The following is a 197473-nucleotide window of genomic DNA, read 5'->3' as shown; positions in this document are numbered from 1 at the left end:
GGGAGGGTGTGGGAGAGTAGGTCACCGCCGGAACACCATTCAGGTCGAGAGCCCCAACCACACGGTTGGGGCTCTCCCACTTTAACCACCACACCCGCCACCCGGGCCACGCGCCGCCGTCGAACACCACCAAGACTGTGCGAGCGTGGCAGGGGCGGAACGCCGGCCGTGCCGCCGTCGTTGTACCAACTGGGCTTCAACCCCCCAACTTGGGCGCCGCCATCGGCAAGCCCATCATCGATTGGGAGACACTTCATGGCTGCACGAATTATCGTCATTACCGGAGCGAGCGACGGCATTGGGGCTTCCGCTGCCCGGACACTGGCCAAGGCAGGGGACCAGGTGGTCGTCGTCGGGCGTTCTACGGAAAAGACCCGATCGGTGGCGCAGGATATCGGCGCGGACTACTTCGTCAGCGATTTCGCTGACCTGTCGCAAGTTCGCGGGCTGGCCTCGGAGCTGAGGGAGAAGTATCCGCGGATTGATGTCCTGGCGAACAACGCCGGCGGGATCATGGGCAGGCGCGAGCTGACGGTGGACGGCCACGAGAAGACTTTCCAGGTAAACCACCTGGCGCCCTTCCTGCTCACCACGGAACTGATGGACATTCTGACGGCAAGCAATGCGACGGTGATCAACACGTCGAGCGCGGCGAACGCATTCGGACACGTGGACATGGACGACCTTGACTCCGCCGGCAAGTACTCGACCAACAGGGCCTACGGCACGTCCAAGCTCGAGAACATCCTCTTCACCACTGAGCTGCATCACCGGTACAACGCCGCCGGCATTTCCACGGCCGCATTCCACCCCGGAGGCGTGGCCACCAACTTCGCGGCAGAATCCAGCAGCTGGTTCCGGTTCGCCTACAAGACATTTATCAAGCGGTTCATGCTCACGCCGGAGCAGGGCGCGGATACCCTCGTATGGCTTGCGACCACCAAGCCGGGGCAGGACTGGGTGTCCGGCGCGTACTATGCCAAGCGGTCGCTGGCCAAGGCCAACAAGGAGGCCTACGACGCCCAGCTGGCGCGGCAACTCTGGGACCGCAGCGAAGCCCTGGTCGGCGCGGACAAGCCCAACCGGCGAAACTAGCAGGGTCACCTACACAACTCCCGGCCCCTGTTCCGCCGGACCCCCTCAACCCTCGAAATGAACTCCCTGCATCTCGTCGATGGCATCCGCCGAGCGGAGCAGCGCCAGCTCCAGGCCGGACTCCGGCTCGGGGTGGGAAAAGAGGTAGCCCTGCAGGGAATCGCAATGCAGATTGGTCAGGTAACTGGCCTGGGCCCCGGTCTCGATTCCTTCCGCTGTCACCGTCAGGCCCAGACTGTGGGCCATGTTGATCATCGAGTTCAGGATGGGCAGTTTCTCCGCGCCGGTACGCACCATCGAGACGAAGGAACGGTCAATCTTCACCGCGTCCACCGGGAGTTCCTGCAGCCGTCCCAGTGAGGAATAGCCGGTGCCGAAATCGTCCAGCGCGACCCGTACGCCGGCGTCTCGGAGCAGGTCCAGCTGCCGGATCACATGCGCGTCCGGATCAAAGAAGACGCTCTCCGTCACCTCGAGCACCAACTGCCGCGGATCGGCGCCGCAGGAGGCTGCCAGCCGCAGGACGCCGTCGGCGAACTTGCAGTCCTTCAACTGCACCCCCGAGATATTGACCGCGACAGAGCGCGTGGCATCACGGGCGAGCCATGGCTGCAGCTCCGTGAAGCTGTGCCGCATGACCTGCATGCCAATGGCCGAAATCAGGCCGCTGCGCTCCGCCGTCGGAATGAACTGCCCGGGCGGAACCAGCTCACCGTCCCGTTTCCACCGGGCCAAGGCTTCAAACTGCACCACTTCACCAAGCTTCGGCGAAATCACCGGCTGGTAGTGGACCATGATCTGCCCGGAGTCCACGGCAAGCCGGAGGCCGGCCTCCATGTCTGTCCGCTGGACCAGCGCCGTCATCATTTCCGGCTCGAACCTCATATACCGGTTCTTGCCCGCGGCCTTCGCAGCGTACATGGCCACGTCAGCCTGGCGGAGCAGCTCGGAGGCAGCCACGTCCGGGCCCGCCGAGGCCAGGCCCAGACTGAGACTTGGTCGGAGCATTGTGCCGTCGATCCACATGGGGACGTTCAACGAGTCGACGATGCGTTCGGCGGTGGCATCAGGCTCCAGCGAGCCCGTCAGCAGCACCACGAACTCGTCCCCGCCGAGACGGGCAACAGTGTCGTCGGGTCGGACGCAGGAGCGCAGCCTGCGTGCCACTTCCGTCAGCATCTCATCACCGGCGTGGTGGCCCAGGATGTCATTGACTTCCTTGAAGTCGTCCAGATCCAGCAGCAGGACGTCCACGGTCCCGGTCCTCTTGCCGCGGAGCGATTCAGCCAGCTGGTCATGAAACAGCTTCCGGTTGGCCAGGCCGGTCAGCGGGTCCTGGAACGCCAGTGCCTTGAGCTGTTCCGCCTGCTCGGCGAGATCGGCCAGGGCCTGCTTCGCCTGGTCCTGGGCGGCCAGCCGCGGGGTGACGTCGCGGAAGCTCCACACGCGGCCCACCACTTTGTCCGCCACTTTTTGTGGCCGCGAATACCTTTCGAACGTCCGGCCGTCGGTAAATTCGAGGATGTCGTTGCTCTCTGCCAGCGGGTGCTCGTAGAGATCGCGGACCTTGTCGAGGAAGCTCTGGGGTTGTTTCAGGAGTCCCAGCACGTAGCTGATCACCGCGTCATCATCGTGGGTTGCCAACAACGCGCGCGGAATGCCCCACATGGACACGAACTGCTCGTTCACGCCGGCAATCTGGCCGTCCGTACCCACGACGAGAATGCCGTCAGCGGTGGATTCGAGGGTGGCGCTCAGTAAGGACATGGCCTCGCGCAACCCGTCATCGGGCTCCTCACGATGCGTCATATCCCGCACCGACACGGACATGCAGGGGCCGGCAGCTATATCCAGGAGCCCACACGCGATCTCGCCCTTGAACTCAGTGCCGTCTTTCCTCAGCCCGTACGCCTCGAACGGCGAACCGTAGCTCGACTCCGGTCCGCCCGCACGAAGGGCCTTGAAGAGGCGCTGAAATCCCAGTCGGTAGCCCTCAGCAAGAACGATTCGGTGGTCATGGCCCACGAGTTCCTGCCGTGAATATCCGAAGACGCGTTCGGCGGCAGGATTCATGAGCACCACGGTGCCGTCGTGCGCCAGCACCAACAGGGCATCGGGCAGCGAATCAATGACGGCCTGGTAATCCTGGCCCGACACCGCCCCCGGTTCCTGGCTTCCCTGCGCCGCCATTAAAGCGCCCTAAACACATAATGAGACCGCGATTGCTTCATTGAATGTCCTCCCATCCGCACATCATAGAGCGCAAAGGCAGGAACCGCTTGTCACGTGATCGGCTGCGGGATCAGCCCTGTTCCCGTCCCCAGGCCGCGGACCGTCCAGCCCTCTGCCTGCCACGCTGCAGCATCCAGCACATTGCGCGCGTCCAGCACCGTCCGGCGTCGTACCAGCGCCCCGGCAACCACCGGAGACAGCGACCGGTAGGCGTCCCATTCGGTCAGCAGCAGCACCAGCTCGGCGCCCTCGAGCGCCCGGTCCGTGCACGCCTCGAACCGCAACTGCGGGTACCGCATCCAGGCATTATTGATCGCCTTCGGATCCGTCACGGTCACGTGTGAGCCCGCCGCAGCCAGTTGCAGTGCCACGTCGAGGGCGGGGGAGTCGCGGATGTCGTCCGTGTCCGGCTGGAACGCCGCACCCAGCACGGTCACCGTCCGGCCGGCCAGGCTGCCGCCACACAACCCCCGGGCGATCTCCACAGTCCGTGATCGCTGGCCCAGGTTGATGGCGTCCACCACACCCATCCACTCATCCACCGACCCCACACCGAGGGCGGCCGACTGGGTCCGGAAGCTGCGGATGTCCTTGGGCAGGCAGCCGCCGCCGAAGCCCAGCCCGGCATGCAGGTACCGGCTGCCGATCCGCGGATCCAGGCCCATCGCTTCACTCAGCTCGGTGACGTCCGCCCCGGACGCGTCACACAGCTCGGCCATCGCGTTGATGAAGCTGACTTTCGTGGCCAGGTATGCGTTCGCCGCCGACTTGATGAGTTCCGCCGTGGCAAAGTTGCACACCAGCCGCGGAATCCCGGCGCTCAGCAGCGGCCCATACACGGCATCCAAGGCTGCGGTCACACCGCGCGCGGCACCGCTCGCCCGATGAAACGCGGCCGCTTTGCCTCCCGGCACGCCGTAGACCAGCCGGTCCGGCACCAGGGAATCCTTCACCGCGGTGCCCTGCCGCAGGAACTCCGGATTCCAGCCGAGCAGCACACCCGGCCGGCCTGACAGCATTCCCGCCAGCACGTCGACGGTACCCACCGGCACCGTTGACTTACCCACGACGGCGGAGCCCCGGTCCAGGTGCGGAAGGAGACTTTCGGTGGCGGCGAGCAGGTAGCTGAGGTCGGCGCCGTCGGACGTCTTGGACTGCGGGGTGCCCACGCAGAGAAAGTGCACCTGCGCGCCCGCCGCGTCCGAGAATTTCGTAGAAAATGTCAGCCGTCCGGTGGCCCGGCCGTCCTGCAGGAGCTCGTCCAGGCCCGGTTCGAAAAACGGGGCAAAGCCTCGGGCCAGCTGTTCCACCCTGGCGGCGTCAACGTCGATGCCCACCACAGTGTGGCCCATCGACGCCAGCGTTGCGGCGTGCACGGCACCGAGGTACCCGCACCCGATGACGGAAATTCTCACAGCGTCACTCCTCTTTTGGTTTCGACAGGCTCAACCACCGCTTCACCGGCGATCACAGCACGGTAATGCCCCACCAGTTCCGCGCTCAGCGCCGGCCATGTCCGCCCCTGGACCGAAGCGTGCGCTGCCGCGGCGAACGCGCGGCGCTTGGCGTCGTCGCCCATCAGGTCCATGACATGGGCGCGCAGCCCGGCAAGGTCGCCCGGCTTGTACAGCCACCCCGTGCGGGAATTCTCCACCAGGTCCAGCGGACCGCCGCGGCCCGTGGCCACCACCGGAACGCCGGATGCCATGGCCTCCTGGATGGTCTGGCAGAAGGTCTCGAACTCGCCCGGATGCACGAACAGGTCGAATGATGCCACCGCCCTGGCGAGCTGCTCACCGCCCAGGAACCCCGCGAACACGGCGTTCGGCAGGGCTTCCTGCAATGCCTCGCGCTGCGGGCCGTCGCCCACGATCACCAGCCGTGTGCCGGGCACATCGGCCAGCACGGCCAGGTCCTCCACCTGTTTTTCGACGGCCAGCCGGCCCACATAGCCGATGAGCCGCTCGCCGCCGGGGGCCACTGAAGCCCGCCACCCGTCGTCGCGCTTTCCCGGCGCAAACCGCGCGGTATCCACACCGCGCCGCCACATGTCCACCCGCAGAACTCCACGGCCGCGCAACTGGTTCAGCGCGAAACTCGATGGCACAAGTGTCCGGGAAGCCATCAGATGGATGTTCTCCACCCTGTTCCAGGCCCAGTTCTCCATAAACGGCACCCCGTAGCGGGCAGCGTAGCTGGGGACCTCTGTCTGGTAGATGGCAACCGTGGGAATCCCGAGCTGGTGCGCCGCCTGGACCGCCCGCCAGCCGAGCACGAACGGGGACGCAAGGTGAACAACATCAGGCGCGTAATCGGCAAGGATTCTCTTGACCCGGTTCACACCGCCCAACGCCACCCGCACGTTCGTGTAGCCGGCTAGCGGTACTGACGGAAGCCGGTGCACGAACGCGCCGTGCACCACATCCAGGACCTCTGTGTCCTGCGTTGACGGGGCGATCACCATAACGTCATCGCCCCGCTCCTGCAGATGCTCAAGCACCCGAAGGATGGAGTGCGTAACCCCGTTCATCAGTGGCAGGAATGATTCGGCAACGATTGCGATCCTCACCCCTCCACGGTGCGGGCGGCGCGTTGCGCAGAGGGGGAGCGGGCATGACGGGCAAGGGAAGGTTGGGTTAACAGCGAGGCCGCGGCGAGGCGCAACGACAGTGCACGACGGCGGCGGCGCCCGCCACGTGGGGGAGCGCCGTTTGCAGTGCACGTCGAATCAGAGGGTCCGGACGCTGCCCCTTGACACCCTCCAGGCAGACAAGGGACAACATCCGGACCGGTTTTGGGGTCAGCGGCTGGCTGCCGAACGAGCCCGGCCCATGGGGTCGGGCCAGTTCCCGATGCGGGCTTTCATGGCGTTGGGCCACCAGCCGATTCGGGCTTGCATGGGGTCGGGCCAGTTGCCGATGCGGGCACGCGCCGGCGCCGGGCTGACGATTGTGGTGACGCTGAAGAGCTGGGTGTTGATGGACATGACGTTCTCCTGACTGAGGTTTGTTTCCGTACGCCGACGGCGTCGGTGGGCCATGCTCTGCCTGAAAAGCGCAGAGGCGACCTGCTCAGTCGGGGGAAGACCCCGGATCGAATGCCGGGCTGGCATGGAGGATCAGCGCCGCGTCCGGCACGAGGCAGCGTCCGGCATCATGCAGTAGATTCCAGAACCCGGCGACATCGGCCGACGCCTCGGCGCCGGCGCTGCCAGAACCTGTCGACCCCGGACCCGACTGGTTCCGGGTTCCGGCGAAACGGAGTTCCGCGTCCTCCTCGGGTGCCGGCACCGCCGAAACAACATAGCCAATCGTGGCGCCCAGGACCCGGATTCCCTGCGTATTGGCCAGGAACTGCAGCGGCGACACCGCAAGCCGCACGTGCTGCGGAGCGGAAGCGACTTCGGCAGGCCGGACCCGGCCCGCGGGGGAGGCTGCCTCAACGCCGCTGACAGGTTCCGCCGCCTGCGAGCGAACGTCCGACGGCGGGACTGCAGTTCCGGCCGCACGCACAGGGGCGGCCTTCTCCGGCAACGGCACCGGAATATGCGGCAGCGGAACCTCGGGCAACGGCACCGGAACCTCCGGCAGCGCGGATGCCGGGGAATCCACAACCGCCACGACCTGGTCGACTGTGGCGGTCACCGTTGCACTGACCGTGTCAACGGGCGGCGAGTCCATGAGCGGAATTTCCGTGGCCAGGGGAGCGGTGCTGTCCGCCACGTTGGCCACTACCTCTGTTGTCCCGCTGACCGCCGGGTCCACGGCGGCAACGACGGTCGCCGCTGTGCCGGAGACCGGAAACGGCACAGCGGCGACCGGAACCGGAACGTCCTGGATGGTTGCGGCAGGGGCGGCCAGAGGGTCCGGAGCATCGGATGCCGCGTTCGCCGTCCCGGCGGACCAGGCCATCCAGGCGCAGCAGAGAAGGAGCCCAAGTAATAACGGGCGCAGGGCAGTCCGGCAACGATCACGGAAAATCCCGCCCATCCAGATCACCCCCAGAGGCAATGGAAAATCAGGATACGCCCGGGCTGTCTGATCGTCCAGACCCCCGCGCTTGCGGGGCGTCCACGGGCGCACCGGCAAGCGCCGGCGCTCCCTTGGAACCACCCCCGGCGGCAGGTTCAGACCGCTGTAAAATGGAAACCAGAGGTGTTCCAGCGATGTCCGGGCCAATAATCGCCGTCCTGATCTTCCTCGCCGTAGTTGCCCTCTTGGGGGTTATCGGAACGGTGGTGGTTGTTGTGCGCGACGGCCGCGGGATCCTGCCAAGGGAGGAGCCCGAGCGGCCATGGATGGCAGGGAACCTCCCCAGCGTTCCCTACTCCGTCTGGCGGTTCTGATCCGGCACGCACCAGCGCGCCGGGAGCGCGCCTCAGCGCCCGCCGTCGTGCCTTAACACCTCCGGAAGTTCATCCACGTAGACCGTCTGCGGCGGATCGTAGTAGATGACCAGCACCTCATCACCCACCGCAAAGACACTGCTCTTGTCGAACGGGTGGGCGTGGAATGCCATGATGCCGCCAAGATACGGCAGCATGACTTCGCCGATGGTGCCAGGGCCGATGCGGCCGGTCACGCGGCCGATCTTGCCGGTGAGGCTGCGGTCAACGTCCTTACGCATCGGGGGCTTTCGCTGGTCGCTTGCCTTCCCTGCTGTTCTTCAGCGCCGAGGAGAGCGCCGGAAGGTAGTCACCCACCTGGGCGAGGATCCCGCCCAGCATCTTGTTGACGCCTTCCCCGCCGTTGAGCACGGTCATCTGGCCGACGTGCGAGAACGGCTCGGCCGCGGCGGCGATGATGGCCGGCATGTTCTCGGCAAGCTGCTGCGAAATGACGGCGTCCTGGTTGGTCCCCAGTGCCTCGGCGCGGGCCTTGATGCCCTCCGCCTCCGCCAGCGCCTTGGCCTTGATGGCCGAGGCTGCGGCGTCTCCGCGGGCCCGGGTGGCTGCGGCTTCCGCCTCGCCGGTGACTTTGGTGGCGCCGGCCGCGGCAGCAGCAGCGGTGGCATTGGCCTGGGCCTGCAGTTCCGTCCGCCGGGCGTTCACCTGCGCTTCGAGCTCAGTGCGGCGGGCAAGCGCTTCTGCCGCACTGATATCCGCAGCCTTCTGGCCTTCGGCGTCCGTCCGCTTAGCGTAGGCCTTGGCGTCGGCGGGCTTGCGGATGGTGGTCTGGAGCTTCTGCTCTTCGCGGTCCGCCTCTAGCTTGGCCACCTCGGTTTCCTGGACCACCACCTGCTGCCGGGCCGTCGCATCCGCCAGCGGCCCGGCCTGGGCGGCGTTGGCCTTCGCCCGTTCGGCATTGGCCTGTGCCACCGACTGCCTGATGGCCGAGACACTCTGGGCATCCGCGATGAGCGCGGCCGCCTCCGCTTCCTTCTCCGCCGCCTCCCGGTTCCTGGTGGCCTCGGCGATGCGGGCCTCCATCTTCACCTGGGCGATGTGCGGCTTGGCGATGTTCTGAATGTAGCCCGTGGGGTCCTGGAGATCCTTGATCTGGAGGGAATCCACCACCAGGCCGAGCTTCTCCATTTCCACACCGCTGGCGCTGCGGACCTGCGACCCGAGCTTGTCCCGCTCGCGGATGATCTCTTCCATCGTCATGCTGCCGATGATGGACCGCAGATGCCCCTCGAAGACGTTATACACCTGGCTTTCCATTTTGGGCTGCTGGCCCAGGAAACGCCGGGCCGCATTTGCAATGAAGGGCGGGGCGTCGCCGATCTTGTAAATCACTACACCCTCCACAATTACCTGGATACCCTGGGAGGTAACACAGGAAACTTTGAGCTCAGTTTCATTCAGTGTTAGCGAAAGCGTGCGCACCGTCTGAAGCCCCGGAAACACCAGCGCACCCTTGCCCGTGACGATCTTGAAGTCCATCCCGGCCCGTGTTTCAAGGGTCCCGCGGGTCAGGCCGGAGATGATCAGGGCCTCGTTGGGTTCGGCCACCTTCCACATTAGTTTTATTGCCACCCAAATAAAGCCGATGACAACAATTGCCCCGATGAGGGCGGCAATTAGCGGGAAGAATGCTGATAAGTCCGGCATGGCCCGGGTCCTTTCGCGGATGTGGATCAGGCATTTCGGTGAAGCCCCAATATTCCAGCTGCAGTTACTGGAAGACCGGAATGCGGGTAATTCCGGACGGCCGGGCCAGCTGTTGTAGCCAGTCTGATCGGCGCCCGCTGTGAAGTCCAGCAGTTGGGCGGGACAGGGGGAAGAAGGCCCCTGTTATGGTGCCTGCAGACGTGCAATGGTGGGACATGGGTCCGAGGGCTGATCCGGAGAGGACATGTGCCATGCGTGGAATTTCCGGGTGGCCCCTCCGCGTCGCGTGGGACACCTGGCGTGCTGAGCGCGGAGGCCCGGAGGCGATCAAACGCCTGCAGCAGGCCCGGCTTGCGGAACTCGTGGAGTTCGCCCGGTCCGCGTCGCCGTACTATCGCCGCCTTTACCGGGACCTCCCGGACACGGTCACCGGGCCGAACCAGCTTTCGCCGGTGGGCAAACGGGACCTGATGGCGAACTTCGACGACTGGGTGACGGACCCGCACATCTCGTTGGCGAAGCTGAAGTCGGAACTGCTCTCCGACCTGTCACAGCTGGGCAGCCTCTACCGCGGGCAGTACCTGGTGGTGACCACGTCCGGCACGTCAGGCGAGCCGGCTGTCCTGATCCATGACCGGTTCTCGTGGATTGTGGTGAACGTCGTGGTCCGGATCCGGGAGCGCCATACCCTGGTCAGGGCATCGGAAGTGCGGGACTTCCTGCTCCGCGGCCTGCGGGGGGCTGCCCTGGTCGCGGCAGGCGGACACTTCGCCGGTGTCGCTTTGACGGAAGCTGCCCGGCGCCGCGCCCCCTTCATTGCCCGCCGTCTCCACGTCTTCTCCGTGCTCAGGCCCCTCCCGGAGCTTGTTGCGGAACTCAACTCCTTCAAGCCAAGCCTGCTCTACGGCTATCCGAGCGCGATGGTCCAGCTGGCCGCTGAACAGAAAGCGGGGCGGCTGCGGATCCGGCCCGTCCTGGCCGTCTGTTCCGGCGAGAACTTGTCTGACACCGGACAGGAATCCATCGAAGCAGCGTTCGGCTGCCGGGTCACCGAACGTTATCTTTCCTCGGAGGTCCCGGCGCTGACAAGCCAGTGCAGGATCGGCGCGTTCCACGTCAACACCGACTGGCACATCCTCGAACCGGTGGACGCGGACTACCGGCCGGTCCCGGCCGGCACCACGTCCCACACCGTGCTCGTCACCAACCTGGCCAACCGGGTGCAGCCCCTGATCCGCTACGACCTCGGAGACCGGGTCACGCTGGCCACGGAACCGTGCCCGTGCGGCAGCCCGTTTCCGTCCGTGAGTATCGACGGCCGGACGGGAGACCTCGTCTCCTTTGCGGCACCGGACGGGACCGCCGTGACAGTCCTTCCGCTGGCACTCGGCACGGTGATCGAGGAGACGCCCGGAGTGCGCAGGTTCCAGGCCATCCGCACGGGACCGGGGAACCTGACGGTGCGGCTCGAGGCCTGGCCGGGTGCTGCGTTGACCGGGGTGCGCATGGCGGTGACGGAGCGGTTGGACGAGTACTTCGCTGCCGTTGGCGCCGGACCGGTTGCGATCGACTATTCAGACGAGCCGCCCCGGCCCGATCGCAGCGGCAAGTTCCGGCAGGTCTGGTCCGCGGGGTGAGCTGACGGCAGCTTAAGCGCGAACGGACAGTCGAGGCCCCCAACGGCGGGGCCTCAACTGTCCGTTCGCGCTGGGGTTAGCGGGCGGGGATCTCGACAGGCACGACCACCGGCTCGGCCGCCACCACCGGGTGGTCGCGGCCGAGGTTCCCGAGGGCGGAGGCGCCCTGCGGCGACCCCAGCTCCGCGAAGAACTCCACGTTGGCCCGGATGTAGTCGGCCCACTCATCGGGAACGTCGTCCGAGTAGTAGATCGCCTCCACCGGACACACCGGATCGCACGCGCCGCAGTCCACGCATTCGGACGGATGGATGTACAGCGAGCGTTCACCCTCGTAGATGCAGTCCACCGGGCATTCGTCGATGCAGGCCTTGTCCTTCACATCCACGCACGGCTGCGCGATCACGTAGGTCATGGCGCACTACACACCGGTGTAAACGGTTTTGCCCCAGGTGAAGAAGTCCAGTGCGGACTTCCCCTGCTCGCGGAACGTGTTGGTGGAGGAGTCCTTCACCCCGCCGAACGGCACGTTCAGGTCCAGTCCCGCCGTCGGCCGGTTGACCTTGACCACGCCGGCCTGTGCCCGGGCGGCGAAGTCCGTGGCTAGCTTCAGGGAATCAGTGCAGATGCCGGCGGTGAGGCCGTAGCGTGAGTTGTTGATCGCGGCGAGCCCGGCCTCGTAATCGGCCACTTCCAGGACGGCCACCACGGGGCCGAAGATTTCCTCGGTGACGGCGGCGTCGTCGAACGGCAGGTCCGTCAGAACAGCGGCCGGAAAGTACAGCGGACGGTCCGCGTCGCCGTCGTGCGTTTCGTCCAGGATCCCGGGGCCGGTCAGCAGCGTGGCTCCGCGTTCGACGGCGGAACGCACCGCCGCGGTATTTTGCGCGAACTGCTGGCCGCTTACCACAGCCCCCATGCCGTCGCTCGGGGTATAGGCGGCGGCTTCCTCGGTGAGCGCGCCAAGGAACGCGGCGCGGATGCCCGGGGTGATGTAGACCCGCGATGTCGCCGTGCAGGCCTGGCCGGTCAGCCCGAAGGCGCCGGCGGCCACTACCTTGGCGGCCTTGCGGGCATCGGCGTCGTCCAGCACCAGGACGCCGTTCTTGCCGCCCATTTCCAGCTGCACGCGGGCGCGGCGGGCGTTGAGGATCTCCTGCAGCCCCAGCCCCACGTTGGTGGAGCCGGTGAAGGAGAGTCCGGCAATGCGCGGGTCGCGGGCCAGGGCGTCGCCCACCACGCGGCCCTTGCCATGCACCACGTTGAACACGCCGGCGGGGAGTCCGGCGTCCTGAAGGGCGCGGGCGAGGTGGGTGGCGGAGAGCGGGGTGAGTTCGGCCGGCTTGATGACGACGGCGTTGCCGCTGATCAGCGCCGGTGCGGACTTCCAGGCCGGAATGGCGATGGGGAAGTTCCAGGGCGTGATCAGGCCAACAACGCCCAGCGGCTCGCGCCGGGTTGTGATGGTGGTGTCCGGCAGGCCGCTGGGCAGCACTTCGCCGGTGGCGGCCCAGCCGAGGGAACCGAAGAAGCGCAGCACGTCCGAGGCACGCTTGACCTCGCCCTTTGCCTCGGCGAGGGTCTTGCCTTCCTCGCGGACCAGATCCTCGGCGATGGCGGTCTGGCGTTCGATCAGCAGGTTTCCGGCTGTGATGAGGATGGCGCCCCGGGACGGTGCGGGCAGTGCCGCCCATCCCGGCTGCGCTGCCGCGGCGGCCGTGATGGCGGCGTCCACGTCCGCGGCGGTGCCGCTGGGGGAGAGGGCTGCGAGTTCGCCCGGGCGGGCCGGGTTCATCCGCTCCGTGTCGGCCTCGCCGAGCCATTCGCCGTTGATGAGGTGCCGGGCGGTGATGAGTTCGCGGTCGGTGGAGGTGGTGACGTCGGTGGCTGTGGAAGTCATGGGGTTCCTTTGGGAATCGTGGGGAGGTCTGCGGAGCTACAGGCTGCGGATCAGGCCGCCGTCGCAGCGGAGTGCGACGCCGGTGATGTACGACGCCGGGGCGCTGCAGAGGAACGCGGCGGCGGCGCCGAACTCTTCCGGCTCGCCGTAGCGGCGGGCGGGGATGGTCTTGCGGGATTCGAGCTGGATGTCCTCCACCGTGGTGCCGCGGCGCTTGGCGGCGGCCTGGTCGAGCTCAGCCACCCGGTCCGTGGCGATGCGGCCGGGAAGGAGCATATTGACTGTGACCGAGTCCAGGGCCACCTCGGCGGCGAGGGTCTTGAGGTAGCCGGCCAGTGCGGCCCGGCCGGTGTTGGACACGGCCAGGTTGGGCAGCGGCGCCACCACACCGCTGGACCCGACGGCCAGGATGCGGCCCCAGCGCCGTTCCCGCATGCCGGGAAGCACCTGCGAGATCAGGGCGTGGTGCGGCTTGACCAGCAGCTCGAACGCGGCGGCGATGTCCTCGGAGCTGAGCGTCGCCGCGGCGCCGGGCTTGGGGCCCGGACCGTTGAGCACCAGGATGTCGATGGGGCCGAGGTCCGCCACTGTCTGGTCGACGGCGGACTCGATGCCTTCCGGCGTGGTGAGGTCCGCCTCGATGGCGATGGCTCCTGTGCCGTACGCCGTATGGAGGTCGGCGGCGATCTCCTTGGCGCGATCGCGGCGGCGGCCAATGACCGCCACGCGGACGCCCTCGGCGGACAATGCGCGGGCCACGGCGAGGCCCAGGCCGCCGGTGGAGGCGGCCACCAGGGCGGTTTTTCCGGCGATTCCGAGGTCCATCAGTAACTCCCTACAGTGGTGTGGCGGTTGGCTGCAGCTGACTCAAGCGCGGCGGCGGCTTCCCGCAGGTGCGTGAGCATGCTGTAGCGCAGCCTCTCGGGGAACTCCGCGGCAGGAGCCCGGACGCCCGAATCCTTGATGAGTCCGCGCTTCCGCAGGCACTCCTTCCGGACGGCCAGTGCGATTTTGGCCTGCTGCTCGAAGTTGACCAGAGGCAGGTACGGCAGCAGCTGGTCGCGCGCGGCCTCGTACCCGTCGCGCTGCCAGGCGCGGACACAGGCAATCAATGCTTCGGGATAGGAGAACCCGGTCATGGCGCCCGCTGCTCCGGCCATCAGCTCGTCCAGCAGGCCCTGCCCGCCCAGCCCGCCGAAAACGGAAACCTCGACGGCGGCCGTCAGTTCCGCGATGGCCACGCTGGTGGGCGGCGCTTCGGCCTTCACCGCGACCACGAAACTGCACCACTTCACCGCGGAAATGAGCGCCTTGGTGCTGATACTGACGCCGCTGGCCCGCGGATAGTCCTGCAGGACCACCTTCGCGCCGGTGGCCCGGTGGATGGCGTCCAGGTGTGCGATCACCACTTCGGGCCGGGCGGAGTTGGCCTGCACCATGACGGCCGCAAGGCGCTCGCCGGCCACGGCCTGGGCTGCCTTGATTTCGTCGATGGCGGGCCGGGTGGCCAGCGCGGTGATGCCCACCACCAGCGGGAGGTCCGTGCATTCGACGGCGATGTCGAGCACCTGGCGGCGCTCCTCCGCGGTGAGGGCCGCGGCCTCGCCGAACACACCCAGGACCGTCAGCCCCGTGGCGCCGATGGCTTCGTAGTGCTCCACCAGTTCGGACAGGCTGTCCAGGTCCACGTCCAGGGTGCTGCCCTGGAACGGCGTTGCCACCACGCCCCAGACGCCGGGCGCCAGGGATTCGCGTGCCTGTGGTTCGCGGGGATCGTTCCCGGCTGCATCATTCTTTGGTTCGTTCATGGAATCCTCCTCGAAGATTGTTGGGGGTCAGCGGCCGGGCCAGACCGGCGGCCGCTTTTCCTGGAAGGCGCGGACGCCTTCGGCCGAGTCCTCGCTGTCGAGCGCCGCCATCAGTGCCGGCAGGCGGAGCCCGCGGGCCTCCTTGGCAGCGAGGTGCTGCGTCTGCGTGACCATCTGCTTCACGGCCCGGACGGAGGTGGGGGCGCAGGCCAGGACCTGGTCCACCCAGCGCTGCACCGCGGCGTCGAGCTCTTCTGCCGGGACCACCTCGTTGACCAGTCCCATGGACTGCATTTCCGCGGCGTCAGCTTTCCGGCCGGTCAGCAGCATGCCCATCGCCTGGGTGTAGGGGATGCGACGCACCAGCTGGTGGATGCCGCCGTCGAGCGCCAAACGCCCCACCCGGGGTTCCGTCAGCCCGAACCTGGCGTTCTCTGCCGCCACCACGATGTCCGCGCCGAGCACGATCTCCATGCCGCCGCCCAGCGCGTAGCCGTTCACCCGGGCGATCACGGGCACATCCAGCGATGTTCGAAGGCTAAGCCCGCCAAAACCGTTCGGGTCCAGGCCGGCCCAGTACTCCAGGCCGGTCTTGTCCACGGCCGAGGCGGACATGTCCGCCCCGACGCAGAAGGCACGCGTGCCCGCACCCGTGATGACCACGGCGCGGACGTCGGTGTCCTGCTCCAGCTGCGCCCAGATCTCGTTGAGCCGGGCCTGGGCGGTGCCGTCGACGGCGTTGAGCACGTGCTGCCGGTCGATCACCACCGTGGCCACATGGTTCTCGATGGTCAGGGTGACCTGGTCCACTGGTGAGGGGGCAGCGGAAGCGGCGCCCGCCGTCGTGCTTTCCACAGAAGTGGCCGTCACCGGAGCACCCCGAGTTCCTGAAGACGCTTGATGGTGGCCTCGTCGAAACCGTTCTCGAGCAGGACCTCCACGTTGTGCTCGCCCAGCCGGGGAGCTACGCGCCGGACGGTGGGAGGGGTGGCGGAGAGCCGGATGGGCGCGTTGAGCATGCGCACCGTTCCAACTCCGGGGTGTTCGGCCTCCACGATCATGCCGTTGGCTTCGGTCTGCGCATCGGCCAGGGCCTGTTCCAGGGTGTGGACGGGGGCGTTGAGCAGCCCCTGGTCCTCCAGTTTGCCGGTCCAGTACTCGGTGGTGTTCGTGGCGATGCGCTCGCGGAAGATGGCCTGCAGCGCCGGCTTATGCGCGAACTGCTGCTCCAGGTTTGCGAACTCGGGCCGCTGCGTGAGGTCCTCGTCCAGCCCGAGGGCTTCGGAGATGCGGGCCAGCGGATCCGGGGTGAAGCCGCCCACCATGCACACGGCGCCGTCGGTGGTTTCAAACACGCCGCTCAGGGGCATGGCACCCCAGTTGACCTCGTAGCCGCGGTTGAGCTGCATGCACGCCTCCTGCATCTGCAAGTGCAGCATGGAGTCGTACATGGTCACCTCCACCTTCTGGCCGACGCCGGAGGTTTCACGGGTGCGCAGCGCCAGCAGGATGCCCTGCATCAGGTGCATGCCGGTGATGTAGTCGCACAGCGTGGTGGGGTAGATGGACGGTTTCTGGTCGTCCGACTCCCGCCGCCACATCACCCCGGAGTAGGCCTGCGCGATCGCGTCCTGGCCGCCCTTGTGCGAGTACGGTCCCACGGGGCCGAAGCCCGTGCCGGAGGCCCAGATGATGCCCGGATTCTCCGCCTTGAGCGCCTCGTAGCCGAAGCCCATGCGTTCCATGACACCGGAGCGGAAGTTGCTGACCACCACGTCCGCGTCCGCCATGATGGCGTGCAGTACGTTTCGGCCCTCCTCGGTGCGCGTATCGATGGAGACGCTGCGCTTGTTCCGGTTGATGGACAGGAAGATCGGGTTGTCCTGGCCGTCCTTGTCCGGGAACGAGTTGCGCGAGATGTCCCCGGCGCCGGGGCGTTCCACCTTGATGATGTCCGCGCCGTAGTCGCCCAGCATCTGCGTGCAGGACGGGCCCATGAACACCTGGGTGAAGTCCACGATCTTGATGCCGTCCAGCGGCAGCGGGGTAGTGGTGGGTTCAGCCGCGGCGGCGGGTGCCGCCGTCGTGCGTTCCAGCCCTGTCGATTCCAACGTCACCGTGCTCATGCCGGAACCGCCGCTTCGGCGTCAACGGTGGCGTTCGACGACGGGACGTCGCCCGGGTCGGCGCCGTGCCGGCGCATGCCCTGCTGGATGTCCAGTGCGGAGACGTCGCGGACCAGGATGCCGTTCTCGACGGCGAGTGCGGCGGCGACGCCGACGGCCTGGCCCATGGCCATGCAGGGCGGAATCTCGCGGGACATCTTCTGCGCTTCCGGGGTGGCGGAGTAGTGCCGGCCGGCGACGAGGAGCTGATCCACTTCCTTGGGCAGCAGCGAGCGGTAAGGGTAGTAGTAGTCGCGGCCGCGGGCCACGGTGTCGGCGAAGTGGCGGCGCTGCGTGACGTCGTCCTTGGACATGACGTACTCGCCCTGCAGCAGGCGGGTCTGGCGGACGCCCATCTGGGAGGCAACGTCCAGCATGTAGCAGTTTTCGAAGCCGGGCAGGTTGGCACGGACGTAGTCCACGGCCTCGGAGATCCGGTCGCGGGCGGCGAACTCTGCGGCGGTCATGTCCGCCGGGTCCGTGCCGTCGAAGCCGGTCATGTGCGGGGCGTTGCACCAGACCACACCGTCGATGGGGGTCTTGAGCCACCACAGTTCCCACGCGCCGCCGAGGAGGCGCTTGATCTTGCGGTTGATGGCGCGGGCTTCCTTCGGGTTGGCCTGCTCGAAGGCTTCTGCTGCGTTCGTGTCCACGTTGCCGAGCCGGAAGACGAGTGTGGTGAGGTAGTTGTCCTTGGCGTAGCTGGCGCCGGCCCGGGAGGCGACGTCGATGTCGCCGGTGGTATCGATGACGATGTCCGCCATGAAGGCCTGCGGGCCCAGCTTGGTCTCGCAGATGACGCCCTTGATCACGCCGTTGTCCACGATGGGGCGGGAGAACCAGGAGTGCAGGCGCAGGTCCACGCCGGCCTCGCGGACCAGGTCGTTGGAGACGCGCTTCCAGCCGTCCGGATCAAACGCTGCGGCATAGCAGATGGGCTTGGGGCTGGTGTGGGAGTGGAAGTCGAAGGTGCCGTAGCGGCCCCACTTGTTCCAGAGTTCCTCGGAGGTCTTGCGGTCATCGGCCGGCGGGACCACAGCGAGGCCCAGCTTCTGCAGCCGTTCAACGTATTCGGAGACGATGCCGGTGACGGTGATTTCCTGGCCGTTGATCATGTCGTCCAGCACCAGGACCATGCCGCCGGAGGCGAGGCCGCCGAGGGACGAGTAGCGTTCCAGCAGGGTGACCTTGGCGCCGGAGCGGGCTGCAGTGACGGCGGCGGCCACACCTGCAGGGCCGCCTCCCACCACGAGGACGTTGGAGCGGGAGATGACAGGGGCGGTGAGGTCCGCCGTCGTGGTGGCGAGTTCGAGGGAACTGGTGGAGCTGTTTTCTGGCGCGACAAAGTTTGCTGTGCTGTTCATGGGGTTCCTTACTTTCCGACGAAGATGCCGTTGGAGCGGCGTGCCGCGAGGTAGAAGACGATGCTGAGGATGGACAGGACGGCCACGTAGACCGGGAAGATCCAGCTGAGGTTCATGGACTGGAGCCAGACCAGGAGGTAGGAGGCGGTGCCGCCGAAGAGGGCCACTCCGACGCCGTACCCCAGGGCCACGCCGGTGCCACGGATGTTCTTGGGCATCAGGGACGAGCTGACCACGTTGTAGAGGGTCATGTTCAGCACCAGGACCAGGGAGCCGCCGAGGAGGACGGCCGCGAAGCCGCCGATGCCGGGCTGGACGTACATCAGCATCAGGAACACGGAGGGGATGGCCAGGATACGGGTGATCAGGAACCAGCGGGACATGGCCTTGCCGTCGGCAAGCTTGCCGATGATCCAGCTGCCCACTACCAGGATGACACCCAGGATGGTGGTGAGGGCGAAGACCGCGGTGGGATCTTCCTTGAACCCGCTGCGGGCCGCGCTGGGCAGGCCCACGTTCCAGGCGTAGTTGTAGGCCTGGGCTGCGCCCACCACGAAGATGATGGCCAGCACGGAGAGCCAGTGCTTGCGGACTCCGGACCAGACCGCGCGGGGAGTGTTGGTGGCCATCTCCTCGGCCTTGAGGGTTTCCGGCAGCGAACGCCGGAGGTACAGGACCACGAAGCCGAAGAGGGCGCCGATGATGAACGGCACGCGCCATCCCCAGTCACTCATCACAGCCCCGCCCAGGGTAAGGCTGCAGAGGAAGCTGATCAGCGAGGCCAGCAGGATGCCGATGTTCACGTAGAAGGACATGATGCCGGCCACGTAGCCTTCGCGGCCTTCCGGGGCCAGTTCCACGGCGTGCGAGGTGGAGAGCGGGGCTTCGATACCGGTGGAGATGCCCTGCAGGACACGGCAGGCCAGCAGGATGATTCCGGCCCAAGCGCCGATCTGCTGGTAGCTGGGCGTGATGGCGATGATCAGCGTGGTGCCGGCCATCAGCATGATGGACAGCAGCATCACGCGGCGCCGGCCAACCCTGTCCGCCAGGGTGCCAAGCAGGATGCCGCCCAGCGGACGGAAAGCGAAGCCGACGGCGAACACTGCCAGCGCATTCAGTGTGGCGGAGAGCGGATCGGTGTTGGGGAAGAAGTTGGGGCCGATGAAGGCCGAGAGGAGCCCGAAGACCATCCAGTCGTACCATTCCAGGGCGTTGCCGAGGCCAAGGCCCAGCAGGCCCTTGCGGACTTCGGGGGTGAATTTTTCGTGCTTGGTGCGGGGGGAGCGGGCGGGGGAGGGGGACGTGACTACGTTGTCCGTCCCTCGGGGGTCCGTCGTTTGTGTTTCGAGCATGGAAATGTCCTTACGCTGACGCCCCTGAGGGCGTGGGAGGGTATGACGCATCGACGCCTGGTGGAGCAGGCGCTTGATGCGAACGATGCAAGGAGTGTCTGCGGCCACGGGTAGTGTCCGGACAGTGAGGGGAAAACGCTGGTGCCGGTTGGGGTCGGCAGGGTTACCACGCGTGTGGTGCGTTGACCCAGATGGCTACGCATACCTCTTCGTAGCTGTTCTTGTACCAGTGCGGGATCTCTGAGGAGTAGGTGATCGAGTCGCCCTCCTCAAGGCTGTAGCAGACGCCGTCCAGGAAGACGTCCTTGCGGCCCGAGATGATGTAGCAGAACTCCTCACCGCTATGGGTGAAGGGTGTTCCGCTCGTGTCATGCCCCGGGGGCGTGCTGATCCACTGCGCTTCGATGTTTCCGTCACGGTTCGGGGTCAGCAGTTCGTGAACTGCTTCCCCTACCGACTCGCGGGTGACGTTTTTCAGGTTGCGCCGGTCGGATTTCCGAACGACAGGGGATTTGGATTCGTCCTGGCCGATGAAGAACCTCCCTACGGGGATGTCCAATCCGTGAGCCAGTTGTGCCAACGTGGTGAAGGAAGGGTTGGCCAGGCCGCGTTCGATCTGGCTGACGATCGCCTGGCTGAGGCCGGTGATGTCCGAGAGCCTGGCGAGGGTCATGCCCTTTGCCTTGCGCATGGCGCGCACCTTGTTTCCGACGGTAGCCAGGAGTTCGCTGGTTGCCGGCGGGGCGGGAGTCTCGGTGGTCATTGCCGCATCCTTCGTTGGTGAGCTAACTCACACAACTATAGTGAAGATCTTTAGCGAGTCAATGTTTTTCTTGATTAAAGTAAAAAAATTCACAGGAGTGCAGTTTTTGGGGGTGGGGTGACGGTTGCCCGGCCCCGCCTCCCGCCGTCGCGCCCCTGCTTTGTCCCTGACAGCAAAAAGCTGGTGCAGCCGCCTGCGACTACGCAGGGCAACTGCACCAACCGGTGGTTAAAACATTCAGATTGCTATGAATCGGTCCTCATGAGCGGCTCCTTATGTCCCGGCTACGCGATCCGGGCTATTTGCGGTCCTCGGCCAGGTGCCTCGAGAGGATCCAGCCGGCGCCAATCATCAGCACACCCAGCACCATGTGGGTCCAGTTATCCATAGTGTTCAGCGACAGGAAATTGGCCGCCGAACCTACTCCGACAATGAGCCCGAAGATGCTGAGGACGATGTACAGCAGACCAAAGCCCATAAGGAAGTTCCGGGCGCCCATTCCATTACGGGACATTGCCCAGCCTGTTGCACCGATGACCAGCTGCACGACGTTCAGCAGCATGGATACCTGGAACAGGCCAAGGAACATGGCGTGCGAATCAGGCCCAAGGAACCTCAGTTCGCCGTACTGCTGGGTAATGCCCGGGATGAACCCCAGGACACCCACCAACATGAGGACAATACCTACACCCATGCCGACGTTCTGGACATCCGTACGTCCAAAGTGAACACCATGTGCATGTGGGGATGCGGTAGTCATTTTTCTGCCTCCAACCACTGATTGCGGACAATCCAATTTTACGGCTGAGTAACGAAAAAAGCGCTGGGGGATGGGGACTTCTGCCCAGCGACAGAACGGCGCCTGTCTGGTGAACTGACAGGACCATGCGCCCTGTAACAGTCATCCTCCGTCCCCTCATTGCCGCCGCCGTCCTTCTCTTCGCCACCGCCTGCAGCGTGGCCGTACCGGCCGAGACGGCGCCCGCTGCGGGGGCACTGCGGATGAACGACGAGACGGCCGTTCCGGAAGCCGGCACCCGTCCACTGAACCCCAGGCCCCTCAACCGGGCCGAACAGCTCCTGCCCAAGGTGAACGCGCAGCCGTGCGGCGACGGCTTCATGATCAGCAAGGACAATTACGAGCTCTGGTAACTCCGGGGTTTGAGCCTGTCGCAGACGGGTCCGGGGCGCCTCCCGTGACACCATGGAGCACGATGAAACTGCGCGCTGATCAGACCGGAGACCGTGGCATTCCCATGCCCTTATGGCTGCAGGGAGCGCTCGAATCAGCCCAGGCGGCGGTCATTTCCGCGCTGGTGGTGCTGGCGCCCATCGTAGCGGTGTGGGCCACGGCCGGATTCCAGAACAACAACTTCGACGCCCTTGCCCGGCTTGGCGGCCAGGCCTGGCTGCTGATCCACGGCGTGCCGCTGCACCTGACGACGGTGGCCGGCGAGTCCGCGGCCCAGCCGGAATCGGGAACCCTGTCGCTGATCCCCCTGGGCCTGACGCTCATCCCGTTCCTGCTCGCGTGGCGGGCCGGCCGGCGCCTGGCCCGCGCCTCCTACACGGACCAGCTCTGGCAGGCCCTCCTGGGCTCGTGGCTGGTCTACGCCGGGTTCGGCATGGCCACTGGCTTCGTGTGCCGCACGGACGACGTCGCCATCTTCCTCTGGTTCGCCGGGCTGATGCCGCTGGTCCCGTTCGGCCTGGGCATGGTGGTGGGGGCCCGGCGCGAAGCGGGGTCCTGGAGCCGGCTTATCGGCGTCGACGCCGTGGACTGGATTGCACGGACCAGCCAGCATTCCCGCTGGGCAGGGTCCTATCTGGGTTCCGCCATCAAGGCCGGATTCGTCGCGCTGATGGCCGCCTTCACCATGTCCGCCGCGCTGCTTGCGGTAGACCTCTTTATCCACTGGGACCTGGTCATCGCCGTGTATGAAGGGCTCGACGCCGGCGCCATGGGCGGTGCCGTGCTCACCATCGCGCAGCTCGGCTTCCTCCCCAACCTTGCCGTATTTGCGCTCGCCTGGACGTCCGGCTCCGGCTTCGCCCTCGGCGTCGGCTCGCAGGCCGGCCCGCTGGGGACCGCCGTCGGCCCGCTGCCGTCCATCCCGGTGTTCGCCGCCTTGCCTTCCGGTTCGCTCGATTACGGCTTCGTGGCGCTGGTCGTCCCGGCCCTGGCCGGCGCCCTGGCCGGCTGGTGGTTCCTGCGAGAAGGCGAAAACCACTTCGACGAATGGCTGTCGATCAAGGTCCGGGCCCGCTGGTTCACGGCATCGGCTTCAACCCTGGTCCTCGGCGCGATCATCGGCGTTGCGGCGGGCCTGATGGCTGGCGGCCTTGCCTGGATGGCGCGCGGATCAGCAGGGATCGGCCGCCTCACGGACATCGGGCCGGATCCGTTGGGCACGTCATTGTGGGTGGCCGCCGAGGTGGGCATCGGCGTCGTGATCGGCTATGCGGCGGGCCCCTGGCTGGAGCGCCAGCAGAAGCTGCGCGAAGCGGACCTGGACGCGGCCAAGCCTTAGGAGGCCCCGCCGTCGGGCGTTACTCCTGGTGATCAGCTGGCGTATCAGCGGGCGGTACGGCTCAGCGGAGCTGGGCGGGGAGGGAGTTCTGGAGCTGCGTCTGGCACTGGTTCGTGGCCTGCTGGGTGAGCGCATTGCGAGAGCACTGCTGGAAATCCCGGACCTGGTTGAAGAACACTGCGGACACCATGATCAGCAGGACCATCACCGCCGAGACCACCAGCCCTGAAATGGTCCCGAAGAGCACCAGCTTGGATTCCTTCAGCTTGATGGCCCGGACCAGCACCATGATCCCGAGCACGATGCTCACGGCGGTGAGGAGGGAGGTCAGCCACAGGTAGGTGACGTCCAGCTCGTAGACGAAGAAGGCCCCCAGGACGGCAACGATGAATGCGCGGAACAGGTTGTGCGTCTTCAGCAGTGATGTCTTGGCAGCCTCGCTAAGGGGGTGCCGGGCCTGCTGGGGACCTGCGGGGTCCTTCGGGGGATTCATGTTTTCCAGCCTACGCGAGCGGCCCCATAAGCTAGAGCCATGCGCATCGTTGTCCTCGTGTCCGGTACCGGTTCCAACCTCCAGGCTGTCATTGACGCCGTCAAGGGGGGCGAGCTGGACGTGGAGATCGCAGCCGTCGGTGCCGACCGGCCGGGGACGTACGGTGTGGAACGGTCGGCGGCCGCCGGAATCCCCACCTTCGTGGTGGATTTTAAGGCCTACGCCGACCGTGCCGCGTGGAATGCGGCGCTGACCGAGGCTGTGGCCGCGTATGAGCCGGATGTGGTGGTGTCCTCGGGGTTCATGCGTATCGTCAGCCCGGAGTTCATTGACGCGTTTGGCGGCAAGTACCTCAACACCCACCCTGCCCTGCTGCCTGCTTTCCCCGGTGCCCATGGTGTCCGGGACGCCATGGCCTACGGCGTCAAAGTCACGGGCTGCACCGTGCACTGGGCCGACGCCGGCGTGGACACAGGACCCATCATCGCCCAGGAAGCCGTGGCCATCCTCGACGACGACACCGAGGACACCCTCCACGAACGCATCAAGGTCGTGGAACGCAGGCTCCTGGTCTCCACCCTGGCGCAGCTCGCCGCCGCCTAATTCTTGTCGTGTGCGCACCCAACTGACTGGCACTTAACGTCGTGAAAACCGCGTTTCGCGACGTTATCTGCGAGTCAGTTGGGTGAGCGTGCGCAGTTCTGTGGATAACTCCTGAGTGCGGGCGCGGGGTTTGAAATCATGAGGAATGCGAGAGCCGAACCCACTTCCCGCCCCGCTGGCTGATGCACCCTTCACCGTCTACGAAGCTGTCGACGCCGGAGTGACTCCCGGGCGTCTGAGGTTCCGTGAACTGCGCGTCCCAAGCCGCGGCGTCCGCATCCCCAGCACCGGCGAGCCTCTTGACCGGCTCAAGCTCGTCCGGCCGTACACGGTGGTGACCCCGTTCTCGGCGGCCTCACACACCACGGCTTTTGTACTGTGGGGGCTTCCGGGGTACCTCCCAAATCGGGACGATGAGCGGATACACATCTCGCGTCCTGACACTATGGCCATTCCGCGTCGCCGAGGCGTGGTGGGGCATGTCGGGCAGTTCTTTTCCGACGAGGTTGTCAGCCTGGGAGGGCTGTTGATTACAACGCCTGCACGGACCTGGCTGGATTGTTCGCGGAAGATGACCATCAACGAACTGACGGTGGTGGCAGACCACCTGCTGAGGATTCCCCGGCCGGAATTCGAGGGCCGAACGGAGCCGCACGCCACGCTGGAGGAACTCGCGGACATGCTGGACCGGCACAAGGGAACTCCCGGCATCCGCAAAGCCCGGCTCGCTTTGGAACAGGCGCGCGTGGGAGCCGATTCAGCGCCGGAAACCCGTCTGCGGCTGGCTTTGGAGAATGCCGGCCTGCCGGAGCCCAAACTGAACGTTCCCGCGGAGTTGCGTCCCGGCGTCGTGCGTCAGCCTGACCTGAGCTATCCGGAACACAAAGTGGCGGTGGAGTATGACGGCGACGGGCATTCCGAGGCGGCGCAGATTATCCGGGACATCGCCCGTGAAGAGGATTTCAGCCGTGGCGGGTGGACTCTTGTCCGGATATCCAAGCGGCATATGGTCAACGATGCCCGGCCGGCGGTGGCAAAGGTCCGCACGGCACTCGTGAGCCGCGGCTGGGTACCCAAGTGACTGGCAGTTAACGTCGTGAAAAGCGCGTTTCGCGACGTTAACTGCCAGTCAGTTGGGGGAGAGATGAGCCGCTTACGTCAGGGTGCGCTGCTTCGTCTCGGGGGAGAAGAACGCCATCCACAGGACCGACAGCAGGACCAGCCCGCCAGCGAGTGCGAAGGACGTTGCCAGGCCCAGTTGCGGCCATAGGACGGACGCGAAGATGAGCGGCCCGAAGCCGGCCCCGAGCCGCGAGAAGGTGGACGCCCAGCCGAAGCCGGTGCCGCGCAGGTCCGTCGGGTACAGCTCGGAGACGTACGTGTACAGCACCGGGATGGCCACCTGCACGATGAAGCCGAACACCAGCAGCCAGAACACGGCGGCGGACGGGATGTCCACCACGAACGCCACGATCACCAGCGTCAGTGCGGACAACGGTCCGGTGATCGCCAGGATCCACTTGCGGCCCACGCGCTCCACCAGCACGGCTGCCACCACCACGCCCAGGAGGCCGACCGCGGCCATGGACGCCGTCGTGAGGAACGCCTTGTAGTCCTGGAAACCGGCGCCGATCAGGATCCGCGGCATCCACGTCAGGGACAGGTAGTAAACCAGCAGGATGCTGAAGAACAGTGACCAGGCAGCCGCGGTGATCTTCCAGTTGAACCGCCAGACGCGGACCAGCTGGAGCCAGGCGCTGCCGGCAGAAAGCTTCGGCGCATCCTGCGCATCCGGGAGGCTGTACGCGCGGGGTTCGGCACCTGTGGCTTTGACCAGGTCGTCGATGACCTTGGCGGCCTCGTCGCGGCGGCCCTTGCGGATGAGGAACAGCGGCGACTCGGGCACGCTGCGACGCACCCAGAACACCAGCAGAGCCGGCAGCACCATCACCAGCATGGTCAGCCGCCAGTCCGCAAAGGCCGCGACCAGCCAGGCGGAAACAAAGCCGCAGAGCGCGGCGCCCACCGGCCACCAGCCGTCCATCGCGGTGAGTACCCTGCCGCGCTGCTTCCGCGGCGTGAACTCACCCACCAGGGCATAGTCCACGGGGATGCACCCGCCCAGGCCGAAACCTGCCATGAAACGGAACACGCAGAACCAGATGAAGTCGGGGGAGAACGCGCCCAGGACCGTGAACAGCGAGAAGATCAGCAACGTGGCCGTGAAAGCCTTCTTGCGCCCGATGGTGTCCGCAATGGTGCCCCACGCGAACGCGCCCAGGGCCATGCCCACCAGGTTCGCCGTGCCGATCCACGCGGCATCCCCGGGCGCCAGCGCCCAGTGGGTGGACAGCAAGGGAATCAGGATCCCGTTCAGCGTCACATCCCAGGCATCGAACATAAAACCCAGGCCACCGATCACGAAGATCCGGCCCTGGACTTTCCACCGCCACGGCAGTTCCTGGACCACCTGTTCGCCGCTGGGCACAGTGGTGTAAGTATTCATCTCGGCCTCCTGGGAAAACTCTACGTTGCGCTCGCGGGTGCGCGCGCGGACTTCACACTCGGGTGCGCAGGGAGGGCATCCCGCGGGACGCGATAAACTGGCCACATCCCCACCAACCGCGGCACCCACCGTGTCAAAAGACGGAGACCTTTGTGAGCTTTACGCAGCTAGACCGTGTTCCCATCCGCCGAGCCCTGATCTCGGTCTACGACAAGACCGGTCTGGAGGAGCTCGCCAAGGGCCTGCACGAAGCAGGCGTCAAGATCGTCTCCACCGGCTCCACCGCGAAGAAGATCGCGGCTGCAGGCATCCCCGTCCAGGAGGTCGAGGAAGTCACCGGCTCGCCGGAGATGCTCGACGGCCGCGTCAAGACGCTCCACCCGCGCGTCCACGGCGGTATCCTGGCCGACCGCCGCGTCCCCGCCCACATGGAAACGCTGGCCGGCATGGAGATCGAGGCGTTCGACCTCGTCGTCGTGAACCTCTACCCCTTCGTGGAGACCGTCAAATCCGGTGCCGCGCAGGACGACGTCGTGGAGCAGATCGACATCGGAGGCCCTGCCATGGTGCGCTCCGCCGCGAAGAACCACGCCGCCGTCGCGATCGTCACCGATCCCAATTTCTATGGCGACGTTGTCCGCGCCGCAGCTGAAGGCGGCTTCGACCTGAAGACCCGCCAGCGCCTTGCGGCGAAGGCCTTCGCCCACACGGCCAGCTACGACACCGCGGTGGCCACCTGGACGGCCAGCCAGTTCCTGGATGAGGACGGCGACGGCGTGATCGACTGGCCCGCCTACGCCGGCCTGGCGCTGGAACGCTCCGAGGTCCTCCGCTACGGCGAAAACCCGCACCAGCAGGCCGCGCTCTACGTGGACAAGGCCGCTCCCGCCGGCATCGCCCAGGCTGACCAGATCCACGGCAAGGCCATGAGCTACAACAACTTCGTGGACGCCGATGCCGCCCTTCGTGCAGCATTCGACTTCGCCGAGCCCGCCGTGGCAATCATCAAGCACGCCAACCCCTGCGGTGTGGCAGTCGGTTCCCCCGACGCCGCGGACGCCATCGCCGACGCGCACGCCAAGGCCCACGCCTGCGATCCCGTCTCAGCGTTCGGCGGCGTCATCGCAGCCAACCGCACGGTCACCGCCGGAATGGCGCGCACCGTTGCCGGCATCTTCACGGAGGTCGTCATCGCGCCGGGCTTCGAAGACGAGGCCGTGGAAATCCTGTCCAAGAAGAAGAACATCCGCCTTCTGGCCCTGCCGGAGGGCTACGGCCGCTACCCGACCGAGTTCCGCCAGGTCTCCGGCGGCATGCTGGTGCAGGCTGCTGACAAGGTCGACGCCGAAGGCGACAACCCCGCCAACTGGACCCTCGCTGCCGGCGAGGCCGCGGATGCGGCCACGCTGGCCGACCTCGCGTTCGCCTGGACCGCCTGCCGGGCGGCCAAGTCCAACGCCATCCTGCTCGCAGACAACGGTGCTGCGGTCGGCATCGGCATGGGCCAGGTGAACCGGCTGGACTCCTGCAAGCTGGCCGTGGAGCGCGCGAACACGCTTGGGGTGCAGGTCGAGTCCGACGTCGAGGGCGCCGGCGGTGCCTCGAACGCCGACGCGAGCTCCGCCCCGCAGCGCGCCCGCGGCGCCGTGGCAGCCTCGGACGCGTTCTTCCCGTTCGCCGACGGACTGCAGATCCTGATCGATGCCGGCGTCCGCGCCGTGGTCCAGCCCGGCGGTTCCGTCCGGGATGACGAGGTAATCGCAGCGGCCAACGCGGCCGGCATCACCATGTACTTCACCGGTGCGCGCCACTTCTTCCACTAAGAGCTAAGCGCCACGTACGACGGCGACCGCCCCCGGAGAGGGAACGGTCGCCGTCGTCGTTTATTCAGTTAGTTGTCCTCCGGCTCCGCTTCCGGTTCCGTTTCCGGCTCGGGGAGCCGGACCTCGCGGGGCTTCGCTTCGGCCATCCGCTCCGGGGTCCAGTAGGCGATGATGTCCTCCGGCGCCTGGCTGATGTCGCTGTGGCTCACAGCATCGTCAGCCGACGGCCCGGAGCCGTCAGTTCGCGGACGATGCACTCGAGTATGCCTGCTGGATGACGGAACCCCAGTAGGGTCCGTACATGACCTTCGAGGGGGCGCCGCTGTAGCCGTAGCTGTTGATGGAGTTCTGGTAGCCGTTCGAGCTGGTGCCGATGAACCACGGACCGCCGGAGGAACCGCCCGTCATGTCGCACGGGATGCCCTGGGTGTTGAACTGGGGGTTGTAGGGGTCATCGCTGGCCGGGCCGGTGCAGCTGACCAGGGACTGTCCGTTGAACGGGGCCGCGGCCGGGTAGCCATAGGACTTGTAGGTCAGGCCGCGGGCTGCGTTGAACTGGACCCCGGATGAGCCCACTACGTCGGCCAGGCTCTGGCCGTTGAGCTGCGAGACGACGGCGAAGCCGGTGTCGTACTGCATGTCGCCGGCCGAGCTCCACTGGGTGGGGGCGTACAGGGCCTTGGCTGCCCATTTGCCGTACGGCGCGGCGCCGTCCAGGTAGGCCGGGACAAAGACGAAGTTGGTGGCAAACGCGCCCGGACCCTCATTCACGCAGTGGCCGGCTGTGGACACTGTGCTCTTGTTGTTGGACACCACGGAGTTGCCAGAGCAGACGTAGTTGCTGCCGCCCATGGTGAAGAAGACCTTGCCAATGTGGGACACCGGATTCTCGTCGACGTGCAGGACGGTCTTACCCTTGCCTGCCTTGCCCGTAATCTTGGTGCTCGAACCCTTTTCCACCGCCGCGGCTGACGAGGTGTTTCCGCGCTGCAGCGCTTTGGCGGCCAGTACGTCGCCCGGAACCGCTGCACGCATGCGGTCTGCCGTCCAGTAATCCGCCGCATTCGAGCCGTCCACCGACTGGATGGCTACCTGCCCGCCGTTCTGTGGTGAGACGTCCTGCGGTGATGCCGGCGCGGCCTGTGCCCCGCCGGCTGCGCAGACGGCCAGCAGCGCGGCGGCGGACAGGCTCAGGAGGCTGGTGGCCAGAGTCTTCGATTTCGTCATGGGTGTGTCCTCAACAGAAGTGAATGCGGCGCCCTCAGATGGTGGCCGCCGCTGGTGGTGATCAACCTACCCACTGTGACAATTGTTGTAAATAGAAACTCAAGTTTTGTATTGTGCCTGGTGCTACGCAGAGTCGAGTGTCAGGACGGCTCTGGTAGTGACCGGCCGGGTCATGCTACGCGTCTCCGGAGGCCCCGATGGGCGTCGACGCGCCCTGCTCGGGTAAGTTAAGTATGTTGAAATAACGCCAGAGTTCCAGATGTATGTATACCTTCAGGAGACGCCCAAGCAATGGCCAAGATTATCTATACCCACACTGACGAAGCGCCCATGCTGGCCACCTATTCGTTCTTGCCGATTGTCGAGGCCTACGCGTCGACTGCCGGTGTGGAAGTGGAGACCCGAGACATCTCCCTCTCGGGCCGCATCATTTCGGCGTTTGGTGACTACCTCACCGAAGAGCAGCGGATCAGTGATGCCTTGGCCGAACTCGGTGACCTGGCAAAGAAGCCGGAAGCCAACATCATCAAGCTGCCCAACATCAGCGCCTCCATTCCCCAGCTGAAAGCGGCCATTGCCGAGCTCCAGTCCCAGGGCTACGACCTCCCGGACTACCCGGACAACCCGTCCTCCGACACCGAGACGGATATCCGCTCACGCTACGACAAGATCAAGGGCTCGGCAGTCAACCCGGTCCTGCGCGAAGGCAACTCGGACCGCCGGGCGCCCCTGTCGGTGAAGAACTACGCCCGCCAGAACCCGCACTCCATGGGTGCCTGGACGCCGGAGTCCAAGACCAACGTGGCCACCATGGGCGCCGAGGACTTCCGCGCCAACGAGAAGTCCGTGGTCATCGAGTCCGATGACACCGTCAAGATCCAGCTGGTCAAGGAAGACGGCACCATCAAGGTCCTGAAGCGCGGGTTCCCCGTCCTGGCCGGCGAAGTTGTGGACGGCACCGTGATGCGCGCCGCTGCCCTGGATGAATTCCTGGCAGCCCAGGTTGTCCGCGCCAAGGAAGAGGGTGTGCTGTTCTCCGCGCACCTGAAGGCCACCATGATGAAGGTCTCCGACCCCATCATCTTCGGCCACGTGGTCAAGGCGTACTTCGCCGAACTGTTTGACACCTACGGCGAGCAGCTTGCCGCCGCCGGCCTCAGCCCCAACAATGGCCTGGCCTCCATCCTGGGCGGACTCGAAGAGCTTCCGGAAGACGTCCGCGAGGGCGTCCAGGAAGCCATCAAGAAGGGCCTCGCAGAGGGTCCCGCGCTGGCCATGGTGGACTCGGACAAGGGTATTACCAACCTGCACGTTCCCTCCGACGTCATCGTGGACGCCTCCATGCCAGCGATGATCCGCTCTTCCGGCCACATGTGGGGCCCGGACGGCAAGGAAGCGGACACGCTGGCCGTCCTCCCGGACAGCAGCTACGCCGGCATCTACCAGGTAGTCATCGACGACTGCCGCGCCCACGGCGCCTTCGACCCCACCACCATGGGCACTGTTCCGAACGTGGGCCTCATGGCCCAGGCCGCCGAGGAATACGGCAGCCACGACAAGACCTTCGAGATCCAGTCCGCCGGCACGGTCCAGCTCGTGGACAGCAAGGGCGCCGTCCTGATCGAACACCAGGTGGCCCCGGGCGACATCTGGCGTGCCTGCCAGGCCAAGGATGTGCCGATCCGTGATTGGGTCAAGCTGGCCGTCACCCGCGCCCGCGCCTCCGAGACCCCTGCCGTCTTCTGGCTGGACGAGGAGCGCGCGCACGACGCCAACCTGATCGCCAAGGTCAAGGAATACCTCAAGGAGCACGACACTGAGGGCCTCCAGATCGAAATCATGTCCCCGGTCAAGGCCACGGCCTTCACGCTCGAGCGCATCCGCAAGGGCGAGGACACGATCTCGGTGACCGGCAACGTGCTCCGCGACTACCTCACGGACCTGTTCCCGATCCTTGAACTGGGCACCAGCGCCAAGATGCTCTCCGTGGTTCCGTTGATCAACGGCGGCGGCCTCTTCGAGACCGGTGCCGGCGGATCCGCACCGAAGCACGTCCAGCAGTTGCTGAAGGAAAACCACCTGCGCTGGGACAGCCTGGGTGAATTCCTGGCTCTCGCCGTCAGCTTCGAACACCTCGCGACCACCACAGGCAACAAGCGTGCCCAGGTGCTCGCCGATACGCTGGACCGCGCCACCGGCACGTTCCTGCTCGAGAACAAGTCCCCGCGCCGCAGCGTCGGGGAACTGGACAACCGTGGAAGCCACTTCTACCTCGCCAAGTTCTGGGCGCAGGAGCTGGCCAAGCAGACCGACGACGCCGAGCTGGCCGCCGATTTCGCCGCTGTCTCCGAGGCGCTCGCCACCAACGAGGACACGATTGTTGCAGAGTTGCTCGCAGTGCAGGGGTCCCCGGTGGACATCGGTGGCTACTACCACCCGGATGTTGCCAAGGTTGCCTCGGTGATGCGTCCGTCCGCGAAGTTCACTGAAGTTCTGTCCGGGCTGGCCAAATAGCCGGGCCCGCTGAACGTCAGAACGCCCCGCCTCCCATCACGGGAGGCGGGGCGTTCCTGCTTGGCGGCCAGCCGGCACCGGCTTGGCGCCCGACACCGGCTTGGCGGCCGACGCGGGGTGCCGGCCGCCAGGGCGTTAGCGCTGGACGTGCTTGCCGAACGGAGGCTCGGTCGCCATGTCCGGATCGGTGTTCACGGGCTGCTCCGTGGGCACGGCATCGTAGCCCACCTCCTCTTCGAGGGGGACCGCGGTGGTGGCAGCCTGCGGAATGTCCGCCGAGGTGCCTGCTGCTGCAGCGCCGGTTCCGGCGGCACCTCCGGTAACTGCGCTGTCGCTGACGCGGTCCCGCCACGCGCCGGTTTCCACTTCGCGTTCCTCAATGAATTTCTTGAAGCGTTTGAGGTCCGAGGCCACCTGGCGGGAATCAAGCCCGACGGCTGCTCCCATCTTCTCGACGGCGGAGTCCGGCTCCCAGGCCAGTTCGACGCTGACCTTTGTTTCAGTAGGGTTGAGTGCTTCAAACCATACCGTCCCGGCGTTTCGCGGCTCGTCGAGGCTTTCCCATGTGACGCGCTGGTCCGGTTGCTGGACGGTGATCCGCGCGTCGTATTCCCTCTTGACGCCGGCGATGCTGGTCTGGAAGTGCACAGTGGTGTCGTTGAGCTGGCGGACAGCGTCCACACCGCTCATGAAGTGCGGAAAGTCCTCGAACTGGGTCCACTGGTTGTAGGCCTGGCTCAGCGGGACACTTACGTTGATGGATTCCTGGACAGTTGCCATACGTACATCACTCCTTCAGCGGGCGGGCCGGCGGCCCGCGGTTCTGATCTCGCTGCGCTTCGTGGGCGCACTTAACCAACTTATAACCAACTTAGCGACATTGACGGCAAATAGTAAGTTTGCTGACGAATTTCCGGTTGTCCCGTTGTGGTTATCCGGCGCCTTACCTAGGGTGGTAAGCAAGCTTAGTTTCCGGCCGGACGGCCGCCTGGGCTAAGGACTGCACTTCAAAAGGGGAAAAAACCATGCCAGCAGACAGCAACATCCGCATACCGGGAACGACGTCGAGCGAGCCTCCTACGATTGCCGAGCCGACGGAACCGCGCGAGCCGATGCCGCCCAAGCCTGACCAGCGGGGTCCCGAGGCGGTATCGCCCACCGGCACGCCGAGTGGCGCCCCGGTCCATTCGAGGGCGCAGTCCGGTGCCTACCTCACCACCGCGCAGGGCCTCCGGCTCCAGGATACGGACCATTCGCTGAAGGCAGGCCGGCGCGGCCCGGTGCTGCTCCAGGACCACCACCTCCGCGAGAAGATCACCCACTTCGACCACGAGCGCATCCCGGAACGTGTGGTGCACGCCCGCGGTGCCGGAGCGCACGGCACTTTCCGCTCCTACGGCTCCGCTGCCAACATCAGCCGGGCGGGGTTCCTGGCCAAGGACGTCGAAACCCCCGTCTTCGTCCGATTTTCCACGGTGCTGGGGTCCCGCGGCTCCGCCGATACGGTCCGCGACACCCGCGGCTTTGCGACGAAGTTCTACACGGACGAAGGCACTTTCGACCTCGTCGGCAACAACATCCCGGTCTTCTTCATCCAGGACGGCATCAAGTTCCCGGACATCATCCATGCTGGCAAACCGCACCCGGACCGCGAAATCCCGCAGGCCCAGAGCGCGCACGACACGTTCTGGGACTTCGTTTCGCTGCACACCGAGGCGCAGGCCCACACCATGTGGAACATGTCAGACCGCGCCCTGCCCCGTTCCTACCGCACCATGGAGGGCTTCGGCGTCCACACGTTCCGTTTCGTGAACGACGCCGGGGAGACGGTGCTGGTCAAGTTCCACTGGAAGCCCAAGCAGGGCGTCCATTCGCTCCTCTGGGAAGAAGCCCAGCTCATCAACGGCATGGACCCGGACTTCCACCGGCGCGACCTTGCCGACGCGATTGAATCCGGGGCCTACCCCGAATGGGAGCTAGGAGTGCAGGTCTTCCCGGACACCGAGGAGGAATTCTTCGAGGGGATCGACCTGCTGGACCCCACCAAGTTCGTTCCCGAAGAGCTCGCCCCGGTGCAGCCCATCGGCCTGATGACCCTCAACGCCAACCCGGTGAACTACTTCGCCGAAACTGAGCAGGTCGCCTTCCACCCCGGCCACCTCGTGCCGGGCATCGACGTCACCAATGATCCCCTGCTCCAGGTGAGGCTCTTCTCCTACATCGACACTCAGATCTCCCGTCTGGGCGGTCCGAACTTCGGGCAGATCCCCATCAACCGGCCGCAGGCGCCCGTCAACGACATGCTGCGCGACGGAATGCACCAGCAGGCGGTGCACGGGGGAGTGGCGCCCTATCACCCGAATTCGCTCGACGGCGGATGCCCTTTCCTCGCCGGTGCGGACCTGAGCGCGTTCGTCGATGTTCCCGAGCAGTTGGCGGCCGCCGTCAAGGAACGGAAGTCCCCGGCGTCATTCGATGACCACTTCAGCCAGGTCCGCCTCTTCTTCCGCAGCCTGAGCCCGGTGGAGCAGGACCACGTAATCCAGGCCTACACTTTTGAGCTCGGCAAGTGCCGGGAGGAAGCTATCAGGGAACGGCAGCTGCAGAACCTGGCCAACGTTGACGCGGAACTGTGCGCTGCCGTCGCCAAGGGACTGGGCATGCCCGTGCCCGGGGCTTCCGAGGATGTTGCGGACGTCGAGCCGAGCCCGGCGCTGTCCCAGGTAGGAGGAAGCTGGCCCGTGAAGGGGCGCGTGGTGGGGATCGTGGCCGACGCGTCCAGCGACCTTGAGGCAGTGCGTGCCTCGCGCGCGGCTTTGGACGCCGCAGGGATTGTGCCGATGGTTATTGCACCGTCCGGCGGGTACCTGGGTTCGGAGGCCGACGGCGGGATCCCCGTCCAGCGCACCTACCTCACTGCACGCTCCACGGAGTTCGACGCCGTGCTGGTGGCGGGGACGGCCGACCCTGCCCCGGACGCTGAACAGGGCTTGGATGCCAAGGCCGGCGAGCCGGGCGCGACCCTCGATCCGCGGGTGGTTCTTTTGCTTTCCGAAACCTTCCGCCACGCGAAGGCGATAGGCGGCTGGGGCGGGGGCGCCGCCGTCGTGGATGCGGCAAACATCCCGCAGGATGCTCCCGGGGTTGTACTCGGTGACGCAGCGGACGGCGTGGTGACGCAGATCCAGGAACTCCTTGCCGCTCACCGGTCCTGGGACCGTTTCCCGGCGTCGGGCTCCACAACGCCATAGCGCCCGGGCGGAGCGTCCCGGCGACGGCCGGATCTCGGTGAAGCAGGACGGCTGTCTCCGGCAGATGCCCGGATTCAGCCGTCCTTGCCTTTGCCCTTTTCGCCCTTCCCCGGCGCCTGATTTTGTTGGGCGGGCGCCGGGGCTATCGGCGCCGGAGCCTCTGCGGCGGGGGGAGTGGCCGATTTCGCAGCTTCCGCTGCTGCCGCGTCCGCGGCTGCCTTGGCTGCAGCAGCATGGGCTGCGGCCGCAGCTGCCGCTTCGGCCTGGGCTTTTGCGGTGGACAGGTCTGCCCGCACCGCCTCGATCGCCTTCATGATGCTCTGATGGCGCTTGAACGAAACGTCTCCCTCGGCTGCCGAGGCGTCAAGCTGTGCCACCAGCTCGTCGAGGGTTTTGAGAGCCCCGGCCGGGTCGTTGCCTGCCGCGGACTGTGAAACGGTCAGGACCTTGGCCTGGAGTTTTTGTGCTGCTGCCGCATCCAGGTCCGGGGCAGCGGAGCCGCACCCGGCGAGAGTGGCGGAAAGGACACCTGCGGCGAGGACCGATCGCCAGTGCGGCCACAACCAGCTGAGGCGATCGGCTGTGGGTGATGTCATGGCTCCACGCTCTTCTGCAGTTGTTCCAGGTGCTCTCCCAGGGTGCCCGTGACCGCGGGGTACTCAACCGGCTCCCGTGTTTGAGGGGCGAGGGACGGCAACAGGATCGTGGCGCCCACCGCAAGTACGGCTACGGCTGCCAGCGCGGCAGCAACCTTGCGGCGGCCGGCAGAGCGGAGGCGACTGGCAACGTTAGGGCGCGGCGGGTTGCTGTTGCCCGGCTGCAACTCGGCTGTGGTGCGGCCGCCGGTCTCCGAATCCGGTGTGCGAGCGCCGTCCGGCGCAATGAGCGGGGGACGGGACGGCGGTGCGGGAAGAATGCGTGTCGGCTCCTCGGCCACCGTGCCGGGAACCGACTCCGGAGAGACCAGTGCCTGCCGAAGGGCGGTCTCGAGGTCAGCTGCCGACGGTCGGTCCATTGGGTCCAGTGCGGTCATGGAAGTGATCAGGGCAGCCCACTCGGCGGGAACATCGCTGGGGATTTCCGGGGCACGGTGCAGGCGCGCCACCGCAGATTCAATGGCGCTCCCCGGATACTCCACCGCTCCCTTGATGCACTCGAGCAGCACGAGGCCTAGGGAATAGATATCGCTGGCGGGTCCGAGGTCGGCGCCCCGTGCCTGTTCCGGGCTCAGGTATGCGGCTGTTCCCACCATGGTTCCGGTTGCCGTCAGGCGTGTGCCGTCGACAATCCGGGCAATGCCGAAATCGGTCAGTTTGGGGCGCAGGGGCTCGCCGGGTCGGACCTGCACCAGGAGGATGTTGGCCGGTTTGATGTCACGGTGAATGATGCCAAGGTTGTGGACGTATGCCAGGGCGTCGGCCACGCCGGCGCCGATCACAGCCAGTTCATCCAGCGGGACAGGGCTGTGCCGGATCCTGCTCCGGAGGTCCTGCCCCTCAATCAGTTCCATGGTGAGGAACGGGCGCGGCTCCTCCGGCACGCGGGAGTCGATTCCGGCGTCGAACAGGGTCACGAGGCTGGGGTGGTTCAGGGTGGCGAGCAGCTGAATCTCGGCTTCCTGACGCTTCAGCTCGTCAGCGTCGGCTGATTGCGGGGCAAAGAGCTTCAACGCCACGTCCCGGCCGAGGTTCTCGTCCCTGGCTGTGTACACCGATGCCATGCCGCCGCGTCCGATGACCTCGCCAAGACGGTATCGGCCGTCCAGGACCTCTGCCGTTTCACTGGGCGAACTCTCCACGATGTCCCCATCCTTTTCAGCGTTCATTCGGAACGCACTCTAAAGATAATACGGGGATGGGTATGCATTTTCATAAGGGTGCTTGGTAATTACGCCTCCTCGTGGGAGACGGGAGTGCTGGGAGGCCCGGACCGGGAAGCCCTGAGCGGCTTCCCCGTCCGGACCCGTTCAATGTCTGCCGGACCTGGCGGGCAGGGCGCGGGCACCGCCGCCGCCCTGCCCGCTGGAGGCCTAGGCCTTCATCCGCCGCGCGGGGACGAGCATGATGATCATGCCGACGGCCAGCAGGAGAAGAGCTGCGGCCGCCAGTTCAAGGTTGACGCCTGTGTTGGCGAGCATCGGAGTTGCCATGGGAGCTACTACAGCGGCCGGCGCCACCTGAGTACCGGCGTTCACCGTATTCGTGGCGGCCACGGCCAGCGACGCCGGTCCTTCGGCAGCTGTCATCGGAGGGGCAGTTGCCGGGCCGAAGCCCATCGGGGGCGTAACCACCGGAGGCGTGACGACGGGAGGGCTGACCACCGGGGGAGCCATTGCGGGAGGAACGACCGTGGACGACGAGTCACCGGCGATTTCTACCGACGCACCGCGAATCGTGATCGGCAACGAAATCGGTGCCGTGACCTGGGTTCCGGAGGCGGTCCCGTCGGAACCGCTGGTGGTTGTGGCGGGCGTGGTGCTGGTTGCGGCGGGTGTGGTGCTGTTTCCTTCGGTGGTGGCCGTTGAGTCACCCAGCAGGCCCAACGACGTCGTACCCAGGGTGACTGGTGCGGTGACCGGTGCCGTGACCTGGGTTCCGGAGGCGGTCCCGTCGGATCCACTGGTGGTGGCGGCGGGCGTGGTGCTGTCTGCCGGTGCGGGGGTGCTGTTTCCTTCGGTGGTGGCCGTTGAGTCACCCAGCAGGCCCAACGACGTCGTGCCCAGGGTGACTGGTGCGGTGACCGGTGCCGTGACCTGGGTTCCGGAGGCGGTCCCGTCGGATCCACTGGTGGTATCCGCTGCGTTGGCAGCGGTGGTGCCGAGGGCAAGTAGCCCTCCGACGAAGAGGGTGCTGATCAGCCCTCTGCGGATATTCGCGTGCATGGTGATATCTCCTGAAAGTCGTTGTGAGGGCGCACAGGCAGCCCGAATGGCCGTTTTCCGCGCAAGGGCGCAGGGAGGGCCTAACTAGTCAGGAGATGAACCGGGGTCGAAAGACACCGGTGCGGGAGCACTTTGCAGGGGGCCGCTGACGGGAAGAACACCGGTCGGCGGAACGTCCAGATGGAAAGCTGCTAGCCAGGCTGCTCCGCTGGCACCGCTGCTTTGAGACTGGCTGCTCCCCGACCCGGAGCCCGGAACAGCAGGCAACGTTGCCGGGTTGGGGGGTCCGTCGTGGGGAAGAGGATCTTCAACAACTCCGGCTTGTACCGGAACACTCTGCATCGTGCCGTGGCCATGGGCCTGGAAGGGCGCCGCTGGCTTCGACATGACTGAGGTTGATATGCCCGGGGCGGCCGGCAGATCACGGGCGCTTGAGGCGTCCGCACTGACGGGCGGGAGGTCGATCGGTGTGACCATGTTCGTGCTTGCATCGTCCGGCGCGGCGGCGTCAGGAACTGGGAGATCCGGTATCAAGACGTCCGAACCCGGAACCGAATCAACGCCTGTCAGCAGGTCCCCCACCGGTCCCACGACGGGGTCCAGTCCCGGCAGGACATCGCTTGCTATCGGCAAGACTTCCTCCGCGATTGCAGTCACGATTCCGTCGGCGGCTGCGGTGACGGGTGCCGTGACGGCGCCACCGGTGCCGGAGGGGACTATCTGGTTCACTGCGGGAGCGGTTTCAAGCAGGTGGTCAAGCGTGCCGGTTGCTGCGCCGGTAAGGGGCCGCAGCAGCCCGCCCGGTTCAGCGGGGCTTGGCTGTGCCGGGAGTACGGCAGCATCAGCGGGACCATTTGCGAGGATGCTGGGCGCCGCGGCGGCCAGGACGTCCTCCACAGGATTCATTGCGGCATCGGCTACCGAAGAGACGGAGGAGTTGACGTTACCAAGCAGGGAAGCGGAATCAGACGCCGTATCGGCGCTGGCGCCCGGAGCAGATAGGGTCAGCCAGGCAGTGGCCGCGGCGCCTGCGAGCAGCAACGGACGGAGCGCGCGCCATGGAAAACCTGCTGATTCCATACGCAACCACCCCCCCAAGGCGCCTCGAAAATTCGACGGTTGACTATCAGCCTAGGCACGATCCGGAGCCGGAGTCCAGCCTTTCCCGGTAAATAGTCCGGCGAATTGATTATTTATCAGCGGCGGCGAATGGCGTCAGAGTGCATCGTTCGGGTAGGTCACGCCGAGCTGGGCGCGGACACCATCGAACAGCCTCATGACATTCAGCGAGTCCTCAAGCGGCATGACCGGGCTCTCGGTGAGCCCCTGCTGGATGCACCTGGTGACCTCGCGGAGCTCGTAAGAGTAGCCGCGGCCCACGACGTCGAAGTGCTCAGTCCGCGGTTCCGCCATACCGGTCCTGACGTGGATTTCCTTGGGATTGTTCACAGAGCCAATGGTCTGCAGGTACCCCAGGCTGCCAGCGACTGTGGCGGCACGCGGACCGTACGCCGTCAGCGATGATGTCAGTTGGGCCTGCGCACCGTGGTGGTATCCCAGCGTCAACGCATTCTGGGCATCCACGCCGTCGTCGTTCACTGCCCCCGTGGCACTCACGGTTTGCGGAAAACCCAAGGTGCCCAGAGCCCAAAGCAACGGATATACAGTCAGGTCAAGGAGGGCGCCGCCTCCGTCCTTGAGAGCCCAGAGCCGTGCGGTGGGGGAGTAGACCGCCGGGAAACCGAGATCCGCGGTGACCCACTGGACCGTCCCGAGCTCCCCCGAAGCCGCGATCTCGAAGGCGCGCTGCATACTGGGGAGGAAGCGGCTCCACATGGCCTCCATCATGAACAGCTTCTTGGAACGCGCCAGGGCCACAAGCTCAGCAGCTTCCCGCGCGTTGATGGTCAGGGCCTTTTCGCACATCACATGCTTGCCGGCATTGAGCGCGGCCAGTGCCACTTCATAGTGCTGGGCGTGCGGTGTGGCCACATAGACAACGTCGACGGAGTCGTCCGCGAGGAGCCGGTGGTAGCCTGCTCCGCCGGCGTCGTCACCGTAGGCTGCGGAAAAACCGTACTGCGCGGCGAACGCATCGGCCGACGCCTGGCTGCGGGAGCTGACGGCATACAGCTCCGCATCAGCCAGAATGGCAAGATCCCGGGCCACCGATTGGGCGATGCCGCCGGTGGCCACCACTCCCCATCGCAGCGTTCGTCCGGTAGCGGAACGGGGATCCTGGTCGGTCTGGCTGAACAGCCACGGCTTCGCGATGGGGGCAGTCATTGTGACATCCTCTCATCCGGGGAGCAGTTCATCCGGCAGTGAGAGCGTCCGAATATTTACGGCGAATGGTGGGAGAGCGTCCGGTTTAGGACTGCAGGAGCTGGGAGAGGGTTGAAATCGGCACTCCTCCGGCTCCTGCCGCTCCGCTGTAACTATGCCGTGGCTGCGGCGGCCGCCCTGGCGCGGGCGGGCTCCTCAGTGAGACGCCCTTGCTGGAGCCGGAAGCGGCGGTCCGTTTTGTTGGCGAGCTGGCGGTCGTGCGTCACCACCAGGATGGTGGTGTTGTGGTCGCGGCTCAGTGAGCTGAGGAGTTCGATGATGTGCTCGCCGGTCTGTTCGTCAAGGTTGCCCGTGGGTTCGTCGGCCAGGATCAGCTTGGGCTCGTTGGCCAGGGCGCGGGCAATCGCCACACGCTGCTGCTCGCCGCCGGACAGGCGGTTGATGCGGCGCACGTGCTTCTCCGGATCCAGCTGCACCTGCTCCAGCAGTTCCTTGGCCCGGGCCAGCCGCGCTGACTTGCGGACCCCGGCGAACTCCATCGGCAGCATCACGTTGTCCACGGCGGACAGGTTGGGGATGAGGTTGAACTGCTGGAAGACGAATCCGATGTCGCGGCGCCGGTATTCAGTCAGTTTTCCGTCCGGCATGCTGGCCAGGCTGACGCCGTTGACGACGACGTCTCCGCTGGTGGGCTTGTCCAGCGCACCCAGCAGGGACAGCAGTGTGCTCTTGCCGCTGCCGCTCTTGCCGACGATGGACGCGAGCGTGCCCTGTTCGAGTTCGAAGCTCACGTCGTTGACGGGTTTGATGGTGCGGTCGCCGGACTTGAAGGTACGGACGAGATTCTTGACTTCGATCATGGCTACTCTCCTCGGAGGACTTCGATGGGGCGGATGCGGGCGGTCAGGAGCGCGGGGACCAGCGCACCGATGATGGCGACTCCGAACACTGCGGCGATGCCAGCCGCGATCACGCCGGGGGAGGCGCTCGCGGTGACGGTGGTGAGCAGCTGGGAGGCTCCGCCGAACGGACCGTTCTGGCCGCCGGGGAAGCCGGCACCGCCGCCGGGCATGCCGCGCCCGGTGGTTGCCGCCGTCGTCGTCGATGAATTGGAGCTGATCAGTGCGGAGGCGATGCTGCCGCTGGCGAAGGACGCGACGGCGGCGCCCACCACGCTGCCCATGGCCACCACTACCAGCGCCTCCAGCACGAACTGGAGTCCGATGGTGTGGTTGGGGGCGCCGATCGCCTTGAGCACACCGATCTCACGACGGCGCTCGCGGACCAGCATCACCATGATTAGGAGGATGATCAGGCCGGCGGTGCCCAGCGCCGCGATGAAGGCAATCAGGGAGATGTTCTTGACGCTGTCCAGGGAGCTGACGGCCGTTTCCAGGTTGCGCTGGCCCTGTGTGACATCGGCCTTGTCCGTGCCGAGGGCCGTCTGGAGTGCGGTCTTGGCGGAGTCAACGTTTTCCATGCTGTTCACGGTGACGATCATGGTGGACAGCTCGCCCGGCAGGGAGGCCAGGGTCTGGGCGGAAGGAAGGGTGACGTAGAGGGCGTTGTTGCCGAACGCGGTGCCGGCGTCGAACAGGCCGGCCACCGTGTAGGTCTTGTCATTGATGGTGAACGCGGAGCCCACCTTGAGGCCGTTCTTTTCGGCAAGCGTGGTGCCGAGGAGGGCGTTGGTGGACTCCGTGGTGTAGTCGCCCAGGCCGGTGCCTTCGGTGATCGTCAGGGGCTTGCCCGTGCTGTCCACCTCGGCGCCGATTCCGGTGGCCGTGATCGGCAAGGACATGGTCCGCGCCGGCTGGGTAGTCCCGGTGGATCCTGTGGTTCCCTGGCTGGCCTGGTTGCGGTTGCCGAGCGTTCCGGCGTCGATGGCGGCGGTGAGGCTGGTGGTCAGCGTGGTGGTGGACTGTCCGCCGGGTCCGCCCTGGCCGCCGCCGGGCCCGGCTGCCTGGGTTCCGGAGGCTTGGGTTCCGGCGGCGGCTTGTGCCGCCGCTTCGGCGGCATTGCGCAACCTCAGCGCCTTCGTGCCGACGACTGTGCTCACGTTCGGTACTGCGGCCGCCGTTGCAGCCTGTTCAGCCGTGAGCGGTTCGCCGCCGCCTTCGAAGCCCTGGCCGCCGGCCGGATTCACGGTCAGGACGGTGCCCACGGATGCATTCAGTTCCGCGACTTTGGCGGCAACCGCCTGGTTGGCCACCAGCATGGACAGGGCCAGGCCGATCGCCACGGCCAACACCGCCACCACGGCCCCGGTTCGGACCTTGTTTCTGAAGGCATTGCCTACACTTCGGGCGAGGACGCTCACGGTACTCCTTGGATCTCTGGCCGGACGGAATGACCGGCTGCTGATCCAACTGTGGTGCGCGTGGCTGTGCGGGGAACGGGCTGAAGCTATGTTTCCGCTGTGAAGGCGGGCGGGACCACGGCGAATACGCGCCAGCTGACTAAGCCGCCAAACCAGGAGCCCCGGCCCACCCTTTCGGATGAGCCGGGGCTCCTGGTTCAGTCGAAGGCGCCTGGGCGCGGACTACTTGGTGATCGGTCCGAGTACCGGATCGTCAACGTAGGCCGTCTTGACGTTCTCCTTGGTCACGATGACCGGATCCAGCAGGTAGGCCGGAACGGTCTTGACCTTGTTGTTGTAGGACTTGTCATCGTTGATCTCAGGCGTCTTGCCGGCCTGGATGTCCTTGACCATGGTGATCGCGTGCTCTACGAGCTTGCGGGTGTCCTTGTTGATGGTGGAGTACTGCTCGCCGGCCATGATGGACTTCACGGACTCAACCTCGGAGTCCTGGCCCGTGATGATCGGAAGCGGCTTGCCGGCGGCCTTGACGGACGTCAGCACTGCACGTGCCAGGGTGTCGTTCGGGGACAGGACGCCGTCCAGTGAAGCGGTGCCGTAGCTGCCGGTCAGCAGGGTGTCGGCGCGACGCTGGGCGTTCTCAGCCTTCCAGCCCTGGGTCACAGCCTGCTCGAACGAGGTCTGTCCGGAGACAACCTTGAGCGTGCCGTCGTCGATCTTCGGCTTCAGGACGCTCATGGCGCCGTCGAAGAAGACCTTCGCGTTGGCATCATCCGGGGAGCCGGCGAAGAGCTCGATGTTGTACGGTCCGGACGGCTTCTTGGCCTTCATGCCGTCCAGCAGCGCCTGGCCCTGGAGCTCACCCACCTTGAAGTTGTCGTAGGCCACGTAGTAGTCCACGTTCTCGGTGTTCAGGAGCAGGCGGTCGTAGGCGATGATGGTGGCGCCGGAGTCCTTGGCCTGCTTGAGCTGGGTACCCAGCTGGGCGCCGTCAATGGCACCCACGATGATGACCTTTGCACCCTTGGTGACCATGGCGCTGATCTGGTTCTGCTGCTCGGACACGCCGCCGTTGGCGAACTGTACATCGGCTTTGAAACCTGCACCGTTCAGTCCGTCGTTGAACAGCTTCTCGGCCAGTACCCAGTTTTCACTGGTCTTCTGGGGAAGTGCGACGCCGATCGAGGAGTTCTTGGGGAATGCCTCGCCGCCGCTGCTACCACCCGTGGTGCCAGTCTCGGCGCGGCCGCAGGCTGTCAGCGCCAGTGCCGCAATAGCAGCGATCGCTGCTGCCTTTCCTGCTTTACCAATCATTTGCATTGCTTGGTTCACTTTCTTTAGATGGTGTGCGGAGAATCGTGGGGGAGCGCTCAGGCTTCCTTGCGGATAGCGTCCTTGGTGGATGTGGTCTCGTCCGGCTGGAGCTCGTTGCTGCTGCGGCCGAAGTTCTTCATCATCATGCCGATGATGGATTTCTTGCCCTGGGTCTTGTTGTAGACGTCGAAGGCAACGGCGATCAGGAGGACCAGGCCCTTGATGATCTGGGTGAGGTCGGCACCGACGCCGAGGAGCTGCAGGCCGTTGTTCAGCACGGCCATCACGAGGCCACCAACGATCGAGCCGATCACGGTACCCACGCCGCCGGTCACGGCGGCACCGCCGATGAACACGGCTGCGATGGCATCCAGTTCCCAGCCGACGCCGTCGAACGGACCCGAAGCGGTGGAGCGGCCCACGAAGATCATGCCTGCCAGGCCGGCCAGGATGGACATGTTCATCATCACCAGGAAGTTGACCTTCTTGGACTGCACGCCGGAGAGCTCGGCGGCGTGCCTGTTGCCGCCGACGGCGTAGATGTGGCGGCCGACGATCGTCTTGGAGGAAATGAAGCCGTAGATGATGACCAGGACGGCCAGGATCAGGCCCGGAATGGGGAAGGACGTTCCCGGGCGGCCGGTGGCGAACAGGTACGTGGCATACAGGATGGCGCCGCAGATCAGCACGAGCTTGAGGATCATCACCCAGGCTTCCGGGACCTCAGCGCCGAGGGCCACGGCCCGGCGGCGTGAACGGATTTCGCTGAAGATCACGAAGGCCACGGCCAGCAGGCCCAGGAGCAGCGTGAGGTTGTTGAAGTTGGTGTTGGGGCCCACCTCGGGAAGATAGCCCGAGCCGAGGTACTGGAAATCGGCGGGGACCGGGATGGTGTTGGACTTGCCGACGAACTGGTTGAAGCCGCGGAACAGCAGCATGCCGGCCAGGGTCACGATGAAGGCGGGGATGCCCACATAGGCGGTCCAGAATCCTTGCCAGGCCCCGATCAGCGCTCCGAGGGCCAGGCCCAGGAGGACACCGGCGTACCAGGGGATGCCCCAGTCACGGATGGCCAGGGCGACGGTGACGCCGACGAAGGCTGCCACGGAACCCACGGAGAGGTCGATGTGGCCGGCAATGATGACCAGCACCATGCCGATGGCCAGGATCAGAATGTAGGAGTTGCCGTTGAAGAGGTTGATGACGTTGCCCGGGGTGAGCGTGCGGCCCTCGGTGAAAATCTGGAAAAAGACGATCAGTGCAACCAGGGCGAAGATCATGCCGAATTGGCGGGTGTTGCCGCCAAATAGCTTCTTGAGCGCGTTCATTGTTTCGGTCCTTGTGTCTGGAAGGTTCTGGAGGTATCCAGAAGGTCAGGCGGCGGTCTTGCGGGCGGATGTCATGAGCTTCATCAGGCTTTCCTGGCTGGCTTCATCCTTGTTCAGGACACCGGTGATGGCGCCTTCGAAAATGGTGTAGATGCGGTCCGAGAGTCCCAGCAGTTCCGGCAATTCGGAGGAGATCACAATCACGCCCTTGCCCTGGTTGGCCAGCTGCTGGATGATGCCGTAGATCTCGTACTTGGCGCCCACGTCAATGCCGCGGGTCGGTTCGTCAAGAATCAGCAGGTCAGGGTCGGTGAACATCCATTTGGCGAGCACCACCTTCTGCTGGTTGCCGCCCGAGAGCTTGGCGACGCCTTCTTCCACTGAGGGCGCCTTGGTGCGCAATGACTTCCGGTACTGCTCCGCAACGGTGAATTCCTTGTTGGGATCCACGATGTTGTGCTTGCTGATCTTCTTCAGGTTCGCCGCAACGGTGGTGGTTTTGATGTCATCCAGGAGGTTCAGTCCCAGGGACTTGCGGTCCTCGGTGACGTAGCCCAGCCCGGCATCGATGGCCTGCCGCACGGTGCGGAGGGTGATCTCCTTGCCGTCCTTGTAGATGTGGCCGGAAATGAACCGGCCGTAGGAACGGCCGAACACCGAACGTGCCAGCTCGGTGCGTCCGGCGCCCATGAGTCCGGCAAATCCGACAATTTCGCCGCGGCGGACGAAGAAGTTGGAATTCTTGCAGACGAGGCGGTCCTGGATCTGCGGGTGCCCGACGTTCCAGTCCTTGACCTCGAAGAACACTTCGCCGATCTTCGGTTCGTGGTCCGGGAAGCGTGACTCCAGCGTTCGGCCCACCATGCCCTTGATGATGCGGTCCTCGTCCACGCCGTCGGCTTTCACGTCGAGGGTCTCGATGGACTTGCCGTCACGGATGATGGTGATGGAGTCCGCGATCTGCTCGATCTCATTGAGCTTGTGGGAAATGATGATGGACGTGATGCCTCGGCCCTTGAGCCCCAGCATGAGATCCAGCAGGTGCTGGGAGTCGGACTCGTTCAAGGCCGCCGTGGGCTCGTCCAGGATGAGCAGCTTCACGGATTTGCTCAGCGCCTTGGCGATTTCGACGAGCTGCTGCTTGCCGACGCCGATCTCCTTGATTGCGGTATCGGGATCCTCGCGCAGGCCCACCCGGGCCAGCAGCTCCGTGGACCGCAGCCGGGCCTCGGCCCAGTCGATCATGCCGCGCTTGGTGGGCTCGTTGCCGAGGAAGATGTTCTCCATGATGGAGAGCTCCGGGATGAGCGCGAGTTCCTGGTGGATGATCACGATGCCGGCGTGCTCGCTGGCACGGATGTCTTTGAACTGCTGGACCTCGTTCTGGTACACGATGTCGCCGTCGTAGCTGCCGTACGGGTACACACCCGAGAGGACCTTCATCAGGGTGGACTTACCGGCGCCGTTCTCACCGCAGATGGCGTGGATCTCACCGGCCTTCACCCGTAGGCTCACCTCGGACAAAGCTTTAACGCCTGGGAATTCCTTGGTGATGGACCGCATCTCGAGAAGGATCGGATCACTTTGCGTGGTCTGGGACGTCATTTGCCCTTACGCCTCCAATGCATGACTTCGTTGTCCGCCCCGCAAACCGCAGGGCCGTCTGATGAAAAAGTAAACTGGATCACAGCCCTTGTCGTCAAGTCTTTAACGCAACGGGCCGATAACGAAAAGATTCAGGAGCGCCGGATACCCGCGTGCTGGAAGACCAGGGCGGCGGCCCCGAGGGCCTCCGCCCGGTCCCCGAGCGAGGACATGGTGAGCGTCGTGGTCTCGCCGATTACAGGCACGGCGTGCCGAACGAGGCCCCGCCGGATCGGGTCCAGGAGCAGGTCTCCGAGCCCGGCCAGCGGACCGCCCACCACAATCACCTCGGGGTTGATGAGGTTGGCCACGTTGCCCAGGGCGCGGCCTACCGCCAGCCCTGCATCGTCTATGACCCGGAGGGTGGCGGAGTCCCGTTCCAGCGCCTTGCGGACGATGTCCTCGGCGCTGAGGGGCTTCTCCTCGCCGCGGCCCAGGAGTTCGATCATGGTTGTTGTGGAGGCGATGGTTTCCAGGCACCCCCGGTTTCCACAGCGGCAGATGAGGCCGTGTTCATGGATGGTGGCGTGGCCGATTTCGCCCGTGATGCCCACATTTCCGTAGTAGGGGGCGCCGTTGAGGATCAGCCCGGCGCCGATGCCCGAGCCGATCTTGAGGAACATCAGGTTGCTGATGCCGCTGTGCGGTCCCCACGTGACCTCGGACAGGGCGCCGAGATTGGCATCGTTGTCAACAAACACGGGAAAATTCAGGGTGTCTTCGAGGTGTTGCAGAATGTTGATGCCCACCCATTCGGGGAGGATCGCCCCCTGCGCCACAGTGCCCGTTCGGCGGTCGATGGGGCCGGGGATTCCGACGCCGGCGCCCACCACGGCGCTGCGTTCGACGCCGCTTTCGTCCAGCAGTTTGGCGAGGAGTTCGACGGCGGCGCGGATGCCTTCGTCTGCATGGTGGCCCAGCGGCAGCAGCACCGATTCCTCGGCGATGATGTGGTAGCTGAGCGTCGCGAGGACCACCCGGAGGTGCCGGCGGCCGAAGTCGATGCCAACGGCTACGGCGCCGTTGCTGTTGAGGCGGACGTTCAGTGCCCGCCGGCCGGAACTGGTGATCGGTTCCGTGGACGCCAGTCCGGCGTCCTGCATGATTTTGACGATGTTGGAGACCGTCGCCGTGGACAGGCCGGTCTGCCGGGCGAGTTCAGCCTGGGTTGACGGTCCATTCAGCAGGCACTCGATGATCCGTTGCTGGTTCAGGTGCCTCAGTGCGGACTGTGAACCGGGGTTCTTGGTTCGGCTCCTCGTTGAGCGCGGTGTTGAGGGCATGCAATGAAGCGTGCACCATCTGAACCGTTGTAGTCAAGAAGTTAACGCAACGAAGGATCAAGAATAGGCCCTTGTGCCCGTGACCGTTAGCCCTTCCGGAGTTAGTATCGGGAAAGACCCCTCGGGGCACACCCACAATCGGGGGCTGGGCATGAAGCCTCACAGACTATTGACAGCCGTACTCGCCGTCGTCGCACTGATCCTCGGTAGCCTCAGCGCGGCCGGCACCGCGACGGCAGCGCAAATACCGGACGGGTACTACCTGCTGAAATATTCAGGGGTCATCTATCGGGTGAGCGACGGCGCCGAAATTCGTAGCATCACCTACGCCGAATGGGCCGCTGCCGGATTTCCCGCACCCAGGCCGGCGCCTACCGATTACGTGAAATATCCATGGACCCCCACCATCAGCGCAGTGACCTACTTCGATCCGGCCAACAGCGCATCGTGGCTCTGGGAGGCCATCGACTATGCGGCATGGCAAAGGGCAGGAGCGCCTGTACCGCGGATAGTCCCGTACGTCGGGGGAAGCTACTTCTACCAATGGGGCACTTCGACCCAAATCCTCGTTGAGGAGCCCGGCGGGGTCCGTCACGTGCTGAGCTACCCGGAGTGGGAGGCCTCCGGATTCCAAACGTTTGATCGCCGGCATAACGAAGGCTTCCTCAAGCTGGCATGGACCAGCACGATCGCCCGCATGTCAGACCTCGCCACCGGCAAGGGAGCCCCCATCACCTACGACCAGTGGCGTGAGCAGGCATTCCCCGCCCCGAGGGTGGTGAACCGGGTGACCGGCGACCAGTTCTACCGGGAATATTCCAGCAGCACCATTTGGTATGCGGGTCCCACGGAATACCGGCCTATCACCTTTGCCGAATGGCAGGCGGCCGGCAGTCCGCCGCCGCTGGTTGTCAATGTGCCTGCAACGTGGGGAGTCCCGGCCCAGTGGCGTGGCGTGGACCTCGAGCGGATTCAAACCACCCGCCCGGTTGTGGCACTGACGTTCGACGCCGGAGCCTCGGACGCCGGCGTGGCGTCGATCCTGGATACCTTGGCCCGGAATGACGTGGACGCGACGTTCTTTGTCACCGGCGCATTTGCCCGGAGCTATCCGGCGGCTGTCCAGGCGATGGTGGCGGGCGGGCACCCGGTAGGGAACCACAGCGACACCCATCCAGACTTCACCACCTTGACCAACGAACAAATAATGGCGGAACTCACTGCTGCGGACAGTGCGGTCACGGCAGCGGCCGGGCGTGCCACCGTGCCGTTGTTCCGGTTCCCGTTCGGCGCCCGGACCCCGGCCGATATCGCCGTCGTCAACGACGCCGGTTATGTGGCGTTCCGCTGGACCGTCGATTCATTGGGGTGGCAGGGCACCAGTGGCGGCCGCTCCGTAACGTCGGTGCGGGACCGCGTCCTTGCCGCAGCGACTCCCGGTGAGATTGTTCTGATGCATGTCGGTGCCCATCCGACCGACGGGTCAACCCTGGACGCCGACGCGCTCCCGTCGATCATCGAGGGCCTGCGTGCGCGCGGCTACGAATTCACCACCCTCTCCTCGCTGGTGCCCTGACAGCCGGGCGCAATGCCCGCCACTGACTTTCCGCGGGTCAAAATATCCCGGAAGTCGTCCTCGGCGCCTCGGTACGCTGGAGGTAAGGCCGTGAACACCGGCCACCGGAATGAGCCGGTCCCGACTGAGGAATACGGAGGCAATGGTGCTGCTGGCACTCCTGCAGGCGAACGCCGCCGTACTTGATGTGGAAGCCAATTGTGGGGCGGTGAACGACGCCGCCCGGACGGCTTCCGCCGCCGGCGCCCGCGTGTTGCTGACCCCGGAACTGTTCCCCGTGGGCTACGCGCCCCTGCGGGTCCGGGACGGATTGGATCCGGCCGCGCTTCCGTCCATTCGCCGGAACCTGGCCGACATCGCGCGCCGGAACGGTATCGCCCTGGTTTACAGCCTGCCCGCCGTCACGGCAGACGGCCGGTGGCAGATCACGTCCACCCTGGTGGACCAGGATGGCGCTGAACTGCTGAATTACGCCAAGGTGCACCTGTTCGGCGCGGAGGAGCGCAAGGCGTTCAGCCCCGCGGCCGAACCTCCCGCCGTCGTGAATTTCCATGGGATCAAGACGTCCATGGTGATCTGTTATGACGTCGAATTTCCCGAAGCGGTGCGTGCCGCCGCAACCCGCGGCGCTGAGCTGCTGCTGGTTCCCACGGCCCTGGCCGCGGGGTTTGACTCCGTTCCGCAGATCCTGCTGCGGGCCCGGGCGCTGGAGAGCCAGTTGACCGTGGCCTACGCAAACCATGCAGGGGAGGAGGACGGCTGCGAATTCCTCGGCGGCAGTGTCATCGCCGGCCCCGACGGCTCCCTGCTGGCCGCTGCCGGTCCGGCGCCGGAGTTGCTGTTTGCGGAGGTGTCCGCGGCAAGCGCCCGCGACGCGAGGGAGGGGGTTCCGTACCTCCGGGAGCGCCGGCCGGACCTCTACCGGGAATGGGAATCGGAGCTGCCGGGAGCCAGGTTGGTTGCGCCTGCCGGGCCAACTGCGGCTGCCGGGCCAACTGCGCCGGGGGCGGCCGGGGACGGAGTTTCGTCCACGTACTGAAGGGCAAACCAGAGTTCCGCGCGCACCTGGGCCTGGTTAAGGTCGGTGTCCAAGAGTTCGGCGAGGGCGTTGATCTGGCGGCGGACGCTGTTGCGGTGCAGGCCCATGGCTTTGGCCGTCGCGTCCCAGCTCCCGTTCTCACCCAGCCAGGTCCGCAGCACTGCCAGCTGTCCGGCCCGCCGCTCGGGATCCTCCTGGCCGAGTACCGGGTCCAGCAGCCGGGCCGCAAGCATGGTCCCGGCCTCGCGGCCGAGCAGTCCGGCCACGGACCAGGTCACCTCATCCACCCGGGCGCTCCGCCCGGTTGCCTGAACCCGCGCCCGCAGTGAGGTAACACGCCGGTAAGCGGACGCCAGCCCTTGGAACTCCGTGGCATCGCCGATCACCAGGCGCCAGCCCAGTTCCTCCGTCTCGGCGAGCAATGCCTCGTCCACCTTGAGGCGGGTGATGGCGGCAAAACCGTAGTCGGTGATCTCCACGAGCTTGGTGTCGAACATCCGGCGCCACTGCAGCAGTTCCCGAACAGGGCTTTCACCCGCGGGGCCGGCAGTGTCCGCCTTCACGCCCTGGACAACCCGCAGCGGAGCGGAGCGCGTGGAGGACATGCTCTGCGCCAGGAGGTCTTTGAGGCTGTTGACGTGCTTCGTGCCGCCTGAGGCCACGCTGTCCGGGTGCAGCAGCAGCGCCGTCGCAAGCTGGCTGGGTGCCAGGGAGCCGCTGGTCCGCTGCCGCACCAGCAGTTCCAGCAGCCCCACGACGGAGGACACCACGCTGTTCTGCGCCGGGGTGAGCGGACCGTTGGAGCCCAGGACCAGGGCGCCGAGATTGGCGTCCCGGGTGCTGCGGAGCGGATGGCCGAACACCACGGTGGACCCGGATTCCCCAAGCTGCTCCATCTCCACCCGGGGGCCGCTCCCGGCCAGCAGCCGTTTCAGCAGCGGCTGCAGGGCGGACAGTTCGACGGCGGTGCCCGCGCCGTTGCCGCCCGCGGCCCGGGCGCGGACGCGGCCGTCAGCTCCGACGAGCAGCGCCCAGACCGGCACCCGCTGCACCAGTGCCGCCAGCAGCTCGTGTTCCGGCCTCGCCGAGAGGACCGCCCGCATCAGCTGCCGGTTGGTGTCCGCCAGCTGCCGGAACACCCGGGCGTTGTCCGACTCCAGCAACTGCGAGAATTCCAGCCCGATCGCTGCGAACGGAACAGTCTTGGGGAACTCCACGAGGGTCAGGTTGTGGCGCCGGCAGGCTTCGACCACGGCTTCAGGAACGGCATCGAAGTACGGTTCCAGTCCGAACCCCAGCGCCCCCACCCCGGCGCCGACCAGCCGCTGCACGTAGGCATCCGCCTTCACCGCGCTGCCGCCCTCGCCGAGGAACGGCAGCCCGGCGGTGAGGATGAACTCACCGTCGAGCAGGTACGGCGTGGGATCCTCCAGTTCGCTGGGTTCCACCCAGCGGAGCATCCCGGCACCGTTGCCGCCGTCGTGGAGTATCTTCAGCTCCGCCGGCAGTTTCTGCAGGAACTGTTCCAACGTGACGAAGCCGAACCGCTCCGCGCCCGCCTCAGGCGCCAACATGCGCACCCGCATCCTGGTAGTCCGGGCACTCGTAGGTCCGGGGCAGGCGCGGGGCGATCCGGTTGATGATCTCGTCGCCGTGGCTGCCGATCGCCGCGCCCCAGTCATCGGCGCTCGCAGCACCGGTGCGCGGATCGCCAAATAGCACGGCTGTGTCACCAACGGTCACGCCGTTGGCATCCGGGCCCAGGTCCACCATGAACTGGTCCATGCAGACCTTGCCGATCACCGGGACCCGGCGGCCGCCTACGAGGACCAGGCTGCGGCCTGAGATGCCCTTCGGGATGCCGTCCGCGTAGCCCAGCGGTATCAGCCCCAGGTACCGTGGCTCGTGCGTGATGGCCTGGTGTTCATAGCTCACGCCAGTCCCGGCGGGCACTTTCTTGACCAGGACCACCGGCGCCGTTACGGTCAGGGCGGGGCGCAGGCCGAAGTCCGCCGGGGCCAGGTGGTCCGCCGGAGCGAGCCCGTAGAACGCCAGACCGGCCCGCACCATGTCGAACGCGAATTCCGGGCGGTCCAGGATGTTGGCCGAACTCGAGACGTGCCGGAGTTCCGGTTCCAAGCCTGCTGCCCTGGCCGCGAGAACGGCTTCTTCGAAAGCGTCCACCGCCGCCAGGTTTGCCGGGTGCGCGGGAACGTCGGCCCAGGCAAGATGCGTCCAGATGCCCCGCACCGAGAGTGTGCCGTCACGCTCCGCCGCCCGGGCCGCCGCGACGAGCTCCGCCCAGTCCTCGGCGCGCGCTCCGCCTCGGCTTAGGCCCGTGTCCAGTTCAAGGTGGACGACGGCGGGCCGGCCCAGTCCGCGCGCGATGCCAGCCACGACGTCGAGCTGGGCGACGCTGCCCAGCGAGACATCGACGTCGTACTCCAGCGCTTCCCGGATCGTCCCGCTGGAAGCCGCGGCAAGGTATAGCCAGGACAACACCGGGGCCGTGATGCCCGCCCGGCGCAGTGCGACGGCCTCATGAAGCTGGGCAGTTCCCAGCCAGTCCGCGCCGGCGGAGAGGGCCGTCCGGGCGACGTCCACGAGTCCGTGGCCGTAGGCGTTTCCCTTCACCACGGCCATGAAATGGCGTGCCGCGGACAGCTGGCGGAGGGTGCGGATATTGTCCGAGATGGCAGAGAGGTCAACGCTGACCTGCCCGGTGAGAGTCGAATCCTGAGCGCTCTCCATGTGTGCATTAAGTCTCATGCCAGAACACTATAGGGCATTTTGCACAACAGTGAGAGGTGGCTCACAAACCTAAGCTGGTCCAGGGGAAAGCCGATAACTACTCACGAACGGACGTCAATGATGACTGTGCCTACACTTACCGGCCGGCCGCCGGCAACTGCCCGCCGTCCGGGCCTTGCCGCGCAACTGCTGCGCCGCAAGCCGATCGGCCAGATGGTCAGCGAGGCTGAAAACGGCCACGGCGGGACCAAGCTGGTCCGCAGCTTTGGAGTCCTGCAGCTGACCATGATCAGTGTGGGCGCCACGCTGGGAACCGGCATCCTGGTCATCCTCGGTGAATCAGTGCCGCTGGCCGGTCCGGCCATCTGGATTTCGTTCGCCATCGCCGGCCTGGCAGCCCTGCTCTCCGCCGTCTCCTACGCCGAGATGGCCGGCCTGGTGCCGGTGGCCGGATCCAGCTACTCCTACACCTACGCCACCATGGGCGAAGGCATGGCCTGGATCTGCGGTTGGTGCCTGGTGCTGGAGTATGCGGTGTCGGTAGCCGCTGTGGCCGTCGGCGCGGGCCAGTACGTGAACGAAACCCTGGCCGTCTTCGGGCAGGTCCTGCCGGACGCCGTTTCGCAGCCGCCGGGCGACGGCGGCATCATGAATATCCCGGCCATGGTCATCGTGGTCCTGGCCACCATCCTGCTGGTCCGCGGCGCCCGGGAAAGCGCCTGGATCAACACCGCGATCGTGGTGGTCAAGGTGGCCATCCTCCTCTTCTTCTGCGCCGTGGCCTTCACGGCCTTCAACGCAGGCAACTTCGAGCCGCTCCTGCCGATGGGCGCCGCCGGTGTCTCCGCCGCCGCCTCCACGGTGTTCTTCTCCTACATCGGCTTTGACGCCGCCTCCACCGCCGGTGAGGAAGCCCGCAACCCCAAACGGGACCTGCCGCGCGCCATCATGCTCTCCATGGTCATCGTCACCACCATCTACGTCCTTGTGGCTGTCGCCGCGATCGGCGCCCGCCCCTGGGGATGGTTCGATGGCACTGAAGCCGCGCTGGTCAAGATTCTCGAAGAGACCACCGGCCAGCCCTGGATCGCCGTGGTATTCGCCGTCGGGGCCGTACTGGCCATCGCCAGCATCGTCCTGACCGTCCTCTACGGCCAGACACGCATCCTGCTCTCCATGTCCCGCGACGGGCTGATCCCGAGGATCTTTGGACGCGTCTCGTCCCGTACCGGCACTCCGGTTGCAGGCACCGTGATCGTGGGCGTCCTCGTGGCCCTCACCGCCGGGCTGGTCCCGCTTGGCGACCTGGCGGACGCCACCAGCATCGGAACGCTGTTCGCCTTCGCGCTGGTCAACGTGGCCGTCATCTACCTGCGCCGCAACCGTCCCGAACTCAAGCGCACCTTCCGCGTGCCGCTGTTCCCGCTGACGCCCATCCTTGGTGCCCTCATGTGCGCCTACCTGATGGCCAACCTCGGCGCCGACACCTGGGCGGTGTTCGGCATTTGGATGCTGGTGGGCCTGGCCGCCTACTTCGGCTACGGCCGGAAGAACTCCAGGGTGGCGGCGCTGGGCCACGAGGAATACCGTGAACTGAGCGGGCCCCAAGCTTCAACCCTGTCCACCCCCGAACCGACGAAGGCAGACCTTTCATGACCATCGCCACCGAACTGCCGGCCAACGATCCCGCTGCGGCCCCGGGCCCTGAAGCCGCCACCGCAGCGGCCAGGGCAGCCGACGCCCCCATCACCATGCTGAACCCGGACTTCCCCTTCAGCTATGACCACTACCTGGCCCACCCTGACGGCCTCGGCTCCGTCCCGCCCGAGCTGTACGGGACTGAAGTGGCAGTGGTCGGCGCTGGCCTGTCCGGCCTGGTCACGGCCTACGAACTGATGAAGCTGGGCCTTCGCCCGGTCATGTACGAAGCCGACCAGATCGGCGGCCGGCTGCGGACCGCCAGCTTCCCGTCAGCCCCCGGCGTGGTGGCTGACCTCGGCGGCATGCGGTTCCCGGTGTCCGGCAAGGCGTTCTACCACTACGTGGACCTGCTGGGCCTGCAGACCCAGGAGTTCCCGAACCCGCTGGCCGCGGCCACCTCCAGCACCGTCATCGAACTGGCCGGACAGAAGCACTACGCGAGCACGCCGGCGGACCTGCCGCCGTTCTTCCGTGAAGTGGCCGACGCCTGGAAGGCCGCAGTGAACGACGGCGCCATGTTCACTGAAATGCAGGACGCCATCCGGGCACGGGACACAGCCAGGATCAAGGAGATCTGGAACGAGCTCCTGCCCCTCATGGACGAACAGACGTTCTACGGCTTCATCGCAGCCAGTGAGTCCTTTAAGGAAGCGGGCTTCGCGCACCGCGAGGCGTTCGGGCAGGTGGGATTCGGCACCGGCGGCTGGGACACCGACTTCCCCAATTCCATCCTCGAAATCCTGCGCGTTGTATATACGGACGCCGACGACCAGCACCGCCTCATTGCCGGGGGAGCGCAGCGGCTCCCCGAGGCACTGTGGCAGCACGCGCCGTCGGGCATGGTGCACTGGCCGGAAGGGACGTCGCTGGCGTCACTGCATTCAGGCTCACCGCGCGGTGCCGTGGACCGGATCAGCCGGGACGCCAACGGCGATCTCCGCCTCCGCGAACGCTGGGGCCGGGAAGCGAGCTACCCGGCGGTCGTCACCACCTGCCAGTCCTGGCTGCTGTCCACCCGGATCCACACCGAGGAGGCACTGTTCCCGGCGGAGCTGTGGACGGCGATCGAACGCTCGCACTACATGCAGTCCTCCAAGACCTTCGTGATGGTGGACCGCCCGTTCTGGAAGGACACCGACCCGGACACCGGCCGCGACGTCCTGTCCATGACCCTGACGGACCGGCTGAACCGGGCCACCTACCTGCTGGATAACGGGCCGGACAAGCCCGCCGTGATCCTGCTTTCCTACACCTGGAACGACGACGCCCTGAAGTGGCTCGCGCTTGACGCGGACCAGCGGGTGGAGCTGATGTTGCACTCCCTGGAGCAGATCTACCCGGGCGTGGACATCGCCAGCCACATCATTGGCCAGCCCATCACGGTCTCCTGGGAGGCGGACCCCAACTTCATGGGTGCCTTCAAGGCAAACCTGCCCGGGCACTACCGGTACCAGCAGCGGCTGTTCACCCACTTCAAGCAGGACAGGCTCCCGGAGTCACAGCGCGGAATCTTCCTGGCCGGCGACGACGTTTCCTTCACTGCCGGCTGGGCCGAAGGCGCCGTCACGACGGGCCTCAATGCGGTGTGGGGCGTGGTGAACCACCTCGGCGGCCGGTCAGCGGCCGGGAACCCGGGGCCGGGGGAGCTGCTGGACGCGCTGGGGCCGATAAGCCTGGACTAGCCGGCGTGGAGCTCCCGGTGCGCCTGCGCGAGTTCGCGGTAGTGCGCGGCGTTGCGCTTCACGCCGTCGAACTCCTCATCGGTGAGCTCACGCCGGACTTTGGCCGGGACGCCGGCCACGAGGGAGCGCGGCGGGATAACGGTTCCTTCGAGCACCACGGCGCCGGCCGCCACCAGCGAGCCGGCGCCGATCACCGCACCGTTCAGGATGGTTGCGCTCATGCCGATGAGGCAGTCATCCTCAACGGTGCAGCCGTGCACGACGGCGCTGTGCCCCACGCTGACGCGGGCCCCGACGCTGCAGGGGAATCCCGGGTCGGCATGCAGCACCACGTTGTCCTGCAGGTTGCTGCCCGCGCCCACGGTGATGGCGGCGGTGTCCGCGCGCACCGAGACGCCGTAGAACGCGCTGGCGTCCTCGGCAAGGGTGGCGTTGCCGATCACTGATGCGCTGGGGGCGACGAATACGGAAGGGTGGACATCCGGGCTGGTGCCGGCGAAGGGATATAGAGGAGCCATGAGCCCAGCCTAGGAGTTTTGTCCAGATGGCGGGACCAAAAGGGTCGTTTGAGGCGATTATCTGGACAAAAACTCCCGGGCCGGACCAGCCAGTTGCCGGTGTGCCAACGGACTTCGTGCCTAGTGACGCCGCTGCCGCGTCTCACTACCATTGGGCCATGGAACTACGGGGTTTGGACCTTCACGGACTGCAGTTGCAAGGACTTCACCTGCGGAAGACCGGAGGGGGCGGGGCCGGCCGGTTCCGCCGTGTGATGCGGCGGATTGAGCAGCTGGAGGCCCTTGACCCGGCCGTCCGGGTTGCCGAGCCGAAGGCCGGCCGCCTGGTCCAGAACGAGCGAGTCCGCGGCCTCCTCCACGGCGATGCAACCGGAATACCACTGCACGGCATCCTCACAGACGTGCCTTTCGGCGCATGGTTCATGGCCATGTTCCTGGACCTGTACCCGGATGAAGGGACCCAGCGGGCGGCAACCCGCCTGATGGGCCTCGGCGTCATCTCAGCCGTGCCCACCGCGCTGTCAGGATGGGCCGAGTGGGCGTTGGCCGGCCGGGGAACGCAGCGGGTGGGCATCGTCCATGCAGGCTTGAACGCCGCGGCCGTGCTGATCTTCGCCGGATCCTGGGCTGCCCGGCTCCGGGGCAAGCGCAGGCTCGGCGTCGGGCTGGCGAGGTTCGGGGCGCTCGTGGTGATGGCGGGCGCCTTCCTGGGCGGATATATGGGTAGTGCGCGCCGGGGAACCTAAGCCCGCGCTTTCCCCAACTGACTCGCATTTAACGTCGTCATTCGCGGATTTCGCGACGTTAACTGCCAGCTACTTGGGTTGGGGCGGGGGAGTGCGCAGAAGCAGGAACTGGTAGTGCTGCGTCCAGTGGCCGGCACCTGGCCCGGATTCCGCCCCCGTGCCCTCCGGCCACGTGACGAATTCCTCGATCTCGCCGTGCCGGCCGAAGATCCGCCGGAGCGCCGCGTCACTGCGCCGGCTGAAGAACCGCGGCGGCTGGATCTCGTCTTCGGGGTTGATCACCTCTTCGTCGTCCCCGGACCAGAGCCCGACGGCGATCGGCGCCCCCGGCGCGGCCACCCGCACGAGTTCGCGGACGACGTCGTTGATGTCCGTGTTGGGGATATGCAACAGGGTGCTCATGGTCCACACCGCCGGGAAGACGCCGTCGGCGAAGGGCAGGTTCCGCGTGCTCGCGACCGAGACATTCAGTCCCTTGGCCTTCGCGATGCGCACCTGCTCTTCGGAGATGTCCACGCCCGTGTAGTGGATCCCGGACCGGACGAAGTTCAGCCCATCGATCCCCGGACCGGAACCGATCTCCAGTACGGCGTGCCTGCCTTCGGCCTTCAGCCGCGCAATGAACCGCTCCCGCTGCTGCACCCGCTGGGGTGTCAGCGGGTGCTCCGGCTGAAGGACGGCGCGCTGGTTGTAGAACGCGGCCAGCCGGTCCTCCCCGCTATGGTGCTGCGCCGCGGGGTCCTCGCTGGCCGGCGTCACGTCCTGCCCGGCCTAGTTGAAGACGACCGTGCGGTTTCCGTCCAGCAGCACCCGGTGCTCGGCGTGCCATTGGACGGCCTGGGCCAGGGTGCGGCCTTCCACGTCCCGGCCCATCTGCACAAACTGTTCTGCCGTGCGGCGGTGGTCCACGCGGATGACTTCCTGCTCGATGATGGGCCCCTCGTCCAGCGCAGCCGTGACGTAGTGCGCCGTGGCGCCGATGAGCTTCACGCCGCGGGCATGGGCCTGGTGGTACGGCTTCGCACCTTTAAAGGACGGCAGGAACGAGTGATGGATGTTGATGGCCTTGCCGGTGAGCTCCGTGCAGAGCTCGTTGGACAGGATCTGCATGTAGCGGGCCAGGACGGTCAGCTCGATGTCCTGCTCCGCAATGATCTTGCGCAGCTGGTCCTCTGCCTGGACCTTGGTGTCCGCAGTGACCGGAATGTAGTGGAACGGAATGCCGTAAAACTCCGCCAGCCCGGCCAGGTCCTTGTGGTTGGACACGATGGCGGGAATTTCGATGGGCAGCGTGCCGGAGCGCTGGAGGAACAGGAGATCGTTGAGGCAGTGGGCCGACTTGCTTGCCATCAACAGCGTGCGGACCTTCCGGCCCGCGGGGTTCAGGCTCCACTGCATGCCGAAGGCCACAGCCACCGGCTCCAGCGCAGCATAGACGTCTGACTGCGAAGCCGCAGTGGTGACCTCCACCCGCATGAAAAACGTTCCGGTGGTCTGGCTGCCGTACTGCTGCGAGTCCGTAATGTTGCAGCCGGCCACAAGCAGTGCGCCCGCTACGGCATGCACGATGCCGGGCCGGTCAGGGCAGGAGAGGGTCAGTACGTAGGCGGAGGAAAGCTGGTCTTCAGTCACGAAGAACAGCCTACCCGCGCCGGAGGCAGCGCCCTCAACGGGATTCCGACGGAATCCGGAAGGGTTTTGATAGTCTTAACCGGTCGCAACTGGCGTTGGATGGCTAACCATCAGGGAGCGGCACTGACGAAGACCACGGATCGTACGCCTGGGCCGAGGGTCATGTTTTGCCGGACGGCAGTTTAATCGCTGCCACACCCTGGCGTTGCCTTGCCCGTAACCAAGGGGCGGAGCCGCGTCACAGCCGGTAGCCTGACCTTAGCAGCGCCCATCCCTAGCCAGGAGTTCTTCGTGACCACTTCACCGACTTCCGTCAGCACTTCCTCGACCGTCAGTAACCTGCCGCTGGCCGAGCTCGACCCCGAGATCGCCGCCGTACTTGACCAGGAGCTTGGCCGCCAGCGCGGCACCCTGGAAATGATCGCCTCCGAAAACTTCGCCCCGCGCGCTGTCATGGAAGCCCAGGGCTCCGTCCTGACCAATAAGTACGCCGAAGGCTATCCGGGCCGCCGCTACTACGGCGGCTGCGAATACGTAGACATCGCCGAGCAGCTGGCGATCGACCGCGTCAAGGACCTGTTTGGGGCCGAGTACGCCAACGTCCAGCCGCACTCCGGTGCGCAGGCCAACGCAGCAGCGCTCTCCGCCATGATCACTCCCGGCGACAAGATCCTGGGCCTCTCCCTGGCCCACGGCGGCCACCTGACGCACGGCATGAAGCTCAACTTCTCCGGCAAGCTCTACCAAGTCGCCGCCTACCAGGTGGAACAGGACAACTTCCGCGTCGACATGGACAAGCTCCGTGAACAGGCCATTGCCGAGAAGCCGCAGGTCATCATCGCCGGCTGGTCCGCCTACCCGCGCCACCTTGACTTCGCAGCCTTCCGCTCCATCGCCGATGAAGTCGGTGCACTCCTCTGGACCGACATGGCCCACTTCGCAGGCCTTGTTGCCGCAGGCCTGCACCCCAGCCCGGTGCCGCACTCCGACGTCGTCACCTCCACCGTGCACAAGACCCTCGCGGGTCCCCGTTCCGGTGTGATCCTGGCCAAGCAGGAATGGGCAAAGAAGCTCAACTCCAACGTGTTCCCGGGCCAGCAGGGCGGACCGCTCATGCACGTCATCGCAGCCAAGGCCGTTGCCTTCAAGATCGCCGGCACCGCTGAATTCAAGGAACGCCAGGAGCGCGTCCTCGAAGGCGCCAAGATCATCGCCGACCGCCTGAACCAGGCTGACGTTGCCGAGGCCGGGGTGTCCGTGCTCACCGGCGGCACCGACGTGCACCTGGTTCTGGTAGACCTGCGCAACTCGCAGCTGGACGGCCAGCAGGCGGAGGACCTCCTGCACTCGGTGGGCATCACCGTGAACCGCAACGCCGTTCCGTTCGATCCCCGCCCGCCGATGGTCACCTCCGGCCTGCGCATCGGAACTCCCGCCCTGGCCACGCGCGGCTTCGGCGCCGCGGAATTCACCGAGGTTGCGGAGATCATCGCCACCGCCCTGAAGGCCGGCTCCGCCACCGACGTGGAGGCCCTCCAGGCCCGTGTCGACAAGCTCGCCGCCGACTTCCCGCTGTACCCGCAGCACGAGCAGTGGTGACCCCGTCCATGGCGCAGACCGCGAAAATACTTGACGGAAAGGCCGCAGCTGCCGCCATCAAGTCCGAGCTGACCGAACGCGTGGCCGCACTCAAGGCCAAGGGCGTCACTCCGGGCATTGCCACCGTGCTCGTGGGCGCGGACCCTGCCTCGCAGCTGTACGTGTCCATGAAGCACAAGCAGTCCGTAGAGATCGGGATGAACTCGATCCAGCGTGAGCTTCCGGCGGATGCCACCCAGGCCCAGGTTGAGGCCCTCATTGACGAACTCAATGCGGACCCTACCTGCCACGGCTACATCGTGCAGCTGCCGCTGCCCAAGCACCTGGACACCGACGCCATCCTTGAACGGATTGACCCCGCCAAGGATGCCGACGGACTGCACCCGACCAACCTTGGCCGGCTGGTGCTCAATGTCAGCGGCGAGATCACCTCGCCGCTGCCGTGCACGCCCCGCGGCGTCATCGAGCTCCTGGAGCGCAATGGTTACAGCCTCTCAGGCAAGCACGTCGTTGTGGTCGGCCGCGGTGTCACGATCGGCCGCACGATCGGGCTGCTGCTCACCCGGCGGTCTGTGAACGCCACTGTGACCCTGACACACACAGGCACCGAGAACCTCTCGGAGCTCCTGCGGCAGGCGGACGTCATTGTGGGCGCGGCGGGTGCCAAGCACATCGTCAAGGCTGCGGACGTCAAACCGGGTGCGGCCCTGCTCGACGTCGGTGTCACCCGCGAGACGGATCCTGAGACGGGCAAGAGCAAGGTCCACGGAGACATCGATCCCGCAGCTGCCGAGGTAGCGGGCTGGATTTCGCCGAACCCCGGCGGCGTCGGTCCCATGACCGTGGCGCTGCTGATGACCAACGTGGTCGAAGCCGCGGAACGCAAACTGGCAGCGGAAAGCGCCGCCACCGCCTAGGCCTGCCATCTTGAAGGAACGCTGCAGGGCGCCTGCTCCCCAGGGAGCAGGCGCCCTGCAGGCTTTAAGGGGAGGCCTCGCGGCACTACCCGGGGACGCGCGCGGCAATCCACATCGAATGGATTTTTTGAGATCCAACTCTTTCTTTGTTCGAACGTGCGTACTAACGTTGTGTGGGTGCCTGAACTTGTGTCCAACGAAGAACTATCCAACAAACAATCCCGCAGCCAGCACCGGGGCGACCAGATGCAGTACGTCATCACCGCCGAAAACCTCACCAAGACGTACGGCGACGTCACCGCCGTCGACGGCATCTCGTTCAGCGTTCCAGCCGGCGAGGCCTTCGGACTGCTTGGCCCCAACGGGGCAGGCAAGTCCACCACCATGAAGATGATCGGCGGGGTTTCCCAACGCACCTCCGGAAACCTCTCCATCATGGGGCTGGATCCGGAAAGCCACGGCCCGGAAGTCCGCGCACACCTTGGCGTTGTGCCTCAGCAGGACAACCTCGACGAAGAGCTCAAGGTCCGCGACAACCTGCTGGTCTACGGCCGTTACTTCGGACTGCCCATGAGCTACCTGAGGCCCAAGGCAGATGAACTGCTGGAGTTTGCCCAGCTCACGGACAAGGCAAAATCCAAGGTAGACGCCCTCTCCGGAGGCATGAAACGGCGGCTGACCATTGCGCGCGCGCTGATCAACGAACCGCGGATCCTGCTGCTGGACGAGCCCACCACCGGTCTGGACCCGCAGGCCCGGCACATCCTTTGGGACAGGCTCTTCCGGCTCAAGGAACAGGGAGTCACGCTCATCCTCACCACGCACTATATGGACGAGGCCGAACAGCTGTGCGACCGCCTTATCGTGGTGGACAAGGGACGCATCATGGCGGAGGGCTCGCCGTCGAGCCTGATCCGTGAATATTCCACCCGGGAAGTCCTGGAACTGCGCTTCGGTTCGGAACGGAATGCCACGATCGGTGCTGAACTCGAGGGAATCGGAGAACGGCTGGAGACGCTACCGGACCGAGTACTGATCTACGCGCACGACGGCGAGGCGGCGCTGGAGCAGGTGTCCGCGCGCGGCCTGCGTCCGCTCACGTCGCTGGTGCGGCGGTCATCTTTGGAGGATGTCTTCCTCCGCCTCACCGGTAGGAGCCTCGTTGACTGAGCACGCCGCGCCTTCCGTGGCAGACGCCGGAGGCCGTGGAGCTGCCGGACCTGCCGCGCTGCGCGCCCATTCGCCGGCCGAGTCAGCTGCCCGGGCCCGCCGCTGGGGATCCTTCTACTACGCCGAGCAGGTCCTCCGCGTCATGAAGGGCTACGGCTGGACCATCGTGATGTACGGCGTGGGCCAGCCCGTGGCCTATCTGTTCGCCATGGGGGTAGGCCTGGCCACGCTCGTGGATACCAGCAGCGCTGCCGCGTTCGGCGGGGTCAGCTACCTGGCATTCATCGCCCCTGCGCTGTTGATCTCCGCGGCGGTCATGACGGCCGCCAACGAATTCACGTTCCCGGTCATGGACGGCTTCAAATGGCGGCGCGTCTACTACGGGCCGCATGCCTCCCCGCTCACGCCTGAGCAGATCGCGTCCGGCCACATCATGGCCGTGACCCTGCGGTTCCTGCTGCAGTCCGCCATTTACTTCGTGGTGGTGGCGCTCTTCGGTGCCTCACCCAGCGGCTGGGGCTGGGTATCCATCCTGGTCGCCACCCTGGCAGGGCTCTCCTTCGGCCTGCCGCTGATGGCCTATGCCGCCTCCATCAAGGAGGACAAAGGCCAGTTCGCCATGGTGATGAGGTTTATCGTGACACCGTTGTTCCTCTTTTCCGGAACCTTCTTCCCGCTCGACACCCTGCCCCTCGCGGTGCGGTGGATCGGCTGGATATCCCCGATCTGGCACGGCACCGAACTGGGCCGCGTCTTCAGCTACGGCTATGAGGAACCACCGCTGCTCACCATCCTGCACCTCGTCTTCCTGGTGGGCCTCGCCGTCGCGGGATGGATGCTCACCAAACGCCAGTTCGTCAGGAGGCTGGGGCAATGAGCATCCTGGCTGAAAGTCGCGACCCGGGAAGCCACAGCGTCGCCGAGGCGGCGCGGAACCGCCATTTCGGGCCGTTGTACTCGCGCAACGTCAAGGCCGTCATAGCCCGGGGCCTGATGGCCACCAAGAGCAGCAACTGGATGGTGATGCTCTCCGGCTTCTTCGAGCCGGTGCTGTACCTGATCTCCATGGGGGTGGGTCTGGGCGCCATCGTGGGGGCCGTCCAGGGGCCCGGCGGCCAGGAAATCAGCTACGCCGCCTACATTGCACCTGCGCTCCTGGCGGTGTCCGCAATGAACGGCGCCGTGTATGACTCCACGTGGAATGTCTTCTTCAAGATGAACTTCGCCAAGTTGTACCAGGGCATGCTCTACACCTCGCTGGGCCCGCTGGACGTGGCGATGGGGGAGATCTTCCTGGCTTTGTTGCGGGGCCTGCTGTACGCCACCGGGTTCACCGCCGTCATGGGCGTCATGGGCCTGATCACCACACCGTGGGCCATCCTGATGATTCCCGCGTCAGTGCTGATCGCCTTCGGTTTCGCCAGCTTCGGCATGGGAATCACCAGCTTCATGAAGACCTTCCAGCAGATGGACTGGATCAACTTCGTGATGTTGCCGATGTTCCTCTTCAGCGCTACCTTCTACCCGCTGAGCGTGTACCCGCAGTACATCCAGTGGCTGATCCAGGCCATGCCACTGTGGCACGGCGTTGAGCTGCTTCGGCAGATCAGCGTGGGGATATTCACCCCGGCAACCGCCATCCACATCGGGTACTACCTGGTGATGATCGTACTGGGTGTCATGCTGACGGCCGGGCGCCTTCGCAAGCTGTTCCTGAAGTAACGTTCGCCCGGGGTGGAAGCGTCCTTTTTCGTGCTCCGGGGTTTGAGACAATGGACCCATGCGAACTTTGGGTAACCCTCACTCTGCGTCCAACCCGGCCAAGGGCGGGTTCTCCATGCTGCGAATCAGCGGCCCGGGAATGATGGTGTTTGTTGTGGCCTTCGTTGTCGCCGTCATCTTCGCCGCCAACCAGAACGACGTCGTCGGTTGGGTTGTGGCGGTCATTGCCGGTTTCTGGCTCGCGCTGGCAGCGTTCGTCGTCTTCAGTATCCAGAAGGCGGCCAAGAAGGCGACCGCCAAGCTGAACGAGGCGCAGAACGCCTTCAACGCCGCCACTGGCCGCGCGCCGTCCTCGGGCAGTGCCGACCACGGCGGCACGCGCCTGGTCCGGTCCCGCAGTGAATCCGAAGAGGTCCGTGACATGAAGCTGGACCATTCCTTCAAGATCGTCCAGGTTCAGGTGCGCGTAGTCGAGCAGGAACGGGCCAAGGAGTCCGGCGCGGACCAGGACACCATCCGCCGCGCGCTGGAAACCATCGAAATTACGGCCACCAATGCCAGGGACATGATCAAGTCCTCCGGTGGTGCTGACGAGCCTGTCAGCGGAACCATCATCGACTAGAGTGGAGCGGGTGAGCTCGGCATTGAAGAAGGACCACCTTCGCATCGCATCAGTCAACGTCAACGGCCTCCGCGCTGCCTATCGGAACGGCATGGCGGAGTGGCTTGAGCCACGCGACGTGGACATCCTTTGCCTGCAGGAGGTCAGGGCGCCGGACAAAATCGTCCGTGAACTCCTGGGCGAGGGCTGGTTCATCCTTCATGAAGAAGCCGAAGCCAAGGGCCGCGCGGGCGTGGCCATTGCCTCCCGCACCGAGCCGCTGGCCACCCGCCCGCACATCGGAGACGACTACTTTGCCACCGCCGGCCGCTGGGTCGAGGCTGACTTCCGCGTTACGGACGCCGCCGGTGCCCCGGTCCAGCTGACGGTGGTGAGTGCCTACGTTCACTCCGGTGAGGCCGGGACCCCCAAGCAGGACGACAAATTCCGTTTCCTGGACGTCGTGGAGAACCGCCTTCCCGAGCTGGCGAAGCACAGCGACCACGCACTCGTGGTGGGTGACCTCAACGTGGGCCACACTGAGCTGGACATCAGGAACTGGAAGGGCAACGTCAAGCGGGCGGGCTTCCTTCCCGAGGAACGCGCGTACTTTGACCGCTTTTTCGGCGAAGAAATCGGATGGAGGGATGTCCACAGGGGCCTGGCGGGAAACGTCGACGGCCCCTACACCTGGTGGTCCCAGCGCGGCAAGGCCTTTGATACCGACACAGGCTGGCGCATCGACTACCACATGGCCACTCCCGCCCTGGCCGCCGCCGCCATTTCGGCGACCGTGGACCGGGCGCCGTCATGGGACACCCGCTTCTCCGACCACGCACCGCTGGTAGTGGACTACCAGCTCTAAGCCCGAAGGTTTTTCTCACAATGACTAGCTCGACTTCCACGGTGACCAAGAAACGCATTCTCTCCGGTGCCAAGCCCACAGCGGACTCGCTGCACCTGGGCAACTACATCGGCGCCGTCCGAAACTGGGTGGACATGCAGGCTGAATACGACGCCGTGTTCTTCATCCCTGACCTCCACGCCATCACCGTTGATTTCGAACCAGCAGAGCTGGCCAAGCGCACCCGCGTGGTGGCTGCGCAGTACATTGCGGCCGGCATTGACCCGGACAAGAGCATCTTCTTCGTGCAGTCCCACGTTCCGGAGCACGCCCAACTGGCCTGGGCGCTGAACTGCATCACCGGCTTCGGTGAGGCCTCACGCATGACGCAGTTCAAGGACAAGACGCAGAAGTCCGGGGCTGACTCCGCAACGCTTGGCCTGTTCGCCTACCCAACCCTGATGGCCGCGGACATCCTCCTGTACCAGACCGACCTCGTCCCGGTCGGCGAGGACCAGCGCCAGCACCTGGAACTGACCCGTAACCTGGCCCAGCGCTTCAATACCCGCTTTGGCCACACGTTCACGGTGCCCGAGGCCACGATCCTGAAGGCCACCGCCAAGATCTACGACCTCCAAAGCCCGACTGCCAAGATGTCCAAGACAGGCGGGTCGCCCCACGGTTCCATCCAGCTCCTGGAGGACCCCAAGATCGCGGCGAAGCGCATCAAGTCCGCAGTGACGGATACCGGGACCGAGATCCGGTTCGACGCCGAAGCCAAGCCGGGGGTCTCCAACCTGCTCACCATCTACTCGACGCTCACCGGGAAGTCCGTGGCCGAACTGGAGGCGGAGTACCAGGGCAAGATGTACGGCCACCTCAAAAAGGACCTCGCGGACGTCATGGTGGATTTCATCACCCCCCTCCGGGACCGGACCAACGAACTGATGGCGGATCCGGCGGAGCTGGACAGGCTCCTGGCCCAGGGCGCCGAACGTGCCCGGGAAATCGCCTCCGTGACGCTCGGCCAGGTCTATGACCGCATGGGCTTCCTGCCGTCCCTCACCCTCGCAGGAGTCCGCTAGCCCCATGTCATCAGCCAGCAAAGTCACAGCAAACGAAACCTCCCCTGCATACCGCGGAGAGGGAAAATTCGTTGGCGCCGATGATGACGCTGCCATGATGCGGGGCACAGCGCCACGTAAGCGTCAGGCCACTACCGATGAGATGAGCGTCGGCGTCATCCTGGGCTTCCCGCCGGACATAGCCGAGGAACTCCAGCGCTGGCGGGCATCGTTCGGGGACCCCATGGCCGGCGTCATTCCCGCGCACATCACGCTGGTCACCACCACTCCCACCAAGGACTGGGAGGCCACCCGAAGCCATGTCCGCGAAGTTGCACGCAGGCAGGAACCGTTTACGGTCACCATTGCGGGGACGGGCTCCTTCCGTCCCGTGTCCCCGGTGGTCTTCCTGAACGTAGAAGACGGCTTCGGTCACTGCGTGAACCTGCACGAACAGCTGCAGACCGGTCCGTTGGAACGGGAACTGCCGTTTGCCTACCATCCGCATGTGACCATTGCCCATGATGTGCCGCCGGAGAGCCTGGATGAGGCCGAAACGGTGCTCAAGGATTACCGGGCCACATTCCCTGTGGTTAGCATGGGGCTGTACGAGCATGACATCAATGGCATTTGGCAGCTACGGGAAGAACTCGACTTTGGCATCGAAACTGACCACACCCGGGGCACGTCCGGCACAGGCGGCCCAGACGGCAACTGAGCCTCCGCTTCCCACGGAGCGCGCGCGGCTGAGGCTGGAAGTGAGCCGGAAGAAGGTCGAGTGGAGCAAGGCGCGCAGGTCCGGCAGCGGCGCCGTGGCCGGCCTGTCCGCCATGTCCCAGTGGCTGCTAGCCCGGCTGAATGCTTTCCGTCCCATGCGTGCGTTCCAGCACTACAACCTGCAGCACGGTCCGCTCATGGCGGCTGGTATCGGCTTCAGGATGTTCTTCTCCATCACGGGTCTGCTGGCCACCGGCCTTTCGCTGGCCGGCCTCGCCCTCAGCGGACAGCCGGCCCTGCTGGACCAGGTGATCAGGAGCGTGGCCAAGGCTGCGCCGGGTCTGATGAAGGTCGACGGCGGCGAGGGGCTGGTGGATCCCTACGAGCTGCTGAGCCCCTCCGGCCTGGGCTGGACCGCCGTGATCGCCGCCGTGGTGACGGTCTTCACCGCCTTGGGCTGGATCAGCGGCATCCGCGACGGCGTGCGGGGCATGATGCAGCTCGGCCCGCGTGGGATGAACCCGGTCCTGCAGACACTGCGGGACGCCGGCATCTTGTTGTTGCTGGGCGTGGCACTGGTGCTCAGCGCCGCCGCCTCCTTGATTTTCGGTACCGCAGCCGGGTGGGTCACTGAGCAGCTGCGGTTGGATCCGGTGATGGCCTGGCCGCTGACGACTGCAATCAAAGTGGGCGTGCCGCTGGCGCTGGGCTGGGTGACCGCCCTGATCATGTTCCGGCTGGCGGCGGGGCTGAAACTTACCCGTCGGGCACTGCTTGAAGGAACCGTCCTGTCGGCTGCGGGAACCACTGTGCTCCAGATCTTCAGCACTGAGCTGCTTGCCAGCGCAGGACGCAACCCGATTCTCGCGCCGTTCGCGATCATCATCGGGCTGCTCATCTGGTTCAACCTGGTCAGTCAGGTCTATTTGGTGTCAGCGGCCTGGTCAGCCGTTAGGGAAGAAGACCTGAAGAATGCACCTGATCCGAAGGCAACCGGATGGGGTTCCCGTCAGGTCCAGCCCGGAAAGACGCCAGTGGAGCGGGGCCGGCCCGCGGCTACCGGCCGCCGTCGAGGTACTGGTCTGCCCACGCGGAAATGATTTTTGCGGCACGGGCCGCCTGGCCTTTGCCGGTCAGCAGGTGGTCGCTGCCTTCCAGCGAGACGAAGCTTCGGGGGTGCCGTGCCGTCTGGAAGATGGTGCTGGCGTTTTCGATTCCCACAGTGTTGTCCGTGGGGGAGTGCAGCACCATGAGGGGTTTGTGCAGCTGCTTGATGCAGTCGGTCAGGTCCGCATTCTCGAGGTCCTCGACGAAGTGCCGGCGTATCTCCACGCGCTTGCCGCCCAGGTCCACCTCCGCGCTGCCTTCGCTGAGGATGCGGTCCAGGGCAGCGTCAAACACGTGGGCCACGTGCTTGGGGGAGAACGGGGCTCCCACGGTGGCCACGGCGTCAAGTTCGGGAATTTCCTTTGCTGCCGCCAGGACGGCGGCTCCGCCGAATGAATGCCCCACCAGCAGCGAGACCGGCTTACCCTCGGCCCGCATGAACTCCGCGGCCTTGACGGTGTCCGCCACCTTGTGGCTGAAGGAGCCCTCGGACCAGTACCCGCCGGAATCGCCCAGTCCCAGGTTGTCGAAGCGGAGCATCCCCACTCCGTTGTCCGCCAGTGCCTTGCACATCCGGGACGCCGACGGGCTGTCCTTGCCCAGGGTGAACCCGTGCGAGAACACACCCCAGCCCTTCACCGGCCCTTCCGGTACGTCGATGATGCCGGAAAGCAATTCGCCGGTGGATCCTTCGAAGCTGACTTTTTCGGAGCGGGACATGGGGACCCTTTCGTAGGGAGGCGGTAACGTGCCGTGAAACAACGACGGCGCCCCCACCTGAAAGGTGAGAGGCGCCGTCGTCGTGGTTCTCTTGGTTCTGACTCTTTAGGTTCTGGCGGACCAGTCGCTAGATCTTGCGGGAGAGGATTGCCTGCTTGACCTCTGCGATGGCCTGCGTGACCTGGATGCCGCGGGGGCATGCTTCGGTGCAGTTGAAGGTGGTGCGGCAGCGCCACACGCCTTCCTTGTCGTTGAGGATTTCCAGGCGCATGTCGCCGGCGTCATCACGGGAATCGAAGATGAAGCGGTGGGCGTTGACGATCGCTGCCGGGCCAAAGTACTGGCCGTCGGTCCAGAAGACCGGGCAGGACGACGTGCACGCGGCGCACAGGATGCACTTGGTGGTGTCGTCGAAGCGCTCACGGTCCTCCGCGGACTGCAGGCGTTCCTTGGTGGGCTCGTGGCCCTTGTTGATAAGGAACGGCATGACTTCGCGGAAGGACTGGAAGAACGGCTCCATGTCCACGATCAGGTCCTTCTCCACCGGCAGGCCCTTGATGGGTTCCACGGTGATGGGCTTGGTCGTGTCCAGGTCCTTCAGCAGGGTCTTGCACGCGAGGCGGTTGCGGCCGTTGATGCGCATGGCATCGGAACCGCAGACGCCGTGGGCGCAGGAACGGCGGAAGGAGACGCTGCCGTCGATTTCCCACTTGACCTTGTGCAGGGCATCCAGCACGCGGTCGGTGCCATACATGGTGACCTTGAAATCGTCCCAGGTGGCTTCCTCGGAAACCTCGGGGTTGTAACGGCGCACGCGCAGGGTCACGTCGAACGTCGGGATCTCTCCGCCGCCTCCGATGTGCGCGGGCAGTTCGATCTTTGAGGCTGGCTCAGCAAGTTCGGCGGACATCTTAGTACTTCCTCACCATCGGCTCGTAGCGGGTAAAGACAACCGGTTTGGTGGCCAGGCGGATGCCGGCAATTGCCTCTGCAGAGCCGTCCGCCGGGGCGTGGTCGTCCTTGTACGCCATGGAGTGCTTCATGAATTTTTCGTCGTCACGTTCCGGGAAGTCCTCGCGGAAGTGTCCGCCGCGGGACTCCTCCCGGTGCAGGGCTGCCACCGTCATGACCTTGGCCAGTTCCAGCAGGAAGCCCAGTTCAACGGCCTCAAGCAGGTCAAGGTTGAAGCGCTTGCCCTTGTCCTGAACGCTGATGTTCTTGTACCGGGCCTCGAAGGACTCGATGTCCTTCAGGACCTGGTTCAAGGTGTCGGCCGTGCGGAACACCTGCATGTTGGCATCCATGGTGTCCTGGAGTTCCTTGCGGATCACGGCCACCTTCTCGTCGCCGGTGCCGTTGCGGGCAATGTCCAGCAGCTCGATGGTGTACGCCTCCGGGTCCGCCGGGAGATCCACGAAGTCGGCCGTCTTGGCGTACTCCGCGGCGGCAATGCCGGCGCGCTTGCCGAACACGTTGATGTCCAGCAGCGAGTTGGTGCCCAGGCGGTTGGAGCCGTGGACCGAAACGCAGGCCACTTCGCCGGCCGCGTAAAGGCCCGGCACCACGGTGTCGTTATCCTGCAGGACTTCGGTGGTGATGTTGGTGGGGATGCCGCCCATTGCGTAGTGCGCCGTCGGGAACACCGGAACCGGCTCCGTGTACGGCTCCACACCCAGGTAGGTGCGCGCAAATTCGGTGATATCCGGCAGTTTGGCGTCGATGTGCGCGGGTTCGAGGTGCGTCAGGTCAAGGAGCACGTAGTCCTTGTTCGGTCCACAGCCGCGGCCCTCGCGGACCTCGTTGGCCATGGAACGCGCCACGATGTCACGGGGTGCCAGGTCCTTGATGGTGGGGGCGTAGCGCTCCATGAAGCGCTCACCCTCGGAGTTGCGCAGGATGGCCCCTTCGCCACGCGCGGCTTCCGACAGGAGGATGCCCAGGCCGGCAAGACCGGTCGGGTGGAACTGGAAGAATTCCATGTCCTCCAGGGGAATGCCGCGGCGGAACGCGATGCCCATGCCGTCGCCGGTCAGGGTGTGCGCGTTGGACGTGGTCTTGAAGACCTTGCCGGCGCCGCCGGAGGCGAACACGACCGACTTGGCCTGGAATACGTGCAGTTCGCCCGACGCCAGGTCGTAGGACACGACGCCGGCAACGCGCTTCTGCTTGTACGGCGTGCCGTCCTCGCGGACTGCGTCTTCCTCCACCGTCAGGAGGTCCAGGACGTAGTACTCGTTGTAGAACTCAACGTTGTGCTTGACACAGTTCTGGTACAGCGTCTGCAGGATCATGTGGCCGGTGCGGTCTGCTGCGTAGCAGGCACGGCGGACGGGGGCCTTGCCGTGGTCACGGGTGTGGCCGCCGAAGCGGCGCTGGTCAATCCGGCCTTCCGGCGTGCGGTTGAACGGCAGACCCATCTTTTCCAGATCCAGCACGGCGTCGATGGCTTCCTTCGCCATGACCTCGGCCGCGTCCTGGTCCACCAGGTAGTCGCCGCCCTTAATGGTGTCGAACGTGTGCCACTCCCAGTTGTCTTCCTCGACATTGGCCAGTGCTGCACACATGCCACCCTGCGCCGCACCGGTGTGCGAGCGGGTGGGGTAGAGCTTGGTCAGTACTGCTGTGCGCGCGCGCTGACCGGATTCGATCGCGGCGCGCATGCCAGCGCCACCGGCACCGACGATGACGACGTCGTACTTATGGACCTGCATACCAGACGCTCTTTCTCTCAAAATTCGCTATAAAACCACGGGCGGGCGGAGCCTGCACCGTAAATCCGTCGGCCCGCTCAGTGCGGGCACGGCTGATCCCCCCTGGGAGGAAAATGCCGCTAGGCTGCGGGGCAGAAGCCGCCCGGCAGCGGTACGCCGTTGACATCCAGCGGGCACGGGTTGAAGGTGAAGATCACCAGGGTACCCAGGATGATGATGACGGCCGTTGCGGCGTAAAGGACGATCTTCAGCCAGAAGCGCGTGGAGTCCTTCTCGGCGTAATCGTTGATGATGGTGCGGACACCGTTGGTGCCGTGCAGCATGGCAAGCCAGAGCATGGCCAGGTCCCAGAACTGCCAGAACGGATCGGCCCACTTGCCGGCCACGAAACCGAAGTCAATGGCATGGATGCCCTCTCCCACCATGAGGTTGACGAAGAGGTGCCCGAAGATCAGGACTACCAGGACAACGCCCGAAAGCCGCATGAACAGCCAGGCAGCCATTTCGAAGTTGCCCTTCGACGCGCCGCTGCGGCGGTACTTGGGGGCAATCAGTCCTGCGCCCGGCTTCCCGCCGTCTTTTCCGCTGCGGGGACTCTGAATGGTTGCAGTCATGGCTTAGTGACCTCCAAAGGCGAGGGAAAGGTGGCGGATGGAGAAGCCCACCATGACGATGACCCAGAGAATCAGGACCGTCCACAGCATTTGGCGCTGGTACTTCGCGCCCTTCTTCCAGAAGTCGACGGCGATGATCCGCAGGCCGTTGAAGGCGTGGAACACGATCGCTGCGACAAGGCCCGTTTCACCCAGGGCCATCAGGGGGTTCTTGTAGGCGCCGATCACGGCGGTGTATGCCTCGGGGGACACGCGCACCAATGAGGTGTCCAGCACATGGACCAACAAGAAGAAGAAAATCACTACACCGGTAATGCGGTGTCCAACCCAGGACCACATGCCTTCACGGCCGCGGTACAAGGTGCCAGCTGGTTTTGTCGGCACTGAATAAACCTCCCTGCAACACAGCGGCGCTGGCATGGGATCCACGCGGGGGGAACGCCTGCTGCGAGAGCACTCGTAAGCTCAAGCCTAAATCTAGGCTTCGCTCACAGCTTATTCAATTCAGGAACTCGTTGGTGACGCCTCCCCGCGCGGTTTTCGCGCATTTTTGAGACGAACGCCACATTGTGGCTGTCCCGGCGGCGTCGCCGAAAGTGCATCTGCCGGTCTCGGGGCGGTGGTCGGCTAAAGTAGGCCGTGATGAGTACAGACATAGTGACAAGCCGGAATTCACCGCTGGACCGTTTTATCGCGGTAATTCCTGCAGGCGGAGTGGGGACCCGCCTCTGGCCCCTGTCACGTGCAGCAGCCCCTAAATTTCTTCACGATCTCACCGGTTCCGGCAGCACGCTGCTGCGGGCGACCTATGACCGGCTGGAGCCGCTTGCCGGAAAAGGCGTGCTGGTTGTTACCGGCGTTGCCCACCGGAACGCCGTCTGCAGCCAGCTCCCGGAGATCCAGGAATCCGACCTGATCCTGGAAAGCGAGCCCAAGGACTCCGGCGCGGCCATCGGCCTCGCTGCCGCCATCCTGTACCAGCGGGATCCGGACACCATCATGGGCTCCTTCGCCGCGGACCAGGTGATCAGCCCCGACGATCTCTTCCAGGATGCCGTGCGCGAGGCCATCCACACGGCTGCGGCCGGAAAGATCGTCACCATAGGCATCAAGCCCACGCACCCGTCCACCGGATTCGGCTACATCCGTGCCGGCCAGAAGCTGTCTATTCCGAACGCCCCGAGCGCGCAGGCCGTGGTTGAGTTCGTGGAAAAGCCCAGCGAGGACGTTGCCCAGCAGTACGTGGACAGCGGAGAGTACGTCTGGAATGCAGGCATGTTCGTTGCTCCGGTGTCACTGATGCTGAAGCACCTCGAGGCAAACCAGCCTGAGCTCTTCAAGGGGCTCACGGAAATTGCGCAGGCCTGGGACACCCCGGAACGTGACGAGGTCACTACCCGCATCTGGCCCACGCTGCCGAAGATCGCCATCGACTACGCGGTGGCGGAGCCTGCCGCCGCTGCCGGGGATGTCGCCGTCGTGCCGGGAACTTTCCGTTGGGACGACGTCGGCGACTTTGCTTCCGTGGGCCGGCTCAACAGCGCCAAGGAAGTGGACGACGTGACAGTCCTCGGCGAAGGCGCCCGCGTCTTCACCGAAAACGCAAGCGGCGTGGTTGTCACGGACACCAAGCGCGTCATTGCGCTGATCGGCATCAAGGACGTGGTCATCGTAGACACGCCGGATGCCTTGCTGGTCACCACCATGGCCCACTCCCAGCGCGTCAAAGCAGCCGTGGATGCGCTCAAGGCCAGCGGTGACACCGACGTCCTCTAAACCGGACACGGCAAACCCTGCTCAGCCCGGCCTTCCCCGCACGCGTCGGGAATGCCGGGCTGAGCCGTTCCAGACGCCGGGAGCCGGCTCCCGGATACGTAACCTCCGACGCTGATGCGGGTATTCGTGGCGGCGTCGCTAGAGTTGTTTCGTGCGCAATTACACTACTGAAGCCGAGCCCACCGCCCTTGTGGGGCCGTGGCTGGAGCCGCTGCTGCCGGAACTGATCGATTTCCGCCGTGACCTTCATGCGCATCCCGAACTGTCCTTCAAGGAGTTCCGGACCACGAACAAGCTGGCCGAACGGCTCGAAGCCGCCGGACTCAAACCGCGCCGGCTTGAAGGCACAGGCCTTACGGTCGACGTCGGTGAGGGTCCCATTGCCACCGCCCTCCGCGGCGACATCGACGCGCTCCCCATCATTGAGGAAACGGGGCTGCCGTTCGCGTCCAAGAACCACGGTGTCACCCATGCCTGCGGCCACGATGTCCACACCACCACCATGTTGGGGATCGCCCTCGTGCTGCACCGCATGCACCAGGAATCCCCCCTGGGCGGCACCGTACGGATCATCTTCCAGCCTGCCGAGGAAACCATGCCCGGCGGAGCACACTCCTGCATCGAGCAAGGCGTGCTCGAAGGCGTACCGCGCATCCTCGCCCTGCACTGCGACCCGCGCATCGAGGTGGGCAAGATCGGCACCCGGATCGGTGCCATCACGTCGGCTTCGGACACCATCAGGATTGAGCTTTCCGGCCGCGGCGGCCACACGTCCCGGCCGCATCTCACCGAGGACCTCGTTTTCGCCCTGGCGCAGATCGCGGTCAACGTGCCGGCAGTCCTGTCCCGCCGCGTGGATGTTCGAAGCGGCGTCTCCGTGGTGTGGGGGCACATCTCGGCCGGCTCGGCACCCAATGCCATTCCGGGCACGGGCTACATGGCAGGCACCATGCGCTGCCTGGACCGCGACGCCTGGCACAGCGCCGGCGAACTCCTGGATGAAGTGGTCCACCAGGTGGCCGCGCCCTACAACGTGGACGTCCGGCTGGAGCACACCCGGGGAGTCCCTCCTGTGGTCAACTCCGAGCATGAGACTGCCCTGATCGAGGCAGCTGCACGCGCTGAGATCGCCGAAAGTGCCGTGGTCCTCACGCCCCAGTCCATGGGCGGGGAAGATTTCGCCTGGTTCCTGGCCGAACTGCCGGGCGCTATGATGCGGCTTGGCACCAAGACTCCCGGCGGCGAGGAATATGACCTTCACCGGGGCGATTACATCCTGGACGAGCGTGCCCTGGGGTACGGCATCCAGGTCCTGACCGCGGCAGCGCTCCGCACCATCCGCGACCTCTAGCCCCGCCACGCCCCGCTACGAGCCAGCGCGAACGGACACTTAAGCCCCGCACCAGCGGCGCGAACGGACAGTTAATGCCCCAAACCGGGGCCTTAACTGTCCGTTCGCGCTTAGCCGGCAGATAAGTTGTGCACAATTTAATTGTGCGATATCGTTTTTCTTATGACCGACGCTCCCAGACTCAACCGCCAGGTGTGCTTTGCGCTCTACTCCGCGTCGAAGGCGGCCACGGCCGTGTACCGGCCCATGCTGGATGAGCTGGGCCTGACCTATCCCCAGTACCTCGTCATGCTGGTGCTCTGGGAGGACCAGCCCCGCAGCGTCCGCGAGTTGGGGGAGGAGCTGGGCCTGGACTCGGGCACACTCTCCCCGTTGCTGAAGAGGCTCGAATCGCTGGGCCTCGTGGAGCGTCGTCGTTCGGCCGAGGATGAGCGGCGGGTGGAAGTCTTCCTCACGGACTCCGGCACGGCGCTCAGCGCCAAGGCCGGCGCCATTCCCCAGCAGCTCGCCAATGCCGCGGGCCTGTCCGCGGCAGAGCTCGACCAGCTCCGGGAAACCCTGGGCAGGCTGACTGCCGCCCTCCATTCCTCCCGCTAGCCGGATTTCGATCGAGCAGAATTTCCATCCAACAGAACGGAACCACGTGAAGACCCTCTATACAGCTGAAGCACTCGCCTCGGGCGAAGGGCGGGACGGGAACGCCCGCACCAAGGACGGCCGGCTTGACGTCAGCCTGGCCAGCCCGGTGGAACTGGGCGGCAACGGCCAGGGCACCAATCCGGAACAGCTGTTCGCTGCCGGTTACGCCGCATGCTTCCACTCAGCCCTGCGCCTGGTGGGCCGTAAGGAAAAGGTCGATCTCACGGACTCTGCCGTGGCAGCCAAGATCCACTTCGGCGCGCTGGAGGACGGCGTGGGCTATGGCCTGGCCGCCGAACTCGAAATCGCACTGCCCGCCGTGGTCCTTGCAACGGCGGAAGCGCTGGTGGCCAAAGCGCACCAGATCTGCCCCTATTCCAATGCCACCCGCGGCAACATCAACGTAGACATCAAGATCCTGGAGGTGGCCGCATGAGCGCCAACACCACAACCCTTCCCCGTACAACCCGCGAGATCCAGCTGGCTTCCCGTCCGCACGGCCGGCCCGTCCCGGAGAACTTCCGCTTGGCCGAGTCGGAGCTCCCGGAACTGCAGGACGGCCAGGTGCTGGTCCGCAACCAGTTCATCTCGGTCGATCCCTACATGCGCGGCCGCATGAACGACGTCAAGTCGTACTCAGCGCCGTTTGCGCTGGATGCAGCGCTCGACGGCGGCGCCGTCGGTGAGGTGATCGCGTCCCGGTCGGAGGAACGCAAGGTGGGGGACGTCGTCGTGCATTCCCTCGGCTGGCGCGAATACGCGGTGCTTGATGCCGCCGCCACATCCCTGGCGCGCACCGACCTGGCACCCGCGTCAGCGTTCCTCGGTGCCCTGGGCATGACGGGCCTGACGGCTTATGCGGGCCTCCTGAAGGTGGCTGAATTCAAGCCCGGAGAAGTGGTCTTCGTCTCCGGGGCAGCAGGTGCCGTAGGTTCGCTCGTGGGGCAGATTGCCAAAGCGATGGGTGCGTCCCGGGTCATTGGCAGTGCGGGGTCGCCGGAAAAGGTGGCGCGACTGCTGGAGCTTGGCTTCGACGCCGCGTTCAACTACAACGACGATCCGGTGGCCGGGCAACTCGCAGCGGCCGCAGGCGAGCGCGGGATCGACGTGTACTTTGACAACGTCGGCGGTGAACACCTTGAAGCGGCCCTGTCTGCGCTCACGGTGGGCGGCCGCGTCGCCATGTGCGGTGCCATTGCGCAGTACAACTCGACCGAACCGACTCCCGCTCCCCGTAACCTCATGCAGGCCATCGGGAAGCAGCTGACCCTCAAGGGATTCCTGGTCGGCGGTTACTGGCAGCACATGGATGAGTTCGTCCGGACCGTTTCCGCCTGGGTGGCCGACGGCACCGTCCGCTACGACGAAACGGTTGTGGACGGTCTGGAAAACGCCCCGCAGGCCTTCATGGACCTCCTCGATGGCGCCAACACCGGGAAGATGCTGGTCCGAATCTAGGAAAATGGACGTGACTTGCGGTGGCCGCTACCGGTAGGTAACAAGTTCTCAACAATCTCCGGGCAAGGGTGGCGGCGTGGTGCCGGGACGTGTTCCAGGCCACTACAGTAGCTGTCATCAGTGCGCCTCGGCGCAGTGCTGCGAAACCATCAGTGAAAACAGAATTTCAGTGTGGAGCATTCGAAACGGACACTCATTGAACTCCCGTCGTAGCGCCTATCTCTTTGTTCCTGGAGGAAAATTGAAGAACTCACTGCGTGCAACCCTCAAGCGCGGTTCAATGACCGGCGTTGCCACCGTCGGGGCGGCCGCTCTCCTGCTGACCGGCTGCGGGGCTGCCCCGGAAGCCGGCAGCACCGCCAGCGCCACGGCCAGCGACTACACGGGCTGCATCGTCTCCGACTCGGGTGGATTCGACGACCAGTCGTTCAACCAGTCCTCCTACGAAGGCCTGAAGAAGACGGAGAAGGACCTCGGGATCAAGGTCAACCAGGTCGAGTCCAAGACCAACAACGACTTTGAGCCGAACCTGCGCGCCATGGTCACCGCGGGCTGCAACCTGACCGTCACCGTGGGCTTCCTGCTCGGCGATGCCACCAAGGCCCAGGCCACCGCCAACCCGGACAAGCACTTCGCGATCATTGACTTCGGCTACGACACCCCCATCAGCAACGTCAAGCCGATCATCTACGACACTGCCCAGGCTGCCTTCATGGCCGGATACCTGGCGGCAGGCTCCACCAAAACCGGAACGGTGGCAACCTTCGGCGGCATCAAGATCCCCACGGTCACCATCTTCATGGACGGCTACGCAGACGGTGTGAAGTACTACAACGAGCAGAAGGGCAAGGACGTCAAGATCCTTGGCTGGGACAAGGCGAAGCAGGACGGCAGCTTCACGGGCGACTTCGAAAAGCAGGACAAGGGCAAGCAGCTGACCCAGAACTTCCTGGACCAGGGCGCAGACATCGTGATGCCCGTTGCCGGCCCCGTCGGCAAGGGAGCAGGCGCAGCGCTCAAGGAAGCCAAGGCGGCAGGCAAGGACGTCAAGCTCATCTGGGTTGACTCCGACGGCTTCCTCACCGCTCCCGACTACAAGGACATCATGCTCTCCTCCGTCATGAAGCAGATGGGCGAAGCAGTGGAGACCGTCGTGAAGGAAGACAAGGACGGCAAGTTCACCAACACGCCGTACGTCGGTACCCTCGCGAACGACGGCGTGCAGCTGGCTCCGTTCCACGATCTGGAGTCCCAGGTTCCCGCGGAACTGAAGACCGAACTGGAAAAGATCAAGAAGGACATCGTTGACGGCAAGCTGAAGGTCGAGTCGGCAGCGAGCCCGAAGGCCTAGTTCCCTCCGCAAAGCGCCACCACCCGGTTGGTCACTGACTTCCGGGCGGTGGCGCTTTTCGTTGGCGCCAGCTTTTCCGGGCTGCGGCGCCCGCTCCGCCAACGGCTGCAGGCACTAGGCTGGTGCTGCAGCCACATATCCCGTCCGGGCACATCTTCCGGACGCTTCGAGATTGGTCAGAGTTTTGAAACTTGAACTCAGAGGGATCACCAAACGCTTCGGCTCCCTTGTTGCCAACGATCACATCGATGTGGTTGTTGAACCCGGGCAAATTCATTGTTTGCTTGGTGAAAACGGCGCTGGCAAGTCCACGCTGATGAATGTCCTGTACGGCCTGTACGAGCCAAGTGAGGGCGAAATCCTGGTGGACGGCAAAGCCGTCACCTTCCGTGGCCCGGGCGACGCGATGGCTGCGGGCATCGGCATGGTGCACCAGCACTTCATGCTTGTTCCGGTCTTCACTGTTGCGGAGAACGTGGCGCTCGGGGCAGAAACCACCAAAGCTGGAGGTTTCCTTAACCTCGATGACACCCGGCGGAAGATCAAGGAGATCTCCGATAGATACGGCTTCGACGTCGACCCCGACGCCCTGATCGAGGAGCTCCCCGTCGGTGTCCAGCAGCGGGTGGAAATCATCAAGGCCCTGGTCCGCGATGCGAAGGTGCTCATCCTTGACGAGCCCACCGCCGTGCTGACACCCCAGGACACCGACGAACTCCTGGACATCATGCGCCAGCTGAAAAGCCACGGCACCTCCATCGTCTTCATCTCGCACAAACTCCGGGAAGTGAAGGCCGTCTCGGACACCATCACTGTCATCCGGCGCGGCAAGGTGGTGGGCACGGCGGACCCGGGTGCTTCGACCACTGAGCTTGCGTCCATGATGGTGGGCCGCGCAGTCAACCTGACCCTGGACAAGGCCCCGGCCAAGCCGCAGGAAACCACGTTCCAGGTCAAGGACCTCACGGTGATCGCCCCGACCGGCCAGCACGTGGTGGACGGCATCAGCTTCGACATTGCCCGCGGCGAAATCCTGGCCATCGCAGGTGTGCAGGGCAACGGCCAGACCGAACTGACGGAAGCCATCCTTGGCCTGCAGGACCGCGTCCACGGATCAATCCTGCTGGACGGCGAGGAGCTCCTGGGCCGCAGTGTCAAGGAAGTGCTCCGGGCCGGCGTCGGCTTCGTCCCGGAAGACCGGACCGTTGACGGGCTGATCGGCACGTTCTCCATCGCGGAGAACCTGGTGCTGGACCGCTACGACCAGCCGCCATTCGCCAAGGGCATCAGCATGAGTCCTGCCCGGATCCTGGAGAACGCCAAGTCCAGGATCGACGAGTTCGATGTCCGGACACCGTCAGGGTCATTGGCCGCAGGTACCCTCTCCGGCGGAAACCAGCAGAAAGTCGTCATGGCCCGGGAACTGTCCCGGCCGCTGCGCCTGTTCATCGCCTCCCAGCCCACCCGCGGCGTGGATGTCGGTTCCATCGAATTCCTGCACAAACGCATCGTGGCCGAACGGGACCAGGGAACGCCGGTGATGATTGTGTCCACTGAACTGGACGAAGTGATTGAGCTGGCGGACCGGATCGCCGTTCTCTATAAGGGCAAACTGGTGGGCATCGTCCCGGCCGGCACCGGACGCGACGTCCTCGGCCTGATGATGGCGGGTCTTTCCCCGGAAAGCGCCCACGCGGATGCAGCCCACGGCGGAGCTGGTACCAGCAGCGGCGCCGGCGCCGCCAGCGGGCACATGCCCGTCCAGACTTCCACCTCCGGCGCCGAAGGAGGCGACCAGTGACTGAACAGGACAAGCCCAAACACGTGGCTGAAGTGAACGCGGCGGACAGCCGCGACGGCCAGGCCCCCGACCCCCAGCCTCACGAACGCCAGGCGCCTGCCGAAGAGGCCGCAGCCGCCGCCGCACTGGATACCGCCGGCGGCGCAATGCAGCCCTCGGCCGTTCCCGTCTCGGCCCAAAGCGGCACCGTTCCCGGCGGCGCGGAAACGCTGGTCCGGCGGATCTTCACCGGCAGCGGGATGGTGTCGGTGCTGGCGGTCCTGCTGGCCCTGATCCTCGGCGGACTGCTGATTGCCAGCACGGACAAGCAGGTGGGCGCCACCGCAAGCTACCTCTTCGCCAGGCCCTCGGACTTCCTCTCGGCTGTCTGGAACGCCGCGACACGTTCGTACATTGCCCTGTTCCAGGGATCGGTCTTCAACCCGAAAGGCTCCAGCGTCGCGGTGCAGTTTGCTCCGCTGATGGAAACCCTCACCATCGCCACCCCGCTGATCACGGCAGGCCTGGGCGTCGCACTGGCATTCCGTGCCGGCCTGTTCAACATTGGTGCCCAGGGCCAGATCATCATGGCCGGCATCCTCGCCGCCTGGGTCGGCTTCGCGCTGCACCTGCCGCTGGGCCTGCACCTGCTGCTGGTCCTCGTTGCCGGCATCGTGGGCGGCGCCATCTGGGGCGGACTGGTGGGCCTGCTGAAGGCCCGCACCGGGGCCCACGAAGTGATCCTGACCATCATGTTCAACTACATCGCCCTGTACTTCCTGCGCTACCTGCTGAACACGCCGGCGTTCCAGCGGCCGGGGGAGTCCAACCCCATCTCGCCGATCCTGGATCCCACCGCTGTGTACCCGCAGATTTTCGGGACCCAGTACCGGCTACACCTGGGCTTTGTCCTGGCCATCGCCGCCACCGTTCTCGTCTGGTGGCTGCTTAACCGCTCCACCGTCGGCTTTGAATTCCGTGCGGTCGGCGCCAACCCCAAGGCGGCCCTGACCGCCGGCATTAACGTGCCCCGGGCCACGGTCCTGGTCATGGCGATCGCCGGTGCCCTGGCCGGGATGTCCGGCGTGGCACAGGTGGCGGGAACCGAAAAGGTCCTGACCGACGGCGTCGCAGCCACCTACGGTTTCGACGCCATCACCGTTGCCCTGCTGGGACGTTCGACGCCGTGGGGCACCTTCGCTGCCGGCCTGCTGTTCGGCGCCTTCCGCGCCGGTGCAGTGCAGATGCAGATCCAGACCGGAACCCCGATCGACATTGTGCTCGTGGTCCAGTCGCTGATCGTTCTGTTCATCGCGGCACCGCCCCTGGTACGTGCCGTCTTTGGGCTCAATCCCCGCAAGAAGAAGGCCGCCACGGTCGGTAAGTCCCAGAAGGCAGCCACCACCGGAGGTGCAGCATGAGCACAACAGCAACATCGCCCGTTCCGGGAAAGCCGCAGCCGGGAACGCAGCGGCCGGGAACGCCGCGGCCGGCCGAGGATAATGCCCCCGCGGTATCCGCAAAGCCCGTGACGTGGAAGGTGCCGGTCCTGCTGGCTGTCCTCGGCGTCGTCGCGTTCATCTTCTTCGGCATCATGGGACCCAACCAGACGGCCAAGTTCGGAATTTCCTCAAGCGGGGACTTCTTCCAGCTTCCGGCCATCGAAGTTCCGGCTTTCCTTGGCGGAATCGTCCTGTCGGTGCTGATGCTGGGCCTCGCCGCCTACGCGGTGTACCTCAAGACGCGGAACGAAGCCTCTCCCCGCTGGCTGCCCATCGTCTTCATCGTCCTCTTCGTGGCAGCGTTCCTGATCTGGGTAGTCGGCGGCGCCCGCACGCCGAGCATCTCGCTCGCCGGGCTCATCGCCGGTTCCGTGACTCTCGCGGTCCCGCTCGTGTTCGGATCGCTTTCCGGTGTGCTCTGCGAACGCGCGGGCGTTGTCAACATTGCGATTGAGGGCCAGCTGCTGGGCGGCGCGTTTACGGCCGCCATGGTGGCCACCCTGACCAAGAGCCCCTTCATCGGGCTGCTGGCAGCGGCAGTCGCCGGTGCCGTCGTCTCCATGGTGCTGGCGGTCTTCAGCATCAAATACCTGGTCAACCAGATCATCGTGGGCGTGGTACTCAACGTCCTCGTCTCGGGCCTGACCGGCTTCCTGTTCAGCACCGTCATGCAGGCCGACAAGGCCCGGTTCAACTCACCGGGACGGCTGCCCATCATCGACATCCCCGTGTTGTCCAGCATTCCGGTGATCGGCCCCATCCTCTTCAAGCAGTCCGTAGTGGGTTACCTGATGTACATCGCAGTCGCCGTGGTGTGGGTCGGCCTCTTCAAGACAAAATGGGGCCTGCGCGTCCGGGCCGTCGGGGAACACCCGCAGGCCGCGGACACGATGGGCATCAAGGTTAACGCCACGCGCTTCTGGAACGTCACCCTCGGCGGAGCGGTTGCAGGCATCGGTGGTTCCTTCTTCACCCTGGTGGCCATCGACAGTTTCACCAAGGAGATCTCGGGCGGACGCGGCTTCATTGCCCTGGCCGCGCTGATCTTCGGCCGGTGGAACCCGATCGGGGCCTTCTTTGCGGCGCTGCTGTTCGGCTTCGCGGACAACCTGCAGAGCATCGTGACCATCATCGGCACCCCGGTTCCCAGCCAGTTCATGGCCATGCTGCCCTACCTGGTGACGGTGCTCGCCGTCGCCGGGCTGGTGGGCCGCTCCAGGCCGCCGGCGGCTGACGGCATACCGTACGTCAAGGGGTGAGGGCAGTGGACGGCGATACGTCGCGCCCGGGCACCGGCCCGAAAGGCACCGATATCGACTGGACGGCTCTGGAAGCTGCGGCCGTTTCAGCCATGAAGAACGCTTACGCGCCATATTCGATGTTCGCGGTGGGGGCAGCGGCCCTCACCGCGGACGGCCGGATTGTGAGCGGCTGCAACGTCGAAAACGCCAGTTACGGACTGACACTGTGCGCGGAATGCACGCTCGTGGGCAACCTGCACATGACCGGAGGCGGCCTGCTTCGCGCCTTCTATTGCGTGGACGCCGGAGGCAACATCCTGATGCCGTGCGGGCGCTGCCGGCAGCTGCTGTACGAATTCCGGGCATCCGACATGGAACTCATGACCGCGCAGGGAATTAAGACAATGGACCAGGTGCTACCCGATGCCTTCGGTCCCCAACACCTGGAGGAACCCCGGTGACACCAAACCCCAGCAACACTGAAGCGTTCGACGCCGTCGACATCATTCGCATCAAGCGGGACAGGGGAGTCCTGAGCCCGGCCCAGATCGACTGGACCATCGACGCCTACACCCGCGGTGCGATCGCCGACGAGCAGATGGCCGCCCTGAACATGGCCATCCTCCTCAACGGCATGGACCGTGCGGAAATCTCACGCTGGACTGCCGCGATGATCGCATCCGGCGAACGGATGGACTTCTCCGGGCTGAGGCGTGCCGACGGCAGCGTGAAGCCGACGTCGGACAAACACTCCACTGGGGGAGTGGGGGACAAGATCACGCTCCCGCTCGCACCGTTGGTTGCTGTTTTCGGTGTGGCTGTTCCGCAGCTCTCCGGCCGCGGCCTGGGCCACACCGGCGGCACCCTGGACAAGCTGGAATCGATCCCGGGCTGGCGCGCAGCGCTGAGCAACGACGAAATGATGGCCCAACTCCAGGACGTCGGGGCAGTGATCTGCGCCGCGGGCGCCGGACTGGCCCCTGCGGACAAGAAGCTGTACGCCCTGCGCGACGTCACGGGAACGGTGGAGGCCATCCCGCTTATTGCCTCGTCCATCATGAGCAAGAAAATTGCCGAGGGCACCGGCTCCCTGGTCCTCGACGTCAAGGTGGGAAGCGGCGCATTCATGAAGGACGAGGCCCGCGCCAGGGAACTGGCCGAGACCATGGTGGCCCTGGGCAAGGACGCGGGGGTCAACACGGTGGCCCTTCTGACCAACATGAACACGCCCCTGGGCCTGACCGCGGGAAACGCGATCGAGGTGGAGGAGTCCGTGGAGGTACTGGCCGGGGGCGGTCCGGAAGACGTCGTGGAGCTGACGGTCCGGCTGGCGGAAGAGATGCTGGCTTGTGCCGGCGTGCATGATGCCGACCCGCGCGCTGCGCTGAAGGACGGCCGGGCCATGGACGTGTGGAACCGCATGATCGAGGCGCAGGGCGGGGATCCCCGGGCCAAGCTGCCCGTTGCCAGGGAGTCCGAGGTTGTCTATGCGCCGGCTGACGGTGTCCTCGTGGAGCTGGATGCCCTGGCCGTGGGCGTGGCCGCCTGGCGGCTGGGTGCCGGCCGGGCGCGCAAGGAGGATCAGGTTCAGGCGGGTGCCGGCGTCCGGCTGCACGCCAAGCCTGGTGCGATGGTCCGGGCCGGCGAGCCGCTGATGACACTGCTGACGGACACCCCGGAGAAGTTCGGCCGCGCCAAGGAAGCCCTCGAAGGTGCCGTGGTGATTGCGCCGGAAGGCTCCCGGCCTGCCCAGAAACTCATCATCGACCGCATCGCCTGACCCCGTGATTCTCCCCGGCCGGGTTCCTGTAGCGGTGGCGCCACTGGCCGCTCGCGAACCGGCCGGGGAGAAAACGGGTGGTCCCGGCCGTTAGGAAACTGTGCAGGCTATCAACGACTTCATTCTCGCGGCGGCGGGGCAGCCCTGGGTGCTCTTCCTGGTGCTGGCCTGCTGCGTGATCGACGGGTTCTTCCCGCCGATCCCCAGCGAGTCGGTGGTTGTTGGCCTGGCGGCCGTCGCAGCGACCGCTGATGTCCCCAATCCCTGGCTGCTGATGCTCGTGGCCGCACTGGGCGCATTTGGTGGCGACAACATCGCCTACTTGATCGGACGGAAGGTGGGTACCCGCCGGTGGCGGTGGATGCGCGGACCGCGAATGCAAGCCGCCTTTCACTGGGCCGGAAAAGAGCTCCGGAAGAGGCCGGCGTCGCTGGTCCTCGTGGCCCGGTTTGTTCCAATTGGCCGGGTGGCCGTCAACCTCACGGCCGGCGCCACCCGTTTCCGGCACCTGCGTTTCGTCGGGCTGACCGTATTGTCCGCAGTCCTATGGTCCTCGTATTCAGTGGCAATCGGGCTGTTCTTCGGGCAGTGGTTCGAAGATAATCACCTCCTGGGTGCCACCATTGCCATCGTCTGCGCCATTCTGCTCGGCATTTTCGTGGACATCCTGATCAGCCGCCTCCGCGGCCGGCTGCCTGAGGAACCTGCGGGGGAGTCCGCCCCGGGCTCCTGACCGGGCGTCCGGCCCCCGCTGGACGGTGCCGGAAAGCACACGACGGCGGGTGAGTTTTTCCCGGCCGTAGCGTAGCGGATCAGGCCGCTGACATGGGACACTAAATAGCGATTTCCGTCACTTTATAGGAGCAGGGCCCCGCGTGGAATTTATCAATGAGGCAGTGCTCCATGCCGCAGGTCAATGGTGGATCTATCCCATCCTGCTGGTGTTCTTTTTTGTTGACGGCTTTGCGATGGTTGTTCCGAGTGAAACACTCATCGTGGCGCTTGCAGCATTTTCACGCCAAAGCGGCGAACCCAACCTTTGGATCCTTGGCGTCACGGCGTTGGTCGGTGCCATCGCCGGCGACAACATGGCGTACATGCTCGGGCGGAAGATCGGGCTTGAACGCTGGCGCTGGATGCGCAAGCCCAAGGTCCAGAAGGTCTTCGCGTGGGCCCATTATGAGCTGGAGAAGCGCGGCGCCGTCCTGATCTTCACGGCCCGGTATATTCCCTGGGGCCGGGTGGCGGTCAACTACGTCGCCGGCACCACCGCCTTCCCGCACCGCAGGTTCTTCATCCTCGATGCCCTCGCCTGCCTCACCTGGGTCGGGTATTCCATCGGGATCGGCCTGCTGGCGAGTTCCTTCCCGTTGCTCCATGACAATCCGCTGCTCGGCGCCGGCATTGCCGTGGTGTTTGCCATCGTCCTCGGTATCATCATCGACCACCTGCTGCGCTGGTGGCACAAGCGGCTGGGGCGCCACGATGGTTCCCTTACCGGTGGGGAAACCACTACGGAAACCCGCAGGGAACCCTCCCCGGAACAAGGAACGCGCGCGGAGCGTGACTCTGCCGTTGAGGTCGCCCCGCTGGCCAGGCCCGCCGTCGCCGAAGTGGAACCGGGCCGCTGAACCGGGGCCGCCGCTAAAGCCGCCGCTTTCCGGGTGGCGCCGGACGCCGTCCGACCCTAAGGTTGGTACGTGACTGAGCCTATTCTTGACGCTGCCCCTGCCATCGACTTCGACCTCAAGAGCCTCCCCAAGGTATCCCTGCACGACCACCTGGACGGCGGCCTGCGCCCGGCCACCATCATCGAACTGGCGGAAGCCGTGGGACACACCCTGCCTTCCACCGATCCCGTGGCGCTGGGGGAGTGGTTCCGCGAATCCGCAGACTCCGGCTCCCTGGTCCGCTACCTCGAAACGTTTGACCACACGATCGCCGTGATGCAGACCAAAGAGGGCCTCTTCCGCGTGGCCAAGGAATTCGTGGAAGACCTTGCCGACGACGGCGTGGTGTACGGCGAAGTCCGCTGGGCACCGGAGCAGCACCTGCAGAAGGGCCTGACGCTCGACGAAGTGGTCGAGGCCATCCAGGAAGGTCTTGACGCCGGGGTGGACGCCGTAGCCGAAACCGGCCGGGAGATCCAGGTGGGCCAGCTCATCACGGCCATGCGTCACGCCGACCGGGGCCAGGAAATCGCCGAACTGGCAGTCCGCCACCGTAACAACGGTGCAGTGGGCTTCGACATTGCCGGAGCCGAAGACGGGTTCCTGCCGTCCCGCTTCCGCGATGCCTTTACCTACCTCGCCCAGCACAACTTCCCCGCAACTGTCCACGCCGGCGAAGCTGCAGGGCTCGAAAGCATCCAGTCCGCCCTCGTGGACGGCCGTGCACTGCGGCTGGGCCACGGCGTGCGCATCGCCGAGGACATCACGGTCGAATTCGACGACGAGGATTCGGCAGAGGAAGCCGACGAGAACATCGGGATGGTGACCCTCGGCGAGCTCTCCAGCTGGGTCCGCGACCGCGGCATTGCCCTGGAGATTTGCCCCTCTTCCAACCTCCAGACCGGCGCCATCGCCGGTTTCGGCGAGGGCATCGAAAGCCACCCGCTGGACATGCTCTACCAGCTCGGCTTCAATGTCACGATCAACACGGACAACCGGCTGATGAGCGGCGTTACCCTCACCGACGAGTTCGAACTGCTCGTGGAGACTTTCGACTATGACCTCGACGACATCCTGGAGCTCACGCTCAACGCCGCCGAAGCCGCCTTCCTGCCGCTGGAGGAAAAGGAAGCCCTCGTTGAGTACATCAACGACGCCTACGCCAACCTTGCCTAAGGACGGTTCAGTTCCGGTTGACTCCCTGGTGGGCGTCATCGCCGCCCTCAGGGAGCACTGCCCCTGGATGGGGGCGCTGACGCACGAATCGCTGGTGGAGTACCTCCTCGAGGAGGCCTTTGAGGTAGCTGAAACAATTGAAACCGGCGCCGATGAGGCTGAGCTGCGCGGTGAGCTCGGCGATGTCCTGCTTCAGGTCGTGCTGCACGCCCGGCTTGCAGAGGAACGCGGCAGTTTCGGTTTCGACGACGTCGTCAGGGGCCTCACGGCAAAGATGATCCGCCGGAACCCGCACGTGTTCCGACCGGATGGTTCGCTCCGGGACACGTTCCCGGCAAGCGTGGAGGAAATCGTCCGGAAATGGGACTCCATCAAGCTGGCCGAGAAACCAGAACGCGGTGATCCCTTCGAGGGAATTCCGCAAGGTCTCCCGGCCCTCGCCCGGGCCCGGAAATCCCTGGACCGGGCGGCGCGGGCAGGACTCGAACGTGCCCGTCCGATGGCTGAACGTGCCCGTCCGGTGGTTGAGCTTGTCGAAACGATGGACTCCGAGCAACAGATCGGAGATCTCCTCTTCGAGCTCGTCGCGGCTGCCCGCACCGGCGGTTTCGACGCCGAACGCGCCCTCCGCGGGGCAGTCCGGCGGTACCAGGACAGCCACCGCCCTGGTCACCCTGACCTGCCCCGGACGGGATCATGACGTCCGGGTGCTGGATAGGTTTCCGTAACGTGCACCACTCTCGACTACGCTAGTCCCTGACGAGGACGTCGAGTTTTTCCGCTAGTTTCCCAGTAAATCGCTTCACCATAAGGAGCATATTCATGGCGCTTATCGATGCCATTCACGCCCGCGAGATCCTCGATTCCCGTGGCAACCCGACCGTAGAAGTTGAAGTTCTGCTTTCCGATGGCCAGATCGGCCGCGCAGCAGTTCCCTCCGGCGCCTCCACCGGCGAACACGAGGCTGTTGAGCTCCGCGATGGAGACAGGGGGCGCTACCTTGGCAAGGGCGTCCAGAAGGCCGTCGACGCCGTCATCGACCAGATCGCACCGGCCCTGACCGGTTTCGACGCCACGGACCAGCGCAGCATCGACCAGGCCATGATTGACCTGGACGGCACCCCCAACAAGTCCAAGCTCGGCGCCAACGCCATCCTGGGTGTGTCCCTGGCAGTGGCCAACGCCGCAGCAGCCTCGGCTGACCTGCCGCTGTACAAGTACCTCGGCGGCCCCAACGCGCACGTCCTGCCCGTTCCGCTGATGAACATCCTCAACGGCGGCTCGCACGCCGACTCCGATGTGGACATCCAGGAATTCATGATCGCCCCGATCGGCGCCGAGACCTTCTCCGAGGGCCTCCGCTGGGGTGTTGAGGTCTACCACAACCTCAAGTCCGTCCTGCAGGCCAAGGGTCTCTCCACCGGCCTGGGCGACGAGGGCGGCTTCGCTCCGAACCTGCCGTCAAACCGTGCGGCTCTGGACCTGATCCAGGAAGCCATCAAGAACGCCGGCTACACCCCGGGCAAGGACATCGCCCTCGCACTGGACGTGGCCTCCTCCGAGTTCTTCAAGGACGGCGCCTACCAGTTCGAAGGCAAGGCCCTCTCCGCCACCGAGATGAGCGCCTACTACGCCGAGCTGGTTGCCGACTACCCGCTGGTGTCCATCGAGGATCCGCTGGATGAAAACGACTGGGAAGGCTGGAAGACCCTCACCGATGCCATCGGTGACAAGGTCCAGCTCGTTGGCGATGATCTCTTCGTCACCAACCCCTCCATCCTGCAGCGCGGCATCGACACCGCCACGGCCAACTCCCTGCTGGTCAAGGTCAACCAGATCGGTTCTCTGACCGAAACGCTGGACGCCGTCTCACTGGCCCAGCGTGCCGGTTACACCACCATCACCTCGCACCGCTCCGGCGAAACCGAGGACACCACTATTGCTGACATCGCCGTTGCCACCAACGCGGGCCAGATCAAGACCGGTGCTCCGGCCCGCTCCGAGCGCGTTGCCAAGTACAACCAGCTGCTGCGCATCGAAGAAGAACTCGACGACGCCGCACGCTACGCCGGACGCAGCGCCTTCCCGCGTTTCAAGGGCTAGCATCCAAAAAAACAGCTGACCGGTGGCTATGGTTGAAAGACCATGGCCACCGGTTTTGTTTGTGGTCCGCTTTTGAAGGAGTGTCATGGCAACCCGACGTCCCAAGGTTCCCCGGGCTGCGCCCGCGGCACGTCAGTCCAAGGACGCCGACGACGGCGCTGAGGTCATCCGCGCGGATTTCGGCGCGACGCGGCACCTGCCACCTGACGCTGAAGCCAAAACGCCCGTTGCGCCGGGAAAAGCCACTACGGCCGGACGGCTGGGGGCATCGGTCAAAGCCGGCGTTGCCGCGGGCAAACAAGCGGCGGGCCGGCCGGCAGGTAGCCGCGCCGCAGATAAGCCGTCAGCTGCTGCCGCGAAGAACGGCGCAGTCAGCCAGGATCCCGTGCCGGCAAAGGCCTTTTCCGGCCGGATGCTGGCCCTTGCCGTGGTCATGATTGCCATCACCATCATGCTGGCTCCCACAGTGAAGATCTTCATCGACAAAAAGGCCGAGATCGCCGCGCTGGAGGCCGACATCGCCGCACGGAAAGCCGAGCAGGACGGCCTGAAACTCCAGGTGTCCCGCTGGCAGGACCCTAACTACGTGAAACAGCAGGCCCGCGACCGCATTAACATGGTTATGCCGGGAGAAACCGGCTACTGGGTGTTTGGCAGCGATCTGCCGGCCGGGACCGCCAGTGGCCAGGCCGGAACAGGAACAGTATCGGACCCGGCCAACCTGCCATGGGTGGATTCGCTTTGGGAGTCCATCAGGCGCTCGGCAACAGACTAGAGGCGGTGCCCTCCGCCGGCTTTCCCACGGGTCAGCCTTTAAGGGCAGGAAGGCGGCCGCGCCAGTGGACCAGAATGCAGTAGGCGACAACGTCCTGGGCGGAGAACCCGGGGCAGTTCATGCCTCGACCGTGCCCGCATACAGCCACCCGTCCGCCAGGGACCTGGATGTGCTGAGCCGCCAGCTGGGACGCCCCGTGCGCGACGTCGTCGAAATCCCCGCCCGCTGCGTGTGCGGCAACCCCCTGGTCGCGGCGACGTCACCGCGGCTCAGCAACGGAACGCCTTTCCCCACCACGTTCTACCTGACCCACCCGGTCGTCACGTCGGCGGTATCCCGGCTCGAGGCCGCCGGCCTGATGAACCGGATGAACGAACAGCTGGCTGAGGATCCCGCCCTCGCCGCAAGCTACCGGGCCGCCCATGAGGCGTACCTCGTTTCCCGGTCGGAGATTGGCGAACGGTCAGGCATCGGCGCCGTGCCGGAGATCGACGGTATCTCTGCCGGCGGGATGCCAACCCGGGTGAAATGCCTCCACGTCCTGGTGGGCCATTCCCTCGCTGCAGGTCCCGGCGTCAATCCGCTCGGTGATGAGGCCATTGCCGCCATCAGCGAATGGTGGACCGCGGACCGTTGCTACTGCGACGGCGCCTGGGACACCGGAGGAGAAGCACCCTCCAAGGACCTTAGCCGTCACGGGCCGCAGGGCCTCCCCGAGATCGTGGGCCGGCCGGCGCCCGTCCGCAAGACCCAGCGGCACGCTGATAGCAACCACGCTGAAGAGAACACAGAGAACACCCCGGAGGCCGCCCAGTGACCCGAGTTGCCGCCATCGACTGCGGAACCAATTCAATCCGTCTCCTGATCGCCGACGTGGCGGGAAACGGGAGCAGCTCGAAGCTGACCGACGTCGTACGCGAAATGCGGGTGGTCCGGCTGGGCCAGGGCGTGGACGCAACCGGCGAATTGGCACCGGAGGCCTTGGACCGCACTTTCGCCGCCACGGCCGACTACGCCGCTCTGATCCGCGAACACGGGGCGGGGAAGGTCCGCTTCGTAGCCACCTCGGCCACGCGGGACGCCAGCAACCGGAAGGTGTTCGTGGACGGTATCCGCGAGATCCTTGGCGTGGAGCCGGAGGTAATCACCGGCGATGAAGAGGCGGCCATGTCCTTCGCAGGTGCAAGCAGCGTCCTTCCGTCCCGTGGCGCCGACCCCGTCCTGGTGGTGGACCTCGGCGGCGGAAGCACCGAATTCGTGCTCGGCGACGCCAGCGGAGTCATTGCTGCCAGATCCGTGGACGTCGGCTGTGTCCGGATGACGGAACGCCACCTTCGCAACGACCCCCCGTCACCGGAACAGATCGCCGCGGCGGAGGCCGACGTCGACGCCGCCATCACCGAAGCGGGACTGACCGTTCCGCTGGAACGCACCACCGCCGTCGTCGGCGTGGCAGGGTCCGTCACCACGATCACAGCCCATGCGCTCCGGCTCCCGGAATATAAGCCTGAGGCAATCCACGGAGCGGAACTTCCCCTCGGTACCTTCGATGACGCGTGTACCGATCTGCTCGGTATGTCCAGGGCCGAACGGGCCGCACTTCCGTACATGCACCCGGGCCGGGTGGACGTTATCGGCGCGGGCGGACTCGTCTGGCGCCGCGTACTGGAGCGGCTGGCGGAGGTAACGGAGGGAAGGATCACTTCGGCTGTCGCCAGTGAACACGATATTCTCGACGGAATTGCCCTGAGCATCAGTTAGTGCGTTGGCATCAACCAATGACTCCGCATCAGCCGGGTTCCGCAACAGCCGGACCCTTGTCCCGCCGATGCCACGCGACCGGAGCCTGCCTCCGGGTTGCGCCATCACATGTAAAGCCGATTGGACCCGAATGACCAGAGCAACAACCCGCCGGGGCCGGATGGGCTCCGCCGTGACTGCCCTTGCCCTGGCCGCAGGTAGCCTAGCAACATCGTTGATCGCGGCACCGGAAGCCCGGGCTGATTCGTGGCGGGACAAGCAGTACTGGCTGGCCGAATCCGGCATCACCAAGGCGTGGGAAGTTTCCAAGGGTGCCAACGTCAAAGTGGCCGTCATCGACAGCGGCGTGGATGCCAAGCACCCCGACCTGAAAGGCGCAGTGGTCGGCGGAAGCGATGCCTCGGGGGCAGGTAGCGCGGACGGGCAGAAGAGTATCGGCTCGAAGCCTGAGCACGGCACACTGGTGGCAACCATGCTGGCCGGGCGCGGCCACCAGCCGCCGAAATCCACGGCTACGCCCACACCCGGTTCCCCTCCGGCGCCAGGGCCGGACGGAATCGTGGGTGTCGCCCCTGAAGCACAGATCCTGTCGGTGTCCACGTGGCTGGGCTCCCCGAACCCCGGTGGCAAGACCGACCAGGAACAGATCCCGGCCGCTGTCCGCTGGGCCGTGGACAACGGCGCACGAGTAATCAACATTTCGCTGGGCAGCACATCGCCGGAATGGCCGCAGAGCTGGGATGCCGCATTCCTCTATGCCGAACAAAAGGACGTGGTCATCGTTGCCGCGGCGGGCAACCGCGTGGGCGGCAACGTGCAGGTGGGAGCCCCGGCAACCATTCCCGGCGTCCTGACGGTGGCAGGCCTGGACCGCAAGGGCGCCGCAAGCATCGATTCGTCGTCCCAAGGCATCAGCATTGGCGTGGCCGCACCGGCCGAAGACCTGATCGGCGGCATGCCCGGTGACGGCTATGCGGAATGGGCCGGAACATCCGGCGCCACGCCGATCGTCTCCGGGGTGGCGGCGCTGATCCGCTCGAAGTGGCCTGAGATGACAGCCAGCCAGGTCATCAACAGGATCGTCACTACCGCTAAGGACGCCGGGGCTCCGGGCAAGGACCCCATCTACGGCTTTGGCGTGCTCAACGCGGAAGCCGCCCTGAAGGATGACGTGCCTGAGACGAAGGTCAATCCTCTGGGCACGGTCGCCGACTGGATCAGGATCCACCGCCGCGGAGAGTCCGCCGCAACCACCCCCGCGGCAGAACCGGGCAGCAGTCCGACGAGTGCCCCGGCCACGCTGCCCGCCGCTACGGTCCCGGTGGCCGAAGCTCCGTCGCAGCTGGACAGCGCGGTGCCCGCCATGGTTGTGATCGGCTTCGGAATGCTGTTCCTTGCCATCATCGGGGGTGCCGGCTATCAACTGCGGCGTGCGTCCAGGAACCCCGGGAATCTGCGAGATGAGCCCGAGACCGGGGTACTTGACACGGTGGACACCAACGGAACGTAACTGTGCCGGATTAGTTAGTGAAGATTTTCACAAACTACGGTATTCTTGAGTCATGGCAACAACCCCACAGCTCCAGGACCGTCCCAGGGTACTCGTCGTCGGCGGCGGGTACGTCGGCCTGTACGTAGCCCTCAAACTGCAGAACAAGATCGCGAATGCCGGTGGCATCGTCACCGTCGTTGATCCGCTGCCCTACATGACTTACCAGCCCTTCCTGCCGGAAGTTGCCGGCGGAAACATCGAGGCGCGCCACGCTGTCGTCTCGCACCGTCAGCACCTGAAGCAGACGGAACTCATCCAGGGCCGCGTCACCTCGATCGACCACGCCAACCGCACCGCCGTGGTTGCCCCGTCCGACGGCGGCCCGAACTTCGAGGTGCCGTACTTCGACGTCGTACTGGCCGCTGGTGCCATTACCCGCACCTTCCCCATCAAGGGCCTTGCGGACAAGGGCATCGGCCTGAAGACCATCGAGGAAGCCGTTGCGCTGCGCAACAAGGTCCTCGAGCGGATCGAAGCCGGCTCCACCATCACTGATCCTGCCGCGCGTGCCCGCGCCCTCTCTTTCGTGGTGGTTGGCGGCGGCTTCGCGGGCATCGAGTGCATCACCGAAATGGAAGACCTCGCTCGCGCGGCGGTCAGGAACAACCCGCGCGTCAAGCAGGAGGAAGTCCGCTTCGTCCTGGTGGAAGCCATGGGCCGCATCATGCCCGAGGTCACCGCCAAGCAGGCCGAGTGGGTCGTGGAGCACCTGCGCAGCCGCGGCATTGAAGTCCTGCTGAACACCTCGCTGGACAACGCCGAGGGCTCCCTGAAGCTCATCAACCTGCCGGACAAGACCCCCGCCCAGGAATTCGAAGCGGACACGCTCGTCTGGACTGCCGGCGTGCAGGCCAACCCGATGGTCCGCTCCACAGACTTCCCGCTGGAGCCGCGCGGCCGAGTCCGTGTACTTCCGGACCTGCGTATTGCCGGTGACGAAGGCATTATCGAGAACGCCTGGGCTGCGGGCGACATTGCCGCCGTGCCGGACCTCACGGGCAGCGGCCTGCCGGACGGTACCTGCGTACCGAATGCGCAGCACGCCCTTCGCCAGGCCAAGCGCCTCGCGAAGAACCTGTGGGCCTCCCGCTGGGACAAGGAACTCAAGGACTACAAGCACAAGAACCTGGGCGCCGTTGCCGGCTTCGGCGAATGGAAGGGCGTTGCCAACATCAACCTCCTGGGCCGCATCGGGCTCAAGGGTCCCCTGGCGTGGCTGGCGCACCGCGGCTACCACGGCATGGCCATGCCCACTTTTGAGCGCAAGTTCCGGGTGATCATCAACTGGATCATCAGCTTCTTCGCAGGCCGTGACACCACCCAGCTGCTGGATCTGGACAACCCGCGCGGAGCTTTCGTCGCGGCGGCCACTCCTGCTCCCAAGCCGGCGGCGGCTCCCGTCGCCCCGGCGGCTGACAAGCCGGCTGAATCCGGCAGCAACAGCCAGCAGAAGCAGACCGTATCGGCTGACACCAAGTAGCCACCCAACGCCAATGGCGGCCGTTCCCCCCGGGGAACGGCCGCCATTGTTGTTTAATGGCTCAATGACTGGTGAAAAGGACATCCGGGCCCTCTTGGCATCAATCCATCCCGTCTTGCGCGAGGGGGAATACGTATATGTCCTGTGGCCGTATGGCAGGCCGCTGGTTCCAGGCATCGAAGCCGCCGTCCGGGAAGCGGAAGGGCTCACCGTGGTGCTGCCGCGGGCCGAGGCGGACAGGCTGGGCCTTCGCTACGACTTCGTTGCCGCCTGGATCACCCTTCAGGTGCATTCGTCGCTCGAAGCCGTCGGATTGACTGCTGCGGTCAGTGCGGCGCTCACCAGTTCCCGGATTAGCTGTAATGTCCTTGCGGGATTCCACCACGACCACCTCCTGGTTCCGGTGGCTGACGCGGACCGCGCCCTGGAGATACTCCATGAGCTGGCCGCAGCAAGCTCCGACCAGCCCGCGCCCCGACTGGTGCTGCGCAGCGAACAGCCGGAGGACAGACCGGCCATCCTGGAACTGACGGCGGCTGCCTTCTCGATCTCGCCGGTGACCGGGCTTCCCGTGGACGGAGAACCCGTGGAAGTGGGGTTGTTGAAGCAGCTGTTCGACTGTGACGAGTACCTTCCCGAGTTCAGCATCGTGGCCGAACAGAATGGTGAAGTGGTGGGCCACGTCATCAGCACGCGGGGCTGGGTGGGCGACCTTGGGCTGCTGGGGCTGGGCCCGATTGGCGTGGTGCCTCGGTTGCAACGCCACGGCATCGGCTCGGCGCTGATGCAGGAGACCGTCTCGCGTGCCAACGCGGCGGGGGAGAGGGGGATCGCCCTGCTGGGCAGCCCGGAGTACTACTCCCGTTTCGGTTTTGTGCCGTCGGTGTCCCTGGGTATCGAACCGCCCCGGGCCGAATGGGGGGACGCCTTCCAGTTTCTCCCGCTGGCGGTCTGGCCGGGCGGCATCCACGGCACGTTCCGGTACGCCGGGCCCTTTGAGAGGCTCTGACGGGATACCATTGACCGGGCGCCCCAGTAGCCCAATTGGCAGAGGCAGCGGACTTAAAATCCGCGTGTTGTGGGTTCGAGTCCCACCTGGGGTACTTCCTTGTATTCGCCGCGCCACCGCTTCCCTGAGCCGGCCCCGGCCCATCTTCCGCATTTCCGTGCCTCTTCGCCGTGGTTTCCCATATGCAACGACTGTTATAAGGATGTGATCATAGTCACTTATGTTCGAGGAGAAATTGCACTAGCTTGAAGTTAAATCAGGAACACCTGGTAATTCGCATCAAAGGCCGTTCGCACCTTTCGATCGAGGAGACTCTCAATGATTTCACTCCCCCAGGCGGCGCCTCGAGTCGCTAAGCTCACAGCGCTTAGCATCGGCGTCGCCCTTCTGGCTACGGCTTGTGGCGGTTCGTCCACCCCCAGTTCGACAGGCTCCACCACTCCGGCGGCATCCGGAATCGCCTGCCCCGCGCCCAGCGCCTCCGGCAGCAGCACCACTGGTGCAGGCGCCGGCGGTTCAGTCCCGGCCTCGACCACCACAACGGACACTCCGCTCAAGATTGGATCGCTCCTGCCGACAACGGGGTCGCTTGCGTTCCTCGGGCCGCCCGAAATTGCCGGTGTGAACCTGGGGATCAAGGAAGTCAATGACGCTGGCGGTGTCCTGGGCAAGCCTGTCGAGGTGATCCACCGCGACTCCGGCGACACCAAGACCGACATTGCAACGCAGTCAACCACCGCGCTGCTTGGCAGCGGCGTCAGCGCAATCATCGGCGCTGCATCCTCGGGCGTTTCCAAGACCGTCATCAACCAGATCACCGGTGCCGGCGTGATCCAGTTCTCGCCGGCGAACACGTCTCCTGACTTCACCACCTGGGATGACAAGGGCCTGTACTGGCGTACGGCTCCTTCGGATGTGCTGCAGGGCAAGGTGCTCGGCAACTACATGGCCACGTGTGGCGCGCAGACCGTCGGGATGATCGTCCTGAACGATGCATACGGCACCGGCCTGGCGAAGAACGTCAAATCCGCTTTTGAAGCTGCCGGCGGCAAGGTAGTGGCCGAGGAACTCTTCAATGAAGGCGACTCGCAGTTCAGCAGCCAGGTGGACAAGGTCATTGCCGCCAAGCCTGACGCCATTGCCCTGATCACCTTTGACCAGGCCAAGAGCATCGTTCCCCTGATGACCGGCAAGGGCATCAAGCCCACCCAGATGTTCCTGGTTGACGGAAACACCTCGGACTACAGCAAGGACTTCCAGGCTGGCACGCTGAAGGGCGCCCAAGGCACCATCCCGGGCACGTTCGCCAAGGACGACTTCAAGAAGAAGCTGCTGGCCATCGACCCGGCCCTGAAGGACTACAGCTACGCGGGCGAGTCCTATGACGCCGTCAACCTGATCGCGCTGGCGGCGGAAGCAGCTAAGAGCACCAAGGGTACTGACATTGCCAAGCAGCTAAAGGCAGTGTCCGAAGGCGGCGAAAAGTGCACCGACTTCCCGTCCTGCGTCACCCTGCTCCGCAACGGCAAGGACATCGACTACGACGGCCAGTCCGGCCCCGTAACCTTCTCCGACGCCGGTGACCCGACGGAAGCCTACATCGGCATCTACGAGTACCAGGATGACAACACCTACAAGCCGTCCAAGGAAGAATTCGGCAAGCTGTAAAGCCGCTTCCAACTGACTGGCAAGAAAGCCCCCGTCCGCCAGGTCGGGGGCTTTCTGTTGCCCGTGCTCCAGCGTTGGTCGCCGGGAGCCTGAGTCGAGCCTGGATAGCGTGCTGCTGGAGGGGAATATTTGCCATTTGGCAACGTTGCTTGCCCATCCGCCCTCCGTTGGTCAGAGTCGACTGCGAAGGTAAATTCCACGAACGGAAAGGTCGCGCCATGACGCACAGCTTCGACAAGGATTACTGGGAACGGCACTGGGAGCAGTCTCACGGCGATGCGTCGGCAGATGCGGGCGGGACACCCCCGAACCCGTATCTCACCCGGGAAGTGGGCGGTCTCGAACCCGGCACGGCGCTTGATGCCGGATGCGGCACTGGTGCGGAAGCAACATTGCTGGCTTCCTACGGCTGGCAGGTCACCGGAGTCGACATCTCCGGCGCGGCCCTCGCGAAAGCATCCGAGCGTGCAGCAGAGCAGTCCGTCTCCGACAGGCTGACCTGGGTCGAGGCGGATCTGACCGTCTGGGAGCCGGGGCACCGGTTCGACCTGGTCGCTACCAGCTACGCCCACCCCGCGATGCCGCAGCTTGCCTTTTACGAGCGAATCTCCGAATGGGTGGCACCGGGCGGCACTCTGCTGATCGTCGGACACCTTCACGGCGGCGCTGCCACCGGGAACGGGCACACCCCGCCCGCAGAGGCCACTATCACCCTCACGGACATTAAGGAGCGCCTAGGCTCCTCTGTGTGGCGCATCGAAACGGCAGCGGAGCAGCCCCGCACGATGGCCGGGGCCGGCGGGCGGCTCCACGAGCTTCGCGACGTCATACTACGCGCTACCCGACTCCGCTGACCCCGGGCACGCAGAAGGGCCGCCACCAGGCGGTGACGGCCCTTCTGGGACTCGGGGGGCGGCCTAGACTTCGTCCGCCAGCGTGCCGAGGTACAGCTGGATCACCTTAGGATCCTTCATGAGTTCCCGGCCGGTGCCCGTGTAGGCATCCTTGCCCTGGTCCAGCACATAGGCGCGGTCGCAGATTTGCAGGCAGCGGCGGGCGTTCTGCTCCACCATGATCACCGAAACGCCGGCCCGGTTGATCTCGTGGACCCGAAGGAAGGTCTCATCCTGTTTGACGGGGGAGAGGCCTGCCGACGGCTCATCGAGCAGCAGAACGGCCGGCTCCATCATCAGCGCACGTCCCATCGCCACCATCTGCCGCTCCCCGCCGGAGAGTGAGCCTGCCCGCTGGGCGCGGCGCTTGCCGAGCTCAGGGAAGAGGCTCGTGACGAATTCGAACCGTTCGGCGAAGTCCTTGGGCCGCTGGAACATGCCCATCTGCATGTTCTCTTCGATAGTCAGCGTGGCGAAGACGTTGTTGTTCTGCGGTACGAAGCCCACGCCCTTAGCCACGAGTTTGTTGGCCTTAAGCCCGGTGATGTCCTGGCCTCTGACCACGACGGAGCCCGAGTGCACCTTCACCAGCCCGAACATCGCCTTGAGCAGCGTGGACTTGCCGGCCCCGTTGGGGCCGATGATACCGATGAGTTCGCCCTTGCGGGCTTCGATGCTGCAGCCGTTGAGGATGTTGACGCCGGGGATGTAGCCCGCCACCAGGTTGGTGACTTTGACCACCGCTTGTTCCGCGGCGGCTGGTGTAGCGGCAGCTGCCGCACTGGTGGCGCTCATTCGGTGTCCTTCTTCCTGGTTTCGGGAGCCTCCGTGTCAGCGGCAACGACGTCGACGGCGATGATGCCGGCGTTCTCGGTGCCCACGATTGACTCCTCGTCGGCCACGAGCTCGGCAGCCAGTTCCTTGATGCCTTCGGCGTCGCCCAGATCCACATCGTGGTGGGCGCCGAGGTAGGCATCGATCACTGCGGGGTTCTTCATCACTTCCTGTGGAGGACCTTCAGCGACAATCTTGCCCTCGGCCATCACCACCACCCAGTCCGCAATGTGGCGCACCATGTTCATGTCGTGTTCGACGAACAGCACGGTCATGCCTTCTGCCTTGAGGTTCTTGATGTGGTCAAGGAGGGACTGGGTCAGTGCCGGGTTCACACCGGCCATGGGCTCGTCCAACATCACCAGCTTGGGCCTGACCATCAGCGACCGCGCCATCTCGAGCAGCTTGCGCTGGCCGCCGGACAACGATGCGGCATAGTCGTCCCTTTTCGCGTCCAGTTTGAACTTCTCCAGGAGGACGTTTGCCTGCGCAGTGATTTCCTTTTCGCGGCCGCCCCACAGGCCCTTGAACAGTGCCTTGGAAAGGCGTTCGCCGGGCTGCTCCGAACCGCCCAGCCGCATGTTTTCCATGACGGTCAGCTTGCCCATCACCTTGGTCAGCTGGAAGGTGCGGACCATGCCCATCCGGGCCACCTTGTAGGGAGAGACGCCGGCGAGGCTGTTGCCTTCAAACTGCCACTTGCCGGAATTTGGCGTATCAAAGCCGGTCAGCAGGTTGAACAGAGTGGTCTTGCCGGCGCCATTGGGTCCGATCAGGGCGGTGATTTTGTGGCGGGGGATCTCAAGGTATTCGACGTCGACGGCGTTGATGCCGCCGAAGCTCCGGGTGACGTTTTCGGCGACGACGATCGGATCCCGCTTCTTGCAGCCCGGGGCCGTTTCGCCGGCGGCGATCGGACGGGTGTCCGTCATGTAGTCGATATTCTCGGTCTTTTCCGTGCCACTTGCTGTTGGCACCTTGCGCTGCTCACTCATGCGAACGCCAACTCCTTTTTGTTACCGAAGACGCCCTGGGGCCGGAAGATCATCAGTAGCATCAGGGCGACGCCCACGAGGATGTAACGCAGCTGTCCGGCCTGCACCGTGTTCAACCATGTCACCGCCCCGGATTCGATCAAGCCGTAGAGGATGCCCTGGGTGAGCGAGAGCACGACCCAGAAGATCATGGCGCCCACCACCGGGCCAAGTACTGTCCCGAGTCCGCCCAGAAGCAGGCAGGTATAGAGGAAGAACGTCAGCTCAGTTCCGTAGTTGGCCGGCTGGACCGCGCCGCGGGGAAGGGTGAAGACCATGCCGGCCAGGGCACCGAGGACACCGCCGATGACCAGTGCCTGCATCTTGTAGGCGTAGACGTTCTTGCCCAGCGAGCGGACCGCGTTCTCGTCCTCGCGGATGCCCTTGAGGACGCGTCCCCACGGGCTGCGCATCAGCAGCCACACGAGGGTGCAGCAGACGATCACGAGGCCCCAGCCGACCACCCGGATAAAGAAGTCCCTGTTGTTCATGCCGAAGTAGGAGCCCTCGGGGAACGGGTTCATGGAGTAGAACCCGCCTTCGAAGGCAGCCAGGCCGTTGGCAGAGCCCGTTACGGAGGTCAGCTGGTTGGTGGTGACGATGTAGCGTACGATTTCCGCCGCGGCGATGGTCACGATGGCCAGGTAGTCGGCGCGTAGGCGCAGGGTTGGTATACCCAGCAGCAGCGCGAAAATAGCCGAGCAGATGACGGCGATGAGCAGGCCAACAAAGAACGGCACGCCGAATGTCAGGGTGGAGATGGCGAAGCCGTAGGCGCCTACCGCCATAAAGCCGGCCTGGCCGAAGTTCAGCAGGCCTGAGTAGCCGAAGTGAACGGCGAGGCCGAGGGCGGCAAGCGCGTACGCCGCCGTCGTCGGGCTGAACAGTTCACCGGCAGCGCTGGAAAAAATGAATCCAAAGTCCATGGCTGTGTCTCCTAACCCACGCGCTCGCGACGGCCCAGGATGCCCTGCGGCCGGAACAAGAGGACAACAATCATGATGAACAGTGCTCCCACATATTTGAGGTCGGCGGCCAGGCCGAACACGGTGGTCAGCTCCACGAAGATGCCGACGATGATGGATCCGATCAGTGCACCGAAGACTGTGCCAAGGCCGCCCAGGGTCACGCCGGCGAAGATAAGCAGCAGGATCTGCGAACCCATGTCGAAGGTGACGCCGGGCCGGTAGTAGGCCCAGAGGATGCCGCCCAGGGAGGCCAGCATGCCGCCAGCCACCCAGACAATCCGGATCACGTTGTCAACGTCGATGCCGGAGGCTGCCGCGAGGGCCGGGTTGTCGGCGACCGCACGGGTGGCCTTGCCCAGACGGGTCTTCAGGAGAATGAAGCCGATCAGTGCGATCACGATGGCACTGATGACCAGCGACCAGAGGTTATTGGGCGAGATCGATACCGGTCCGATCTGTATTTCAGCGCTCTGGGCGTAGGGCAGTTGCTGGGTGGAGCCGCCGAAGTAGAACTGAATGACATACCGGACTGCGAGTGCGAGACCAATGCTGACGATCATCATGGGGACCAGGCCGGTCCCGCGGCGGCGCAGCGGCTTCCAAAGGCCCGCATCCTGGACGTAGCCGAACAGGCCGCCGCCGAGCAGGGCAAGGACCACCGCCAGCCAGAACGGCAGGCTCATGGCATTGAAGGCGAAGACAAGGACCGCACCGAATGTGACCATCTCGCCGTGGGCGAAGTTGGTGAGGCCGGTAGTTCCGAAAATGAGCGAGAGTCCGACCGAGGCCAGTGCCAGCAGGAGGCCGAAGCTTAGGCCGGCCACGAGCCTGTTGAGCAGGTTCTGTCCGAAGTCCTGTTGCTGGACCACAATGCCTTTGCCGAAGGCAAAGATCACGGAAAGGTTGGAAGTCTGGCTGAAGGTGACCTTGCGCGGATTTTCCTGGCCGTCAGCGAGCTTGATGCCTTCGGGAAGAGTGGACGTGTCCAGCTCTACCTCGTAGGTGCCCTGGACCGGGACTCCGATGCTCCACGAGCCGTTGGCGCCTGATTTTGCGGTCCCGGTGAAGTCGCCGCTTTTGGCGGTGATCGTTACGTCAGCGATAGGTGCCCGGGCGTCGTCCCGAAGGAAGCCGCTGATGCTGTTCTGGAACTGCTGGTTCGACGGGGATGGTGTCGGCGAGGGGGTGGTGGCCTGCGATGCCGGGGCAACGACGAGGAGAATTGCGACGACGGCGGCAAAGATAGCCCCCAGCATCTTCAGCAATCCGCCGCGACGTCTGTGCGACAGGCCTCTCGGTGTGCTTCTCAAAATGAAAACCTCCACATGGGGGTGGACTGGGTTGCGCCTTTACAACCACTGCGAACGGAGCGGGGGACGTAGTCGTGGCGCTAAATATGCGGTGGAAAGACCGGATACCTTGTGATGTCAGTCACCCTGCTTGGGCTTATGTTACAGCCAGCCGGGATCATTGGAGCCTCGCACGTGCACCCCTAAGATCGCGATCAGATAACAACAGTGAAGCTCAACCTCGGGTTTGATGCAGTTCGGCTAAAGAAAACTTTTGTTGAGCCAGAGTATTCCTAAACAGTCAGTGGTGCCGCGCACCCGTGGCATGCGTCACGCCGGGCCGCCCCCATGTCACGGTTGGGTTTCGGCTGGCCCGGGCGGGGAACTATCCCTGCCCGCCGCGCGTGGGAATTGGTACCTTGAGTTATCAGGATCACCACCTACCCCCTTTATTTGGAGGACACCCGCAATGGCACTTGGCGGAAACCCGATCTTCAACGGAAAGAATTTCCGTGGAGCCACCCAGGCACCGCCTGTTCCGCAGGCTCAGTACGGCCAGAACCCCTTCAGCCAGGCCCAGTATGGGCAGGGCTCCTACGGCCAGGTTCCGGGCAGGGCCCCGGGCCAGGTCATGGACGCGCAGGGCGGTTGGATGGCCCAGCAGCAGAACATGACGCATGATCAGCTGCAGCAGATGTACAACCAGCCGGCAGCCGGCCCGGCCGAGACCGGACGGATGACCTTTGACGATGTCATCATCAAGACGGCCGCCTGCCTCGGTGTGCTGATGGCCGGCGCTGCTGTCACGCTCTTCGTGGGCATGCCGCTGGCCTCACTGCTGATGATCGTCGGCGCGCTGGGCGGCTTCGTACTCGCCCTGGTCAACACCTTCAAGAAGCAGCCGTCACCGGCCCTCATCCTGGCCTACGCAGGCCTGGAAGGACTCTTCCTCGGCGGCCTGACCCGTGTCCTTGACGGAATGTATCCGGGAGTCGGGCTGCAGGCCGTCATCGGCACGCTTTCCGTCTTTGCGGTCACGCTGCTGCTGTTCAAGAGCGGCAAGGTCCGGGCAACGCCCAAGGCCATGAAGTTCTTTATGATCGCCATTGCCGGGTACGCCCTGTTCTCCGTGGTGAACCTCGTCATGATGCTGACAGGCCTGACGACGGAGCCGTTCGGCCTGCGCAGCGGAATCATTGGCGTCGTGATCGGCGTTCTGGCCATCGGCCTCGCCGCATTCTCGCTGATCATGGACTTCACCAGCATCGAGGAAGGCGTCCGCAACGGCGCACCGGAGCGGTTCTCCTGGACCGCTGCGTTCGGCCTGACCGTGACCCTGGTCTGGCTGTACGTGGAAATCATCCGCCTGCTCGCGATCCTCCGCGGCGACGACTAGGACCCAAGCCGGCAAACGCCGTCGTGCTTTAACGTCGCGCTCCAGCTGAGAACGGGCCCCGCCACACGGCGGGGCCCGTTCTGCTTAACTGAGCCGCCTAACTGAGCCGCTCGTAGACCACTGCCATGCCCTGGCCGCCGCCCACGCACAGGGTGGCCAGCCCGAGCGATCCGTCGCGTTCCTGAAGCCCGTTGAGCAGGGTAGTTGTCATGCGGGCGCCGGTCATGCCGAACGGATGCCCGAGGGCGATCGCCCCGCCGTGGACGTTGAGCCGTGAGTGGTCGATGCCCAGTTCGCGGGCACTGGCCACCACCTGCACGGCGAACGCCTCATTCAGCTCCACGAGGTCGATGTCCCCGATGCCCAGCCCGGCCCGCGCCAGCGCCCGGCGGGTTGCCTCCACCGGGCCCATGCCCATGAGTTCGGGTGAGAGCGCACTGACGCCCGTGGACACAATCCGTGCCAGCGGCTCCAGGCCAAGCTCCCGGGCACGGCCATCGCTCATCACCAGTACGGCGGCGGCGCCGTCGTTCAGCGGGCACGCGTTGCCGGCGGTGACTGTCCCTTCACTCCGGAAAACGGGCTGGAGCCCGGCCACACCTTCGAGGGTGACACCGGTGCGCGGGGAGTCGTCCCGGTCCACTACGGTGCCGTCGCGGCGTGTGTACGGTGTGATGTCCCGCGAAAAAAATCCCGAAGCCCGGGCCGCTTCGGCGCGGTTCTGGCTCAGGACAGCCCATTCATCCTGCTCGGCCCGGGAGATGCCGTAGGTGGTGGCGACGTTTTCCGCAGTCTGCCCCATGGCGATATAGATGTCCGGCATGCGGCCGCCCAGCCGGGGATCTGTCCACGGCGTGTTGGACGCGGCCCGGGCCTCCGTCCGGCGGCGGGCCGCGTCGAAGAGCGGATTGTGGTTGCCGGCGTCCGTTTCTCCGGCCCCGGTCCAGTGGGGATAACGGGACACGGACTCCACGCCGGCAGCCATGAAGGCGTCACCTTCGCCCGCCCTGATGGCGTGGAACGCCATTCGGATGGTCTGCAGGCTGGAGGCGCAGAACCGGTTGATGGTGGCGCCGGGAACGTTGTCCAGCCCGGCCAGGATGGTGACCACCCGCGCCATGTTGGAACCCGCCTCACCGCTCGGTTCGGCGCAGCCCAGATAGAGGTCGTCCAAGCCCGCGCCGTCCGCTCCGCGGGGGTCGAAGGACGGAACCTTGTCCAGGGCCGCGGTGACCATGGCCGCGGCAAGGTCGTCCGGACGTTCGTCCTTCAACGATCCCTTGAAGGCGCGTCCGATCGGGCTTCGGGCAGTGGAAACAATGACTGCTTCTGGCATGCGCCCAGCCTACGCCCGAGCTATGCGAGCCGCATCGCCCCGGCCGCCGGGGTGACGGTAAAGATGTCCGGCTTCCTGAAACCGGCCCGGGAAAAAGCCTGCTCGACGGCGGTGCGGACCTGCTGCTCGGCGGCCACCGGCGTGAGGGCGATTGCTGCGCCTCCAAAACCGCCGCCTGTCATGCGGGCGCCGATGGCTCCGTTGGCCCGGGACATGTCGACGGCCAGGTCCAGTTCGGGGCACGAAATCTCGAAGTCGTCACGCATGGAACGGTGGCTGGCATCGAGGAGCGGCCCGATGGCGCCCGGTCCGGCCGAGCCGAGGAGTTCCACGGTCTGCAGGACGCGGTCGTTTTCGGTGACGACGTGGCGGACCCGGCGGAACGTGACCTCATCGAGGAGGCCGCTGGCTTCGTCCAGGTCCTCCACCCCGACGTCCCGGAGCGCCTTGACGCCCAGCACTTCGGCCCCGAGCTCGCACGAGGCGCGGCGCGACGCATAGCCGCCGTCGGCGTGGGAATGGGAAACCTTCGTATCGATCACCAGCAGCACCAGGCCCGCCGGCTCCGTCTCGAACGGCACCAGGCGGGCACTCTGGTCCCGGCAGTCCAGGAAGACGGCATGGCCCTTCGCCCCGCGCAGCGAAGCGGACTGGTCCATAATGCCCGTGGGCGCTCCGACGAAATCATTCTCGGCCCGCTGGGTGGCCAGGACCATTTCCTCAGCTGTCAGCCCTGCGCCGGTCAGCTCGTTGAGGGCGGAGATGACGGCGCACTCAATGGCGTGGGATGACGACAGGCCCGCACCGAGGGGAACGTTTGAGTCCAGCAGCAGGTCAAGGCCGGGCACCGCGATCCCGCGCTCCTGAAGCGCCCAGATGACGCCGAGCGGATACTTAGTCCAGCCTTTGGCGCGCGTGCCGTCCAGTGACGAGGTGACCGCCGTGGTCATGCCCTGGTCTCCGTAGGTGGACAGCAACCGGAGCGTGGAGTCGGGGCGCACCCGGACAGCCACCCGGGCTGTCCGGTCGATGGCGAACGGGAGCACGAAGCCGTCGTTGTAGTCGGTGTGCTCGCCAATCAGGTTCACCCGTCCCGGCGCCTGCCAGATGCCGTCCGGGGCGGAGCCGAAGGCGTCCCGGAACCGTGCTTCGAGGTCAAGCTTGCTGTTTCCAGGAGTGTTGCTGCCTGCTGGGGCGGTCATGCGTGTGCGCCTTCCGGGAGTGGCTTGAGGGCTGATGCCGGAACAGTGACAGTGCGAAGCCGCTCTGCCACGAGTTCCGGAGTGGTGTCGTTAATGAAAGCACCCATGGCCGCTTCCGAGCCGGCCAGGTACTTGAGCTTATCCTCGGCCCTCCGTGGGGAAGTGAGCTGGAGGTGGAGGTAGCCGGCAGGCCGAAGCAGGTCATCGAGCGGGGCCTGGTGCCAGGCCGAAATGTAGGGGGTGGGCGTCGGGTACAGCGCGTCGAGCCGCTTGAGCAGGTCCAGGTAAACGTGTGCCAACTCGTCCTTCTCCTCGCCGCTGAGCGCCGCGAGGTCCGGAACCTGGCGGTGGGGAACCAGGTGCACTTCCAGCGGCCAGCGCGCCGCGAACGGTACGTAGGCGCTGAAATTTTCGCCTTCAAGGACCATGCGGCTGCCGTCTTCGCGCTCGGACCGCAGCAGGGAGCCGGTCAGCGTCTGCCGGCCGTCGGCGTCGTCGAAAAATTTGCGCGCGGCGGCGCCCATCACCGCTGCGCGGGGCGTGACATAGGGGTATGCGTAGATCTGGCCATGCGGGTGGTGGAGGGTGACGCCGATGTCCGCGCCGCGGTTTTCGAACGGAAAGACCTGCCGGATGCCCGGCAGCGCGTTGAGCGCTCCGGTGCGGTGTGCCCAGGCCTCGACGACGGTGCGTGCCCGGACTTCGCTCAGCCCGCTGAAGGAACCGGTGTGCTCCGGGGTGAAGGACACCACCTCGCACCGGCCGAACGCCGTCCCGGTGGTTCCCCAGCCTGCGTTGGCGGGGACCGGTCCCAGGGCGGGGCCGAGCGAGGGAAAGCGGTTCTCGAACACGACGACGTCGTAGTCCGGTGCCGGGATCTCGGAGGGGTTGGCCGGGGTCGTCGGACAGATGGGGCACTGGTCCGCCGGGGGTAGGTGGGTGCGGCTCTGGCGGTGGGCGGCCACGGCCACCCACTCGCCAGTGAGGGCGTCGAACCTGACTTCGCCCGGCTCGCTCCGGACCGGCAGTTCGCGCCGGTCCGGGAATTCCTCCGGCCGGCGGGTGGTTCCGCCGGTTGAGGCATCTGCCCTGGCGTCATCGAAGTAGAGCAGCTCCCGGCCATCGGCAAGGTTGGTGCTGGTGATGTGAGTCATGCGTCTTGTCCTTTACGAGCGGCGGCCATCGGAGTTCCGCTTTCGACGGCGAAACAGCAGGCACCTCAATTCTCCCACAAAACGATCAAAAAGAAATAGTTTCGAACAAAAGTTAACAAATCTCCGTCGTCCCGTTCGGGCAGGGGTGTGGGAGCTCACCGACGAGGTACCGTTGTGCCCATGAATCCGAGCGCTCGTCACTCCCGCCACAGCGACACCGCCGACTCAGGCGCCAGCGAGGGGGTCCCGCGCCGCTACGCCACCGGGCGGCAGTACGAGCTCCGCCGCGGTGACGCGCTTGCCGTGGTCACCGAGCTGGCCGCGGGCCTCCGGCTCTACTCCCGGGGAGGCATCCAGCTGACGGAGACGTACGGAGACGGGGACATCCCTCCGGGCGCTACCGGAATCACACTGGCACCCTGGGCCAACCGGGTGGAAGACGGCGTCTGGTACCTGAACGGCAAAAAGCAGCAGCTGGACATCACCGAGGTTTCGCGCAACAACGCCAGCCACGGCCTGTTGCGGAATGCCGCCTACGAGCTCGTGGACGAGGCAGAGTTCTCGGTCACCCTGGAGGCGCCGGTCTTCCCCCAGCACGGCTACCCCTTCCTTGTGCGGCACCGCGTCCAGTACTTCCTGGCGGAAGACCTGGGGCTCGTAGTCCGCCAGACGCTGCTCAACGATTCCCAGGAACCCGCCCCCTTCGTCCTCGGAGCCCACCCCTACCTCCGTTTGGGCGACGTGTCCGCCTCAGACCTGGTCCTCACGGTCGGCGCCAACAGCCGGCTCGTGGCGGATGAGCGGCTCATTCCCCGCAGTTCGGGGCAGGTCGGCGGCGGCACGGATCTGCGAGGCGGACGGACGGTGTCCGAACTGGATATCGACGTCGCCTATACGGACCTGACGTTCGACGACGGCGTGGCCCGCCAAACGCTGAAGGCCTCGGACGGCCGCAGCGTAAGCCTCTGGCAGGACGAAAGCTGCAGTTACGTCCACGTCTTCGTGACCGATCAGTACCCCGGCAGGGCCAAAGCCGTGGCCATTGAACCCATGACCGGCCCGGCAAATGCGTTCAACAGCGGCGACGGCCTGCGCTGGCTGCCGGCAGGGGAGTCGTTCAGCATGACCTGGGGCATCAGCGCCTCCCTGTAGCCGACTGCGTTCCGGTCCCGCGCCAGCGCAGGATTTCCCCGCGCCAGCGAAGCAGTGCCAATGGCTGCCGGGGCGTCGTGGCGGTTTCCCATCCGGGCCCTGCTGGGGAAGTATTAGGCTATGACGCCAGCTGAGGACGCCGCACCGCACCAGAAACCGGATGCCAACATTGGCGCGGCCATGCCCGCAGCCCAGGACAGCACCGCGCCGGCTGCACGCCCGGCGACTGCGGCCCCGCTGAGGGTGGTGACCGACCGCGAACTGGACCAGGACATTCCGTACGGCGTACGGATTGCCGCGTCGTGGGCCTGGCGGCTCGGGCTGATTCTGCTGGTCGTTGCCGCCCTGATCTGGCTGTTGAGCAAAATCAGCTTCCTGATCATCCCCGTGATGGTGGCGGCATTGCTGGCCGGGCTGCTGAGTCCCGTGACCCGCTGGCTCCGGGCTCGCCGCGTCCCCAACGGGGGCGCCGTTGCCATCACCGTGCTGGGCTTCCTCGGACTCATCGGCGGGTCCCTGGCCTTGGTGGGGCGGCAGCTTGTGGCCGGATTCAGCGAACTGTGGAGCGAGGCACTGACCGGGATCCAACAGATCCAGGGCTGGCTGGCGGACGGCCCGCTCCACCTGACAGCGGCGCAGATGGACCAGTATCTGCAGGAAGCAAGTGCTGCCCTGCAAAACAACAGCAGCAGCATCCTGAGCGGCGCCCTGTCCTTCGGCAGCACCGCCGGCCATTTTGCCGCAGGCCTCATCCTCGCGTTGTTCGTCCTGATCTTCTTCCTGCTGGAAGGCGACCGGATCTGGGCTTTCCTGGTCCGGCTGCTGCCACGGAAGGCCCGCGCCGCCACTTTCGGAGCAGGCCGCAAAGGCTGGGCGTCCATGGTCAGCTACGCCCGCATCCAGATGTTCGTGGCATTCGTGGATGCCGTGGGTATCGGCGTTGGCGCCGCCATCATCGGCGTCCCGCTGGCGCTCCCGCTGGGCGTGCTGGTCTTCATAGGTTCCTTCATCCCCATTGTGGGCGCCCTGGTCACCGGTGCCGTGGCGGTGCTCCTGGCCCTTGTGGCCAACGGCTGGGTCAACGCACTGATCATGCTGGGGATCGTGCTGCTGGTCCAGCAGCTGGAAAGCCACATCCTGCAGCCGCTGGTGATGGGCAAAGCGGTGGCCCTGCACCCGGTGGCCGTCATCTTGTCCGTGGCAGCCGGTTCCTACCTCGCCGGCATCCCCGGCGCACTGTTCTCGGTGCCCATCCTCGCCGTAGCAAACTCGGCGATTCGATATATTGCTGCCAGAACGTGGGAACATGAAAGAGTGCTGGTGGCGGATGGCCCGGGTGTAACCGGGGACTCCGGATCCAGCCAGGACAACACCTTCAAGGATGTCTACCTTCCCGGTTCAAACCCGGGCCGCGGCAAGGGTGCCGCACAGCCAACGGGAAATCCCGCCGGACATACCGGCCCGGACGCCCCAGCCGAATTCCCCAAAGGAGACTAGTTCGTGAAAACCCTCAATAGCCTGCCCGTCACGCTGGACAATGTCCTTGAGGCGCAGAAGCTGCTTGAGGGGATTATTACGCGGACCCCGGTGGAATCGTCCCGGGCCTTGGGCAGCATGGTGGGCGGAGAGGTCTTCTTCAAGTGCGAAAACCTCCAGCGGGCAGGTTCCTTCAAGGTGCGCGGCGCGTACGTCCGAATGGCGAAGCTTTCCGCTGAAGAGAAGAAGCGCGGCGTGGTGGCGGCGTCCGCCGGAAACCACGCCCAAGGTGTGGCGGTTGCAGCCAAGAGCCTCGGGATCAAGGCGCGCATCTACATGCCGCTGGGCGTGGCACTGCCCAAGCTTGCTGCCACCCGCAGTCACGGCGCCGAAGTGGTCCTTCACGGGCACAACGTGGACGAAGCACTCGCCGAAGCCCAGCGCTATGCCGACGAGACCGGCGCCGTCTTTGTCCACCCGTTCGACAACGTGGACGTTGTTGCCGGGCAGGGCACGGTGGGACTGGAAATCCTGGAACAGATCCCCAACGTGGACACCATCCTGATGGGAGTCGGCGGCGGGGGGTTGCTGGCCGGCGTGGCGGTGGCGGTGAAGGCCAGGGCACGGGAGTTGGGACGGGAGATCCGGATCATCGGCGTCCAGGCCGAAAATGCCGCGGCCTACCCGCCGTCGCTCGCCGCAGACGCCTTGGTGCCGTTGAAAAAGGTGTCCACGATGGCCGATGGCATTGCGGTGGGCCGTCCGGGGCAGCTGCCGTTCAGCATCATCCGTGAACTTGTGGACGACGTAGTCACTGTCAGCGAGGATTCCCTGGCCCGGGCGCTGATCTTCCTGCTGGAACGCGCCAAGATGGTGGTGGAACCGGCCGGCGCCGTGGGCGTCGCCGCCCTGATGGACGGCAAGATCGAAAATCCCGGCACCACGGCCGTGATCCTCTCCGGCGGCAACATTGACCCGATGTTGATGCTCAAGGTGATCCAGCGCGGCCTCTCGGCTGCCGGCCGCTACATGACGGTCCGCATGATGCTGGATGACCGGCCCGGTTCGCTGGCCACGATCGCCCGGATCATCGCGGAGAACGATGCCAACGTCACCGGCCTGGACCACACCCGTGTGGGCGGTTCCATCAGCATGGGAGACGTGTCCATTACCGTCAACCTGGAGACCAAGGGGCACGAGCACTGCGAGCAGGTCCTGGGTGCGCTCCGTGCCGAGGGCTTCCAGCCGATCGTGGTCCACTAGGGGCCATGGTGCGGGACGCGACGGGGGGCCGGCCGAAAGTGAGGCACACCGCTGCCGCACGCGCCCAGGGCGGACTGCTGATCACAGGGTTGTTCGTGGTCCTCCTGTTTGCCATCGAGTTCGTCAATGCTGCAACGTTCCATGCCTTGAACCGGACGTTCGGGCTGCGTCCGCGCAGCGCAGACGGACTGCTGGACATCCTCACGTTCCCGTTGTTCCACGCCAACCTTGGCCACGTGGTCTCCAACGCGTTACCGCTGATCATCTTCGGCTTCCTCGTTTTTATGTCCGGGCTCCGGGTCTTCGTGACCGCAGTGGCCTTCAGCTGGTTCGGTTCGGGCATAGTGGTGTGGCTGATCGGCGGCTGGGGGATCACGGTGGGCGCTTCGGGCCTGGTGTTTGGCCTCTTTGCCTTCCTGCTGGTCCGGGGGTTCTTCAACGGCAACTGGTGGCAGATAGCGCTGTCAGTGCTCCTGTTCCTCAGCTACGGTGGAATATTGTTCGGCGTCCTTCCGGGCGTTGCAGGGTTCGTTTCCTGGCAGGCCCACCTGGGCGGAGCACTGGGCGGCGTCGCCGCCGCCATGCTGCTGAGGCCCCGGCGGATTCCGCAGGAACGTCAGATAGCGGAAGACCCGGCCACCAGGAAATAGGCCTTTAACGCGCGACGCCGGCCGTTCCCGCGAAAGGGGAGGGCCGGCGTCGTGCGTTGAGGCTTTGCAGTGGTCCCGGAGCTGCGCTCCTAGCCTGCGTACGGCTTGGCGGACAGGATTTCCACCGTGATGTCCTTGCCGTTCGGGGCGGTGTAGCTGAGCTTGTCGCCCTCTTTGTGGCCCACAATCGCAGAGCCAAGCGGAGACTTTTCGCTGAAGACGTCCAAGTCCGAATCGCCGGCGATCTCGCGGGATCCGAGCAGGAAGGTCTCCTCGTCGCCGGCGATCCTGGCGACGACGATCATTCCGGGCTCCACGATCCCGTCGTCAGCCGGGGACTCGCCCACGTGGGCGTCGCGGAGCAAAACGGTGAGCTGGCGGATGCGGGCCTCGATCTTGCCCTGCTCCTCCTTGGCGGCGTGGTAACCGCCGTTTTCCTTGAGGTCGCCTTCCTGGCGGGCAGCTTCGATTTTCTGGACGATTTCCGCCCGGCCGGCGCCGGAGAGGTGGTCCAGCTCTGCCTTCAGGCGGTCAAAAGCTTCCTGGGTAAGCCAAGCTGCAGTTGCGCTGTTGGTGGTAGACACGGACTTCTCCTTTTTCGTGGTCAAACAAGTTTGTGGTCAAACAAGTAAAACCCCGCCACGGTGGCCACTCATGGAACTCAGCAACCAGCTCAGCGGGGTAGAAGGTATTGATCCATTGTAGTCAATGCGCTGGACAAACCAAAGAAGGCTTGCGGCGTGGGTCACAGGCCGCAGCCCAAACAGCCGGCCAGAGTATGGTCTGCTATTTGTTCCCGTCAGGAATCCAGCAGCTGTCCACCACGCCGGAAACTGACAATGACTCCGTGCGCACCACCGCGCGGTGCACAGTGGTGCGTCCGCCGTCAGCGGTGGCGTCGGCCGGGTTGGGACCGATATCAACCACCTTCCAGCCGACCACCGCGAACTTGGCATCCAAGGCCTTGACCGCGCACTTGGCGCCGGTTCCGGGCTCCTTGGTGACCTGGAAATCGATCTCCGCCTGGGTGGCGTCCGTGGTGCTGTAGCCGATGTCCTTGAAAGACACCGTTTCAGTGTTCAGGGAGGTGGAGATCCACGCCATGAAGCCGATCCCGGCAACCAGTGCACCGATTCCGATGTTGCGCTTGGCCTTGCCGGAGAGGGCACGCTTTTGGCCCCCGTAACGATTGGCTAGGGTGGTAGTTGCCGGTGCCGAAGTAACCGGTTGATCCTCGGAAGTCACCGTTCCAGTTTAGTGTGGATCCGAACGGGATAATTCCGCGTCCCTGCCGCCGGGAGCCCGCAACCCCATAATTCGAAGAAAGTGAGCCGTTTCAGATGACAGCGTCTGCAAGCCAGTCAAAACCGCTCCGCCTGCTGGCAGTCCACGCTCACCCTGACGACGAGTCGAGCAAGGGGGCAGCCACCATGGCCATGTACGCAGCGGCCGGAGTTGACGTCATGGTGGCCACGTGCACTGACGGATCGCGGGGCGACATCCAGAACCCCGCCATGGAGAACGAGCCCCACCCCAAGCGCGACATGGCCGGCGCTCGGCGCCTCGAAATGGACAACGCCGCCCGCGTGCTGGGAATTCGCCAGCGCTGGCTGGGCTTCGTGGACTCGGGATTGCCTGAAGGCGACCCGCTGCCGCCGCTGCCGCCGGGTTCCTTCGCCCTCCAACCGCTGGAGGTGGCCGCGGCTCCGCTGGTCCGGCTGGTGCGCAATTTCAGGCCGCACGTGATCCTGAGCTACGACGAAAACGGCGGCTATCCGCATCCGGACCACATCATGGCGCACCGCGTGGCCGTCGAGGCCTTCGAAGCCGCCGGCGATCCGGAACGGTACCAGGGCGCCGGCGAACCCTGGGCGCCCGGCAAGCTGTACTACGACCGCGCCTTCAGTCCTGACCGGTTCCGCGCCCTGCACTTTGCGCTTGAAGAGGCCGGCCTGCAGTCGCCCTACGCTGAACGGCTGGCAGCCTGGCTTGAGGCTGATGCCGAAGGCCACACGCCTCCGCCACCCACCCACCCCACCACCACCCAGATTGAGTGCGGGGACTATTTCGAAGCCAGGGACGATGCCCTCCGCGCCCACCGCACCCAGGTCGATCCGCTGGGGTTCTTCTTCGCGGTGTCTCCGGATATGCAGCGCCGCGCCTGGCCCTGGGAGGACTACAGCCTGATCCAGTCGCGGGTGCCGGTGGAGTTGCCGGAAAACGATCTCTTTGCCGGGCTAAGATAGAGCCAGGCTCATTTCTATGTCCTGTAGAAGTCAGGGCCCTCAAGACGCTCCATAGAAGGTTTAACCGTGCATCACTTGCTCATTGCCCTCGCGACGACCCCGGCACCCAGCCCTACGCCGTCCCTGCGCCCGGGCCTCTCCGAAGACCAGGTGACTCCGGGCATGTGGGGCTTCATCATGACCGCTTTCTTCGTGCTCGCCACCACGCTGCTGATCGTCGATATGGTGCGGCGCATCCGCAGGGTCCGGTACCGGGCCCAGGTGGAGGAAGAGCGACTGGCCGCGCTTGCTGCCGGGAACGAAGATATGCCTGGAACTGGCACGCCGGAGGTTCCCGGGACCGGGGCCCCGGTCGCGCAGGCTCCGGACGCGGAGGATTCCGGCAGGCACGAGCCGGGCACCCGCGGCGGCCGCCAGGGCGGCGCCGGTCTCCGGACGGAACACAACGGTGATGAAGGCCGCGGACAGCGCTAGCGGCCGGGACGGCAGCGGCGGCTCCGGCGAAGTGCGGCCCGGTGCAGCCAACGCGCTGGCCGGCGAACCGTCGGCGTATCTGAGGCAGCACGCGGACAATCCGGTGCACTGGCGGCCTTTCGGCGATGAAGCGTTCGGCTTCGCCGCACAGCGCGACGTTCCGGTGTTCCTGTCCATCGGCTACGCCGCCTGCCACTGGTGCCACGTGATGGCACACGAATCGTTCGAAGACCAGGACACCGCGGACTTCCTGAATGCCAACTTCGTGGCCATCAAGGTGGACAGGGAAGAGCGTCCGGACGTTGACGCCGTCTACATGGCCGCAACGCAGGCGATCAGCGGCGAGGGCGGCTGGCCGATGTCGGTCTTCCTGATGCCGGACGGCCGCGCGTTCCATTCCGGAACCTACTTCCCGCCCCGGCCCATGCCCGGCCGGCCCTCCTTCCGCCAGGTTCTCGAGGCCGTCCGCGAAGCCTGGCTGGAACGGCGCGAGGGCGTGGAACAGAACGCCGAGACCCTGGCCCGCGGTATGGCGGAAACACAGCTTGCCGCCGCGGTGCAACTGACCGGCTTGCCGGACCCGGTGGACGCCGGGCTGCTCTCCGAGGCGGTCCGCGTCCTGGCCCGCTCCGAAGACCCGCACGACGGCGGATTCGGCACCGCGCCGAAATTCCCGCCGTCGCCCGTGCTGGAATTCCTGATCCGGCACGCCGCAGTTGCTTCGGACACCGCTAATCCCGCCAGGGACATGGCCGCCCGCACGCTGGCAGCGATGGCCCGGTCCGCCCTGTTCGACCAGCTGGACGGCGGATTTGCCCGGTACTCCGTGACGCGAGACTGGTCCGTGCCGCACTTCGAAAAGATGCTTTACGACAACGCCCAGCTACTGCGCGCCTATGTCCACTGGGTCCGGCTCGGCGGGGATGCCGTGTACCCCGCCGGGGAAGCCGCGGATGTCGCGTCCCGCACGGCGGACTGGATGGTTGCATCGCTGGGCCTGACCGGACACGCGGCGGGGCCGGAGGCGGGCCTGGACGGGGGGCCGGAGGCAGGGCAGGTTGAGGCGTTCGCCTCGTCGCTGGATGCGGACACTGTGGTGGACGGGAAGCACCTCGAGGGCGCCAGCTACCTGTGGACTCCCGACGAGTTGCTGGACGTCCTGGGACCTGACGACGGAGCTGCGGTGGCGCGGCTGATGAATGTCCGTGGCGCGGGCACCGTGACCTCGTCGGCTTCCCCTTTGCATCCGGGGCGCCGGGCTGACGACGCCGAACAGCTTCTGTGGGACCGGGTGCGGCCGCATCTGCTGGCTGCCCGTTCGGCGCGTCCCCAGCCCGCCAGGGATGACAAGGTGGTGGCCGGCTGGAACGGGCTGGCTGTCGCCGCGCTCGCTGAAGCAGGGGCTGTCCTGGACCGGCCCGGACTGGTGGCTGCTGCGGCGCGAACGGCCGCCTACCTTGAGCGGGTCCACTGGCAGCCTCCGCACGCCGGGGGCCAGGGCACGGAACCCGGCACTTTGGTGCGGGTGTCGCATGCCGGCCGCGCCAGGGGAATCGGCGGCCTCCTCGAAGACTATGCCTTCTGCGTGGACGGGCTCCTGACGCTATACGGAGTGACAGGGAGTGAGCGGTGGTACCGGCTCGCCGAAGACATCCTGCGCGCCGCCTGTCTTCGGTTCGCGGCGGACGGAACCCTCGTGGACACCGCCGGTGAATCGTCGCAGGTGTTCAATGCCCAGGGGCAGCGGGCGGGCCTGGAACCCTTCGACAACGCCACGCCGAGCGGCGCGGCCGCATTCGCCGGGGCCCTGCTGAGCTATGCCGCGCTCTCCGGTTCCACCGACCACCGGCTCATGGCCGGCAACATTCTTGCGCTGCTGCCGCCACTGGCAACCCGGGCGCCCCGGGCGGCAGGCTGGCTCCTGGCCACAGCGCAAGCTGCGCTGGCCGGCCCCGTGGAGGCCGCCGTCGTCGGACCTGCCGGTCCGGCGCGGGCGGAACTCCACCACGCCCTGATGATGTCCGCCAGTCCGGGCCTGGTGGTAGCGGTTGCGTCCGACGCCGGGGTCCCGCTGCCCGACGCAAGCTCACATGCTGTGCCGCTTCTGGCGGGCAGGACGGCGGCGCCCGACGGTTCGCCGCAGGTTTACCTCTGCCGGGGGATGGTGTGCGAACGTCCGGTGGCCTCGGTGGCTGAGCTGCTGGAGCGCCTGGATGGGATGGCCGGATGACGTCTCGGGCAGTGGAGGATAGCGTGTGCGGAGTCCAGGCGGCCCGCGCGGCAGGAATGCACGTCTTCGCCTTCGGCGGGTGAGTGACGCCGGCTGCGAAGCTGGCGGCCCCGGGAACCACGGTGTTCCGGCACATGGGGAACCCCCGGACCTCATCGCCGCGGGAAGGCCCTAAGCCGGCCGGCCGAGGACCGCGATGGCGATGGCGATGAAGTGCGCGGCGAAAGCGAACACAGTGAAAGCGTGGAAGAGCTCATGGAAGCCGAAGTGCTCGTAGCTGAAGTTCGGCTTCTTGAGCGCGTAGAACACCGCGCCGGCGATGTAAAGTGCGCCGCCCACGCAGATCAGGACGGCGGAGGCAATGCTGGCCGCGAAAAAGTCCGGCAGGTAGAACAGTGCGCCGCAGCCCAGGGCAATGTAGATGGGCACGTAGAGCCATCGCGGCGCATGCGTCCAGAGCAGCCGGAACAGCACGCCCAGAATGGCGCCGGACCAGATGACCCACAGCAGCACCACTGCCTTGGGCTGTTCCAGCAACGCCCACGCCAAGGGTGTGTAGCTGCCGGCGATCACCAGCATGATATTGGTGTGATCGAGGCGCTTCAGGACGATCTTGACGCCGGGGGACCAGTTGCCGCGGTGGTACACGGCGCTGATGCCGAACAGCAGCACTCCCGTCACGGCGTAGACGGTGGAAGCTATCTTCAGGTCGGTGGTGGGGGCCAACAGGACTAGTACCAGCCCCGCGGCGAAAGCAAGCGGTGCGGTGATGGTGTGGATCCACCCCCGCCACTTGGGCTTGATCGTCAGCAGCTCTGCGATGCGGACTGCAGCATCGTCCATTGGGCCTGATTTCCGGCCGCGGCCCGCTCCCGCGCCCGGGTGGGGAGATTTGCTTTCCATGGCTCAAGAATAAACTACGTTCCAGTAAGTTACTGATGAGTAATAACTCTTGCAGTGATTTGTTGGGGCCTGATGCACCGAGCCCCCTTTGCGGACGGGTAGCCTAGGAATGCACTGCCGTCATACATCAAGGAAGTCAGGTGAGTCTCCGGATGGAGTTGCCCGGGATCCTCTATGGCTTCTATGAACGCAAGCTCCTGCGCTCGCTGGACAAGGATCGCATCCCCAAACACATCGGCGTCATGGTGGACGGGAACCGCCGCTGGGCCAAGCAGTTCAACGCACCCACCAGCCAGGGACACCAGGCCGGTGCCGACAAGATCCATGAGTTCCTCGGCTGGTGCCAGGAACTCGGGATCAAAGTAGTCACGCTGTACATGCTCTCCACCGACAACATGAGCCGCTCCGGTGAAGAGCTGGATCTGCTGATGGGGATCATTGCCAACACGCTTGACCGACTGGACGAGGACGCCGACATCTCCGTCCACGCCATGGGGGCGCCGGAGCTGCTTCCCGACTACCTTGCGGAGCGTCTCAACAAGCTCACGGCTCGGACGCCGGCACACGAAAAACTTCACGTCAACGTCGCCGTGGGCTACGGAGGACGCCGCGAAATCGTGGACGCCGTCAGGGAACTGCTCCATGATGCCGTGGCCCGGGGCAAAGACATCGGCGAGCTCGCGGATGAACTTAGCGTCGACGACATCTCACGCTTCCTCTATACCCGGGGCCAGCCGGACCCGGACCTGGTGATCCGCACCTCCGGCGAGCAGCGGCTGTCCGGCTTCCTGATGTGGCAGAGCGCTTACAGCGAGTTCTACTTCTGCGAGGCGCTCTGGCCTGCCTTCCGCAAAGTGGACTTCCTGCGGGCATTGCGCGACTACGCCGGCCGGCAGCGGCGCTTCGGCTCCTGACGCCCGCCGCGGTGTCCGGTAGACACACCCCTCCCGGCCGGTTCACGCGGAGTTCACGTGTTCGCAACAAGAATCGCCGGGAAATAGTTTGGGAAACAAAGCCGCGGGGAATTACGTTGATCTCATTAGCAGGCACACTGCCGGCTAATCGGGGAGGCCAGTACATGGAGCGGATTTTCGCACCGGATGTATGGGAGGCCGGAACCGGCCTCGTGGCCGATCCGCCTCACCTATAGATATCCGGGCGTGCGCCCCGGGGCTGGAGTCGATGTGGCTATTTCTGAACAACTGCCCGACGTCATTTCCGACCAGGGAGAGAAAGCTACCTCTCGCGCCAAGCGAGCAACCTCACAGACCGGTGCAGCCAATCATGACGCTGCGGCCGGTCTTGCTGTATCCGGCGAAAGTGCCGCGACAGATGACACCCTGTGGAGCTTTGTCATCGACACCTCGGTATTGCTCTCGGACCCCCGCGCCTTGCTGCGGTTCGCAGAGCATGAAGTCATTGTGCCGATCGTGGTCATCACGGAACTAGAGGGCAAGAGGCACGACCCCGAACTGGGATACTTTGCCCGCAAGGCGCTCCGGCTCCTGGACGACCTTCGCGTCCAGCACGGCGGACTCGACCGCCCGATCCCTCTGGGTGATGACGGGGGCACCCTCATGGTGGAGATGAACCACATCTCCACCGAGGTCCTCCCCCTGGGATTCCGCGGCGGGGACAACGACAGCCGCATCCTCGCCGTCGCTAAGAACCTCGCCAACGAGGGCCGCAACGTCACTGTGGTCTCCAAGGACCTGCCGATGCGCGTCAAGGCCTCAGCCATGGGGCTGCTGGCAGACGAGTACCGCAACGAACTGGTGAAGGACTCCGGCTGGACCGGGATGGCGGAGGTCGAAGCCAGCGAGGAGGACGTGGCCACGCTCTACGGCCACGAACCCGTCTTTATCCCCGCAGCCGCCGAGATGCCCGTCAACACCGGACTCGTACTGCTCTCAAACCGGGGTTCCGCCTTAGGCCGGGTCGGCGCGGACAAGCAGGTCCGGCTGGTCAAGGGGGACCGCGACGTCTTTGGACTGCACGGGCGCTCTGCGGAACAGCGGCTGGCCATCGACATGCTGATGGATCCCTCCGTGGGCATCGTGTCGATCGGCGGCCGTGCCGGCACCGGAAAGTCGGCGCTGGCTCTGTGCGCGGGCCTCGAAGCCGTGCTGGAACGCCGCGAACACCGTAAGGTGATCGTTTTCCGACCGCTCTACGCGGTGGGCGGCCAGGAGCTCGGCTACCTGCCCGGTTCCGAGTCGGAGAAGATGAACCCTTGGGCACAGGCCGTCTTTGACACCCTCGGGGCCCTGGTCAGCCAGGAAGTCGTCGAGGAAGTCATGGATCGCGGCATGCTGGAAGTCATGCCGCTGACCCACATCCGCGGCCGCTCGCTCCATGACGCGTTCGTGATCGTCGATGAAGCGCAGTCCCTGGAGAAAAACGTCCTCCTCACGGTGATGAGCCGAATTGGCCAGAACTCGAAGATCGTCCTGACCCACGACGTCGCCCAGCGCGACAACCTGCGGGTCGGCCGGCACGACGGCGTGGCTGCCGTCGTCGAAACCCTCAAGGGACACCCGCTCTTCGGGCACATCACCCTCACCCGGTCCGAGCGCTCGCCGATCGCGGCCCTCGTCACGGAACTGCTTGAAGGGGCGGAAATCTAGGCGGGCTGCTCTAGCGTGGGCCGCGGCCGGGTTCCCCCGGCCGCGGCCCTTCGCCGTCGTCCGGAATTCCCAGAAACTTGGCCGTGGCTTCGTGGCCCTCCACCTTCAGCGACCAGTCGGGGCGTTTGAAAGCGGCCGGGGTGACGCGGACCTTCTGGACCTCCTGCACCTTGCCGCCCCAGGATGCCCGGCTGACGCCGTTCAGCTCGTAGCCGAGGGAACGGGAGACGCCCAGGGACTTCTCGTTCCACACCGCGGCCTCAGACTCGGCCACTTCCGCTTTCAGGTGGTCGAAGGCGTAGCTGACGACGGCTGCCCGCATCTCCTTGCCGAAGCCCAGGCCCTGCGCGGACTTCCTGAGCCAGGAGCCGGTGGAGACCGTCCGGAGCGTCGCGAAATCCTTGGCCTCGATGTCCTGGCAGCCGATGAATCCGCCGTCATGCCAGATGCCCAGCAGGAGGGTCCACTCCTGCGGAGACATGTTCCCACGGCATCGCCAGTACCACTGCGCCATGTTGGGGCCCAGCTCCTCTGCCGGGGACTCTGCCCAAGGCCGGCTGAAAGGGCTTTGGCCGGGTTCGTGGACGCCGCTCAAGGCCGCCTGCACCGCCGCCGGGATCTCTTCGTCACGGATGGGACGGAGGGTGAGGCGGGGCGTGGTCAGTGTGAGGGCGAACGGGGGCCAGAAGGTGGCAGGCTCAGTCATCAGCGAAGCCTAACCGGAGCACCGGCCCGCTGCCAGTCACGCGCCCCGGGAGATGTCCCAGGTGATATGGCGGCGGACGTCGGTCAAGTTCATGGATTCGGTCAGGAACAGGTCATCGAGCATGTACTCGTCAACTGCCAGGATCCGGAGCCAATGGCCGGAGCCCATCGATTCACTCTCCAGCGAGCGGCTGGAGACGCAGACTCCAGTGCCGACGTCGATCCTTACCAGGTTCCGTCCCGGTCCGCACAGCGGCGCCAAGGGGTCCGAGGGGTGGTAGGCGGCGCTGGGGATCACGACGGCTTCCAGCGCAGGGCGGCCCTGATGGTCAACCACGGTGATGGGGCCGAGCTCCACGGCGTTGGTGTTCGGGAATTCGATGGGAACGGGTGCGCTGCCTGCCAGCTCCACCGGATCCAGCGCTGCGGCAAAGCGGCCGTTTCCGAAGCACGGTTCGCCGTAGGCGGCCTCCGGGCGGCGCCGGACCAGCCCGCCGTCGTCATACACGGGGGTGACCAGCTGCGGCGGCAGGAGCCACGACTTCCGGGTGGAGCTGACGTAGAAGCCGTCTTTGGAGTCATTGATGCCCGTGGTGCTGTGCAGCACCACTCCTGCCGCGGATTCCAGCCGGAGGGCGCCGGGCCGTCGCAGCCAGGCCTGCACCGTGTTGTTCGGGTCCGGGTTTTCGGCATCCGTGCCTGTGGAGGCCCGGTACGGATGATCCGCCGATGGCCGGTCCACATACTCGAAACGGAGGCTCTGCCATTTCCAGGGCGAGGACCGGCACAGGTTCCGGAACGCCATGGCCGTGTCTGCCGGCTTGCTCTGCTGACCGGCTTCCCCCTGGCGCCTCGCGTCCCATGTCGACATATCCACAGTTTACGCGCGGGCTCCGCGGCGGGTGGGGAAAATCCAGTAGCATCCGAGAGTGATCCAACGACTGGGCGAACTTTGGGAATCCACCCCGCTGGCCTTCTGGCTGGTGCTGGCGGCCTGCGCCTACTTCGGCGTGATGGCCGTGCGGCTCACTGTCATCGACGTCAGGCACCACCTGCTGCCGAACAGGATTGTCTTCCCGTCCTACGCCGTGGGCGGCGTGCTCCTGCTGGCAGCGGTTCTCGCCGTCCTCGCTGCCGGTGCAGACGCCTCTGCAGTGCCCGACGGCGCCGCCCGGCTTTTCGGGCTCCCGGGCGGACGCATCCTTGCCGGGGGAGCCCTGCTGTGGCTGTTCTACTTCATCCTGCGCATGGTTTATCCGCCCGGGATGGGTTTCGGCGACGTAAAACTTGCCGGTGTGCTGGGCCTGTACCTCGGCTACCTCGGCTGGGGACACGTGTTCGCCGGAACCTTCGCCGCCTTCCTCCTGGGCGGGCTCTGGAGCCTGGGCCTGCTGGCGGCCCGCCGCGGCACCCTCAAATCGGACATCCCCTTCGGCCCGTTTATGCTGGCAGGCACGGCCGCAGCCATGCTCCTTCTGCCTGCGGGCTGAGCGGCTGCGCAAGCGTTGCTGCCGCTAGGCTGAAGGTATGCCAGCACCTGAATTCGTCCTCAAGCTTCGCGAAAAAATCGGCCATGATCCGTTGTGGATTCCCGCGGTTCGCGGGGTGGTTTTCAACGACGACGGCCACGTCCTGCTGGGCCAGCGCTCCGACAACGGCAGATGGGCGCTGATCTCCGGGATGCTCGAGCCGGGCGAGCATCCGGCCCCGGGACTCGTGCGGGAAATTTTCGAGGAGACAGCGGTCGTGGCGGAAACGGAACGCATGGTCTCAGTCGGCGTGGTGGGTCCGGTGACATTTCCCAACGGCGATGTGTGCGACTTCCTGGATATTGTGTTTCGCTGCCGCCATGTGTCCGGTGAAGCACGCGTGAATGACGACGAGTCCCTCGCCGTCGGCTGGTTTCCGTTGGAGGGACTTCCGGACATCAGGCCCGGCGACCGCGAGTGCATCCGGCGGGCGCTGCTGGCCGAGGACACCGTCCACTACGAACCCTGAGGGACTCCCTGATCAGGGAGTCCCTCCTGCGGAGCGACTAGGAGCGACTACACCGAGGCGGACTGGCGCCCGGCCTCCAGGCGCTCCGCCTCTTCGCCGCCCACGGCCTCGCCCCGGGCCACCATTCCTGCGGTGTCGGAAAGCGGGATCTGCTTCAGCGTCAGCGCGAGGATCAGTGCGATGCCCAGGAACGGCAGCAGGTACCAGAAGACGGGCGCCAGCGAATCGGCGTAGGCGTTCACAATGGCGTCGCGGAGCTGTTCCGGGAGCTGGCTGAGGGCCTGCGGGTCCAGGGTCCGGGTGGACTGCGCGGCCTGGTCGGCTGAGGCGCCTGCCCCGGTGAAGGCATTGGCGAGGGCCTCTGCCAGCCGTGAGGTGAAGATGGAGCCGAAAACGGCCACACCCAGGGAAGCGCCCACTTCGCGGAAGTAGTTGTTCGTGCTGGTGGCAGTACCGATCTGTTCCGCGGGCACGGAGTTCTGCACTACAAGGACAATGACCTGCATGATCGAGCCCAGGCCGGCGCCGAACACGAACAGCTGCACACAGATGACCCAGATGGGGGTGTCGGCCGTCAGGGTGGTCAGCCAGAGCATGGCGGCCATGGTGAGGGCGGCGCCCATGATGGGGAACATCTTGTACTTGCCGGTCTTGGAGATCCGGATGCCGGAATAGATGGCCATGCCCATCAGGCCCACCATCATCGGAAGCATCAGCAGCCCGGATTCGGCGGCGGAGGTGCCGGAGGACATCTGCAGGAATGTGGGAACGAATGCGATGGCGGCGAACATGCCCAGGCCCAGGGTGAAGCCGATGGCTGTGGAGTTCACGAAGATCCGGTTCTTGAACAGTCCCAGCGGAATGATGGGGTCCTCGGCACGGCGTTCCACCATGACAAACGCGGCGGCGGCCACAATGAGGCCCGCGCCAAACGCCCAGGTCAACGGCGAATCCCAGCCTTCGTCCTTCTTGCCGCCGAAATCGGTGAAGAAAATCAGGCAGGTGGTGGCTGCGGAGAGCAGCAGGACGCCGAGGATGTCGATCCGCTTCTCGGCCTTCTTGTTTGGCAGGGTCAGGGTGAACCAGGCGATGGTGAAGGCGGCGATGCCGATCGGGATGTTGATGTAGAAGGCCCATTCCCAAGTGAGGTGGTCCACGAAGTAGCCGCCCAGGAGCGGGCCGGCGACGGCGGAGAGGCCGAAAATCGCCCCGAGCGGTCCCATGTACTTGCCGCGGTCCTTGGCCGGGACGATGTCGGCAATGATGGCCTGCGAGAGGATCATCAGGCCGCCGCCGCCCAGGCCCTGGATGGCCCGGAAGACCACGAAGCCCCAGAAATCGGTGGCGAACGCGCAGCCCACCGAAGCGAGGGTGAAGAGTGCGATGGCCACGAGGAACAGGTTGCGGCGGCCCAGGACATCGCCGAACTTGCCGTAGATGGGCATGACGATGGTGGTGGCCAGCAGGTAGGCGGTGGTGATCCAGGCCTGGTGTTCCACGCCGCCGAGCTTTCCCACGATGGTGGGCATGGCGGTGGAGACGATGGTCTGGTCCATGCTGGAGAGCAGCATGCCGGCGATGAGTGCGGAAAAGATGATCCAGATTCGTTTCTGGGTCAGCAGCAGCGGCTCAACTGCTGGCTTGGGAGTGACGGCGGTGCTCATGGGCGTCCTTCTGCGGGTGCGGGTTCTTGAAATTCCTGGGAAAAAAGCCGGCGGGCGGCCGAGATATTCTCCAGCAGCAGCTCCCGGTAGGGGCGGGTATTGCCCTCGGAGAAATAGGCCAAGCTGCTCCTGCGGGCGATGTTGCCCAGCAGGACAACGGCCATCTGGACCACAGGGTGGTCCGGTGCAACGCCTTCGCGGAGGGCGACGTCTTTGGCGAACTCTGCCTCTCGCTGCTCGGTGGCCCCGATGATCCGCAGGATTAGCTGGGGCTCCTTCTTGATGACGCCGATCAGCTGGCGGGTGTCCTCCTCGGAAGCTGCCATGTTCTCGGACAGCTTCAAGGAAAGGGTGACCAAGTCCTGAAGGAGCGTGGGGGAGATGATGCCTGGCGGCGATGACTGGCCGCCGGCGATGAACTCGTCGATCACTTCGTGGGGAAGTTCGTCGTCCGCGTGGCCGATGATCGCGTCCTCTTTGGCCGGGAAGTAGTTGAAAAACGTCCGTCGCGAAATACCCGCTTCGCTGCAGACCTCATCGACCGTGTATCCGTTCAGGCCGCGTTCGGCGGTCAGCTTCCGGGCGATGGCGGTGATCGCTGCCCGGGTGGCGGCACGCTTGCGCTCACGGAGTCCACCGTCGGTATTTGCACTATTTTCCACAAAGTAAAGTTTTGCACTAAGTCAAAACTAGTGCAACTTTTGACTGCCCTTGGAGTTTTTGTCCAGATAAAGGGACTTCCGGCGCACTCAAGCCCCCTTATCTGGACAAAAACTCACGGAAGGCAGAAACGAACGACGGCGGCCGCCCGCCTTCGCTGGGAAGGTGGGCGGCCGCCGTCGTACTTCGGGAAACTACGCCTTGTGCGGCGGGCGCGTCATCGACATAACGTCGAGGGCGGTGTCCAGCTGCTCTTCGGTCAGCTCGCCGCGCTCCAGGAAGCCCATGGCGACGACGGTCTCGCGGATGGTGAGGCCCTCGGCGACAGCCTTCTTGGCGATCTTGGCGGCGTTCTCGTAGCCGATGAACTTGTTCAGCGGGGTGACGATCGAGGGGGAGGCCTCGGCGAGGAAGCGGGCGCGCTCCACGTTGGCGGTGATGCCGTCGATCATCTTGTCCGCCATGACGCGGCTGGTGTTGGCCAGCAGACGCACGGATTCGAGGAGGTTCGCAGCCATGACCGGGATGCCCACATTCAATTCGAAGGCGCCGTTGGTGCCGGACCAGGCGATGGCGGTGTCGTTGCCGATCACCTGGGCGCAGACCATGATGGACGCCTCGCAGATGACGGGGTTGACCTTGCCCGGCATGATCGAGGAACCGGGCTGCAGGTCGGGGATGGCGATTTCGCCGAGGCCGGTGTTGGGGCCGGAGCCCATCCAGCGGAGGTCGTTGTTGATCTTCATGAAGGAGATCGCGATGTTGCGCAGCTGGCTGGAGGCTTCGATCAGGCCGTCGCGGTTGGCTTGGGCTTCGAAGTGGTCGCGGGCCTCGGTCAGGGGCAGGCCGGTGTCGGTGGCGAGCAGTTCGATGACGCGCTCCGGGAAGCCGGCAGGGGTGTTGATGCCGGTTCCCACCGCGGTTCCGCCGAGGGGAACTTCAGCCACGCGGGGGAGCGAGGCGTTGATGCGCTCGATGCCGTAGCGGACCTGTGCGGCGTACCCGCCGAACTCCTGGCCCAGGGTCACCGGGGTGGCATCCATGAGGTGCGTGCGGCCCGACTTCACAACGTCCTTGAACTCGACGGACTTGCGGTCCAGTGAGTCGGCCAGGTAGCCCAGGGCCGGGATGAGGTCGTTGATCAGCGCCGACGTGGCGGCCACGTGGACGGACGTGGGGAAGACGTCGTTGGAGGACTGCGAAGCGTTAACGTGGTCGTTCGGGTGGACAACCTTGTCGCTGCCGGCGGCCTTGAGGGCACGGGAGGCGAGCTCCGCGATGACCTCGTTGGTGTTCATGTTGGAGGACGTGCCGGAACCGGTCTGGAAGACGTCGATCGGGAAGTCGCCGTCGTACTTCCCGGCAGCAACCTCATCAGCGGCATCCGCGATCGCCTTGGCCAGCTCGCCGTCGAGCACTCCAAGTTCTGCGTTGGCCTGGGCGGCAGCCTTCTTCACCCTGGCGAGGGCCTCGATGTGCGCGCGTTCCAGGGTTTTGCCGGAAATGGGGAAGTTTTCAACTGCACGCTGCGTCTGGGCACGGTACAGGGCGTTCACGGGGACGCGGACTTCGCCCATCGTGTCATGTTCAATGCGGAATTCTTCAGTGGAAGTCATGGGGCTAGCTTAGGGCGATTGGCGGCCTTGGCTGAAACCGTGAAGCGCTTGCGTCGGGCTCCGGCCACCGCGCGCTGGCGGGGATCTAAAGTTCGCCGATACCCGAAACGAGGTCCGCGCGGCCCTCTTTGAGGCTGTAGGAGAGGCCGATCACGGCTGCGCGTCCGGTTTCGATGGCGTTGGAAATCACACGTGAGCTGTCCACGAGCCGCTGCGAGGTCTGCTTTACATGCTCCACCACCATGTCGTTGACTTCGGTTTCGTTGTTGCGCAGGGAAGTCAGCACGGACGGCGTGATGCGCTCGACGAGATCGCGGATGAATCCCACCGGCATCTGCCCCGTTTCCACTGCGTCCTTGGTGGCGCTGACCGCGCCGCAACTGTCATGGCCGAGGACAACGATCAGCGGCACGCTCAGGACGCCGATGCTGTACTCCAGTGAGCCCAGTACGGCGTCGTCGATGACCTGCCCGGCGGTGCGGACAACAAACGCGTCGCCCAGTCCGAGGTCGAAAATGATTTCAGCCGCGAGGCGCGAGTCCGAGCAGCCGAAGATCACTGCGAACGGGTGCTGGTTTTCCACGAGCGAGGACCGGCGTGACGCGTCCTGGTTGGGGTGCGAGGATTCTCCGGCGACAAAGCGCTCGTTTCCTTCGCGCAGTCGCCGCCATGCCAGTGCTGGAGTCAAGTAAGTAGCCACGGGGCTACTTTACGGCGAAGGGGTAGCTGAGGGTGAAACCGTTGCGGCCGGATTACTTTCCAGGGACTTCACCACTGCGTCCGCCAGCACGGCGAACTCGTCAAGTTGAGCCGTGCCCGTCAGCACAACAGTGGTGCCCTTGTGGCTGAGGACCATGCTCTTCTCGCCCTTACCCGCGTCGCGGAGTTCCCAGTCGAGGCCGCCGGCGTTGCGGCTCCCGGTGACCGGGGCATTCTTGGTCTGCTGGAGCAGCCACGTCGGATTCGCCCGGGCGGTCTGGACCAACCCGATGAATGACTCCTTCGGCGTGAGGTATCCGACCTCCCACGTTGGCACGCCGCTGCCGGTGCCGGACTCCCAGCGGGCGTAATTCGGACTGAATGTGTCGCCTGCCTCGGGGGCCACGGGTGTGAATCCTGCCACACCGGCGGCGTTTCGGGCTACGGCGCTCACATCGACGTTCGGCCGGTAACCCTCTGACTTGGGCGAGGGGTTCATCAAGACGATGGGAAGAAACGCAGCGACACTGACGAGCAGCGCGATGACCATTCCGATGACCGAGGCGTTGGCCCTTTTCGCCGCAGCAGCGCGGATAACGGGCTTGATCACTGGAGCATCAGGGGCGGCCTCGGAGCCCGCGGGGGAGCCTGTGCCGGCCGTCTGGCTGTGGGGGGTGGACTTGTCCTGCGTTTCGCTCACGCTTCTATAGTCGCGCATGTGAATGCCGTTCTCACATTCCTGCTGTTCAGCCGGTGAGGAATCGGTGTGTTTCACGGGGTGGTCATCCCATGACCTGCGGATGCTGCCGCGACTATGATCAGTAGCAGAGGAATCACCGTGACGGACTCAAACCGGCCGTACGGGTTCAATGATCGCCACTCGAAGAAGAGGTTCACGTGTCACCAGCGCCTATGACCCAGCAGTACTCCACGATTTCGCCGTCCCTTGCCGTAGGCATTGACGAACCGGACCGTAACCTTGCCCTTGAACTTGTCCGCGTCACCGAAGCCGCGGCCATTGCCGGCGGCCACTGGGTTGGCTTCGGCGACAAGAACAAGGCTGACGGCGCCGCAGTAGACGCCATGCGCTCCTTCCTTCAGACCGTCCACTTCAACGGTGTTGTGGTTATCGGTGAAGGCGAGAAGGACGAAGCTCCGATGCTCTTCAACGGCGAGCACGTCGGTGACGGCACCGGCCCCGAGTGCGATGTCGCCGTCGACCCCATTGACGGAACCCGCCTGACCGCACTGGGCATCAACAACGCCCTCGCTGTCCTCGCTGTCGCAGAACGCGGCTCCATGTTCGACCCCTCCGCCGTCTTCTACATGGAGAAGCTCGTGACGGGCCCGGAAGCTGCGGACATGGTTGACCTGCGCCTGCCGGTCAAGCAGAACCTGCACTTAATCGCCAAGGCGAAGGGCGTGAAGGTCAACCAGTTGAACGTCATGATCCTTGACCGGGACCGCCACCGTCCCCTCGTGGAGGAAATCCGCGAGGCCGGTGCCCGGACCAAGTTCATCATGGACGGCGACGTCGCGGGAGCCATCGCTGCGGCCCGCTCCGGCACGGGTGTTGACGCGCTCATGGGCATCGGAGGCACGCCGGAAGGCATCGTCGCCGCATGCGCCATCAAGTCCCTCGGCGGCGTCATCCAGGGCCGCCTCTGGCCCACCAGCGATGACGAGAAGCAAAAGGCCATCGACGCCGGGCACGACCTCGAGCGGGTGCTTTCCACCAACGACCTGGTTTCCAGCGACAACTGCTACTTCGCGGCCACGGGCATCACCGACGGTGACCTGCTCAAGGGTGTGCGCTACTCCAAGGACAAGGTCCTGACCCAGTCGATCGTCATGCGGTCCAAGTCCGGCACCATCCGCTTCGTGGACGGCGAGCACCAGGCCAGCAAGTGGGAAGGCTACGCCCGCAAGAGCTAGTCACCCCGCTTTACTCAGCGCGAACGGACACTTGAGGCCCCTTAGTCATGGCGACAAAGGACCCCAAGTGCCCGTTCGCGCTGTTCGTTGGGGCTGGTCACGGAACCTCATCACGGCCCTGACCTTTTCGATCACGAACGGGCTGTCTCCTTCGAGGTCCTCTTTGAAGACGCGGACTTCCCGCCATCCGAGCCGTTCGGTCACGGCAAGACGACGGCTGTCACTGCGAATCTGCAGCTGGTCGGCATGGTGGGCTCCGTCGTACTGCAAAGCGATCCGTTCCTTGGGATACGCAGCGTCAGGCCACACGGCGGCCTGACCCCATTCATCGACGATGACGTAATTGATGTCGGGTTCGCCCAGGCGCGAACGCGACAGAATAAGCCGCATAGCAGTCTCCTGAGGCGAATCCGCGCCCACCCGGATTTCCGGCAGTGCCAGGCGTGCGGTCTTCATGCCCCGCATGCCCGGATGGGCGCCAACCATTCGACGTAGCTCCTCGAGCGTGCACAGGGCCTCCCTGGGCCGCGGGAACTCATCGCCGTGGGCCACAACGATCGAATCGCCCGCTGCGATCAGTTCGTCGACGGACAGTAGAGCGGCAAGGTCAAGCCACGTCCTTGCCGGCGAGGTAACCCGAACGCCGTCGTGCACCACAACTTCGCCGTTCTTGAAGGTCAGGCGATGGCCCACCACGTTCTGGCGGCGGGGCTTGCTGCCCTCACGGTCCCTGGCCACATGGATCCGCCAGTCCTCCTGCATCCAGGGGGGAAGGCCAAACCCCCAGATTCGCGCGCCCGACTGATGCGTCAGGACCGATTTATCGTCCAGGTCCGTATACGCCCGGAGGCTTGCTGCCGCGCCGCCGGGCCCGTGCAGGGGTAGGCGGATACCGCGGGAGGGGATGACGACGTCGGATTGCCGCTGCCGCTTCCGCGTCACCCCTAGTGCGCTGGCCGTCGTTGAGGTAAAGGATCCTGCGAGCAGTTCCTTGGGCAGGGACGTTCTGGACATGCTCCAGTTTGCAACGCCGGGGGCCGGGCAAAGCCGTTATCCACAGGACGGTTTTGCCTTCGGTGCGCGAACGGACACTTGGGGCCCGAAGCAGCCCGCTTGGAGGGCCGTAAGTGCCCGTTCGGGCTCAGGCGGAGGGCCGCACGTGCCCGTTCGCGCCGGGTGGGGGCGCACAAGGCGCGGGGCAGGGGGAACCGAGTCAGTTGCGGAGGGCGCGGAGCTTTTCGCGGGCTTTCCGGGCGAGTTGGTAGGCGCCGTAGCGGACCTTTTTCACGGGCAGGTCCCAGGTGCCCGGATACGCGACTTCGCGCCCGCCGAACGACTTCTTGAACGCCGTGAACCCGGCCCACTTATGGTTCGGCTGGTCATCCGGGGCCACGCCCCACAGGTCTACGTGCTTCAGGCCCTTCTCCTTGGCATCCGCCATGAGCGTCACCAGCAACGGTATTCCCGCGCTCAGCTTGCGGTGCGAGTCGTCAAGGGCCGCGTGGGCGTAGGTGCGGGTGTCGGCGGAGTCGTAGGCCAGCGCCGCGGCAATGGGGCCGCCATGGCGTTCGGCGATGAACAAGGTGGCCGCACCCACAGGCATGAGGGACCGCGCCACCTGGCTGAGGTACTCATCGCTTTGCGGCTTGAACCCGCTCCTCCTGGCTGTCATGTGCAGGAAATTCAACAGCACGCGGATGTCGTCGGGATCCTGCGACGTCCGGAAGGTCACGTCCTTCTTGTGGATGTTCCGGTACAGGTTCCGGTTCACCGGCTTCATGGCGGCGAGGACGTCCTTGAAATCCCGGTCCAGGTCCACGATCCAGCTCAGCTCCGGCTGCTGGTTGACCGGGGCGCGCAGCAGCCCACGGCTTCCCAGCACGGATTCCGACTCAGCGTTGTTGAATCCGGCGCTGACCGGCTCTATCCGGACAAACGCGGCGCCGCAGCGGCGGGCCAGCGCCACGAGGGCAGCCAAAGCGGCGTCGAACGCTTCCAGGGACTCTGCCACGGGACCGTACGGGGCATAGAGGACCTTGCCCGCCGGATTCTTCTCTTCGACGGCGAGGAAGCTCCACCCCGGTCCGGACTGTTCGTGCACTGTGCGGCCAAGTGACCGCTGGAAGTCGGCCCACTGCGGCGTCTGCAGGAAATACTCCATCGGATCAGGCCTCCAGCGCAGTGGTCACGGCAAAGGCAACGGCGGTCCCGGAGGAGCCCGCCGCCGGATGCACGTTCACCGGGGCTTCAGCGGCCGGGAGGAAGGCACTCGCCCCGCGGTCCAGGTGGAGGTCGCCCTTGGGGGAGTCCAGCAGCACGGCGCCGGAGACTACGATGATCACTGCCGCACCGGACTGCGCCAGCGGGACGGGACCGCCGTCGGGCTCCAGCTCGATCCGCTGCAGCTGGAATTCACGGAACGGCGGCCGGTAGAGTTCCTGGCCCAGCCCGGATATCTCTGCCGGCAGCATCGGCACCCCCACCGACTCGAATTCGACGGTGGCCAGCAGCTCGGGTACGTCCACGAACTTGGGCGTCAGCCCGCCCCGGAGCACGTTGTCCGATGACGCCATGACCTCGATGCCCAGCCCGTGCAGGTAGGCGTGGACGTTTCCTGCCGGCAGGTAGACGGCCTCCCCGGGTGACAGCGAGATCCTGTTCAGCAGCAAGGAGATGAGCACTCCGGGGTCGCCGGGATAATGGCCGTGCAGGCTGACCACGGTGGAGAGTTCGGTCTGGTAGGGGGACATGGGCAGTCCGGCTTTGAGCGCTGCCACCAGCTCCCGCACAGCATGCGACACGGCATGGCCTCCGCCGATGAGCCGGGTGAAGGCAGCTTTCAGTGCGTCGTGCTCCACCGGCGCGGACAGGTCCGCCACGACGTCGAGGAACACGTGCGGGACTTCCAGGGACATCCCGTGCATCGACGCCGCCAAGTGCTCGAAGAGGGCGCGCGTTGACGCAGCCGGGCGGAAGCCGCAGAGCGCCTCGAACGGCGTCAGGGCGAAGATCATCTCCGGCTTGTGGTTGTCGTCCTTGTAGTTTCGCTCCGCAGCGGAACGGTCGACGCCGGCAGCCTCCTCGCGGGCGAAACCCGCCCGCGCCTGCTCCAGCGTCGGATGGACCTGAAGGGACAGCGGGCTCTCCGCGGCGAGGACCTTGAGGAGAAAGGGCAGCCGGGGCCCGAACTCGGCCACACTGGCACTTCCCAGGTGGTGGCCGGGATCGGAACTGATCAGCGCATCCAAAGCCAGCGGACCGCCGTCGGCCGCGGGTGCCACGGACGGCGAGTCCGGGTGGGCTCCGACCCACAGCTCCGCTTCCGGCCCACCGGAGGCCTGCCTGCCGAGCAGGGCGGCAATGGCAGTGGTGGAGCCCCAGGCGTAGGGCCGGAGGACGTTCTCAATTTCGTACACAGCCAGGTGTCCTTTATCTCATTGCAACAGTTACGACGTCAGGCGGTCAGGCGGGGCGCCTATAACGGTCGGCATTGGCCGTTCGTGGCCACAAGGTCGCGGATCGCCTGCTCGTTGCCCTCGCGCTTGAACTGGTTGAGCATCTCTTCCGTGATGGGCTCGCCGTCGGGGGTGGTGGTCACGGGAGTGAAGTCCGACGACGACGGCGACGGCGCCGGCTGGGTCAGGGGTGCCGCCGGGGCGGCCGCCATCAGGGGGCCCGCGGCCGGGCGGCCCTGCACGATGCTGTCTTCGCCGGCAGGATTATCCGTCGCTCCGGCCGACTCGGACTGCGCGGCCAGCAGCTGGTGAACCCTGTCGTGGATCTGGTTGAAGTCCGGTACCGTCGAGAACGATGCGTCGAAGTCCGGCGGTCCGATGGTCAGCCGGCTGACCTCCTTGCCCTTGGCCTTCATGGCCAGGTCCACGAAGCTACCGAGCTGGCTTGCGGAAATGTTGGAGTCAACAACCTTGGTGCCAGCGTTGGCGATGTCTTCGAACTTGGCGAGCAACGTCGCCGGGTCCAGTTGCTTCAGCATGGCCTGCTGGACGCATTGCTGACGCTGGATGCGGGCATAGTCATCGACGAATTCGCGGGAACGTCCGTACCAGAGTGCGTGGTAGCCATCCAGATGCTGGTCACCAGCCGGAATCCAGCCGAGGGGCATTCCGTGGATGCCGTTGGCCTCGTCCACCATGTCGCCGCTCAGCGGCACCCAGCCGCCGGCCTTGATCTTGATGCCGCCCATTGCGTCGATGAGCTTGGCGAAGCCTTCCATGTCCACCAGCACATAGGCCTGGACGGTGATTCCGAGCGTACCTGAGACAGCTTCGAGGGTTGCCTGGGCGCCGGGGTCCGCGACGCCGGGGTAGAGGTCCGCGTGCTCGTTGGTCACCTCGGTGTTGATCGCGTTGATAAGGCACTCGTTGCCGCAGTCGTAACCGTCCGGATAGATCTGCCGCATGGGGGAGCCCTCGCTGAACTGGGCGTTCTGCAGGTTGCGCGGCACCGAGATGATGGCGGTTTTGCCGGTCTTGGCGTCGACGCTGAGGACGGAAAGGCTGTCCGGGCGCCGCCCCGTGCGGTCGTCGCCGGCGTCGCCGCCCATCATCAGGAAGTTGTAGCGGCCGTCCACGGGGTCGATTGCAGGTCCCGCCGAGAAGATGCTGCCAATCGCGTTCCGGCTCACGTTCAGCACGTACGCGGCGTAGCCCAGCGTCCCGCTGCTGAGCAGCATCGCCAAGACCAGTGTGACGCCGACGACCGGCCTCATTCCCGGGGCCAGGAGGACAGGCCGGATCAGCCTGAGGGTGTTGACGAACAGCGCAGCCCAGCCCAAGGCCAGCGCAATGAGGATGACGATGATCAGGAGTGAAGCCACCGTGTTGGTGAGGATCCCGATCAGGAGGGTGCGGTTCACCAGCAGCAGCACCAGTCCGGCAATCGCCAGTCCCCAGACAGTGAGGGTCACCCGGAGGGCGATCCGTCCCAGTTTGCGGTCGCCGGCAACGATCTGGGCACTCCCCGGAATGAACAGGGTCAGCAGCAGGAGGACGAACGCGCGCTTGGTCCTGACAGGCGCCGGGGCGTTCGACGGGTTGCGGACGGGGTCCGTCAGGGCCTGTTGCGGCGCCTGGGGGCGGGAGTGGCTGGTGGTCATCTACTGATTCCTAACGGCTGCCCCGGAGAACGACGTTGCCGTCGGAGAACACTTCGCTGACTTTGTGCCGCAGGGCCGCGCCCTTGCGGGTTGCGACGTCGTTCAGCTCCTGCGCGAATTCGATGAGGTCATCGCGCAGGCGGACGGCGAGGTCGTCGGTTCCGGATGCCAGCATCCGGACGGCCAGCAGGCCGGCGTTGCGTGCGCCTGCGATCGACACTGTGGCTACGGGAACGCCGGCTGGCATCTGGACGATTGACAGCAGGGAGTCCATGCCGTCGAGCGTTTTGAGCGGGACGGGGACGCCGATGACCGGCAGCGGTGTCACGGACGCCAGCATGCCGGGCAGATGTGCCGCGCCGCCGGCTCCTGCGATGATGACGCGCAGTCCACGCTCGTGGGCCGTCTGGCCGTAGCGGATCATTTCGGTGGGCATCCGGTGGGCTGAGACAACGTCTGCTTCGAACGGGATGCCGAACTCGGCCAAGGCCTCTGCTGCGGCTTCCATGACGGGCCAATCGGAGTCCGAGCCCATCACCAGCCCTACGATCGGAGCGGCGTTGTCCGTGTCCGCGGGGCGGATCGACGATGCGGGCATGCTCATACGGTCTCCTCGGAGTTCCCTGGTGCTGTTCGGGCCGGGGCGCGGCCGTCCCTGATGATGTTGGCTACGGTGGTTGCGCGCTGCCGGACGGAGTCGACATCGGAAGCGGCTGCCCCCACCAGGTTGACGTGGCCGATCTTCCTGCCGGGCCTCACGGCTTTGCCGTAGCAGTGGATCTTCGCGGCCGGCTCGCTGGCCATGGCCAGCGGATACGCGGAGAACAGGTCCTGGTTCTCGCCGCCAAGGAAGTTCTTCATCACAACAACCTGCCCCAGCACGTCCGTGGCCCCGAGCGGGAGGTTCAGTACGGCGCGCAGGTGCTGTTCGAACTGGCTTGTGACCGATCCGTCCTGGGTCCAGTGGCCAGTGTTGTGGGGGCGCATTGCAAGCTCATTGATCAGGAACCCGGACCCGACGCCGGGGGTTTCAAAGAGCTCCACGGCCATAACGCCCGTGACTCCCAGTTCGTTGGCGATGCGGATTGCGGCGTCTTCGGCGGCCGCGGCCACCTCAAGCGGGATGTCCTGGGCCGGGGCGATGACTTCGTCACAGACGCCGTCCACCTGGATCGTGTGGACCACGGGCCAGGCCCGGGATTCACCGTCAGGAGTCCTCGCAACAAGTGCGGACAGTTCGCGGCTGAACTCCACCTTGGCCTCGGCCAGCAGAGGGGTCATGGCCGCAAACCAGTCGGCGGTGTCGGCGGCTTCCTCAGCCGATCCGACCATGCGTACGCCTTTGCCGTCGTAGCCGCCGCGGGGCGTCTTCAGCACTACCGGCCAGCCGGTCTTCTCGCCGAAAGCAACAAGGGCTTCGACGTCGGCAACGGAAGCCCAGGCCGGGTTGGGCAGCTCAAGCCGGTCGATGGCTGCGCGCATCACGAGTTTGTCCTGCGCATGGACCAGGGCGTCCGGACCGGGCTGGACATTGACGCCGGCCTCCTGCAGTGCCCGCAGGTGGTCGTTGGGGACGTGCTCATGATCGAACGTCATGACGTCGAGCCCGCGCGAAAACTCGAGGAGGGCGTCAAGGTCCTTGTAGTCGCCCACCGGCGACGTCGGTACGGCGGAAACCGCCGAAACGTCCTCGCCTTCGGCCAGGACACGGAGTTCAAAGCCCAGGGCCGTTGCGGCGGGGGCCATCATGCGGGCTAGCTGGCCGCCGCCAACTACGCCTATTACTGGAAAAGTCACAAGAGCCAGCCTACAGAAGAGCAGGGGTGTTCCGGGCTTCACCACTGTTTCAACCGGGAATTTTGCGTCATTGCGGCATCGCAGGAGACCGCGCTCCCGGCCCGGCGGGGCGGCTCCCAGCTTTGCGGGCTAAAATGGGTTCTCGGCCCTGTGGCCTGAAATTTCAGTCGGCCATGGAGGGTCATGTTTTACACACTTGCAGAACGTTTGCGCGGACTCGCCTCGCTTTTCTGGCGCGAGGTGGCCAAGTTCGGCGCCGTCGGCGGTGTCGCCTTCGTTATCGATAACGGCCTGACCTACTACCTGATGCACGGCCCCATGACGGACAGCGAGGCCAAGGCCCGGTTCGTGGGCGCCACGATTGCCACGATTTTCTCCTGGATTGCGAACCGGTTCTGGACCTTCCGCCACCGCCGCCAGGACAACGTGATCCGCGAATTCTTCATGTTCATCCTGATTAACGGCATCGGAATCGGCATTTCCACCGGGTTCACGGCCCTGGCCAAGTATTCCTTCGGCATCACGGACAAGAACATGCTTTTCCTGGCGGGTGTGGCCGGCATCCTCGTAGCCACCGTGGTGCGCTTCTTCGCTTACCGGTTCCTCGTCTTCAATAAGGAACTCGACGAAGAGCCGGCGTTCTCGCACGACCACGAGATCATGGAACTGCACCACCACCAGAACCACCACCCGGTCCGCGTTCCCGCCAACGAGGCGCAGGACAAAGTGGAGGACACCGACCTTCCCGGCCCGACGCGCAGCAGTTAAGACCCGCAGCAGTTAGGAGCGTTGCAGCCGGGGACTACCCTCCTTGGACCCGTTCGTCGCTGAGGAGCTTGTCCGTCACGATGACGTCAGGGTGGACCAGCACGACGGACCCGCCGCGATGCCAGGCCCCCAGCGACTGGACGAGGGCGGCTTCCAGCCCGTCACCGGCCCGGACCAGCAATCGCACCCCTGCGTCGTGGGCGGCCGCGAACCCTTCCAGCAGGTCCGAGTGCGGGTGCAGGGTGCCGGCCGATGACACGATGGCACGGTTGGAGCCTTCCGGATCTTCGTGCGCCATAAAAACGTCGCCGTGCGAACGCACCTCGGCGGCAAAGTCGACGACGCCGGACGGCAGCTCCCCAGGCCAGCGCATGGCCAATGCCGGTAGCGGCACCGCGATAACGGCGTCGAAACCGCCGTGCTCCTGCCCGGCGTCCGGTGACTCGGTGGCGAGGAGTTCGGCCTCGGCGGAGCCAAGGACTACTTCCATCCCGAGCTGCCAGGCGGCAAGGGCCAGGATCATGGACTTCCAGTGCGCCGGAAGGTCCAACCGAAGCCGCATCCCGGGCTCGGCGTCGAGTTCGTCCTGCAGAAGGTTGCTCGTCTTCGCGACCCAGTTGTCCAGGACGCGGCCGGACAGTTCCACCCTCTCGGCGTCCGGTCCGTACCAGGTAAGTCGCGGTGAGGTGGAGTGGCCGGACCGCAGGGCCGTCATCAGGTCGATCGCCGGGATGCTCATGCCAACATCTTGCCACGGTGCCCGCCGGGCCGGGAGGTGCCAGGCGGGGCGATCGGGAGCCGGGCACAGCCGCAGAGCCATGTGATCCGTGCCACGTTTGCCTTGCTAACTTTGGTGGCGTAAATCACCGCTGCAGGCGGTTTCCCCGGATTTCCCGGGAAATTCACAGAAAACTAGTCAGCATGCTGTCAAAATTCCTGTGATGACGGCGAGTCGGCCAAAAATCACGGGCGTGGCGTGGCAGCAGATTGCGCCCGATGTTGATTATTATCCCGGCTGCCGCTTGACTCCCAACGACTTACACACGTGTAATTAGATATCGATCGCCATTGCGCAATACGGGCCACACAACCGAGTGTCCAGGTATTCAGTCAGGGGCAGCAACATCAGGAGGGACGCCACAAATGGGGCAAGTTGAGCGTATCCATGAAGATGCCGTCGTCGCCGGTCAGGCGTCGGCAAAATACCGTTCACGCGGAGTACCAAGTGACTGGTATGTAGATCCGGCCGACCCGGATGCCGCAGAGCGGTACAACCAGAGCACCAGCGATTTACTGCAGGACCAGGCCACGGCCTTCCTGGCAGCGCACGAAGCCCTGCTGGCGGGCAACCCTGACCAGGACAACGATCTCCACGATCCTCCAATGGAATTGCGGACCCTCCATTCGGAAACCGCCGCGCAGCCGGTCTGGATCGGGCTTCCTTTCGAGCAGAACTTCGACGACGAAGGTGAACTCGGATGGCAGACGGACGCCTTGTGTGCCCAGACTGATCCGGAGGCATTCTTTCCTGAAAAGGGAGGCTCCACCCGCGACGCCAAAAAAGTCTGCGGCGCCTGCAATGTACGCTCACAGTGCCTGGAATATGCGCTGTCGAACGACGAACGCTTTGGCATTTGGGGAGGCCTCTCCGAGCGCGAGCGCCGTCGGCTGAGGAAGCGGGCAGTCTAATTCTTCAAGTAGTACATGTCACCGCCGTTGTGGTCGCCCACAACGGCGGTGACTATCTTCCCAGGACCTTGGCGGCATTGTCCCAGCAGACCCGTCCGGTGGATGCGTCTATCGGCGTGGACACCGGCTCGCGGGACAATTCCCTGGCTTTGCTTGACCAGGCGTTCGGCGAGGCCAATGTCACCACCTTCCAGGGGCGGACCGGCATGGGGGAGGCGGTCAAGGCCGCCCTGGCTGCCCTGGCCCCCCGGAACGCGGACTCCCGTAACGACGCCGAGTGGATCTGGCTGCTGCACGACGACGCCGCCCCCGCGCCGGAGGCGCTTGCCGAACTGCTCCATGCCGTGGAGCGTGCGCCGTCGGTGACGGTGGCGGGGTGCAAGCAGCTCGACTGGGAGGCCACGCGCCGGCTGATCGACGTCGGCCTTTCTACCAGTCGCTGGGCCGAACGGCTGACTCTTATTGAGGCGGACGAACTCGACCAGGGGCAGTATGACGGCCGCAGCGATACTTTCGCGGTCAACTCCGCCGGCATGCTGGTGCGCCGGGACGTCTGGGAGGAACTGGGCGGATTCGACTCCGCCCTTCCCGGTACCGGTGACGATGTGGACTTCTGCTGGCGCAACCGCTTGGCCGGGCACCGAGTGGTGGTGGTGCCTACCGCCCGGATGTTCCACGTTTCGCACCGGCCGCATGCGCTGGGAAGTGCAAGTGCCGCCCGGAAAGCCCAGGTATACCTGCGCCTTAAGCACACTGTGTGGTGGAAGGTGCCGCTGCATGCGGCAGGGGCGCTGCTGGGGAGTATCTTCAAGCTCGTCCTGAGCATTGCCGTTAAGGACCCCGGCCACGGATTCTCCCAACTCATGGCGACGTTCGTTGCGCTGGGCCGGCCCGGGGCCGTGGTCCGCGGACGCCGCGACGCAGCCAGGACGCGGCGGATCCGCCGCTCGGTGATCAAGGGACTGCAGACGCCGCGCCGCGAGGTCTGGGCCCACCGGCGCTCCCTCATCGAAGCCCTGGGATCCGACGATCCGGGCGGAGACTCGGCCCGGACGGATCCGCTGGCCGAGCAGCCCAGCGGTGATTCCACGGATGACTTTGCCGCACTGACAACTTCGGAACGCGGGTGGGTGGGCAACGGAGCCCTCGTTGCGGTGATCCTGACAGCGGCTGCCTCGCTGATTGGGCTCTCCGGGCTTTTCCGCGCCGAAGCCGTCTCCGGCGGCGCGCTGATCCCGGTCTCGTCGAAAATTTCGGATATCTGGCACCACGCCACCAGTTGGTGGATCGGACTCGGTGCGGGACTGCCCGGCCACGGCGACCCATTCGACCTGCTTCTGTGGGTCCTTGGCCTGGCCGGCGGCGGGGACGCGAACAGCGCCCTGGCCTGGCTGCTGCTCCTTGCCATGCCGTTCTCCGGACTCGCTGCGTGGTTTGCGGCCGGAGCCCTGACCACGCGGCGGCGGTTCCGCCTCGTGGCAGCAGTTGTGTGGGGCGGGGCGCCCGCCCTTCAGGTTGCGCTGAACCAGGGGCGCCTTGGCGCCCTGGTTGCCCACATCGCGGTGCCGCTGCTGGTCTTGGCACTGCTTCGTGCCACCGGCACCGCCCGCGGCCAGGGCCGCTTCGCGGTTCCCGAACCGGGGGACCGGCGCTTCCTGGAAAAGCCGCCGGCCAAGCCCGGAGTCAACGGAACCCCTTCCTGGACCGCTGCGGCGGCTGCCGGCCTGGCGCTGGCTGTTGTGGCAGCGTCCGCGCCGTCCTTGCTGCTTCCGGCCGCCGTGGTGGTTGTCCTGGCCGGGATCCTGCTCGGCAGGCGGGGCCGCACCGTATGGTGGGCGCTGCTTCCGAGCGCCGCACTTTTTGTACCCTTCGGCATTTCCGTGCTTGACCGCCCGCGGGCACTTATCGCCGACCCCGGCGTTCCGCTTGGTTTTGACGGCGCACCGTTATGGCAGCAGGTTCTGGGACAGCCGCTGTATTTCGATGCCGCCGGCGGTTTGGCCGGACTCCCGGTCTTTGACGGGTCTGCCGTGCCGTGGGCGCTGCTCCTGGCACTTTTGATCGGGTTCCCTGTCCTCGCACTTGCAGCCGCGGCACTCTTTGTCCCGGGCAAGCGCACCCGCGTGGCCCGCGCTCTATGGGTAGCCGCCGTGATCATCCTTGCCGGCGGCTGGCTCGCAAGCCACGTGGCCACCGGAGCCAGTGCCGACACCCTTGTCACCCCCTTCACCGGGCCGGCCGTGTCCGCGTCCGGCTTCCTGCTGCTGGGTGCCGCCCTGATCGGGGCCGACGGCCTCCTCTGCTTCTCTGAGAAAACAGCCGACGCCCCGGCCGCACGCCGGATGGTCCTCCAGAGCGTGTCCGTCCTTGCCATGGTGCTGCTCCTCGCCGGGCCCGTGGCCGGATTGACCGCCTGGGCAGCCGGAAATCTGTTGCAGTCCGAATCCGGGGCAGCGCCGGCAGCGGCGGCTACGACCCAGGGCACGACCCCCCTGGGCACCCCGCGGCAGATCACGTCCACGGCCGCGCGCACCCTGCCGGCCACCGCCATCGACCGCGGCCAGGGACCCGAGCAGACACGGACGCTCGTCATCGACACGGCGGAGGACGGCAGCTTCGACGCCTCGCTCGTGAGGGGTGCCGGGACGACCCTGGACGGACTGTCCACCATTGCGGCCGCACGCAACATCATGGGTGAACCCGGCAAGGAAACGGTCAGGGATGACGACGCCGTCACGGCAGCACTGCGCAGCGTCGTCGCCACGGTGGTTGCGGGCCAGGGCGTGGACCCGAGGCCGGAGCTGGAACGCCTCGGCGCAGGATTCGTTGTCCTGCGGGCCTCGGATACTGCTGCCCAGCTGACCGCGAGCCGCATGGATGCCGTACCCGGTCTGGTGGCAGTGGGGCGGACCAACGTCGGCTGGCTCTGGCGGATCAGCCCGCTCAACCAGCCTGTCATCGACGCCGCTGACGTTGCGCACCGGGTGCGCATCGTGGACGGTGCCGGCGCCGCCATCGGGCTCCTGCCCTCGGATCTGGAAACTGTTCACGCCGCTGTCCCGGAAGGGCCGGAAGGCAGGCTTGTTGTTCTCGCCGAACGTTCCGATCCGGGATGGACGGCCTGGGTGGATGGCCGGCGGCTGACGTCCACAACGTCCGGCTGGTCCCAGGCGTTCACCCTGCCCGCCCAGGGCGGCCAGCTCACGATCCGTTACGACAACCCCTGGGCAGTTTGGTCGGCCGTCGTGCAGGCAACGGTGATCGGACTTACCGTACTTCTGGCCATTCCCATGCCCGCCCGGCGGCCGAACACCGGCCTGTCCCGGGATGAAGGCTCCCTGCGTAAGGAACATCAGCATGCATAAGGACGGGAACGACGCCGTGCCGCAGGCACATGAGGATGTAACCTCCGTGACGGGTTCACAGGCGGCTGGGGACGGCTCCGACGCAGCGGGCGCGCCGGCAGGGGAAGCACCCGCAACGGGCCCCCTGAAAAGGCTTAACGCGCGCGGGCTATCCGTCCGCGGGACGGTTGCCGGGGTGGCCTCAGCCGTGATCATCGTGGCCGCCGCCGGCGGTTTGGTTGCAGCAGCGTCGATGGTCCCGCAAAACGCAGGCAGCCGCCCGCTCGAAGCACCCCTGGCGGCAGTCCCAGCGGGTAGCAATGTGGGGATCTGCCCCGGCCCTGCGCGCTTGCTGGAGGGCACCGCAGTCGGCACCGACCCTCAGTTCAGCCCGGAATCCGCCACGGCCAGGAGCCTGGTCAATGCCGCCGTGCTGAGCACCAATTCCGGAGCGCTGCCCGGGAGCAGGCTTGCGGAGCTCAACGGAAATCCCCTGACCGAAATTGCCAAGGACCCCGGCAGCCCCACCGCTTCGACTGCCCCTCCTGCGCTGCTCGCAGGCGTCGTTTCGCAGCGCACTGTGGATTCCGTCAGCGTTCTGAGCGCAGACGCCGTGGGCAACCAGCAGGCCACCGCAGGCGCCGTCATGAGTTACACCGCCACGGACGGCGACCTCCAGGGCTCGGCGGCAGCAGGCTGCCAGCAGCCCGCGAACGATCTGTGGCTGGTGGGGGCGAACACGTCGCTGGGACGGACGGCGGTCCTCAACCTCAGCAATGCCTCCAGCACTCCGGCAACCGTCAGCCTGGAGCTGTTCGGTGCGCAGGGCCAGATCCAGGCACCCGGCAGCCGGGGACTCCTGGTGGCGCCGGGAGCCACCCGGTCCATCGTTCTGGCCGGGCTGGCTCCGGACCAGGAAAAGCTCAGCATCCATGCGCGCAGTGCGGGCGGTCCGGTCACCGCCGTCATCCAGCAGAGCGTTCTTCGGGGGCTCACCCCCGGCGGTGTGGACTTCATCGTGCCCGGCGCGGCACCGGCAACGCGTCAGGTGATGTCCGGCCTGGACATTCAGGATCCCGCACCGGCCAAGGCCCTCGCCGCCAAACAGGGCTTTGCTGATGCCGCAGCGGCCCTCCAGATCGCTGTTCCCGGCCCGGCGGACGCCGTGGTGGAAATCAAGCTGTACGGACGTGACGGCCAAAAGGCGTTGCCAGGCGGCGGAGTCGTGACAGCCAAAGGCGGGTCTGTCACCGAAGTTTCGCTGGCCGGGGTGCCGGCCGGCCACTACACAGTTGCCGCCAGTTCCGATGTATCGTTCGCCGCTGCTGCGCGGGTGACCCGCGGCCTCAAATCGGACAGCGCCGCGGACTTCGCGTGGTCGGCAGCTTCCGCCAGGCTCGGCAGCCAGCACGTGGTCACCGTTCCGCGCGGCGGGGAGCGTTATCTGGTCTTCGGTGCCCCCGACGACCGGGCCAAGATCACCTACACGCCCATTACGGCCGACGGCAAGGTCCGGGCAGCCGCCGCTGCGGACATCGCCGGGGGTACGACGGCGGTTATCAAAGTGCCGTCGGAAGTGGGCGGTGCTGAGGTGCTGGGGTACGTAGTCTCAGCCTCCGGCGACGCCGCGTATGGCACGGTGCTTCTGGAAAAGGACGGCCGTCCGGATATCGCCACGGTTGCTGTTGCCCCGGGCGCGGCCGGCCAGGAACAGGTCGCCGTCAAACTGGGCTACTAGCGCGTGGCTAGTAGCGGCGCCGGTAGACGGGGTCCAGCGTTTCCGGTGCCACCCCGAGCATTTCGGCGGTGCGCTCCACCACGACGTCGTGCACCAGGTCCTGGAGCTCTTCCCGGCTGGAGCAGGCGTTCTCGATGACCCGGCGGTAGAGGGTGATCACGGGACCTTCACCGGCCGTGGCGGGCTCGTACAGGCCCATGGGCGCAGGGGACCGGTCCGCCACCAACTGTTCCAGGCCTTGCGGGATCTCGTCGACAGCAAACCTGACACCGTCCAATGGCTTTCCCCAGATGTCGTGCAGACGTTGGGCGGAGTCCATGACCATCTCGTCGAAGCGATCGGAACGGGTGCGGTATCCGGGAAGCGTGGGCAACATCAATTCACCGCGCAGGCCGCGGCCATGGCGGTTCCTGCGGCGCTGCCTGAAGCTCTTCCCACGGACCGCTTCTGAAGGCGCGGCGTTGTCAGCCTGCTGGCCGGCTCCCGAATCAGCCAACCGGACCGTGATACCCGGAACGTGGTGCGATTGCTGCATATATTGACTCTAGACCCGCCGCCTGAAATACGCGACATAACCCGCGACGCCACACTGGGCAGCGGCACGTCGCCCGACACTTCGGAACACTGCGGGCCGGAATGCACGGCGCCGCCGCGAACGGGGAGTAGTCTGTGATGTCGTGGGTGCTATTCGTCAATGTTCAAGATCAGCCTGCCGCAACTCGGCAGTGGCAACTTTGACGTACGTCTATGCGGACTCCACTGCTGTCCTGGGTCCGCTGGCAACGTACGCGGAGCCCCATTGTTACGATTTGTGCGAACAGCATGCGGGGTCGTTGACGGTGCCGCGGGGATGGGAAGTGCTGCGCCTGGCTATGCCGGCCACACCGCCGCAGCCGGGGCCGGATGATCTTTTGGCCCTCGCCAACGCCGTCCGGGAGGCGGCATTGCGGCCGTCGACCGGAGATTCCGCGCCGGGTCAGCGTTCGGCGCACGCAGCGCTTGAGGCCCCGCCACCTGCAGAAGGCACCCGGAGGGGACACCTGCGTATCCTCCGCGAACCGTCCTGAGCCGCCGGGCCGCCGCGAAGCTTGTACGCTGGAAGCTGCAAATCCATCGGCCACGGCGCTGCTGCGGCGTCCATCAGGGAGCATCCACCATGCCAAAGATCAGTCCTGACCTGTTGTCTGTCCTGCGTTGTCCCGTGACCGGCTCAACGCTGGTGCAGGAAGGCGAGGAACTCGTCTCCACCGCCGTCGGGCAGTCCGGAGAAACGCTGCGCTACGCCATCGAGGACGGGATCCCGCTGCTGTTGCCGCCGGAACTGGTGTCCGCCGCGAACTCGGCGCCGTCGGACCAGCACGACGGCGGCCCCGGCGCTGCGGTGACCGGCAACGCGGCGCCGGCCGCCTCCGAATAACTGCCCGGCCGGCCCATCGCCCGTCCACTTGGCGCCGAACTTCCCATAGTTCGCCGAACGGACATCACTTCCGCCGTTCCAGAATCTTCCGGATACAACACAAGGACTCACATGACTTTCGATTACAAGGTTGCTGATATCTCCCTGGCTGAGGCAGGCCGCCACCAGATCCGCCTCGCGGAGCACGAGATGCCCGGGCTGATGTCCCTGCGCGAAGAATTCGGCGCCAGCCAGCCCCTCAAGGGTGCCCGGATTGCCGGTTCCCTCCACATGACCGTCCAGACCGCCGTGCTGATCGAAACCCTCACCGCTTTGGGCGCCGAGGTCCGCTGGGCCTCCTGCAACATCTTCTCCACCCAGGACGAGGCCGCTGCCGCCGTCGTGGTGGGCAAGGGCACGGTTGAGGACCCGCAGGGCGTCCCGGTCTTCGCCTGGAAGGGCGAGACCCTCGAGGAATACTGGTGGACCGCGGAGCAGATCCTGACCTGGCCGGGCGCGGACAGCAACCCGGACCTTGGTCCGAACATGATCCTCGACGACGGCGGCGACGCCACCATGCTGGTGCACAAGGGTGTTGAGTTCGAAGCCCTCGGTTCCGTGCCGGCGGCAGCAGAGGACGAATCCGATGAGGGACGGGTCTTCCTCGACGTCCTGCGCGCCTCACTGGCAGCGGATGCACAGAAGTGGACCCGCATCGGCTCCCGCCTGCTGGGCGTCACGGAGGAAACCACCACCGGCGTGCACCGCCTCTACCAGCTGGCGGAGCAGGGCAAGCTGCTCTTCCCCGCCATCAACGTCAACGACTCGGTGACCAAGAGCAAGTTCGACAACAAATACGGCATCCGGCACTCGCTGCCGGACGGCATCAACCGCGCCACAGACGTCCTGATGGGTGGCAAGGTCGCCGTCGTTTGCGGCTATGGCGACGTCGGCAAGGGCGCAGCGGAGGCCTTCCGCGGGCAGGGCTCCCGCGTGATTGTCACGGAGATCGATCCGATCTGTGCACTGCAGGCAGCCATGGACGGCTACCAGGTGGCCAAGCTGGAGAGCGTCCTCAGCGAAGGACACATCTTCATCACCACCACCGGCAACAAGGACGTCATCATGGCCGAGCATATGGCCGGCATGCGTGACAAGGCGATCGTCGGCAACATCGGCCACTTCGACAACGAAATCGACATGGCCGGACTGGCACGGATTCCGGGCATCAAGAAGGTCGAGATAAAGCCGCAGGTCCACGAATGGGTCCTCGACGCCGGTACCGCGGAAGAGCGCTCCATTATCGTCCTCTCCGAAGGCCGCCTGCTGAACCTGGGCAACGCCACCGGCCACCCGTCCTTCGTGATGAGCAACTCGTTCGCGAACCAGACCATCGCTCAGATTGAACTCTTTACCAAGCGGGACCAGCCCGAGGGCCAGCGGGAATACGAAAACCAGGTTTACGTGCTCCCGAAGATCCTCGACGAGAAAGTTGCCCGGCTGCACCTGGACGCCTTGGGCGTGGAGCTGACGGAACTTTCCAAGGAACAGGCCGAGTACCTGGACCTGGACGTTGCGGGCCCGTACAAGCCGGACCACTACCGCTACTAGGACTCAGGCTGCCACACCGGCAGTAAGCTGCACCCGAAGGGCCCCGGAGCGAGATCCGGGGCCCTTCTTCGTGACCGTTGCCTTGCAGGTTTCTCCGTGAACTCCAAGGAGGGTGGCCTAGGCTGGGAGCATGATGACTGCATTGGTCCCTGAGCCATGACGGCCCGGGAACACCGGACTAACACCAGGAAGATGGTCCTCCTGGGAACACTTTGCCTGCTGGCGGCGGGCGGGGGAGTTTTCGCCGCCGTCGCGCCGGGTTCCGGCCGCGCCGCCTTTGAGTCCGAAGCCGGCACCGCGGAACGTTCGACGCCGGGACTGGCGGCACCTGTGGTGGCACCGGTACAGCTGGCCGCCTCTCCGGCGGACGGTGCACAGCAGGTAAATCCGGCAGCGCCAGTGTCGCTCCGCGTCACCAACGGAAGCGTTGAACGGGTGGCCCTGACGGCCAGCGACGGCGAAGCAGTCGAGGGGAACCTCAGCCCGGATGGAACCGGCTGGTCAGCCGCCGGCCCCCTGCAGTTCAACAGCAGCTACACGTACAGCTTCGTCGTGGCCGACGCTGCCGGCCGCAAGACCAACAGCACCCGCACGTTCACCACGGTGTCAACCGCCAACGAGGCGGATGCCGCGGTCTACCCGCTGGACGGAATGAAAGTCGGCGTAGCGCAGCCGCTCCAGATCACCTTCAGCGAACCCGTGCTGAACAAGGATGCAGTGGAGAAAGCCATCAAAGTGTCCTCGACGTCCGGCCAAGCGGGCGCCTTCCACTGGTTCAGTGACAACATGGTGCGGTACCGGGCCGAGAACTTCTGGACCGCCAACAGCACGGTGACCATGGACATGCAGTTGTTCGGCGTCGATTTCGGCCATGGGCAGATCGGAAACTTCAACAAGAAAGTCACGGTCCATATCGGCGACAAGAAAGTCGCCGTGGCCGACGCGACGGCGCACACCTTTTCGGTAAGCGTCAACGACAAGCCGGCGGGCTCATGGCCGGCCACTATGGGTGACACCCGGTTCCCGTCAGCCCGGGGCTTCCTTGTGTTCATGGAGAAGTACCGAGTGGAGCACATGTCTGCTTCCAGCATCGGGCTAAAACCGGGCGACCCGGCGTACTACGGCGAGCTGGACGTCATCTACGCGACGCGCCTCACGCCGAGCGGTGAGTTTATCCACCAGGCTACGGACTCCGCGATGCCCTACATCGGCGTGACCAACCTTTCGCACGGGTGCATCGGCCTTGCCGCGGAGAGTGCCAAATGGGTCTTCGACAATATGACCACCGGGGACGTCGTTCAAGTGGTCAACACCGAGGGCGAGAACGCCAACTTCGACGACGGCTTCGGCGATTGGAACATCCCCTGGGCCCAGTACGCCAATTGACCCGGGCACGGTGCGGTAAAATCGTCAGGTCAGTGCTGGGAGCTGAATGGCGCTCCACTGAATGAGACCGGGACGTTTTGGGGCTGATCAAGGGCCTGTCGGGGGACATGGAGAAGGTCATGACTGAAGTCCACAAGCGGAAAACCATGAAAATTTTGGGTGTTGTGGCCATCTGCGCCGCGGTCGCTGCCGGCGGCATCGGGGTTGCCACGGCACCCAGCTGGGCGGAGCCCGCCTTCCAGTCGGAGTCTTCCAGCCCCGTCCGCAACGAACCGGGGCTCGCTGCTCCTGTCGTCAAGGCAGTTGAGCTCGGCGTAACCCCTACGGAGGGCGCCGCGGGGGTTAATCCCGCCGTCGCGCCGTCGGTCAAAGCCGTCAACGGAACGGTGAAGGATGTTGTCCTGGCAACTGCCGACGGCGGCGAACCCGTCAAGGGCACCCTCAGCGCCGACGGTTCCACCTGGACTGCCCTGGACCCCCTGGAGTTCGACGCGAAGTACGACTACGCCTTTACGATCGTGGACCAGGCCGGCCGCGAAACGATGAAGACACAGACCTTCAGCACTGTGGCCACGGCCAACGAGGCCGACGCCGCGGTCTACCCGCAGAACGGTTCCACCGTGGGTTCGGGCCAGCCGATTGAGATCGTCTTCTCCGAGCCGGTCCTGAACAAGCAAGCCATGGAGAAAGCCGTCACCGTCACCTCGTCCTCGGGCCAGGCGGTCGCCTGGCGGTGGTATTCGGACCAGCGTGTGCGCATCCGTCCCGAGGCGTTCTGGGCATCCGGCAGCCAGGTCACTGTTGACCTCAAGCTGTTCGGCGTGGACTTCGGGAACAAGATGGTCGGCAACGTCGACACCAAGGTCAGCTTCAAGGTCGGCCCGCAGCGCGTGGCAATTGTGGATGATGTCACCAAGACCATGAACGTCTACTTCGACGGCCAACTGGTCAAGACCGCCCCCGTGACCCTGGGCGACGCCGAGTGGCTCTCGCCCACCGGCTACGCCGTGATCATGGAGCAGGAACGCCGCTCCAAGTTCAACGCCGGAAGCATCGGCCTGAAGCCCGGCGACAAGGGATACTACCCGCCGCTGACCGTGGAATACGCCAACCGGCTCACCTCATCCGGCGTCTACGTCCACCAGGCCCTTGAATCCGCCTGGAGCTACGTCGGCAAGGCAAACGTTTCGCACGGCTGCGTCGGGCTGCTGCCGGCGGACGCGGCCTGGTTCTTCAACAACATGAAGACCGGCGACGTCGTCCAGACCCTCAACACGGGTGCACCTCCCGTGGAACCACTGGAGGGCTACGGCGACTGGAACATTCCCTGGGCGCAGTACGCCAGGCGTTAGGAACTGCGGGCTACGGTGTGTCCCGGCTGTAAGGCAGACGGTTCAGGCGTTCCCCTACACCCGTGCTCCGTGCCCGTGCCCGGCTGAGCCTGGCCAGTTCCCGCTCACGGCGTTCCACGAGCACTGCCGCTAGGTACTCTTCAGGGCCCGTTCCCGGCGGAGGGGGCGGAGCGACACTTGCTGAGACTTCCGTGGCGAGCGACGCCGCCATGGCAGCGCGCGACGGTGGCGACATCCGGCCTGCCTGGCGGATGAATTGCGACGAGCGGCGGGCAACGGCGTCCGGTATCCGGCCAATGTCAGCCAGCGCTGCCCAGGCCCGGAGGTGCGCCGGCACAAACCGGATGAACGGTGGCTCCGCGGGAACCCGGCGCCGCAGGGAGTATGTTCCCGCCACGATGTCGCCGAGCCGTTTGGACTTGTCGTTAAACAGTGCGACGGCGATGGCCAGGCCGCCAAACGTCAGGTAGATCTCCAGGAAGCCGATCAGCCCGCGGATCACCGCGTGACGGAAGCGGATGGCGCCGCCGTCGTCCCGTACTATCCGGAGCCCCGCGGCCAGCTTCCCCAGCGAGAGGCCGCGGGTGAGGGTTTCCACCGCCACCGGAAGGATCACGAAGCAGAACACCACGCTGACCAGAACCAGGGTGCGCGCGGCCGCGCCGTCCAGGTCGTTGTAGGCCGAGGAAATCACGGTCAACATCACAATGAAGAGGACCACGTTGGCAGCGACGTCCAGGATCAGGCCCAGTGCCCTCGCGGCGAATGACGCCGGGCGGAGTTCCAGTACCACTGCTTCGCCTGTGATGATTGAGCTCAAGCCGGGTCCCCGTCCCCTACACGCCGCCTACGGACGCTCACAGTCTAAACCGGGAGCGCTAGGGTAGTGCCGTGGACATGGATGCGTTCTCCGCAGTCAACGGGGACAAATGGGCCCGGCTGTACGTGCTGGCGTACAAAAGGCGGCTTAGCGGAAGCGAAGCGGATGAGCTGTTGCGCCTGTACCAGGCCACGTCCGCGCATCTTTCCTTGATTCGTTCCGTGGCGCCCGAAAGCGGGTTGTCCGCCTCGTTGTCGGCCACGCTGGCCCAGGCCCGCACGCGCTTCACCGGGGCCCGGTCCAACTTCATGGAGGATCTCGCCCGGTTCTTCGTGATATCGCTGCCGGCTGCGTTCTACCGGCTCCGCTGGCTCACCGTCTGGTGCGGTGTGGCGTTCTGCCTTGTCGCGGGCGCGTACGCCCTCTGGATCTCAACGTCTCCCGAGGCGCTCCGGGCGCTCGGCTCGGATGCCGCCATCAAGCAGTACGTCGAAGAGGATTTCATCGACTACTACTCGGAGAATCCCGCCGCATCATTTGCCGGTGCCGTTTGGACCAACAATGCCTGGATCTCGGCGCAGGCAGTGGCCCTGGGCATCACCGGCTTCTGGGTTCCCATGATCCTTTTCGGCAACGCCCAGGGGCTTGGGGTCGCCGCGGGAGTCTTCGCCGCCGCCGGAAAGTCGGACGTGTTCTTCAGCTACATCCTTCCGCACGGGCTGATGGAACTCACCGCAGTGTTCATCGCCTGCGCGGGGGGCCTGAAAATCTTCTGGGCGCTGGTTTCGCCGGGGCCCCGGACCAGGGGCCAGGCGGTGGCGGCGGAGGGGCGCTCCCTGATCACCGTTGCCCTGGGACTTGTCCTGGTGTTGTTTGTCTCCGGACTAGTGGAAGGGTTCGTCACACCCAGCAGCCTTCCGGTGTGGGCCAAGATCAGCATCGGTGCGGCCGTCCTGGCTGCCTACTGGTTCTACGTCCTGGTGTGGGGCCGGCGTGCATACCGTTCGGGTGCGACCGGCGACCTGGATGCTGCTGACGCGGGATACACGTCATTGGCTGCCTGAATACGTTCAGGAACGGGGTGGCACCTGCCGCCACGGAGTGCCTGACGGTAGGCTCGTCTGGAGATAAGTAGCGTTGCCTGGCGGTTCCCGGCGACGCGGACGCCTACGGAAGTGAAACTGCAGTGACTGAGAAGACGCCCACCCCGCCGAACCGGCAGGATCCCCACCTGGATCCGGCCGACGACACTGACGAACCCGCGTTCGACTGGATGAAGCCCGCCGGTGCCGGGGCAGGCACTGCTGCCGCGGCCAAGGGGTCAACCCCGGCCGAAAAGACTTCCGTTGCTGGCAAGGACCAGCCGGCAGCGTCCGCCGGCATCTCTGCGCCGCAGGCCGGGAGCCGCGCCGACCGCAAGGCCGCTGAGGCCGCCGTCGAGCCTTCACCCGAGCCGCAGGGGAGGGGGACGCATTTCCGGGAACCGCTGCCCACCTCCGCCCTTCAGGTGCGCCCGCCCCAGGACGAGGTGGAGCGGCGGAACGCTGAACGCGAGTTGGCAAACAACACGAAGCCCGTACTGCCACGCGTCATGCAGGTCCTGCTGGCTGTCTTCTATCCGCTGATTCTCCTGGTCCTCGCCGTGCGGGCCGTCACCAGCCCTTTGTTTCTCTGGGTGGAGTACAACCGTCCGGGCTTCCCCGGCGACGGCTACGGCTTCAGCACGGATGACCGTATGACCTACGGCTCATACGCGGTGGATTACCTCAGCAACTGGTCCGGTCCGCGGTATCTCGGCGAACTCGTCAACCGCAGCGGCGATGCCCTATTCCAGGACGGCGAGGTCAGCCACATGGCGGACGTCAAACTGGTCATCCTGTCGGCCTTCGCCGGCGGTGCGCTGCTGATCCTGCTCAGCATCGTCGCCATTGTCTACCTTCGCCGCCGAAGCACCGGGGGAGTGCGCCGCGGGCTTTTTGCCGGCTCCATCGTCACGCTCGTGATCATTCTTGGGCTGGGCACCTTGGCCGTGCTCGGCTGGCAGCAGTTCTTCACCGAGTTCCACCGGATCTTCTTCGCCAACGGGACCTGGACGTTTGCCTTGGATGACACACTCATCCGGCTGTTCCCCGGCCAGTTCTGGGTTGACGCCGGGATTGTCATCGGTGCCCTGGTGCTGATCGCTTCCGTAGTCACCCTGATCCTCACCTGGCCCACCAGGAAGCGCCGCGGAATTGCCAAGGAGGCGGCCGCCAAGGCTGGAGACGCAAAGGACGCAGACGGCACCGACGCGCCCTCCAAGGACGAAGCAGCCGCGGTGTAGGCAGCCGCGCAGGACCCCAGACATAGAAGGCGACCGGCACAAGTGCCGGTCGCCTTCTATGTCTGTGCTAGCTGTACAGGCCGTTGATGTGCGCCTCAAAGTCGCGGACGACGGCGGCCCTCTTCAGCTTCAGTGACGGTGTCAGATGACCGGACTCAACCGTCAGATCAGCAGCCAGCAGCACGAAGCTGCGGATCGATTCCGCTTTCGAGACCAGCAGGTTGGCCTGGTCAATTGCGCCCTGGACGGCGGCCCGGACCCGCGTATCGGTTGTGGCTTCGGCCGGTTCCAGGACCGGGATCCGATGGGCCGCGCACCAGTTCTCCAGCCCCTCCGGGTCGAGGTTCACAAGCGCGGAGACGAACGGCCGCCCGTCTCCCACCACCACCGCCTGGGCCACAAGCTGGTGCTCCCGGATTTTCTCCTCGAGCGGACCGGGCGCCACGTTCTTGCCCCCGGCGGTGACAAGGAGGTCCTTCTTGCGGCCGGTGATGGTGAGGAAGCCGTCCTCATCGAGCGAACCGAGGTCTCCGGTCCGGAAGAACCCGTCCACGAACGCTTCGGCGTTGGCTGCCTCGTTGGCGTGGTAGCCCTTGAAAACGCCGATGCCCTTGACCAGGATCTCGCCGTCGTCAGCCACCCGGATGGTGGTACCCGGCACGGGAATGCCAACTGTACCCACCTTGGTCCGTGACGGGGTGTTGGCGGTGCAGGGGGCCGTGGTTTCGGTGAGTCCGTAGCCTTCCAGCACGGGGATGCCGGCGCCACGGAAGAAGTGCGCGTCCTTGGAGCTCAGCGGGCTGGCGCCGGAGACCGTGTACTTCACCTGGCCGCCGAAGGCCTGCCGGAGTTTGGGGTACAGCAGCCGGTCAAAGAGGGCGTGCCGGGCGCGGAGCCTGAAGCCGGGGCCGTTGCCGTTTCCGCGCACCGCGGCGTCGAGTGCCTTGGAGTAATCGATGGCCACCGCGGAGGCAGCGGCGAAGAGCCGTTCCTTGCCTGCCAGGGCGGCCTTGTGGCTGGCCCCCGCATAGACCTTCTCAAAAATCCTGGGTACCACCAGCAGGAAGGTGGGTTTGAACGTCGCCAGGTCCTCCAGGAGTTGCGCGGCGCTGGCGGTGTGGCCCAGGGTGGCCCCGGCGCTGAGGCACACCACTTGGACGGCGCGGGCCAGGACGTGGGCGAGGGGGAGGAACATCAGCGTCCGGGCGCCCTCCTGCCGGAGGAGCTCGGGAAGGAACTCCACGATGTTGGTGGCCACCAAAGCGAAGTTGCCGTGCGTTATTTCGCAGCCCTTTGGCTTGCCTGTGGTTCCCGAGGTGTAAACCAGCGAGGCGATGTCGGCCAGGCCTGCCGTGCTGCGGTGCCTCTCCAGTTCCCCGTCAGTGACCCCGGCACCTGCAGCGGCGAGGCTGGCCAGGTTGGGTGCGCCGCCGTCGTCGTCCATCCGCACAACCGTCACCACTGCATCGCCGAGCAGTTCGGAGCGGGCCAGGACACCCGCCACGAGCCCAGCCTTCGCCTGGTCTTCAACGAAAACCCTGCGGGCGCCGGAGTCATGCAGGATCCACTCGACCTGGCTTGCCGAGGAGGTTTCGTATACCGGAACTGTCACGCCGCCGGCGAACCAGATGGCGAAGTCCACCAGGGTCCATTCGTACCGGGTGCCGGACATGACTGCCACGGTGTCGCCCGGCGCCAGGCCTCCCGCGATCAAACCCTTCGCCAGTGCCACGACCTTGTCCAGGAACTGTTGGACGGGGATATCGACCCAGCCGTTGGGGCCCTTGCGGGCATACACAGCGTGGGAGGGGTCCTTGGCGTGCTGCCCGAGCAGCAGGTCAGTCACGTTGCTGTCCTGATCCAGCTCCACGAGCAGTTCAGTGCTTGCTTCTCTCACAGCCAGTCTCCGTTCCGGATCCGTGAATGCTTCCCGGTACCCGTTCCATCTCCTGCGGTTCCATCGCCCGGGGCACCCCTGCCATACTGCCCTAGATCCAGGATGGCATCCACATTCTGAACCGCCACTCCTGGTACGGGATGACTTCCGCGGTCCAGATCGGATAGAAGAACGCAGAGAGGAGCACCGCCCCGGCCACGAACACTGCCACCAGGTAGAGGCCGGATCGTCGGCGCCACAGCGGGTCCTGCGGCCGCCCGAGCACCAGGCCAAGGCAATAGGTCAGGGCAAGCACCAGGAACGGTTCAAAGGACACGGCGTAAAACGTGAACATGGTGCGCTCCGGATACATGAACCAGGGGAGGTAGCCCACGCCCACCCCGGCCAGGACGGCACCGGCACGCCAGTCGCGGCGGCCTGCCCACCAGAACAACAGGATCACCAGCGATACGGTGGCACTCCACCAGATCAGCGGATTGCCCACCGAAAGGATGGCTGACGTGCAGCTGGCGACGTCGCAGCCGGGGCTTCCCTGCTTGGGGGACTCGTAGAAGAAGGACGTGGGGCGCCCCATCACCAGCCAGCTCCAGGCGCTCGCCTCATAGGGATGGTCGGAGCTGAGCCCCTGATGGAACTTGTACGCTTCCAGGTGGTAGTGGGCCAGGGAGCGCAGCGGCCCGGGGACCCATCCCCACTGGGCTGACGGATTGCTGTCGGCCCAGTGGCGGAAGTACGCGTCCTTTGACTGGAACCAGCCGGCCCAGGTGGTGATGTAAACCAGGGCGGCCACCGGCACGATGCTCAGGAACGCGGGAATCCCGTCCTTGATGATGCCGCCGCTGATCCACCCCCGGATGCCCGCGATCCGGCGTGCGCTCAGGTCCCAGAAAACGGTCAGCAGTCCGAAGCCGGCCATGAAGAACAGGGCCGACCACTTGGTGCCCACGGCGAGTCCCAGACAGATACCGGCCGTGATGCGCCACCAGCGGATCCCGAGCCAAGGCCCGGAAACCAGCTGGACCAGCGACGGCCTGCCGTCCGCCGCGGCGCCGGCCTGGCGACCCAGCCGGGCGGCCAGCCTTCGGCGGCCGTCGTCACGGTCCATCAGCAACGCGCCAAAGGCGGCGAGGAGCCAGAACATCAGGAAGATGTCCAGCAGGGAGGTCCTGGACATCACCAGGTGGTGGCCGTCCACTGCCAGCAGGAGGCCCGCAACGGCCCCCAGCGTCAGCGAGTGGAAAAGCTTCTGCGCTATCAGGGTGATCAGGAGGATGGACAGCGTCCCGGTCAGTGCCGCACCGAACCGCCAGCCAAGAGGGTTCTCCGGCCCGAACAGCCACATTCCTGCGGCGATCATCCATTTGCCCACCGGCGGGTGCACAACATACTCGGGAGAGGACAAGATGACGCCCGGGTTACCCGCAACGAAGGATTCGTTGGCCTTGTCCGGCCAGCTGCGTTCATAGCCGCTGACCAGGAGCGAATACCCGTCCTTCACATAGTAGGTCTCGTCGAAGACGAGGCTGCGCGGACTCTCGAGACGGACGAAGCGGAGGACGCCGCCGATCGCGGTTGTGATGGCCGGAATGAGCCAGAACCAGAGCCGCAGGGACGGCGGATAGTCGCGCCAGCTGCGGATGTCCCCGAGAAGCCGCTCCTGCAGGGCGCTTACCGTGAACGCTTCCCGCGGGCGGCGGATCCACCGGTGGCCCTCAAGGTTACGTCCCAAAGTCCCGGACACCGGTTTCTCCGGTTTGGCGGGGTCGGCCTCGACAGGAGGTACGGAGGTCTGCGTCACGTGCCCATGCTACCGTTTGGCGCTGGAAGGGCCTGCCAGCAGTAGGCTGGTCGTGTGGACCAACAACTCAGTACTTCCCGCGCGAGCGGCCCCGATGATGCCGGCACTTCCTCAGGGGAAGGTTCGGCCTTGGCGGAAGGGTCGACCCCGTCCGAGACTATAACCGGGTCTGGTGCCACGGATGAGGCCTGGGCGCCGGCCGGGGAAGCTGCCGCCCGCCCTGCGGACGGGCAGCCGGGCAGGATCGTGCTCGCGGCGACGCCCATCGGCAATGTCGGCGACGCGTCTCCCCGGCTGGTTGAACTCCTCACGACGGCTGACATCGTTGCCGCTGAGGACACCCGGCGCCTGCACCGGCTCGTGCAGAACCTGGGGATTGCCGTGGCCGGGCGGATCATCAGCTACCACGAACACAACGAGGCCGTAAAGACCTCCGAACTCCTGGATCAGGTGCGGGCCGGAAAGACCATCGTGATGGTGACCGACGCCGGAATGCCCGCGGTCTCTGATCCGGGTTTCCGGCTGGTTGAGGGTGCTGTGGCGGCCGGCCTGACGGTCACCGCCGTGCCGGGGCCGTCGGCCGTCCTGACGGCACTCGCCCTCTCCGGCCTCCCGACAGACCGTTTTTGTTTTGAGGGATTCCTTCCCCGCAAGGCCGGAGAACGCGCCTCGCGGCTGTCCGAACTGGACGCGGAACGCCGGACCATGGTCTTCTTCGAGGCGCCGCACCGGCTGGAACCGATGCTACGGGCGCTGCGTGAGCGCTTCGGCGGCGACCGCCCGGCCGCAGTGTGCCGTGAGCTGACCAAGACATACGAAGAAGTCATCCGCGGCCCGCTGACCGATCTCCTTCGATGGGCGGAAACAAACGAAGTACGCGGCGAAATAGCCGTGGTGGTGGGTGGCGCCCCGGAACGTGAGCCCGGCAAGCCGGAGGACCATGTGGCCGCTGTCAACGGCCTGATCGCGCAAGGCATCAGGCTGAAGGAAGCCGTGGCAGCCGTGGCCGACGACGCAAAAGTTAGCAAGAGGGAACTCTATTCCGCGGTCCTGGCTGCCCGCTAAAACCCGTGCCCGAATCTTGTGCAGCTGCACAGCAGAGTCCCCGGTGTGTAGTGCGCACATGCATAGACGCTCCGCAGCTCGCGGCAGTACCGTGGCTGTAAAGCAGCCGAGAGCTGAACCCATCCCCAACCCCAATTGCTGACGAGGGAGTCATCGTGACTGTAACTGCACAGCCCACCGTTACTGCGGAGCGCGAGAGCGAGCTGCTGGCCTCTGTTCCGACCGGCCTGCTGATCAACGGCGAATGGCGCCCGGCGGCGTCCGGGAAGACGTTCGACGTCGAGGATCCGGCCACGGGCAAGGTCCTGCTCAGCATCGCTGACGCCGGGCCCGAGGACGGCAAGGCAGCGCTGGACGCGGCCGCTGCCGCGCAGGATTCCTGGGCCAAGGTCCCGGCCCGTGAGCGCGGGGAGATCCTGCGCCGCGCTTTCGAGATGGTCACCGCCCGGGCGGAAGACTTCGCGCTGCTGATGACCCTGGAAATGGGCAAGCCCCTGGCCGAGGCCCGCGGCGAGGTCACCTACGGTGCCGAGTTCCTGCGCTGGTTCTCCGAAGAAGCCGTCCGTGCCTTCGGCCGCTACTCGGTCTCCCCGGACGGCAAGTCCCGCCTGCTGGTCACCAAGAAGCCGGTGGGCCCGTGCCTGCTGATCACACCGTGGAACTTCCCGCTGGCCATGGCCACGCGCAAGATCGCTCCGGCCGTCGCTGCCGGCTGCACCATGGTGCTGAAGTCCGCCAACCTGACTCCGCTGACCTCCCAGCTGTTCGCGGCCGTGATGCAGGAAGCCGGCCTGCCCGCCGGTGTCCTGAACGTCATCCCGACCTCGACGGCCGGTGCCACGACCGGTCCGCTGATCAAGGACTCCCGGCTGCGGAAACTCTCCTTCACCGGCTCCACCGAAGTGGGCCGCAGGCTGCTGTCCGACGCGTCCGAAACGGTCCTGCGGACCTCGATGGAACTCGGCGGGAACGCCCCGTTCGTTGTCTTCGAGGACGCCGACGTCGACGCCGCCGTGGCCGGGGCCATGCTGGCGAAGCTGCGGAACATGGGCGAGGCCTGCACCGCTGCGAACCGGTTCATCGTGCACGAATCCGTCGCCGACGAATTCGCGGAGAAGTTCGCCGCGAAAATGGCGGAGATGACCACGGCGCGCGGCACCGAGCCGGAGTCCAAGGTAGGCCCCCTGATCGATGCCAAGAGCCGGGACAAGGTCCACGAACTCGTCACCGACGCCGTGGCCTCCGGTGCGGTGGCTGTGGCCGGCGGCGGCCCGGTGGACGGTCCGGGCTACTTCTACCAGCCCACGATCCTCAAGGGCGTCACCGAGGGCACACGCATCCTGTCCGAGGAAATCTTCGGACCCGTCGCACCGATCATCACCTTCGGCACCGAGGACGAGGCCGTCCGCCTGGCCAACAACACCGAATACGGCCTGGTGGCCTACGTCTTCACCCGCGACCTGAACCGCGGCATCCGGATGGGCGAACGCCTCGAGACCGGCATGCTCGGCCTGAACGCCGGCGTCGTGTCCAACGCGGCCGCACCGTTCGGCGGCGTCAAGCAGTCCGGCCTGGGACGCGAAGGCGGCCTCGAAGGCATCGAGGAATACCTGTACACCCAGTACATCGGCATCGCCGACCCCTACGCCAGCTAGCCCTGCCGCAGCCTCCGCAGGCCGTCGCGCACCGTCCGCCAGGACCGCGCTGCGGCCTGCGCCGGTTTGGCGGCCGCCCGCCGGACGGCTCTGAAGGGTGCGCCGGCGATGCGGCCCCAGCGATTCATGACCGACGGCGGCAGCCACTCCGCCCGAAGCCGTCGTCCCGCGCGGGAGTGCCTCCGCAGGGATGCCTGGACCACGGCTATCCTGTCGGCTGCGGAAGACGCCGCGACGTTTTCCGCGCCGCCCCCGGCATGGCCGGCGGGTGGACCGTACTGCTGGCGTTCATAGTCGCTGGTGAGCGAGGTGACAGCCCGGACTCCGGCGTCGTCGGCGCCGTCGCGCGCGCCAAGCGCACCCGAGTCGCGGAGCCGGGTGGAAAAATGACGCGGGGTTTCGCTAAGGCCGGGAGCCAGGCCGTAGTCGGTGGCCAGATCCCGCAGTTCGGCCCACGCCGCGGCGGCCGGGTTTGCCACGGGGAATGGCGTTCCCCTGAGCCGCCGCGACCGCAGGCCGGTGCGCACCATCCGGGGCGTTCCAGCGATCAGGGCAAGCGCGAGGAGGCCGGCGGCTCCGTAAAGCGGCAGCGTCAGCGGGTGCCCTGCTTCGCCGGCCGAGTCCAGGCCCGGCACCGGCGCCGGCGTGGCGCTTGGCGTCGCGCCGGGCGTGGCGGCGTTCGACGGGATCAGGTCGTCATTGTTTTCGTTGGTGCTGGCGCCACCCGGAGTGGAGGCCTGTGACGCATAGTCCGGCACTACGCCGCGTGAAGGTGTGGGTTCGAACGCAACCCAGCCGAGTCCCTGGAAATAGAGTTCCGGCCAGGCATGTGCGTCCCTGGAATCGACTTCGTATTCCGTCAGCGCCCCTTGCCCGGGCACCGAAACCGTGGCCCCCGTGGCCCGGCCCGGGGCATAGCCCACGGCGATCCGGCTGGGGATTCCCTCCAGCCTTGCCATCACAGCCATGGCAGAGGCGAAATGGATGCAATAGCCGCTTTTTTGGGTCAGGAAATCCGCGAGTACGGAGAGCCCGTTGCCGTCGTAGCCGCCCTGCACGGGGGACTGCAGGGAATACGTGAACTCCACCGACCGCAGGTAGTTCTGGATGGCCATTGCCTTGGCATACGCCGTGTTGGTGCCCGCGGTCACTTTATCGGCGGTGCTCCGCACAATGTCCGGAACGTTGTTGGGCGGGCGCACGAACTCTTCGGAGATCCCTCGCACCGGTGCCGAGGACTGGGACAACAGTTCCGGCGTGAGCCTTGGGGCAGTGGACTGCACCACGTACTGCTGGTTCCGTGAATTGGTGTCCACACCCTTGATGCTCAAGGTGGCCGGATCCCAGCTCCACCGGCCGGCCAGGCCGTTGACGGCATCCGGCGCGTAGGGCACCGGCAGGTACGGGCTGGTGAAACGGCCGGTGTTGACTGCCGTGACCTGGCGGACCTGCTCATCCGCGAGGATCTCGTATCCGGCGTCCATCCTCCCCACACCCACGCGCCTGGAAGCGTCGCGATCGTCAGGTGACCAGGAATCGCCGTCGAACCGATCCACCGTGACGGACCGCAGGTACGGGGGCCTGCCGGCACTCGTGGCATAGGTGATGCGCCCGTCGCCGGAGGGACTCCGCAAGCTGCTGCCCAGGCTGATCATCGGGTTGAGCCCGGTGGATGAACCCCAGGGATTCAGCCTGGAACCCTGCGGGAACGTTCCCTGGTCGAAGCCCGGAACGGCCAGGGGAAGGAGGAGAGTGATGACCAGCGCCACGCCGCCGGTGAGGGCCGCGCGGCGGAACTGTCCCGGATTGCGGGCGGTGTCCGCCGTGGTGCGGTTGTCCGGAGCGAACCACTGGCTGCAGGCAAGGACCAACAGGTAGCCGGCCGCGGCTGCGGCAAACCCCCACACCCCGACGCTTTGCGGTTTGACCATGGCCGGCACCACCAGGACGGCCACCAGGCCCAGCCCGCTGGTTGCCGGCAGCGCCAACGGCACTGCGAGGGCATCGACCAGGATCACCACCAGGCCCAGGACCGCGCACGTGACCAGCACTATTCCTGCATTCGGCGCAACCGGGGAGCTCTCAGCCAGGACGGTTTCACTGGCACGGCGCAGGTACCTGCCCAGCTGTTCCATGGTGTCCCCCGACGGAACGAACCCGGCAATGCTGTCACGGCGGAAGAACGTAAAGGTCAGGATGAAGACGAGGGACGCAAAGCCGCCCAGCGCCACAAGGAACGGCTGCGCGCGCAGCGACCTGAGTGCGGCCATCGCCAGGGCTACAACGAAGACGGTGGTAAGCACCGGGGGATACCAGGCCCAACCCCGCAGCACGCCGTTCAGGGAGAGCGCGGCGCCTGCGACGGCAAGGGCGACGGCAAATGCCATTATCCACGGCTGCGCACCAACGCGGCGCCGCCGTGCGGCCGGCGCGGTCGACGGGGCAAGGACCTCAGGAGTGCGGCCGGTGTCCGGACCGGGATGCCGCTGAGGGGTCAAAGTCATCGGCTGACCCCCGTGCCCCGGCGCACGTCGGCTGCGGCCGTGGCGGCAGCCGCATCGCGCTGGTCGAAGTAGGACCATGCCGCCGGCACCGAGGTGGCAGGGGTGACGGCCACGGCCCGCCAGCCGCCGGACCTCAATGATTCAAGGGCCGACTGGCAGTCGGCCGGGTGTTCCGTGACGACCACCGCGAACGCGTTGGCGCCGAACCCGGCGGCCGCGGACAGGGCACGTGCCTCTGCCGGCTGCAGATGGCCCAGGATGGCCATGACGGGCCCGCGCTGCCGGTGGGCGGAAAGCTTGTCCAAGAGCCTGTCGTCGAAGGGCCGCGGACCTGATTCGGACGCCGGTGCATGGTGTGCGCCGGAGAGCTGGATGGCAGCCAGGCTCTCGGCAATGGACTGCAGGCCGGCGGATCCGGTGTATTCCTCTGCTGCCGGTTCGGGTGCTGAGGGAGAATGAAGGAACGCAGGTTCTCCCGCGGGATCGAGGAACCGCAGCGCGTAGTTGCGTTCCGCCAGGTGCGCGCTGACGGACATGGCGGCTGTCACGGCCCACTCGAACGTTTCGGTCGTCACCAGTTCGTGGCCGTCCCCGGCGGAGGTCGCGGAAAAGGCGGCGCCCGGTCCTCGCGCAAAGGCGGCCCACCGGTGGTCCAGGATGATGGTGGCCTCCGGGGTTGTCACGGATTCCTCCTGACGCACCATCAGGGCGCCGTGCCGTGCCGTCGCGGCCCAATGCACCCGGCGCATGGGATCCCCGTGGCGGTACTCGCGGGTCATGACGTCGTCGTCGCTGGGATTGGCCCGGATCCGCGTGGCGGTGACACCGTCATTGCCGCGGGCGCCGGCAAGTCCCGTCGCGGGGAGTTCGACGGCGGCGGGCGTCACCGTCAGTGTGTCGCCGTCGTCAATCGCGTGCCGGTGCAGCGAGAGACCAAAGGGGTCGGTGAATTCGGCCGTTACCGGGCCAATCACAAACTGTCCCCGCTTGCCGGACCGGAGGTGGTACTCATAGCGGCTGGTTCCGCCGACGGCAGAGCGGGACGGGAACCGGAACGCCGGCGATTCGCCGAACCGCGAGGGAAGGCGCTCTTCCATGACCACCTGCCCGGTTGCTGCGCCGGTGCGCGCCACGGCAAGCCGCACGGTGGTGGTCGAGGAAGTTTCCACGCTGGCGGGGCTGAACTCCCGGTACACCTTGAACCGGGGTTTGAGGATGCGGATCCCTGCGAGGGAGACTAGCGGCAGGACTATCAGAAGGATGCCGAGCGTGAGCAGGTCCCGGCGGCCCATGACCTGCGCCAACAGCAGCGAAACCACGCCGGCAACCAGCAAACCCCAGCCGCGGGTGCTGAAGAGGTGTCCCGGGAGCTTGTCCGTGAGGGCCATCGTGGCGCTTTCGGCTAGCGCGAGTGCCGCTGGTCCGGGCCGCCGCGCGGGTTACCGGTCCGGGACGGTGCCGCGGACATCTCCTGCGGCACCGGAAGCTTCGCCAGGATGCCGCGGATGACGCTATGCGGAGTTTCCCCCATGCCCGCGGCCTTGCGGTCAAGGATGATCCTGTGGGCCAGAACGGATTCGGCCACACTAACGACGTCGTCCGGGAGGACAAAGTCCCGGCCCTCAAGCGCCGCGGTGGCCTTCGCCGCCCGCAACAGCTGGAGCATGGATCGGGGACTCGCACCGAGACGAAGCATGGCACTTTCGCGGGTAGCGCGTCCCAGTGACACCGTGTACTCCTTGACGGCCTGCGAAACGTACACCCGCTGGACGGTGGCAATCATGGCGGCCACATCGGCCGAGGTGACGACGGCGGTGACCCTTGTCAACGGAGACGTCGCCTGGTGGGTCTCCAGCATCTCAATCTCCGAGTCCTTGTCCGGGTAGCCCATGGAGATCCGGGCCATGAATCGGTCCCGCTGGGCTTCCGGCAGGGGGTAGGTCCCTTCCATCTCAATCGGGTTCTGGGTGGCCACCACCATAAAAGGCTCATCCAGCTTGTAGGAGTCGCCATCCACAGTGACTTGGTGCTCCTCCATGCATTCCAACAGCGCGGACTGGGTCTTTGCGGAGGCCCGATTGATCTCGTCCCCGATGACAATGTTGGCGAACACGGCGCCCGGCCTGAATTCGAACAGCCGCGAGGCCTGGTTGTAGATGGAGACACCAGTGACATCCGAGGGCAGAAGGTCCGGAGTGAACTGGATCCTGCTGACCGTGCAGTCAATGGTGCGGGCGAGTGTCTTGGCAAGCAGCGTTTTTCCCACGCCGGGAACGTCCTCGAGCAGCAGGTGCCCTTGGGCAAGGAGAACCGTGAGGGCGAGTTTCGCGGCTTCCGCCTTGCCGTCGATCACGGTGTTGATGGCTGACAGGATGCGCTCGCTGGCGGCATGGAAAGCGTCCGCGTCCATGGCCGCCGGCCTGGTTCCGTTGAGTTGGTTTCCAGCAACTCCCGCACCGCCGGGGAAGTTCTGCCCTTCCGGGATCGCTTCATCTACTGTGGTGCGTCTGTGGGAATCCATCGGCAGCCTTTCAGCCCTCGGGAAAGCCTGGCACGGGTTGGCAAGGACTGCGGCGCCCGCCGTCGGGCCTTCGCCCGTATGCCTACCAGACTACTAACACAACTGCCGGAGCTGACAGAGAGTTCCGGTAATTCCGGGCGGGATCCGGAATGCCGGGCGGCTAGGGTGTAAGGATGAATACCCCGTTGACGCCAGCCCCGTTTCGCGAGCCCGGAAGCGACGGCTCCAGCCGGCACGGCTATCCGCCCGCTCCGGAACCGCTGCCCGTCCCGGTCATGGACAACCACACGCACCTGGACTTCCCGAACAGCGACGTGACCGTGGACGTGGCGGCCGCCCTGGACGTCGCCGCGTCAGTGGGCGTCCAAGGCGCCGTGCAGGTGGGTTGCGACCTGGAATCCTCCAGGTTCACGGTGCAGGCCGTGGAGAAGGACCCCCGGCTTCTCGGTGCGGTGGCCATCCACCCCAACGATGCACCGGACTATGCAGCCCGCGGGGAGCTGGAGGAAGCCCTGGCCGAAATTGAGGCCCTGGCCGCCCACCCCAGGATCCGCGCCATCGGCGAGACGGGCCTCGACTTCTTCCGCACCGAGGGGGAAGGTCTCCAGCACCAGCGGTACTCGTTCCGCCGCCACATCGACATCGCCAAGCGACTCGGGCTGACCCTACAGATCCACGACCGGGACGCCCACGACGACGTGGTCCAGGTCCTGCGCGAAGAAGGCGCCCCGGAGAGGGTGGTGTTCCATTGCTTCTCCGGGGACGAGCAGCTGGCCCGGACGTGCAACAACGAAGGCTGGTACATGTCCTTCGCCGGCACCGTCACGTTCAAGAATGCGGCCAACCTGCGCGCAGCGCTTGCGGTAGCAGATCCGGCCCTGGTTCTTGTGGAAACCGACGCGCCGTTCCTGACGCCGCATCCGTTCCGGGGCCGTCCGAACGCCAGCTACCTGATCCCGCACACTGTCCGGGCGATGGCCGACTTGACAAGTACTGAGTTGTCACAGCTTTGCGGCCAAATTGCGGAAAATTCCTTGCGGGCATACGGATCCTGGAACTGACTGCGGGTCCGCCCAGCCAATCGTCAGGAATACCAGGTATGCACGAAATCTTGGATGCTTTATAACGCTTCGGTTACAGTGGAAAACTATTAGCCGGGGTCGGGGAAGGCCTTCGGATATTTTCGCTCAGTTCCAGGCCCGTCCTTCGATGGGTCCGGTGAGTCCTGAGTGTGGCGGCGCACACGTCTGCTGCAAACAGCCGGACCGTGTCCGGAGTTGCCCTGAGGGTGTTTGCGTCGGTGGGTGATGTGCGTTTTTCCCCGTGCCCGGATGGTCCTAGAGTTACGGGCAATCGTGGTCAAGTTCTTCACTTCGGACGGTAAATTCAGTTTCGTCAAGGTCGGTGCCCAGCTGGTTGTGCTCTCTGCACTCGTGCTGGGCCTGGTGGCCTTCGTAGGCAACAACAAAACAGTCACCCTGAACGTGGACGGGAAAGTCAGCTCCGTCCAGACGTTCGGCGGGACGGTAGGCCAAGTGGTCAAGAGTGCCAAGGTGGAGCTGCAGGCTGCGGACCGGGTTTCCCCGTCGGCGGACGCCCGCGTGGAGGATGGCTCTGTCATCAACGTCAATCTCGCCAAGGCAGTGAAGATCAGCCTCGACGGTGCTGAGAAGACGATCAGCACGACTTCAGCCAACGTCGAAGGGCTAGTCACCGAACTTGGCGTCGCCAGTGCTTCGGAAGTCTCCGCGCCGAAGGACGCCCAGCTGGCCGTCTCCGGTTCCTTCGTGGCCATCTCCACGCCCAAGACCGTCAGCATCCTGGCGGACGGCAAGGCTTCAAAGACAACCACCACGGCGGCAACCGTGGCCGAAGTCCTCAAGGACGCGGGAGTGACTGTGGGGGCCGGCGACCGGCTTTCCCAGCCGCGCAACGCGCACGTCGTCAATGACATGGCGATCAAGGTTTCCCGGGTGGATTCCTCCAAGACTGCCGCAACTTCCGAAGAGGTCCCCTTCGAGACCCTGAGCTCTGAAAGCGCCGACCTGTTCGTGGGTGAGAAGAAGGTTACCCAGGCCGGTGTCCCCGGCAAGGTGGACAAGAATTTCAAGCTGGTGCTGGTGGACGGCCGGGAAGCCTCCCGGACCCTCGTCTCCGAGACCGTCTCTGTCCAGCCGGTGACCGAAAAGGTGTCGGTCGGGACCAAGGAAAAGCCCAAGGCGGAAGCGGCCGGAGCGAACACCGGTGCAGCAGCCCCTGCCATGATGAACGAAGCCATGTGGGACAAGATCGCGCAATGCGAATCCACCGGCAACTGGTCCATCAACTCCGGCAACGGATACTACGGCGGTCTGCAGTTCGACATCCAGACCTGGCTCGGTGCCGGAGGTGGCGCGTACGCCCCCAACGCCAGCCTTGCCACCAAAGCACAGCAGATCGACATCGCCAACCGCGTCTACGCGCAGCGCGGCCTCTCCCCATGGGGCTGCGGCTGGGCAGCGACCAGCTAACAGTTTTTACAGTCAGCAGTTCCTCCCGCTGACAGCCGCGGCGGCTGACCACTGCCGGGGAGGAAGCGAAGGCCGGGTCCGGGTTTTACCGGACCCGGCCTTCGCTGTACCCCCGGCCATGATCGGGGCGCTTCCCGGGCGCCGACGCGGCAGGCCAACGGGATAGGATACCTAGGTGACTGAACCGATCCCCGCCGCCTCCGGCACCGCGCCCGCAGCACTGTTTGGCGCCTCCGATGTCCGCCGGCTCGCTGAGGAGATCGGAGTCCGCCCCACGAAGACACTGGGCCAGAACTTCGTCATCGACGGCAATACCATCCGCCGGATCGTGGCCGCCGCAGACATCCACGCCGATGAGACCGTCCTTGAAGTCGGTCCGGGACTCGGATCGCTGACCTTGGGATTGTTGGACGCCGCAAAGTCCGTCGTCGCCGTCGAAATCGATCCGGTCCTCGCCGCCAAGCTCCCGGGCACCGTGCAGCAGTGGCGGCCAGACGCCGCCCAAGATTTCCATCTGGTGCTGGCGGACGCCATGAAGGTCACTGAACTGCCCGTGGAACCGACCGCCCTCGTCGCAAACCTCCCGTACAACGTGGCGGTCCCCGTGGTTCTCCACCTCCTGCAGCACTTCCCAAGCCTGCGGCATGGCCTGGTCATGGTCCAGGACGAGGTTGCGGACAGGCTTGCCGCCGGCCCCGGCTCCAAGACCTACGGGGTGCCCTCGGTGAAGGCGGCCTGGTACAGCAGCATGCGCAAGGCCGGCGTGATCGGCATGAACGTGTTTTGGCCGGCACCCAAGATCCACTCGGGCCTCGTTGCCTTCACCCGCCGGGAGCCGCCGGTCACTTCGGCAACCCGCGAACAGGTCTTCGCCGTCATCGACGCAGCTTTCGCCCAGCGCCGGAAGACCCTGCGGGCTGCCCTGGCAGGATGGGCCGGAAGCGCCGCGGAGGCCGAGCAGTGCCTGCTGGCGGCGGGCGTGGATCCTACCGCCCGTGGTGAAGTGATCGACATCGCAGCGTTCGCACGGATAGCCGAAGCCCGTCAGGACCGGCAGGCTTGAGGCTGGGGCCGCTGCCGTCCTGCGTGACGCCTTGAGGGCGCATGCTTGGAGCCTGACGCCGCCATGCCATAGCTTGGACTCATGAACGCAGTGAGAGGGCGCTTTGCCGCGAGGACTGTCCGGGTCAAGGCTCCCGGCAAAATCAACGTCTCGCTGGATGTTGGCCCGCTGCGTGAGGACGGCTACCATTCCGTGGCCAGCGTCTACCTGGCGGTGTCCCTGTATGAGGAAGTGGCCGCCACCAGCACTGCCACGGAAGGGATCACAGTCAGCATCAGTCCGGCCAGCACTCTGGACCTGTCTGACGTGGACATCCCGCTGGACGAACGGAACCTCGCCTACAAGGCGGCCGCCATCATGGCCGACGTCTCCGAGCACTCTACGGGCGTCCACCTGGAAATCACCAAGCGTGTCCCGGTGGCCGGCGGCATGGGCGGCGGTTCAGCCGACGCGGCTGCCACTCTGCTTGCCTGCGACGCCCTCTGGAACAGCGGGCTGTCGCGCGACGAGCTAGCCCACCTGGCCGCCGAGCTCGGTGCAGATGTCCCGTTTGCGCTCCTTGGGGGCACCGCCGTCGGGCTGGGCGTGGGAGATGAGTTGTCGCCGGCGCTGGCGAAGGCACAGATGGACTGGGTGCTGGTCACCGCGGACTACGGGCTGTCCACACCGGAGGTCTTTCGGACCCTGGACCGGCTCCGCCTCGCCGAAGGTGTCACCGTGGAAGAACCCGCCGCCGTCGATCCAAAGATCCTTCAGGCGCTGCGCAGCGGCGACGCCGACGCCCTCAGCCGTGTCCTGGTCAACGACCTCCAGCGCGCCTCCATTGAGCTGGCGCCGGGGCTTCGCGATACCCTTGGGCTTGGCGAATCGTGCGGAGCCATCGCCGGGCTTGTCTCAGGCTCCGGACCCACAGTGGCCCTGCTCACCCACAGTCCTGAGGCGGCAGCCGGCCTCGCGGAAGACCTGGGCCATCACGGCCTGAACGCCCTGGCCGTCCATGGTCCGGTGCCCGGAGCGCGCATCATCTCCGATACGCTCCTTTAGTACTTTTAACGAATTTCCACCGAAGAAAGCAGTTCCCAGTGGCTCACCTGCTCGGCGGCGAGAACCTCACGGTCTCGTATGCAACCCGCACCGTCCTCGATGGCGTAACCCTCGGCCTTGAGGAGGGCGACCGGATCGGCATGGTGGGCCGCAACGGCGACGGCAAGTCCACCCTCATGCGGCTGCTGGCGATGCGCGCCACCCCTGATTCAGGGCGCGTGACCAAGCGCAGCGAGGTCAACATCGGCTACCTCGACCAGAGCGACGTGCTCGACGGCGACCTGACGGTCGGTGCCGCCATCGTTGGCGACCAGGCGGACTACGAGTGGGCCCGCAACCCGCAGATCCGCGAGGTGATGGGCGGCCTGGTATCCGACGTCGACTGGCACGCAAACGTGCACGCCCTGTCCGGCGGACAGAAACGACGCGTTGCGCTGGCCAAGCTGCTGATCGAAGACCATGACGTCATCATGCTCGATGAGCCCACCAACCACCTCGACGTCGAAGGCGTCGCGTGGCTGTCCCGCCACTTGAAGACCCGCTGGCGGGCCAACCAGGGCGCCTTCCTGGTGGTCACCCACGACCGCTGGTTCCTCGACGAAGTCTGCAACAAGACCTGGGAAATCCACGACGGAATCATGGACCCGTTCGAAGGCGGCTACGCGGCCTACGTCCTCGCCCGCGCCGAACGTGACCGCTCGGCGTCCGTGATGGAAGGCAAACGCCAGCAGCTCGTCAAAAAGGAGCTCGCCTGGCTGCGCCGCGGCGCCCCGGCGCGGACGGCCAAGCCGAAGTTCCGCATCGAAGCGGCCAACGCACTGATTGCCGACGTTCCGGAACCGCGCGACTCGATGGCGCTGAGCAAGATGGCCACGGCGCGCCTTGGCAAGGATGTGCTGGACCTTGAGCACGTTTCGCTGGACTTCCTGGGCGGCGAGCCCGGGCGGAAACTCTTCGACAACATCACCCTGAGGCTCGCGCCGGGGGAGCGGCTCGGGCTGGTCGGCGTCAACGGCGCCGGCAAGACCACGCTCCTGAAGCTCCTCAATGGCGAAATCCAGCCCACCTCGGGCAAGGTCAAGCGCGGTAAGACGGTTGTCACCGCGGTTCTGACCCAGGAGGTCAAGGAGCTCGACGACGTCAAGGACCTGCGCGTCATCGAAGTGATCGAACGCGAAAAGAGGTCCTTCAATGTTGGCGGCAAGGAATTCAGTGCCGGCCAGCTGGTGGAACAGCTCGGCTTCACCAACGAGAAGCAGTGGACCCCGGTCAAGGACCTCTCAGGTGGCGAACGCCGGCGGCTCCAGCTCCTGCGCCTGCTCGTGGGCGAACCCAACGTGCTGATGCTCGATGAGCCCACCAACGACCTCGATACCGACACCCTCGCCGCCGTCGAAGACGTCCTGGACGGCTGGCCGGGCACGCTCGTAGTGGTGAGCCACGACCGCTACCTGCTGGAGCGTGTCACCGACCACCAGATGGCGTTGCTCGGTGACGGCAAGATCCGCGCGCTGCCGCGCGGCGTCGACCAGTATTTGGAGCTGCGGGAAAGCGCCCTGGCCGGGTCCACCATCACCGGCGGTGGCAACCCCGTCACCGCCGCCAGCGGCAGTGCAGCCCCCGCTGCCAGCGGCCCGGCTGGCCCTTCGGAAGCCCAAAAGCGCGACGCGCGCAAAGCGAAGAACCGGATTGACCGCCAGCTGGGCAAGCTGACGCAGCAGGAAGAAAAGATCCACGCCCAGATGGTCAAGAGCACGGCCGATAACGACTTCGATGCCATGGCGGAACTCAACAAGAAGCTCAAGACCCTGGCCGAAGAACGCGAAGCCCTGGAACTCGAATGGCTCGAAGCGCTCGAGGTCCTGGGGGAGTAGCAGCCGGGCAGTAAACCTAGTCCTCGGACCGGAGCTCCGGATCCTTCTGCAGGCCGGTGAGGCCGTTCCAGGCGAGGTTCACCAGGTGGGCGGCCACGGCACGTTTGTCCGGGGTCCGGCTGTCCAGCCACCACTGGCCCGTCATGGCCACCATGCCTACGAGCATCTGCGCGTACATGGCGCCGTCGGCTGCACTGAAACCGCGGCGGGCGAATTCGTCGGACAGGATGTGCTCCACCCGGGCAGTGACGTGGGAGAGGAGGGTGGAGAAGGCGCCTTCGGGCTGCGACGGCGGGGCGTCACGCATGAGGATCCGGAACCCGTCAGTACGTTCCTCGATGTACGTCAGCAGGGCCAGTGCGGCGCGCTCCACCTGGACCCGCGGCTTGGCCTCGTCCGTGAGGGCATCGTTAATGGCTGCCAGCAGGATTCGGAACTCGTACTCCACCACCTGGGTGTACAGGCCTTCCTTGGAGCCGAAGTGCTCATAGATCACCGGTTTCGACACTCCGGCAGCAGCAGCAACCTCTTCGATCGTGGTTCCGTCAAGGCCCCGCATGGCGAAAAGTCCGCGTCCGATGTCGATCAGCTGTGAGCGCCGCTGCGCCCCGGTCATCCGGGCCCTGGGCACGTACCCGGGAGCCCTGACGGGCCTGCCTGGATGGTTTCCGGCACCATCGGGCGCACCGTTGATCTTGCTCACCGTCCAATCATGCCTTAAGGGGGCGCCGGGACTACCGAGTCGCACGTGCGCCAACGTTCGTGGCAGAATTGGTTCTCGTGCCGCCGGGCCAGGGTCCGGGCACGGTCCGCTCTGGTGTAATGGCAGCACCCCGGCCTTTGGAGCCGTGGAGTATAGGTTCGAATCCTATGGGCGGAACAGCCGCTGTGGACGGGTCCTGCATCCGGAACAGACAGGCGAAGGTGTGAAAGTGCGCGCAACTGAGATTCACCAAGCAAGGAGAGCCTGTACGTGAGCCCCGAGACAACCGGCCCCGCTGCCGTCATCGTCCTAGCTGCAGGTGCCGGTACCCGGATGAAGTCGCGTACCCCCAAGATTCTCCATGAAATCGGCGGCCTGTCGCTGGTCGGCCATGCCCTTCGTGCCGCCCGCACCATCGATCCCCGGAAGCTGGCCATTGTGGTCCGGCACGAACGGGACCTCGTGGCAGCCCACGTGTCCCGGCTCGATCCGGCGGCACTGGTGGTGGACCAGGATGAAGTGCCCGGCACCGGCCGCGCGGTGCAGGCGGCTTTGGAAGCCCTCGACGCCGGAGGTCCGCTGAGCGGAACCGTTGTGGTCACGTATGGCGACGTTCCGTTGCTCTCGGCGGAGCTGCTTGCCGAGCTGGTGCTGATCCATGAAGATGAACGCAACGCCGTCACCGTCCTGACAGCAGTCCTGGACGATGCTGCCGGCTATGGCCGCATCCTGCGTTCGGACGACGGCACCGTGACGGGCATCCGCGAGCACAAGGACGCCTCCGACGAGGAACGCGAAATCCGGGAAATCAACTCGGGGATCTACGCTTTCGACGCCGCCGTCCTTCGCGACGCGCTGGCCCATGTCACCACGGACAATGCGCAGGGCGAAATGTACCTCACCGACGTCCTGGGACTCGCACGCTCGGCCGGCGGACGCGTGGCAGCAGTAGTCACCAACGACCGCTGGCAGGTGGAAGGTGCCAACGACCGGGTGCAGCTCTCCGCGCTGGCAGCCGAACACAACCGCCGAACCGTCGAAGCCTGGATGCGCTCCGGCGTCACGGTGGTGGATCCCGCCACCACGTGGATCGACTCCACAGTGACCCTGGCAGAGGACGTCCGTCTCCTGCCCAACACCCAACTGCACGGCACCACGACGGTGGCGAGGGACGCCGTCGTCGGCCCTGACACGACGCTGACCGACGTCATCGTCGGCGAAGGCGCCAAAGTGACCCGGACGCACGGCTCCGGCGCCACGATCGGCGCGAACGCCAGCGTCGGTCCGTTTACCTACCTCCGCCCGGGAACGGTGCTGGGGGAGACCGGCAAGATCGGCGCCTTCTACGAGACGAAGAACGTGAAGATCGGCCGCGGCTCGAAGCTCTCGCACCTCGGCTACGCCGGGGATGCGGAGATCGGCGAGGACACCAATATCGGCTGCGGCAACATCACGGCCAACTACGACGGCGAGAACAAGCACCGCACCGTGATCGGCTCAGGCGTGCGCACGGGTTCCAACACGGTCTTCGTGGCTCCGGTCCAGGTGGGCGACGGCGCCTACAGCGGAGCCGGCGCCGTGATCCGCCAGGACGTGCCCGCCGGTGCGCTGGCCATCTCGGTGGCCAAGCAGCGGAATGCCGAAGGCTGGGTTGTCTCGCACCGGCCCGGCTCCATCTCAGCAGTTCTGGCCGCAGCCGCGGGGGCAACGGCACCGGCCAGCGAAACGGCAGCGGCCCTGCCGCCCCAGGATTCCTCAAGCACCCCGGCACCTACAGAAGAGGGCAAGCAATCATGACCGAAATTACGGCACGCGGCGAGAAGAAACTGGTTCTCGCTGCTGGGCGGGCACACCCCGAGCTTGCGCGGGAGATCGCCAAGGAGCTGGGCACTGAACTGTTGCCGGTGGATGCCTACGATTTTGCGAACGGGGAAATCTACGTCCGCGCCGGGGAGAGCGTCCGCGGCACCGACGCTTTCGTTATCCAGGCGCACCCGGCTCCGCTGAACAACCACCTGATGGAGCAGCTGATCATGATTGATTCGCTGAAGCGGGCATCCGCCAAACGCATCACCGTTGTTTCGCCGTTCTACCCTTACTCCCGCCAGGACAAAAAGGGCCGCGGCCGCGAGCCGATCTCCGCCCGCCTGGTGGCTGACCTGTACAAGACCGCCGGCGCAGACCGCATCATGAGCGTTGACCTGCACACTTCACAGATCCAGGGATTCTTCGACGGCCCCGTGGACCACCTCATGGCCATCCCGCTGCTGGCCGATTACATCCGCACCCGGGTCGCAGCGGACAACATCACCGTCGTTTCGCCGGACACAGGCCGCGTCCGCGTGGCCGAACAGTGGGCCGAGCGCCTCGGCGGGGCTCCGCTGGCGTTCGTCCACAAGAGCCGGGACCTCACGGTTCCGAACCAGGCTGTGTCCAAGACCGTCGTGGGCCAGATCGAGGGACGCACGTGCGTCCTGATCGACGACATGATCGACACCGGCGGAACCATTTCCGGTGCCGTCCAGGTGCTCAAGAACGCAGGCGCCAAGGACGTCATCATTGCAGCCACCCATGCTGTCTTCTCCGACCCCGCTGCCCGCAGGCTGTCCGAGTCGGGAGCCCGCGAAGTTGTTGTCACCGACACGCTGCCGATCCCGGCCGACAAGCGCTTCCCGCAGCTGACCGTGCTGTCCATCGCACCGTTGATTGCCCGCGCCATCCGTGAAGTGTTCGACGACGGCTCCGTCACCAGCCTGTTCGACGGCAACGCCTGAGTAGGGTGGTTGAGCTTGGCGAAGCCCGGATTCGACAAGCTCAACCGCCTCCGTTTTCAGTAACCGGGCCAAGCGCTGGTAGGCTTGTTCCCGATACCTTGGCGAGGGAGAGCGTTCTCCGTTATCGACTGGGTCTGAATCTCCCTTCTTGAAGGGCCGGCCATGGGCCGCCCAGCGTTGAAGGTCGCAAACAGACCTCCGCCCTTGCTGAACACCGTTTAGATTTCAAGGAGATTTTCATGTCTGAGCAGAAGCTCGCAGCAGAAGTACGCACCGAATTCGGCAAGGGCTTCGCCCGCCGCGCGCGCATGGCCAACCTCATCCCGGCTGTCATCTACGGCCACGGCGCAGAGCCCATCCACATCACCCTGCCGGCCAAGGCCACCACGCTGGCCGTCCGCGTTGCAAACGCCCTGCTGACCCTGGACATCAACGGCGAAAAGCACCTCGCCCTCGTCAAGGACATCCAGCGCGACCCGATCAAGCAGATCATCGAGCACCTTGACCTGCTGACCGTCCGCACCGGCGAAAAGGTCACCGTGGACGTTCCCGTCCACGTCACCGGTGAACTTGCTCCCGGGAACGTCTACAACCAGGAAATGACCGTTGTTTCCCTGGAAGCGGAGGCAACCCACCTGCCCACCGCCGTCGAGGTCAGCATCGAAGGCCGCGCCGCGGGCGAGCACATCCACGCCTCCGACCTGGTCCTGCCCAAGGGATCCATCCTGCTGGCTGACCCCGAGTCCCTGGTGGTCAACATCTCCGAGGCCACCGAGGTCACCGAGGAAGAGGCTTCCGAAGGCGCTACCGCCGAGGCATCCGAGGCTTCCGCCGAGTAATTCCGGCAGCCCGTTTCACGTGGCCGGGTCCCCGTCGGGGCCCGGCCACTGCCGTTAATAGCCCACTTGTAACCCTAGGATTGACGCATGACTGACACCTGGCTGATCGTAGGCCTTGGCAACCCCGGCACCGAATACAGCAACAACCGGCACAACGTCGGCCAGATGGTACTGGACGAACTGGCCCGCCGGGTGGGCGGAAGTTTCAAATCGCACAAAGCCCGAGCCCAGGTGCTGGAGGGCCGGCTTGGCATTGGCGGCCCCCGCGTTGTCCTGGCCAAGCCGATGAGCTACATGAACGTCTCCGGGGGGCCGGTATCGGCCCTGTCGAAGTTTTACGACATCGATCCGGAACACGTCGTAGCGGTCCACGACGAGATAGACATTCCCTTTAATACGGTCAAACTGAAGATCGGCGGAGGCGAAGGCGGGCATAACGGCCTGCGGGACATTTCGAAAGCACTGGCGACGAAGGACTACCTCAGGGTCCGCGTCGGAGTAGGACGCCCGCCGGGCCGGATGGACACCGCAGACTTCGTCCTGAAGGACTTCGCCACCGCAGAAAAGAAGGAACTGCCTTTCCTCCTCGACGATGCCGCCGACGCGGTGGAGACGGTGGTGAAGGACGGACTGGCGGCAGCACAGCAGAAATATCACACGGCGGTTCAGTAACGTTGCCGCCAGGCCGCCTTTCCAGCGGTAACCTGCCGGTGGGAGACTGGTCACGGGGAGCGCAATGCAATTGGTTAACCAACTGCATAAAGCGGCCTAATTGTTTAGTCATACCTGCTATGGTAATTTTCACATTCAAGGTCTTGTTGCCTCGTTTGGCGGCATCGGAAAACTGAAAACCCGACGGCTCAGCCAGGTCGCATCAGCTCGAGCCACGAAGGTAGCGTGATCGATCGTGCTTGCATCACCAGGCTCTGAACATGGGGGGCTGCTGGAGACTGAACGCCGGGGCATGGGAGCCTCAGAGCGTCGTAAGTGGTCGTCTTTAGTCAGGCAGGACCTCCAGGCCTCGGTCGTTTCGATCCTCGTCGAAAGCGAGCTCCACGGTGTCGTTGTGGCCGGTGCGCAAGGCGTCGGCAAGTCCACCTTTGCCCGGGCAGTGGAAGCCCAGTTGGCTGGAAAGATGCACGTCATCCACCTGCACGGAACCACCACCGATCCCGCCATCCCCTTTGGCCAATTGGCGTTTCTGGTGGCCCGCCTGCCGGGCAAGGCGCTGGAGTCCCCCGGCGAAATTGTTCACGGCATTTCCCGGCTGATCCGGGAGGATGCCGCAGGACGTCCTGTCCTGGTGGTGCTCGAGGACCTCCCGGCGATCGACAGCATGAGCACCGCCGTCCTGATGCACCTCGTACTGAGCGGCGCCGCAAAGCTCATGGTCACCGTCCGCAATGTCACGGACATGCCCGAAGACCTGATACGGCTCCTCCGGAACAATTCATTGGAGGAAATCCGGCTCGAAGTATTCACCCGGCCCGAAGTGAGCAAACTGCTTGCCGGCGTGCTGGGGCGCCCGGTGACTGCCACCGCCGCCAGTTCGCTCTACGCAGCGAGCGGCGGAAATCCCCTCGTCCTCCAGGCAATAGTTATTGAGCAACTGCGTTCCGGCAACCTCCACCAGGCCGGAAAGGTCTGGGCGCTCAGAGGGGGGATCAACCTCGCGGAAGCCGACGCCCTGGTGGACCTGGTCCGGTCCCGGCTGGCACGGGAGACGCCGAAGGTGAGGGAAGGCCTGGAGTGGTTGGCCCTGATCCGGAGGGTTCCCCTGTTCGTCCTCCTCGACGTCCTCGACCCCGCCGTTGTTGCCGACCTCGAAAAAGCCGGTTACCTCCACGTGGGAGAGACGGGTCGGCGCTGGGTGAGCCTGAAGGACGAATATGTCGGCGAAGTCATCCGGGGCTGGATGGACCTGCCGCGCCGCAAGGAACTGCACCAGCTGGTGGCCAGGGTGGTGGGGGCAACCCCTGCCGAGATGGATGTCGAAGAGCTCCTCGGCTATGTGGCGTGGACTCTTGACTGCGGAGAGCCCGTGGAACCGGCGTTTGCATTGGCCGCGGCCGCTGCGGCGAACCAGCTGTTCGACCCGATGTTCGCCCTGGAGTCCCTTGCGCAGATCCGGGTGGGAGACCCGCACTGGGCTGAAGCAGCCCAGCAGCGGGCAGCAGCCTACATGACCTTGGCCGAACACGAATCGGCAGTGGCCGTCCTGGAAGAAGTCACACCCGAGCAGCTGTCCGAACTTCCCGCGACCGCCTACGCCAGCTACATACAGGACTTCTGCAGTGCGCTGCTCTGGATCCACGGAGGGTACAGCCGGATCGGGGGCATCCTGTCGGGGGCCCGGCACGAGCTGGCCCGCAGGGAAAGGGCATCCATCGGCAACGAAACGTCGGCCGACTTTGCCCGGGCCCATGAGCGGATCAGGCTTGCCGAATTCGAGCAGATGGTCCATCAGGGCGAATACGCGGCCGTCGCCGAAGACCTGGAACGGGCGTACAAGGAAGACGGCGATCCGCTGTACGTCTTGAACTGTGCCTGCCTGCTGACCATGGCCTGGGCGGTACTGGGCCGGGAGGCAGACGCAATCGCCCTTGCTGCCGAGATTCAGCACAGGATGAAACAGTCCAACGTGGCGCCGGGAATGCTCAGCTGGCAGGCCGAAGGCCTCTTTGCTGCGTTGCTGTGCAGCGGCCAGTGGGAGGACTGCGTCAGGATACTCACGGAAGCCCTCGACCAGAAGCCTAAAATCATGCAGTATCTCGGCGGGGCCGCGGAACTTGCCCTCGGTGTGGCCTACACCTATGCAGGACGGGCCGACCTCGCCATCGACACCTTGCTCGGTGCCCAGGCGCAGCTGGAAATCAGGCGGAGTTATTACGGCCCTTCACTGGCCTGCTCAGCGCTGGCCTTTGCCTATGCCCAGGCCGGCGACGTCCAGGAATCGCGCAACTTCCTGGACCTTGCCGCCCAGGAGGAACAGCACGTCGCATGGTTCACTTCCTGGATGGCCGACTTCTGTGTCCGGATGGCCAAGCGGTGGCTCAAGGATCCGGGAGCCAAGCAGAAGCTGATGGAGTCAGCCCACGAGGACATTTCCAAAGGGCGGACAACCACTGCCTCCATCAGCCTGTTCGGTGCTACGGTGCATGGGACAGAGGAAGAACTGGCCCTGCTGACCGAGATTTCGGCCCGTCGGCAGGGGAAGATGGCCAGCGTCAATCGTTTGGTGGGGGAGGGGAGCAGAAAGAAGGATTCCAAGGTCCTGCTTGAGGCAGCGTCCCTGGCCCAGGAGCTCCACCTTGATGCTGTGGAATCCAGATGCGTCGTCCTGGCGTTGGACATCGCCAGGGAAAAGGGAGACTCCCAATCCGCGCGCGCGGCCCAGCACCGCCTGGACCGGCTCGTTGAGACGCTGCCGGTGTTGCCGTTGATGCCGCACACTGTGGGACCGGAACTGACCGAACGGGAGCGGCAGGTTGCAAGAATGGCCAGCCAGGGGTTGAGCAACAAAGAAGTCGCCAACCGGCTGCAGCTTTCCATCCGTACCGTGGAAGGCCATCTCTACCAGATCTTCACGAAAATGGGGATTTCATCGAGGAGTGAGCTTGAAGGATCCGCTCAAGTCTGACGGGAAGGCTTCGGCGCAGACGCGCGCCGGAACCCGGCGTCAAAATGCTGGTGAGCCCTGGATAGACCGGGGAGACATGCTGTCCGCAGTCAGGGACGCCCTTGCCTCGGACGACTGCTGGGCGGTCTTTGTGGTAGGCGACGCCGGGTTGGGAGCGTCTTCGTTATTGGCGCAGCTGAACGACGCCCGAAAGGGCCGGACGGCGGTGATGACTGTCCACGGAAGTCCGTCACTTGCACCTGTTCCATACGGGGCGTTGTCTCCGTACCTGGCCGATCTCACCGTCGAGGACGTCACGTCCAAGGTGGCTGTCCTGAGGGCATTGTGGGCGCACCTTGAAAGCGGCAGGAAGAACCCGGGACCCGCCCTGCTGCTGGTTGACGATGCCCACGACCTGGACACGGCCACGGCCGAGATGATTTCCGAACTTGTCCAGGCGGGCTGGGCCAAACTCGTGGCCACCTGTATTCCGAGGCCCGGCATACCGCAGCCGCTGCTCCGGCTGTGGCACGACGGCACGGCCGAAAGGTTCGACATTGCTCCCTTGACGATGGAACAGGGGCATCAACTCTGCGAGGCGTTGCTCGACGGCAAAGTCCTCAACAGCACGTCGCGTCAGTACTGGCAGGAGGCCGGAGGTAACACACTGCTGCTCAAGACCCTCGTGCGCGAGGCCCAGCGCTCCGGTGACCTGATCCGGCGCAACGGGGTGTGGCTTAACACCGGTTCGTCCCATGTCAGGACCCTGGAACTCACCGCCGTCGTCAAAGTCCAGCTGATGCGCATCTCGGCCGACGGCCGGGAGGCCCTGAACCTCATCGCGCTGGCAGAACCGGTGGACCGAACCCTGGTGGGAGAAATTGCGGGTGAGCCTGCCGTCAAGGAACTGCTGGACCAGCGGCTCGTGGCCCAGTCGGTGGACAGTGAGCCGACTCTGCGGCTGGTCAGCCCTGTCTACGGCGAAGTGCTGCGCCGGATCGTTCCCGCGGCCCGAAGCCTCCAGCTGCACCGGGAACTCGTGTCCCGGATGGAAGTCTCTGCTGACAAACCGGAGTCGCTGCTGCGAATTGTTTCCTGGTCCCTGGACTGCGGGGCGGAAGTGCCGGCACGCCTGCTGATCAGGGCGGCCGTGCTTGCCTGCAAGCTGTTCGAGAGCGAGACGGCGCTGCGCATCGCCTGGGCCGTGAAGGACCCCGAACTGCAACAGACTGCGCGCGCCGTGATGGCCCGCTCCCACTACAACCTCGGGCACTATGACGAAGCTGCCGCCCTTCTGAACGTGAACGTCGACGCCGGCAGCGGCCTCACGCACATGCTGGTCAACAGCCTCCTCAGATCCGCCACCCGGGCGGCACTCGGGCACCCCTCCCCGGAGATTGCGGACGACGCGCGGCGCCTGCGGCAATGGGGCGAAAAAGAGGCTGCGGCCAATCCCTCGGACTCAGCAGCCATCCTCAAGGTCACTGCACACCGGGCGTCCCTTGTGGAACTCATGGCGGATTCGCTCGCGGGAGACTACAGGCACATGGGGCCCGCACTCGATGACCTGCTGGCGGACGGCGATTCCAGCACGGCACCCGATGGCCCACTCACCCGGTCCATGGCCCTGGCACTGCAGGCGGAGCGGCTTTGCGCGCTGGGGTATCCGCTGCAAGGGCGCCAGCTCGCCATGGACGCCTTCGGCCAGGCCCAGCCTCCGGACAACGACATTTTCTTCCTCCCTGAGTTCATAGTGGTCCGACTTGTCGCCTGCGATCTTGCAGCCGGTGAGTGGGACGAGGCGCAGCAGCTCCTGGCGGGTTACGCGGAAGCCCCCTTCGGTTCCGCCATGGTCTCGTTCAGCGGAGCCGCCTACGTCGTGATGGGCTACATAGCGGTCCGGCAGGGAAAGCTCGCTGACGCCTTGGAGCTACTGACCACGGGGCTTGAGGCGCTCCGCGACAGCGACCCCCAGCAGATGTTCCGGCTCTGCGCGGCCATGGCCTATTACGTGGCAGCCGCCCAGGGCCTCAAGGCCGAGGCTGACAGGCTGAAGTCAGACTACGACACCTGGGGTGAGCGGGGCATGCACCTCGTGACGGCCTTTGCCCGGGATTTCCTGGCTGCCGGTGATGAACACCTGGCCGGCGACGGAACCGGCATCGCCGCCCTCCACCGGAGCGCCGGGGAAGCCGCGCAACAGGACGCCAAGTTCCTGGAGCTGAATGCCCTCGCCACGGCCCTGGGCCTGGGGGACACCACCAGGCTCGACCGGCTCCAGGAGCTGGCCGGCGCGGTGGAAGGCGCCTGGGCGGCCGCGCTGGCGGAATACTGTGCGGCGCTCTCCGACGGCAGCGCCGAACTCTTCCTGCGCGCGGGGGATGCCCTCTGCGCGGCCTCCGTCTTCCAAACGGCTTCGGACGCCTACTCGGCTGCCCTGACCTCACTGGACCGCGGCCGGGACCGGGAACTGGCAGCCTTGGCCCGCGCAGGCATCGCGCGCTGCAACGAAGAGTTGGGCCATGTGGGCAGCGAAGCCCAGCCTGACACCGTGGCCCCTGTCCTGACCAAGCGTGAGCGGAACATCGTCGGGCTGGCGGCAACCGGACTCAGCGACCGAATGATCGCGGACAAGCTGCAGATTTCTGTCCGCACGGTGGAAGGCCACCTTTATCGGTGCTACTTGAAGCTCGGCATCGCGGGACGCGACGAATTGGCGGCAGCCGCCGGACTCGGCGAAGACGCAGCGGTGCGGGTAAAAACTTCACCCGGAAAATAGGTACCCGGACCGCCGGCGGCTACCCGGGCGTGTAGCAGAACCGGTAGCGCCACGCGGACTTGTTAACTATTTCAGGGGGCCGGCAGGTGACGGCAAAGCCGCCTTCCGTCGGCAGATCCGGCGCTCTGCGTACCGCGACGGGGCAATCCGGGGTACCTGCCTTCCAAGTACAGGTATGGGTAGCGAGCAAATTCGAGTACTCACTACTGGTGCCCGCGGGCGTGCCAGCTGGTTAATTTGGGTTACCAGGAATCGCTCGTAATTACAGAGGTCTCACTCATGTTGACAGCCGATAATGTGGCCAGTTCACACGCCACCAGGTCCGCCGGAACGACACGGGGCGCCGCGTGGCCTTTGATCGGGCGCAGGCAGGCGGTCAGCGACATCACACGCGCCCTGGCGGAGTCCACCGGGGGAGTCCTGGTGACCGGGAGCTCCGGCACCGGAAAGACCTTCCTCACCACCCATGCCCTCAAACAGTTCCGCGACGATTCCCTGGTTGTCACGCTTCGCTGCAGTGCAGCCCTCTCCCGTTCGCCCTACGGCGCGCTGAACATGCTGTTGGGCGACCTCGAGCCGGGGTACTTGAACCACCCGGTCCTGGTCCTGTCCGGCCTGATGAGGCTCCTCCGCGAACGCGCCAAGGGGAAGACCGTCTACCTCTTTGTGGACAACGCCGGCGAAGCTGATGAACTGACGGCTGTCACGATCGCCCAGCTCGCCCGAAACCGCGCCGTGCGCCTGGTCCTGACATGCTCTGATCCGCTACGGCTGTCGGCAGAGATTTCGGGACTGTGCGACGGCGGGTTCCTGACCCGTGTTAACCTCGAACCGCTGTCCTTCCGCGAGGCCGTTAGCTGGCTTGAAGAGGGGCTCAGCGCCAAAGTCTCACACTCGGCGGTCCAGTCGCTCTGGGCTGCCAGTGACGGCAACCCGCACTATCTCAAGATGCTCGCAATGGAGCTCGCTGACTCAGGGTCCCTTGTGATGCGCGACGGTGTGTGGGTCCTGACGGCGGATCATCACGTCCACGGCCGGGCCATCACTGACCTGATCGCCACCCGGCTGGGGCGGATGGGCGAAGCCGACCGGCGGATCCTGGAGATTTTGTCGCTGGCAGAGACGCTGCCATTGGATACCCTGCTGAAGCTGGTGGAGGCCGACGACGTGGACGCCCTCGAAGAGCGAGGGGTTCTGGCGGTAGAGGACTCCCTGCCCCGCCGCGTCAGGATCCAGAGCCAGCTAGTGGCGGATGTGGTCCGCGAAAACGTCCCGCCCGGCCGGAGCAACGAGCTCCGCGAAATGGTCCTCCACGCTGCGGCACCTTCACTGCGGACTCCCGCGACGGAACTGCCCTTCGCGGTCTGGGCCTTGGACTGCGGTGCCGTGTTGTCAACGGAAGAATCCCTTTCGGCCGCACGCCTCGCCAACAGGAGGCTGGATGCCGCCCTGGCGCTGCGGTTTGTCCGCTCGGTTCCGGGACATGAGGCGCTGGCTGCGGCAGTCACCGAGGAAGTGGCGGCGCTGCTGACTCTCGGAGAGGTGGACGAGGCCCTCAAAGTGGTTCGCCGCCACCGTGAGGCATCGACGGGAAACCCGGCGCTCGCTGAGTGGATCGGTCTCCTGCTGGCCGAGAGCTCGGTGTTCCTTGCCACCCCTGGCGCCTGGCAAGAGGCCACTGATTCCCTGGCGCGGGCGCGAAAAGTACTTTATGAAGACTCAACCGGGCCGGCGGCCGGGATGCCGGCACCGGAGCTCAGGCGCATCCGCGAGCAGCTGACGCTGGCTGAAGCCGAAGCAGCCAGCTACGCCGGAACCTATCCGGAAATGGCTGCCGAGCTTGTTGGAGCCCTGGACAATGTGGAGTTCCATAGTGCGGAATTCCGGCTCCAGGCAGGCAGTTGGTTGTGTGAAGCGTGGGCCGTGACGGGGCGCCAGGCGGATGCTGCCGAGCTTGCCGAACAGCTGAAGCTGCAGTGCCTGCGTCCGGAGATCCCGGTTGCAATAGCGCAGTCGGTGATATCACGGCTGCGTTTCGCCTACCTGGTGGCGGGCAAGTGGGACGAGGCGGCGGAAACCTTGCCGGACGAGGACTGGGGGCCTTCGTCCCTGGTCTACCGGCGGTTCAGCGCGACAGAGGTTCCGGAAGCGATCTGCGCCTGCATGCAGGGCCGCGGACGCGACGGCCTGGACCTGCTGGTTCCCGGTATCAGCCAGTTGCGGATCCAGGACAGCGACGGCGTACTGAGTCTCGCCTGCGCGGCCGCGGCCTACGCGTCGGCCCTGCAGGGTGAGCGCGAACAGGCGCTCGATTACCTGGCGGAGACAGAATCAGGGTCCCGGCGGAAATCATGGAAGGTGTCCCGGGCGGAGGGTTACTTCACTGCCCTCGCGCGCGCGGAGCTTGATGGTCCCAGGACGGGCATCGCACAACTGCTGCACATGGCGGAGGAGGATCGCGGTACGGGCAACGTCGGCCACGAGCTTCTGTGCTTGAGCTCGGCTCTCAGGCTTGGGGAATCCGCTGCGGCTCCCCGGCTGCTGGAGTGTGCGGCGGAAAGCCAGGGCCAATTCGCGGAACTGTGTGCGCAATACGCCCGGGGCATCATGTCAGGCGAAGCCGACGAGCTTATGGCTGCTGCCAACCTCGCGGCCAGGCTGCACAATGACAGGTTTGCGCTGGACATCGCCGAATCGGTTCTCCACCTCGACCAGGCGCGCCTCGAACGAAGCCTTGTCCGGCAGGCCAAGCATCTGGCGGAAACCTGCCGCAGGAGGTTGCGGACACCCGAGGATGGAAGCCACGACCGCCTCACGCTGACGGCCCGGGAGCTCCAGATAGCGCAGCTGGCCGCTGCCGGAGCGAGCAACAAGAGCATCGCAGCCCAGCTGCACGTTTCCGTACGGACCGTGGAGGGCCACCTCTACCAGATCTACGGCAAGCTAAAGATCGAGGAGCGTTTGGAGCTTCCGGTAGCCCTCGGCAGTACAGGAGATGACTAGCCATGACTGAGTCCACCATCACGGCAGAGAGACTGATCGGACGATTCGGCATGGTTGCGGCGGTTGTCGATTGCCTCCTGGACGCCAACGGCCCGGGTGCACTCATCCTTGGCGACGCGGGCATCGGCAAGACCGCGCTCGCCAACGAAGTGATCTTTGAGCTTGGCCACCGGATCCGGCCGTTCTACGTCTACGCGGGCCCGTCACTCTCGGAGGTTCCTTACGCGGCCCTGGCGCCCCTGCTGACGGCGCTGACCCCCGGACAGACGGACCAGCCGCGTGCTGTGCTCAAGGCCTTGGTCACGGAACTCAACCCGGAAGGCTTGCGGGACCAGTCGCAGGCGGTCCTGGTCGTGGAAGACGCCCAGCACCTGGATGACAGCAGTGCCGCAGTCATTGCCCAGCTGGCTGCTGCGGAAGCCGCCAGGGTGGTGCTGCTGTGCCGGCCGCACCCGTCGCCGCCGCCTGAGGTGTTGTCCATGTGGTCGGAAGGCCTGGTTGACCGTTTCGAACTGCAGCCGCTGGGCAAGGAAGAAGCGGACGAGCTGTGCACCCGGGTGCTGGGCTCGCCGCTGGTCCCCAGCGCGAGCGCGGTCCTGTTCAGGTCCTCCGGCGGAAACCCGATGTTCCTGCTGGAACTCATAGCCCATGCCAAGACCCGCGGCCACCTGGTGCAGCGAAATGACACGTGGGTGCTGTTGGGTGAGCCGGGAGCAGCCACTGTCCGGCTGATGGACCTCGTCAGGAACCAGATCATGCAGCTCAATCCTGACCAGCGCCAGGCCTTGGAATCAGTGGCGCTCGCTGAGGCGATCCCCCTCAGCGTCCTTCAGCGTGCCAGCGACAGCCACGCCGTCGACGAACTCAAGGAGCTCCAGTTCATCGCGATCGCGGCGGATCCGGCGAGGCACGTCCGCCTGGCCCAGCCGCTGATAGGTGAAGTGATCAGGCAGCTCGTCCCGACCGCCCGCAGCGTGACCATCCGGCGGCGGATCGTTGACCTTTTGGACTCGCGACCGGAAACCCTGGACGGCAGGCTCCGGCACGTCACCTGGGCGCTGGAGTCCGGCGCAACAGTGCCCGACGCCGACATCCTTGAAGCTGCCCAGCTGGCGAACCGCCTCTTCATCCCCGAATACGTGGAGCGCGTTGTTGGCGCCATCCGGGAACCGTCCCTGAAGCTGGCCGCACAGGTGGAACTGGCCCGCGCCAAGCTGTACGGACGGGATCCCATGGGAGCCGCCCTGTGCCTTGAAGGCGTGGTGGAACAAGCCACTGACCTTCGCACCGTCCGCCAGGCTTCCATGCTGGCGGCCCAACTCGCCGCCGGAAAACGCAATGGCCCGGAGGCTGTGCTGCGGGCGGCGGACGCGTGGGCGGAAGCCGTTTCGAGGCTGGAAGAGGCCCATTACGGATTCAATGCCACGGAGCTTGAGACAGCGCGGCTGGGCAGCCGGCTTCTTGCGCTGGAGGGCTACCAGGCTGCAGGACGCCACGTTGAGGCAGAGCCGGAACTCCAGCAGATCTGGGAGTCCACGGACGACGACGAGTCCCGGGTGCTGGCCGGGACGTTGCTGGCAGAGTCGTTGGCGCTCACGGGACGTGCCGTGTCGGCACTCCAGATAGTCATGGACGTCGAGGATATCCTTGCCGATAGCGGCGACCGGCGCCTTGAGTACGCCGAGTTCGTGATGCGACGCTACTTGCTGGCGCTCCTCCATGCCGGTGAATTCGACGTCCTGGACGACTACCTGCAAAAACATATCGCCCAGGCTTCGAACTCCCTGATCTACTTCGGCGGAATGCTGCATCTCGCGGCAGGCACTGCGGACCTGCGCCGGGGCACTATCGGGGCTGCCTTGCCGAAACTGAGCCAGGCTGCCGAAGTGCTGCGTCTTTCCGATGCCGGCGGAGACTTGCCCGATGCCCTTGCAGCCGCGGCCTACGCGGCGTCCATCCTTAACCGGACTGAAACGGCAAGAACTAATGCGGACGCCTACCAGGCGCTGCTGTCGGACCATCGCCACGCGTCACTGCTCGGGCAGGCCTACACGGTTGCGGCCCTGGCCGAACGCCTGGGCGTCCAGACTGCCGTCTCAAAGCTTATGGCCCTCGCGGATGCGGCTGCCGCGTCCGGATTCCTCAGTTATGAAGTGGAGATCCTCTCCCTGGTGCTCCGGCTCGGTGACCTTTCCGTTGTGCCGCGCCTTGCTGTAACTGCGGAGGGCTGCGAGGGGCGCAGCGCGGAATTCCTGGCCGCTTACTGCCGTGCGCTTGCCGCCAAGGACGTCAACCGGCTCGTGGAAATGAGCGATGCCGCCGCACGGGACGGTTTGGACCTGGCGGCCGCGGAATGCGCCGCCCACGCCCTTCGCATCCTCGAGACGCGGGGAGACAAGCCCCGCCAGTTCGAGGCGCAGAAACTCGTCAAGCAACGCAATGCGGCACTGAACAAGACCGGCTCGTCCGCGGCTGAGGTCCCGCCGGATCTGCACAAGCTGACGCGGCGCGAGCAGGAGATTGCTGCGCTGGTGCAGGCCGGTGCAAGCAACCGGGAAATCGCCCTCCAGCTCGGGCTCTCACTCCGCACCGTGGAGGGCCATCTTTACCGGATGTTCGCGAAACTAGGAATCAGCCATCGGGAAGACCTGGCGTCGGTAGCCTACGGCGCCCGCCACGCGGGCTAGTCCGGCACCGCCGGAGCAGGCACCGCCCGGCACCACAGGTCCCGGGTCCGCACGGCTGGCAGAGCTAACCGCGCCGCCCACGACGGTAGTCAGGACATCGGACTACCCGCTGTAATTTTGGCGCGCCCGGAAGCCGGCGCCGGCCCTGCGTTCGCGCCGTCCTCAAACGAGTATTCATGCGAGTGGTACGGGCGGGCCGGGCGGGTACCACCCTGTACACCTTAGGGATGCACCCGCAAAGACGGGTAGAGCCCACTCGCGCCCCGGCAGGTGGTTGGTTAATACGCTGTAGCTTGTTGGGCCGCAGGCAACTATTGGGGAAAGAAGTGGGTCTCTAAATGCATCAACCAGCTGAAACTTGGCTTTCGGAATTTCATGTGGCAGTCCACCTGGAAAACTCCTCCACGGCGACCAGCATCCCGCGGATCGCGGGCACCCCATTCGAGCCGGCGACGATCCAGGCAGCGTCTTCTGAGACCGGGACCTGCCACTCGCCGTCGCCGGCTTTCTTACAAACGGGACAAACCAAATACCGGGAGGTCGGTTAGCATGACACCGAACACCAAACTAAAGGCTCACAAGGCCTCGCTGACGAGGGCCGAGCTTCCACCGCTGCTTGAGGATTCCCGGGAGTGGCCGGAAAACGGAGCGGGGACTCCGGAACTGACGCCCGCGACCGTTGAACCAGACGTAACGGCGGCCGATACTGACGCCCAGGATCACACGTTTACGTTCGATGTCGCGATTGTCGGACTCGGCTACGTTGGCCTGCCCACTGCGCTTGCCATCAACGCCTCCGGGCGGCGCGTCCTGGGCCTGGACGTGTCCGAGAACCGGCTGGCTGTCATCCGGTCCCGGCAGGCAGACCTGCTGGACTCCGACAAAGTCCGGCTCGGCAACGCGCTGGAGGACCCGTCGTTCATGATCAGCACGGACCTCTCACTGCTGGCCCGTGCGGCGGCAGTGGTGGTTTGTGTCCCCACGCCGGTGGACCCCTACCTGGTGCCGGATCTCGGCATCCTCCGGGCAGCATGCGCCTCCGTGGTCGAATTCGCGGTACCCGGCCAGCTGCTGATGCTGACCTCCACCACGTATGTGGGTTCCACCAGGGATCTCCTGGCAGTGCCGCTGGCCGCAAAAGGCCTGATCCCCGGCAGGGACGTGTTCGTGGCTTTCTCCCCGGAGCGGATCAACCCTGGCGTGGACGCCTTCTCGCATGAAGATGTTCCGCGGGTGGTGGGCGGAGTAACGCCGGCATGCGGTGAGGCTGCGGCCGAGCTGCTCCAGGCCAGCACCAAGCTGGTGCACGTGGTGCCATCAGCAGACGTGGCAGAGATGACCAAACTCGTCGAGAACACCTTCCGGGCGGTGAACATCGCACTGGCCAACGAGTTCGCGGATATTTGCCACGAGCTGGGCATGGAGGTCATGGATGTGATCGACGCTGCGTCGACAAAGCCGTACGGATTCATGCCGTTCACGCCCGGCCCGGGAGTTGGCGGCCACTGCATTCCCTGCGACCCGCACTATCTGCTGTGGCAGTTGCGGAAGGCGAGGGTCACGGCGCCGGTCATCGAGCACGCCATGGCGGGCATCGCCGGAAGGCCCCACCAGGTGGTGGAAAAGGCACGCCGCATCCTGTCGGACCGTAACCACGGAATCAAGGGAGCCCGTGTGCTGGTCCTTGGCGTGGCCTACAAGCCTGATGTCGAGGACCTCCGCGAATCTCCGGCCTTGGAAATCATCGCTGCGCTGGTGGCCGACGGCGCCGTCGTTGCGTACCACGATCCGTGGTGCCCCACCGCCCCTGACGGGCAGGGAAGTGCGCTGGAGTCGCTGGAAGACCCGGCGGATTGGGACGCAGACCTGGTCATCCTTCATACCCGGCACTCCGCGATGGACATCGACTGGCTGCGCGATGCGCCCGCCGTCCTTGACACCACCTACCGGCTTCCGGCCGGCACGAACGTCACGAGGTTGTGAATCCAAGTTGTGATCCCGGCGCCCCCGCCGGGTTTCAAAGGAAAGTAGGAGATGTGAAAACAGCAATCACCGGCGGAGCCGGCTTCATCGGGAGTCATCTCGTGGAGCACCTCCTAGCGGCCGGGGACAAAGTCACCGTATTGGATGACCTCTCAACCGGTCGCCTGGAAAACCTCCGGACGGTGATTGGCCACCGGGATTTCCACTTCGTTGAGGGCACCATCCTTGACCGCGCCGCGGTGGACAAAGTGGTGGCCGGTGCTGACCGGGTATTCCACCTGGCTGCGGCGGTAGGCGTGAACCTCATTGTGGAGCACCCGCTGGAGAGCCTGCGCACGAACATCCACGGCACGGAAGTGGTATTGGACGCCGTCCTGGAATCCGGAGCCTCGCTGCTCCTGGCATCCACGAGCGAAATCTATGGAAAGAACACCTCGGACAGCCTGTCGGAGGAGTCCGACCGGATCCTCGGCTCCGCGCTCAAGTCACGGTGGACCTATGCCGCGGCCAAGGGCATCGACGAGGCATTCGCGCACGCCTACTGGCGGCAGTTCGGCCTTCCGGTTGCCATTGTCCGGCTGTTCAACACGGTGGGCCCGCGGCAGACCGGCCGGTACGGCATGGTGGTGCCCCGCCTCGTCAAGCAGGCGCTGGCAGGCGAGCCGTTGACCGTTTACGGCGACGGCCACCAGACCCGGTGCTTCTCCTACGTTGGAGACATTGTCCCTGCCATCACCAGGATCTCGGAGGAAGAGTCCGCCTACGGCAATGCGTACAACCTGGGTGGCAGCTACGAGATCTCGATCTTGACCCTGGCCCAGCGGATCGTGGAACTGCTCGGCAGCGAAAGCCCCATCACCCTGGTTCCCTACGAACAGGCCTACGCGGAGGGCTACGAGGACATGCGCCGGCGTGTGCCAAACAACAGCAAGGCGAAGGATCTGGTGGGCTTCGACCCCAAGACCACACTGGACCAGATCATCCTGAACGTGGCGGCCGACCACCGCCCGGTGAAAGCGCCCGATCCGCTCGGGTGGAAAGTCACGATGGCGGCCAATTAGCCGTCCGTGAGGTGCCGCGCCGTACGGGGGGCGGCAACCGTCAAAAGTTATGTGCACCTTCGACGAAAGAGTTGAGTTCCATGACGCTTCTGCAACGCTCCACCGCGGTCTCGGAGCCCCGGCACCGGGCTGAACGGCCTCCCGGCCGGCGCAAGGCCCGCTGGCTGGCGGCCTCTACAACGGTGGCACTCGCCGCCTCCCTGCTGGGGCTCACCGCTCCGGCCGCCAACGCTGTTGGCGAAACTGTCGTGACGCTGACGTTCGACGACGCCAACGTGGACCAGATCGTTGCCGCTGACAAGCTCAACGCGGTGGGGTTGAAGGGCACGTTCTTCCTTCCGTCGGGCTACATGAACCAGACCAACTACATGACCACGGCCCAGGCCTTGGCGCTGCAGAGCGCCGGGCACGAAATCGGCGGCCATAGCGTGACGCACGCCGATCTGGCCGCCGTCGGACCCGAAGAACTGGCGCGGCAGGTCTGCAATGACCGCGCAACGTTGCTGGGCTACGGACTGAACGTCGAAAACTTCGCCTATCCGTTTGCCTCGGCAAGCGATGCCGCCAAGGCAGAAGTCGCAGCGTGCGGCTACAACAGTGCACGCGGACTGGGCGATATCCGGAGCAAGGTAGTGGGCTCCGAGACCTTCCCGTTCGCCGAGACCATGCCTCCGGGCGACCTGTACTACACCGGCGCACCCGACCAGCTGGACAACACCTGGACGCTCGCGGATATGCAGTCCCTGGTTACCCAGGCGCAGGCCAACGGCGGTGGCTGGGTCCAGTTGACCTTCCACCACATCGGCGACGGAAAGGTGGTCGGATCGGCTGTTGCTGACCCGCTGACTGTCAGCACGGACACGTTCAACCAGTTTTCCGACTGGCTGGCAGGCCTCAAGAACTCCAACGCCGTCCAGGTCAAAACAGTCAAGGAAGTCATTGGCGGCACCCTCAAGCCTGCACCCGCCGTCGTGCCGCCTCCGGTGCCGCAGACCACGGGCAACCTGATCAAGAACCCGAGCCTTGAGACCCCGGGCCTTGCCGGGTCCCTGCTCCCGCGGTGCTGGCAGGCCGGCGGTTACGGCAACAACACCCGGACTTTCAGCAATGTGACCCCCGGCCACGCCGGTACGGCCACAGCCGCCCAGCAGATGGTGATATCGGCCTACACCGACGGTGACGGCAAGTTGTTGCCCACCTTGGACACGGGGGAGTGTGCACCGAGTGCCACCCCGGGGCACACCTACCTTGCTAAGGCCTGGTACAAGTCCACCGGCGGGAATACCCAGTTCAATCTGCATTACCGGACGGCCTCAGGCACATGGACGTATTGGACAGACAGTATTCAGTACCTGCCTACCAACAATGTGTGGACCCAGCTGACCTATACGACACCGCCGGTTCCGGCGGGTGCAACGGCAATCAGTTTCGGCCTGAACATGCTCCAGGTAGGAACCCTGGTCACTGACGACTACGAACTGTATGACACCGTGGGCGTCAAGACGTTCACGGATGTTCCGGCGACGTTCCCCCTCTACAACGAGATCAGCTGGATGTCGAACAACCTGATAACCAACGGCTACCCGGACGGCACCTTCAAGCCGGGAACCACACTGGACCGTGGAATGATGGCGGCTTTCCTCTACCGGCTGGCCGGACGGCCGACGGTTCCGGCAGGAGCCCAAAAGTTCCCGGACGTGGCGCCAACCCACGTGTTCTACAACGAGATCCAATGGATGGCGTCAACCGGCATTACGGAGGGGTTCCCGGACGGCGGCTACCACCCGTTTGAGCAGGTGAACCGTGACCAGATGGCGGCCTTCCTGTATCGCATGAACGGCAAGCCTGCTGTCAGTGCCACGGCCCCGGCTTTCCCGGACGTCACGCCCTCCCTGAAGTTCTACAACGAGGTGCGGTGGCTGGCTGACATGAAGATCACACTTGGTTTCCCGGATGGCACCTTCAGGCCGGGCGCGTCTATCAACCGCGACCAGGTGGCGGCATTTATCTACCGCTACAACCTGGACTTCCCGAAGGGCATGTAGGCTGCCCGGCAGGCAAGTTTCCAACAGTGGCCGGGGCGGCCGCGCAGCCGGAGGGAATCCCCTCGGACGCGCGGCCGCCCCTCGCCGCTGTTCTAATCCCCAGGTTTATAGTCCATTGATTCGGGGGCACTAGCGTGAAAAAACCAGGCTCCAAGCGCCGCCGCCGCATCCGCGGCCTTGCGGCGGCCCTACTGCTGCTGGCCATGGTTGCCACTGCCTGCACGCCACCGAAGCCGGAGGAGCGGTCCCAGGGCAAGTACCCATGGCACACCAACATCGTGGCCACCACCTTTTGGGTGGGCGAAGTCTTCGACCCTAAGGCCGCGGACGGCAGCCAGGTCTTCTCCACCTACGATTCGAAATGGATGGACAGCTACGGCGGCTGTGACGGCCGGCTTACCTCTGACGGGTGCCAGACCGAAGCGCGGTCAAGTGCCAATGGCTATGCACCCACCGTCATGAAAGCGAAGGAAAACCCCTTCTACCTTGACCTGCCATATGACGACATCAACAACCCTGCCGCCTTCCGTGAGCGGGCCACGGTGATTCCCTGGGCAAACGACGAAGGATACAAGGGCCAGGCCACCAACCGCTCCTTCAGCTACATGAAGAACCGCTGGGTCAAGATCCGCAGGGACGGCAAGGAATGCTACGGCCAGATCCAGGATGCGGGCCCCGGGGAGTACCAGGACAAGGAATACGTCTTCGGCTCCAACGACGCGAGGCCGCTCAACAAGAAGTTCAACGGCGCCGGAATGGATGTTTCCCCCGCCCTTAACGGCTGCCTCGGCTTCAGCACCCTCAACGGGGAAGCGGACAAAGTCGACTGGCAGTTCGTGGAACGGCAGGATGTTCCGCAGGGTCCTTGGCTCGACGTGGTGACAACCAGCCAGGTGAAGTAGAGTCAGCCCATCCTGCCCGGAAGCCCGGATCCCAGGACGTCGGAGAACCTGGAGTTTTCCTGGTCCACACCGCTGCAGGTAAAGCTGGCAGTTGCCACCGGCTCACCGGAAGGACAGGACGCGTCGCGGTTGAGCGACCACATGGACAGTCGTTGGATCTCCAGCTCCACCGCGTAGTCCTTCAGGTCCCGTGCCGCGTCCAATCCGAAGATCTCGCCCGGCAGGTCGTTGCGGCCGATCATGGGCGTGAGACCGATCTTCTTCCACAGCTGTTCGCGGCTGAGGTTGATTCCGGTGCGCTGGTAGACGATGCCCAGCTGGTCATGGGTGGCGGCCGCGGCACCCTTGGCGGCCTCCAGCATGCCTTGGGAACTGTTTCGGCTGGCGCCGTAGTTCATGGTCATGATGTTGACGCCTGCCAAGTCCACGCCTGCTTGGAGCATCTGTTCGACAGCGGCTATGCCGGCGTCGGTAAGTCCGCGGGGCGAGGCAGGAAGAGTCAGCCAGACAGCGAGCTCTTTGCCGGAGGAATTCCGGTCCCCCTGCAGGGCGGCAATAGCCTTGGCCCGGCGCTCACCGCCGGCCTGGTCCAGGAGATCCGCCCCCTCCAGGTCAAAGTCGATGAAGGCAGGCTCGTAGCGTTCAACGACGTCCCTGTACGCCGTCCGGAGCTTCCCTTCGTCCCGGCACGTGGTGGCCAGTTCATTGTTCCGGGCGCCGCCAAAGGACACGGCAGCGGAACCGCCGCGGGAGCGAAGATCGGAGATGCGCCTTTCCAACCCGAGGGCGGTGTTTGCCTCCTCGAGGCCGTAGCCGGCGCCCCAGCTGGCTTCACAGAGGTCCTGCGGGGAGGCAACAAGGAACGCCAGCACCACGTCCCTGGTGCCTGGTGTGGCGGCTTCCTCGAAAGCGTAGGGAGGCGAGACCGTAACGTCTACGTACCCGGCAAACCATGTGGCTTGCGCCGTTCCCGTTGCCAGCCCGGAGCGCCAGGCCCAAAAAAAGATGACGCTGGCAAGGATGGTGGCAACGGCAACGCCGGCCATTACGGGCGACGAGGGCCGACGCAGCTGAAACTGCGGACGGGTGCGGGGCCTGCGGGGAACCGGCTGCGGAAGGACACCCCGTGCCGGCTCCTTTTCGGCACTGGCGGCCGGATCCGAGCCGCGGTTGATGGCTGTCATCCGGTTGCCACGCCCCCCTCTGGTTTACTTAGACACCATTTCACCACGGCACGCCTGCTGGTGGCTCCTGTCCTCCGGCCAACGCGGGTGTCGTCGCGTAAGCAACGAGTACCGAACCAGGTACCGGGCGAGTGGCGCCGGGCCCACCCGGCCCACCCCGAAAAGAAAGACGGGTAGGCACCACTCGTGCCGCCGGGCTCCCCGCTTAATAGGCTGTGGATGTCGGATAGATACAGAGTTCCGGGGGAGAATCGGGTCTCACAATGGGAATGGACGCACCTTTGCGGGCGAAAGCACGCAACCATACCCCTGAACGGCGGTCCGCAACGGCCATGGCGGCA

Annotated in this window: 168 protein-coding genes, 2 tRNA genes and 1 pseudogene; 94 read left to right on the top strand and 77 right to left on the bottom strand. The window is 65.5% G+C overall.

Annotated elements, in window-relative coordinates; genetic code table 11:
* Positions 1–255: 255 nt before the first annotated feature.
* Complete coding sequence (locus tag ACFVWT_RS15485; protein ID WP_390249258.1) at positions 256–1095, top strand: SDR family NAD(P)-dependent oxidoreductase; 840 nt, start codon at positions 256–258, stop codon at positions 1093–1095.
* A 45-nt stretch (positions 1096–1140) separates the two neighbouring features.
* Here ACFVWT_RS15485 and ACFVWT_RS15480 read toward each other — a convergent pair whose 3' ends face one another.
* The 5 genes from ACFVWT_RS15480 to ACFVWT_RS15460 all read right to left on the bottom strand — a co-directional run bounded on the left by ACFVWT_RS15480 (position 1141) and on the right by ACFVWT_RS15460 (position 7238).
* Positions 1141–3285: a putative bifunctional diguanylate cyclase/phosphodiesterase gene (locus ACFVWT_RS15480; RefSeq protein WP_390249256.1), complete on the bottom strand. Its 2145-nt coding sequence runs from the start codon at positions 3283–3285 to the stop codon at positions 1141–1143.
* A gap of 92 nt (positions 3286–3377) precedes the next feature.
* Positions 3378–4742 (bottom strand): UDP-glucose dehydrogenase family protein, encoded by a 1365-nt coding sequence (locus ACFVWT_RS15475; protein ID WP_390249254.1) that lies wholly within the window; start codon positions 4740–4742, stop codon positions 3378–3380.
* A complete protein-coding gene (locus ACFVWT_RS15470) occupies positions 4739–5896 on the bottom strand; it encodes a glycosyltransferase family 4 protein (RefSeq protein WP_390249252.1) in 1158 nt (385 codons plus the stop codon). The genes ACFVWT_RS15475 and ACFVWT_RS15470 overlap by 4 nt, the downstream gene beginning before the upstream one ends.
* 231 nt (positions 5897–6127) lie before the next feature.
* Complete coding sequence (locus tag ACFVWT_RS15465) at positions 6128–6313, bottom strand: hypothetical protein (protein WP_390249250.1); 186 nt, start codon at positions 6311–6313, stop codon at positions 6128–6130.
* An 85-nt stretch (positions 6314–6398) separates the two neighbouring features.
* Complete coding sequence (locus ACFVWT_RS15460; RefSeq protein ID WP_390249248.1) at positions 6399–7238, bottom strand: hypothetical protein; 840 nt, start codon at positions 7236–7238, stop codon at positions 6399–6401.
* A gap of 254 nt (positions 7239–7492) precedes the next feature.
* Here ACFVWT_RS15460 and ACFVWT_RS15455 point away from each other — a divergent pair, with 254 nt between their 5' ends.
* A complete protein-coding gene (locus tag ACFVWT_RS15455; protein WP_390249246.1) occupies positions 7493–7672 on the top strand; it encodes a hypothetical protein in 180 nt (59 codons plus the stop codon).
* 32 nt (positions 7673–7704) lie between these two features.
* Here the strand turns inward: ACFVWT_RS15455 and ACFVWT_RS15450 are convergent, their stop codons facing one another.
* Together ACFVWT_RS15450 and ACFVWT_RS15445 are read right to left on the bottom strand one after the other, a co-directional pair.
* Positions 7705–7953, bottom strand: a complete 249-nt coding sequence (locus ACFVWT_RS15450; protein ID WP_390249244.1) for a hypothetical protein — start codon at positions 7951–7953, stop codon at positions 7705–7707.
* Positions 7946–9379, bottom strand: coding sequence for a flotillin family protein (locus ACFVWT_RS15445; RefSeq protein WP_011690934.1), 1434 nt, complete (start codon positions 9377–9379; stop codon positions 7946–7948). The genes ACFVWT_RS15450 and ACFVWT_RS15445 overlap by 8 nt, the downstream gene beginning before the upstream one ends.
* Before the next feature lie 251 nt (positions 9380–9630).
* Here ACFVWT_RS15445 and ACFVWT_RS15440 point away from each other — a divergent pair, with 251 nt between their 5' ends.
* Positions 9631–11016, top strand: a complete 1386-nt coding sequence (locus tag ACFVWT_RS15440) for a phenylacetate--CoA ligase family protein (RefSeq protein ID WP_390249242.1) — start codon at positions 9631–9633, stop codon at positions 11014–11016.
* Positions 11017–11092: 76 nt separating this feature from the next.
* Here ACFVWT_RS15440 and fdxA read toward each other — a convergent pair whose 3' ends face one another.
* From fdxA to ACFVWT_RS15390, 10 genes are all read right to left on the bottom strand, one after another.
* On the bottom strand, positions 11093–11431 hold the full coding sequence (gene fdxA, locus ACFVWT_RS15435) for a ferredoxin (protein ID WP_390249240.1): 339 nt from the start codon (positions 11429–11431) through the stop codon (positions 11093–11095).
* Between the two features lie 6 nt (positions 11432–11437).
* Positions 11438–12916 carry an aldehyde dehydrogenase family protein gene (locus tag ACFVWT_RS15430; protein WP_390249238.1) on the bottom strand — a complete coding sequence of 493 codons (1479 nt, stop codon included), beginning with the start codon at positions 12914–12916 and terminating at the stop codon, positions 11438–11440.
* Positions 12917–12952: 36 nt separating this feature from the next.
* On the bottom strand, positions 12953–13741 hold the full coding sequence (locus tag ACFVWT_RS15425; protein ID WP_055804285.1) for an SDR family oxidoreductase: 789 nt from the start codon (positions 13739–13741) through the stop codon (positions 12953–12955).
* On the bottom strand, positions 13741–14724 hold the full coding sequence (locus ACFVWT_RS15420; RefSeq protein ID WP_390249236.1) for a dihydrodipicolinate synthase family protein: 984 nt from the start codon (positions 14722–14724) through the stop codon (positions 13741–13743). Before ACFVWT_RS15420 ends, ACFVWT_RS15425 begins: the two co-directional genes overlap by 1 nt.
* A gap of 27 nt (positions 14725–14751) precedes the next feature.
* On the bottom strand, positions 14752–15594 hold the full coding sequence (locus ACFVWT_RS15415; protein ID WP_390249234.1) for an enoyl-CoA hydratase-related protein: 843 nt from the start codon (positions 15592–15594) through the stop codon (positions 14752–14754).
* Positions 15591–16850 carry a CaiB/BaiF CoA transferase family protein gene (locus ACFVWT_RS15410; protein ID WP_390249232.1) on the bottom strand — a complete coding sequence of 420 codons (1260 nt, stop codon included), beginning with the start codon at positions 16848–16850 and terminating at the stop codon, positions 15591–15593. The genes ACFVWT_RS15415 and ACFVWT_RS15410 overlap by 4 nt, the downstream gene beginning before the upstream one ends.
* Positions 16847–18253, bottom strand: a complete 1407-nt coding sequence (locus ACFVWT_RS15405) for an FAD-dependent oxidoreductase (RefSeq protein ID WP_390249230.1) — start codon at positions 18251–18253, stop codon at positions 16847–16849. The genes ACFVWT_RS15410 and ACFVWT_RS15405 overlap by 4 nt, the downstream gene beginning before the upstream one ends.
* 8 nt (positions 18254–18261) lie before the next feature.
* Positions 18262–19608 carry an MFS transporter gene (locus ACFVWT_RS15400; protein ID WP_390249228.1) on the bottom strand — a complete coding sequence of 449 codons (1347 nt, stop codon included), beginning with the start codon at positions 19606–19608 and terminating at the stop codon, positions 18262–18264.
* Positions 19609–19771: 163 nt separating this feature from the next.
* On the bottom strand, positions 19772–20371 hold the full coding sequence (locus ACFVWT_RS15395; RefSeq protein ID WP_390249226.1) for a helix-turn-helix domain-containing protein: 600 nt from the start codon (positions 20369–20371) through the stop codon (positions 19772–19774).
* 298 nt (positions 20372–20669) lie between these two features.
* On the bottom strand, positions 20670–21131 hold the full coding sequence (locus ACFVWT_RS15390) for a DUF4383 domain-containing protein (RefSeq protein ID WP_390249223.1): 462 nt from the start codon (positions 21129–21131) through the stop codon (positions 20670–20672).
* A gap of 125 nt (positions 21132–21256) precedes the next feature.
* Between ACFVWT_RS15390 and ACFVWT_RS15385 the strand changes: the two genes are divergently transcribed.
* Both ACFVWT_RS15385 and ACFVWT_RS15380 read left to right on the top strand, forming a co-directional pair.
* Positions 21257–21523: a hypothetical protein gene (locus tag ACFVWT_RS15385; RefSeq protein ID WP_390249222.1), complete on the top strand. Its 267-nt coding sequence runs from the start codon at positions 21257–21259 to the stop codon at positions 21521–21523.
* A gap of 62 nt (positions 21524–21585) precedes the next feature.
* Positions 21586–22902 carry a DUF6350 family protein gene (locus ACFVWT_RS15380; protein ID WP_390249221.1) on the top strand — a complete coding sequence of 439 codons (1317 nt, stop codon included), beginning with the start codon at positions 21586–21588 and terminating at the stop codon, positions 22900–22902.
* 61 nt (positions 22903–22963) lie between these two features.
* Here ACFVWT_RS15380 and ACFVWT_RS15375 read toward each other — a convergent pair whose 3' ends face one another.
* A complete protein-coding gene (locus tag ACFVWT_RS15375; RefSeq protein ID WP_390249219.1) occupies positions 22964–23395 on the bottom strand; it encodes a hypothetical protein in 432 nt (143 codons plus the stop codon).
* Between the two features lie 39 nt (positions 23396–23434).
* On the opposite strand from ACFVWT_RS15375, the gene purN reads away from it, so the two are divergent.
* Complete coding sequence (purN, locus tag ACFVWT_RS15370; protein ID WP_390249217.1) at positions 23435–23998, top strand: phosphoribosylglycinamide formyltransferase; 564 nt, start codon at positions 23435–23437, stop codon at positions 23996–23998.
* Positions 23999–24143: 145 nt separating this feature from the next.
* Positions 24144–25079: a hypothetical protein gene (locus ACFVWT_RS15365; protein ID WP_390249215.1), complete on the top strand. Its 936-nt coding sequence runs from the start codon at positions 24144–24146 to the stop codon at positions 25077–25079.
* A gap of 72 nt (positions 25080–25151) precedes the next feature.
* Here ACFVWT_RS15365 and ACFVWT_RS15360 read toward each other — a convergent pair whose 3' ends face one another.
* A complete protein-coding gene (locus ACFVWT_RS15360) occupies positions 25152–26504 on the bottom strand; it encodes an MFS transporter (RefSeq protein ID WP_390249213.1) in 1353 nt (450 codons plus the stop codon).
* A 152-nt stretch (positions 26505–26656) separates the two neighbouring features.
* On the opposite strand from ACFVWT_RS15360, the gene purH reads away from it, so the two are divergent.
* Positions 26657–28327: a bifunctional phosphoribosylaminoimidazolecarboxamide formyltransferase/IMP cyclohydrolase gene (gene purH, locus ACFVWT_RS15355; RefSeq protein ID WP_390249211.1), complete on the top strand. Its 1671-nt coding sequence runs from the start codon at positions 26657–26659 to the stop codon at positions 28325–28327.
* 68 nt (positions 28328–28395) lie between these two features.
* On the opposite strand, the gene ACFVWT_RS15350 is transcribed toward purH, so the two are convergent.
* Positions 28396–28536 carry a hypothetical protein gene (locus ACFVWT_RS15350; protein WP_390249209.1) on the bottom strand — a complete coding sequence of 47 codons (141 nt, stop codon included), beginning with the start codon at positions 28534–28536 and terminating at the stop codon, positions 28396–28398.
* A 28-nt stretch (positions 28537–28564) separates the two neighbouring features.
* Positions 28565–29554, bottom strand: a complete 990-nt coding sequence (locus tag ACFVWT_RS15345; protein ID WP_390249207.1) for a trypsin-like serine peptidase — start codon at positions 29552–29554, stop codon at positions 28565–28567.
* A gap of 291 nt (positions 29555–29845) precedes the next feature.
* On the opposite strand from ACFVWT_RS15345, the gene ACFVWT_RS15340 reads away from it, so the two are divergent.
* Positions 29846–32068 (top strand): NADP-dependent isocitrate dehydrogenase, encoded by a 2223-nt coding sequence (locus ACFVWT_RS15340; RefSeq protein ID WP_390249205.1) that lies wholly within the window; start codon positions 29846–29848, stop codon positions 32066–32068.
* Between the two features lie 135 nt (positions 32069–32203).
* Here the strand turns inward: ACFVWT_RS15340 and ACFVWT_RS15335 are convergent, their stop codons facing one another.
* Complete coding sequence (locus tag ACFVWT_RS15335; protein WP_390249203.1) at positions 32204–32848, bottom strand: SRPBCC family protein; 645 nt, start codon at positions 32846–32848, stop codon at positions 32204–32206.
* A gap of 245 nt (positions 32849–33093) precedes the next feature.
* Between ACFVWT_RS15335 and ACFVWT_RS15330 the strand changes: the two genes are divergently transcribed.
* Positions 33094–35319 (top strand): catalase, encoded by a 2226-nt coding sequence (locus ACFVWT_RS15330; protein ID WP_390249201.1) that lies wholly within the window; start codon positions 33094–33096, stop codon positions 35317–35319.
* Positions 35320–35393: 74 nt separating this feature from the next.
* Here the strand turns inward: ACFVWT_RS15330 and ACFVWT_RS15325 are convergent, their stop codons facing one another.
* The 11 genes from ACFVWT_RS15325 to ACFVWT_RS15275 all read right to left on the bottom strand — a co-directional run bounded on the left by ACFVWT_RS15325 (position 35394) and on the right by ACFVWT_RS15275 (position 48375).
* Positions 35394–35915, bottom strand: coding sequence for a mucin-associated surface protein (locus ACFVWT_RS15325; RefSeq protein ID WP_390249199.1), 522 nt, complete (start codon positions 35913–35915; stop codon positions 35394–35396).
* Positions 35912–37144: a serine/threonine-protein kinase gene (locus tag ACFVWT_RS15320; RefSeq protein ID WP_390249197.1), complete on the bottom strand. Its 1233-nt coding sequence runs from the start codon at positions 37142–37144 to the stop codon at positions 35912–35914. Before ACFVWT_RS15320 ends, ACFVWT_RS15325 begins: the two co-directional genes overlap by 4 nt.
* A gap of 204 nt (positions 37145–37348) precedes the next feature.
* Positions 37349–38200: a chaplin family protein gene (locus tag ACFVWT_RS15315; RefSeq protein ID WP_390249195.1), complete on the bottom strand. Its 852-nt coding sequence runs from the start codon at positions 38198–38200 to the stop codon at positions 37349–37351.
* An 84-nt stretch (positions 38201–38284) separates the two neighbouring features.
* Positions 38285–39280, bottom strand: a complete 996-nt coding sequence (locus tag ACFVWT_RS15310) for a hypothetical protein (RefSeq protein WP_390249193.1) — start codon at positions 39278–39280, stop codon at positions 38285–38287.
* Positions 39281–39415: 135 nt separating this feature from the next.
* The gene (locus ACFVWT_RS15305) at positions 39416–40486 is read right to left on the bottom strand and encodes a Gfo/Idh/MocA family protein (protein WP_390249191.1); all 1071 of its coding nucleotides are present in this window, start codon (positions 40484–40486) and stop codon (positions 39416–39418) included.
* A 152-nt stretch (positions 40487–40638) separates the two neighbouring features.
* On the bottom strand, positions 40639–41346 hold the full coding sequence (locus tag ACFVWT_RS15300) for an ABC transporter ATP-binding protein (protein WP_390249189.1): 708 nt from the start codon (positions 41344–41346) through the stop codon (positions 40639–40641).
* Positions 41347–41348: 2 nt separating this feature from the next.
* Positions 41349–42806 (bottom strand): ABC transporter permease, encoded by a 1458-nt coding sequence (locus ACFVWT_RS15295; RefSeq protein WP_390249187.1) that lies wholly within the window; start codon positions 42804–42806, stop codon positions 41349–41351.
* Between the two features lie 222 nt (positions 42807–43028).
* Complete coding sequence (locus ACFVWT_RS15290; RefSeq protein WP_390249185.1) at positions 43029–44126, bottom strand: substrate-binding domain-containing protein; 1098 nt, start codon at positions 44124–44126, stop codon at positions 43029–43031.
* 50 nt (positions 44127–44176) lie between these two features.
* On the bottom strand, positions 44177–45448 hold the full coding sequence (gene mmsB, locus ACFVWT_RS15285; RefSeq protein ID WP_390249183.1) for a multiple monosaccharide ABC transporter permease: 1272 nt from the start codon (positions 45446–45448) through the stop codon (positions 44177–44179).
* 45 nt (positions 45449–45493) lie between these two features.
* The gene (gene mmsA / locus ACFVWT_RS15280; protein ID WP_390249181.1) at positions 45494–47053 is read right to left on the bottom strand and encodes a multiple monosaccharide ABC transporter ATP-binding protein; all 1560 of its coding nucleotides are present in this window, start codon (positions 47051–47053) and stop codon (positions 45494–45496) included.
* A gap of 131 nt (positions 47054–47184) precedes the next feature.
* Positions 47185–48375, bottom strand: coding sequence for an ROK family transcriptional regulator (locus ACFVWT_RS15275; protein WP_011690966.1), 1191 nt, complete (start codon positions 48373–48375; stop codon positions 47185–47187).
* 169 nt (positions 48376–48544) lie between these two features.
* Here ACFVWT_RS15275 and ACFVWT_RS15270 point away from each other — a divergent pair, with 169 nt between their 5' ends.
* Both ACFVWT_RS15270 and ACFVWT_RS15265 read left to right on the top strand, forming a co-directional pair.
* The gene (locus ACFVWT_RS15270) at positions 48545–49951 is read left to right on the top strand and encodes a polysaccharide deacetylase family protein (protein WP_390249178.1); all 1407 of its coding nucleotides are present in this window, start codon (positions 48545–48547) and stop codon (positions 49949–49951) included.
* Between the two features lie 142 nt (positions 49952–50093).
* Positions 50094–50885 (top strand): annotated as a pseudogene (locus ACFVWT_RS15265) (nitrilase-related carbon-nitrogen hydrolase); the annotation flags it as partial.
* Here ACFVWT_RS15265 and ACFVWT_RS15260 read toward each other — a convergent pair.
* Both ACFVWT_RS15260 and alr read right to left on the bottom strand, forming a co-directional pair.
* The gene (locus ACFVWT_RS15260) at positions 50870–52564 is read right to left on the bottom strand and encodes a PucR family transcriptional regulator ligand-binding domain-containing protein (RefSeq protein WP_390249176.1); all 1695 of its coding nucleotides are present in this window, start codon (positions 52562–52564) and stop codon (positions 50870–50872) included. The pseudogene ACFVWT_RS15265 and the gene ACFVWT_RS15260 overlap by 16 nt on opposite strands.
* Positions 52551–53759 carry an alanine racemase gene (gene alr, locus ACFVWT_RS15255; RefSeq protein ID WP_390249174.1) on the bottom strand — a complete coding sequence of 403 codons (1209 nt, stop codon included), beginning with the start codon at positions 53757–53759 and terminating at the stop codon, positions 52551–52553. Before alr ends, ACFVWT_RS15260 begins: the two co-directional genes overlap by 14 nt.
* A 102-nt stretch (positions 53760–53861) precedes the next feature.
* Between alr and ACFVWT_RS15250 the strand changes: the two genes are divergently transcribed.
* Both ACFVWT_RS15250 and ACFVWT_RS15245 read left to right on the top strand, forming a co-directional pair.
* Positions 53862–55397: an amino acid permease gene (locus ACFVWT_RS15250; protein ID WP_390249172.1), complete on the top strand. Its 1536-nt coding sequence runs from the start codon at positions 53862–53864 to the stop codon at positions 55395–55397.
* Positions 55394–57124: a flavin monoamine oxidase family protein gene (locus tag ACFVWT_RS15245; RefSeq protein ID WP_390249170.1), complete on the top strand. Its 1731-nt coding sequence runs from the start codon at positions 55394–55396 to the stop codon at positions 57122–57124. Before ACFVWT_RS15250 ends, ACFVWT_RS15245 begins: the two co-directional genes overlap by 4 nt.
* On the opposite strand, the gene ACFVWT_RS15240 is transcribed toward ACFVWT_RS15245, so the two are convergent.
* Positions 57121–57642: a gamma carbonic anhydrase family protein gene (locus ACFVWT_RS15240; RefSeq protein ID WP_209746676.1), complete on the bottom strand. Its 522-nt coding sequence runs from the start codon at positions 57640–57642 to the stop codon at positions 57121–57123. The genes ACFVWT_RS15245 and ACFVWT_RS15240 overlap by 4 nt on opposite strands.
* Positions 57643–57806: 164 nt before the next feature.
* The gene (locus ACFVWT_RS15235) at positions 57807–58028 is read right to left on the bottom strand and encodes a hypothetical protein (RefSeq protein WP_390249168.1); all 222 of its coding nucleotides are present in this window, start codon (positions 58026–58028) and stop codon (positions 57807–57809) included.
* 15 nt (positions 58029–58043) lie between these two features.
* Here ACFVWT_RS15235 and ACFVWT_RS15230 point away from each other — a divergent pair, with 15 nt between their 5' ends.
* Positions 58044–58388 carry a DUF2231 domain-containing protein gene (locus tag ACFVWT_RS15230; protein ID WP_390249166.1) on the top strand — a complete coding sequence of 115 codons (345 nt, stop codon included), beginning with the start codon at positions 58044–58046 and terminating at the stop codon, positions 58386–58388.
* A 69-nt stretch (positions 58389–58457) separates the two neighbouring features.
* On the opposite strand, the gene ACFVWT_RS15225 is transcribed toward ACFVWT_RS15230, so the two are convergent.
* Together ACFVWT_RS15225 and purU are read right to left on the bottom strand one after the other, a co-directional pair.
* Positions 58458–59147, bottom strand: a complete 690-nt coding sequence (locus tag ACFVWT_RS15225; protein ID WP_390249164.1) for a class I SAM-dependent methyltransferase — start codon at positions 59145–59147, stop codon at positions 58458–58460.
* A gap of 12 nt (positions 59148–59159) precedes the next feature.
* Positions 59160–60020, bottom strand: a complete 861-nt coding sequence (purU, locus tag ACFVWT_RS15220) for a formyltetrahydrofolate deformylase (protein WP_390249162.1) — start codon at positions 60018–60020, stop codon at positions 59160–59162.
* A gap of 291 nt (positions 60021–60311) precedes the next feature.
* Here purU and glyA point away from each other — a divergent pair, with 291 nt between their 5' ends.
* The 10 genes from glyA (at position 60312) to ACFVWT_RS15170 (ending at position 69754) form a co-directional block, all read left to right on the top strand.
* Positions 60312–61619 (top strand): serine hydroxymethyltransferase, encoded by a 1308-nt coding sequence (glyA, locus tag ACFVWT_RS15215; RefSeq protein WP_390249160.1) that lies wholly within the window; start codon positions 60312–60314, stop codon positions 61617–61619.
* 8 nt (positions 61620–61627) lie between these two features.
* Positions 61628–62536, top strand: coding sequence for a bifunctional methylenetetrahydrofolate dehydrogenase/methenyltetrahydrofolate cyclohydrolase (locus ACFVWT_RS15210; protein WP_390249158.1), 909 nt, complete (start codon positions 61628–61630; stop codon positions 62534–62536).
* A gap of 246 nt (positions 62537–62782) precedes the next feature.
* Positions 62783–63706: an ABC transporter ATP-binding protein gene (locus ACFVWT_RS15205; protein WP_390249281.1), complete on the top strand. Its 924-nt coding sequence runs from the start codon at positions 62783–62785 to the stop codon at positions 63704–63706.
* Positions 63699–64583: an ABC transporter permease gene (locus tag ACFVWT_RS15200; protein WP_390249156.1), complete on the top strand. Its 885-nt coding sequence runs from the start codon at positions 63699–63701 to the stop codon at positions 64581–64583. Before ACFVWT_RS15205 ends, ACFVWT_RS15200 begins: the two co-directional genes overlap by 8 nt.
* Positions 64580–65428 carry an ABC transporter permease gene (locus ACFVWT_RS15195; protein WP_390249154.1) on the top strand — a complete coding sequence of 283 codons (849 nt, stop codon included), beginning with the start codon at positions 64580–64582 and terminating at the stop codon, positions 65426–65428. The genes ACFVWT_RS15200 and ACFVWT_RS15195 overlap by 4 nt, the downstream gene beginning before the upstream one ends.
* 58 nt (positions 65429–65486) lie before the next feature.
* A complete protein-coding gene (locus ACFVWT_RS15190; protein WP_390249151.1) occupies positions 65487–66050 on the top strand; it encodes a hypothetical protein in 564 nt (187 codons plus the stop codon).
* A gap of 10 nt (positions 66051–66060) precedes the next feature.
* Positions 66061–66894, top strand: a complete 834-nt coding sequence (locus tag ACFVWT_RS15185; RefSeq protein ID WP_390249149.1) for an exodeoxyribonuclease III — start codon at positions 66061–66063, stop codon at positions 66892–66894.
* 20 nt (positions 66895–66914) lie between these two features.
* The gene (gene trpS / locus ACFVWT_RS15180; RefSeq protein ID WP_390249147.1) at positions 66915–67958 is read left to right on the top strand and encodes a tryptophan--tRNA ligase; all 1044 of its coding nucleotides are present in this window, start codon (positions 66915–66917) and stop codon (positions 67956–67958) included.
* Positions 67959–68052: 94 nt separating this feature from the next.
* Positions 68053–68655 (top strand): 2'-5' RNA ligase family protein, encoded by a 603-nt coding sequence (locus ACFVWT_RS15175; protein WP_390249278.1) that lies wholly within the window; start codon positions 68053–68055, stop codon positions 68653–68655.
* Complete coding sequence (locus ACFVWT_RS15170) at positions 68561–69754, top strand: YihY/virulence factor BrkB family protein (RefSeq protein ID WP_390249145.1); 1194 nt, start codon at positions 68561–68563, stop codon at positions 69752–69754. The genes ACFVWT_RS15175 and ACFVWT_RS15170 overlap by 95 nt, the downstream gene beginning before the upstream one ends.
* Here ACFVWT_RS15170 and ACFVWT_RS15165 read toward each other — a convergent pair.
* The 5 genes from ACFVWT_RS15165 to sdhC all read right to left on the bottom strand — a co-directional run bounded on the left by ACFVWT_RS15165 (position 69711) and on the right by sdhC (position 74190).
* Positions 69711–70481, bottom strand: a complete 771-nt coding sequence (locus ACFVWT_RS15165) for an alpha/beta hydrolase family protein (protein ID WP_390249143.1) — start codon at positions 70479–70481, stop codon at positions 69711–69713. The genes ACFVWT_RS15170 and ACFVWT_RS15165 overlap by 44 nt on opposite strands.
* 127 nt (positions 70482–70608) lie before the next feature.
* Entirely contained in the window at positions 70609–71391 is a 783-nt protein-coding gene (locus ACFVWT_RS15160) for a succinate dehydrogenase iron-sulfur subunit (RefSeq protein WP_011690989.1), read from the bottom strand.
* Between the two features lies 1 nt (position 71392).
* Positions 71393–73192: a succinate dehydrogenase flavoprotein subunit gene (gene sdhA / locus ACFVWT_RS15155; protein WP_390249141.1), complete on the bottom strand. Its 1800-nt coding sequence runs from the start codon at positions 73190–73192 to the stop codon at positions 71393–71395.
* Between the two features lie 119 nt (positions 73193–73311).
* Complete coding sequence (locus ACFVWT_RS15150; protein WP_011690991.1) at positions 73312–73806, bottom strand: succinate dehydrogenase hydrophobic membrane anchor subunit; 495 nt, start codon at positions 73804–73806, stop codon at positions 73312–73314.
* 3 nt (positions 73807–73809) lie between these two features.
* Complete coding sequence (gene sdhC, locus ACFVWT_RS15145) at positions 73810–74190, bottom strand: succinate dehydrogenase, cytochrome b556 subunit (RefSeq protein WP_081818859.1); 381 nt, start codon at positions 74188–74190, stop codon at positions 73810–73812.
* Between the two features lie 258 nt (positions 74191–74448).
* Between sdhC and ACFVWT_RS15140 the strand changes: the two genes are divergently transcribed.
* The 25 genes from ACFVWT_RS15140 (at position 74449) to ACFVWT_RS15020 (ending at position 100732) form a co-directional block, all read left to right on the top strand.
* Positions 74449–75582 (top strand): mannose-1-phosphate guanylyltransferase, encoded by a 1134-nt coding sequence (locus ACFVWT_RS15140; RefSeq protein WP_390249138.1) that lies wholly within the window; start codon positions 74449–74451, stop codon positions 75580–75582.
* 151 nt (positions 75583–75733) lie between these two features.
* Entirely contained in the window at positions 75734–76933 is a 1200-nt protein-coding gene (locus ACFVWT_RS15135) for an amidohydrolase (RefSeq protein WP_043479326.1), read from the top strand.
* A 162-nt stretch (positions 76934–77095) separates the two neighbouring features.
* Positions 77096–77530, top strand: coding sequence for a MarR family winged helix-turn-helix transcriptional regulator (locus tag ACFVWT_RS15130; protein ID WP_390249136.1), 435 nt, complete (start codon positions 77096–77098; stop codon positions 77528–77530).
* A 46-nt stretch (positions 77531–77576) separates the two neighbouring features.
* On the top strand, positions 77577–78008 hold the full coding sequence (locus ACFVWT_RS15125; RefSeq protein WP_390249134.1) for an organic hydroperoxide resistance protein: 432 nt from the start codon (positions 77577–77579) through the stop codon (positions 78006–78008).
* Positions 78005–79030, top strand: a complete 1026-nt coding sequence (locus ACFVWT_RS15120; RefSeq protein ID WP_390249131.1) for an NADP-dependent oxidoreductase — start codon at positions 78005–78007, stop codon at positions 79028–79030. The genes ACFVWT_RS15125 and ACFVWT_RS15120 overlap by 4 nt, the downstream gene beginning before the upstream one ends.
* Before the next feature lie 280 nt (positions 79031–79310).
* Positions 79311–80381: a BMP family protein gene (locus ACFVWT_RS15115; protein ID WP_390249276.1), complete on the top strand. Its 1071-nt coding sequence runs from the start codon at positions 79311–79313 to the stop codon at positions 80379–80381.
* A 184-nt stretch (positions 80382–80565) separates the two neighbouring features.
* Complete coding sequence (locus tag ACFVWT_RS15110; RefSeq protein WP_390249129.1) at positions 80566–82182, top strand: ABC transporter ATP-binding protein; 1617 nt, start codon at positions 80566–80568, stop codon at positions 82180–82182.
* A complete protein-coding gene (locus tag ACFVWT_RS15105) occupies positions 82179–83582 on the top strand; it encodes an ABC transporter permease (protein ID WP_390249127.1) in 1404 nt (467 codons plus the stop codon). The genes ACFVWT_RS15110 and ACFVWT_RS15105 overlap by 4 nt, the downstream gene beginning before the upstream one ends.
* On the top strand, positions 83579–84922 hold the full coding sequence (locus ACFVWT_RS15100; RefSeq protein WP_390249125.1) for an ABC transporter permease: 1344 nt from the start codon (positions 83579–83581) through the stop codon (positions 84920–84922). The genes ACFVWT_RS15105 and ACFVWT_RS15100 overlap by 4 nt, the downstream gene beginning before the upstream one ends.
* Positions 84923–84927: 5 nt before the next feature.
* Entirely contained in the window at positions 84928–85365 is a 438-nt protein-coding gene (locus tag ACFVWT_RS15095; protein WP_390249123.1) for a cytidine deaminase, read from the top strand.
* Positions 85362–86684, top strand: a complete 1323-nt coding sequence (locus tag ACFVWT_RS15090) for a thymidine phosphorylase (RefSeq protein WP_390249121.1) — start codon at positions 85362–85364, stop codon at positions 86682–86684. The genes ACFVWT_RS15095 and ACFVWT_RS15090 overlap by 4 nt, the downstream gene beginning before the upstream one ends.
* A 100-nt stretch (positions 86685–86784) precedes the next feature.
* Positions 86785–87417, top strand: coding sequence for a DedA family protein (locus ACFVWT_RS15085; RefSeq protein WP_390249119.1), 633 nt, complete (start codon positions 86785–86787; stop codon positions 87415–87417).
* Between the two features lie 142 nt (positions 87418–87559).
* The gene (locus ACFVWT_RS15080) at positions 87560–88315 is read left to right on the top strand and encodes a DedA family protein (protein ID WP_390249117.1); all 756 of its coding nucleotides are present in this window, start codon (positions 87560–87562) and stop codon (positions 88313–88315) included.
* Positions 88316–88384: 69 nt separating this feature from the next.
* Entirely contained in the window at positions 88385–89530 is a 1146-nt protein-coding gene (locus ACFVWT_RS15075; protein WP_011691006.1) for an adenosine deaminase, read from the top strand.
* A gap of 67 nt (positions 89531–89597) precedes the next feature.
* Positions 89598–90230: a MazG nucleotide pyrophosphohydrolase domain-containing protein gene (locus ACFVWT_RS15070; protein ID WP_390249274.1), complete on the top strand. Its 633-nt coding sequence runs from the start codon at positions 89598–89600 to the stop codon at positions 90228–90230.
* A 122-nt stretch (positions 90231–90352) separates the two neighbouring features.
* Positions 90353–91633, top strand: coding sequence for a phosphopyruvate hydratase (gene eno / locus ACFVWT_RS15065; protein ID WP_390249115.1), 1281 nt, complete (start codon positions 90353–90355; stop codon positions 91631–91633).
* A gap of 85 nt (positions 91634–91718) precedes the next feature.
* Positions 91719–92408 carry a septum formation initiator family protein gene (locus ACFVWT_RS15060; RefSeq protein WP_390249113.1) on the top strand — a complete coding sequence of 230 codons (690 nt, stop codon included), beginning with the start codon at positions 91719–91721 and terminating at the stop codon, positions 92406–92408.
* A gap of 130 nt (positions 92409–92538) precedes the next feature.
* Positions 92539–93225, top strand: coding sequence for a DUF501 domain-containing protein (locus ACFVWT_RS15055; protein WP_390249272.1), 687 nt, complete (start codon positions 92539–92541; stop codon positions 93223–93225).
* Positions 93222–94169 carry an exopolyphosphatase gene (locus ACFVWT_RS15050; RefSeq protein ID WP_390249111.1) on the top strand — a complete coding sequence of 316 codons (948 nt, stop codon included), beginning with the start codon at positions 93222–93224 and terminating at the stop codon, positions 94167–94169. Before ACFVWT_RS15055 ends, ACFVWT_RS15050 begins: the two co-directional genes overlap by 4 nt.
* Positions 94170–94299: 130 nt before the next feature.
* Positions 94300–95679, top strand: coding sequence for a S8 family serine peptidase (locus ACFVWT_RS15045; protein ID WP_390249109.1), 1380 nt, complete (start codon positions 94300–94302; stop codon positions 95677–95679).
* Between the two features lie 52 nt (positions 95680–95731).
* Positions 95732–97201, top strand: a complete 1470-nt coding sequence (locus ACFVWT_RS15040; RefSeq protein WP_390249107.1) for an NAD(P)/FAD-dependent oxidoreductase — start codon at positions 95732–95734, stop codon at positions 97199–97201.
* Between the two features lie 64 nt (positions 97202–97265).
* Complete coding sequence (locus tag ACFVWT_RS15035; protein ID WP_390249105.1) at positions 97266–98210, top strand: N-acetyltransferase; 945 nt, start codon at positions 97266–97268, stop codon at positions 98208–98210.
* A 20-nt stretch (positions 98211–98230) separates the two neighbouring features.
* Positions 98231–98304 (top strand) — tRNA-Leu (locus ACFVWT_RS15030).
* Positions 98305–98528: 224 nt separating this feature from the next.
* The gene (locus ACFVWT_RS15025; RefSeq protein ID WP_390249103.1) at positions 98529–99878 is read left to right on the top strand and encodes an ABC transporter substrate-binding protein; all 1350 of its coding nucleotides are present in this window, start codon (positions 98529–98531) and stop codon (positions 99876–99878) included.
* Between the two features lie 218 nt (positions 99879–100096).
* Positions 100097–100732 carry a class I SAM-dependent methyltransferase gene (locus ACFVWT_RS15020; RefSeq protein WP_390249101.1) on the top strand — a complete coding sequence of 212 codons (636 nt, stop codon included), beginning with the start codon at positions 100097–100099 and terminating at the stop codon, positions 100730–100732.
* A gap of 63 nt (positions 100733–100795) precedes the next feature.
* Here the strand turns inward: ACFVWT_RS15020 and ACFVWT_RS15015 are convergent, their stop codons facing one another.
* The 4 genes from ACFVWT_RS15015 to ACFVWT_RS15000 are packed head-to-tail and all read right to left on the bottom strand — an operon-like array spanning position 100796 to position 104863.
* Complete coding sequence (locus ACFVWT_RS15015; protein WP_390249099.1) at positions 100796–101566, bottom strand: ABC transporter ATP-binding protein; 771 nt, start codon at positions 101564–101566, stop codon at positions 100796–100798.
* Positions 101563–102600, bottom strand: coding sequence for an ABC transporter ATP-binding protein (locus ACFVWT_RS15010; protein ID WP_390249096.1), 1038 nt, complete (start codon positions 102598–102600; stop codon positions 101563–101565). Before ACFVWT_RS15010 ends, ACFVWT_RS15015 begins: the two co-directional genes overlap by 4 nt.
* Positions 102597–103565, bottom strand: a complete 969-nt coding sequence (locus tag ACFVWT_RS15005; protein WP_390249094.1) for a branched-chain amino acid ABC transporter permease — start codon at positions 103563–103565, stop codon at positions 102597–102599. The genes ACFVWT_RS15010 and ACFVWT_RS15005 overlap by 4 nt, the downstream gene beginning before the upstream one ends.
* 11 nt (positions 103566–103576) lie before the next feature.
* Entirely contained in the window at positions 103577–104863 is a 1287-nt protein-coding gene (locus tag ACFVWT_RS15000) for a branched-chain amino acid ABC transporter permease (RefSeq protein ID WP_390249092.1), read from the bottom strand.
* Positions 104864–105365: 502 nt separating this feature from the next.
* Here ACFVWT_RS15000 and ACFVWT_RS14995 point away from each other — a divergent pair.
* On the top strand, positions 105366–106292 hold the full coding sequence (locus ACFVWT_RS14995; protein ID WP_390249089.1) for a Bax inhibitor-1/YccA family protein: 927 nt from the start codon (positions 105366–105368) through the stop codon (positions 106290–106292).
* Between the two features lie 97 nt (positions 106293–106389).
* Here the strand turns inward: ACFVWT_RS14995 and ACFVWT_RS14990 are convergent, their stop codons facing one another.
* The 3 genes from ACFVWT_RS14990 to galT are packed head-to-tail and all read right to left on the bottom strand — an operon-like array spanning position 106390 to position 109984.
* Positions 106390–107628: an acetyl-CoA C-acetyltransferase gene (locus tag ACFVWT_RS14990; RefSeq protein ID WP_390249086.1), complete on the bottom strand. Its 1239-nt coding sequence runs from the start codon at positions 107626–107628 to the stop codon at positions 106390–106392.
* A 20-nt stretch (positions 107629–107648) separates the two neighbouring features.
* Positions 107649–108830 carry a galactokinase gene (gene galK, locus ACFVWT_RS14985; RefSeq protein WP_390249084.1) on the bottom strand — a complete coding sequence of 394 codons (1182 nt, stop codon included), beginning with the start codon at positions 108828–108830 and terminating at the stop codon, positions 107649–107651.
* Positions 108827–109984 (bottom strand): galactose-1-phosphate uridylyltransferase, encoded by a 1158-nt coding sequence (galT, locus tag ACFVWT_RS14980; protein WP_390249081.1) that lies wholly within the window; start codon positions 109982–109984, stop codon positions 108827–108829. Before galT ends, galK begins: the two co-directional genes overlap by 4 nt.
* Before the next feature lie 180 nt (positions 109985–110164).
* Between galT and ACFVWT_RS14975 the strand changes: the two genes are divergently transcribed.
* From ACFVWT_RS14975 to ACFVWT_RS14960, 4 genes are all read left to right on the top strand, one after another.
* The gene (locus ACFVWT_RS14975; protein ID WP_390249079.1) at positions 110165–111136 is read left to right on the top strand and encodes an aldose 1-epimerase family protein; all 972 of its coding nucleotides are present in this window, start codon (positions 110165–110167) and stop codon (positions 111134–111136) included.
* A gap of 120 nt (positions 111137–111256) precedes the next feature.
* Positions 111257–112633: an AI-2E family transporter gene (locus ACFVWT_RS14970; RefSeq protein WP_390249076.1), complete on the top strand. Its 1377-nt coding sequence runs from the start codon at positions 111257–111259 to the stop codon at positions 112631–112633.
* A gap of 3 nt (positions 112634–112636) precedes the next feature.
* Entirely contained in the window at positions 112637–113875 is a 1239-nt protein-coding gene (gene ilvA / locus ACFVWT_RS14965) for a threonine ammonia-lyase (RefSeq protein ID WP_043479377.1), read from the top strand.
* Between the two features lie 5 nt (positions 113876–113880).
* Positions 113881–114525, top strand: a complete 645-nt coding sequence (locus tag ACFVWT_RS14960) for a rhomboid family intramembrane serine protease (protein WP_390249073.1) — start codon at positions 113881–113883, stop codon at positions 114523–114525.
* 89 nt (positions 114526–114614) lie between these two features.
* Here the strand turns inward: ACFVWT_RS14960 and greA are convergent, their stop codons facing one another.
* Both greA and ACFVWT_RS14950 read right to left on the bottom strand, forming a co-directional pair.
* Positions 114615–115109: a transcription elongation factor GreA gene (greA, locus tag ACFVWT_RS14955; RefSeq protein ID WP_011691028.1), complete on the bottom strand. Its 495-nt coding sequence runs from the start codon at positions 115107–115109 to the stop codon at positions 114615–114617.
* A 202-nt stretch (positions 115110–115311) separates the two neighbouring features.
* Positions 115312–115770: a DUF4307 domain-containing protein gene (locus ACFVWT_RS14950; protein ID WP_390249071.1), complete on the bottom strand. Its 459-nt coding sequence runs from the start codon at positions 115768–115770 to the stop codon at positions 115312–115314.
* 95 nt (positions 115771–115865) lie between these two features.
* Between ACFVWT_RS14950 and mca the strand changes: the two genes are divergently transcribed.
* The 3 genes from mca (at position 115866) to ACFVWT_RS14935 (ending at position 119475) form a co-directional block, all read left to right on the top strand.
* Positions 115866–116771 (top strand): mycothiol conjugate amidase Mca, encoded by a 906-nt coding sequence (gene mca, locus ACFVWT_RS14945; protein WP_390249068.1) that lies wholly within the window; start codon positions 115866–115868, stop codon positions 116769–116771.
* Positions 116772–116837: 66 nt separating this feature from the next.
* On the top strand, positions 116838–117245 hold the full coding sequence (locus tag ACFVWT_RS14940; protein WP_390249065.1) for a hypothetical protein: 408 nt from the start codon (positions 116838–116840) through the stop codon (positions 117243–117245).
* Positions 117223–119475: a thioredoxin domain-containing protein gene (locus tag ACFVWT_RS14935; protein WP_390249062.1), complete on the top strand. Its 2253-nt coding sequence runs from the start codon at positions 117223–117225 to the stop codon at positions 119473–119475. The genes ACFVWT_RS14940 and ACFVWT_RS14935 overlap by 23 nt, the downstream gene beginning before the upstream one ends.
* Before the next feature lie 171 nt (positions 119476–119646).
* Here the strand turns inward: ACFVWT_RS14935 and ACFVWT_RS14930 are convergent, their stop codons facing one another.
* Complete coding sequence (locus ACFVWT_RS14930; protein ID WP_390249059.1) at positions 119647–120318, bottom strand: hemolysin III family protein; 672 nt, start codon at positions 120316–120318, stop codon at positions 119647–119649.
* A 212-nt stretch (positions 120319–120530) separates the two neighbouring features.
* On the opposite strand from ACFVWT_RS14930, the gene ACFVWT_RS14925 reads away from it, so the two are divergent.
* Entirely contained in the window at positions 120531–121292 is a 762-nt protein-coding gene (locus ACFVWT_RS14925) for an isoprenyl transferase (RefSeq protein ID WP_390249270.1), read from the top strand.
* Positions 121293–121562: 270 nt separating this feature from the next.
* Complete coding sequence (locus ACFVWT_RS14920) at positions 121563–123005, top strand: PhoH family protein (RefSeq protein WP_390249056.1); 1443 nt, start codon at positions 121563–121565, stop codon at positions 123003–123005.
* 10 nt (positions 123006–123015) lie between these two features.
* Here ACFVWT_RS14920 and ACFVWT_RS14915 read toward each other — a convergent pair whose 3' ends face one another.
* Positions 123016–123711 (bottom strand): GNAT family N-acetyltransferase, encoded by a 696-nt coding sequence (locus ACFVWT_RS14915; RefSeq protein ID WP_390249053.1) that lies wholly within the window; start codon positions 123709–123711, stop codon positions 123016–123018.
* Between the two features lie 36 nt (positions 123712–123747).
* On the bottom strand, positions 123748–124581 hold the full coding sequence (locus ACFVWT_RS14910; protein ID WP_390249050.1) for a hypothetical protein: 834 nt from the start codon (positions 124579–124581) through the stop codon (positions 123748–123750).
* Positions 124582–124639: 58 nt separating this feature from the next.
* Between ACFVWT_RS14910 and ACFVWT_RS14905 the strand changes: the two genes are divergently transcribed.
* Together ACFVWT_RS14905 and ACFVWT_RS14900 are read left to right on the top strand one after the other, a co-directional pair.
* A complete protein-coding gene (locus ACFVWT_RS14905; RefSeq protein WP_390249048.1) occupies positions 124640–125200 on the top strand; it encodes a prepilin peptidase in 561 nt (186 codons plus the stop codon).
* A 37-nt stretch (positions 125201–125237) separates the two neighbouring features.
* Positions 125238–125708 (top strand): NUDIX domain-containing protein, encoded by a 471-nt coding sequence (locus ACFVWT_RS14900; protein WP_390249046.1) that lies wholly within the window; start codon positions 125238–125240, stop codon positions 125706–125708.
* Positions 125709–125755: 47 nt separating this feature from the next.
* On the opposite strand, the gene ACFVWT_RS14895 is transcribed toward ACFVWT_RS14900, so the two are convergent.
* The 5 genes from ACFVWT_RS14895 to ACFVWT_RS14875 form a co-directional block, all read right to left on the bottom strand.
* Positions 125756–127372: an MDR family MFS transporter gene (locus tag ACFVWT_RS14895; protein WP_390249043.1), complete on the bottom strand. Its 1617-nt coding sequence runs from the start codon at positions 127370–127372 to the stop codon at positions 125756–125758.
* Positions 127369–128034: a TetR family transcriptional regulator gene (locus ACFVWT_RS14890; RefSeq protein WP_390249041.1), complete on the bottom strand. Its 666-nt coding sequence runs from the start codon at positions 128032–128034 to the stop codon at positions 127369–127371. Before ACFVWT_RS14890 ends, ACFVWT_RS14895 begins: the two co-directional genes overlap by 4 nt.
* Before the next feature lie 192 nt (positions 128035–128226).
* Complete coding sequence (locus ACFVWT_RS14885; protein WP_011691042.1) at positions 128227–129648, bottom strand: class II fumarate hydratase; 1422 nt, start codon at positions 129646–129648, stop codon at positions 128227–128229.
* An 85-nt stretch (positions 129649–129733) separates the two neighbouring features.
* Positions 129734–130348 carry a carbonic anhydrase gene (locus tag ACFVWT_RS14880; RefSeq protein ID WP_390249039.1) on the bottom strand — a complete coding sequence of 205 codons (615 nt, stop codon included), beginning with the start codon at positions 130346–130348 and terminating at the stop codon, positions 129734–129736.
* A 9-nt stretch (positions 130349–130357) separates the two neighbouring features.
* Positions 130358–131065 carry a DUF4245 domain-containing protein gene (locus ACFVWT_RS14875; protein ID WP_390249037.1) on the bottom strand — a complete coding sequence of 236 codons (708 nt, stop codon included), beginning with the start codon at positions 131063–131065 and terminating at the stop codon, positions 130358–130360.
* 194 nt (positions 131066–131259) lie between these two features.
* Between ACFVWT_RS14875 and glpX the strand changes: the two genes are divergently transcribed.
* Positions 131260–132282, top strand: coding sequence for a class II fructose-bisphosphatase (glpX, locus tag ACFVWT_RS14870; protein WP_175417425.1), 1023 nt, complete (start codon positions 131260–131262; stop codon positions 132280–132282).
* A 45-nt stretch (positions 132283–132327) separates the two neighbouring features.
* Here the strand turns inward: glpX and ACFVWT_RS14865 are convergent, their stop codons facing one another.
* The 6 genes from ACFVWT_RS14865 to ACFVWT_RS14840 all read right to left on the bottom strand — a co-directional run bounded on the left by ACFVWT_RS14865 (position 132328) and on the right by ACFVWT_RS14840 (position 139195).
* Positions 132328–133296, bottom strand: a complete 969-nt coding sequence (locus ACFVWT_RS14865; RefSeq protein WP_390249034.1) for a hypothetical protein — start codon at positions 133294–133296, stop codon at positions 132328–132330.
* A 199-nt stretch (positions 133297–133495) separates the two neighbouring features.
* Complete coding sequence (locus tag ACFVWT_RS14860) at positions 133496–134443, bottom strand: lipid II:glycine glycyltransferase FemX (protein WP_390249032.1); 948 nt, start codon at positions 134441–134443, stop codon at positions 133496–133498.
* 4 nt (positions 134444–134447) lie between these two features.
* The gene (gene manA / locus ACFVWT_RS14855; protein ID WP_390249029.1) at positions 134448–135698 is read right to left on the bottom strand and encodes a mannose-6-phosphate isomerase, class I; all 1251 of its coding nucleotides are present in this window, start codon (positions 135696–135698) and stop codon (positions 134448–134450) included.
* 59 nt (positions 135699–135757) lie between these two features.
* Complete coding sequence (locus tag ACFVWT_RS14850) at positions 135758–137398, bottom strand: LCP family protein (protein ID WP_390249027.1); 1641 nt, start codon at positions 137396–137398, stop codon at positions 135758–135760.
* A 10-nt stretch (positions 137399–137408) separates the two neighbouring features.
* Positions 137409–138002, bottom strand: coding sequence for a 5-(carboxyamino)imidazole ribonucleotide mutase (gene purE / locus ACFVWT_RS14845; RefSeq protein ID WP_390249025.1), 594 nt, complete (start codon positions 138000–138002; stop codon positions 137409–137411).
* Positions 137999–139195, bottom strand: a complete 1197-nt coding sequence (locus ACFVWT_RS14840; protein ID WP_390249022.1) for a 5-(carboxyamino)imidazole ribonucleotide synthase — start codon at positions 139193–139195, stop codon at positions 137999–138001. The genes purE and ACFVWT_RS14840 overlap by 4 nt, the downstream gene beginning before the upstream one ends.
* Positions 139196–139378: 183 nt before the next feature.
* Here ACFVWT_RS14840 and ACFVWT_RS14835 point away from each other — a divergent pair, with 183 nt between their 5' ends.
* Positions 139379–139963, top strand: coding sequence for a GtrA family protein (locus tag ACFVWT_RS14835; RefSeq protein ID WP_390249020.1), 585 nt, complete (start codon positions 139379–139381; stop codon positions 139961–139963).
* Between the two features lie 34 nt (positions 139964–139997).
* Here the strand turns inward: ACFVWT_RS14835 and ACFVWT_RS14830 are convergent, their stop codons facing one another.
* The gene (locus ACFVWT_RS14830) at positions 139998–140702 is read right to left on the bottom strand and encodes a TIGR03089 family protein (protein WP_390249018.1); all 705 of its coding nucleotides are present in this window, start codon (positions 140700–140702) and stop codon (positions 139998–140000) included.
* A 404-nt stretch (positions 140703–141106) separates the two neighbouring features.
* On the opposite strand from ACFVWT_RS14830, the gene ACFVWT_RS14825 reads away from it, so the two are divergent.
* Genes ACFVWT_RS14825 through ACFVWT_RS14815 form a run of 3 tightly spaced genes read left to right on the top strand, consistent with a single transcriptional unit; the run spans position 141107 to position 146734 of the window.
* Positions 141107–141652 (top strand): WhiB family transcriptional regulator, encoded by a 546-nt coding sequence (locus ACFVWT_RS14825; RefSeq protein WP_390249016.1) that lies wholly within the window; start codon positions 141107–141109, stop codon positions 141650–141652.
* A 29-nt stretch (positions 141653–141681) separates the two neighbouring features.
* Positions 141682–145017: a glycosyltransferase gene (locus ACFVWT_RS14820; protein WP_390249014.1), complete on the top strand. Its 3336-nt coding sequence runs from the start codon at positions 141682–141684 to the stop codon at positions 145015–145017.
* On the top strand, positions 145010–146734 hold the full coding sequence (locus ACFVWT_RS14815) for a DUF5719 family protein (RefSeq protein ID WP_390249012.1): 1725 nt from the start codon (positions 145010–145012) through the stop codon (positions 146732–146734). The genes ACFVWT_RS14820 and ACFVWT_RS14815 overlap by 8 nt, the downstream gene beginning before the upstream one ends.
* Positions 146735–146741: 7 nt before the next feature.
* Here the strand turns inward: ACFVWT_RS14815 and ACFVWT_RS14810 are convergent, their stop codons facing one another.
* Complete coding sequence (locus ACFVWT_RS14810) at positions 146742–147269, bottom strand: metallopeptidase family protein (protein WP_390249010.1); 528 nt, start codon at positions 147267–147269, stop codon at positions 146742–146744.
* Between the two features lie 142 nt (positions 147270–147411).
* On the opposite strand from ACFVWT_RS14810, the gene ACFVWT_RS14805 reads away from it, so the two are divergent.
* The 5 genes from ACFVWT_RS14805 to ACFVWT_RS14785 all read left to right on the top strand — a co-directional run bounded on the left by ACFVWT_RS14805 (position 147412) and on the right by ACFVWT_RS14785 (position 152479).
* Positions 147412–147801, top strand: coding sequence for a DUF3499 domain-containing protein (locus ACFVWT_RS14805; protein WP_390249008.1), 390 nt, complete (start codon positions 147412–147414; stop codon positions 147799–147801).
* A gap of 89 nt (positions 147802–147890) precedes the next feature.
* The gene (locus tag ACFVWT_RS14800) at positions 147891–148151 is read left to right on the top strand and encodes a Trm112 family protein (RefSeq protein ID WP_390249006.1); all 261 of its coding nucleotides are present in this window, start codon (positions 147891–147893) and stop codon (positions 148149–148151) included.
* A 111-nt stretch (positions 148152–148262) separates the two neighbouring features.
* Positions 148263–149741 carry an adenosylhomocysteinase gene (gene ahcY, locus ACFVWT_RS14795; RefSeq protein ID WP_390249004.1) on the top strand — a complete coding sequence of 493 codons (1479 nt, stop codon included), beginning with the start codon at positions 148263–148265 and terminating at the stop codon, positions 149739–149741.
* A gap of 156 nt (positions 149742–149897) precedes the next feature.
* Complete coding sequence (locus tag ACFVWT_RS14790; protein ID WP_390249002.1) at positions 149898–151127, top strand: Ig-like domain-containing protein; 1230 nt, start codon at positions 149898–149900, stop codon at positions 151125–151127.
* A gap of 119 nt (positions 151128–151246) precedes the next feature.
* Positions 151247–152479, top strand: coding sequence for an Ig-like domain-containing protein (locus tag ACFVWT_RS14785; RefSeq protein ID WP_390249000.1), 1233 nt, complete (start codon positions 151247–151249; stop codon positions 152477–152479).
* A gap of 10 nt (positions 152480–152489) precedes the next feature.
* Here the strand turns inward: ACFVWT_RS14785 and ACFVWT_RS14780 are convergent, their stop codons facing one another.
* Positions 152490–153299 carry an RDD family protein gene (locus ACFVWT_RS14780; protein ID WP_390248998.1) on the bottom strand — a complete coding sequence of 270 codons (810 nt, stop codon included), beginning with the start codon at positions 153297–153299 and terminating at the stop codon, positions 152490–152492.
* Between the two features lie 71 nt (positions 153300–153370).
* On the opposite strand from ACFVWT_RS14780, the gene ACFVWT_RS14775 reads away from it, so the two are divergent.
* Positions 153371–154363 carry a stage II sporulation protein M gene (locus ACFVWT_RS14775; protein WP_390248996.1) on the top strand — a complete coding sequence of 331 codons (993 nt, stop codon included), beginning with the start codon at positions 153371–153373 and terminating at the stop codon, positions 154361–154363.
* Between the two features lie 122 nt (positions 154364–154485).
* Entirely contained in the window at positions 154486–155622 is a 1137-nt protein-coding gene (locus ACFVWT_RS14770) for a TIGR01906 family membrane protein (protein ID WP_390248994.1), read from the top strand.
* A 67-nt stretch (positions 155623–155689) separates the two neighbouring features.
* Here the strand turns inward: ACFVWT_RS14770 and ACFVWT_RS14765 are convergent, their stop codons facing one another.
* Complete coding sequence (locus tag ACFVWT_RS14765; RefSeq protein WP_390248992.1) at positions 155690–157519, bottom strand: AMP-dependent synthetase/ligase; 1830 nt, start codon at positions 157517–157519, stop codon at positions 155690–155692.
* A gap of 91 nt (positions 157520–157610) precedes the next feature.
* Positions 157611–159317 carry a dolichyl-phosphate-mannose--protein mannosyltransferase gene (locus ACFVWT_RS14760; protein WP_390248990.1) on the bottom strand — a complete coding sequence of 569 codons (1707 nt, stop codon included), beginning with the start codon at positions 159315–159317 and terminating at the stop codon, positions 157611–157613.
* A 243-nt stretch (positions 159318–159560) separates the two neighbouring features.
* Here ACFVWT_RS14760 and rsmI point away from each other — a divergent pair, with 243 nt between their 5' ends.
* Positions 159561–160382 (top strand): 16S rRNA (cytidine(1402)-2'-O)-methyltransferase, encoded by an 822-nt coding sequence (gene rsmI, locus ACFVWT_RS14755; RefSeq protein WP_390249268.1) that lies wholly within the window; start codon positions 159561–159563, stop codon positions 160380–160382.
* A gap of 155 nt (positions 160383–160537) precedes the next feature.
* The gene (locus ACFVWT_RS14750; RefSeq protein ID WP_390248988.1) at positions 160538–162037 is read left to right on the top strand and encodes an NAD-dependent succinate-semialdehyde dehydrogenase; all 1500 of its coding nucleotides are present in this window, start codon (positions 160538–160540) and stop codon (positions 162035–162037) included.
* Here ACFVWT_RS14750 and ACFVWT_RS14745 read toward each other — a convergent pair.
* From ACFVWT_RS14745 to ACFVWT_RS14735, 3 genes are read right to left on the bottom strand one after another with little or no spacing between them, the layout of a single operon-like run.
* Positions 162034–164541 carry a DUF3488 and transglutaminase-like domain-containing protein gene (locus tag ACFVWT_RS14745; protein WP_390248986.1) on the bottom strand — a complete coding sequence of 836 codons (2508 nt, stop codon included), beginning with the start codon at positions 164539–164541 and terminating at the stop codon, positions 162034–162036. The two genes, ACFVWT_RS14750 and ACFVWT_RS14745, sit on opposite strands and share 4 nt — an antisense overlap.
* Positions 164538–165929: a DUF58 domain-containing protein gene (locus ACFVWT_RS14740; protein WP_390248984.1), complete on the bottom strand. Its 1392-nt coding sequence runs from the start codon at positions 165927–165929 to the stop codon at positions 164538–164540. The genes ACFVWT_RS14745 and ACFVWT_RS14740 overlap by 4 nt, the downstream gene beginning before the upstream one ends.
* 14 nt (positions 165930–165943) lie before the next feature.
* A complete protein-coding gene (locus ACFVWT_RS14735; RefSeq protein ID WP_390248982.1) occupies positions 165944–167062 on the bottom strand; it encodes an AAA family ATPase in 1119 nt (372 codons plus the stop codon).
* A gap of 173 nt (positions 167063–167235) precedes the next feature.
* Here ACFVWT_RS14735 and ACFVWT_RS14730 point away from each other — a divergent pair, with 173 nt between their 5' ends.
* The 5 genes from ACFVWT_RS14730 to ACFVWT_RS14710 all read left to right on the top strand — a co-directional run bounded on the left by ACFVWT_RS14730 (position 167236) and on the right by ACFVWT_RS14710 (position 173553).
* Entirely contained in the window at positions 167236–168123 is an 888-nt protein-coding gene (locus tag ACFVWT_RS14730) for a TatD family hydrolase (protein WP_390248980.1), read from the top strand.
* Between the two features lie 270 nt (positions 168124–168393).
* Complete coding sequence (locus ACFVWT_RS14725; protein ID WP_390248978.1) at positions 168394–169572, top strand: ubiquitin-like domain-containing protein; 1179 nt, start codon at positions 168394–168396, stop codon at positions 169570–169572.
* Between the two features lie 175 nt (positions 169573–169747).
* A complete protein-coding gene (gene rsmA / locus ACFVWT_RS14720; protein ID WP_390248976.1) occupies positions 169748–170635 on the top strand; it encodes a 16S rRNA (adenine(1518)-N(6)/adenine(1519)-N(6))-dimethyltransferase RsmA in 888 nt (295 codons plus the stop codon).
* 81 nt (positions 170636–170716) lie between these two features.
* Positions 170717–171679, top strand: a complete 963-nt coding sequence (locus tag ACFVWT_RS14715; RefSeq protein WP_390248974.1) for a 4-(cytidine 5'-diphospho)-2-C-methyl-D-erythritol kinase — start codon at positions 170717–170719, stop codon at positions 171677–171679.
* A 38-nt stretch (positions 171680–171717) separates the two neighbouring features.
* A complete protein-coding gene (locus tag ACFVWT_RS14710; RefSeq protein ID WP_390248972.1) occupies positions 171718–173553 on the top strand; it encodes an ABC-F family ATP-binding cassette domain-containing protein in 1836 nt (611 codons plus the stop codon).
* A 16-nt stretch (positions 173554–173569) separates the two neighbouring features.
* Here the strand turns inward: ACFVWT_RS14710 and ACFVWT_RS14705 are convergent, their stop codons facing one another.
* Positions 173570–174169 carry a TetR/AcrR family transcriptional regulator gene (locus tag ACFVWT_RS14705; protein ID WP_390249266.1) on the bottom strand — a complete coding sequence of 200 codons (600 nt, stop codon included), beginning with the start codon at positions 174167–174169 and terminating at the stop codon, positions 173570–173572.
* 192 nt (positions 174170–174361) lie between these two features.
* Between ACFVWT_RS14705 and ACFVWT_RS14700 the strand changes: the two genes are divergently transcribed.
* The 13 genes from ACFVWT_RS14700 to ACFVWT_RS14640 all read left to right on the top strand — a co-directional run bounded on the left by ACFVWT_RS14700 (position 174362) and on the right by ACFVWT_RS14640 (position 195948).
* Positions 174362–174433, top strand: a tRNA-Gln gene (locus tag ACFVWT_RS14700).
* 93 nt (positions 174434–174526) lie between these two features.
* Positions 174527–176053 (top strand): bifunctional UDP-N-acetylglucosamine diphosphorylase/glucosamine-1-phosphate N-acetyltransferase GlmU, encoded by a 1527-nt coding sequence (glmU, locus tag ACFVWT_RS14695; RefSeq protein WP_390248970.1) that lies wholly within the window; start codon positions 174527–174529, stop codon positions 176051–176053.
* Positions 176050–177030, top strand: a complete 981-nt coding sequence (locus ACFVWT_RS14690; protein ID WP_011691079.1) for a ribose-phosphate diphosphokinase — start codon at positions 176050–176052, stop codon at positions 177028–177030. The genes glmU and ACFVWT_RS14690 overlap by 4 nt, the downstream gene beginning before the upstream one ends.
* A gap of 239 nt (positions 177031–177269) precedes the next feature.
* Entirely contained in the window at positions 177270–177869 is a 600-nt protein-coding gene (locus ACFVWT_RS14685) for a 50S ribosomal protein L25/general stress protein Ctc (RefSeq protein ID WP_390248968.1), read from the top strand.
* Positions 177870–177956: 87 nt separating this feature from the next.
* Positions 177957–178541, top strand: coding sequence for an aminoacyl-tRNA hydrolase (gene pth, locus ACFVWT_RS14680; protein WP_390248966.1), 585 nt, complete (start codon positions 177957–177959; stop codon positions 178539–178541).
* A gap of 235 nt (positions 178542–178776) precedes the next feature.
* Complete coding sequence (locus ACFVWT_RS14675) at positions 178777–181509, top strand: LuxR C-terminal-related transcriptional regulator (protein WP_390248964.1); 2733 nt, start codon at positions 178777–178779, stop codon at positions 181507–181509.
* Between the two features lie 76 nt (positions 181510–181585).
* Positions 181586–184267: a LuxR C-terminal-related transcriptional regulator gene (locus ACFVWT_RS14670; RefSeq protein WP_390248962.1), complete on the top strand. Its 2682-nt coding sequence runs from the start codon at positions 181586–181588 to the stop codon at positions 184265–184267.
* A 279-nt stretch (positions 184268–184546) separates the two neighbouring features.
* Complete coding sequence (locus ACFVWT_RS14665; RefSeq protein ID WP_390248960.1) at positions 184547–187270, top strand: LuxR C-terminal-related transcriptional regulator; 2724 nt, start codon at positions 184547–184549, stop codon at positions 187268–187270.
* Between the two features lie 2 nt (positions 187271–187272).
* Entirely contained in the window at positions 187273–189957 is a 2685-nt protein-coding gene (locus tag ACFVWT_RS14660; RefSeq protein ID WP_390248958.1) for a LuxR C-terminal-related transcriptional regulator, read from the top strand.
* A gap of 549 nt (positions 189958–190506) precedes the next feature.
* On the top strand, positions 190507–191940 hold the full coding sequence (locus tag ACFVWT_RS14655; protein ID WP_390248956.1) for a nucleotide sugar dehydrogenase: 1434 nt from the start codon (positions 190507–190509) through the stop codon (positions 191938–191940).
* Between the two features lie 53 nt (positions 191941–191993).
* The gene (locus tag ACFVWT_RS14650) at positions 191994–193001 is read left to right on the top strand and encodes a dTDP-glucose 4,6-dehydratase (RefSeq protein ID WP_390248954.1); all 1008 of its coding nucleotides are present in this window, start codon (positions 191994–191996) and stop codon (positions 192999–193001) included.
* Positions 193002–193081: 80 nt separating this feature from the next.
* A complete protein-coding gene (locus ACFVWT_RS14645; RefSeq protein ID WP_390248952.1) occupies positions 193082–195046 on the top strand; it encodes an S-layer homology domain-containing protein in 1965 nt (654 codons plus the stop codon).
* Positions 195047–195180: 134 nt separating this feature from the next.
* Entirely contained in the window at positions 195181–195948 is a 768-nt protein-coding gene (locus ACFVWT_RS14640; protein ID WP_390248950.1) for a hypothetical protein, read from the top strand.
* A gap of 2 nt (positions 195949–195950) precedes the next feature.
* Here ACFVWT_RS14640 and ACFVWT_RS14635 read toward each other — a convergent pair whose 3' ends face one another.
* A complete protein-coding gene (locus ACFVWT_RS14635; RefSeq protein ID WP_390248948.1) occupies positions 195951–197132 on the bottom strand; it encodes a chitinase in 1182 nt (393 codons plus the stop codon).
* Positions 197133–197473 lie beyond the last annotated feature (341 nt).

This window comes from Arthrobacter sp. NPDC058288, assembly GCF_042880995.1.
In the GTDB taxonomy this organism is placed as follows: domain Bacteria; phylum Actinomycetota; class Actinomycetes; order Actinomycetales; family Micrococcaceae; genus Arthrobacter.
Note: the sequence above shows the minus strand (reverse complement) of the source record. Positions and strands in the feature narration are given on the sequence as shown.

Bases quoted from the DNA above. Each gene is read 5' to 3' on its own strand.
- ACFVWT_RS15485 (WP_390249258.1), top strand. From the start codon at position 256: ATGGCTGCACGAATTATCGTCATTACCGGAGCGAGCGACGGCATTGGG.
- ACFVWT_RS15480 (WP_390249256.1), bottom strand. From the start codon at position 3,285: ATGGCGGCGCAGGGAAGCCAGGAACCGGGGGCGGTGTCGGGCCAGGAT.
- ACFVWT_RS15465 (WP_390249250.1), bottom strand. From the start codon at position 6,313: ATGTCCATCAACACCCAGCTCTTCAGCGTCACCACAATCGTCAGCCCG.
- ACFVWT_RS15460 (WP_390249248.1), bottom strand. From the start codon at position 7,238: ATGGCCTGGTCCGCCGGGACGGCGAACGCGGCATCCGATGCTCCGGAC.
- ACFVWT_RS15455 (WP_390249246.1), top strand. From the start codon at position 7,493: ATGTCCGGGCCAATAATCGCCGTCCTGATCTTCCTCGCCGTAGTTGCC.
- ACFVWT_RS15450 (WP_390249244.1), bottom strand. From the start codon at position 7,953: ATGCGTAAGGACGTTGACCGCAGCCTCACCGGCAAGATCGGCCGCGTG.
- ACFVWT_RS15445 (WP_011690934.1), bottom strand. From the start codon at position 9,379: ATGCCGGACTTATCAGCATTCTTCCCGCTAATTGCCGCCCTCATCGGG.
- ACFVWT_RS15440 (WP_390249242.1), top strand. From the start codon at position 9,631: ATGCGTGGAATTTCCGGGTGGCCCCTCCGCGTCGCGTGGGACACCTGG.
- fdxA (WP_390249240.1), bottom strand. From the start codon at position 11,431: ATGACCTACGTGATCGCGCAGCCGTGCGTGGATGTGAAGGACAAGGCC.
- ACFVWT_RS15430 (WP_390249238.1), bottom strand. From the start codon at position 12,916: ATGACTTCCACAGCCACCGACGTCACCACCTCCACCGACCGCGAACTC.
- ACFVWT_RS15425 (WP_055804285.1), bottom strand. From the start codon at position 13,741: ATGGACCTCGGAATCGCCGGAAAAACCGCCCTGGTGGCCGCCTCCACC.
- ACFVWT_RS15420 (WP_390249236.1), bottom strand. From the start codon at position 14,724: ATGAACGAACCAAAGAATGATGCAGCCGGGAACGATCCCCGCGAACCA.
- ACFVWT_RS15410 (WP_390249232.1), bottom strand. From the start codon at position 16,850: ATGAGCACGGTGACGTTGGAATCGACAGGGCTGGAACGCACGACGGCG.
- ACFVWT_RS15405 (WP_390249230.1), bottom strand. From the start codon at position 18,253: ATGAACAGCACAGCAAACTTTGTCGCGCCAGAAAACAGCTCCACCAGT.
- ACFVWT_RS15400 (WP_390249228.1), bottom strand. From the start codon at position 19,608: ATGCTCGAAACACAAACGACGGACCCCCGAGGGACGGACAACGTAGTC.
- ACFVWT_RS15395 (WP_390249226.1), bottom strand. From the start codon at position 20,371: ATGACCACCGAGACTCCCGCCCCGCCGGCAACCAGCGAACTCCTGGCT.
- ACFVWT_RS15390 (WP_390249223.1), bottom strand. From the start codon at position 21,131: ATGACTACCGCATCCCCACATGCACATGGTGTTCACTTTGGACGTACG.
- ACFVWT_RS15385 (WP_390249222.1), top strand. From the start codon at position 21,257: ATGCGCCCTGTAACAGTCATCCTCCGTCCCCTCATTGCCGCCGCCGTC.
- ACFVWT_RS15380 (WP_390249221.1), top strand. From the start codon at position 21,586: ATGAAACTGCGCGCTGATCAGACCGGAGACCGTGGCATTCCCATGCCC.
- ACFVWT_RS15375 (WP_390249219.1), bottom strand. From the start codon at position 23,395: ATGAATCCCCCGAAGGACCCCGCAGGTCCCCAGCAGGCCCGGCACCCC.
- purN (WP_390249217.1), top strand. From the start codon at position 23,435: ATGCGCATCGTTGTCCTCGTGTCCGGTACCGGTTCCAACCTCCAGGCT.
- ACFVWT_RS15365 (WP_390249215.1), top strand. From the start codon at position 24,144: ATGCGAGAGCCGAACCCACTTCCCGCCCCGCTGGCTGATGCACCCTTC.
- ACFVWT_RS15360 (WP_390249213.1), bottom strand. From the start codon at position 26,504: ATGAATACTTACACCACTGTGCCCAGCGGCGAACAGGTGGTCCAGGAA.
- ACFVWT_RS15345 (WP_390249207.1), bottom strand. From the start codon at position 29,554: ATGACGAAATCGAAGACTCTGGCCACCAGCCTCCTGAGCCTGTCCGCC.
- ACFVWT_RS15340 (WP_390249205.1), top strand. From the start codon at position 29,846: ATGGCCAAGATTATCTATACCCACACTGACGAAGCGCCCATGCTGGCC.
- ACFVWT_RS15335 (WP_390249203.1), bottom strand. From the start codon at position 32,848: ATGGCAACTGTCCAGGAATCCATCAACGTAAGTGTCCCGCTGAGCCAG.
- ACFVWT_RS15330 (WP_390249201.1), top strand. From the start codon at position 33,094: ATGCCAGCAGACAGCAACATCCGCATACCGGGAACGACGTCGAGCGAG.
- ACFVWT_RS15325 (WP_390249199.1), bottom strand. From the start codon at position 35,915: ATGACATCACCCACAGCCGATCGCCTCAGCTGGTTGTGGCCGCACTGG.
- ACFVWT_RS15320 (WP_390249197.1), bottom strand. From the start codon at position 37,144: ATGAACGCTGAAAAGGATGGGGACATCGTGGAGAGTTCGCCCAGTGAA.
- ACFVWT_RS15315 (WP_390249195.1), bottom strand. From the start codon at position 38,200: ATGCACGCGAATATCCGCAGAGGGCTGATCAGCACCCTCTTCGTCGGA.
- ACFVWT_RS15310 (WP_390249193.1), bottom strand. From the start codon at position 39,280: ATGGAATCAGCAGGTTTTCCATGGCGCGCGCTCCGTCCGTTGCTGCTC.
- ACFVWT_RS15305 (WP_390249191.1), bottom strand. From the start codon at position 40,486: ATGACTGCCCCCATCGCGAAGCCGTGGCTGTTCAGCCAGACCGACCAG.
- ACFVWT_RS15300 (WP_390249189.1), bottom strand. From the start codon at position 41,346: ATGATCGAAGTCAAGAATCTCGTCCGTACCTTCAAGTCCGGCGACCGC.
- ACFVWT_RS15290 (WP_390249185.1), bottom strand. From the start codon at position 44,126: ATGCAAATGATTGGTAAAGCAGGAAAGGCAGCAGCGATCGCTGCTATT.
- mmsB (WP_390249183.1), bottom strand. From the start codon at position 45,448: ATGAACGCGCTCAAGAAGCTATTTGGCGGCAACACCCGCCAATTCGGC.
- mmsA (WP_390249181.1), bottom strand. From the start codon at position 47,053: ATGACGTCCCAGACCACGCAAAGTGATCCGATCCTTCTCGAGATGCGG.
- ACFVWT_RS15275 (WP_011690966.1), bottom strand. From the start codon at position 48,375: ATGCCCTCAACACCGCGCTCAACGAGGAGCCGAACCAAGAACCCCGGT.
- ACFVWT_RS15260 (WP_390249176.1), bottom strand. From the start codon at position 52,564: ATGTTGGCGCCTGAGGCGGGCGCGGAGCGGTTCGGCTTCGTCACGTTG.
- alr (WP_390249174.1), bottom strand. From the start codon at position 53,759: ATGAGACTTAATGCACACATGGAGAGCGCTCAGGATTCGACTCTCACC.
- ACFVWT_RS15250 (WP_390249172.1), top strand. From the start codon at position 53,862: ATGACTGTGCCTACACTTACCGGCCGGCCGCCGGCAACTGCCCGCCGT.
- ACFVWT_RS15245 (WP_390249170.1), top strand. From the start codon at position 55,394: ATGACCATCGCCACCGAACTGCCGGCCAACGATCCCGCTGCGGCCCCG.
- ACFVWT_RS15240 (WP_209746676.1), bottom strand. From the start codon at position 57,642: ATGGCTCCTCTATATCCCTTCGCCGGCACCAGCCCGGATGTCCACCCT.
- ACFVWT_RS15210 (WP_390249158.1), top strand. From the start codon at position 61,628: ATGGCGCAGACCGCGAAAATACTTGACGGAAAGGCCGCAGCTGCCGCC.
- ACFVWT_RS15205 (WP_390249281.1), top strand. From the start codon at position 62,783: ATGCAGTACGTCATCACCGCCGAAAACCTCACCAAGACGTACGGCGAC.
- ACFVWT_RS15195 (WP_390249154.1), top strand. From the start codon at position 64,580: ATGAGCATCCTGGCTGAAAGTCGCGACCCGGGAAGCCACAGCGTCGCC.
- ACFVWT_RS15190 (WP_390249151.1), top strand. From the start codon at position 65,487: ATGCGAACTTTGGGTAACCCTCACTCTGCGTCCAACCCGGCCAAGGGC.
- trpS (WP_390249147.1), top strand. From the start codon at position 66,915: ATGACTAGCTCGACTTCCACGGTGACCAAGAAACGCATTCTCTCCGGT.
- ACFVWT_RS15175 (WP_390249278.1), top strand. From the start codon at position 68,053: ATGATGCGGGGCACAGCGCCACGTAAGCGTCAGGCCACTACCGATGAG.
- ACFVWT_RS15170 (WP_390249145.1), top strand. From the start codon at position 68,561: ATGGCATTTGGCAGCTACGGGAAGAACTCGACTTTGGCATCGAAACTG.
- ACFVWT_RS15165 (WP_390249143.1), bottom strand. From the start codon at position 70,481: ATGTCCCGCTCCGAAAAAGTCAGCTTCGAAGGATCCACCGGCGAATTG.
- ACFVWT_RS15160 (WP_011690989.1), bottom strand. From the start codon at position 71,391: ATGTCCGCCGAACTTGCTGAGCCAGCCTCAAAGATCGAACTGCCCGCG.
- sdhA (WP_390249141.1), bottom strand. From the start codon at position 73,192: ATGCAGGTCCATAAGTACGACGTCGTCATCGTCGGTGCCGGTGGCGCT.
- ACFVWT_RS15150 (WP_011690991.1), bottom strand. From the start codon at position 73,806: ATGACTGCAACCATTCAGAGTCCCCGCAGCGGAAAAGACGGCGGGAAG.
- ACFVWT_RS15140 (WP_390249138.1), top strand. From the start codon at position 74,449: ATGAGTACAGACATAGTGACAAGCCGGAATTCACCGCTGGACCGTTTT.
- ACFVWT_RS15130 (WP_390249136.1), top strand. From the start codon at position 77,096: ATGACCGACGCTCCCAGACTCAACCGCCAGGTGTGCTTTGCGCTCTAC.
- ACFVWT_RS15120 (WP_390249131.1), top strand. From the start codon at position 78,005: ATGAGCGCCAACACCACAACCCTTCCCCGTACAACCCGCGAGATCCAG.
- ACFVWT_RS15115 (WP_390249276.1), top strand. From the start codon at position 79,311: ATGACCGGCGTTGCCACCGTCGGGGCGGCCGCTCTCCTGCTGACCGGC.
- ACFVWT_RS15100 (WP_390249125.1), top strand. From the start codon at position 83,579: ATGAGCACAACAGCAACATCGCCCGTTCCGGGAAAGCCGCAGCCGGGA.
- ACFVWT_RS15070 (WP_390249274.1), top strand. From the start codon at position 89,598: ATGGGGGCGCTGACGCACGAATCGCTGGTGGAGTACCTCCTCGAGGAG.
- eno (WP_390249115.1), top strand. From the start codon at position 90,353: ATGGCGCTTATCGATGCCATTCACGCCCGCGAGATCCTCGATTCCCGT.
- ACFVWT_RS15060 (WP_390249113.1), top strand. From the start codon at position 91,719: ATGGCAACCCGACGTCCCAAGGTTCCCCGGGCTGCGCCCGCGGCACGT.
- ACFVWT_RS15045 (WP_390249109.1), top strand. From the start codon at position 94,300: ATGACCAGAGCAACAACCCGCCGGGGCCGGATGGGCTCCGCCGTGACT.
- ACFVWT_RS15040 (WP_390249107.1), top strand. From the start codon at position 95,732: ATGGCAACAACCCCACAGCTCCAGGACCGTCCCAGGGTACTCGTCGTC.
- ACFVWT_RS15035 (WP_390249105.1), top strand. From the start codon at position 97,266: ATGACTGGTGAAAAGGACATCCGGGCCCTCTTGGCATCAATCCATCCC.
- ACFVWT_RS15025 (WP_390249103.1), top strand. From the start codon at position 98,529: ATGATTTCACTCCCCCAGGCGGCGCCTCGAGTCGCTAAGCTCACAGCG.
- ACFVWT_RS15020 (WP_390249101.1), top strand. From the start codon at position 100,097: ATGACGCACAGCTTCGACAAGGATTACTGGGAACGGCACTGGGAGCAG.
- ACFVWT_RS15015 (WP_390249099.1), bottom strand. From the start codon at position 101,566: ATGAGCGCCACCAGTGCGGCAGCTGCCGCTACACCAGCCGCCGCGGAA.
- ACFVWT_RS15010 (WP_390249096.1), bottom strand. From the start codon at position 102,600: ATGAGTGAGCAGCGCAAGGTGCCAACAGCAAGTGGCACGGAAAAGACC.
- ACFVWT_RS15005 (WP_390249094.1), bottom strand. From the start codon at position 103,565: ATGGACTTTGGATTCATTTTTTCCAGCGCTGCCGGTGAACTGTTCAGC.
- ACFVWT_RS15000 (WP_390249092.1), bottom strand. From the start codon at position 104,863: ATGCTGGGGGCTATCTTTGCCGCCGTCGTCGCAATTCTCCTCGTCGTT.
- ACFVWT_RS14995 (WP_390249089.1), top strand. From the start codon at position 105,366: ATGGCACTTGGCGGAAACCCGATCTTCAACGGAAAGAATTTCCGTGGA.
- ACFVWT_RS14990 (WP_390249086.1), bottom strand. From the start codon at position 107,628: ATGCCAGAAGCAGTCATTGTTTCCACTGCCCGAAGCCCGATCGGACGC.
- galK (WP_390249084.1), bottom strand. From the start codon at position 108,830: ATGACCGCCCCAGCAGGCAGCAACACTCCTGGAAACAGCAAGCTTGAC.
- galT (WP_390249081.1), bottom strand. From the start codon at position 109,984: ATGACTCACATCACCAGCACCAACCTTGCCGATGGCCGGGAGCTGCTC.
- ACFVWT_RS14975 (WP_390249079.1), top strand. From the start codon at position 110,165: ATGAATCCGAGCGCTCGTCACTCCCGCCACAGCGACACCGCCGACTCA.
- ACFVWT_RS14970 (WP_390249076.1), top strand. From the start codon at position 111,257: ATGACGCCAGCTGAGGACGCCGCACCGCACCAGAAACCGGATGCCAAC.
- ACFVWT_RS14960 (WP_390249073.1), top strand. From the start codon at position 113,881: ATGGTGCGGGACGCGACGGGGGGCCGGCCGAAAGTGAGGCACACCGCT.
- mca (WP_390249068.1), top strand. From the start codon at position 115,866: ATGACAGCGTCTGCAAGCCAGTCAAAACCGCTCCGCCTGCTGGCAGTC.
- ACFVWT_RS14935 (WP_390249062.1), top strand. From the start codon at position 117,223: ATGAAGGCCGCGGACAGCGCTAGCGGCCGGGACGGCAGCGGCGGCTCC.
- ACFVWT_RS14930 (WP_390249059.1), bottom strand. From the start codon at position 120,318: ATGGACGATGCTGCAGTCCGCATCGCAGAGCTGCTGACGATCAAGCCC.
- ACFVWT_RS14925 (WP_390249270.1), top strand. From the start codon at position 120,531: ATGGAGTTGCCCGGGATCCTCTATGGCTTCTATGAACGCAAGCTCCTG.
- ACFVWT_RS14915 (WP_390249053.1), bottom strand. From the start codon at position 123,711: ATGACTGAGCCTGCCACCTTCTGGCCCCCGTTCGCCCTCACACTGACC.
- ACFVWT_RS14910 (WP_390249050.1), bottom strand. From the start codon at position 124,581: ATGTCGACATGGGACGCGAGGCGCCAGGGGGAAGCCGGTCAGCAGAGC.
- ACFVWT_RS14900 (WP_390249046.1), top strand. From the start codon at position 125,238: ATGCCAGCACCTGAATTCGTCCTCAAGCTTCGCGAAAAAATCGGCCAT.
- ACFVWT_RS14895 (WP_390249043.1), bottom strand. From the start codon at position 127,372: ATGAGCACCGCCGTCACTCCCAAGCCAGCAGTTGAGCCGCTGCTGCTG.
- ACFVWT_RS14885 (WP_011691042.1), bottom strand. From the start codon at position 129,648: ATGACTTCCACTGAAGAATTCCGCATTGAACATGACACGATGGGCGAA.
- ACFVWT_RS14875 (WP_390249037.1), bottom strand. From the start codon at position 131,065: ATGCGCGACTATAGAAGCGTGAGCGAAACGCAGGACAAGTCCACCCCC.
- glpX (WP_175417425.1), top strand. From the start codon at position 131,260: ATGACCCAGCAGTACTCCACGATTTCGCCGTCCCTTGCCGTAGGCATT.
- ACFVWT_RS14865 (WP_390249034.1), bottom strand. From the start codon at position 133,296: ATGTCCAGAACGTCCCTGCCCAAGGAACTGCTCGCAGGATCCTTTACC.
- ACFVWT_RS14860 (WP_390249032.1), bottom strand. From the start codon at position 134,443: ATGGAGTATTTCCTGCAGACGCCGCAGTGGGCCGACTTCCAGCGGTCA.
- ACFVWT_RS14850 (WP_390249027.1), bottom strand. From the start codon at position 137,398: ATGACCACCAGCCACTCCCGCCCCCAGGCGCCGCAACAGGCCCTGACG.
- purE (WP_390249025.1), bottom strand. From the start codon at position 138,002: ATGAGCATGCCCGCATCGTCGATCCGCCCCGCGGACACGGACAACGCC.
- ACFVWT_RS14835 (WP_390249020.1), top strand. From the start codon at position 139,379: ATGTTTTACACACTTGCAGAACGTTTGCGCGGACTCGCCTCGCTTTTC.
- ACFVWT_RS14830 (WP_390249018.1), bottom strand. From the start codon at position 140,702: ATGAGCATCCCGGCGATCGACCTGATGACGGCCCTGCGGTCCGGCCAC.
- ACFVWT_RS14825 (WP_390249016.1), top strand. From the start codon at position 141,107: ATGGGGCAAGTTGAGCGTATCCATGAAGATGCCGTCGTCGCCGGTCAG.
- ACFVWT_RS14815 (WP_390249012.1), top strand. From the start codon at position 145,010: ATGCATAAGGACGGGAACGACGCCGTGCCGCAGGCACATGAGGATGTA.
- ACFVWT_RS14810 (WP_390249010.1), bottom strand. From the start codon at position 147,269: ATGCAGCAATCGCACCACGTTCCGGGTATCACGGTCCGGTTGGCTGAT.
- ACFVWT_RS14800 (WP_390249006.1), top strand. From the start codon at position 147,891: ATGCCAAAGATCAGTCCTGACCTGTTGTCTGTCCTGCGTTGTCCCGTG.
- ahcY (WP_390249004.1), top strand. From the start codon at position 148,263: ATGACTTTCGATTACAAGGTTGCTGATATCTCCCTGGCTGAGGCAGGC.
- ACFVWT_RS14790 (WP_390249002.1), top strand. From the start codon at position 149,898: ATGACGGCCCGGGAACACCGGACTAACACCAGGAAGATGGTCCTCCTG.
- ACFVWT_RS14785 (WP_390249000.1), top strand. From the start codon at position 151,247: ATGACTGAAGTCCACAAGCGGAAAACCATGAAAATTTTGGGTGTTGTG.
- ACFVWT_RS14745 (WP_390248986.1), bottom strand. From the start codon at position 164,541: ATGACTTTGACCCCTCAGCGGCATCCCGGTCCGGACACCGGCCGCACT.
- ACFVWT_RS14740 (WP_390248984.1), bottom strand. From the start codon at position 165,929: ATGGCCCTCACGGACAAGCTCCCGGGACACCTCTTCAGCACCCGCGGC.
- ACFVWT_RS14735 (WP_390248982.1), bottom strand. From the start codon at position 167,062: ATGGATTCCCACAGACGCACCACAGTAGATGAAGCGATCCCGGAAGGG.
- ACFVWT_RS14730 (WP_390248980.1), top strand. From the start codon at position 167,236: ATGAATACCCCGTTGACGCCAGCCCCGTTTCGCGAGCCCGGAAGCGAC.
- ACFVWT_RS14725 (WP_390248978.1), top strand. From the start codon at position 168,394: ATGGTCCTAGAGTTACGGGCAATCGTGGTCAAGTTCTTCACTTCGGAC.
- ACFVWT_RS14715 (WP_390248974.1), top strand. From the start codon at position 170,717: ATGAACGCAGTGAGAGGGCGCTTTGCCGCGAGGACTGTCCGGGTCAAG.
- ACFVWT_RS14705 (WP_390249266.1), bottom strand. From the start codon at position 174,169: ATGACCGGGGCGCAGCGGCGCTCACAGCTGATCGACATCGGACGCGGA.
- ACFVWT_RS14690 (WP_011691079.1), top strand. From the start codon at position 176,050: ATGACCGAAATTACGGCACGCGGCGAGAAGAAACTGGTTCTCGCTGCT.
- ACFVWT_RS14685 (WP_390248968.1), top strand. From the start codon at position 177,270: ATGTCTGAGCAGAAGCTCGCAGCAGAAGTACGCACCGAATTCGGCAAG.
- pth (WP_390248966.1), top strand. From the start codon at position 177,957: ATGACTGACACCTGGCTGATCGTAGGCCTTGGCAACCCCGGCACCGAA.
- ACFVWT_RS14670 (WP_390248962.1), top strand. From the start codon at position 181,586: ATGCTGTCCGCAGTCAGGGACGCCCTTGCCTCGGACGACTGCTGGGCG.
- ACFVWT_RS14665 (WP_390248960.1), top strand. From the start codon at position 184,547: ATGTTGACAGCCGATAATGTGGCCAGTTCACACGCCACCAGGTCCGCC.
- ACFVWT_RS14660 (WP_390248958.1), top strand. From the start codon at position 187,273: ATGACTGAGTCCACCATCACGGCAGAGAGACTGATCGGACGATTCGGC.
- ACFVWT_RS14655 (WP_390248956.1), top strand. From the start codon at position 190,507: ATGACACCGAACACCAAACTAAAGGCTCACAAGGCCTCGCTGACGAGG.
- ACFVWT_RS14645 (WP_390248952.1), top strand. From the start codon at position 193,082: ATGACGCTTCTGCAACGCTCCACCGCGGTCTCGGAGCCCCGGCACCGG.
- ACFVWT_RS14635 (WP_390248948.1), bottom strand. From the start codon at position 197,132: ATGACAGCCATCAACCGCGGCTCGGATCCGGCCGCCAGTGCCGAAAAG.